The following is a 227465-nucleotide window of genomic DNA, read 5'->3' as shown; positions in this document are numbered from 1 at the left end:
GCGCCGTCGGTGAGGAGGTCGCGCCGTGGCTCGACCTGGTGCGCAAGCTGGGTCTGCTGGCCGGGGTGCTCTCGCCCGAACTGCCCGTGTCGCTGGCGGTCAATGTCTGCGGTGAGCTGGCCGCGGGCGGACCCGGTGAGGTCGAGGTGCTGCGGCTGTCTGCGCTGCGCGGGCTGTTCTCGGCGGTGATCGAGGACCCGGTCACGTTCGTCAACGCGCCGGCGTTGGCCGCCGAGCGGGGCGTCGAGGCCTCGATCTCCACCCAGTCGGAAAGCCCCAACCACCGCAGCGTGGTCGACGTGCGGGCGGTGGGCGCCGACGGCGTGACGGTCAACGTCGCCGGCGCGCTGTCGGGTCCCCAGATGGTGGAGAAGGTCGTCCAGATCAACGGACGCAACTTGGACCTGCGCGCCGAGGGCGTCAATCTGATCATCAACTACGACGACCAGCCGGGTGCGCTGGGCAAGATCGGCACGCTGCTCGGCGGCGCCGGCGCCAACATCCTCGCCGCACAGTTGAGTCAGGACGCCGACGGGGAGGGCGCCACGGTCATGCTGCGCCTGGATCGCCCGGTGCCCGCCGACGTGCTCGCCGCGATCGGTCGCGACGTGGCCGCGGTGACGCTGGAAGTGGTGGATCTGTCATGACCGCAGCGATGAGGCTGGGTGTGATCGCCGGCGACGGTATCGGCCCGGAAGTGGTCGGCGAGGCGCTCAAGGTCCTCGATGCGGTGTTCCCCGGAGTGGAGAAGACCGAGTACGAGCTGGGCGCGCGGCTGTATCACCGTACCGGCGAGGTGCTGCCGGACTCGGTGCTCGAGGAGATCAAAGGCCAGGACGCGATCCTGCTGGGCGCCATCGGTGACCCGTCGGTGCCCAGCGGGCTGCTGGAGCGGGGGCTGCTGCTGCGGATCCGCTTCGAGCTCGACCACCACATCAACCTGCGGCCCGGGCGGCTCTACCCGGGAGTGGCCAGTCCGCTGGCCGGTGACCCCGAGATCGATTTCGTGGTCGTGCGGGAGGGCACCGAAGGTCCCTACACCGGCAACGGCGGGGCCATCCGGGTCGACACCCCGCACGAGATCGCGACCGAGGTCAGCGTCAACACCGCTTACGGGGTGCGGCGCGTGGTGCAGGACGCCTTCGGCCGCGCCCAGCAGCGCCGCAAGCATCTGACCCTGGTCCACAAGAACAACGTGCTGACATACGCGGGTTCGCTGTGGTGGCGCACCGTGCAGGCGGTGGCCGCGGAATACCCCGACGTCGAGGTGGCTTACCAGCACGTCGATGCCGCCACGATCCACATGGTCACCGACCCGGGCCGGTTCGACGTCATCGTCACCGACAACCTGTTCGGCGACATCATCACCGACCTCGCCGCCGCGGTGTGCGGCGGCATCGGTCTTGCGGCCAGCGGCAACATCGATGCCACCCGTATCAATCCGTCGATGTTCGAGCCGGTGCACGGCAGCGCGCCGGACATCGCCGGCCAGGGCGTCGCCGACCCGACCGCGGCGATCATGTCGGTCGCGTTGCTGTTGGCGCACGTCGGCGAACTGGAGGCGGCCGCCAAGGTGGACCGGGCCGTGGAGGACCACCTGGCCACCCGCGGAGACGCCCGGTCGACCACTTCCGAGGTCGGCCAGCGCATCCTGGACCGGCTCTGAGGCGCGGGCGATAGCGACGATCGCGACGCTGAGTCGGCAGTGCCGGCTGTTCGTCGTCGGCTCGTCGCTGTTCGCCGTGGCCACGCTGCCCGGCTTCGGCGAATGGGCCGGGGCCGCCGCGGCCAACGCACTGTGTTTCGTCGGCTCGTGGTTCTTCACCGCCGCGGCATGGGTGCAGCTGCAGTTGTCGGACCAGGCTGTCCGTGGCGAATGGTCCTCGGCTGCTGTGCAATTCATCGGAACAGTGTTGTTCAACGTCAGCACCGCCGCGGCGGTCTGGACGCACGCAGTGTCGGCGGAGCGCAGGTACGTCTGGGCGCCCGACGCCGCGGGATCGCTGGCTTTCCTGGTCAGTGCGGTGATCGGGTTGTCCGCCGTAGCCGCCGCCATCGGCTCGCTGGATCTGCGTCGGCGGGAGTGGGCGGCTGCGGTGGTGAATCTCGTCGGTTGCCTCGCGTTCGCGGTGTCGGCGGTGGCCGCGCACGTGAGCCGCACCGGGGTCACCGCCGACCAAAGGCTGGCGACCGCGGGCACATTCGTCGGCGCGCTCTGCTTCCTGGTCGCCGCTCTGATCGTGATGCCCCGACGCTCGGCAGGGCCCTCCGGCCACGGCCACGCGGCGTCCTGACGAGGAGAGCCGGCGTGACCGAGGGTGTTCCGGCGTCTGTGTACCCGGGGGACGGCCGCGGCGCTCAACCGCTGCGCGCAGAGCCCCGACGTTCGCCGACGCTCCCAGCGGGCACCGGTACCGCGGGGATGGCGAGAAGCGGAAAAATCGCGCACACCGCGAAAGCCACCGGGAATCCGGCGATTCCGATGAGGCCACCGAACAACGGCGGCGCGACGCCGGCGGTCAGCAACTGGCTGGTGTTCTGAGTGCCCAGCGCCCGTCCGCTCCAGAACGGGCCTGCGTTCTCGGCGATGGCGGTGAATGCCAACCCGTTGTCCGACACCGTGATCACCGAGGCCGCCATCATCAGCGCGATGCTGACGGGGGAGTCGAGCGCGTCGGTCACGGCGAGCAGCACCATCGACATGGCCGCGGCGAGGGCGATGGCCCGGATCGGGCGAAGGCGGGCGGACACCACGTCACCGCTGCGGCGCAGCACCGAATCCGACCAGCGACCGGCGCCGACGCGGCCGGCTGCGCCCAGCAGCTGGGCCAGCATCACCAGCGTGCCGGCGGAACCGGGCGACCAGCCGCGCGCGTCGATCAGCCACACCAGGGTGAAGGTCCACACCAGCACCTGGGGCACGACGAGCAGCACCGACGCGAGGTGGATGCGCCACAGCATCGACGATCCCCGGTAGGGGTTGGCCAGCTCGGTCGGATCGGCCTGTGACCGCGGCGGCCGAGGCGGATCGACGACGGCCACCGCGCACACCACTGCTGACGCCGCGCACACGATTGCGGGGAACAGCAGCGCCGCCGAGATTCCGTGGGACTCCGCCAGGCGGGGGATGACCAGCGCGCCGACCCCCACTCCCAGCGGTTGGGCGGTCTGGCGGATTCCCATGACCAGGCCGCGCTGGCGCGCGTCGAACCACCCGACGACGAGCCGCCCGCTGGCCGAATTGCTGCTCGCCGCGGCCATGCCGCCCAGGAACAGGAAGGCTCCCACGGCGACGAGGGACTGCACTGAGGCTGCAGCGAAGGCCGCGGCTGCGGTCAAGACGGATCCGAGCGTGAGAACCAGGCGCTCACCGAACCGGTCTACGGCATAACCCCATGCGATCAGCGTGACGACCATGCCGAGGCTGGGCAGAGACGACAGCAATGCGGCGGTCGCCAGGTCCAGCCCGCGCTCCGTCTGCAGCGTGGGAATCAGGAAAGCCACCCCGTTGATGAACACATTGGCGCACAGCGTGGTCACCAGGGCGATGACCAGCATCGACCAGCGTCGCAAGGAGCTGATCGTGTCGACGGCCACGCCGCCATCGTCTCACAGCTGTCTCATCTGATTGAACACATGTCTCAAAATGTGGGAGACGCGTGGCTGACCGGCCGCCGGGCCCGGGCATCGCGGCAGGGCACTAGGCTGAAGACATGCGTCTCGGCCGAATCGCCAGCCCCGACGGGGTCGCCTTCGTCAGCATCGAAGGCCCCCCCGACCAGCCGGGCGAGGCGATCGCGCGCGAGATCGCCGAGCACCCGTTCGGTGCGCCCACCTTCACCGGACGCCAGTGGCCGCTCGCCGACACCCGGCTGCTCGCCCCGATTCTGGCCAGCAAGGTCGTCTGCATGGGCAAGAACTACGCCGCTCACATCGAGGAGATGGGCGGCGGCACCTTCGAGGACCCGATCATCTTCCTCAAACCCAACACGTCGATCATCGGACCCAACACCGCGATCCAACTTCCGGCTGACGCGCATCCGGTGCACTTCGAAGGCGAACTGGCTGCGGTCATCGGCCGCCCGTGCAAGGACGTGCCGGCCGCCCGCGCCGCCGAGAACATCCTGGGCTACACGATCGCCAACGACGTCTCGGCGCGCGACCAGCAGAAAAAGGACGGTCAGTGGATGCGCGCGAAAGGCCACGACACGTTCTGCCCGGTCGGGCCGTGGATCGTCACCGATGTCGACCCGGCCGACCTCGAGCTGCGCACGGAGGTCAACGGCGAGGTCAAGCAGCGTTCCCGGACCTCGTTGATGATCCATGACATCGGCGCCATCGTCGAATGGATCTCGCGGGTGATGACGCTGCTACCCGGTGACCTGATCTTGACCGGAACTCCTGAGGGTGTGGCCCCCATCGAGGACGGCGACACCGTCAGCATCACCGTCGAGGGCATCGGCACCCTTTCCAATCCTGTTGTGCGCAAAGGACACAAGTGACCACCAGAGTCAGATTCTGCCCCTCACCGACCGGTACGCCGCATGTCGGGCTCATTCGCACCGCCTTGTTCAACTGGGCATACGCGCGACACACGGGCGGGACGTTCGTGTTCCGCATCGAGGACACCGATTCTCAGCGGGACAGCGAGGACAGCTATCTGGCTCTGCTGGATGCGCTGCGCTGGCTCGGTCTGGACTGGGATGAGGGGCCCGAGGTCGGCGGACCCTACGGCCCCTATCGACAGTCGCAGCGCCGCGACATCTACACCGATGTGATCCAGCGGCTGCTCGACACCGGTGAGGCGTACGAGGCGTTCTCCACCGCCGAGGAGGTCGAGGCGCGGCACCTGGCGGCGGGGCGCAGCCCCAAACTGGGCTACGACAACTACGACCGCACGCTGACCGACGAGCAGCGTGCGGTCTTCCGGGCCGAGGGACGCCGGCCGGTGGTGCGGCTGCGCATGCCCGACGAAGACATGACGTGGCAGGATCTGGTCCGCGGGGAGACCACATTCCCAGCGGGCTCGATTCCCGACTTCGCGTTGACCCGGGGTAACGGAGAACCGTTGTACACGTTGGTCAATCCGGTGGACGACGCGTTGATGAGGATCACCCACGTCCTGCGTGGTGAAGACCTGCTTCCGTCGACGCCCCGCCAGCTGGCGCTGTATGCGGCTCTGACCCGCCTGGGCGTGGCCGAGGCGACCCCCCGATTCGCTCACCTGCCCTCGGTGCTGGGTGACGGAAACAAGAAGCTGTCCAAGCGCGACCCGCAGTCCAACCTGTTCCTGCACCGCGAGCGCGGATTCATCCCCGAAGGCCTGCTCAATTACCTTGCTCTGCTGGGCTGGTCGATCGCCGACGACCGGGACGTGTTCAGCCTCGAGGAGATGGTCGCCGCCTTCGATGTCGCCGACGTCAACTCCAACCCGGCCCGTTTCGACCAGAAGAAGGCCGACGCGCTCAACGCCGAACACATCAGGCTGCTGGCCCCGGCCGAGTTCGAACGCCGGCTGGCCGAGTACTTCGCAGCTCACGGCCACGACACCGGTCTCGACGAGGCCCAGTTCGCGGAGGCCGCGCAGTTGGTGCAGACCCGCATCGTCGTGCTCTCGGATGCCTGGGATCTGCTGAAATTCCTCAGCGACGCGCAGTTCAGCCTCGACGAGAAGTCAGCGGGCAAGGAGCTCAAAGAGGCGGCGGTGCCGGTGCTGACGGCTGCGCTGGGGGCACTGGAGGACGTGCCGCGGTGGGAGACCACCGAGATCGAGGCGGCGCTCAAGACGGCGTTGATCGACGGCTTGGAGCTCAAACCACGCAAGGCGTTCGGACCGGTCAGGGTCGCCGCGACCGGCTCCTCGGTCAGCCCGCCGCTGTTCGAATCGCTGGCGCTGCTGGGCCGCGATCGCAGCCTGGCGCGCCTGCGCGCCGGCCGGGACCACGCCGCTGCGTCGGCACCGGCGGAGGCGTGAAAAACCACCGCAGAATCTTTGGTAGTCTGCTCGTCGGCCCGCAATGCGGCGCTCCACGGATCCACCGGGGTGCGTCGAGGCCGAAAATAGCTTGTGACCAGCGGTGACAAGCAGCCAATGGGGTATGGTGTAATTGGCAACACAGCTGATTCTGGTTCAGCCATTCTAGGTTCGAGTCCTGGTACCCCAGCGAGACAACGAGATTAGGTCAGCGTTCTCGGCTGAGTTATGCTGACCGTCCGAAACGAGTTCTAGCCCCCGTCGTCTAGCGGCCTAGGACGCCGCCCTCTCACGGCGGTAGCGTGGGTTCGAATCCCATCGGGGGTACCAGTCACCGACTCCGGACCGAATGCGGTCCGGAGTTTCGTGCTTTCCGGGGGCCTTTCTCGTGAGGCGAGGCCCTTCGTGAGCGGCTCGTATCCAATCGGTTTCTCGCCGTCTTCTCGGGGCCTCCTTTGCGAGGCCGCCTTTTGGCGAGGTCGTCGTGCCCGTGGTGTCACAGACGGCGGGTGAGCGCCTCTGCGGCGGCCACCAGGTCCGCGGCCCACCGTGCCCCCGGCCGGCGGCCGATCCGGTCGATCGGACCCGACACCGACACCGCCGCGATGACGACACCGCGGGCGTCGCGGACCGGCGCTGAGACGCTGGCCACACCCGGCTCGCGTTCGGCCACACTCTGGGCCCAACCGCGCTTGCGGACCTCGGCCAGTGTGCGATCGCTGAAGGTTGCCCCCGGTAGCACCGCATGCTGGGTCGCAGTGTCGGCGTAGGCGAGCAGCACCTTGGCACCCGACCCGGCGGTCATCGGCAGGCGGGTCCCGACGGGCACGGTGTCGCGCAGCCCTGCCGGGGGTTCGAGCGCCGCCACACAGATCCGGGAGGTGCCCTCGCGCCGGTACAACTGCACGCTCTCTCCGGTCAGCTCCCGCAGGCGCGGCAGCACCGAAGCGCCCGCGGCGAGCAGCGGATCTTTGACGTGGCGGGCCAGTTCGGTGACCGCGGGCCCGATGTGCCACTGGCCGTCGCCGCCGCGGGCCAGCAGTCGATGGGTTTCCAAGCCGACGGCCAAGCGGTGCGCAGTGGCCCGCGGGAGGTCGGTCCGCTCGCACAGATCGGCAAGACCGCACGGTGAGTCCGCGACGGCATGAAGAACGCTCATCGCTTTGTCCAGCACGCCGATGCCGCTATCCTGTCTCACAAGGAGATACTGTCGTCCCAGATTGTGAGATAGTCAAGATGGCCCTCGCGCACCAGCCCCGCACCATGGCCGAAAAGGTGTGGAACGACCATGTCGTCGTTCCCGGAACCGGAGAGGGCGGGGCACGTCAACCCGACCTCATCTACATCGACCTGCATCTGGTTCACGAGGTGACCAGCCCGCAGGCCTTCGACGGGCTGCGGCTCGCCGGTCGTCCCGTGCGCCGCCCGGACCTGACGATCGCGACCGAAGACCACAATGTGCCGACCGTCGACATCGACAAGCCGATCGTGGATCCGGTTTCTCGCACTCAGGTCGAGACGCTGCGCCGCAACTGCGACGAGTTCGGCATCCGGCTGCACCCGATGGGCGACGCCGAGCAGGGCATCGTGCACATCATCGGTCCGCAGCTCGGGTTGACCCAGCCCGGGATGACGGTGGTCTGTGGCGACAGCCACACCTCCACCCACGGCGCCTTCGGTGCGCTTGCCATGGGTATCGGCACATCCGAGGTCGAGCACGTGCTCGCGACCCAGACGCTGCCGCTGCGGCCGTTCAAGACCATGGCGGTCAACGTCGACGGCCAGCTTCCCCCGGGCGTCAGCGCCAAAGACATCATCCTGGCCGTCATCGCCAAGATCGGCACCGGCGGTGGGCAGGGCCACGTGATCGAATACCGCGGCACCGCCATCGAATCGCTGTCGATGGAAGGCCGGATGACGATCTGCAACATGAGCATCGAAGCCGGCGCCCGGGCGGGCATGGTCGCCCCCGACGAGACCACCTTCGAGTTCCTGCGGGGTCGCCCCCACGCGCCTGAGGGCGCCGCCTGGGACACCGCGGTCGAAGCGTGGAGTCGGCTGCGCACCGACGACGGCGCCGAATTCGACACCGAGGTCTACCTCGACGCGTCGACGCTGAGTCCGTTCGTGACGTGGGGGACGAATCCCGGGCAGGGCGTACCGCTGGCGGGTTCGGTACCGGACCCGGAACTGATGCTCGACGAGGGAGAGCGGCAGTCTGCCGAGAAGGCGTTGGCCTACATGGACCTTCGTCCGGGAATGGCGATGCGCGACATCGCCGTCGACACGGTGTTCGTCGGGTCCTGCACCAACGGACGGATCGAGGATCTGCGTGTCGTCGCCGACGTACTGCGGGGCCGCCGTGTCGCCGACGGGGTTCGGATGCTGGTGGTGCCCGGATCGATGCGCGTGCGCGCCCAAGCCGAAGCCGAAGGGCTGGGCGAGGTGTTCACCGCGGCCGGGGCCGAGTGGCGGCAGGCGGGGTGCTCGATGTGCTTGGGAATGAACCCCGATCAGCTCTCGCCGGGCCAGCGCTGCGCGTCCACGTCCAACCGGAACTTCGAAGGCCGGCAGGGCAAGGGCGGCCGCACCCATCTGGTTTCGCCCGCGGTCGCGGCCGCGACCGCGGTCCGTGGCACCCTGTCCTCGCCTGCCGATCTGCCCGCGGCCCCGGCCCGCTGAACCCCAGAGCCACCCGAGCCCCGAGCCCCGAGAATCCTCAGGAGACCCCGATGGAAGCTTTCCGCACCCACACCGGCATCGGCGTTCCGCTGCGGCGGTCCAACGTCGACACCGACCAGATCATCCCCGCGGTGTACTTGAAGCGCGTCACCCGAACGGGATTCGAGGACGGCTTGTTCGCCGCATGGCGTACCGACCCGTCCTTCATCTTGAATCAGGCCCCCTTCGACAACGGCTCGGTGTTGGTCGCGGGCCCGGACTTCGGAACCGGATCCTCCCGCGAACACGCGGTGTGGGCGCTCATGGACTTCGGATTCCGGGTCGTCATCTCGTCGCGATTCGCCGACATCTTCCGCGGCAATGCCGGCAAGGCAGGTCTGTTGGCGGCCGAAGTCGCCCAGGATGATGTGGAATTGTTGTGGAAGCTGATCGAGCAACAGCCCGGGTTGGAAATTGGTGTAAATCTTCAAGATCGAACGGTGACCGCAGGAACGGTCGTGGTGCCGTTCAACATTGACGACTACACCGCCTGGCGGCTGCTCGAAGGACTCGACGATATAGGCCTTACGCTGCGGAAACTCGACCAAATCGAGGAATATGAAAGCAGCCGTCCGGACTGGAAACCGCGCACCCTGCCGGCCTGACGGCGGCCTTCGCAGAGGCGAATTCCGGACGCCGCAAGGCCCTTTTGAGGCCTTCGGTAGGAGGTCAAGCGCAGCAATCGGATTGAAAAAAGTTCGCTGGCTTGGCCTGAAATTGCGCGTGGCTCTTGGAAATCAGCAGGCAATGGGTTTACCGTGTCCACTAGTCGGCCCAAGTAGGGCCACTGGTTTCGGAGGTTTTGCATGAATAAAGCAGAGCTCATCGACGTACTCACGGAGAAAATGGGCTCGGATCGTCGGCAGGCCACCGCTGCGGTGGAGAATGTCGTCGACACCATCGTCCGTGCGGTACACAAGGGTGACAGCGTGACGATCACCGGCTTCGGTGTTTTCGAGCAGCGCCGTCGCGCCGCACGCGTGGCGCGCAACCCGCGCACCGGTGAGACGGTGAAGGTCAAGCCCACATCCGTTCCGGCGTTCCGGCCCGGTGCTCAGTTCAAGGCCGTTGTGTCTGGCGCGCAGAAGCTTCCGGCGGACGGTCCGGCCGTCAAGCGCGGCGTGACCGCGACGACCGCGCGGAAGGCCGCGAAGAAGGCTCCGGCGAAGAAGGCCGCTGCGAAGAAGGCTCCGGCTGCCAAGAAGGCTCCGGCCAAGAAGGCCACGGCCGCGAAGAAGGCTCCGGCTGCCAAGAAGGCTCCGGCCAAGAAGGCCACGGCTGCCAAGAAGGCTCCGGCTGCCAAGAAGGCTCCGGCCAAGAAGGCCACGGCCGCCAAGAAGGCTCCGGCCAAGAAGGCTCCGGCCAAGAAGGCCGCGGCCAAGGCTCCCGCCAAGAAGGCTCCGGCCAAGAAGGCCACGGCCGCCAAGAAGGCGCCCGCCAAGCGCGGTCGCCGGTAGTCAGTTCTCGAATTTCGCCGCGGGTCGACACGACCCGCGGCGAATTCGTGTGCCGGGAGCTCCGCCGGCACGAGTTGAATTCAATTGCGCGGTTACTTCTTCGGTGGGAGGGCCGTGTCGATGTGGTCGGCGGCGATCAGTCGCCCGTCGACAAGCGACATCACCCAGGTGCTGCCCTTGCGGTTGCCGGCCTGACCGGGGCGGACCCCGTCGCGCTTGCACCACCAGTCCACGAGGCCCGGAATGACCTTTCCCTGACTGCAGATCACCGGGGTGGCTGACGAGGCCGCGATGTCGAGGATGCGTTCGTGCGCGGCGTCGCGATCGCTCTTGTAGGCCTCCTCGGTCAACGAGGTCTCGGCGCGGATCGTCGCACCCAGTTCTTCGGCCAGCGGGTCGAGGGTCTGCTGACAGCGCACCCGGTCCGCGGCGAACAGTTCCTCGGCGCCGAAGGCCAACAGCTGACCGATCAACGATTCCGCCTGCGCACGGCCGTGCTTGTCCAACGGGCGCAGGCGATCGTCGCCGACGAAGCGGGACTTGCTGCCGGCGGTGGCGTGCCTGACGATCAGTACCGACCGGGTGTCGGCGGGTGCGGCCAGGAACCGGCTGACGACGTCACGGTCGTGCGGATACTGCAATTCGGACATCGCCTGGTGTGCCGGAAGCCACTTCAGCTCGTCCACCTCGTCGTTGGCCCTGAACTCGCCGTGCAGGTGCCGAGCCGCCCAGTACCGGACCTGCTTGGCGCCCTGGGGAACCGAATAGTGCACGGTGGCCAGTTGCCGCCCCAGCCTGGCGCGGAAGCCCGTCTCCTCTTCGATCTCGCGCGCGGCCGCGATCGGTTCGTTCTCACCCGGGTCGACCTTGCCCTTGGGCAGCGACCAGTCGTCGTATCGGGGACGATGGATGATCGCGATCTCCGGCGTCTCGTCACGCGGGCCGGGACGCCACACCACTGCGCCCGCAGCCCGGATCGTCTTCGTGTCCGAAATCGGATCCGGCGATGTCGCCTTCGGCAACTCAGCTCCTGCGGGTCGTCACGGTCCTGGCGGTTCTCACGAGTAGCGGTGTCGTTCCATCATCGACACCTGGTGGTCCCGGACGGTCTGTCCCTCCTGCGGAGAGGCCGTCCAGCGTCCGTCAGGACCCAATTCCCAGCAGCGGGTCTGCGGATCGGTAGCCGATTCGAAGATGTCGTCGAGTTGGGCGCTCAGCCGCGGATCCTTCACCTGGGCCATCACTTCCACTCGCCGGTCGAGATTACGATGCATCATGTCCGCGCTGCCGATCCAGTATTCGTCGATGGCGCGGAAATGAATGATCCGTGAATGCTCGAGGAATCGACCCAGAATCGAGCGCACCACGATGTTCTCCGAGAACTCGGGCACGCCGGGGCGCAGCGCACAGATTCCCCGCACCACCACCTCGACCCGGACCCCGGCCTGCGAAGCCCGGTAGAGCGCGTCGATCACCTGCTCGTCGACCAACGCATTGGCCTTCAAGCGGATCCGGCCCTCGGCGCCGTCGCGGGTCGCGGCGATCTCGCGCTCGATGCGTTCGATGATGCCCCTGCGCACCCCGTAGGGGGCCACCAACAGGTTGCGGTAGGAGTCCTTGCGCGAGTATCCGGTCAGCGAGTTGAACAGGTCGGTCAGGTCGGCGCCGATGTCGGGTGCGGCGGTCAGCAGGCCGATGTCCTCGTACAGTCGGGCCGTCTTCGGGTTGTAGTTGCCGGTTCCGACATGGCAGTAGCGCCGGATCATCGAGCCCTCGCGGCGCACCACCAGGCAGGTCTTGCAGTGCGTCTTGAGGCCGATCAACCCGTACACCACGTGCACACCGGCTTGTTCGAGAGCGCGTGCCCACCTGATGTTGGCCTGCTCGTCGAACCGCGCCTTGATCTCGACCAGCGCCACCACCTGCTTGCCGGCCTCGGCCGCGTCGATCAACGCGTTGACGATCGGGGAGTCACCGGACGTGCGGTACAGGGTCTGCTTGATCGCCAACACGTTGGGGTCGGCGGCGGCCTGTTCGATGAAGCGCTGCACCGTGGTCGAGAACGAGTCGTACGGATGGTGAACCAGCACATCACCGTCGCGCAACGCCGAGAAGATGCTCTTGGGGGTCTCGCGTTCGCCGAATGCCGGGGGAGTGGCCGGCACGAACGGGCGGTCTTTGAGAGCCGGCCGGTCCACGCTGTACACCTGCCACAGCGAGGAGAGGTCGAGCAGGCCGGCGACCTCGACCACATCACCGGGGTCGACGTCGAGTTCGCGAAGAAGCAACTCGAGCATGCCCTCGGTCATGTCGTCGGAAACCTCCAGGCGCACCGGGGAACCGAAGCGTCTACGGGCCAGCTCGCGCTCCAGGGCCTGCAGCAGGTCTTCGTCGCGGTCCTCCTCGACCTCGAAATCCGCGTTGCGGGTGATCCGGAATGCGTGATGCTCGACGATCTCCAGGCCGGGGAACAGCACCGGCAGGAATGCCGCGATGAGCTCCTCCATCGGCAGGAAGCGGACGATGCCGGGATCAGCCGAACGGTCGGACAATTCGACGAACCGATCGACGTTGTCGGGCACCTTGATGCGTGCGAAATGCTGGCCGCCGTCGTCGGGATGCTTCACCGTGATCGCCAGATTGAGACTCAGACCGCTGACGAACGGGAAGGGGTGAGCCGGATCCACCGCCAGCGGGGTGAGCACCGGGAACACCTGCTCGTGGAAATAGGTCGACAGTTCGGCGCGTTCGGCGTCGTCGAGTTCGGCCCACGTCACGATGACGATGCCCTCGTCGGCCAACGCCGGGCGCACGCTCTCGAGGAACACCCTCGAGTGGCGGCCGGCGATCTGCCGGGTGCGTTCACTGATGCGGCGCAGCTGTTCGCGCGGCGACAGGCCGTCCGCCGAGCGCACCGACAACCCCATCTCGTCGCGGCGCTTCAACCCGGCGACGCGCACCATGTAGAACTCGTCGAGGTTGGAGGCGAAGATCGCCAGGAACTTCAGCCGTTCCAGCAGCGGCAGGCTCGGGTCGGCGGCCAGCGCGAGGACCCGGGCATTGAAGTCGAGCCAACTCAACTCGCGGTTGAGGTAACGGTCTTCCGGCAGGGGGTTCTCCACCTGCGGCGGGGTCGCCGCCGGTGGTGCCTCCGGCGCGGGCCCGACCCCCGCCGTGATCATCGGCAGGCCGTTCGTCGCTTCGGGACTATCCGGTCGCGTCTGCGCTTCGGTCATGGCACTGATGATCCCCTATCTGTCGGCCCTCCTGCTACCGAGATCGGTCATCGTGTGCACCTGAAGAGGCACCGTGCTCGATTGCCCGACTGGTCGCTGTTCCCACACCGAGGCGCCGGGCCTGGGCGAGGTCTTCAGGGGTGTCGATGTCGTGCCGCAGGCCGGGCCAGGCGCCAGTCAGCTCGACCGCCCCCGAGTCGCGATGACGCTGCGCCGAATCGGTCCCGAACCGGGGTGCCAGCGCGACGCCGAACGAGAACAGCGCCGAGGTCCCCGTTCCGTGGCGATCGGCCACGAAGCTGCGCGGGTTGCTGCGCGCCGCGGCGATTGCCTCGCCAAGCTCCGTCGTGCGCAGCGCCGGCAGATCACCCTGCAACGCAACGACGTTGGAGGCGACTCGGCGCGCGTGTGCGTCCGCCGCCCGCAGTGCGTTGTTCAGCGGATCCCGGTGACCGTCGGGGGTCGGGTCCGCGAGTACCAGGCCACCGAGCCCTCGAGCGGCCTCGGCGGCCGTCTGGTCTGGGGTGACGACGATGACGGTCGACACGGCCGGTACCGCGGCTGCTGCGGTGATGGTGTCGACGAGCATCGCCAAGACGACGTCTTCGCGGGCGGCTCCCGAAAACACCGGAGCCAGCCGTGTCTTGGCAGCACTGAGCCGTTTGACGGCGATCACCAGACCGACGTCGGCCTCGGTGTTGCCGCTGCCGCTCACGAGGCCATCCTGCCAGCCCTGCGGTGCCCGCTACGCTGAAGCCGTGGTCGAGGCGGCGGTGATGGGTGCGGGTGCGTGGGGATCAGCGCTGGCCAAAGTGCTGGCCGATGCAGGCAACCGCGTGACGCTGTGGGCCCGTCGCCCGGAGCTGGCCGACGAGATCAATCGCACTCACCGCAACCCCGACTACCTCGATGTGGCGTTGCCCTCCGCGATCCGCGCCACCAGCGATCACACCGAAGCGCTCGCCGGTGCCTGCACGGTGCTGCTCGCGGTCCCGTCGCAGTCGCTGCGGGCCAACCTGACGAGTTGGTCCGACTGCATCGGGCCCGATGCGACACTGGTCAGCCTCGCCAAGGGCATCGAACTGGACACCCTGATGCGGATGAGCCAGGTCATCACCCAGGTGACCGGTGCCGATCCGGCCCGGGTCGCTGCGCTCACCGGTCCGAATCTGGCCAGCGAGATCGCGCGCGAGCAGCCGGCCGCCACCGTGGTGGCATGCAGTGACTCCGGCCGGGCAGTGGCCGTGCAGCGGGCACTGGCCACCGGGTATTTCCGCCCCTACACCAATTCCGACGTCATCGGCGCCGAGGTCGGGGGTGCCTGCAAGAACGTCATCGCGCTGGCCTGCGGCATGGCTGCCGGTTCGGGTCTGGGAGAGAACACGGCGGCGGCCATCATCACCCGCGGCCTTGCCGAGATCATGCGGCTGGGAATCGCCTTGGGTGCCAAGCCCGCCACGCTGGCCGGGCTCGCCGGTATCGGGGATCTCGTGGCGACCTGCATGTCGGAGCATTCGCGCAACAGGTCGTTCGGTGAGCGGCTGGGCCGGGGCGGCACCATGCAGGCGGCGATGGCCGCCACCGGAGGTCATGTCGCCGAAGGCGTCACCTCCTGTCAGTCGGTGCTCGCCCTGGCCGCCAGCTACGACGTCGAGATGCCGCTGACCGAGGCCGTGCACCGCGTGTGCCACAGGGGACTGTCCGTCGACGAGGCGGTGGCGCTGCTCCTCGGCCGTTCCACCAAGCCGGAGTAGCGCCATGGCCCGGGCGCACGGAGACTCCACTCGCAGTGTGAAAGCCGTTGGCACCGAACCGATTCCTGGTTCTCCCATTGGCCCGGTGCCGACTTCGGCGGCGGCCTATCACCTGTCGCGCGACGAGGACGCCGGTGTGGACACCTACGGTCGGGCGTCCAATCCGTCGTGGCGGCATCTGGAGTCGGCGCTGGCCCAACTCGAGGGCGCCGCCGCTGCGGTGACATTCGGTTCGGGCATGGCCGCCCTGTCGGCGGTGTTGCGGATCCTGGCCGAGCCGGGGCGCACCGTCGTCGTCCCCGCCGACGGGTACTACCAGGTGCGCGCGTACGCCGAGGAATTCCTGGCCGCCCGCGGAGCGAAGGTGGTCCAGGCGAGCTGCGCAGAGATGTGCGACGCGGCCGTCGGCGCCGACGTGGTGCTCGCCGAGACGCCGTCGAATCCCGGTCTCGATGTCGTCGACCTGCATCGCCTCGCGCTGACCTGCCGCTCGCAGGGCACAGTGCTCGTCGTCGACAACACCACCGCGACGCCACTGGGCCAGCAACCGTTGTCCCTGGGCGCCGACCTGGTGGTCGGCAGCGCCACCAAAGCGCTCTCCGGTCACCACGACGTCCTGGCCGGTTACGTCGCCGGCAGCCACCCCGACCTCATCGAGCGGGTGCTGCGCGAGCGGCTGCTGGCCGGTTCGATTCTCGGCGCCTTCGAAGCGTGGCTGGTGCTGCGCAGCCTGGGTTCGGCCGGTCTGAGGTTCGAGCGTCAATGCCACAACGCTGCTGCGGTGGCGCTGATGCTCAGTGCCCACCCCTCGGTGCGTTCCGTGCGTTATCCCGGCCTGCCCGATGATCCGTCGCATCCGGTCGCCGCAGCGCAGATGCGCCGGTTCGGAGGGTTGGTGTCGGTGGAGCTGGCCGACGCCGAGGCGGTGCACGCGTTGGTCGAACGCAGTCAACTGCTGGTCGCGGCGACGTCCTTCGGCGGAATCCACTCCTCGGTGGACCGCCGCGCGCGGTGGGGTGATCCGGTCAGCGCCGGTTTCGCCCGGATCTCTCTGGGAATCGAGGACACCGACGACCTGCTCAGCGACCTCGACGAGGCGCTCAGCGCCCTGTGACGTCTCAGGCGAGGCCCGCGGCCGCGGGGCCGGACGGTAGCCTCTCTAGGTTGTGACTGCCCGCACCCGTGTCGCCGTCGTCTACGGCGGCCGCAGCTCCGAGCACGCGATCTCCTGTGTCTCGGCTGGCAGCATCCTGCGCAACCTCGACCCCGAGCGCTTCGAGGTGGTCGCCGTCGGCATCACCCCCGAGGGGTCCTGGGTGCTCACCGACGCCAAGCCCGAGACGCTGGCCATCACCGACGGCACGCTGCCCGGGGTGAGTGGCGCGTCGGGAACCGAGTTGGCGCTGGCCGCCGACCCCGGCCGGCGGGGTCAGCTGGTGTCGCTGGGACAGGGCGCCGGCGAGATGCTGGCCGCCGTCGACGTGGTATTCCCTGTGCTGCACGGACCCTATGGCGAGGACGGCACCATCCAGGGCCTGCTCGAACTGGCGGGCGTGCCGTATGTGGGGGCCGGGGTGCTGGCGTCGGCGGCCGGGATGGACAAAGAATTCACCAAGAAGTTGTGGGCGGCCGAGGGGCTGCCGATCGGCGATCATGTGGTGCTGCGTCCGAAACGGGCCACGCTGTCGTTGGAGGAGCAGGAGCGCCTCGGCCTACCGGTCTTCGTCAAACCCGCCCGCGGCGGCTCGTCGATCGGCGTCAGCCGGGTCGACAGCTGGGATCAGCTGCCCGCAGCCATCGACGCGGCCCGCCGGCACGATCCGAAGGTCATCGTCGAAGCCGCAGTGGCCGGTCGCGAGCTCGAGTGCGGCGTGCTCGAGTTCCCGGATGGACGCATCGAGGCGAGCACCGTCGGTGAGATCCGGGTCGCCGGTGTGCGGGGCCGGGAAAACGGTTTCTACGACTTCGAGACGAAATACCTGGAGGACGGCGCCGAACTCGACGTGCCGGCCAAGGTCGACGACGGCGTCGCCGAGCAGATCCGCGCGTTGGCGGTTCGTGCGTTCACGGCGATGGACTGCCAGGGTCTGGCCCGCGTCGACTTCTTCCTCACCGACAACGGCCCGGTGATCAACGAGATCAACACCATGCCGGGATTCACCACCATCTCGATGTACCCGCGGATGTGGGCGGCCAGTGGGGTGGATTACCCGACCCTGCTCGCCACGATGGTCGACACCGCCATCGCCCGGGGCACCGGTCTGCGCTGAGTACTCGCCGGGTGTCCGGGGAGTGCGCTGAGAACTCGCCGGTTGTGCGGGGATTGCGCCGAGAACTCGCCGAGCGTGCATGTGGTGCGAAATCCAGGCCCGGGGTTCGCGCTGAGTTCACGCTCGGCGCGACTACCGCGCCGGTGCCGGATCGATCGGTTGTGCCGGCAACGTCTCGGCGATCGCCGCGGAGAGCCGCTGGATGGACGTGGGTCCGGAGCCGGCGGGCAGCGTGAGTGCCACGTACACCGGCCGATCCACTGCGAACCAGGTGCTGCGACCCGCCCCGGCGTCACCCGCCCCTGCTCCGCCCGCTCCGGCTTCGTCCGCTCCGGCGTCACCCGCCCCTGCTTCGCCCACCCGGAACCACTGCACCGCGTCCACCATCTGCAGCGGCGCACCGACGACGAACTCGGCGGGGCGGTCCAAACCGCAGCGCAGAATCAGGGCCTCACCCCCGGCGTCGGATTGCCAGGCCGCGGTGCCCGCCGGCGCCGGCTCGACCACCGGGGCGCGCTGATAGTCGCCCAGCTGGTCGGGCAGCGCATCCATGAGAGCGCCGCATTCGGGGCTCTCGGCGCGGGGGGCGGGCACGGTGGAGATCGCGACCGGTTCCTGCGCGGGCTGACGCTGCTGCACCGCGGCGACCGCCAGAACCGCGACCACCGCGCCGACCGCGACGACGAGCGCGACGATCAACACCGGTTTGGGCGGGCCGTCACCGCTCTGGCTGCTCACCCGCCAAACTCTAGGGTGCCGCCCCGTCGGCGATCGGGCAGGTCAACGTCCGGGTGATGCCGGGCACCTGCTGGACACCGGGCACCACCGAGGACGTCAGCTCGGCCAGTGTCGGCGCACCGACGCGGACCACCACGTCGTAGGGGCCGGTGACGTATTCCGACGACAGCACACCGGTCAGGCCCGCGAGCTGCTTGGCGACGACTTCGGCGCGACCGACCTCGGTCTGGATCAGAACGAAAGCCTCGACCACGCCGCAACACCTCCATCTGGCTGCATAGACTCCACGCCGCAGGAGCCAAACGTACCGCAGGTGCGTCCGGTGTTCAGGGCACGCGGCAGTGCGCGGGCGACGAGAGGAATCCACAGATGACCGGCGATGGTCCCGGCGCGACGCTGGCGGAGTCGGGTGAGTTCGCCGTCATCGACCGGTTGGTGGCGGGTCGTCGCCAGCCGCCATGGGTTCCGCTCGGACCCGGTGACGACGCTGCAGTCATCGCCTGCCCGGACGGACGCACCGTGGTGAGCACCGACATGCTCGTCGAGGACCGCCATTTCCGCCTGGATTGGTCGTCGCCCCACGACGTCGGTCGCAAGGCCATCGCCCAGAACGCGGCCGACATCGAGGCGATGGGCGGGCGCGCAACCGCATTCGTCGTCGGCTTCGCCGCGCCGGGACACACGCTCACCGCGCATGCGGTCGACGTGGCCGACGGCATGTGGCACGAAGCGGATCTGTTGGGTGCCGGCATTGTCGGCGGTGACCTGGTGTCCGGCCCGCAGTGGGTGGTGTCGGTGACGGCGCTGGGCGATCTCGGCGGACGGGCTCCGGTGCGGCGCAATGGCGCCCGTCCCGGGGACGTCATCGCGCTTATCGGGGAGCCGGGCCGCTCGCACGCCGGATACGAATTGTGGCGCAACGGAATCGAACAGTTCGACGAACTGCGCCGACGGCACCTCGTGCCGCAACCGCCGTACGGGCAAGGCGAGGTCGCCGCGCGCGCGGGTGCGACGTCGATGACCGACGTCTCCGACGGTTTACTGGCCGACCTCGGGCACATCGCCTCCGCATCCGAGGTTTCCGTCGACATCTCGCTGGACCTGCTCGCTGCCGACCTCGACGCTGTCGCCGCGGCGGGCGCGGTGGTCGACGCCGATGTCCGGCAGTGGGTGCTGGGCGGCGGCGAAGACCACGCGCTGGTCGCGACCTTCCCCGCGGATCCGCCCCCCGGCTGGCGGCGCATCGGTCGCGTGCGGGATCACACGGGTTCGCAGCCACGGGTCACCGTCGACGGTGTCGCGTGGCACGGCACCGCGGGCTGGGAGTCGTTCCGGGTCGACTAGGTTGGCCTGTCGTGACGGCACGCCCACTTACCGAGTTGATCGATCAGTCCTGGGCCGACGCCCTGCAACCGGTCCAAGCCCAGGTGGCGGCGATGGGCGAATTCCTGCGCGCCGAACTGGCCGCAGGACATCGCTATCTGCCGACCGGCCCGAACATCTTGCGGGCCCTCACCTTTCCGTTGGACCAGGTGCGGGTGCTGATCGTCGGCCAGGACCCCTATCCGACGCCGGGTCACGCCGTCGGGTTGAGTTTCTCGGTGGCGCCCGACGTTCGGCCGTTGCCACGCAGCTTGGCCAACATCTTCACCGAATATTGCGCTGACCTCGGACACCCCGCGCCCACCTCCGGTGACCTGACACCCTGGTCGCACCAAGGTGTGATGTTGCTCAACAGGGTGCTGACAGTGCGTCCGGGCGAACCGGCGTCGCACCGGGGTAAAGGCTGGGAGGCCGTCACCGAATGCGCCATCAGGGCCTTGGTGGCACGGCGTCAGCCGTTGGTGGCAGTGCTGTGGGGGCGTGACGCGGCCACGCTGAAGCCGATGCTGGGGGACACCGCGTCCATCGAGTCGGCGCATCCGTCACCGTTGTCCGCTTCGCGCGGCTTCTTCGGATCCAAGCCGTTCAGCCGTGCGAACGAATTACTGGAGAAGATGGGCGCCGACCCGGTGGACTGGCGGTTGCCCTGACGAGATCAGGGCACCGGCGACGGAGTCACCTCAGGCATCTCCGGTGACGGCACGTCGACCGACGGCATGTCCGGTGACGGCACATCCACTGACGGCATGTCCGGGGACGGCACGTCGACCGACGGCATGGTCGGTGACGGCACGTCGACGTCCGGCGAGGGAACCTCGATGGTGTTCTCACCCTCGGTCGTCTCGGACGTGGTTTCCGTCGTCTCGGTGGTCGTCGTGCTGTCGTTGGCTGAGTCATCACCGCATGCCGCCAACAACCATCCCGCGGCGAGAGCCCCGGAGACAGCGATCAGAGCGTGGCGAGAGATTCCGGCGTGCAACATCTGCGTGCTCATTCCCATCCGGCAGGGCCGAGTGCCCCGCCTCAAGGAAATGCGTTACCCGCAGGAACCGCCGGTAAACGAGCGGACGTCACACCGGCGGGAACGCGCTCAGCCCCGGCTGACCTTGCCGGCCTTGAGGCAGGAGGTGCAGACGTTGACACGCTGCTTGTTGCCGCCGGGGCGCGTCACGGCGCGCACGGACTGGATGTTCGGATCCCACCGGCGGCTGGTCCGGCGATGGGAGTGTGACACCGACTTGCCGAAGCCGGGGCCCTTCCCGCAGATCTCGCACACGGCAGCCATAAGTAGAACTCCTCGATATCAGTACGTGGGGTCTGGGTCCTGGGGCCGCAGCTGACCGCGGCTCGACCCGACAACCCGACCAGAATACCGACCGGTGCAGTGATCACCAAAAAAGCGGCCGCACCGTCGCCATCCACAGCGGCGCCCCCTCCATTCACAGCTCCTCAACGGCAGCACGCGGCGCTGTCCGCGGCACTGGCTAGGCTGGCGCCCACGGCGTCAGCGCGGGGCTGGGTCGCGGGAGCCGCAGGTGTCTGGAGGTGGCGATGTCGGCGGGACTGCTCGACGCATCCGCCCTGCGGGCGTGGGCGCACAACGCGGTCGCCGACCTGATCAGCCACACCGATGAGATCAACCGGCTCAATGTCTTCCCCGTGGCCGACGCCGACACCGGCACCAACATGCTGTTCACGATGCGCGCCGCATGGGCGCAGGCCGACGCCCACTCCGAGGCCGACGACGCCTCCACGGTGGCGGCCCGGCTCGCCGACGGGGCGTTGCGCGGAGCCCGGGGCAACTCAGGGGTGATCCTGTCGCAGATCCTGCGCGGTCTGGCCGACGTGAGCGCCGAAGCGGCCGCGGACCGGGGCGGAGGACTGTCCGACATCGACGGGGCCTTGTTGGCAGCGGCGTTCCGGCACGCCGTCGGCCTTGCGGTGACCTCGATGGGCCAGCTCGTCGCGGGCACCATCGTGTCGGTGCTGCAGGAGGCCGCCTCGGCGGCCGAGGTCGCGGCGGGAACGGGCGCGGTGCTGGCCGAAGTGGTCGCCGAAGCGGGGCGGGCGGCGGCGTCCGCCCTGGAGCGAACCCCGACCCAACTCGAGGTGCTGGCCGCCGCGGGCGTGGTGGACGCCGGCGGCCGCGGGTTGCTCGTCCTGCTCGACGCGCTGAGCAGGACGTTGACCGGTCATGCGCCCCCACGCCCTGCCTACCTGCCCTCCCCGGCCGCGGCCGCTGTGGCACCGGCCGCCCCGGCGTCACCGCAGTTCGAGGTCATGTACCTGCTCGCCGACTGTGACGCCGACGGCATCGAGAAGCTGCGGGTGCGTCTGGACGAGCTCGGTGACTCCGTCGCGATCGCGGCTTCCGGATTGCGAGCCGGAACGCCGGGCCGCTATTCGGTGCATGTGCACGCCGACGATGCCGGCGCGGCCGTCGAGGCGGCCATCGAGGTCGGCACTCCCAGCCGTATCCAGATCACCGCGTTGAGCGGGGGTGGTGACCGGCATCCGTCAGGCAGCTGGACGCGCGAGCGCGCGGTGCTGGCGGTCGTCGACGGCGACGGGGCCGAGAGCCTGTTCCGTACCGAGGGCGCGCAGACGCTGAGAGTGGAGCCCGACGTCCCCATCAGCGCCCATCAGCTGCTCCACGCACTGGTCAACACCGGCGCGGCGCAGGTGATGGTGTTGCCCAACGGCTACGTCGCCGCCGAGGAGCTGCTGGCGGGCTGGGCCGTCGCGGCCGACTGGGGCATCGACATGGCCCCGATTCCCGCGGCGTCGATGGTGCAGGGCCTGGCCGCGCTGGCCGTGCACGATCCCGAACGCCGGTTGGTCGACGACGGGTTCACGATGGCCCGGGCCGCTGGGGGCGCCCGGCACGGATCGGTGCGGCTGGCCGCCGAGGAGGCGTTGACGTGGGCGGGCACCTGCCGGCCCGGTGACGGGCTGGGGATCGCCGGTGACGAGGTGGTCATCGTCGGCGACGGCCTCGTCGCCGCCGGCGCGGGGCTGATCGACGTGCTGCTGGCCGCGGGTGGTGAGCTGGTCACCGTGCTCACCGGTCACGATGTCGACGAGGACGTCGGCGCAGCACTGACCGCGCATGTCCGTGAACACCATCCGGGCACGGAGATGGTCACGTTCCACACCGGCCATCTCGGCGACGCGCTGCTGATCGGGGTGGAGTGAGATGGCCACACTGGACGACCGCCTCGATTTCGTGCTCGGCAAGAAGGCCGCCGATCAACTCGACGAGTACTTCGGGATCCGGACGGTCGGCGAGCTGATCCGGTACTTCCCACGCAAGTACAGCGACGCGATGACGACCCGCGGTGAGGGGGAGGCCCTCGACCTCGCCGAGGGCGAACACGTCACGTTCGTCGACACCATCACCAGCGCCGAAACCAAATGGACCAATCGGACTCCCAAGCGGGATTTTCTGGTCGTCACGCTGGGGCAGCGGCGCCCGAAGGTCACCGCGACGTTCTTCAACCCGCGGTATCTGAAGAAGACGCTCGTCGCCGGCGCCCGCGTCATGCTCTCGGGTGAGGTCGGCTACTACCGCGGGACGATGCAACTGACACACCCCGCGTTCATGGTGCTCGGCACCGCAGGCCGAAGGAACATAGGTACCAAGGCGCTGACGTCCGTGGCCACGGCGACGGGGGCTTCCGGAGACGACCTCCTCGCCGAGTTCGAGAAGGAGTTCTTCCCGATCTACCCGGCGAGTGCCAAGATGCAGACCTGGGAGATCTACGCCTGCGTGCGTCAAGCGCTCGACGTGTTGGACCCCATCCCGGAGTCATTGCCGAAAACCTATGTGCGCGAACACGCTTTGATGTCGGAGGACGAGGCGCTGCGAGCCATCCACGTCGCCGAGACCGAGGCTTGCCGCGACCGCGCCATCGAGCGGCTCACCCACGACGAGGCGGTCGGGCTGCAGTGGGGCCTGGTGGTTCGGCGCAACAGTGAGCTCGGTGCGTCCGCGCCGCAGGCGCCTGTGCGTACGGACGGATTGGTGGCGGCCATGACGGGCCAGTTGCCGTTCGAGCTGACCGCGGGCCAGCGGGAAGTTCTCGAGGTGATCTCCACCGAGCTCGCAGCGGCACGGCCGATGAACCGGATGCTGCAGGGTGAGGTCGGTTCGGGAAAGACGATCGTCTCGGTGTTGGCGATGCTTCAGCTCGTCGACGCGGGCTATCAGTGTGCGCTGCTGGCGCCGACGGAAGTTCTTGCCGCCCAGCATGCCCTGTCGATCCGCACCATGCTCGGTGCGCTGGGGATGGCCGGTCAGCTCGGGGGAGCCGAGTGCGCCACCCGGGTGGCGTTGTTGACGGGATCGATGACGGCGCAGCAGAAGCGTGAGGTGCGCGACGAGGTGGCCTCCGGGCAGGCGGGCATCGTCATCGGTACGCACGCCCTGCTGCAGGACACCGTCGAATTCCACCGCCTCGGCATGGTGGTGGTCGACGAGCAGCACCGTTTCGGTGTCGAGCAGCGGGACCGATTGCGCGCCAAGGCTCCCGAGGGCATCACCCCGCACCTGCTGGTGATGACCGCGACACCGATTCCCCGCACCGTGGCGCTCACCGTCTACGGCGACCTGGAGACCTCCACGCTGCGGGAGCTGCCGCGGGGCCGCCAGCCGATCACCACCAACACGATCTTCGCCCAGCAGAAGCCCGCCTGGCTGAGTCGGGCGTGGGCGCGGATCGCCGAGGAAGTCCGCGCCGGACGGCAGGCGTACGTGGTTGCCTCGCGCATCGACGAGAACGACACCGCCGCCGACGACAAGCCCGCCAATGCCGACAAGGGCACCAAGAGCGCCAAGAAGGCCAAGAACGACAAGAAAGACGACGAGAAGGAACAGGGTCCACCACCGATCGCCGTGGTGGACCTCTTCGCCGTGCTGCATCAGGGGCCGCTGGCCGGTCTCCGGTTGGGCCTGATGCATGGGCGATTGCCCAGCGACGAAAAGGACGCCGTGATGGCCGCGTTCCGGGCCGGCGAGATCGACGTGCTGGTGTGCACCACGGTCATCGAAGTCGGCGTCGACGTGCCGAACGCCACCGTGATGGTCGTGATGGACGCCGATCGGTTCGGGATCAGCCAGCTGCATCAGCTGCGGGGCCGGATCGGGCGCGGCCAGCACCCCAGCTTGTGTCTGCTGGTGAGCAACCTGCCCGAGGGTTCGAAAGCGGGCAGGCGTCTGACGGCGGTGGCCGGCACTCAGGACGGGTTCAAACTCGCCGAACTCGACCTGCAGGAGCGCAGTGAGGGTGATGTGCTGGGCTTGAGTCAACACGGCCGTCCGATCACGTTGCGATTCCTGTCGCTGTCCGACCACCGCGAGATCATCGAGGATGCCCGGGACTTGTGTGAAGCGGTCTACGACTTCAACCCCGGTGACGCCGGGATGGCGTTCCTGTCGGCGTCGTTCACCGATACCGACCGCCTCGATTATCTGGACAAATCTTGAGTCGCAGGCAGATCCTGTGGCTGGCGGTTGCGGTGGCCCTGGCCGTGTTCGTCGCCGTCCAGGTCGTCGACGATTCCCGGCAGCCCTCGGAGTTGATCGCTCAGGCCGACGTCCCCACCGTCGCCCCCGGCGTCGATGTCCTCGCCGGTGTCGCCGAGATCCCCGAGCGGGTACGGGGATACGACTACCGGCGCGACGCGTTCGGAGAGGCGTGGACCGATGAAACCACCGCCCCCGGAGGCTTCAACGGGTGCGACACCCGCAACGACATCCTCGACCGTGACCTGATCGACAAGACATATGTGGCGATCTCACGTTGCCCGACGGCGGTGGCCACCGGGGTGCTGCGCGATCCCTACACCAACTCCACAGTCGCCTTCACCCGTGGTGAACAGACCGGGGCCGAGGTGCAGATCGATCATCTGGTGCCGCTGGCGCTGGCGTGGGATCTCGGGGCGCGGAACTGGACGGACGAGATGCGGGTGCGTTTCGCCAACGATCCCGCGAACCTCATCGCCGTCGCCGGTGATGCCAACCAGGACAAGGGCGACAAGCAGCCCGCGCTGTGGATGCCGCCCAACGAGGCATTCCACTGCCAGTACGCGATGCAATTCATCGCGGTGTTACGGGGGTACGACCTACCGGTGGACGCCGCGTCGGCGCCGGTGCTGCAGGAGGCTGCGCAGACCTGCCCCGCAGCGTGAGGCCGTGAATATCGCCGGCATCTCAGCAACCCGGCACCGCCGCGACAATGCGGGCGACCCAACCGTCATCGTCCACCGATGAACTGCCAGGTGCCCGCGGCCACCGCGACCGCGATGGCCGTGGCCGCAATGACAGTGCCATAGGCGATCAGGGCCGCTTCGCGCCAGCCGAACAACGACGGCCGTGCCCAGGTTCTGGTCGGGTGGGCGCCGAATCCGCGGGCCTCCATGGCGGTTGCCAGTTTGGAACCGCGGCGCAGCGCGAAAACCAGCAGGGCGAACGCCTGTCCGAAGACGCGCCGAATTCGGTTGGTGTCGGCGACCCCGCGAGCCCGGCGGGCGTAACCGAGATACTGCCAGTCCTGGCGCAGCAGGCCGACCATGCGCAGCCCCGCCAGCGCTCCGATGACGAAGCGGGCGGGGAGTTTCAGCACCTGCCCCAACCCGTCGGCGAGTTGGGTCGGGCTGACATCGACGAACAACAACACCGACGGCAGGGCGATGGCAAGCACCCGCAGGAACATCGCGCCCGCAAGCTCGATGGAGCCGTCGCTGACGTTGATCAACAGCAAGTGCCAGTGCACGGTGCCGCTCGGCTCCCCGTAGAGCAGGTTTGTCAGCGCGGTCAACGCGGCCGCGACGGTGACCACGGCGCCGCGGACCACGACGGTGCGCAGGCGGATTCTGAGCGCGAGAAACAGTGGGATCTCCAGCATCAGAGCGGTCAGTGCCGACACCCAGTCGACGCTGAGCACCAACGCCACGGCGATCACCGCTGCCGTCAGCAACGTCGCGACAGGATTGAGGACCGGACGGGTTCCGGCATCCAGCGATGTCACTGCAGCTCCACCCGGTCGTCGGCGAGCAGTTCGACGAACTCGTCATCGTGGGTGGCGGCGACGACCGCGGTTCCGCCGTCGGCGATTTCGGACAGCAACGCGACGAGCTCGACCCAGGTGCGTCGATCCTGGCCGAAGGTGGGCTCGTCGAGGACGATCAACGCCGGCCGGGTGACCAGGACGGTGGCCACGGACAGGCGGCGCTTCTCGCCGCCCGAGAGGGTGTAGGGATTGCGATGCGCGAGGTGGCTCAGGCGCAGCCGGTCGAGCAGCTCGTCGGCCCGGGCGGCGGCCTCGGTGCTGTTGTGGCGCAGCGCTTTCGGTCCGAGCAGTATCTCGTCGCGCACGCTGCCGGTGAGGAACTGGTGTTCGGGGTCCTGAAAGACGGTGGCGATGCGGGTGAGCAACTCCTTGGAGCGCCAGCCGATGGGTTCCACACGTCTGGGTGAGGGGGCGAACTGCGCCTGCGCGCGGAGCCGGCCGCCCTGCGGCGGCAACAAGCCGCCCAGGGTCAGCGCCAGCGTCGATTTCCCGCTGCCGTTACGCCCGGTCACGGCCACCACCCGGCCCCTGCGGATCTGGAAGTCCAGGCCCGCGCGAACCGGGGCGGTGGGGTAGCCGACTGAGAGGTCGGTGGCGCTCAGCAGGGGGTCGTCGGCCGCCGGACGGTGCCGGAAGATCCGCGGCGGGGGAGCTCCGGGCACCCAGATCCCGGACTGCAGCAGGTGTTCGCGCTGGCGCGCGATGGTCGGCTCCGGCGGGCCGTCGGCAACCACCTGACCGTTCGGGCCCAGGACGACGACGCGGTCGACGACGGGCAGCCAGGTCTGGGTGCGGTGTTCCACCACGACCACGGTGGCGCCGCTGGCGTCGGCGGCCGCGGTCACCGCATCACGGACCTCGAGGACCCCTTCGGAGTCCAGATTCGCGGTGGGCTCGTCGAGCAGGATCAGGCCCGGATTCATCGCCAGCACCCCGGCGAGTGCCAGGCGCTGCTTCTGACCGCCCGACAGAGTGGAGGTGTCTTGCGATACAGGAAGATTCAGACCCACGGAGCGAAGGGCGGTGTCGACGCGCGGCCAGATCGCTGCGCGTGGCACCCCGAAGTTCTCCATACCGAAGGCCACGTCGTCGCCTACCCGCGACAGGATCACCTGCGAATCCGGGTCCTGCAGCACCATTCCGATGAGCCCGCGTCGATCGGCGGGACGAGATCCGTCGACGAGGAGACGACCCGTCTCGTGTCCCTCGTCGGCGCCACCCAGCAGCCCGGCAAGGCCCAGCAGCAGAGTGGACTTTCCGGAGCCGGACGGCCCCAACACCAGGACCCGTTGGCCGGCCTCGATGTCGAGGTCGAGTTCGCTGACCGCCCAAGTGTTCTGCCCGGCGTGCTGCCAACCCCAGTGCTGCGCCGTCACGCGGGCGCCGACGCGGGTGGACGCCGCGGAGGGCATCAGGTGGCGGAACGCGCGAACGCCCGCCCGGACTCGAAGCGGCTCAGGGCGCCGGTCCTGGCCAGGCCTCTGACGACGAACCAGGACAGGACCCCGGCGATGACGGCGCCGGAGACCACCGCTGATGCCGTGTAGATGACCGCGAACGCGGTGGCGGCCCCCGGGTACCAGAGGATCAGGTCGTTGACGGCCAACGCGACCCCGGCCAGCGCGCCGGCGAGGATCGCGACGGGCAGGTTCCACCGCCGGTACAGAAACACGGCGAACACGAGTTCGGCGCCGAGGCCCTGCACGAGCCCCGATTCGATGGTCAGCACGCCCCACTGGTTGCCGACCAACGCCGACACGGTGGCCGCGACGACTTCGCCGTACAGTGCTGCGCCTGGCTTGCGGATGACCAGTGCCGTGAGCACACCGGCGAACAGCCACCCGCCACCGGCGAGCGCTTGCAGGCCGGGCAGCAGTGCGTTCAGCGGCGCGGTGATCGGGCTGTGCGCGACGTTCCAGATGACGAACACCAATCCGGCCGCGACGGCGAGCACGCTGGCCACCACGATGTCGACCACGCGCCAGCGCAACGACCCGGTGCCGTGAAACGACCCGGTGCCATGAAAAGACCCGGTGCCATGAAAGGACCCGGTGCCGTGAAAAGACCCGGTGCCGTCAGGGTGGGGCTGATCCATCACATCTCCCTACGCCGGCATTACCCGGTCAGGTTCGTACGGTCGACGGCCGTCAGCCGTCCTCTCAGCGCACTCGGTGTGCACTCCCGTGTGGAACCTCCCAAGCTACTGCAGAGCGCGAAGATGGCGCCACGCCGGGCATCGGTCACCGCCGGTGAAAGCTCCAGGACCACCCGGCGACGGTCTCGACCGCGGTGACGTCGGCGGCCGCCTGGGGCGCGAACTCGCTGATGAACTGCTCCTCCTGAGCCGCCCAGCGGTCCCAGTGCGGGCGGTAGGTGTCGCCGTCGCGGTGCAGGGCGCGACGGCGGCGCACCTCGTCGGGGGCGGTCACCCAGATGCCGAGATCGGCCAGCTCGCGATGCGCGGCGGACAGCGCGCCGACCCCCTCCACGATGAGTCGGGTGCCGGGCTCGACCGTGTGCCAGGGTCCGGGGGCGCCGGTGGCCCAGTCCCACTGGCGCCATCGTCCCGGGTGACCGTGTGCGCGGGGTGCGAGTAGTCGGGTGCCGACGTGCTCGACCGCCCACGCCAGCCCGTCCCAGCCCGGGTAGATGTCGTCGAGGCGGACGACCGAACTGGCCGACCACCGCCGCTGCAGGTGGTCGGCCAGCGTCGACTTTCCCGCGCCCGACCGTCCGTCGATCAGCACGGTCGTCGCGTCGGCGGCGACGAGGCTGACGACCAGATCGTCGGGGGTCACGTCCGCGAACCCTAGGACACCAGGGCGGACTCGGGGGCCTTGTCGAAGGCGTCGTCGATGAGCACGACCGCGCGATCCGCGCGTTCGATGAGCGAGCAGGCGATGGAGGCCCGGTAGCCGGAACCGCAGTGCACCCAGACTTCACCGGCCGGCACCTCGTCGCGGCGGGCGAGCAGCTCGTGCAGCGGGATGTTGAGCGCGCCGCGGATGTGGCCGCCGTCGAATTCAGTCGTCTGGCGCACGTCGAGAACGGTCACCTCGTCGCGGTCCAGCGCGCCCGCGAGGTCGTCGAACGCGGCCACTCGATAGCTCTGCAGTGCTTCACCGCCGGCCAGCGCGGAGATGTCACCGGCGGCGGAACCGGTGACGTTGTCGACTCCGATGCGGGCCAGTTCCCTTCTCGCCGAGAGAATCTGGTCGCGATCCTCACCGACCAGGGTCATCGGGGCACCCCAGCGGTACAGCCAGCCGAGATACGTCGCGAACTGTGTGGACAACTCGAAGCCGAAGGTTCCGGCGAGATGGCCGGCCGCGAAGGCGGTGCGGCTGCGCAGGTCGACCACCCATTCGCCGGAATCGATGCGGCGGCGCAGCTCTGCCGGGTCCACCGGTTCGGGCAGGGACAGGTCGACGGGAGCAGGACCTTCGGTGTTGATGACGCCCATGTGCGCGTAGTAGGCCGGATACGCGCCCAGACCGGCCAGCAGTTGGTCGACATAGGTCTGCTCGTCGTTGGTCAGGGCCGGATTGTTCTGCCGCTCGTCGCCGATGGTCGAGCTGTCGCCGCTGGCCGGCGTCGCCGAACAGAAGCTGCCGAAACCGTGGGTCGGATAGACCTCGACGTCGTCGCCGAGTTCGTGGGCCAGCCGGCGCACCGAGTGGTACTGCGCGTGAGTGAGCTCGACGGTGTCGTCGTCGTCGACCAGATCGGTTCGCCCGGTCGTGCCGTGCAGCATCGAGCCGCCGGTGAACACCCCGACGGCCGAACCCGACACGTCGCGGAGGACATAGCTCACGTGCGTGTGCGTGTGGCCCGGGGTGTGCAGCACCGCAAAGCTCATCGGGCCGACGTCGACGACGTCTCCGTCGCTCACCGCCCGGCGGGTGAACCCCACGTCATCGCCGTCCGCGACGACGTATTCGGCGCCGAGGGTGCGGGCGAGTTCCAGGCCGCCGGTCACGTAGTCGTTGTGGATGTGGGTCTCCAGAACGTGGGTGATCGAGACGCCCTTCTCGTCGGCGAGGTCGAGGACGCGGTCGATGTCGCGTTGCGGATCGATCACCGCGGCGCGCCCTTCGGCGCTGACCAGATAGCTGCGGTCGCCCAGGCCGGATGTCTCGATGATGGTCACGTCCATGGTGTTCCTCCCGTGTGATGGTTGGTGTCGGATCGGTGCAATTGGGGTCAGTGCGGTCGGGGGTCAGTGCAGCCAGATCGTGTCGACGACGACGAAGGTCGCGACGGCGAAGACCAGGTAGGCGAACCAGCGTTGCAACCGTTCGGTCTGCAGGCGGGTGGCCAGCGACCCGGCGATCAGCGAGCAGACCGTGGCGGCGCCGGCGAACGACGCGGTGACGGCCCAGTCGATCTGCAGGCCCTGCAGGTGGGACAGGAACCCGGCTGCGGAGTTGACGACGATGATCAGCAGTGAGGTGCCCACGGCGATCGTCATGTCCACCCCGAGCGCGATGACCAGTGCGGGGATGATCAGGAACCCCCCGCCGACCCCGAACAGTCCGGTGAGCACACCGACCAGTGCGCCGGCCGGGATGGATCGCGGAGCGCATCGGCGCCAGTCGATGCCGTCCTGGCCGACGTCACAGGCGGTGCCGGTGCTCGCGGTGTCCTTGAGCATCCGCGCCCCGGCCAGCACCATGACCGCGGCGAAGCCGATCAGCAGCGCACTCTGGGGCAGGCGTGTGCTGATCGCGGTCCCGGCGAACGTCGCCGGAATGCCTGCGGCGGCGAACACCGCAGCCAGGCGCCACTGCACCTGTCCGGCGCGGATGCGCGGCACGGCCCCCACCGCCGAGGCCACCCCCACGACCAGCAGCGAGATCGGGATCGCCTGGCGCATGTCCAGGCCGACCGCGTAGACCAGGGCGGGGACCGCCAGGATCGACCCACCGCCGCCGAGTAGGCCCAGCAGCACCCCGATCAGCGCCCCGAAGCCGAGGGCGACGGCGAGCGTCATACCGGTGTGCCTCCTTGTTTGTCGACGGCCGCGGTGCGGATGCCTGCCCGCCTCAAATACACCCCATGGGGTATTTCTAAACATACGGGGGACCGTTGGCGGCATCACCACCGCCGTCGGGCAGGAGTCATCGGCCACGCCCGAACACACCTGAACGCGGGCATGACGGCGCGCGGGACTGCTCGGAGGAGGGGGCGCTGCACGACGTCAGCGCTGGAGGGAAGCCGGAGGAGGCGGGTGAATCAGGCGCCGGTATAGGTTTCCGGATCCGGACGGAACCGGGTGCCGTTGTCGAGGCCGTTCAACGACCCCATCTGGTCGTCGGTCAGTTCGAACCCGAAGACGTCCAGGTTGGAAGCGATCCGCTCCGGCGAGGAAGACCGGGGGATGACGACGTTGCCGAGTTGCAGGCTCCACCGGATGAGCACCTGCGCCGGGGTCTTGTCCTGGGCCTCGGCGATCGCTGTGACGGCAGGGTTGGACAGCAGATTGCCCACACCCAGCGGGCCGTAGGCCTCGGTGGTGATGCCGTTCTCGGCGTTGACGGCCCGCAGTTCGGCCTGGTTCAGCAGCGGGTGGAGCTCGATCTGGTTGACCGCCGGGGTGAAGAACGACAGCGCGATGAGATCCTCGAGGTGCTGGGCGTGGGAGTTGCACACGCCGATCGAACGGGAATGACCGTCCTCCTTGGCGCGCATCAGTCCGCCCCAGCTGTCGATGTATTTGCCGTGCTCACCGCCCGGCCAGTGGATCAGGTACAGGTCGACGTAGTCGAGGCCGAGACGTTCCAGGCTGCGCCGGAGCGCGTCCTGCGAGGACTGGAAACCCTGATCCTCGGTGGCCAGCTTGGTGGTGATGAACAACTCGTCGCGGGCGATGCCCGATGCCGCGACCGCGCGACCCACGGCCGCCTCGTTGCCGTAGGCGGCGGCGGTGTCGATCATCCGGTAGCCGGCCTCCAGCGCGGCCGACACCGCCTGCTCGGTCTCCGCCTCGGACAGTTCACCCACTCCGAGGCCGATGACCGGCATCGTGTTGTCGTCGTTGAGTGTGACGGTGGGGATTGCTGCCGCCGAGGTCATGTCACCTGCCCTGCTGAAGTGGATGCTCGTAGGTGGCCCCGGCGTTCACCCGCAGTGGGTCCGGAGTCACGATTTCGCCGTTGACTATATTGCCGCCACCGATGGTCACCTAATCTGCTTCGGGATCGGACCCAACTGCTGTCGGCGCCACCAGGGCGCGACCTGCCCGGGTCCGGGTGAGACAGATGGAGCACACATGACGCAGACGAGTATCGCGCCGACGCAGCGCCCGAAGATCCGCACCGTCGACGTCGTCGCCAACAAGGTTGCGGGCGTGACCCTGCGCGCGCTGCCGCACATACCCGACCGGATCAAGCGGTTGCTGATGGGTGGGCGGTCGATCACCCTCGACGGCAACACCCTCGACGTCACCCTGCAGCTGATGCTCGCCGGCCAGCGGGCGCTGGGACTCGACGGGCTGGTCGGCGACGACGATCACGTCACCGCGCGGGCCCAGCTCGAGCTGCTGGCCGCCAGTTTCGCCGAGCGCATCCCGGTCACATCGGTGACCGACATCGAGGTGGACGGTGCCGCCGGACCGGTCCGGGCCCGGCACTATCGCCCCGCCGAATCCGGCGCCCCGCTGCTGGTGTTCTTCCACGGCGGCGGACACGTGATGGGCAGTCTCGACACCCACGACGACCTGTGCCGTGAGATCTGTCGCGCCGGTGGTCTGCACGTGGTCTCCGTCGACTACCGCCTGGCGCCCGAGCATCCGGCCCCGGCCGGAGCCGAGGACGCCTACGCCGCGTACCTGTGGGCGCGCGAGCACGCCGCCGAGCTGGGCGCCGATCCGCACCGGGTCGCCGTCGGAGGCGACAGTGCCGGGGCGAACCTGGCGGCGTTGGCGTCGCTGCGGGCGCGCGACGAGGGGGTGTCGCCCCCGAGTCTGCAGGTGCTGTTGTATCCGGTGACCGACTACGAAAGCCAGACCAGGTCCAAGACCCTGTTCGCCCGCGGGTTCTTCCTCACCCGCCGCGACATCGCCTGGTTCAAGGAGCGGTTCCTCGGCGGCTCCCGGTTCGACGCCACCGCCCCGGAGGTGTCCCCGCTGCTCGTCGACGATCTCTCGGGCCTGGCCCCGGCGCTGGTGGTCACCGCCGGCTTCGACCCGCTGCGTGACGAGGGCAGGCAGTACGCCGACGCGATGCGCGCGGCGGGCACCGCGGTGGACTACCGCGAGTACGGGCCGGTCGTGCACGGCTTCGCCAACTTCTTCACCCTCGGTGGGGCGAGTGCGACCGCCACCTCGGAGGTCATCTCGGCCATCCGCGCGCATTTGACCCGCGCCGGCTAAACCCGCGTTTGCGCGCCGGTACGCTGTGTCCGTGGCCTCCAAACCCAAGAAGAACGCGCGGTACGACCTGAAGGCAGCGGACCGGAAGCGCAACCTGTTCGTGCAGATCGGGCTGACCTCGGTCGTGGTGCTGTTCGCCGCCGCGCTCATCCTCTACATCCTGATGTCGGCGGACGACAAGCCCACCGCGGGCGAGACCAAGTCGGTGCGCGTGGCGTCCAACAGCGTGATCACCAAGGAGGGCACCGACGAGCCCAAGGCCGTCATCTCGCTGTACGAGGACGCGTTGTGCCCGCACTGCGCGGCGCTGGAGCAGCAGTTCGGTCCGACCCTGGCCAACATCGCCGACTCGGGCGCGGCGGCCGTCGACTACTACATGGTCGGCATCCTGGACCGCCCGCAGAACAATAACTATCCGTCGCGGGCCGGTGGGGCCGCCTACTGCGTGGCCGACGAATCGGTCGACGCCTTCAAGCGCTTCCACTCCGCGCTGTTCGCGCAGCAACCCAGCGAGATGGGAACTTCCTACCCGGACAACGCGCAATTGGTCGAACTGGCCCGCCAGGCCGGCGCCTCGGGCAACGTCCCCGAATGCATCAACAAGGGCACCTACGTCGACATGGTCGCCGGCATGGCGGGCGCCACCGGCATCAAGGCCACCCCGACGCTGCGCATCAACGGCGAGGAATACCAGTACAGCACCCCCGAGGCGCTGGTCGCCAAGATCGAAGAGATCGTCGGTGACGTGCCCGGCCTCCAGGCGGCGCCGCCCGCGCAGGCGCCCACCCCGGCGTCATGACCGTCACCGCGGACCCGGTGGGCCAGGACGCCCCGTCCAGCGGCCAGGCGGGCGGGGTCGCGGTTCCGCGCAGTAGCGCGCTGTGGGTGCTGATCGCCGGATTCGTCGGGCTGGCAGCGGCGCTGACGCTGACGATCGAGAAGATCGAACTGCTCATCAACCCCGACTATGTGCCGACCTGCAGCATCAACCCGGTGCTGTCCTGCGGATCGGTGATGACCACCCCGCAGGCATCGCTGTTCGGCTTCCCCAATCCGCTCATCGGGATCGTGTCCTTCGCCGTGGTCCTCGTCACCGGCGTCCTGGCCGTCGCGCGGGTGCGGTTGCCCCGCTGGTACTGGGCGGGCCTGACCGTCGGCACCCTGGCGGGCACCGTCTTCGTGCACTGGCTGATCTTCCAGAGCCTCTACCGCATCGGCGCGCTGTGCCCGTACTGCATGGTGGTGTGGGCGGTGACCATCCCGCTACTCGTGGTGACCGCCGGCATCGCCTTGGCCCCCCAGCGCAGCGGTTCACGCCTGGTCAGAACGCTGTACAGCTGGCGGTGGTCGGTCGTGACGCTGTGGTTCGCCGCGGTCGTGCTGCTGATCCTCGTCCGGTTCTGGAATTACTGGTCGACCCTTCTCTGACCTGCACGTGGCCGATGCGGTTAGGGTGAACCGTGGCCGGTCAGAACTCTTCGATCTCCAAAGTCCTGGTAGCCAACCGCGGTGAGATCGCGATCCGTGCTTTTCGCGCGGCCTACGAGATGGGCATCGACACCGTCGCGGTGTACCCGTACGAGGACCGCAACTCGCTGCACCGGTTGAAAGCCGACGAGTCATATCAGATCGGCGAGACGGGTCACCCCGTCCGGGCCTATCTGTCGGTCTCGGAGATCATGCGGGTGGCTCTGGAAGCCGGGTGCGACGCGGTCTACCCCGGTTACGGATTCCTCTCGGAGAACCCGGAACTCGCCGCGGCCTGCGCGCAGGCCGGTATCACGTTCGTCGGCCCCAGCGCCGCGGTGCTCGAGCTGACCGGCAACAAGGCCCGCGCCATCGCGGCCGCCCGGGATGCCGGGTTGCCCGTGCTGGCCTCGTCGGAGCCGTCGGCCTCGGTGGACGACCTGGTGGCAGCCGCCGAAGGGATGGAGTTCCCGCTGTTCGTCAAGGCGGTGTCGGGCGGCGGCGGGCGCGGCATGCGCCGGGTGGCCGATCGCGCCGCGCTGCCCGAAGCGGTGGAGGCCGCCAGCCGGGAAGCCGAATCGGCGTTCGGCGACCCGATGGTCTATCTCGAGCAGGCGGTGCTGAACCCCCGTCACATCGAGGTGCAGATCCTGGCCGACGCCGACGGCAACGTGATGCATCTGTTCGAGCGGGACTGCAGCGTGCAACGCCGCCATCAGAAGGTGATCGAGCTGGCCCCGGCGCCGAACCTGTCCGAGGAACTGCGCACCAGGATCTGCCAGGACGCGGTGGCGTTCGCCCGCCAGATCGACTACACCTGCGCGGGCACGGTCGAGTTCCTGCTCGACGAGCGCGGGCATCACGTGTTCATCGAGTGCAATCCGCGGATCCAGGTGGAGCACACCGTCACCGAGGAGATCACCGACGTCGACCTGGTCTCCAGCCAGCTGCGTCTGGCATCGGGGGAGACGCTGGCGGATCTGGGCCTGTCCCAGGAGGGGATGCGGATCCGCGGGGCGGCCATGCAGTGCCGCATCACCACCGAGGACCCGACGAACGGGTTCCGTCCCGACACCGGCCGGATCACCGCCTACCGGTCGCCGGGAGGCGCCGGTATCCGCCTGGACGGCGGGGCGGTGCTGGGCGGGGAGATCGGCGCCCACTTCGACTCGATGCTGGTCAAACTCACCTGCCGGGGCCGCGACTTCGGCACTGCGGTCGCGCGTGCGCACCGCGCGCTGGCCGAGTTCCGCATCCGCGGGGTCTCGACGAACATCCCGTTCCTGCAGGCCGTCATCGACGACCCCGACTTCCGGGCCGGACGGGTGACCACGTCGTTCATCGACGAACGGCCCTACCTGCTGACGGCGCGCTCCCCGGCAGACCGCGGCACCAAGATCCTGAACTACCTGGCCGATGTGACCGTCAACCAGCCGCACGGGCCGCGGCCGTCGACGGTCTATCCGCACGACAAGCTGCCCCAGATCGATCTGGACGCGATGCCGCCGCGGGGCAGCAAGCATCTGCTGACCGAGGTGGGTCCTGAGGCGTTCGCGCGCTGGATGCGGGAATCCAAGGCGATCGGGGTGACCGACACGACGTTCCGAGATGCGCACCAGTCGCTGCTGGCCACCCGGGTGCGTACGTCGGGACTGCTGATGGTCGCGCCCTACATCGCGCGGATGACGCCGCAGCTGCTGTCGATCGAGTGCTGGGGCGGGGCGACCTACGACGTCGCGCTGCGGTTCCTCAAGGAAGACCCGTGGGAGCGCTTGGCGGCGCTGCGCGAGGCCGTGCCCAACATCTGTCTGCAGATGCTGCTGCGGGGACGCAACACCGTCGGTTACACGCCGTATCCGGAGTCGGTGACCCACGCCTTCGTGCAGGAGGCCACGGCGACGGGCATCGACATCTACCGGATCTTCGATGCGCTCAACAACGTCGACTCGATGCGGCCGGCGATCGATGCGGTGCGCGAGACCGGCACCGCGGTGGCCGAAGTCGCGATGTCGTACACCGGTGACCTGTCGGACCCGGGGGAGAATCTCTACACGCTGGACTATTACCTCAAGCTCGCCGAGCAGATCGTCGACGCCGGCGCGCATGTGCTGGCGATCAAGGACATGGCGGGTCTGCTGCGCCCGCAGGCCGCCGCCACGCTGGTCGGGGCGCTGCGCAGCAGGTTCGACCTGCCGGTGCACGTGCACACCCACGACACCCCGGGCGGGCAGTTGGCCACCTATCTGGCGGCCTGGCAGGCCGGGGCGAACGCCGTCGACGGGGCGTCGGCGTCGCTGGCGGGGACGACGAGCCAGCCGGCGTTGAGTTCCATCGTCGCCGCGTCTGCTCACACCGAATACGACTCGGGGCTGTCGTTGTCGGCGGTCTGTGACCTGGAGCCGTACTGGGAGGCGCTGCGAAAGGTGTACGCGCCGTTCGAGTCCGGGCTGCCCGCCCCGACGGGCCGGGTGTATCACCACGAGATCCCCGGCGGGCAGCTGTCGAATCTGCGTCAGCAAGCCATCGCGCTGGGTCTCGGTGACCGCTTCGAGGAGGTCGAGGCGGCCTACGCCGGGGCGGACCGGATCCTGGGCCGGCTGGTCAAGGTGACGCCGTCGTCCAAGGTGGTCGGTGATCTGGCGCTGGCGCTCGTCGGCGCGGGCATCAGCGCCGACGAGTTCGCCGCCGACCCTGCGCGTTTCGACATCCCGGACTCGGTGATCGGCTTCCTGCGCGGGGAGCTGGGTGATCCGCCCGGTGGCTGGCCCGAGCCGTTGCGCAGCAAGGCGCTGGCGGGCCGGGCGCCGGCCAAACCGCAGGAGGAGCTGTCCGCCGAGGACACCGAGGCGCTCAGCCAGTCCGGTCCGGTCCGTCAGGCCACGCTGAACCGGCTGCTGTTCCCCGGTCCGACAAAGGAATTCGAGGCCCACCGGGAGCTCTACGGAGACACCTCGAGCCTGTCGGCCAACCAGTTCTTCTACGGCCTGCGCCACGGCGACGAACATCGTGTCACCCTCGAACGCGGTGTCCAGCTGCTCATCGGTCTGGAGGCGATCTCCGACCCCGACGAGCGGGGTATGCGCACGGTGATGTGCATCATCAACGGCCAGCTGCGCCCCGTCGTGGTGCGCGACCGCAGCATCGCCAGCGACGTTCCCGCCGCCGAGAAGGCCGACCGGACCAACCCCGACCACGTCGCCGCCCCGTTCGCCGGGGTGGTCACGGTCAGCGTCAGCGAGGGCGAGTCGGTCCAGGCGGGCCAGACCATCGCCACGATCGAGGCGATGAAGATGGAGGCTGCGATCACCGCTCCCAAGGCCGGTTCGGTCGCTCGGGTGGCCGTGTCGGCCACCGCCCAGGTCGAGGGCGGGGACCTGCTGGTGGTGGTCGACAGCGAAGGGTCCACGCGCGACGCGCAGGCGACGACAGGGGGATCAGCCTGACCCGCATCGTGGCCGGCAGCCTGGGCGGGCGTCGCATCGCGGTGCCGCAACAGCGGTCCGGGCTGGGGACCCGGCCCACCACCGACCGGGTGCGGGAGTCGCTGTTCAACATGCTGGCCGCGCGCATCGACTTCGCCGGCATTGTGGTGCTCGACCTGTATGCCGGGTCCGGCGCGCTCGGCCTGGAGGCGTTGTCGCGCGGCGCCGCCTCGGCGCTGTTCGTGGAATCCGACGCCAGGGCGGCTGCGGTGATCGAACGCAACATCGCCGCGCTGGGGGTCGACGGTGCGACGGTGCGCCGGTCGGCCGTGGCCGCGGCGTTGAGCACCGGGGCGCCCGCGCCCGTGGACCTGGTGCTGGCCGACCCGCCCTACGAGGTCGAGGACGAACAGGTGCTCGACATGCTGGCCGCGCTGGCGACCGGGCGGTGGGTCACCCCGGGCAGCGTGGTCGTCGTGGAGCGATCGGCGTCAGGACCCGAGATCGCCTGGCCCGACGGCTGGACCCCGTGGCGGACCCGCCGCTACGGCGACACCCGTATCGAGCCCGCCCAACGGGACTGACGCGGCCTGTCGGGCACCCGGCCGGGCCGGGTGCCGCCCTGCTAGCGTCGCAATCCATGAGCGGTGCGGTATGCCCGGGGTCCTTCGATCCGGTGACGCTGGGTCACATCGACATCTTCGAACGCGCCGCGGCGCAATTCGACGAGGTCGTCGTCGCGATCCTGGTCAACCCCAACAAGAAAGGGATGTTCACCGTCGATGAGCGCATCGCGCTGATCGAGGAGTCGACGACCCATCTGCCGAACCTGCGCGTCGAGTCGGGGCAGGGGCTCGTCGTCGACTTCGTCAAGGACCGCGGGTTGACCGCCATCGTCAAAGGCCTGCGCACCGGCACCGATTTCGAGTACGAGCTGCAGATGGCGCAGATGAACAAGCACATCGCCGGGGTGGACACGTTCTTCGTCGCGACCACGCCGCGCTACTCGTTCGTGTCGTCGTCGTTGGCCAAGGAGGTTGCCTCGCTCGGCGGTGACGTCACCGAGTTGCTGCCGGCCGCGGTCAACGCCCGCCTGCGCGACAAGTTGGCCGAACGCTCCTGAGCCAGTGCATCCGCTGGTCGCGTTGTCCGTCCATGAGTTGACATAATGGGCGTCACCAGCAATTCACCACGACACACCGGTGCCGGTAGCTGAGTCACAGGCGTAACACCAGGCACACTGGTCACTGTCAAACTACGCCTGGAGGGTGTCGCCGTGTACCGAGTTTTTGAAGCGCTCGATGAATTGGGCGCAATCGTCGAAGAAGCGCGCGGCGTGCCGATGACGGCCGGTTGCGTGGTGCCCCGCGGTGACGTCCTCGAGCTGATCGACGACATCAAGGACGCCATCCCGGGTGAGCTCGACGACGCCCAGGACGTGCTCGACGCGCGCGACGGGTTGCTGCGCGAGGCCAAGGATCACGCCGAGTCGACCGTGTCGACGGCCAACGCCGAAGCCGACTCGATGGTCAACCACGCCCGCGCGGAAGCCGACCGGTTGCTCTCCGACGCCAAAGCGCAGGCGGACCGGATGGTCGCCGAGGCGCGCCAGCACAGCGAACGCATGGTCGGGGAGGCCCGCGAGGAGGCGGCGCGCATCGCGGCCACCGCCAAGCGGGAGTACGAGGCCAGCGTCGGGCGGGCCAAGTCCGAGGCCGACCGGCTGATCGAAAGCGGCAATCTCGCCTACGAGAAGGCTGTTCAGGAAGGCATCAAGGAACAGCAGCGGCTCGTGGCGCAGACCGAGATCGTCGCCACCGCCAACGCCGAGGCCACCCGGATGATCGACTCGGCGCACGCCGAGGCCGACCGGCTGCGCGGCGAATGCGACATCTACGTCGACAGCAAGCTCGCCGAGTTCGAGGACTTCCTCAACGGCACCCTGCGGTCGGTGGGCCGGGGCCGGCACCAGCTGCGCACCGCTGCGGGCACCCACGATTACGCGGCCCGCTGACCGGTTCGCAGCCACGACCGCGAGCACGCGATCGTTAGCCGGATTCCGGCCCGTACGATACGTGCATGGCGACGCATGCAAAGGCAGCGGCGCACCGCGGGTCACGGTCGCCCCTCGTGATCGACATTTCCCGGCTCGGTAGGCGCCCCGGTTCGATGATGACCGTCGAGACCACGGTGCCCAGTCCGTTGCGGATCGGCGTGGAGTTGATCGCCGTCGACGAGGGCGCACCCCTGGATCTGAACCTGCGGCTGGAGTCGGTGTCGGAGGGGGTTCTGGTCACCGGCACGGTGTCCGCGCCGACGTCGGGGGAGTGCGCGCGATGCCTGAACCCGCTCAGCGGTGACGTGGAGATCGACCTCACCGAACTGTTCGCCTACCCCGACAGCACGACCGACGAGACCACCGACGACGACGAGGTCTCCCGTGTCAGCAGCGTCCGCGGCGCCGAGTCGGTGGACCTGGAGCAGCCGATCATCGACGCGATCGGACTGGTATTGCCGTTCTCCCCGGTGTGCGGCGACGACTGCGCCGGGTTGTGTCCCGACTGCGGTGTGCCGCTGGCCGACGCCGAACCTGGCCACCAGCACGAGAAGATCGATCCGCGCTGGGCCAAACTGGCGGAGCTCCGCGACCAGACGGCAGGTGGATCGCGGGAGCCCAGCGGAGACGAGCAGTGACGGCGGACCGTGCGCCTCTGCTGGCGGCGCTCGGCGTCGACCTGCCCGAAGAGTTGCTGACGATCGCGCTGACGCATCGCAGCTATTCCTATGAGAACGGTGGCCTGCCCACCAACGAACGCCTCGAGTTCCTCGGCGACTCGGTGCTCGGCCTGACGATCACCGAGGAGCTCTACCACCGTCACCCGGACCGCTCCGAGGGCGATCTCGCCAAGCTGCGAGCCAGCATCGTCAACACCCACGCACTCGCGGATGTCGGCCGCGCGCTGCCGCCCGAGGGGCTCGGCTCGTACCTGCTACTGGGCAAGGGCGAGGAGAACTCCGGCGGTGCGGACAAGTCCAGCATCCTGGCCGACGGCGTCGAATCCCTGTTGGGTGCGGTGTATCTGGAGCACGGCGCGAGCATCGCGCGCAAGGTCATCCTGAAGTTGTTCGGAGACCTGCTGGACACCGCGCCGACGCTGGGCGCCGGTCTGGACTGGAAGAGCAGCCTGCAGGAGCTGACCGCGTCGCGAGGGCTGGGCGCGCCGACCTACCTGGTGAGCTCCACCGGACCGGACCACGACAAGGAGTTCACCGCTGTGGTGGTCATCGCCGGGGTGGAGTACGGCAGGGGTGTGGGACGGACCAAGAAGGAGGCCGAGCTGCGCGCTGCCGCCGCGGCGTGGAACGCGCTGAACCCGGATGCCTGAGCTCCCCGAGGTCGAGGTCGTCCGGCGCGGGCTCGCGGCGCATGTCACCGGCAAGACCATCACCGCGGTGCGGGTGCATCACCCTCGGGCGGTGCGCCGTCACGAGGCGGGGCCGGCCGACCTGACAGCCCGGTTGCTCGGTAGCCGGATCAGCGGCACGGGCCGGCGGGGCAAGTATCTGTGGCTGACCCTCGACGAGGGGCCCGATGAGCCGCTTGCGCGAAGAGAATCTGATTCCGATGAGCCGCTTGCGCGAAGAGCATCTGCTTCCGATGAGCCGCTTGCGCGAAGAGCATCTGCTTCCGATGAGCCGCTTGCGCGAAGAGCATCTGATTCCGCATTGGTGGTGCACCTGGGTATGAGCGGGCAGATGCTGCTGGGATCGACGCCCGGAGCGGGTGGCCCACAGCGTCAGCCCAACGAGAACCACCTGCGCATCGCGGCCCTGCTCGACGACGGGACGACAGTGAGTTTCGTCGATCAACGGACTTTCGGCGGATGGATGGTCACCGAGCTGGTCGATGTCGACGGCGCGCCGGTGCCCGAGCCGGTCGCCCACATCGCCCGGGATCCTCTGGACCCTGGGTTCGACCGCGACGCCGTGGTGGATGTGTTGCGGCACAAGAACTCCGAGATCAAGCGTCAGCTGCTGGACCAGACTGTCGTCTCCGGCATCGGCAACATCTACGCCGATGAGGCCTTGTGGCGTTCCAAGGTCAACCCGACCAGGCTGGCGTCGGGTCTGTCGCGACGGAAGCTGGCCGAGTTGCTCGACGCCGCGGCCGCGGTGATGTCCGATGCGCTGGGCCAGGGCGGGACGTCGTTCGACTCGCTCTATGTGAACGTCAACGGTGAGTCGGGCTATTTCGACCGGTCGCTGGACGCGTACGGGCGTGACGGGCAGCCGTGCCGGCGATGCGGCGCGGTGATGCGCCGGGAGAAGTTCATGAACCGCTCGTCGTGCTACTGCCCTCGGTGTCAGCCCCGTCCCCGAGTCCGTTGAGTCTGGCCCACCGCCCGCCGGACCGCTGTCGGGTCGTCGTCTGCGCCCGAAGCGCGACCGGGAATCTCCGTTCGGAGAACGTTGTAGAAAGAGAGCATGACCGAACTATGGGTTGAGCGCACCGGGGTGCGGCGTTACACGGGCCGCAGCTCCAGGGGCGCGGAGGTGTTCATCGGGTCCGAGGATGTCGAGGGTGTCTTCACCCCGGGCGAGTTGCTCAAGATCGCGCTCGCCGGATGCAGCGGGCTGTCCAGCGACCAACCTCTGCGCCGCCGACTCGGGGACGACTACCCGGCCACCATCCGGGTATCCGGCCAGGCGGACCGCGAGCAGGAGCGCTACCCGCTGCTCGAGGAGTCGTTGGAGCTCGACTTGTCGGGGCTCTCGGCCGACGACCTGACCCGGCTGCTGACTGTCGTCGAACGAGCCGTCGACCAGGTGTGCACGGTGGGGCGCACGTTAAAGACTGGTACCAAAGTGAACTTTGAGGTGAAAGATGTTGGGGGAAAGTGACGTCCGGCTCACCGCCTGGGTGCACGGATACGTGCAGGGCGTGGGTTTCCGCTGGTGGACGCGCTCCAAAGCCCTGGAGCTGGGCCTGACGGGGTTCGCGGCGAACAAACCCGACGGTCGCGTCCAGGTGGTTGCGCAGGGCTCCCAAAAAGCCTGTGAGCAGCTGCTCGGCGCGCTGCAGGGTGGAGACACGCCGGGAAAGGTGGACAAGGTGATCGCCAACTGGTCGGAACCGGCCGACGCGTTCACCGGCTTCACCGAGCGCTGAGCTCCGCGACGGTAGGGTGGCACGTCATGCATCTGAAGAGTCTGACGCTGAAGGGCTTCAAGTCCTTCGCCTCGCCGACGACTCTGCGCTTCGAACCCGGCATCACCTGCGTCGTCGGTCCGAACGGGTCGGGCAAGTCCAATGTCGTGGACGCGCTGACCTGGGTGATGGGTGAACAGGGCGCCAAGACCTTGCGCGGCGGCAAGATGGAGGACGTCATCTTCGCCGGGACGTCTTCGCGAGCCCCGCTCGGGCGGGCCGAGGTCACGCTGACGATCGACAACTCCGACAACGCGCTGCCGATCGACTACTCCGAGGTCTCGATCACCCGCCGGATGTTCCGTGACGGTGCCGGTGAATACGAGATCAACGGCAGCAGTTGCCGTTTGATGGATGTGCAGGAGTTGCTGTCCGACTCGGGGATCGGGCGCGAGATGCACGTCATCGTCGGTCAGGGCAAGCTCTCGGAGATTCTCGAGTCGCGTCCCGAGGACCGGCGCGCCTTCATCGAGGAGGCCGCCGGAGTGCTCAAACACCGCAAACGCAAGGAAAAAGCGGTGCGCAAGCTCGACTCGATGCAGGCCAACCTGGCCCGCCTCACCGATCTGACCACCGAGCTGCGACGCCAGCTCAAACCGCTGGGTCGGCAGGCCGAGATGGCGCGGCGCGCCCAGACCATCCAGGCCGACCTGCGCGACGCCAGGCTGCGGTTGGCCGCCGACGACCTGGTCACCCGCAGGGCGGAGTTCGACAACACCAATCAGACCGAGACGACGCTGCGCCGCGAGCATGACGAGCTGAGCACACGGCTGGAGACCGCCACCGCCGAGCTGGATGCGCACGAGAGCGCCGTCGGCGACCTCAGCGAGCGCGCCGACGCCGCCCAGCAGCGCTGGTTTCGGCTCTCGGCGCTGGCCGAGCGGGTCGGCGCGACCGTCCGGATCGCCAGTGAACGCGCCCAGCACCTGGATGCCGAACCCGAGACCTCCGGCGGTCCTGACCCCGACGAGTTGGAGGCCCAGGCCGACGAAGTCGCCGAACGCGAACGCCGGCTACTCGAGGAACTGGCCGAATCCCGCGAACGTCTCGACGCGGCCCGTTCCGAGCTCGCCGAACGCGAGCAGGTCGCGGCTGAAGCGGAACGGGCGCACCTGGCCGCGGCCCGCGCCGAAGCCGACCGTCGCGAGGGTCTGGCCCGACTGTCGGGGCAGGTCGACACGATGCGCACCCGCGTCGAGTCCATCGACGAGACGGTCGCCCGGCTGAGCACCGGGATCGACGATGCCGCCGCGCGCGCCCAGCAGACCCAGGCCGAGTTCGAGACCGTGCAGAGCCGTGTCGGCGAACTCGACGCCGGGGAGGTCGGCCTCGACGAACACCACGACCGCACGGTGACGGCATTGCGGTTGGCCGACGAACGGGTGGCCGAACTACAGGCCGCCGAACGCGCCGCGGAGCGTCAGGTCGCCTCGTTGCAGGCCCGCATCGATGCGTTGTCCGTGGGCCTCGAACGCAAGGACGGCGCCGCCTGGCTACAGGAAAACCACAGGGGTGCAGGACTTCTCGGTTCGATCGCAGGTCTGGTCAAGGTGCGGGCCGGACATGAAGCCGCCGTGGCCGCTGTGTTGGGCGCCGCCGCGGACGCGCTGGCCGCGCAGGACTCGCGGGCGGCCGGCGACGCGCTGGCCGCCCTCAAGGAAGCCGACGGCGGACGGGCGGCCATCGTGCTGGGCGACTGGCCCGTTCCGGCCGCCCCCACGCCCGGCTCGCTGCCCGGCGGTGCGGTCTGGGCCGCCGATGTGGTCGACGTCGATCCCAGCGTGCGCAGTGCGGTGACGTCGATGATCTCCGGGGTGGCGGTCGTCGCTGATCTCTCGGCCGCCCTCGATCTCGTTGCCGCCCAACCTGAATTGCGCGCGGTGACCGCCGATGGTGATCTGGTCGGCGGAGGTTGGGTCAACGGCGGCTCCGACCGGCGGCCCAGCACGCTGGAGATCGCCTCCGAGGTCGACAAGGCGCGCGCGGAGTTGGCCGACGCCGAACGCCAGACCGATGAGTTGTCGGCCGCTCTGGCCGGGGCGCTGGCCGAACAGACCGCGCGCCAGGACGCCGCGGAACAGGCGCTGGCCGCCCTCAACGAATCGGACGCGGCGATCTCCGCAATCTACGAACAATTGGGTCGACTGGGCCAGGACGCCCGAGCCGCCGACGACGAGTGGCAGCGGCTGATCAAGCAGCGCGACGAACTCGAGGCCGGACGCACCCAGACCGTCGACGAACTCACTGCGCTCGAGGCGCGTCTGCACAATGCGCAGCAGGAGCCGATGTTCGAGGTCGCTCCCGTCGACCGCGAGGAGTCCACCGCGGCCGCCGACGCTGCGCGCTCGGCCGAAGTGGAGGCCCGGCTGACGGTGCGCACCGCTGAGGAGCGCGCCAACGCTGTTCGCGGAAGGGCGGATTCACTGCGTCGCGCTGCGGCCGCCGAGCGAGAGGCCCGGGTACGGGCCGCGCGGGCGCGGGAAGCGCGGGTGCATGCCGCGGCGATGGCGGCCGCCGTCGCCGAATCCGGTCGAGCGGTTGCCGAGCGGTTGAGCCAAGCGGTGGCGGTGGCGTCACGGATTCGCGACGAGGTCGCCGCCGAGCGGCAGACCCGGGCGGCGGCACTGGGCCGGGCGCGCGACGAAGTCGGTGAGCTGTCCACCCGGATCGCCGCGCTGACCGATTCGCTGCACCGTGACGAGGTGGCCAAAGCTCAAGCGGCGCTGCGCATCGAGCAGCTCGAGGAGCAGGTGCTCGAACAGTTCGGCATGGCCGCCGCCGATCTTGTGGCCGAGTACGGGCCGACGGTGCCGTTGCCGCCGTCGGACTTGGAGATGGCCGAGTACGAGCAGGCCAAAGAGCGCGGCGAGCCTGTCACCGCGCCGGCCCCGATGCCTTATGACCGGCCTACCCAGGAGCGGCGCGCCAAGCGCGCCGAGCGTGAGTTGAACCAGCTGGGCCGGGTCAACCCGCTGGCGTTGGAGGAGTTCGCCGCGCTGGAGGAGCGCTACAACTTCCTGTCCACCCAGCTCGAGGACGTCAAGGCCGCCCGCAAAGACCTGCTCGACGTGATCTCCGATGTCGACGGCCGGATCCTGCAGGTGTTCACCGAGGCCTACGCCGATGTCGAGCGCGAGTTCGCCCAGGTCTTCTCGACGCTGTTCCCCGGTGGGGAGGGCCGGCTGCTGCTCACCGACCCGAGCGACATGCTCACCACCGGGATCGAGGTCGAAGCGCGGCCACCGGGCAAGAAGATCAAGCGGCTGTCGCTGCTGTCGGGCGGTGAGAAGTCCCTGACCGCCGTCGCGATGCTGGTCGCGATCTTCCGGGCCCGCCCTTCCCCGTTCTACGTCATGGACGAGGTCGAGGCGGCGCTCGACGACGTCAACCTGCGCCGGCTGATCAGCCTGTTCGAGCAGCTCCGGGAGCGCTCGCAGCTGATCGTGATCACCCATCAGAAGCCCACGATGGAGGTGGCCGACGCGCTGTACGGCGTGTCGATGCGCGGTGACGGCATCACGACGGTGATCTCGCAGCGCATGCGCGGCCAGGAACTGGTCAGCAGCCGGACCTGAGTTCAGCCCGCAGCGCAGACGCCCCTGCGCCGCAGTGCGGTCAGGTCGGCCGCGCCGCATCCGTGCAGGCAGATCAGCAACTCGTGAAGGAAGCACTGCAACCAGTCGACGACCGCCTCGACGGACTCGATGGCCGGCGCCAGCAGCGGTCGCGCCACGGCGACCATCTGGGCGCCCATCGCCAGCGCCTTGGCCGCATCCATCCCCGTCCGGATACCGCCCGAGGCGATCAGCGGCATGTCAGGGAGCAGCTGGTGCACCTCGGCCAGCGCCTGCGCGGTGGGGATGCCCCACTCGGCCAGCGCCGGATAGCGCACCTCGCCGTAGCGGACGAACTGTTCGATGCGGGCCCATGACGTGCCCCCGGCGCCGGCGACGTCGACCGCGGCGAGCGGGCAGTCGACGAGTTCGGCCGCCGCTGCTGCGCCGATCCCGTGGCCGACCTCCTTGAGCACGACGGGATAGCCGATTGCCTCGACCACCTCGCGCAACCGCCCGATCGAGCCGGAGAAGTCGGTGTCGCCCTCGTGCTGCATGGCTTCCTGCAGCGGATTGGTGTGCACCGCCACCGCGTCGGCGCCGACCTCGGCCAGCGCGTCTCGGAGGCCGGGCACCAGGTCCGGGCCGAGCTGGGCCAGCCCGATGTTGCCGATGACGGGGATGTCGGGCGCCACGCCCCGCACGTCGAAGCTCACCGCGGTGGCCGGGTCGTCGATCATCACGCGCTGGGATCCCAGCATCATCCCGATACCCAGCTGCTGAGCTGCGGCGGCCAGGTTGCGGTTGATGATGCCGGACAGCTCTGCCCCGCCCGTCATCGCGCCGATCAGGACCGGAGCGCGCAGCCGGGCGCCGAGGAACTCCGTGCTCAGATCCACACTGTGCAGGTCGGTCTGGGTCAGCGCGTTGTAGGGCAGCCGGTAGCGCTCCAGGCCGGTGCGAACGGACTGGTAATCGACCTCTTCGGTCAGGCAGACGTCGATGTGTCTGCGCTTGCGGTGTGCCGCGGTGAACGTGGGGTCGGGCGTCATCGTTCAGGCCCCCTGCGACAATGGCGTGGTGTCTGAGGGTCTCTGGATCGCGATAGCGGTCATCGCCGTTCTGCTTGTTGCTGCACTCGTGGTCGGATTGCTGCGGTACCGCAAGCGGCGGATCAGCCTCTCCCGTCCAGACACTGCTACTCCTGTAGATCGCTCGGGCGGCTACACCGCCTCGTCGGGCATCACGTTCAGTCAGTCCACCCCGACCGTGACCCCGCCGGAGGTGAAGCCGCCCAGCCGGCCGGAGCCACCGCCGGCGAGCCGGCCAGAACCAACGCCGGCGAGCCGGCCAGAACCAACGCCGGCGAGCCGGCCAGAACCAACCGCCCCGCCGCAGCCCGAGCGCATCGACACCACCGGGCTACCCGCCGTCGGCGATGATGCCACCATCCCGAGGGACGCGCCGAAGCGTCCGATCGCCGATGTCACCCTTCCTGAGCCACCGACCGCGCCGCCGGTCGAGAGGCCCGCGCCGCCGGCCGAGACACCCGCGCCGGTCGCACCGGCTGGACCGCCTGTGCCGGAGGCCCCCGCCCCTGCGGAGATCCCGACCGGCGCCGAGGCGCCGGACATCGAGGCCATCGCGCCGCCGGAGGGCCGGCTGGATCGACTGCGTGGGCGGCTGGCCAAATCTCAGAACACCCTCGGTCGCAGCATGCTCGGCCTGCTCGGTGGCGGCGATCTCGACGAGGACTCCTGGGAGGAGATCGAGGACACTCTGCTGATCGCCGACCTGGGCCCGGTCGTGACCGAATCGGTGGTGGCGGCGTTGCGCGCCAAGATGGCCAGCAGCCAGGTGCGCACCGAGGCCGACGCCCGCGCCGTGCTGCGCGACGTGCTGATCACCGAACTGCAACCCGACCTCGATCGCTCCATCCGAGCGCTGCCGCATGACGACAAGCCCTCGGTTCTGCTGGTCGTCGGCGTCAACGGGACCGGCAAGACCACCACCGTCGGCAAGCTGGCCCGCGTGCTGGTCGCCGACGGCAGGCGGGTTGTCCTCGGAGCCGCTGACACGTTCCGCGCCGCCGCCGCCGACCAGCTGCAGGCCTGGGCGTCGCGGGTCGGCGCGCAGGTGGTCCGCGGCGCCGAGGGGGCCGACCCGGCCTCGGTGGCGTTCGACGCCGTCGACACCGGCATCAACTCCGGTGCCGACGTCGTCGTGGTCGACACCGCCGGGCGGCTGCACACCAAGAGCGGGTTGATGGACGAGCTCGGCAAGGTGAAGAGGGTGGTGGGCCGCCGGGCGGCGGTCGACGAAGTGCTGCTGGTGCTCGACGCCACGATCGGCCAGAACAGTCTGCCGCAGGCCCGGGTGTTCGCTGAAGTCGTCGACATCACCGGTGTCGTGCTGACCAAGCTGGACGGTACGGCCAAAGGCGGCATCGTTTTCCGCGTCCAGCAGGAGTTGGGTGTGCCGGTCAAGCTCGTCGGACTCGGAGAAGGGCCCGACGACCTCGCGCCGTTCGAACCCTCGGCCTTCGTCGACGCGCTGCTCGGCTGACTGTCCTTCGTGGCGCTACGCCGCAACACCGGTTCGTGGCGCTACGCCGCAACACCGGGGACGAAAATTGTTCCACGGCGCGACCGTTTTTGCTGAACGTGCCTGGTGAAACCTGAGCGTAACCGGATGTGTGAACCCGTTCACGTAGCTGAAACACGAACGAATCACAGGTGAAACGCGCGCACAAGAGTCTCTTCGGGAGGCCGATCATGTCGGCTCACGTCCCAAGGAGGTTCAAACAAAGTGGTTTTTGGCTTGCATGACGTGGCCCTAGCCATACCAGATGATCAGTTCCTGCCGTTCGGTGAAGGCGGCCTGAGCGCGGGCGATACGGCGTGGATCATCACCGCCGCTGCGCTGGTGTTGTTCATGACCCCCGGCCTCGCCTTCTTCTACGGCGGGCTGTCGCGGCAGAAGTCCGTCCTGAACATGATGATGATGTCGTTCGGCTCCCTGGGTGTCGTCAGCGTCATCTACGTGTTGTGGGGCTATTCGATGTCCTTCTCCTCCGCGCACGTCGGCGGTGGAAACTATTTGGGCCTGTTCGACAACCCCTTTGCGTTGTTCGGGGTGAACCAGCTCACCGAAACCCGCGAGATCGACGGGGTCGACACCTTCGTGCTCGGTGGATTCGGCACCGTGCCCGCCATCGTGTGGGTGGCCTTCCAGCTGACCTTCGCCGTCATCACCGTCGCCCTGATCAGCGGCGCGGTGGCTGAGCGGATGAAGTTCGGCACCTGGCTGCTGTTCGGCGGCATCTGGGTCACCCTCGTCTACTTCCCACTGTCGCACATGGTTTGGGGCGGCGGCCTGCTCTCGGGTGCCGAGGGTGGCATCGCGGCGATGATGTTCGGCACCGATGAGGAAGGTGGCGCCAACGTGGCGCCCATCGACTTCGCCGGTGGCACCGTGGTCCACATCAACGCCGGTATGGCCGCACTGGTACTGGCGCTGCTTCTCGGAAAGCGCAGTGGCTTCGGCAAGTCCGCCTTCCGTCCGCACAACGTCCCGTTCGTGCTGTTGGGCGCGGCCATCCTGTGGTTCGGCTGGTTCGGCTTCAACGTCGGCTCCGAAGGCGCCGCGGACGTGCTCGCCGGTCTGGTGTGGGTCAACACCACCGCGGCGACCGCGGCGGCCATGCTGGCCTGGTTGCTGGTGGAGAAGATCCGGGACGGCCACGCCACCAGCGTCGGCGCCGCGTCGGGTATCGTCGCCGGTCTGGTCGCGATCACCCCGGCGTGCGGTAACTTGACCCCGATCTGGTCGATCGTGGTCGGCGCGATCGCGGGTGTGCTCTCGGCGCTGGCGATCGGTCTGAAGTACAAGTTCGGTTATGACGACTCCCTCGACGTGGTCGGTGTGCACCTGGTCGCGGGTCTGTGGGGAACCATCTCGCTCGGCTTCTTCGCGACCGACGCCGGCCTGTTCGTCGGCGGCGGCTTCGAGCAGCTCGTCGTGCAGTTCGTCATCGCGCTGGTGGCCGTGATCTTCACCGCGGTCATGACCCTCATCATCGCCTTCATCGTCAAGCCACTGGGCTGGCGGGTGTCCAAGGAAGACGAGGACACTGGTATCGATGAAACCGAACATGCCGAAACGGCTTACGAGCTCGCCTGATCGGCGACAATTTCATCGGAAGGGATCAACTACATGAAGCTGATTACTGCGATCGTCAAGCCGTTCACTCTCGAGGACGTCAAGACTGGTCTCGAGCAGACGGGTATCCTCGGAATGACCGTGAGCGAGGTTCAGGGTTACGGTCGCCAGAAGGGCCACACCGAGGTGTACCGCGGTGCCGAGTACTCCGTCGATTTCGTACCGAAGGTGCGGGTCGAGGTCGTCGTGGACGATGCCGCCGTCGACAAGGTCGTGGACGTCATCGTCCAGGCCGCCCGTACCGGGAAGATCGGCGATGGCAAGGTGTGGGTAAGCCCGGTCGAGACCGTGGTCCGAGTCCGCACCGGTGAGCGGGGGGCCGACGCCCTGTAATCGCCCATCCATCTGAGGACGTCGTCTCCCGGCTCTGCGCCGTGTGAGCGCTGGATCGTTAAGTGCCGGGAGGACAACAGTCATGACAGAGCGGAAAGCAGACCCCGCCGCCGGAGCGCCCCGATGGGTGCGCCCGGCGGCGGGTTCGTCTCGGCCGGCGACCGATCTGGCAGCGGCCGCCGAGCAGCTGCTGGTCGGAGGCTCTCGCCAACTCGAGTCGGCCGCCCTTCGCGATGCCCTGCTCGATCTGTACGACTTCTGGTTGACCACAAAGGCCACCGAGATCGGCATCACCGCGAGCAGCGGGTTCGCGATCGTCGCCACCGGTGGGCTCGGCCGGGGCGAGTTGTTGCCGTATTCGGATCTCGACCTGATGCTGGTGCACGACGACATGCCGACCGACGTCGTCGCCGAGGTCGCCGAGTTGTTGTGGTATCCGCTGTGGGACGCCAACATCCGCATCGACCACAGCGTGCGGACGGTCGAGCAGGCGCTGACTGTGGCCGGGGAGGACATGTCGGCCGGGTTGGCGATGCTCGAGGCGCGCCACATCGCCGGTGACCCCGACTTGTCGGCGATGTTGATCGGGGGTGCGCGCAGGCAGTGGCGCACCGGGATCGCTTCGCGGTTCGACGAACTGGTCGAGCACACCAAAGCGCGTTGGGAACGCAGCGGTCAGATCGCCCACCGGGCGGAACCCGACCTCAAGTGCGGCAGGGGAGGACTGCGCGACGTTCAGCTGCTCAACGCGCTGGCCATCGCCCAGCTCGCCGACGTCTATCCGTCCCGCTCACTGGTCTCACCGACCGAAACCCTTGGTGACGCGCATCTCTCGCTCCTCAACGTGCGCACCGAACTGCATCGGGTGGCGGGCAAAGGCCGCGAACTGCTGCTGGCCCAGTATGCCGACGAGATCGGCGCCGCACTGCGCATCGGCGATCGATTCGACTTGGCGCGCATGCTCTCCGACGCCGCACGCACCGTCAGCTACTACGTCGATGCCGGAATCCGGACGGCCGCCAACGCCTTGCCTCGCCGCGGGCTGGCCGCGCTGCGTAGGCCGGTGCGCCGTCCGCTCGACGAGGGGGTGATCGAGTTCAACGGCGAGGTGATCCTCGCCCGTGACGCGCGTCCCGAGCGTGATCCCGGACTGATTCTGCGCGTCGCCGCCGCGTCGGCGACGACCGGTCTGCCGATGGCTTCCTCCACGCTGAGTCGCCTTGTCGAGAATGCGCCGGAGCTGCGCACTCCATGGCCCCGACAAGCGCTCAAGGACTTACTCGTGATGCTTGCTGCCGGCCCGCCCGCGGTGGCGACCATCGAGGCGCTCGACCGGACCGGGCTGTGGGGCAGATTGTTCCCCGAGTGGGGGGCGGTGCGGGATCTGCCGCCCCGCGACGTGGTGCACATCTGGACGGTCGACCGTCACCTCGTCGAAACCGTCTCTCGGGCAAGTGCTTTCACTACCCGGGTGGCACGCCCGGATCTCTTGGTCCTGGGCGCGTTGGTGCACGACATCGGCAAGGGTCGTGGCGGCGACCACAGCGTCATCGGCGCGGAGCTGGCCACCCAGATCGGAAATCGGCTGGGGTTGTGGCCCTCGGACATCGACATCCTCGCCAAAGTGGTGCGCCACCACCTGCTCCTGGCCCAAACCGCGACCCGTCGAGACCTGCAGGACCCCAACACGATCGCCACCGTGGTGGACGCCCTCGGCGGCGATCTGGTGGTGCTCGAGCTGCTCCACGCTCTGGCCGAAGCCGACTCACTGGCCACCGGCCCCGGGGTGTGGGGCGACTGGAAGGCCTCACTGATCGGCGACCTGGTGCGTCGGTGTCGGCTGGCGATGGCCGGTGAACCGCTGCCGCAACCCGATCCCGTGGACCCGCGGTTCGTGTCGCTGGCCGCGCAGCACAAAGTCCATGTCGAACTCACCCCGGCCGACACCGCACACATCTTCAACGTCACGATGATTGCCCCTGATCGTCGAGGACTGCTGTCGAAGGCGGCGGGGGTGCTGGCGTTGAACTCGTTGCGGGTGCACTCGGCGTCGGTCAACGGTCACCAGGGCGCGGCGATCAACACCTTCGTCGTCTCACCGCGCTTCGGTGCCCCGCCGGCGGCGGAGCTGCTGCGTCAACAACTGATCCTGGCCCTCGACGGCGACCTGGACGTGGTCCGAGCGCTCGAGCAGAAGGACGCCGAGAGCGCCGGACCGGGCCGGGCGGGCGAAGTGCGTGCCGCGGTACCGATCAACGCGCCGGCGGCGCCACCGCGTGTGCTCTGGCACCACAGCGACGGCACCGACCAGGTGGTCGCCGAGATCCGGGCCACCGACCGGGCCGGTCTGCTGGCTCTGCTGACCGCGGTGTTCGAGCGCGCCGACGTCGACATCTCGTGGGCGAAGGTAACCACGTTGGGATCCTCGGTGGTCGACGCCTTCGGCATCGTCCTGGCCGCCGGGGCCGACGAGACGGCAGTGCGCCAGAACCTGGAGGCCGAGTTGTTCGCGGTGCTGCCGACTCCGCCGCCCGCCAAGCCGGCCGAACAGGCCAGCTGACGCCGCGTTCGAGCGGGCAGACCCACTACAAGTAGTCTTGGGTGCGTGTTTGAATCGCTGTCCGACCGGTTGACCGGAGCTCTCTCGGGACTGCGTGGCAAAGGCCGGCTCACCGACGCCGACATCGACGCCACCGCCCGCGAGATCCGATTGGCCCTGCTGGAAGCCGACGTGTCGCTGCCGGTGGTGCGGCAGTTCGTCACGCGCATCAAGGACCGGGCCAAGGGCGCGGAGGTGTCGGCGGCGCTCAACCCGGCCCAGCAGGTCGTCAAGATCGTCAACGAGGAGCTCATCGGCATCCTCGGCGGAGAGACCCGCCAACTGGCGTTCGCGCGCAACCCACCCACCGTGATCATGCTGGCCGGCCTGCAGGGCTCGGGTAAGACCACGCTGGCGGGCAAGCTGGCCCGCTGGCTGAAGGGCCAGGGGCACACACCGCTGCTGGTGGCGTGCGACCTGCAGCGCCCCGGGGCGGTCAACCAGCTGCAGATCACCGGTGAGCGCGCGGGCGTGCACGTCTTCGCCCCGCATCCCGGCGTCGCGCCCGGCGGTGCCGAACTCGAACAGATGACCGCCGGCGACCCGGTGGCCGTCGCGGCGGCGGGCCTGAACGAGGCCAAGTCCAAGCACTACGACGTGGTGATCGTCGACACCGCGGGTCGACTGGGCATCGACGAGGAACTGATGCGTCAGGCCGCCGCCATCCGCGATGCGGTCAATCCCGACGAGGTGCTGTTCGTCCTCGACGCGATGATCGGTCAGGACGCGGTGACGACGGCCGACGCGTTCCGGGAAGGCGTCGGGTTCACCGGCGTCGTGCTCACCAAGCTCGACGGTGACGCGCGAGGCGGCGCCGCACTGTCGGTCCGCGAGGTGACCGGCGCACCCATCCTGTTCGCCTCGGCGGGGGAGAAGCTCGAGGACTTCGACGTCTTCCACCCGGACCGCATGGCCAGCCGAATTCTCGGCATGGGCGATGTGCTGACGCTGATCGAGCAGGCCGAGCAACACTTCGATCAGGCCCAGGCCGAGGCGACCGCGGCCAAGATCGGCAGCGGTGAGCTGACGCTGGAGGACTTCCTCGAGCAGATGCTGGCGATCCGCAAGATGGGTCCGATCGGCAATCTGCTGGGCATGCTGCCCGGCGCAGGCCAGATGAAGGACGCGCTGGCCGCCGTCGACGACAGCCAACTCGACCGGGTCCAGGCGATCATCCGGGGCATGACGCCGCAGGAGCGCGCCGACCCCAAGATCATCAACGCGTCGCGTCGCCTGCGCATCGCCAACGGCTCCGGGGTGTCGGTCTCCGAGGTCAACCAGCTCGTCGACCGCTTCTTCGAAGCGCGCAAGATGATGTCGTCGATGGCGGGCCAGATGGGAATGCCGTTCGGCCGCAAGAACACCCGCAAGGCGGCCAAGGGTAAGGGCAAGAAGGGCAAGAAGGGTGGCAAGGGTCCCACCCCGCCCAAGACGCGCAATCCGCTCGGGGCCGGCATGGGCGGTATGCCTGCCGGTTTCCCCGATCTGTCCAACATGCCCAAGGGTCTCGACGAGTTGCCTCCGGGTCTCGCCGACATCGATCTGTCGAAGTTGAAGTTCCCGAAGGGGAATTGATGCGGCTGCACGTTCGCGGCAGAAGCCTGCCCGACGGTGAGCCGGTGCAGTGGTGGACAATCGACGGCGTATTGAGCGCCGAACCGGTCGCCGGCGCGGAAACCGTGTTCGACGGTGGCTGGATCCTGCCGGGTCTGGTCGACGCGCACTGCCACGTCGGACTCGGTCCCGGCGGTCCGATCGAGATGGACGAGGCAGTCGAACAGGCCGAAACCGAGCGTGGGGTCGGGGCGCTGCTGCTGCGCGACGCCGGCTCACCCACCGACACACGCAGTTTCGACGACCGTGCCGATCTGCCCCGGATCATTCGGGCCGGCCGCCACCTGGCGCGGCCCAAGCGTTACCAACGCGGCTTTGCGATTGAACTCGAAGACGAGTGGCAACTGCCTGATGCGGTCGCCCAACAGGCCCGGTGGGGCGACGGCTGGGTGAAGCTGGTCGGTGACTGGATCGACCGCGACCTCGGCGAGCTGGCTCCGCTCTGGTCGGATGAGGTGCTCAAAGCGGCGATCGATGCCGCGCACGCCAACGGCGCGCGGGTCACCGCGCACGTGTTCAGTGAAGACGCGCTCCCGGGGTTGATCCGGGCGGGCATCGACTGCATCGAGCACGGCACCGGCCTGACGGAGGACACCGTCGACCTGATGGTGGAGCACGGCACGGCCCTGGTGCCGACGCTGATCAACATCGACAATTTCCCCGACATCGCCGCCGGCGCGGGGAAATACCCCAAGTACCAGCAGCACATGCTGGCGCTGCACCGATCGTGTGCCCAACGCATCGGCGCCGCCCGGGAAGCCGGGGTTCCCATCTACGCCGGCTCCGATGCGGGCAGCGCCGTCGCGCATGGCCGCATCGCCGACGAGGTCGAGGCGCTCAAAGGCATCGGCATGACTCCGACCGACGCGCTCGGCGCGGCCTGCTGGGATGCCCGCCGGTGGCTCGGCCGTCCCACTCTCGAACACGGTGCATCAGCGGATCTGGTGTGTTTCGACGACGATCCCCGCGGCGGGCCCGAGGTGCTGGGCAATCCTGCGCTGGTGATGTTGCGCGGCAAGGTTTTCTGACGCCGCGAGCGTGCACCTACCGTAGCGTCGCGTGTCCACCGGCTACCGGTAACGCACGTTCGCGGCACCCGATCAGTGGCTGAAGCCCCAATCGAGGAGTTCGATGGCCTGACCGTAGAGGTCCCCGCTGCCGTACATCTGCACCACGACAAGACGGCGGTTGCCGCGCTGCGCGGCGCCGACATAGGTCTTGCGGGCCAAGTTGGTGTACCCCGTCTTACCGCCGAGATCACCGGGGTATCGGGTCAGCAGTTCGTTCTGGTTGTGAATCGTCTTGCCGGGGAACTGCGCTGACGGAGAGCGCATGATGTGGGCGATCAACGGATACTGCAGCGCCGCGCGCATGATCACCGCGAGGTCGTGCGGTGTGGTCACCGACTCCCACCCGGGACCGTCGAGGCCCGACGGTGACGAGGCCTTCGTGGCCCGCGCGCCGACCAGAGCCGCCTTGCGGTTCATCGCCGCCACAGCGACCTGCTGACCCCCCAGCATGTCGGCGAGCATGTTGGCGGCGTCGTTGCCCGACACCATGAGGATGGCTTCGAGCAGTTGGCGAGTGGTGTAGGCCTGCCCCGGTTCCAGGCCTACGCAGGAGCACTCGACGGTGGTGTGTGACGCGTTGGCCCTGGCGAAGCTGTCCGGACTCAACCGGTCCAGCACCGTCATCGCCAGCAGCACCTTGATGGTGCTGGCCGGGGCGTAGCGCCCGTAGGGATCACGGCTGGCCAGCACCCGTCCGGTGTCGAGGTCGGCCACCAACCAGGCCTGGGCCGGGCCCCCGGCCGGGACAGACTGGGCGGCAGCGGGTTCGGGCTGGGCGTGGGCCCAGGGTGCCGACGACAGCTGCGCGCCCGGCAGGACCGCGCAGAGGGCGAGCGCCAGCCCCGCGAATCGTCGTCGCACGTGTCGCGACGCTAGTGACGTCAGGACTCGCTAAGCGCGCGATCCGGTCACCATCGGGTATCGGGAGTTTGAGCTCACAGACGGCCGACGCCGGAACCGGCCGGGACGGCGAAGCCCCAGTCGAACAGGGCGGCCGCCTGGTCCCAGTACGTGGGCTCGCCCTCCTTGTTGAGTCCGTGCATCATCGCCACTACCAGATTTCGGCCGCCCCGGTGGGCGCCGCCGACGAACGTCTTGCGGGCCAGGTCGGTATAGCCGGTCTTGCCCCCGAAGGTGCCCGGGTAGCGGACCAGCAGTTCGTCCTGGTTGACCAGCACGCGGTCGCCGTCGCGGGTCGGGAAGACCGCGCTGGGTTGGGCGGTGATCTGCGCGAACACCGGGTTGGCCACGGCGGCGCGGAAGATGACGGCCAGGTCTCGCGGCGTCGACCAGATGTCGATGCCGGGGCCGTCGATGCCCGACGGCGAACCGGCGTTGGTGCCGTACGCGCCGAGCAGAGCGGCCTTGCCGTTCATCTTCATCAGCGCCGCCTCCCGGCCGCCGAGCATCGTGGCCAGCGTGTTGGCCGCATCGTTGCCCGAGACGAGCAACATGGCTTCCAGCAGCTGCCGGGCGGTGTACGTCATGCCGGGGGTGACGCCGGCACAATTGCACTCCACGCGGGTGTCGGCCTCGTTGGCCACGACCGTCGCGTCGAGCGGCAGCTCGTCGAGGACCGTCAGCGCGGTGAGCACCTTGATGGTGCTGGCCGGGGCATAGGCCGCATGTTCGTTGCGTCCGGCCAGGATCTCGCCGGTGTCCATGTCGGCGAGTACCCAGGCCTCGGCGGGGCCACCCGGGACCGGCACCGATCCGGCGGGCTGGCTGACCCCGGCAGCGGGTATGGCAGTCGCCGTCGGTGCGGTGGGGCCCAGGGTCACGCCGGCGAGCAGACACAGCGTCGTCCCCAGACACGCGAGAAGCCTTGTCATGTCCGGTGAGCCTAAACCCGGGCGTGGATCGTGTTCAATCGATGCGTGCTGAGCCTCGAGGAGATTTCCGACCGGATGGAGATCCAGCAGCTGCTGGTCGACTATTCGACCGCGATCGACCGCCGTCGGTTCGACGACCTCGACGCGGTGTTCACCCCCGATGCGTACATCGACTACCGCGCGATGGGGGGCATCGACGGCCGCTATCCCGAGGTCAAGGCGTGGCTGGCCGAGGTGTTGCCGAACTTCCCGGTGTATTCGCACATGCTGGGCAACCTGTCTGTGGTGTTCGACGGGGACACCGCGAGCTCCCGGGTGATCTGCTTCAACCCGATGGTGATCGACGCCGAGGCGAAGCAGATCCTGTTCTGCGGGCTGTGGTACGACGACGAGTTCATCCGGACCCCCCAGGGCTGGCGGATCACCTCTCGGGTCGAGACGAAGTGCTTCGACAAACTACTCTGACCTGATGTGACCGACGTCGATGACCTCGTCCCCGACTCCACCGTCAGGAACATCGAACAGGCAATAGCGCGAAGCGCTTTCGCGGAACTCACCGCGTTCATCAGCCCGTTACCCACCAGCCAGATCGTGGCCATCCTGGAGCGACTCGACAGCAACGAGCGCGCGGTCGCCTACCGGATGCTGCCCAAGGGACGCGCGCTGGAGGTGTTCGAGGTTCTCGACCCCAGCCTGCAAAGCGACCTGGTCCTCGCCCTGCAGGACGAGCAGACCGCCGAGCTGTTCGCCGATCTGGATCCCGACGACCGGGTCGAGCTGCTCGACGAACTGCCGGCGAACCTGGCCCGCCGACTGCTTCAGGGCCTGCCGGCCGACGAGCGGGACATGACCGCCGAGATCCTCGGCTACCCGCAGGGTTCGATCGGGCGGCGGATGAGCCCGGAGTTCGTGCGGGTGCGCCCCGAGTGGACCACCGCCACCGCGTTGACCAAGCTCAGCGACCACCTCGACGACGCCGAGACGGTCTACACGCTGCCGGTGACCGCCGACGATCGCACCCTGATCGGGGTCGTCAGCCTGCGCGAACTGCTCAAAGCGGCTCCGGGGACGACGGTGGGGCAGGTGATGCAACCCGCCCAGTGGGTTCACGCGACCGACGACGCCGAGACCGCCGCCCGGCGCTGCGCCGACCTGAAGATGCTGGCGCTGCCGATCGTCGACCACGAGACGCGGATCGTCGGAATCCTGACCGTCGACGACGCCCTGTCGATCCTGGAGGACGCCGACTCCGAGGACCAGGCCCGCATCAGCGGCGTCGAGCCGCTGCGCCGCCCTTACCTGACGGCCCCGGTGCTGGGGCTGATGCGATCGCGGGTGGTCTGGCTGTTGGTGCTGGCGGTCGGCGCGACGCTGACCGTCCAGGTCCTCGAGGTGTTCGAGGAGACGCTCGCCGAGGTCGTGACGTTGGCGCTGTTCATCCCGCTGCTGATCGGCACCGGTGGCAACACGGGAAACCAGGCGGCCACGACCGTGACCAGGGCGCTGGCACTCGGCGACGTCAGACCGCAGGACCTGGGCAAGGTGCTGTTCCGCGAGTTCCGGGTCGGCCTGTCACTGGGTGTGGTGCTCGGGGGGCTGGCGTTCACGATCGTCTCGCTGATCTACGGCGTCGACATCGGGACCGTGATCGGGCTGACCTTCCTGGCGTTGTGCACGATGGCAGCCACGGTGGGCGGGGTGATGCCGTTGATCGCCCGGGCGATCCGCGCCGATCCGGCGGTGTTCGCCAACCCGTTCATCTCGACATTCGTCGATGCCAGCGGTCTGCTGGTCTACTTCTTCATCGCCAAGGCGGTTCTCGGGATCTGAGTCGCGATTTTCTGCCGAGCGCCGTGGTCTGGCACAATGGGCGGCTGTCCGGGCGCGGTGTCCTTCGTGGACGTGCCGTGCTCTGGTCACACACGTCAAGCAAAACCGGGTCCCGGCATCCCGCCGGCGATCGCTGAATTGCAGCGTGGCAACCACAGGAGAAGTAGTTCGACATGGCTGTCAAGATCAAGCTCACCCGTCTCGGGAAGATCCGCAACCCCCAGTACCGCATCGCCGTCGCCGACGCCCGCACCCGTCGTGAGGGACGCGCCATCGAGGTCATCGGCCGTTACCACCCCAAGGAAGATCCGAGCCTGATCGAGATCGACTCCGAGCGTGCCCAGTACTGGCTCGGCGTCGGTGCCCAGCCCACCGAGCCGGTTCTGCAGCTGCTCAAGATCACCGGTGACTGGCAGAAGTTCAAGGGCCTGCCCGGCGCCGAGGGCACGCTGAAGGTCAAGGAGCCCAAGACCAGCAAGCTGGATCTGTTCAACGCTGCGCTGGCCGAGGCCGAGAGTGGTGCGACGACCGAGGCCACGACGCCGAAGAAGAAGAAGGCGCCGGCCAAGAGCGCCGAGGCAGCCGCCGAGCCCGCCGCCGCCGAGCCCGCCGCTGCTGAGCCGGCCGAGGCCACCGAGCAGACCGACTCCGCCACCGCCGAAAACTGAGCCCCCGATGAGCTCTGTTGTCGTCGACGCTGTCGAACACCTGGTCCGCGGGATCGTCGACAATCCCGACGATGTCCGCGTCGACATGGTGACCAGCCGCCGCGGCCGCACGGTCGAGGTCCACGTGCACCCCGATGACCTGGGTAAGGTCATCGGGCGCGGTGGACGCACCGCGACCGCACTGCGCACGCTGGTCGCCGGTATCGGCGGGCGCGGTATCCGCGTCGACGTGGTGGACACCGACCAGTAGCCGCACATGGACCTCGTGGTCGGGCGGGTCGTCAAGGCGCATGGCGTCACCGGCGAACTCGCTGTCGAGATCCGCACCGATGATCCGGACGACCGGTTCGCCCCGGGGGTCACGCTGCGCGGCCGCACCCCCCGCGGGGGAGCCGAGACCGAGTACGTGGTCGCGTCCGTCCGTGAGCACGGCGGCCGCCTGCTGGTGCGGCTGGACGGTGTCGGCGACCGTGACAGCGCTGACCGGTTGCGCGGCACGGTGTTCCTGGTCGATTCGGCGGACCTGCCTCCCATCGAGGAACCCGACGAGTTCTACGACCACCAGCTCGAGGGCATGACGGTGTCGACCTCCGGGGGACGTGTCGTCGGAACCGTCACCGAGGTCCTGCACACCGGGGCGGGGGAGTTGCTGGCCGTTCGCGCGGGTGACGGAGCCGAGGTGCTGGTGCCCTTCGTCTCGGCCATCGTGGTGTCGGTGTCGCTGGCGGACAACGCGATCGAGATCGACCCGCCCGACGGTCTGCTGGATCTCTAGGGAGTCGCTGCGGTGCGCATCGACGTGGTGACGATCTTTCCCGAGTACCTCGAGCCGTTGCGGCAGTCGTTGCCGGGCAAGGCGATCGAGGCGGGCATCGTCGAGTTGGGCGTGCACGATCTGCGCACCTGGACCCATGACGTGCACCGCTCGGTGGACGACTCGCCGTACGGCGGCGGGCCCGGGATGGTGATGCGGGCTCCGGTGTGGGGTGAGGCGCTCGACGAGGTCTGTTCACCCGAAACGCTTCTCGTCGTTCCCACGCCCGCAGGCCGGCTGTTCACCCAGTCCATGGCCCACCAGTGGGCCGGGGAAGCCCATCTGGTGTTCGCCTGCGGCCGCTACGAGGGCATCGACCAGCGGGTCGTGGACGACGCCGCGCGCCGGATACGCGTCGCCGAGGTGTCGCTGGGGGACTACGTGCTGCCCGGCGGCGAGTCGGCGGCACTGGTCATGATCGAGGCGGTGGTGCGCCTGCTTCCCGATGTGCTCGGCAATCCGGTTTCGCATCAGGACGATTCGCACTCCGCGTTGGTCGGCGGCCTGCTGGAGGGCCCCAGTTACACCAGGCCGGCGAGCTGGCGCGGGCTGGAGGTTCCGCCGGTCCTGCTCTCCGGCGACCACGCCCGCGTCGCCGAATGGCGACGCGAACAGCGACTGCAACGCACCCGGGAGCGGCGTCCGGACCTGCTCGACTGAATCAGGCCAGCCCCTGCGGGAACATCGTGCGCACCGCTTGGGTGATGGTCTCACGGGCAGTGCCGGCATCGGTGGCCTGCATCGAGCCGATCGCCATCACGAACCGGCGGTCGCGGCCGATCACCCCGGTGGACAGATGCAGCCAGTCGGATCCGATGCAGCACATCCAGCCCTGCTTGACCGCGACCGGCTCGCCGGGCAGACCCTCGGGAATGCCGAACCGCTGGGGATACACGCCGCCGGGAACCATGCCGTCGGGTGCCGTCGGCGTCGAGGCGGCCAGATTGGTCAGGATGACGTCGGCCTGCTCGGCGGGCAGTCCGCCGGTCCCGGCGAGCAGCATGTCGTAGTAGCGCACCAGGTCGGTGACCGTGCTGATGGTGTTGTACCAGCGTCCGTTGCTCGGCGCGCGGGTCTGTGCCAGGCCGTAGCGGGACACCACGCGGTCGATGATCGCGGTCCCGCCGCTGCGATTCCAGAACACCTCCGCGGCGCTGTCGTCGGACGACCGCAGCATCACGTCGAGGGACTGCCAGTCCTCGGGGCTCAGCGTCGTCGAACCCTGCGCGACCTGCAGCAGCAGATCGTCGGCGATGAACAACTTGACGACCGAGGCGACGGCGATGGTCCTGCCGTTGCCGTTGGTCACCAGTTGGCCGGTGTTGCGGTCGAGCACCGCCGCGGTGATGTCGGCACCTGCGGCGGCGGCCTCGGCGGTGGCCTGTTCCTCGCGCTCGGCCAGGCCGGTGAACGCGGAGGTCGGGGCGTCGGGTGGGGCCTCCGGCAGCGGGGCCATGCCGCCCAGCGGCGCCACAACCGTCATCTGTGGTCCCGACGGCGCCGGCGCACTGCCGTGCACGGCGGCTTCGCACGCGGTCATGACCATCACGGCGCCCACGAGGGCCGCGGTCGTCCGCGCCAGCCGCCACGGCCGTTGCATCACTGGATCCTCCAAAGGCGTCCGTACCATCGCTCGTAAGAACATCGCTGCCGTCCGCCGTTCTGGCGCCCGGGCACCAGGGTATCGCCCGGATACCCACTTTGCGCTGGGGCGACGACTGTGGTCATGGACACGCAATGGCCCGGTGCCCGGTCACCGCGACGCCGGATTTCGGGGATCGGGGCTGCGTCTGGCACAATTGGGCAGTTGTCTGTGCACGGCCGGAGACGACGCAGCGCGATCTACGCGGTGATGTCGCTTCGCCGCAGGACTCGCCCCAGACGCCCGAACACACCATCGGCTCGGCATGCGCCCCTCGAGGCGTCTGCCACGAGCCGCCAACAACGAGGAAGTGCCACCGATGAACACCCTGGATTTCGTCGACCAGACGTCGTTGCGTGACGATGTCCCGGAGTTCGGCCCCGGCGACACCGTCAACGTCCACGTGAAGGTCATCGAGGGCTCCAAGGAGCGCATCCAGGTCTTCAAAGGTGTCGTGATCCGGCGCCAGGGTGGCGGGATCCGTGAGACGTTCACGGTCCGCAAGGAGAGCTACGGCGTCGGCGTCGAGCGCACGTTCCCGGTGCACTCGCCCAACATCGACCACATCGACGTCGTCACCCGCGGTGACGTCCGGCGTGCCAAGCTCTACTACCTGCGCGAGCTGCGCGGCAAGAAGGCCAAGATCAAGGAAAAGCGCTGACTCTGACCGGGCGTGCCGACATGCTCGGCACCCTGGCTACGCTGATTCCGTGACCGGACCTTCCGTACCCGACGACTCGCCCGAGCGCACGATCGAGAACCCCGATTCCGAGCACCCCGCCGATACGGCGGACCCGGACGCTGAGGCCGAGCAGGAATCCGGCAAGAAGAAGCGTGGCGCGCTGCGCGAGTTCGCGATCCTGGTCAGCATCGCGCTGGTGCTGTACTACGTGATGTTGACGTTCATCGCGCGGCCCTACCTGATCCCGTCGGAATCCATGGAGCCCACGCTGCACGGCTGTAACGGCTGCGTCGGCGATCGCATCATGGTCGACAAGCTCAGCTACCGGTTCGGCTCCCCGCAACCGGGCGACGTCGTCGTCTTCAAGGGCCCGCCGAACTGGAGCATCGGCTATCAGTCGATCCGGTCGGACAACACCGCGATCCGGTATCTGCAGAACGCGCTGTCGTTCGTCGGGTTCGTGCCGCCGGACGAAAACGACCTGGTCAAGCGAGTCATCGCGGTCGGCGGGCAAACCGTGCAGTGCCGCGCCGACACCGGGCTGACCGTCGATGGTAAACGACTCGACGAGCCCTACCTGGACCCGACCACGATGATGGCCGACCCGGCGGTGTACCCGTGCCTGGGGCCGGAGTTCGGACCGGTCACGGTGCCGGAGAACCGACTGTGGGTGATGGGCGACAATCGCACCCACTCGGCGGATTCGCGCACGCACTGTGCCAACGTGCCCGCCGACGCCCAACGCGGTCTGATGTGCACCGGCGACCCCACGCCCGGGACCATCCCGGTGGACAATGTGATCGGAAAAGCACAGTTCATCGCGTGGCCGCCCGGTCGCTGGGGTGGCGTGAACTCGGTGAACCCGCAGACCTGACAGGAGGCCCTGACACGTGCCGGCGTGGCCCCCGAGAATGGTGATCCGCAGATCATCGGGCCTGCGCACTCTGGAGTCCGCCCTGTACCGAGCGGGCCTGGGCCCGGTGGCCGGGGTCGACGAGGTGGGCCGCGGGGCGTGCGCGGGGCCGCTTGTCGTGGCGGCATGCGTGCTCGGTCCGAACCGGCTCGAAAGCCTCGCCGCGCTCGACGATTCCAAGAAGCTCAACGAGGCCGAGCGGGAGCGGCTGTTTCCCGTGATCAGGCGCTACGCGCTGGCGTATCACGTGGTGTTCATCCCCTCGGCGGAAGTGGATCGCCGCGGGGTGCACGTGGCCAACATCGAGGGAATGCGCCGGGCGGTGGCGGGGTTGTCGGTGCGGCCGGGCTACGTCCTGTCCGACGGGTTTCGGGTACCGGGTCTGCCGGTGCCGTCGCTCCCCGTGATCAGTGGTGATGCCGCGGCGGCATGCATCGCCGCGGCCAGCGTGCTGGCCAAGGTCAGCCGGGACCGGTTGATGGTCGCGATGGATGACGAACATCCCGGCTACGGATTCGCCGAGCACAAGGGATACAGCACGCGAGCGCACAGCGCCGCGCTGAACAGGCTGGGGCCGTCGCGCCAGCACCGCTATTCGTTCATCAATGTGCGGCGGTTGGTCGGAAACGGGGAACCCAGGGCGCATGCAGAACTGGACTGCGAGAGGATGCCTGAGGACATGCCGCGCAACGGCGAACTACACGAAGGACAGCTGAGTCGATGAGTGCCGAAGATCTCGAAAAGTACGAAACCGAGATGGAGCTCTCGCTGTACCGCGAGTACAAGGACATCGTCGGGCAGTTCAGCTATGTCGTCGAAACGGAGCGGCGGTTCTACCTGGCCAACAGTGTGGAGATGGTGCCGCGCAACTCCGACGGTGAGGTCTACTTCGAGCTGCGACTCGGCGACGCGTGGGTGTGGGACATGTATCGACCTGCCCGTTTCGTCAAGCAGGTCCGGGTGATCACGTTCAAGGACGTCAACATCGAAGAGGTGGACAAGCCCGAGTTGCGGTTGCCGGAGTAGCCGCCTGACACACTGGTCGGGTGCGCACCACACCCCAGTGCTGGCTGACCGACATGGACGGCGTGCTCGTCCGCGAGGAACACGCGCTGCCCGGAGCGGCGGAGTTCCTGCAGACGCTCACCGAGCGTGAGCGGCCCTTCCTCGTCCTGACCAACAACTCGATCTTCACGCCGCGCGATCTGGCCGCCCGGCTGCTGCGCTCCGGGCTCGCGGTGCCCGAGGAGGCGATCTGGACCTCGGCGCTGGCGACCGCGACGTTTCTCGCCGACCAGCAGCCCGCCGGTTCGGCGTATGTGATCGGTGAGGCCGGCTTGACCACCGCGCTGCACGAGGCCGGCTACACGCTCACCGACACGTCACCCGACTTCGTCGTGCTCGGCGAAACCCGTACCTACTCGTTCGAGGCGATCACCAAGGCCGTGCGCCTCATCCTCGGCGGGGCGCGGTTCATCGCCACCAACCCCGATGTCAGCGGCCCTTCGGCCGAGGGACCGCTGCCGGCCACCGGGTCGGTGGCCGCGATGATCACCAAGGCCACCGGACGCGACCCGTACTTCGTCGGCAAGCCGAACCCGATGATGTTCCGCAGCGCCCTCAACCGGATCGAGGCGCATTCGGAGAGCACGGTCATGGTCGGCGACCGGATGGACACCGACGTGGTCGCCGGCATCGAGGCCGGCCTGGAGACGATCCTGGTGCTGACCGGGTCGACGACGATTGAGGACGTCGAGCGCTATCCGTTCCGGCCCAGCCGGGTACTGCCGTCCATCGCCGAGGCGATCGAGCTCATCTGATCTGTGCCGGTATCCACCGCAGCAGGGCGGGTACACCCCGACGATGAGCAGTACGACAATCCCCACCCTGGCCCTGAACAACGGCGTGCACATCCCCGCGATCGGGTTCGGCGTCTATCAGACCCCGCCCGAGCAGACGGTCGATGCCGTGGTGACCGCGCTGCAGACCGGATACCGCCACATCGACACCGCCGCGGTCTACGGCAACGAGCGTGAGGTCGGCGAGGCCATCCGACGGTCCGGTGTGAGCCGCGACGAGGTCTTCATCGAGACGAAGACCTGGATCACCGACTACGGCTACGACGCCGCGCTGCACGCCTTCGACAAGAGCGCAGGCAAGCTCGGTGTCGATCAGATCGACCTGCTCATCCTGCACCAGGCCTTGCCGGGGGAGTTCCACCTCACCGTGGCGGCCTACAACGCCCTGGAAAAGCTCTACGCCGACGGCAAGGTGCGTGCCATCGGGGTGTCGAACTTCATGCCGGCACATCTGCGCCGGCTGCTGGCCGAAACCGCCACCCCTCCCGCGGTCAACCAGATCGAGGTGCATCCGTACTTCCGCCAGTCCGAGCTGCTGGTCTTCGACAACTCGCACGGCATCCTCAATCAGGCCTGGTCGCCGATCGGCGGCATCACGTTCTATCGCGACGGCGCGCACACCTCGACGCTGGACAATCCGGTGATCGCCGACATCGCCGCCGCGCACACCAAGACTCCGGCGCAGGTGATGCTGCGCTGGCACCTGCAGCAGGGTCGACAGGTCATCCCCAAGTCAGTCACCCCGGCCCGCATCGCCGAGAACTTCGACGTCTTCGATTTCGAGCTGACCGCCGATCAGCTCACCGCGATCGACGGGTTGGACACCGGGGTCCGCGGCGGCCCCGACCCCGAGGACGTCACCCGTGAGAAATTCGGGGTGTCGATTCCCGAAGCCTGAACCACTGCCGTCGGACGCCGGCGCCGCTCCCTAGACTCGGTCCCCGTGACCGAATCAGTATCTGCTGAGGCTGACCCCACCCGCCCGCTGGCGGGGGTGCGCGTCGTCGAGATCTCCAGCTTCGTCGCCGTCCCCCTGGCGGGTATGACATTGGCGCAGCTCGGGGCGGACGTGCTGCGGGTCGACCCGATCGGCGGCGCCGCCGACTATCACCGGTGGCCGCTGACCGAATCCGGCGACAGCATCTACTGGGCCGGGCTGAACAAGGGCAAGCGGTCGCTGGCGGTGGACATGCGCGCCGAACAGGGGCGCCAACTCGTCGCGCAACTGATCGGTGACTGCGGAGTGTTCATCACCAACGTCGCTGGCCGGCAATGGCATTCCTACGAGACGCTACGGGCTGTGCGGCCGGATCTGATCCAGGTCGAGGTGTCCGGCCGCGCCGACGGCGGCACGGCCGTCGACTACACCGTCAACGCCGCCATCGGTTTCCCGCTGGTCACCGGGCCCGCCGAGCTTGCCGACCCGGTGAACCACGTGCTGCCGGCATGGGACGTCACCTGCGGTGTCTACTCGGCGCTGTCGGTGGTGACGGCGCTGCGGCACCGTGATGCCACCGGCCGCGGCCAGCACATCACCATCCCGCTGGAGAACGTCGCGCTGGCCACCGCCGGCAATCTGAGCCTGCTCACCGAGGCCATGGTCAACGGCACCTCGCGGCAGCGCATCGGCAACGCGGTCTACGGCACCTACGGCCAGAACTTCACCAGTCGCGACGGAGTCGCGTTCATGGTCGTCGCGCTGACCAGCCGGCACTTCCGTGACCTGACAGCGTTGACGGGAACCGCCGAATCTGTTGCGGCACTGGCAGATTCGCTCGGCGCTGACTTCTCCGACGAAGGGGACAGGTACCGCCACCGCGAGGCGTTGTCGGGACTGTTCGGCGAATGGTTCGGCGCCCACACCGGAGCCGAGATCGGCGCGGCGCTGTCGGCGTCCTCGGTGCTGTGGGAGCGGTACCAGACGTTCGCGGACACCGCCGCCGACGCCAAGGTGACCGCGAACCCGATGTTCACCGAACTGGACCAGCCCCGCGTGGGCCGGTACCTGGCCGCCGGTCTGCCGGTATCGATCGACGGGACCTATCCCGCCGCGGAGCCCGCTCCGGCGCTGGGTGAGGACAGTGCGAGGGTGCTGGGCGAGTGGCTGTCTCTCGACGGCGGTCAGATCGACGCGCTCTTCGCTGCCGGGGTGGTGGCGTGAGTGCACTGCTCGACCTGATCGAGGTGACCGACGCCGGGTCCGACACCTGGCGGGGACGGGCCAGCGGCCCGGCCGGCAAGCGCGCCTACGGCGGTCAGCTGATGGCCCAGAGCCTGGCCGCGGCCAGTCGAACGGTGGACCCGGTCAAGGCATTGACATCGGTGCATCTGCAGTTCCTGCGCGGCGGTGATGCCGGTGAGCCGGTCGACTACCGCGTCGAGGCCGTGTTCGACGGGCGTACCGCGGCGTCGCGCAGGGTCGAAGGACGCCAGGGGGATCGGTTGCTCACCACGGCATCTGTGTCGTTCGCCGCCGCGCTGCCAGGCCCGGAGCACGGCCACCGGGCACTACCCGGTGACCCGGCCGAGCTGGCGCCGACCGGACCGCCGGGACCGGCCCCGTCGTTGCCGCTCGACGAGCTCGACATCCGCTTCGCCGACGTGGCCGATGACGACGGGTTCGTCAGGCGGCTGTGGTGGCGGGCCACCGTCGAGGTGCCCGCCGATCCGCTCGTGCATCTGCTGGTGGCGGCCTACGTCACCGACATCTACCTCATCGACCCGGCTCTGCAGGTACACGGTCACTCGATGCGCTCACGCAGCCACCGCAGCGGTACCACCGATTCGTCGATCTGGTTCCACCGCCCCGTGTGCGCAGACCGGTGGAACCTGCTGGAATGCCGCTCGCCTGCGGGGGCACGGGGCCGCGCGGTGGTCACCGCGGATCTGCTCGGCGCGGACGGCGACCAGGTGGCCACCCTGGTGCAGGAGGGCCTGATCGCCGAGCGTGAACCGGCCGGGTGATCACATGCGGTTGTAGCGGCTGCGCACGAAGCTGTATCCGCCGTAGGCAGCCAGCCCGAGTGCGGCCAGGATCAGCAGGAACTTGCCGAACGGAGCCTGGCCGAGCGTCTTGACGGCCGCATCGATCCCGCTGGCCTTCGACGGGTCGGCCTGCAGTGTGGCGACGATGACGAGGATGCCGGCGCCACCCAGCACCACGCCTTTGGCCGTGTATCCGGCGACGCCGGTCGCCACGATCGCCGATCCGCCGGAAACCCGCAGCTCGTCGAGGAACTTCTGGGAGACACCCTTGTAGACGTGGTATCCGCCGATGGCCAACACGCCGATGCCTACGGCGATGAGCAGCGCCTTGCCCCAACCGGATTGCATCAGCTGCGCCGACATCCCGCTGTTCTGCCGGCTGTCGGATTGCCCGCTGCCCATGGCGAAGCGCGCGGCCGAGAAGGCGAGAGCGAAGCTGACGATGGCCAGGCCTGCGGCCTTGCCCCGCTTCCACCAGCCGCTGTCATCGCCGCTGCCGCCCTGTTCGCCGGGCCGTGATCCGATCACCGCTTCGGCGACACGCCACAGTCCCAACGCGGCCAACCCGATCGCGACGACCCAGAGCATGATCTTGCCCCCGGTCTGGCCCGCGAGCGTCGCCAGAGCCCCGGACTGGTCGGCGTTTCCGCCGCCGCCGAGCGCGATCCGCAACACGATGTAGGCAAGTAGCAGGTGCAGCACGCCGCTGGCGGCGAACCCCACCCGAGCGGTGTTCTCGAAGGCGCTGCTGTCGGTGGCACGGTCGGCGATGCCGTGCGCTGATCGGGGTGCGCTCTTGGTGCCCATCACGTCCTCCTGGTCGGCGATGGGTGGCTGGTACCCCCTTTTTGACGATGCCGAAACCGGTGCGTCACACCCACTGCACGAGTTGGACGATGACGCCGTTGGGGTCCTCGAACTGACAGAAACGCTCCCCCCACGGTTCCGTCTCGGGTTCGGTGACCACTTTGGCGCCGGCGGCGTGCAGGGCCCGGTATGCGGTGTCGACATCGTCGACGACGAACGCCAGCAACAGGCCGTCGCCGGCGGCTCCGGCGCGGTGCGCGGGCTTGAAGCTGGGGAGGCCGGTACGGAGGTAGACGATGTTCGGCCCACCGTCCGGGTGGGTCAGCGAGACGAACCCGTCGGCCTCCATGGCGACGGTGTGACCGACGTGGCGGCACAGGAAGTCCGCCGATGCCTGCGGGTCGGCGACGTTGAGCGAGATGGCTGTGGCCGAGACTTTCATGGACGCTCCTCTTTTCCGTATTGCGTACGGAAAATAGTATCCGTACTTTGTACGAAAATGCAATGACCGGGAGTGATCCGTGAACACCGTCGACCTGTTGTGGCGCCACGAACTGCCGGCCGCGCCCCGCCGCGGCCGACCGCCCAAACTGACCCACGACCAGGTGGTCTCCGCCGCCGTCGCGGTGGCCGACCGCATCGGCATCGCGTTCACGCTGCGTCACGTGGCGGAAGCCCTTGGCGTGCCGGTGATGTCGCTCTATTCGTATGTGGATGGCCGTGAGCAACTGCTGGAGCTCATGGTCGACGATTGTCGGGCGACGATGGCTGTCGGTGCTGTCCCCGGCGATGTCCTCGGTGATGGCGATGGTGATTGGCGCGCCCGGCTCACCGTGGTTGCGGCCGACAACCTCGCGCTGTTCGCTGACCATCCCTGGCTGGCCGACATCGAGTCGGAGCGCGCCGTTCTGGGTCCGGGGACACTCGCCAAGTACGAGCGGGAGCTCACCGCCGTCGAGTCGCTGGCCGTCGGTGATGTGGAAAAGGATGCGGCGCTGTCTCTGGTGCTGGACTTCACCCGGTCGGCGGCGCGCGCGTTGAGTCACGCCGCCCGGGAACGCGACGGCGAGACACCCGGAGACTGGTGGGACCGCGAGGGCGCGGAACTGGCCCGGCTCGGGGTGGCCGACCGATTTCCGCTGGCGTCTCGGATCGGCACGGCCGCCGGCCGGGCTCACGGTGCCGCGCACGACGCGCGCCACGCGTACCACTTCGGCCTGCAGGTCATCCTCGACGGTCTCGGCTGCACCGAATCGCGGTGAAGCCCCTCGCGCCTGGGGATGAACTCGCGATTTGGGATGAGCGCTGACGAACGCATCGTTTCTGTCGGGACCTGGATGCAGCGTGAGCGCATGACCACAACAGGAGACCGCGCCGAGATCGGGGCGCTCGGGGAACAACTCGCTGCCGACCATCTGGAGAGGCTCGGGCTGCGGATCGTGGCCCGCAATTGGCGGTGCCGGTACGGCGAACTTGATGTCATCGCCGCGGACGACGCGACCGCCACCGTGGTGTTCGTCGAAGTCAAGACACGCACCAGCGATCGTTTCGGTGGGGTGGAGCAGTCGGTGACCCCGGCCAAGGTTCGTCGGCTGCGGCGGCTGGCCGGGCTGTGGTTGTCCCAGCAGCGGACCGGCTGGGCGGCCGTGCGTATCGACGTCGTCACCGTCCGGATCGGGCGGCGGCGCACCCCCGAACTGATCCACCTGCAGGGGGTGGCGTGATGGCACTGGGCAGAGCATTCTCGGTAGCGGTGTGCGGGGTGGACGGTCAGATCGTCGAGATCGAGGCCGACATCGCGTCCGGTCTGCCGGGTGTCCACATGGTCGGCCTTCCCGACGCGGCCCTGCACGAGTCGCGGGACCGGGTTCGCGCCGCGATCACCAACTGCAAGTTCGAATGGCCGATGTCGCGGCTGACGTTGGCGTTGTCGCCGGCGACGTTGCCGAAGGCGGGCTCGATGTACGACCTCGCCCTGGCCACGGTCGTGTTGTCGGCACATGCGAAGAAATCGCCGCCGCGCCTGGAGAAGACGGTCCTGCTCGGCGAGCTCGCGCTCGACGGCCGGGTCCGGCCGGTCAACGGGGTGCTGCCCGCCGTCCTGGCTGCCCAACGGCAGGGCTGGCCCACGGTGGTGGTGCCCGTCGACAATCTCGCCGAGGCCAGCCTGATCGGGGGAGTCGAGGTGTTCGGCGTGCGGACGTTGCGTCAGTTATGGGGCTGGCTGGCCGGCAAGCGTGAACTCGATCCCCGCATCGACACGCCCGCGCCACCGTCCGATCCCGCCGCCGATCTGGCCGATGTGGTCGGTCAGCATCAAGCGCGCTACGCCATCGAGGTGGCTGCCGCGGGCGCGCACAACGTGATGATGACCGGGCCGCCCGGAATCGGCAAAACAATGCTGGCACAACGCCTTCCCGGACTCCTGCCGGATCTCTCTCAAGAGGAGTCTCTGGAGGTGACCGCCATCCACTCGGTGGCCGGTCTGCTCGCCGGTGATCGGCCGCTGATCACCCGACCGCCGTTCGTCGCGCCCCATCACACCTCGAGCGTGGTTGCGCTCGTCGGTGGCGGCGTCGGGATGGCGCGACCTGGTGCGGTCAGCCGTGCTCACCGCGGCGTGTTGTTTCTCGACGAATTCGCCGAGATCAACTCCGGAGCACTCGAGGCGCTGCGGACACCGCTCGAGGACGGTGAGATCTTCCTGGCTCGTCGCGACGGGGTGGCGCGCTACCCGTGCCGGTTCCAGTTGGTGCTGGCAGCCAACCTGTGTCCCTGCGCCCCGCCCGACCCTCGCGACTGCGTGTGCGGTGCGGCCGACAGGCGGCGATACCGCAGCCGTCTGTCGGGTCCGCTGCTCGACCGGGTGGACCTGCGCGTCGAGATGCACGCTTCACGGGCGGGCTCCTTCATCACCGAGGACGGAGAGTCGACCTCCGCCGTCCGAGAACGGGTCTGGGCGGCGCGACGGGCTGCCGAAGAACGTTGGCGTCCTTATGGATTCGCGACCAACGCAGAGGTGAGCGGCGCTCTGCTGCGACGCAGGTTCCGGCCCGGGGGTGAGGCGATGAAACCCATCCAGACAGCCGTAGACCGCGGGGCGTTGAGCATTCGGGGGATGGACCGGACGGTGCGCGTCGCGTGGACGCTGTGCGATCTCGGGGGCCGCACCGCACCCAACGTCGACGACGTCGCGCGCGCCCTGTCCTTCCGGCAGTCAGGAGCACACTGATGGACGCCGTCACCCGCAGGGCGTGGGCCTACCTGTCCCGGGTCGCCGAACCGCCCAACCCTCTTCTGGCGCAGCTGGTGTCCGCGGTCGGCGCGGTGGAGGCCGCCGACCGCATCCGTCGCCGCCACCCACATCTCGGTGAGCATTTGGCGCGCAGCACCCGCGCGCGGCACGAACTCGACTGCGCCGAGGCCGATCTCGACATCCTGGACGGGATGGGGGGACGACTGGTCACCGTGGACGACGACGAGTACCCCGGACTCGCCTTCACCGCATTCCCCCATGTCAAGGTCGACGACAAGCGGGCGCAGGCGCATGCCCCGCTGGTGCTGTGGACAGTCGGTCCGGCGTCGATGGTCGACGTCGCGGAACGATCAGCGGCTCTGGTCGGCACGCGGGCGGCGTCAGCCTACGGCGAGTACGTGGCCGGGGACCTGGCAGTCGGACTGGTGGAGCGCGACGTCGCGGTGGTCTCCGGCGGTGCCTACGGCATCGACGGTGCCGCGCATCGGGCCACACTCGCCGCCGACGGCGTGACGGTTGCGGTACTGGCCTGTGGCGTCGACGTCCCGTACCCGTCGGGACACTCTGCACTGTTCCACCGCATCAGCCGCAGCGGCCTGCTGGTCAGCGAGTATCCGCCCGGAATGCGGCCCACCCGGCGACAGTTCCTGTCCCGCAACCGCCTCGTCGCCGCGCTGGGCAGGGCCACGGTGGTCGTCGAGGCCGGGGTACGCAGCGGTGCGGCCAACACCGCGGCCTGGGCGGATGCGTTGGGTCGGATAGTGGGTGCGGTGCCCGGGCCGATCACCTCGGCGTCGTCAGTCGGTTGCCACGCGCTGATCGCCGGAGGCGACAAGGTGATCACCCGGGCGGCCGACATCGTGGAGCTGATCGGGCGGATGGGGGAGTTCGCCCCCGAACTGGAACGCCCGGTATCCGAGCTCGACGCCCTCACCGGCACCGAGCTCGCGGTGTACGAAGCGCTTCCACGCCGCGGTGGTCGCACGGTCGACGAGATCGCTGTCACAGCCGGCCTGCCGGTCACCGATGTGCTGGGGCCGTTGACCATGCTGGACGTACGTGGGCTGGTCACGCAGGTCGACGGCTGCTGGAAGCTGGCCAAACGCTAGGACCCTGCGACGCTGACCGCGCTCGTATAGTCGGGTGCAGACAACCCGACGCGCAGCAAAGGACATCAAGTGGCAGGACGTCCCGTGCACACCTTCGAAGTCGTGCGCACCGAGCAGCTCACCCCGCACGTCGTCCGCGTGGTGCTCGGCGGTGCGGGTGAAGGCACCGGCTTCGACACGTTCACCCCGAACGACTACACCGATGCCTACGTCAAGCTGGTCTTCGTCGACGACGATGTCGACGTGTCCGAACTGCCGCAGCCGTTGACGCTGGACAGCTTCACCGAGTTGCCCGCCAATCGGCGGCCCACCGTGCGCACCTACACCGTGCGCGACGCCGACCCGGAACGGCGCGAGCTCACCATCGACTTCGTCGTGCACGGCGAGCACGGTGTCGCCGGTCCGTGGGCCGCGTCCGCCGCCCCCGGGACAAGGATGTTCGTGATGGGCCCCAGCGGCGCCTACTCACCGGACCCCGCAGCCGACTGGCACCTGCTCGCCGGTGACGAAGCTGCCCTGCCGGCCATCAGCGTGGCGCTCGAGGCGCTGCCCGAGGATGCGGTGGGGAAGGTCTTCATCGAGGTGGCCGGCCCGGAGGACCAGGTCGAACTCGCGGCCCCGGCCGGAGTGGACGTGTTCTGGATCTACCGAGGCGGCCGCGCCGACCTGGTACCCGAGGACAACGCCGGCGACCACGCCCCGCTGATCGCCGCGGTCAAGGAGACTTCGTGGCTGCCCGGTCAGGTGCAGGTCTTCATCCACGGTGAGGCGCAGGCCGTCATGCACAACCTGCGTCCCTACATCCGCAAGGAACGCGGCGTCGACGCCAAGTGGGCGTCCTCGATCTCGGGGTACTGGCGCCGTGGCCGCACCGAGGAGACGTTCCGGCAGTGGAAGAAGGAACTCGCCGAAGCGGAGTCGAAATAGCCCTGTCGCAGCGAGAGCCGATGGCACGCTGGGCCCATGACATTCGGTAACTACCAGCTCGAAATCTACCTGCAGGGCCTGTCCGGGATACTGCCGACGCTTCCGATGGACTACGCGGGCTGGGAAGCCAAGGCCGAGGTCGCCATGCCCCCGTCCATCTGGTCCTACGTGGCGGGCGGCGCCGGCGACGAGAACACCCAGCGCGCCAACCGAACCGCATTCGACCGGTGGGGGCTGATGCCGCGCATGCTGGTCGGCGCCACCGAGCGAGACCTGAGCGTCGAACTGTTCGGCATGACGCTGCCCTCACCGTTGTTCATGGCGCCCGTCGGCGTCATCGGGTTGTGCGCGCAGAACGGTCACGGCGATCTGGTCGCCGCCCGGGCCGCCGCCAGGACCGGCATCCCGATGGCCGTCTCCACCCTCACCGAGGATCCACTCGAGGACGTCGCCGCCGAATTCGGTGACACGCCAGGCTTTTTCCAGCTCTACACGCCGACCGACCGCGAACTGGCCGCCAGCCTCGTCTCGCGCGCGGAAGCCGCCGGGTACAAAGCCATCATCGTCACCCTCGACACCTGGATCCCCGGTTGGCGTCCCCGCGACCTGACGATGTCGAACTTCCCGCAGCTGCGCGGACGGTGCCTGGCGAACTACCTCAGCGACCCGGTGTTCCGCGCCTCGCTCGCCCAGCCGCCCGAAGAAAACATGCAGGCCGCTGTCCTGCAGTGGGTGCAGCTCTTCGGCAATCCTCTGACGTGGGACGATCTGCCCTGGCTGCGGTCGCTGACCGATCTGCCGCTGATCCTCAAAGGGCTCTGCCACCCCGACGACGTCCGGCGTGCCCGCGACGGCGGCGTCGACGGCATCTACTGCTCCACCCACGGCGGTCGGCAGGCCAACGGGGGGCTGCCCGCGCTCGACTGCCTGCCCGGCGTGGTCGAGGCCGCCGACGGGATGCCCGTGCTGTTCGACTCGGGTATTCGCAGCGGCACCGACATCGTCAAAGCACTCGCCCTCGGCGCCACCGCGGTGGGTGTCGGTCGTCCCTATACCTACGGGTTGGCGATCGGGGGCGAGGACGGACTCGTGCACGTCCTGCGCTCGCTGCTGGCCGAGGCCGACCTGACGATGGCCGTCGACGGCTACCCGACACTGGCCGACTTGACCCCCGACGTGCTGCGGCGCGTCACATGACCGCGACCCGCGCGGTCTGCCACCGTAGGGGAGTGCAGGACGTTCTCGAGCAGTTCGACGAGTACCTCGCCCTGCAGCGGGGGCGCTCCGAGCACACCCGGCGCGCCTACCTCGGTGACCTGCGCTCCCTGTTCGCGTTTCTCGCCGACCGTAAACCCGGTGCCGGGCTCGACGAGCTCAGCCTGCCGGTGCTGCGGTCCTGGCTCGCCGCCCAGGCGGCATCCGGGACCGCCCGCGCGACGCTGGCCCGCCGCACCTCGGCGGTCAAGACGTTCACCGCGTGGGCACAACGCCGGGGTCTGCTGACAGACGACCCCGCGACCCGGCTGCAGGTGCCCAAAGCGGGCCGCACGCTGCCGTCGGTGTTACGCGCCGACCAGGCGACCGACGCCATGAACGCCGCGGAATCCGGTGCCCAGCAGGGTGATCCGCTGGCGCTGCGGGACCGCCTGATCGTCGAGATGCTCTACGCCACCGGCATCCGGGTCAGTGAACTGTGCGGCCTGGACATCGACGACGTCGACCGCTCCCGGCGCGTGCTGCGGGTGCTCGGCAAGGGCAACAAGCAGCGGACCGTGCCCTATGGGCAGCCGGCGCACGACGCGTTGTCGGCGTGGCTGACCACCGGGCGACCGGCCCTGGCCACCGCCGAGTCGGGTCCGGCACTGCTGCTCGGGGCCCGCGGCCGGCGACTGGACCCGAGGCAGGCGCGCACCGTGGTGCATCAGACGATGTCTGCCGTACCCGGCGCGCCCGACATCGGGCCGCACGGATTGCGGCACAGCGCCGCGACGCACCTGCTGGAGGGCGGCGCCGACCTGCGCGTCGTTCAAGAGCTGCTGGGCCACTCCACTCTGGCCACGACGCAGCTCTACACCCATGTCACCGTCGCCCGTTTGCGGGCCGTCCACGACCAGGCCCACCCACGCGCGTGACCCTCGGCGAGAGCGCATACCCGGTAGCCGCCAGGTGCTCGGCGCGACCGGGTGCGCACCCTCGGCGACGGGTGGCCGCGTTCGCCACCGGCGTCCTCGTCGCCCTCTTGCTCGTCACGTCGTGCGCCAACGGCACACCGCCGGAGGGGGAGCAGCGCCGTCCTTCGACAGGGACGGCCTCGACGTCGCTGACTCTCGACGACGAGCCGTGGTGGCCGGTCGGCCTCAACGCCTACCAGCTGGGCACCGATTGGCGGGTCAACACGGGGTGCGGGGCGCAGGTGGATCTCGACGACTACTTCGCCCGGCTGCCGCCCAACACCCTGACCCGGTTCAACGCCTACTCCAGCATGGCGGTCGACGAGGACACCGGCGAACTCGACTTCGGTCCGCTCGACGCGGTCTTCGACGCCGCCGAGCGGCACGGGCAACTGCTCAACGCCGTCCTGGCCAACAGCGAAGGTTCCTGTGAGGGAGGCGAATTCAAGGGGCACGGCTGGTTCGCGGGTCAGTGGCGCACGCGGGTGCTGCCGGGCGAGCCGATGTCGTACGGCGCCTGGGTCGACACGGCGGTCCGGCGTTGGCGGGACTCGGCTGCGGCGGCGGCCTGGACTCCGGTGGGGGAACCGGAGCCGTCGATCTGTGCGGCGCAGGGGTGCGACTGGCAGGCCAGGGTCTGTCCCGCGGATGCGGCAGCCGTGGTGCGCGCCTTCGTCGACGAAGTCGGCGAACGCATCCGTGCGCTGGATCCGGACGCGCTGATCTGGGAGGGCAGAGCAGGCGGCGGCCAGTGTGGATCGGCGGGCGACGACTACGCCTATGTCGGCGCCTCACCTGGCGTCGACGTCTTGGAGTACCACGATTACGAAGTCGGCCGTGAACTGCCCGGCGACCCGGTCAGCGGGCTCGGCCGCCGGCTCGCGCAGGCCCGCGCGTTGGACAAGCCGCTCGTCATCGCCGAACTCGGGGTGCATGCCGGAACCTGCCTGCCGGCCACCGAACGCCGGGAGCTGGTCTCGCGATCCGTTGCGCAACTGCGCGCTGCCGGCGCCGCCGGTGTGCTGTTCTGGGCATTCGTCCCTGATCCGCGCGCCGACCAGTGCACCTACGACATCGGGCCCGAGGGTCCGCTGATGACACTCGTCGGGCGGTGAGGCGGTCTCATCGAACCGGCTTGAGCCGGATCGGGGTCTCGGCGACCAGGCCGAGCGGATCGACATAGTCGGCCCGCGCCGCCGGACCCCACATCGCGCCCCAGTGCAGACAGGCTTGTGTGGCGCAGCCCACGTGGCCGGCGACGACCGCGCCGATCGTCGTGGCGGCGTCGACGGCCTGCCCGCGCCGCACCGCCGGTCGGACCGGCTCGTAGGTGGTGCGCAGCCCGCCGGGGTGGGCAATCGATATCAACGGCCGCCCCGCCAGGTACCCGGCGAACACGACCGTGCCCGCGGCAGCGGCGTAGACCGGCTGACCCGCCTGTGCCGCCAGATCCACACCGCGATGCCCCGGCTGCCAGTTCGGCGCCGGCGCGTCGAACGCGCGCACCACGGCCGGCCGGGGCCGTAGCGGCCACCCGAGCCGCCCGCCGTCACCCCACGCGGGGGCCACACCCAGCGCCGTCAGGGCGACGAACACGGCGATCAGTCGCATCCGAGCAGTTCAGCGCGTTCACCGTCGCCGGCGCCAGGCCCCACGGCCCGGCCTGTGGACAACCTGCAGGCCCTGTTCAGCGGTGGTCAAAGCACCCTGTTACACGGTGTAAACTGCTAACCGCAGCTCGCATCTGCGAGCTGACTTCGCGCGTCTGCGACACGGCCCCACTGGTCCGTTACCTCGCATGCCGGGCGGTCCCGTCCCCAGGTCGGGTCCGGCATCGAAGCAGTCGCCAGGGTCCGGCTCACCCCGATGCCGGACGACAACCGACAACTGAAGGTAAAGCACAACCATGGCTGTTGTAACCATGAAGCAGCTGCTCGACAGCGGCACCCACTTCGGGCACCAGACCCGTCGCTGGAATCCCAAGATGAAGCGGTTCATCTTCACCGACCGCAACGGCATCTACATCATCGACCTGCAGCAGACGCTGACCTACATCGACAAGGCCTACGAGTTCGTCAAGGAGACGGTCGCGCACGGCGGGTCGATCATGTTCGTCGGCACCAAGAAGCAGGCCCAGGAGTCCATCGCCGAAGAAGCCACCCGCGTCGGCATGCCGTACGTCAACCAGCGCTGGCTCGGCGGCATGCTCACCAACTTCTCCACCGTGCACAAGCGGCTGCAGCGGCTCAAGGAGCTCGAGGCGATGGAGCAGACCGGTGGCTTCGAGGGTCGCACCAAGAAGGAAATCCTGATGCTGACCCGCGAGAAGAACAAGCTCGAGCGCAGCCTCGGCGGTATCCGGGACATGCAGAAGGTCCCGTCGGCGATCTGGGTCGTCGACACCAACAAAGAGCACCTCGCGGTCGCGGAAGCGCGCAAGCTCAACATCCCGATCATCGCGATCCTCGACACCAACTGCGACCCGGACCTCGTCGACTACCCGATCCCGGGCAACGACGACGCCATCCGGTCGGCCGCGCTGCTGACCAAGGTGGTGGCCTCCGCGGTGGCCGAGGGTCTGCAGGCTCGGGCCGGCGGTGGCGCCGACAAGGCCGAAGCCGGTCAGGATGGGGCGGCCGCCGAACCGCTGGCCGAGTGGGAGCAGGAGCTGCTCGCGGGCGCGACCACGTCTGCCCCCGAGACCGCGGCGGACGGGGCCCCGACCACCTCTTAATTCGAACCTCGTCGACGAAAGGCTGAAATGGCTAACTACACCGCTGCCGACGTCAAGCGCCTCCGGGAGCTGACCGGTGCCGGAATGATGGACTCGAAGAACGCGCTCGTCGAGGCCGACGGCGACTTCGACAAGGCCGTCGAACTCCTGCGCATCAAGGGCGCCAAGGATGTCGGCAAGCGCGCTGAGCGCGCCACTGCCGAAGGTCTGGTGGCGGCCAAGGACGGCGCCCTGATCGAGCTGAACTCGGAGACCGACTTCGTCGCCAAGAACGCGGAGTTCCAGGGGGTCGCCGACCAGATCGTCGCGGCCGCCGCCGCGGCCAAGGCCACCGACCTGGACGCGCTCAAGGCGGCCAAAGTGGGGGACACCACCGTCGAGCAGACCATCGCCGACCTGTCGGCGAAGATCGGCGAGAAGCTCGAACTGCGTCGCGTGGCCTATTTCGACGGCACGGTCGAGACGTACCTGCACAAGCGGGCTGCCGATCTGCCGCCGGCCGTGGGTGTGCTCGTGGAGTACCAGGGCTCGGACAAGGAGGCGGCGCATGCCGTCGCTCTGCAGATCGCGGCGCTGAAGGCCCGCTACCTCACCCGTGAGGACGTGCCGGAAGACATCGTCGCCAACGAGCGCCGCATCGCCGAGGAGACGGCCCGCAACGAAGGCAAGCCGGAGCAGGCGCTGCCGAAGATCGTCGAAGGCCGGGTGAACGGCTTCTACAAGGACGTCGTGCTGCTCGACCAGCCGTCGGTATCCGACAACAAGAAGACCGTCAAGGCGCTGCTCGACGAGGCCGGCGTGACCGTGACGCGGTTCGTGCGCTTCGAGGTCGGTCAGGCCTGACGCGCTCGCCGAGGCGTCCGGCCCATCGGGCTCACACCCGATGACGGGCGCCGCCTGATAGCTCAGACACGCGGCCCCGGGACTTCGGTTCCGGGGCCGCGTTCTTGTTTGCGGCAACCTGGAGATCCCGGGCCTGGGCTCCTGCGCTTTGCCATCTGTACTGACATCGGGCGGCAAATCGTTCTCGCACGGCGACAGCGAGGTCCGATGCCCGGTGCGCGGCCGAGCGGCGGATGCGGCGAGGATTTGCCACGTATCCGCTATCCTACATCTGGCAAACCAGCTTTCATTATTGTCGATCGACATTTGGCTGTTCAGGGCGCAAACGTCTGCTTCCTCCGCAAACGCGGGTTACCCTTTTCACGTGAATGGGGCGCAGCGGCCGTCGTGGCGCACGTGACGGGCCTGCTGGACCGGCCTACCGTGCCGATGGCACGCGCTCGCCGTGTGGCGGTCCCTGCAGTGCCCGCTCCTTCCGGCACGCGCCGCCGCATGAGGTGGGAGCCGATCGTCGGCGCACTGGTCGACCTGACGTCGGCGTCCGCGGCCGTCGCGGTCGGCATGACGTGGGCCAACCACATGGGCTACGAGCTGCCCCCGGCGTGGATGGTGTGCTTCTTCGCGCCCACCGTCGTGGCGCTGTCGGCGATGGGCTCGCTGTACCGCCGTTCCTTGAAACGCAGTTTCCTCGACGAGCTGCCCATGCTCGAAGCGATCGCCGCACTGGCCGCGATGCTGATGCTCAGTGGACTGGTGTTCAGGTCGGGTGTGGAGGGTTCACTCGGCAGCGTCGGCAGCGCTGTGGCGCGGGTCTGGATGTGCGCGGCCGTGTTCGTGCCCGCAGGCCGGTTGCTGTGGATCGTGGCTCGGCGCCGAGGATTCCGCCGCGAGGCCCTCAAAGCGCCGATGTTGATCGTCGGCAACGGCCGGATCGCGGCGAAGGTGGTCGAGCGGATCAACGCCAACCCGGAGTACGGGTTGGTACCCATCGGGCTGGTCGACGACGACGTGCCGATGATGGGCGCACAGCGCAACGAACCTGCGTGTATCCCTTACCTCGGCACGTTGGCCGACCTCGACGACATCATCACGCGGACCGAGGCGCAGTGCATGATGGTCGCGTTCTCGCGGACCCGTGACGAGGTGATGAGCGACGCGGTCAGGGTCGCGCACCGCCATGGTCTGGCCGTGTGGGTGGTCCCTCGGATCTTCGACACCATCGGCGTGCGGGCACGCATCGACCACGTGGGCGGACTGCCACTGATCGCGGTGCCGCACACCGACCCCCGCGGGTGGCAGTTCGTCGCCAAACATGTCTCCGATCGGATCTTCGCCGCCGCTGGGCTGCTGGTGATCTCACCGGTGTTCCTGCTGTTGATGCTGTTGGTTCGCCTGAGCTCGCCGGGGCCGATTTTCTTCGGTCAGCCCAGGGTCGGCCGCGACGGCCGGGTCTTCGGCTGCCTGAAGTTCCGGTCGATGCGTCCGCCCCGCGACTCCGATGCGGTGTTCACACGCGACGGTGCATCGGCGCCGGGAGGCGTGGAGGGCGAGGACCGCCGCACGCCGATCGGCAAGATTCTGCGGGCCACCTCACTCGACGAGCTGCCGCAGTTGGTGAATGTCGTGCGAGGCGAGATGAGCCTGGTGGGCCCGCGACCCGAGCGGCCCGAATACGTCGACCTGTTCAACGTCCAGATCGCCCGGTACGGCGAACGGCACCGGGTGAAGGCCGGGATCACCGGCTGGGCGCAGGTGCACGGCCTGCGTGGGCAGACGTCGATCGCCGATCGCGCCGAGTGGGATAACTTCTACATCGAGAACTGGTCGCTGTGGCTCGACTGGAAGATTCTCGCGATGACCGTCGTCGCGGTACTGCGTCGCGCCGAGTGACCCCGACCGGCCGGTACGCTTTGGTACCGTCGAGCCATGGATCGCATCAGCGCTGTTGCCGACGACGCCCTGGGTGAGCTCGACGCCGTCGGGTTGGTGGAGGCGCTGCGCACCGGCGCGGTGTCGTCGACCGAGGTGATCGAGGCCGCCGTCGCGCGCACCGAAGCGGTGAACCCGGCGCTGAACGGACTGGCGTACGAGGCCTATGACCGGGCCCGGGCCCGTACCCGGCTGTCGCACCCATACGGCGGCTTCTTCGACGGGGTACCGACCTTCATCAAGGACAACGTCGCGGTCGCGGGGATGCCGACGATGGAGGGAACCGATGCGTGGGAGCCGCGAATCGCTTCGGAGGACGGTGATTTCGCGCGCGCGTACCTGGCGACCGGTCTGGTTCCACTGGGCAAGACGCTGCTCTCGGAGTTCGGTTTCAGCGCCTCGGCCGAGCATCCGCGGCTGGGCCCGGTGCGTAACCCCTGGCACACCGAGCACACCGCTGGTGCATCGTCGTCGGGCTCTGCGGCCTTCGTCGCGGCCGGGGTGGTGCCCATCGCCCACGCCAACGACGGCGGCGGATCGATCAGGATCCCCGCTGCCTGCAACGGGCTGGTCGGGCTGAAGCCGACCCGCGGCCGGCTGCCGCTGGACGCCAACATGCGTCAGATGCCGTTGCACATCGTGCACAACGGTGTGGTGACCCGCAGCGTGCGCGACACCGCGGCCTTCTACCGAGAGATGGAACGCGTCCAGCGCAACCCCAAACTTCCTGCCATCGGCGACGTGACCGGGCCGAGCGCCGACCGCCTGCGAATTGCGGTGTGCACGCGCTCCATTGCCCGCGAAGCCAGCCCCGAGGTCACCGAACTGACCCACAAGACCGCCGCTGTGCTCGAGCGACTCGGCCATCACGTGACGACCATCGAGAATCCGTTACCCGAGCGGTTCATGGATGACTTCCTGCTGTATTGGTCGTTCCTCGCGTTCGCGTTGGTGCGTGGCGGCCGCCGGACCTTCGGGCAGAGTTTCCAGCGCAGTCAACTGGACAATCTGACACTGGGCCTCGAACGCCACGCGGCGCGGCGGTTGCATCGGCTACCTGCGGCGCTTGCCCGCCTCGCCCGCATCCGACGTGTCACGTCACGTCTCACAGCAAGCTACGACATCGTCCTGACACCGACCTTGGCCGATGTCACGCCCCGCATCGGTCATCTCGATCCAACGGCGGACTTCCAGCAGATCATCGACAGACTCATCGACTGGGTCGCCTTCACCCCGCTGCAGAACGCGACGGGTGAACCGGCCATCTCGCTGCCAGTTGCGGAATCCGCGTCGGGTCTGCCCGTCGGCATGATGTTCTCTGCCGCGCATGGCGAAGATGCGCGCCTGCTTGAATTGGCCTTCGAGCTCGAACAAGCGCAGCCGTGGCCGGCGCTCTGGACCTGAGGTCCGCGAGCGGTCGACGAAATTCGTTGCTGCCCTGATACATCGCGTTAACGGGACCGCGGTCCTGTTAACCCCCTCGACACGTCGCACGGCCGTCGGTGAAACGTTGCCGTCTCACCATCGCTTCTTGTGGAGACCAGTCCGGTCGCAAACACGGCCCCGCACACACGATCGCCGCAGATCCCCACCGGCTCGCAGAACACGTTCGTCTGCCTGGTTCGGTTCGCTCTGGCCAACATTCGGCGCCGGCCGGAGCGCTTCGTGCTGTCAGTGGTGGGCATCGCGCTCGCGATCGCCTGTGTGACGGTCGTGCGGACGATCTCGGCAGGCTTCGCGATCACCGGTGCCGAATCGATCACCGATGTACTCGGCGGAGGTCAGCTGTGGGTGGTTCCGGCCGCCGGCACACACTTCGACCCGCAGGCGCAGGCCCTGATCGCCGCCGGCCCCGCCCCCGCGCTCACGGTGCCGGCAGGCTGGTCGGCCACCCGCACGCTGTCGGGCGTCGTCGAGGTCGACGGAGAGCCGGTGGCTGTTCAGGGCAGGGACGGGATCGCCGGTGGCGAAGCAATTCTGGGATCCGACCTGGCTGAACGGCTGGGGGTCGGGCGGGGTGACGACGTCACCGTGGGCACGCAGCCGTTGCGCGTCGTGGTGGCCGGGGACGGGCACTCGCTGACGGTGTCGACCGCGCTGGCCCGCTCACTGGTGGGAGACAACGGATGGTGGGTGGTGTCCGCTCCGCCGGGCCAGGAGAACCGACGCGACCTCGCCGCGACGTTCGGCGCTGCGGTGGGCCTGCCCTACAACGCGGATCCGGCCGTGCGACCCGATCCCGCAGGCGCCGGCATGATCTACGACACCGTGGGTGGGTCGGGGCCCTTGACCTTCGAGCAGAAGTTCTCGGCACTGTTCTCCGGCAAGGTCACCGGATCCACCCTCGGGTTGATCTCCATGATCGGACTGGTACTGGGGTTCGTGATCGCGGTCTCGTCGTTCCTGGCGGCGGTCACCGAGCGCAAGCGGGAGTTCGGCATCATGTCCAGCATCGGATTGGCCGACGAAGTGCTCTACTTCTTCCTCGTCGAATCGGCGATCGTGTTCCTGACGTCGTATGTCGTCGGCGTGATCGTGGCGGGTATCGCTGTCGCGCTGGTCATCCCCGGCATCGCCACGGTGACGGCGTGGCTGCAGGGAGCGGCGTTGACCGCCATGTTCCTGCCCGCGATGGCGATCGTCGGAGCGTTGGTGCCGGTACATCGTCTGCTGCAGCACCGGCCCGTCGCACTGTTGGGGGACCGCTAGTGATTCGCAAAGGCCTGTCCTACGGCTGGTTGTCCGCTCAGCGGCGGGCCAGGGAGATGATGCTGCCGGCGGTGACCACCGCGACCGGCGCGTTCCTGGTCGTGATCGTGTTCGGGATGGCCGACGGAATTCGCCACCAGTCAGCGGCGTTGGGGCATGCCGACGAGATCGGGCGTGCCGTGGTATTGATCGCGGTGACCGTGTTGCTCGTCGGTGTCGCCGAGGTGGCCGTTGCGACCACCCGGACGGTCGCCCACCGGACCCGGGAACTCGGCGTCCTGGCTGCCAACGGCGTACCGCGGGCTCCGGTGGTGGCTGCGCTGCTCGTCGAACCGGTGATCGCCGCCGCTGTCGGTGCCTTCGCCGGCGCGATCCTTGCGGTTCTGACCGGCGTGGGGCTCGGCGTTGCCGGCGTCGTGGCGACCGGCGTGTCCTACGGCGGCCTGGCGGTCGGTACCGCGATCGCGCTGGCGGTCAGCGTCGTGGCTGCGCTGGGCACCAGCGCCGTCCCGACGTGGAAGGCCGCCTCGCGCCCACCCATCCGTTCGCTGGCAGGAGGCTGACCTGTGACCACGCTCGACGAATCATCCGACACCACTGCCGAGGTCCCGGCTCGAGGGCAGACGCCGGTCATCGAGATCGCCGACGTCTGGAAGCTGCACAAGCTCGGCGACGAGGTGGTCAAGGCGCTCATGGCCGCCGAACTGACTGTCATGCCCGGAGAGTTCGTCTGCCTGATGGGTCCCAGCGGCAGCGGAAAGTCCACCCTGCTCAACATCATCGGGGGCCTCGACCGGCCGACCAAGGGCAGCGTCATGATCGCCGGCAAGGACACCGCCACGCTCACCGAGAGCCAGTACGCCGCGCTCCGCCACGACACCATCGGGTTCATCTTCCAGAGCTACAACCTGATCCCGTTCCTCTCGGCGGTGGAGAACGTCGAACTGCCGCTGATGTTCGAACCCTTCGACCGTCAAGCATTGCGGCAGCGAGCGATCGAGTTGCTAGAACTCGTAGGGCTCGGACACCGGATCAACCACCAGCCCACCAAGATGTCGGGCGGCGAACAGCAGCGCACCGCGATCGCGCGCTCGCTGATCAGCAACCCCACCTTGGTGCTGGCCGACGAACCGACAGCCAACCTCGACCACCGCACGGGGGAAACGGTGGTGCGCATGCTGCGCGACCTGTGCTCGACCATGGGCGTCACCGTGGTCGCGAGCACCCACGACCCCACGGTGGCCGACGAAGCGAGCCGTGTCGTCCGGATGAAAGACGGACAGATCGTCAACTGATCCACTCTGTTGGAAGGCGAACCGATGACACAAGAACTGAGCGCTTCACCGCCTGCGGGCTCGAGTCCCACTGGCGGCTCCGCCGAGCGTGACAAACTGATGACCACCGAGCTCGTCCCCGAACAGATCCTGCCGAAGGTGATGACCACGTTCGGGCTCACGGCGGCCTACGTCTTCATCATCTGCTGGATCACCGGCTCGTCGGTGCTGGCCGGCGGTGGCTGGACGGCAATCCCGATGTGGGTGCTGGGCATCCTGACATTCCTGGTTCCGGCGGGCATGGCGGTGGTCGAACTCGGCAACCTGTGGCCGGGCCAAGGTGGTGTGTACATCTGGGCCACCCGGACCATGGGGGAGACGTGGGGTTTCATCGGCGGATATCTGTCGTGGGTACCGGTGATCCTCAACGCCGCTTCGTCGCCCGCGATCGTGCTGCAATTGCTGCTGTTGGCTTTTCACACCGAACTCGGGCTGACGACGAGCATCATCCTGCAGCTGGTGATCCTGTGGACGGTGATCGGTCTGGCGCTGGCCAAGCTGTCGGCGAGCCAGAAGATCATGAACGTGGTCTTTGTCGTCTACGGTGCGTTGACCCTGACGATCTTCATCGCCGGCCTGCTCTTCGCGGTGAACAACGGTTCGGCTACGCCGTTCAGCTGGGCTGAGGCGACCATCCCGAATTTCGCCGTGGCGGGCTTCCTCTACGGCACGGTGCTGCTCTATCTGCTGGGCGTGGAAACCCCGTACAACATGGGCGCGGAGTTCCTGTCGGTACGGAAGAGCGGACCGAAGATGATTCTCTGGGGGTCCGCCGCCCTGGTCGCGATCTACCTGTTGACCACACTGGGCACCATCATGGCGCTGCCCGTCGGTGAGATCGATCCGGTCACCGGCATCATCGGCATGCTCGACGTCGCGGGGTTCCCGGGCCTGATGGAAATCTGCGCGGTCGTGCTGGCGTTCATCGTGATCGTCGCGTTGATGACCTATCAGGTGGCCTACTCGCGGCTGATCTTCGTCTCCGGTCTGGAACGCCATCTGCCGCGGATCTTCACCCACCTCAACCCGCGCACCCGGAATCCGGTGTCCGCCATCCTGATCCAGGGTGTGATCTCCTCACTGATCCTGGTCGGACTGTACTCGCAGAGCAGCATGGCCAACGTGACGGTCTACCTGCAGGGCGGGTTGTCCACGGTGTGGTTGATCTCGGGCTTCTTCTTCCTGTTCCCGGTGATCATCGCCCGCAGAAAGTACGCGGATCGCTATGCCAACGAGCAGTTCTGGCGGATTCCGGGCGGAATGGCCGGCGTCTGGACCGCCGTGGTGGTCGGGACGCTGGGCACCATCGGCGGCATCTACTACTCGTTCGTGACGCCCTGGATCGACGTCCCCTCGAGCACCTGGATGACGTGGGTCGGTCTGATCAGCCTCGGCATGTTCGCGCTCGGCCTCATCGTCTACATCTTCGGCCGGCGCTCTGCGCACAAGACCTCCCAGGAGGACGCCCTGGCTCACCTCGCGGTGTTCGACCTCGGTACCGATGATGCAAAGGATTCCGCTCGATGACGATGGACAGCACCGCACTGCGCTCCGACGCGGCCGCCGGCCACACCGGCTACCCCCTGGACCCGCTGAACGGGGCGGAGATCGAGTCGGCCGCCGCGATCGTCGCGGCCAGTGAGTACGCCACCGAGACGTTGCGGTTCGTCATGATCCAGCTCGCAGAGCCGGAGAAGAACGCCGCGCTGACGTTCGAGGGAATGGCCGACATTCCCCGACGGGCGTTTCTGACGATGTACGACTCAGCGGCGAAGATGGTCTACGAGGCAACCGTCGACCTCGCCGCCCGTGTCGTCGACTCGTGGACCCCTGTCCCCGGCCGGTTCCCGTCTTATCTTGTCGAGCACATGACCGGTGTCGAGGAGAAGGTGCGGGCCGATCCGCGCTGGCAGGAGGCGATGCGCAAACGGGGGGTCACCGACTTCGACCTCGCGATGATCGATCCCTGGCCGGCGGGTTACTACGGCGCCCAGGACCACTACGACAACTCTGCGCTGATCTGCCGGCCGCTGACCTTCATGCGGGCTGCGCCGTCCGAGCACGGCTACGCCCGGCCGGTCGAGGGCTTGATCGTGACGTTCGATCTGGACGCCATGAAGGTCATCGACATCGAGGACCACGGGGTGGTGCCGTTGCCGCCTACCGCGGGCAACTACACCGAGCAGTTCATGTTCGACCCCAACAACCGGCCGGCGTTCACCGCCTTCCGCGACGACGTCAAGCCGATCGAGATCACCCAGCCGGAGGGCCCCAGCTTCACGGTCAACGGGTGGCAGGTGCAGTGGCAGAAGTGGTCCATGCGGCTGGGTTTCAATCCGCGCGAGGGCATCACGCTCCACGAGGTCACCTACACCGACCGCGGCCAGACGCGACCCATCATGTATCGGGCGTCGCTGGCCGAGATGGTGGTGCCCTACGGGGACACCTCACCGACGCACTGGAACAAGAACGTCTTCGACATGGGCGAGGTCGGGATGGGATTCTCAGCCAACCCGCTGACCCTCGGATGCGACTGCCTCGGCGAGATCCACTACTTCGACGGTACGGTCAACGACTCCGCGGGCAACGCGGTCACGATCCCGAACGCGATCTGCATGCACGAAGAGGACTACGGAATCTCGTGGAAGCACACCGACTTCCGGACCGAGGAGGTCGAGGTACGTCGGTCGCGCCGCCTGGTCATCTCGATGATCTGCACTGTGGGCAACTACGAGTACGGCTTCTTCTGGTACTTCTACAACGACGCGTCGGTCGAGGTCGAAGTCAAGCTGTCCGGTGTGCTGACCACCGGCGCGGTGCCCGACGGTGAAACTCCGCGATGGGGAAAGATGGTCGCGCCCAACATCTACGGACCCAACCATCAGCACTTCTTCAACTTCCGCCTCGACATGAGCGTCGACGGCCCGGGCAACAGCGTCTACGAAGTGGACTCGATTCCCGAACCCGATCCGGCTCTCAATCCGCACCGCAACGCGTGGATCACCCAGGACACGCTGGTGGCCTCCGAAGCGCAGGGCGCGCGGGACTGGAACTGGCAGACCGGCCGGTACTGGAAGGTGGTCAACCCGGCGAAGCGCAACGAGCTCGGCCAACCCGTCGGGTACAAGCTGTTGCCCCGGGAGGTGGTGCCGGTGATGGTGCAGGAGGGCTCTTTCATCTACGACCGCGCCCGTTTCGTGCAGCACAATCTCTGGGTCACCAAGTACGACCAGAGCGAGCGATTCCCTGCGGGGGACTACATGTACCAGAGCGGCGAGGCCCAGGGGTTGCCGCAGTACATCGCCGACGACTCCGCGCTGGAGGACACCGACGTGGTGCTGTGGTACACCGTCGGCGCCCACCACGTGGTGCGGCCGGAGGACTGGCCGGTGATGCCGTGCGCCTACACCGGCTTCCACCTCAAGCCGGTCGGCTTCTTCGACGGCAATCCGGCATTGGACCTGCCGCCGTCGCCACCCAAGGCGTGCCACATGAACGCGGGCGGCTTGCCGGTGGCCGAGCGGGCCCGGGAGTCCTGACCGCCGCGCAGACCCGACCGCGGCGTGCCGCGCAGACTTGACCGCGGCGTGCCGCGCAGACTTGACCGCGGCGTGCCGCGCAGACTTGACCGCGGCGTGCCGCGCAGACCCGACCGCGGCGTGCCGCGCAGACCCGACCGCGGATTCTCGGCGGGGATGAGGCAGGATGTGGGTAGCCGTCCGCGGCACTGAAAAGGGGGCGGTGATCGCACGCGAGAACCGCAAAGGAGTCCGATGGCGGATCCCACCAGCCTCAACGGAGCCGGTGCGTCGGCGCTGATCCGACCCGCCTACCGTCGCGTGCTGCTCAAGCTGGGCGGTGAGATGTTCGGCGGCGGCGAAGTCGGCCTCGACCCCGACGTCGTCGCCCAGGTTGCTCGTCAGATCGCCGAGGTCGTCCGAAGCGGTGTCCAGGTCGCGGTGGTCATCGGCGGCGGGAACTTCTTCCGCGGCGCGCAGCTGCAGCAACGCGGCATGGAACGGACCCGCTCGGATTACATGGGCATGCTCGGCACCGTCATGAACAGCCTTGCGCTGCAGGATTTCCTCGAGAAGGAAGGCATCCAGACCCGGGTGCAGACCGCCATCACCATGGGGCAGGTCGCCGAACCGTACATCCCGCTGCGCGCGCAACGGCATCTCGAGAAAGGCCGGGTGGTCATCTTCGGGGCCGGGATGGGGCTGCCGTACTTCTCCACCGACACCACCGCGGCCCAGCGGGCCTTGGAGATCGGTGCCGACGTGGTCCTGATGGCCAAGGCGGTCGACGGAGTGTTCACCGCCGATCCGAAGGTGCATCCCGACGCCGAGTTGCTCACCGCCGTCAGTCACCGCGAGGTCATCGACCGCGGCCTCAAGGTCGCCGACGCCACGGCATTCAGCTTGTGTATGGACAACGGTATGCCGATCCTGGTGTTCAACCTGCTCACCGATGGCAATATCGCCCGTGCCGTCGCAGGTGAGAAGATCGGGACACTGGTCACCACTTGACAGGCGTGGCGGCGCGGTGAGCGACAGAGGAGGGCGAGGGCGCCCAGGTGAGTGACAGCGACGGGAGACGAGCACAGTGATCGACGAAACACTCTTCGACGCCGAGGAGAAGATGGAGAAGGCCGTGTCGGTGGCACGGGACGACCTGGCGTCGATCCGCACCGGCCGCGCCAACCCGGCGATGTTCAACCGCATCACGGTGGACTACTACGGCTCACCCACCCCGATCACGCAGCTCTCGAGTATCAACGTTCCCGAGGCCCGGCTGGTCGTCATCAAGCCCTACGAGGCCGGCCAGCTGCGCAATATCGAGGATTCGATCCGCAATTCCGACCTGGGCGTCAACCCGAGCAATGACGGCAACGTGATCAGAGTGGCGATTCCGCAGTTGACCGAGGAGCGTCGCCGCGACCTGGTCAAGCAGGCCAAAGCCAAGGGCGAGGACGCCAAGGTCTCGATCCGCAACATCCGGCGGAAGGCGATGGAGGAACTGGCGCGGATCAAGAAGGACGGTGACGCCGGCGAGGACGAGGTCACCCGGGCCGAGAAGGATCTGGACAAGACCACCCACCAGTACACCGCCCAGATCGACGACCTGGTCAAGCACAAAGAAGGCGAGTTGCTGGAGGTCTGAGAGTGACCGATCAGCAATCGACTCCAGTGGCAGAGCAGCCGAAGAACGAGCAGCAGACGAAGAAGTCGCGCGCTGGGCGCGACCTGCCCGCGGCGATCGCCGTCGGCGTCGTGCTGGGGGCGATGGCGATCGGCATCCTGCTGTTCGCGCCGATCTGGTGGCTGGCCCTGGTGGCCGTGGCCATCGCCATCGCGACCCATGAGGTCATCCGGCGGATGCGCGAACACGGGTACGCGCTTCCGGTCGTGCCTCTGCTGGTCGGCGGTCAGGCGATGATCTGGTTGACCTGGCCGTACGGCGCGGCGGGGCTCCTGGGCGCCTACGGCGGCACCGTGATCGTGTGCATGGTGTGGCGCCTGCTGGGCCAGGGGCTCGGCCAACCGCCGGTCAACTATCTCCGTGACATCGCTGCCGCGGTGCTGCTCGCCACGTGGGTGCCGATGTTCGCCGCGTTCTCGGCGCTGTTGATCTTCGCCGACGACGGCGGGGTCCGGGTCTTCACCGTCATCGTCACCGTGGTGTTCGCCGACATCGGTGGCTACGTCGCCGGGGTGCTGTTCGGCCGACATCTGATGGTCCCGGCGATCAGCCCGAAGAAGTCGTGGGAGGGGTTGGGCGGCTCGCTGCTGTTCGGTATCGGCGCTGCGGTGGTGACCGTCACGTTCCTGCTCGACAAGCCCGCCTGGGTCGGTGTTCCGCTCGGATTGATGCTGGTGATCACCGGAGTTCTCGGCGATCTGGTCGAGTCGCAGGTCAAGCGTGACCTGGGGATCAAGGACATGGGGACGCTGCTGCCGGGCCACGGCGGGCTCATGGACCGCATCGATGCGATGCTGCCCTCGGCCGTCGCCGGCTGGGCCGTGCTGACCCTGCTGGCCTGACCCGGCGCAGCGGACCGCCCGCCACCGCGGGAGTGCGATACTGGACCACGTCATGTCGAAATCCCTGCCGCTCGTCTTCGACGCTCCCCGCCGCGCGATGCCGCCGCGGCACTTCGCCGACCTCGACGACGATGCCCGGGCCGCGGCGGTCGCCGACCTGGGTCTGCCGGCGTTTCGTGGAAAACAGCTGGCCAACCAGTACTTCAACCGGCTCATCGCCGATCCCGCAGAGATGACGGATCTGCCTGCCGGAGTTCGCGACCAGCTGGGCGCGGCACTGTTCCCGCCGCTGCTCGAGCCACTGCGGGAGATCGAATGCGACGCTGGGGAGACCCGCAAGGTTCTGTGGCGCGCCGTCGACGCCACGACGTTCGAGTCGGTGCTGATGCGATACCCGGACCGCAACACGGTGTGTATCTCGTCGCAGGCGGGCTGCGGAATGGCCTGTCCGTTCTGCGCGACCGGGCAGGGTGGACTCAAGCGCAATCTGTCGACGGCCGAGATCCTCGAGCAGGTCCGCGCCGCCGGCGCCGAGCTGCGCCACCGCGACGCGCGCCTGTCGAACATCGTGTTCATGGGCATGGGGGAGCCGCTGGCCAACTACAGCCGGGTGCTGGCCGCGGTGCGGCGCATCATCGCGGCGCCGCCCGGCGGTTTCGGGATCTCCGCGCGGTCGGTGACGGTGTCCACGGTCGGGCTGGCACCGGCGATCCGCAAGCTCGCCGATGAGCGGCTCAACGTCACGCTGGCGTTGTCGCTGCATGCGCCTGACGACGAACTCCGCGACACGTTGGTGCCGGTCAACAACCGGTGGAAGGTCAGCGAGGTTCTCGACGCCGCGCGCTACTACGCCGACGTCACAGGTCGCCGGGTGTCCATCGAGTACGCGTTGATCCGCGACGTCAACGACCAGCCGTGGCGGGCCGACCTGCTGGGCAAGCGTCTGCACGGCGCGCTGGGGGCGCTCGCTCACGTCAATCTGATCCCGCTCAACCCCACCCCGGGCAGCGAATGGGACGCCAGTCCCAAACCCGTCGAACGCGAATTCGTCCGGCGGGTCCGCGAGCGGGGGGTGTCATGCACCGTGCGCGACACCCGCGGTCGCGAGATCGCGGCCGCGTGCGGGCAGCTCGCCGCTCAGGGCTAGCGTCGCACCGTCAGGCGTTCCGGCGTCGTGATGGACGCGTCAGCTCAACGGATAGTCCACCACGGTGGCCACCGGCCCCTGTGCCGCGAGGCCGGATGCCGCTTCGATCCACTGGCCGGTGACGATCATCGTCAGGTTGGGCAGATTCACCACGTAGTCGCCGTAGGTGCGTAGGTAGGGATCGCCGACGTAGATGGCGCCACCGTAGTCGGGAAGCAGATTCTGCACGACCGTGCTCGATTCCGAGTCTTTGACCTGGACCGAACTGTTGTACAGCACGGAGGCCTCGATCTCGAGCTGCAGTCCGACGAACACGCCCGCCTTCTCCTTGAGCTTGATTCCCCCGCCGGCTGCCCAGCTCGCCGATTCCGTCTTGGTGGTGGTGATGGTGTAGTAGTACGAGTTCGTCTGCGAGCCCCGATTGACTTGCTGCTGAACGGGTCCGGATGTCGGCGCGTTGTAGTACGTGTCGCCGGTGACGTTGACCCCGCATCCGCCGGGCATCGCATCGCCGTACGCCGGAGTGCACGCCACGTCGACCGCCGCGGACGCAAGATTCGGGTTGTTGGTGACGTCCATCCGCCCGGGCGTCGAGTACGGGTAGATCAGGTACATGATCCCGGTGTCCCGGTCTGCGTCGTCACCGATGCATCCCGCGGTCTGGCAGGTGACCAGAGGTGCGCTGCCTCCGTTGAAGACCTTGAGCTCCGCCTTGATGTCGATTCCCGTCGAGTTCGTCCACGTCACGTACGCTTCTTGGTCGACGAAGACGTTGTAGTCGACCTCGATGTCGATCCGCTCGAAGGGTTGCAGAACGAAGCCCCTGGTCGGGGAGTCGTCCTGTTCGTATTCGCCCGTGATGCTGCTCAGTGTCTGCGCGTACGGCGAGAGGTTGATGATCTGGATCGTCTGGGAGCTGATGGCTCGGCCGGCGAAGACGATATTCGGCAGAACTCGGAAGGCCTGCAGCTGATCCCGAACGTAGCCTCCGATGATGCCGAACAGCGACCTCGGTGTGGCAGCGGGCGCCGGGAGGGGCGCCGCGATGTCGGGCGTTGTCACAAAGCCCGCTCCGGCCGTCTCCGGAGGCGTCGGTGTCGAATTCGAGTCGGGATACGGGTGCGGACCCGTCCCGATCTCCCAGTCCACGGTGGTGTAGGTGACCGCGACCGGGTTTCCGTTCTCGTCGACGACGCCCGACGGGGCCAGACTGACGTACTCGACGTCGGGAATCGTGATCGTGACACCCGAATTGGTCAGCGTCATGTCGACATAGTCGTGGTACTCCGGGTACTGCACGTAGATCTGTCCGTAGCTTCCCGGCGGCACATCCAGGTCCACCTGGGATTCGGTGGTGAAGCCGTCACTCCAGCTGTGGCCGTACTTCTGTTGCACCAACGCGCCGATTTCCGTCTGGAAATCCAACGGGCCGAGCGAGAAGTTCAATGAGGTGCCGGCGACGATCTTGAGGTTCTCCTCGACACCGCTGGTCTTGGTGACCTCGTGGACGACCTTGTACCTGTTGGTGGAGATCACCGTTCCGTCGTTGAACAGGCTGTTGCCGACCTGCTTGGGTGCGCTGAGCCGCACCTGCTCGTCGACGACGTCCTGAGTGCAGGTGCCTGACACCTTGCACAGCGCCGCGGCGACGAGTGCTTGGCCGACAGGGTCGGTGCTGTCGATGGTGACCACTGTGCCGGCCTCCGGCAGGAGCACCAACGTTTCGCGCAATGAGATGAGCGAGGGACCAGTGATGGATTCCGGGGTCTCGAAGATGACGGTCTGGATGAAGCCGTTCGTCGTCGTCGCGACAGCGCCGCCCGCCTCGACGTCGACGCTGACGGTCGTGGCACCGTCCGACCACGTCATCGTGCCCGCGTAGGTCCAGTCGTCGTCGTGGTAGCTGTTGCCCTGATAAAACGCCAGCTCGACCTGGCGGGCGTGGTCGAGGACGAACCCTTGCTGTGGGCCATAGGTCAGCGGAAGCTTGGTGTCGAGGTCGGACAGCGTCACTGCCCTGCCGGTCAGGTTGAGCACGGTGACTTCGTTGCGGACCCAGGGGAGATAGATCTCACCGGTCGGGTTGCAGACATCGTCCCGGCACGCGCCAGGGGGGACGGGGTCGGCGCGGGTCCCGAGGATGAGGCCGCCGAGCTCGGTCAGAAGGGTCCCGATGGGTTTCAGAAGGGTGCTGACGGCCAGCGCGAAGCGATCGACCCGCTGGTTCGCCGACGTAACTGGCAGGGGGGCGCCGGTGACGGAGACCGGTGTGCTGATCTGCGCAGGTGCAGTGGTCATTTCGTTGCCCGGCACGGTCGGCGAAATCCCTTGCGCCGACATGCCCGCCGCGACCGCGGGCGTCGCCGCCGCAGCCAGGGTCTCGCTGTCCCGGAGTGTGCCCCGCGCGGTGCTCGGTGAAGGGTCTGGTGTGTCGTCCGCACCGTCGGAATTCGTAGGAGGCGGGGCGTCACGGCTCTGTACGGGGCCGGCGGCGCTCTCGTCGGTGGCTTGCTCGTTGCCGCTGCGATGCGGCGAATCAGCGACGTTCTCTTCACCTTCGGAGTGATCGGCGGAAGCGTTGGCGGGGTTGGTGTCACGCGGTGTGGCCGCCTCATCCGCACTCTCTGAGTCCGTATCGTTGTCCTCGTTGTCCTCGTTGTCCTCGTTGTCCTCGTTGTCCTCGTTGTCCTCGTTGTCCTCGTTGTCCTCGTTGTCCGGATCCGACGCCGACTCGTTGCCGTGCTGTGGAGCCGGGTCTCTCTCCGATTGGGATGACGTGTCGTCGTCGGTCGGTGAGATCGAACGGTCGGTATCGCCGCCGCCCGACGCGTCGCCCTGCCTGCTCGTCGACGTGTCCTTCGAGCTCGAGTCGGACGTCGACCGCGAACCGGCGCCGTCCTCGGCGTGAGCGGCGCCGGCTCCGGCCACCAGCGCCGCGCTCATCCCCAATGTGATCGCACCTGCGCCCAGCCAGGTGTACGGGGCGATGCGGGACCGTGCCCCCTTCTTGGCCGCAGTGCGCTTCTGGCTTCGAGCCGACATCGGGGACCTCTCCTCGTGAGGCACATCAGCAAAGCTGTGTGACGCCGCTGGGGCAGCTTTTTCTACCACAGCACGCCGTCGGGCGATAGTCGGGCACCAATCCGCGCGACAGTGCGATGGTGCCTCTTTCTCCCTTGTGCGGCAGTGATTTAAGACGACACCAAAGTCGGCCTGCGGTGAGGTGGCGCCCATTGGTGATGGTGCGACTTCGCCGTCCTCAGGCCGACGCCTTGCGGTAACCTGAGCAAATATTGACGTTCATCTGGAGTTTGGGTTTCGTGACGTCGTGAGTAGCGGTGCGAAAGCAGAGCGCTGACTCGGGGCTCAGCTGATCACCTGACGCGTGGACGCTGGCCGACCACGTTCTTCACTCGGGCATGCCGATGGTCTTGGTTTCGAGGTATTCCTTGTAGCCTTCGTCGCCGTTGCGGTAGCCCAGCCCGCTTTGTTTGGTGCCGCCGAACGGGCTGCCGATGCCGAAGTGGCTCTTGCCGTTGATGGTGACGTTGCCGGTGCGCATGCGGCACGCGATCGCGAATGCGCGGTCGACGTTGGCGCTGCTGACCTCGCCGGACAGCCCGTAGATGGTGTTGTTGGCGATCGCCACGGCGTCGTCGTCGGTGTCATAACCGGTGACGGTGAGTACCGGGCCGAAGATCTCTTCCTGGGCGATCTGGGAGTCGGGGTCGACATCGGCGAGCAGGGTGGGCTGGGTGTAGTAGCCCACGGGCAGGTCGGGCGGGATGCCGCCGCCGGTGATCAGGCGCGCACCGGCGTCGAGGCCGCTGCGGATCAGCCCGAGCACTTTCTGGCGCTGGGTTTCGCTGATCTGGGGGCCTTGCATGGTGCCCGGCGTCCACGGGTCGCCGACCGGGAAGTTCTCCATCGTGGTCTTGAGGATCTCGATGCCTTCGTCGTAGCGGCTGCGCGGCAGCAGGATTCGGCTGGGCAGGATGCAGCTCTGGCCTGACATGACGCACGCCATCATCGCCGCCATCGGCAGCGCGGCGTTGAAGTCGGCGTCGTCGAGCACGATGTGGGCGCTCTTGCCGCCGAGTTCGAGCAGCGTCTTCTTCACCGTCGCAGCCCCGGCTGCCAGGATCGCGCGCCCGGTGGCGGTCGAGCCGGTGAAGGTGATCATGTCCACGCGCGGGTCGGCCGACAGCGCCGCGCCGACGTCGTTGGCGTTGGAGGTGACGACGTTGAACACTCCGGCGGGGATGTCGGTCTCGTCGGCGACGATGCGCCCGTATTCGCTGCCCGACCACGGGGTCAGCTGGGCGGGTTTGAGGACCACGGTGTTGCCGGCCATCAGCGCGGGCACGGTCTCGGCGATGTTGAGGTAGAGCGGCACGTTCCACGGGGTGATCGCACCGACCACTCCGACGGGTTCGTAGTGGATCTTGCGCCGGGCCGGTCCGAGCGGGGTGTCGTGGACGCCGTTGTCGATGAGATAGTCGAAGTTCTTGCCGTGCTCGGCCCAGTGGGTGACTTCGGCGATCGGGCTCTCGATCTGGCTGCCGGTGACCGCGACCGGGCAGCCGACCTCGGTGATCAGGATGCGGCGCAGCCGCTCTTTGTTGCGTTCCAGTGCCTGCGCCAGCTGCGTCAGGCAGTGGTAGCGAAAGTCCAGGTCACGCGACCAGTCGGTGGTGTCGAACGCGCGTCGGGCCGCGCCGATCGCGCGTGCCATGTCCTCGATGGTGCCGTCGCTGGCCTGCCCGGCGACCTGCTCACTGGCCGGATGGAGGACATCGAAAGTGGCTCCGCCGGAGGTCAATTGCAGTTCACCGTCGATGAGCATGCGCTGTTCGCCGGCCAGCACACCGGTCTCGGTCTCAGCTGTCGTCATGACAGCTAGCTTTACAAGAAATCGCTCGAGTGTCACGCGTTCGTGACGATCGGGCGGGCGCGTGGTCAGCCGGTCTTGATGCCCACCGCGTGCCGCAACTGCGCCAGGAACTGGTCGTCATCGTCGCTGCGCACGATGTAGTGCGACACCGCCACGCGGATGGCTGTGGCCGCCTTGACGGCGCCGTTGGGGCCCGGAAGCAGTTTCTCCAGCTGGGCACGCATGTCCGGGATGATGTGTCCCAGCCGGGCGATCACGACCTCGGGCTCGATGTCGACGACCCGAACGCCGGAGTAGGAGCGCTGGTAGGCGACGATGAACTGCATCGCGGCATCGACGCGCTCGTTGCCCCGCAGCCCCGCGGTGGCCTTGGCGATGCCCGTTTCGAACATTTCCCGCTCGTAGATACCGAACGCCTCGAGCAAGGCCGCTTTGTCGGCGAACCACCGGTAGAGCGTGGGGCGCGACACCCCGGCCTGCAGGGCGACCTCGGACAGGCTGAGTTTGGTCTGGCCCTGGCGGCCCAGCACTTCGGCGGTCGCGGCCAGGATGCGGTTTCTCGTCGAGGTGTCCTCGGCGAGCTCGGGGCGTTCGGATGCTGGGTGGTTCACGTACCTGGCCTGTCTTACGGGTTCGAGAACGATCGTAAAGCCCCGCGTGGACACAGAGCGACGGCACGCCCGGCAATGTCGGTCACAATGACCTCCTGAGCAGTGCCACCGTCTCGAGCTCTGCCAACGCCGCCAGGCTGCGCTCGACGCCTTCGAGGGCGATGTCCTCGGCCTGCATTCCGCCCATCCCCGCCGTGATCAACGCGGCCACATACGGATACAGCGCACCCTGACGGTAGCGATCCCACAGATCGTCTCGGTCGAGCTCCGGTCCGCCGCCGGCAGACAGCGCGCCCCGATAGACATCCAGCAGTTCGCGCTGGGTGGATTGGCGGTCCTCGGCCGTCATCGACGTCACCAACGTGTAAGCCAGTTCGCGGCTGGGGTGACCGCGACGCACGGCCTGCCAGTCCAGCAACCCGGCCCGCCCGGCGCGGAAGTACACGTTGCCCGGGTGGGCGTCACCGTGCATGACGGTGTGCGGCCCGCGGTCGACGACTGCGGCCAAAGCGCGGTAGTGCTCGTTGATGAAGCGGCCACGCTCCAGCGGCAGTTCGGTGCGCTGCGCCATCCGTTGAGCGGAGGTCCTCAACAGCGGCGCGGTGAGCAGCGAGGCGCTGTCCGCCGACGCGGAGTACACCCAGCCCAGTGGACCGGTGCCGGCGGCCTGCGGCAGCCGACCCCAGAATGTCCGGTGCAGCCGGGCCAGCAGCTCGACCACCAGGGCAGCCCGGTCGGGATCGATCGGGTGCAGCGTGTCGGGAAACTCGCACGGCGGTGCGGAGGGGTCCGCCAGGTCTTCGAGCACGAGGACGAAGCGGCCCGTCCACGCGTCGAAGGCGGAACCGTACGAGGCCGGCACCCCGGTCAGCTCGGGAGCCAGCTGGCGGTAGAAACGGGTCTCGGTGTCGGCGAGGTTGCCGAGTTCGCCCATCAGCCGGGTGGCGACCGTCTCCGCCGCCATCTTGACGAACACGGACGCGGGGACATCGTCGCCGGTCAGCGCGAGCCTCGCCCGCGAGGAAGTCCCGGCATCTCCGCCGATCACCTCGACCGAAACCACGGGCCGTCCGATCAGTCGCGACAACGCCGCCGCATCGAGATCGGCAACGGTGCGCGGCATCCGGCGCAGGCGCCCGATCGCCGCGTCGGCCCCGATCCGCCGGATACCGCGGCCCAGATGTGCTGCCAACCCGATGGCCGGAGACACCCGATCGTCGATGATGGACACCGCGGGCCTCCTAAGCTCGAGCTGCAGCTCACACAGAGTTACAAAGAGTCGTCTGTTTGTAAAGCGTTGAGAAGGGAAGTCGTGCATGGCGGGTCCGTTGGAGGGGCTGCGTGTCGTCGAGCTGGGAGTCTGGGTCGCCGGTCCGGCCGCCGGGGGGATCCTGGCGGACTGGGGAGCCGACGTCGTCAAGATCGAGCCGCCCGCCGGGGATCCGGCCCGGACGTTCGGCCGCATGCTGGGGATCCCGCCGCACGATCGCCAGCACGAGAGCCCGCCCTTCGAGATGGATAACCGCGGAAAGCGCAGCGTCGTAGTGGACCTCACCACCGAGGGCGGCAGAACCAGCGCCCTGGACCTACTCGCTGATGCGGACGTGTTCATCACCAACATCCGCACCGGTGCGTTGCGGCGCATCGGGTTGGATTTCGAGTCCCTGGCGACGGCCAATCCCCGGCTGATATACGGGTTGATCACCGGATACGGCAACGACGGGCCCGATGTCGACCGTCCTGCACACGATGTGGCCGCGTTCTGGGCGCGGGCGGGCCTGGCGCATCTGTTGACCCGCCCCGGGGACACCCCGCCCTTTCAGCGCGGCGGCATGGGAGACCATTCGGTCGGGATGACCCTCGCCGGGGCGGTCTGCGCCGCCCTCGTCGCCCGCACCCGGACGGGAGCCGGCCAGCTGGTCTCGACGTCGCTGTACCGCCAAGGCGCCTACACCGTGAGCTTCGACCTGACGACGTTTCTGATCAGCGGCCAGCCGATCGCGATCGGACAGCGCGAATCGATGGGCAACCCGTGCATGAACAACTACACCGCCGCGGACGGCCGCCGCTTCTGGCTGGTGGGGTTACAGGGTGACCGGCACTGGCCGGCGTTGTGCGCCGCCGTGGGCCGGCAGGAGTGGATGGTCGACGAACGCTATGCGACGGCCCGTGCCCGGGCCGCCAACGCGGCCGGGTTGATCGCCGAACTCGATGCCGTCTTCGCCGCCAAACCGCTCGATGAGTGGGCCGAGGCCTTCGGCGCGCAACCGGAGCTGTTCTGGTCGCCGATCAACTCGATGGAAGACGTGGTGGCTGACGAGCAGTTTCACGCCGGCGGCGGAATCGTGTACGTGCCCACCCCGGACGGCTCGAGCGTCCCGATGGTCGCCACGCCTGCCGACTTCTCCGCGACCCCATGCGAGGTACGCGGGTGCGCACCCGCGCTGGGCGAGCACACCGACGACGTACTGGCCGACAAGCGCGCGAACCGCGCCCGCTAGCTGCACCGACCGTCGGCGCGGGGAACAGTGCGGCGTGGTGGCGGCGCGAATTCCGTGACGCATGCGGCATGCCGGAGCTGGGCAAGGAAGTCGGCGCTGTCATCGCTGTGAACCAGGTACTGCGAAATCGCCACTCGCACCGCTGTCGCGGCCGACAGTCCGGAGTCTGGCCCGGCGCACAGTCGCTGCAGTCGCTCACGCATCAGCGGAATGATCCTGGCGACCCGCCTGATCACCTGGTCGGGTTCGACGTCGACCATCCGCAGACCCGGATAGGACAACTGGTACCTCACGATCACCTGCAGCGCGGCATCGAGTTTCTGCGCGGCGGGCACTGCGGCGGTGGCCTCGGCGATGGCCCGCTCGTACAGATGGCGTTCCCACACCGCGAAATCGTCGAGCAGGACTTGCTTGTCGGCGAAATAGCGGTACAGCGTGGGGCGGGACACCTTCGCCTCGGTCGCGACATCCGACAGCGACAGCTTGGTGGTGCCGTTGCGCCCCAGCACCTCTGCGGTCGCGGCCAGGATCCGCTGGCGAGTCGAGCTGTGCTCGTCGGTGACGTCCGACATTCACACACTTTACAAAATGATGCCGCAGTGTCACGCTGTTTCGGTGCAGGTCCACCGGGAGCGGTCGTGAGGATCGACGTCGATCTGTCCCGGTGTACGGGCCACGGTATCTGCGAGACGATCGCCGAGGACGTCTTCGAGGTCCAGGATGACGGGACGGTGGTCATCACCGGTGCCGAGCGGCCCGAATCCGACCGTGACCGGATGATCCGCGCGGTCACCCAGTGCCCGGCCGCCGCCCTTCGGCTGATCGACTGAACCGTTGCCGTGTGAGTGCACCGGCAGTCGCAATGAGGCGAAAAGCCGCTACGAGGGAGGCGCTTTCGCGGACGCCCGCCTCGGTGGACGGGGGCGGACGAGCACTGACTGCTGGATCGCGCCCACCGCTCCGCTTTCGTCGAACAGCGTGCCTGACGTCATCCCGACGCCGTCGGGGCCGTACCTGGTCTCGGCGCGGATGCCGATCCACTCGCCGTCGGGCACGCGGTGGATGTGCACCACCAGATCGGTGTTGAGGAAGGTCCACCGGCGGATGTCGAGTTTGGCACCGATGCCGTTGGCGTCGTCGGCGACCGCGAACAGCCGCTCGAGCGAAGTCATCGTCTCACCCTTGACCAGATCGACCTCGGGGCGCAGCCACGACTCGCCCGGTCCCTGGTTCAGGGGTGTGGTGAGCCAGCGCCAATCCAGGCTGTGAACGTAGTTGCGTTCCCAGTCTTTTCTCATGTCCCGGGTGCGGGCTTGCGACACGGGGCGCAGCGGCTCGACCGGGGCCTGGGCGACCGCGGCCGTGTCCAGAGTCTGCAGCCGCCAGCCGCTGGCCCGGGCAACCGGCCGTGGCGATCCGTCGGGCCCCGCAGCGAGCAGTTCGGCGCCGATCAGCTCGATCTGCGTTCCGGAGCGCTCGCGGGTGGCCCGCACCCACAGATCTCCGTCCGCCGGTACCGGGCCGAGCAGGTCGACCAGTACCCGGCTGAGCCGGGTGTCTTCGCGTGGGTCGCACCGCTGCAATGCGCGGACCAGCAGCGCGGACACCGGGGCGGCGTGCTGGATCGCGGCTGACCAGGTGGATCGAACCAGGTCGGTCGCCACGAAGTGCTCGCCGTAGCTGTCGGTGTCGTCGATCTTCACGTAATAGGAGTCGGACATGCCGGAATCGGACATCGTGTCCTCAGCTGCACCCGGCGGCGGGCACGTCGACGGTCACCGCGTCCAACCTGGCCAGCTTCGTGCCGCGCAGCCGCTCGGGGTAGGCGTCGGTGGCGGACAGCAGAAACAGGGTGCGGCCGTCGGATCCGCCCAGCGTGCACGCGATGGCGGTGCGGTCGCCGATGTCGATCCGATCGCTGACCGAATATCCGGCCCCGGTGGGTACGATCCGCTCGAATCGGTGGGCGAGTGTCATCGCCGTCCACACGCCGCCCTTGTCGTCGACGCAGATGCCGTCCGGGGGGCCTGCCAACCCTTCGGCGAAAACCGTTCTTTGCGAGAGGCTTCCGTCGTCATCGATGGTGAACGCAGAGAGTCTGCGCGCCGTGGATTCAGCGACGATCAGCCTCGAATGGTCGCTGGTGATGGCCATGCCGTTGGGGAAGTCGAGATCGCGGGCCACGACGGTGGCGCGCCGGCCCCGCTCCCGGTCGGGGTCGATCCGCACGATCACCCCGCCCGATCGGGCCTGGGAGCCGACATAGGCACAGCCGTAGCGGTCGATGACCATGTCGCCGAGCGGGGCGGGCGCCAGATCCGTCACGTCGGCGACCGGCGCGACCGTGTCGCCGTCATAGCTCAGCACCTGCCGGTCGTCGGTGGACACGATCAGCAGGGTGCCGTCGGGCCGGAAGCCGAGCCCGGAGGGCGCGTGGCCCGGCAACTCCAGAGTGCTCATCTCGCCGTGCAGGGTCACCGTGTGCACGGCCTCGCCGAGCATGTCCGAGAACCACACGAGTCCCTCGAACCATCGCGGACCCTCACCGAAGCAGAAGCCTGAGGCAAGCGGGGCGGGCTTCATCGCGGCGGCTCCAGCGTCGAGCCAAACCCTACTTTACAAAACACCTCACAAGTGTCACGCTCGCTGGGTGCAGCTGTCAACCCGCCATGGGACAGCCACGGGCGAAGGGACGTCTCCGATGGGGATTGCGCCGTGGCCATGAAGACCTACCACCGCCACACCCTGCTCTACCTGCACGAGACCATCGATCTCGGGTCCGGCGGCAGCGAGCACTTCGTCGCGGAGTTCGACGACGTCTATCACCCGATGATGGGCGAACTCGGGGCCCGGCTGTTCGCCCTGTGGGAAACCACCCCCTACAACGGGCACTGGCCGCAGGTCACGGTCATCTGGGAGATCGACTCGTTCGCCGACTACGCCCGCATCGGTCGTGCCCAGACCCGCGGTGGCAGCCATGCCGCGGCATCGGCGCGGTGGTCGATGTTCCTGCGCGACAGCGGCGCTCGCGGGGAAGGGCGGATCATGTACGCGGGGCGCAGCAACCGGACGTTGGCGCAGCTCCAGGCCGACAACGTCACAGCGGGCCTGGTGATCCAGGAGATCATGCAGACCAAGCCGGGTCGGCAGGACGACTACATCCGCGAACTGGAACGGCTCTACGTTCCGTGGTCGGAATCGACCGGCAAAACGTGGTTGGGCTCGTTCATCACGACCTTTCGGTTCAACGAGGTGATCCACTACTGGGCGCTGGAAGGGGACTGGAACTGTTTCGAGAATCACTACCCGTCGTGGAAAGAGCACCCGCCCGCCGAGATCGTCACCTGGATGAGCGTCGCGCCCGCGCTGCGTGACGGGTGGGAGGACTCCATTCTGGCCGCGCTGCCTCCGTCCCCGCTGCGATGACTCCGATGCAGACCGTCGGGGAATACGACCCGTTCGACCCAGCGGTGATGGCCGATCCGATGCCCTACTACCGGTGGCTTCGTGACCACGATCCCGTTCACTACCTGCAGAGGTGGGATACCTACGCGCTGTCGCGGTTCGCCGACATCTGGAACGTGCTGGAGATCAACGACGGAACGTTCGTCGCGTCCGAGGGAACCCTGCCTGCCGCGACGGTGCTGGCTAGCCACAACGCCGGGCCGGTGCCCGATCCGCCGTTGCACCCCATGCCGTTTCACGCCAACTTCGACGCACCCCTCTACGACGAGGTGCGCCGCTGTACCGCCGCACCGTTTCGGCCCAAGTCCGTCGGCAAGCTCGCCGAGCGGATCCGGGAACTGGCCAACGCCCGCCTCGATGAGTTGCTGCCGCTCGGACGATTCGACCTCACTCAGGATTACGGCGGAATCGTCTCGGCCTCGGTGGTCTGTGAGCTGCTCGGGCTGCCCACCGAACTGGCCGCCGGCGTGCTCGCCACCGTCAATGCGGGAAGCCTGGCCCAGCCCGGCCAGGGAGTCGAGGTGGCGCAGGCGCGACCCGGCTACCTGGATTATCTGACGCCGGTGGTGGCGCACCGGCGTGCGGCCACCGACACAGGCGCGTTGCCGATCGTGGACAACCTGCTGGCCTATCGGCTGCCCGACGGATCTGCGCTGACGGACGACGAGGCCGCCGTGCAGTTACTCGGAGTGTTCATCGGGGGTACCGAAACCGTACCCAAGATCGTCGCGCACGGACTGTGGGAGCTGTCGCGGCACCCGGCCCAGTTGGCCACGGTGCGTTCGGACCTCGACGCCAACGTGCCGGTCGCACGCGAGGAGATGATCCGGTTCTGCGCCCCGGCGCAGTGGTTCGCCCGAACTCTGCGCCGGCCGTTCACCTTGCACGACACCACGATGAGGCCGGGTCAGCGGATCATTTCGCTGCTGGGCTCGGCCGGCCGGGACGAACGCGAATATCCCGAACCGGACAGCTTCATCTGGGACCGCCCGATCCCGCGGCTGCTGGCCTTCGGGCGCGGTCAGCACTTCTGTCTGGGTGCGCACCTCGCGCGCCTGGAGATCACCACCTTGGTGACCGAATGGCTCAGGCGGGTACCCGATTTCGCGATCGACGAGGCGGCGGCGGCGCGGCCACCGTCGAGCTTCCAGTGGGGTTGGAACAGTCTCCCCGTCGAGGTTTGCTGACATGTGGTCGTATCGGTTGGTGGCGCCGTACACCTTCGAACGCTCCGAGGTGCCGGCCCGCTCGCCGGAATCCCTGGGAGACGGGCAGGTGCTCCTGCGTTTTCTGGCCGCCGGCATCTGCGGCAGTGACCTGCCCGGATTCCGGGGCACGCAAGGAAGGGTCCCGGGCGACACCGGCCGATGTGCCGCCGAGAAAGAGGGCTTCCCGATCCACGAGGTGGTCGGTGAGGTGCTGGCCAGTCGCCACCCCGAACATCACGCCGGGGACCGGGTGGTCGGCTGGGCCTCGGGGTTCGACGGGCTGATGGAACAGGTCGTCGCCGACGGAGACGGACTGGCGTCCTACCACCGGTCCCTGCGCCCGGAACATGCCGTAGCCCTGCAGCCCTTGGCCTGTGTGCTCTATGCCGTCGAACAGTTGCCCGACCTGACCGGGCGGCACGTGGCGGTCCTCGGTCAGGGGTCGATCGGGCTGCTGTTCTCCTACGTCGCCAAGGCGGCCGGGGCTGCACAGGTCACCGGTGTCGATCCGGTCGACCGCACCGACATCGGCCCGGTCTTCGGCGTGGACACCGTGGTGCGCGCACCCAGCGACCGCTGGGTGTGTCACCTGCCCGCGCACGCCAAACCCGACATCGTCATCGAAGCGGTGGGCCATCAGGTCGCGACTCTGTCGCATGCGATCGAGGCCGCCGCGCCCGGTGGCACCGTCTTCTACTTCGGTGTCCCCGACGACGACTGCTATCCGGTGAGCATGCGCACCATGTTGCGCAACAACCTCACGCTGAAGTCCGGGGTGACGTTGCAACGCCGACGAGTGCTGGGCAAGGCCGACGAGTTCGTGCGGGCACATACCGGGCTGCTCGACAGCTATGTCACCCACACGTTCGGCGTCGACCAGGTTCAGGCTGCTTTTGACCTGGCCTGCCGCCCGGTCCCCGGCCGGGCCAAGATCGCGATCGTGGCCTGACATGACCGAGATGACCCCACTCGCCGCCGCACTCGCCGCCCAACGCCAGGTGTGGGGTGGCTGGGTGGTGGGTCCCACGACCGCCGGTCCGCAGGCCTTCGCCCAGACCGGTTACGACTACGTCGGATTCGACATCCAGCACGGTTACCTCAGCGACGCCGACGTGGCCGTCCTGCTGCGCGGCCTCGAACACGTGGGCATCGGCACCGTGGTGCGGATGGCGTCACCTGCGGCGGCGCCCATCGGGCGGGTGCTCGACGCGGGCGCCGATGGGGTGATCGTCCCGATGGTCGAAACTGCCCAGCAGGCCGCCGAAGCGGTGGCCGCCACCCGGTACGCCCCGCGGGGTGTGCGTAGTTTCGGTCCGCTGCGCACCGATCTCGGTGTCGACCCGGGCGTGCTGCAGGCGAGGGTCTCGGTGTTCGCGATGGTCGAGACCGCTGCCGGTGCCGCCGCCATCGACGAGATCTGTGCGGTCGAGGGTCTGACCGGCATCTACCTCGGGCCTGCGGACCTGGCGATCTCACAGGGTTACGCCCCAGATCAGGCCCGTACCCAACCACAGGTCCGGGAGGCCATGGCGGCGATCCATCACGCCGCCACCGCAGCGGGTCTGGTCAGTGGCGTACACGCCGGCAGTGGTTCGTTCGGAAAACAGCTGGCGGAAGAGGGGTTCCGAATGATCACGCTGGCGTCGGAATCGCAGGCGCTGCGCCGCGGAGCCGCCGCGCATCTGGCCGAGGCCACCGACCGGGCACCGGAGCGCAACTCCGGCAACGCCTATCAGTAGAGGTGGCGAGGGAACATGGTAGATCGTCGTGTCGCGCTGGTCACCGGGGCGGCCCGGGGTCAAGGCGCCGCGATCGCGGCCAGGTTGGTGGCCGACGGCTTCTGCGTGGCCGCCTGCGATCGACTCGTCGGCGAGGTGCAGGCCACCGCCGACGCTTTGGACCCGCGACGGGCGTTGGCCGTTCCACTGGACGTCACCTCCGCCGAACAGTGGCAGACGGCGGTGGCCACCACCGTGGCACGGTTCGGTGCGTTGACCACATTGGTGAACAACGCCGGGGTGTTGCATCGCGCCGCGCTCAGCGAGGAGTCCCCGGCCGCATTCGAGGGGAGCTGGCGGGTCAACTGTCTGGGTCCGTTCCTCGGCATCCAGGCTGCGCTGCCGCATCTGCGCGAGGCCGACGGCGCCTCCGTCGTCAACACCTGCAGCACCGGTGCGATCCGGCCGTTCCCCAATCACAGCGCCTACGGATCCTCGAAATGGGCCCTGCGCGGTCTCACACAGGTCGCTGCCGTCGAACTCGCTGCGGAGGGTATCCGCGTCAACGCAGTCTTCCCGGGCCCGGTGGACACTCCGATGCTGGACGACGCCACCCAGGCCCGACTGGCCGCACACGCGCTGATGGGCCGCATCGGCCGACCGGTGGACATCGCCGATGCGGTGGCCTTTCTGGTCTCCGAGCACGCCTCGTTCATCACCGGATCAGAACTCACCGTCGACGGTGGGCAGAGCCTGCAGATTGGATGACGACCGTATGGCGAAGAATCTGTCCATAGGCATCATCGGCGCCGGTCCCGGCGGCATGGCGCTGGGAATTTTCCTGCGCAAGGCCGGCTTCGACGACTTCACCATCTTCGACCGCGAGGACGGCGTCGGCGGAACGTGGCGCATCAACACCTATCCGGGCCTGGCCTGCGACGTGAAATCACACCTCTACTCGTACTCGTTCGACCTCAACGCACAATGGTCGCGGATGTGGTCTGGGCAAGCCGAGATCCTGCAGTACTTCGAGCGGTGCGCGCACCGTCACGGGTTGGCCGACCATCTGGTGCTGAACACCGAGATCGTCTCTGCACGCTGGGAGTCCGATGACCACACCTGGCGGCTGCAGACGTCGACCGGTGAGCAGCACACCTTCGACGTCGTCGTTTCGGCGGTCGGGATGTTCACCCGGCCGGTGATGCCCGATCTGGTCGAGGAGGAGCCGTTCACCGGCACCATCATGCACACCGCCCGCTGGGATCACTCGGTCGATCTGCACGGAGCCAGGGTCGCGGTTCTGGGTACGGGATCGACCGCGGCGCAACTGGTGCCCGAGGTTGCCAGACAGGCGGCCAAGGTCTACTCGGTCCAGCGGTCGCCGACGTGGGTGCTCCCCAAACCCGACCGGGCCTACACCGCGCGCGAGAAATGGCTGTTCGCCCACGTTCCGCTGGCGAAGAAGATCTACCGCGCCCGCTTGTGGCTGCGCAGCGAATCCAACATTGCCGTCATCGAGAACGGCAGCGACAAGACCCAGGAGTTCCGGGACGTCGCCCTGCGCACACTGGAAACCGCTGTCGCCGATGAGGACCTGCGGCGCCGGCTGACCCCGGAGCATCCGTTCGGCTGCAAGCGCCTCGTGTTCGCCACCGACTACCTGCAGACGCTCGCCCAACCCCATGTCAGCGTCGTCTCCAGTCCCGCCCGCGCCTTGCGGGCGAGATCGCTGGTGACCGAGGACGGTGCCGAATTGGGCGTCGACGTCGTGCTGTGCGCGACGGGATACGCCGCCGCGGACTACCTGGGACAACTCGAGGTCCGCGGAGCCGACGGAGCGGCGCTGAGTCACCTCTGGCGTAACGGGGCGTTCGCCTACCTGGGCATGGCGGTTCCCGGTTTCCCCAATTTCTTCATGCTCTACGGACCCAACACCAACGTCGGGTCCAACAGCGTCATCTTCATGCTCGAAGCCCAGGCGCGGTACCTGGTGCGTGCGCTGAAACACCTGCGCCGCACGAACTCCAGCTACATCGAAGTGCGCGCCGACGTGGTGACGAGGTTCCTGGCGAGGATCGACACATGGATGCAGGGCACCGTGTGGCTGACTCGGTGCAGCAACTACTTTCGGGCCGCCAACGGCCGCGTCGTCACCCAATGGCCGCGCAGCGCGCGCGATTTCTGGCTCCGGACGAGGTGGTTTCGTCCCGCCGACTACACCTTCGAGGCACCCGCAGCCCGTCCCGTCATCGAGGTGGGCGCCCAGAGCACGGGACAGAGGTAGCTCCGGTGGTGGCCCCGACCGCGCCAGGCGATGACATCGGCAGGCGACTCGACCCTGCGCTCGAGCACCTGGCCGGCACCCGCATCGACCTGTCTCCGGCCGTCCTGGGGGCGGTGCGGGACTCGCTGAACCAGCGACGGGCCGAGGCCGCGCCGACCGTCGACGATGTCGGCGTCGAGATCGAACAGCGCGAAATCCGGCTTTCGGTAGACCAGTCGGTGCATGTCCGGATCTATCGCGGCGCACCGGCGCCGTCGCCGGCGCTGCTGTACTTCCATTCGGGGGCCTTCGTTCTCGGCAACCTCGACACCGATCACCGCCAGTGCGTGGAGTTCGCCAGACGGGGCCGGTGCACCGTGGTCTCGGCCGACTACCGACTCGCTCCTGAGCATCCGTTCCCTGCCGCAGCCGACGACGCCCTGGCGATATTGCGGTGGGCGGTCGGCGCGGCCGCGGAGGTCGGTCTCGATGTGGCTGCTCTGGCTGTCGGCGGCAGCAGCGCCGGCGCGTCTTTGGCCGCGCGGCTGGCGCAGTGCGCCGCGGCCGGCGAGGCCCCGCCGGTGGTGTTCCAGCTGCTGCACCAACCCGTGCTCGACGACCGGCCCTCGCCGTCGAAGGACGAGTTCACCACCACACCGGGTTTCGACGGCGACGCGGTGGGGTGGATGTGGCGGCACTACCTCGCCGATACGCCACCGTCGGCGGACGCCGCCCCTGCACGGGCCGAGGAGCTGGGCGGTCTGGCGCCGGCGTTGATCACCTGTTCAGAGCTCGACCCATTGCGCGACGAAGCCGTCGACTACGCGCTCCGCCTCATGTGGGCCGGTGTGCGCACCGAGCTACACGTGTTCGCCGGCACGTGCCACGGCTTCGATTCGCTGGTGCCCGAGTGGGAGGTCAGCACGCAACTGTTCGAGATCCAGGGGTCGGCACTGCGGCGCGCCCTCTGGTGAACCGGGTGGCTTCCCGGCGGTGACCGGCTGCGTCATGCCAACTCGCGGGCGACCGCGGCATGGTAGGCGTCGATGTTGGCGGGATTGACGGTCCGAAAGAAGCCGTCGGGCAACGGATGATCCCGGTACGCCTCGATCGTCATGGTGCGACGGAACAGGGTGATGTTCTCTCCGGGTCGGCTGAACTCGTACTGCACCGTGATCCGTCCCGGCATGCCGCCGTCGCCGTCACTGTCGTGGCCGAGGTTGCCGACCGAGGTGAACATCCACAGCTTCGGACGGGTGGCCATCGCCAGATGCCAGGTGAAGATGCGGTTTCCGTCCGGACCCGTCTCGGTCCACGTGTCGCCCACCTCCAGCGGAAGCTTCTCGGGCACCCGGCCGACATGCGCGCTGCCGGGGTAGGTCTTCGGCCAATTGGCCGGATTGGTCACGAAGTCGTAGATCTGTTCGGGAGGCTGGGTGAACGCCGTTTCCGACGTCGTCGTCACGATCCCCACTGTGCTCCGTCCTGCGCCGTGGCCCGCGGGGGTGCGAACCGCCCCAAGCTTTACAAAATATCCAGGCGATGTCACGCTTCGGTTGAGGCGGTGAAGGGTGAGGCCCGCCTGTGCCCCCGCGGCGGCCGGACGCCCCTAGGCGTGCGGGAGTTGCGGAATCACCTCGGTGGACAGCAGCTCCAGGGTCTGTTCCGAGCATCGGTCGTGGGTGAACAACACCAGCTGGCCGAAACCGAGCTCGACCAGTTCGCCCAGCCGGTCCACCACGGCGGACGCCGTGCCGACCAGTCCCGCCTCCCGGAGGCCGAAACCCGGATCGCCGAAACGTTTCTCGGCAGTCTCGCGGACGCGGGGCAGCGCGGCTTCATCGGGCGCGAGTGCCATCACGGCCTCCACGGAGAGCACGATGCTGTCGGGGTCTCGGCCGATGTCCTGGCAGATCGCTCGCAGTGCGGCGAGCTTGGCCCCGATGTCGCCCAGCGCGTAGGTCGGCACATTCCACACGTCGGCGTAGCGCGCCACCAACGGCAGGGTGTACTTCTCGCCGACCCCACCGACGACGATCGGGGGATGCGGCTGCTGTGTCGGTCCGGGCTTGATGGGCAGGTCGGTGACGGCGAAGTGTTCGCCACTGAAGTGGATGCGCTCTTCGCTGAACGCCTGGTGCAGGATCTGCAGCGTCTCTCCCAGCTGTGCCGACCGGGCCGCGAACGTGCCCCAGGGCAGGCCGGCCCGGCGGTGTTCGTCTTCGATCGATCCGCTGCCGATGCCCAGCGACAGGCGCCCGCCCGAGATGTGGTCGAGGGTCGTCACCATCTTGGCCAGCATGACCGGGTGGCGAAACTGATTGCACAGCACCATGTGTCCGATTCGGATGCGGTCGGTGCGGGCGAGCAGCGCGGTGGCCAGGGTCCACGCTTCCAGCGAGGGGTAATCGGGCATGCCGGGAGCGAAGAGGTGGTCGTAGAGCCACAGCGAGTCGATGCCGGAGTTCTCGCACCGGCGGACACGGCGTTCCACGTCCTCGTAGGGCAGGCCCATGTGGGGCAGATAGATCCCGATCTCGGGCCTGGCCATCGGTGTCGCCCACCCCCTTCTTCGGTCGTGCCGCTGTACATCGCACTGCGTGCATGGTAACGACATTCTCACGCTTGGAGAAGGAAGTTACCCAGCGAGTACGGAGTGCCCACACATGACCGGCGAGGAGGCCTGGTTGTGAAATTCGCCATCACCCACCCGATGCACAGCCACCCGTACAACCCGGAGTTGGTGACCGGGGCGGGAATCGCCGAGGTCGCCGCGGCCGCCGAGACGGCCGGGTTCGACGGGTTCGGCTTCACCGATCACCCCGCTCCCAGCCAGCGGTGGCTCGAGTCCGGCGGGCACGACGCGCTCGACCCCTTCGTCGCGATGGGTTTCGCGGCCGCACACACCACCACGCTGCGCCTGATCCCCAACATCGTCGTGCTGCCGTACCGCAACCCGTTCCTCGTGGCCAAGGCCGGTGCGACGCTGGACCTGGTGTCCGGCGGTCGATTCACCCTCGCCGTCGGCGTCGGCTACCTCAAGCGGGAGTTCGCGGCCCTGGGGGTCGATTTCGACGACCGGGCCGCGCTGTTCGAGGAATCCCTTCAGGTGATCCGTGACATCTGGACCTCCGACGACGTCACCATCGGCGGCGAGCATTTCACCGCGAAGGGGATCACCGCCCACCCCCGGCCGGTGAGTGTCCCGCACCCGCCGATCTGGATCGGCGGCAACACCGCGGCCGCGCGGACCAGGGTGGTCGCGCACGGACAGGGTTGGTGCCCGTTCCGGGCGCCCGCGATGCTGGCGCAGACCGCGCGCACCGCTGCGCTGGAGTCACTGGCCGACCTCTCCGCCGGCATCGGCGACCTACGACGCCGGCTGGACGAGGCGGGCCGCGACCCGTCGACGGTCGACGTCGCGTTCACCAACCATGCCGGCGGCACCCCCGGTGCCGACGATTTCGACGCCGACGCGTACGTCGAAGGGCTCACCCAGCTCACCGACCTGGGCGTGACGTGGGTCCAGGTCGGTGTGCCCGGAGACAGCCTGGCGCACGCCCTGGAGGCCATCGACCAGTTCGGCGCCGACGTCATCGCGCGCCGGTGAGCGCTGCCCTCCCGCTCACGAACCGGAGAGCCGGACCAGTGTCTTGCCGATGTTCACACCGGTGAACAAGCCGTTGAGCGCGTCGACGCAGGATCCGATGCCCTCGAAGATGTGCTCGCGGTGCACCAGTAGCCCCTGTTCCTCCCACCCGCGCAGCGCAGCGAAGGCCTCATCGAAACGGCCCCACTCGTCGAGTGCGTTGAACCCCTGCATCAAGGCCGTCTTGGCGAGCAGGTTGACGTAGTTGGCTGGTCCCGGGTGCTCACCGGTCAGATAACTGGAGATCACCCCACACAACACGACTCGGGCCTTGGGGGCCAGGCGCCCGAGCACGGCGTCGAGAATGGGGCCGCCCACGTTGTCGAAGTAGACGTCGACCCCCTTGGGGCAGTGCGTCTTCAGTGCCGAGGGCAGGTCGTCCTCGCGGTAGTCGATGCACGCGTCGAACCCGAAATCCTGCACCACCGCGCGGCACTTGTGCGCACCGCCGGCGATCCCCACCACCCGCGCTCCGGCGATCTTGGCGATCTGACCGGCCACCGAGCCGGTGGCGCCGGCCGCCGCGGAGACCACGACCGTCTCCCCGGCCACGGGGCGTCCGATGCCTGTCATACCGAAGTACGCGGTGGCGCCGGTCGGTCCGTAGATCGACATCACCGCACGCTGGTCGACCTGATCGCCCGGTCCGGGCACGGGCGTCGTGAACAGGTCGTCACGCACGATCGCGTACTCCTGGAAGCCGGTCAGTGTCGTCACGATGTCGCCGACAGCGTATGCGTCACAACGTGTTTCGATGACTTCGCCGATACCGGCAGCGCGGATGACCTCGCCGAGCCCGACCGGCGGCAGGTAGCCGGGCTGGTCATCCAGCCACGTCCGGGCGGCGGCGTCGATCCCGACGTAGGTGGTGCGCACCAATGCCTCACCGTGGGCCGGACGAGGTGCCGCCGTGGTCACCAGCTCGGTGTCCCCGGGCTCGACCAGCCCCCGGGGACGGCGGCGCAACAGGATCTGGCGATTCGTCAGCGTCGACACCAGCCGAACCTACGGCATGGCAGCCGACCGATGAAGTGCTTCTGCCCGCGAGTTCACCCCACGATCAGAATGCGGCCTCGGGCAGGTCCATCAGCTCGGTGTCGACCGTGTCGATGATGGTGCGCAGCGCGGTCAGTGGCGGCAGCATGTTCGCGGTGAAGAACGCCGCAGTGGCGATCTTGCCCTCGTAGAACGCTGCGTCGGCGCGGCCGGGGTCGGCCTCGAGCGCGCTGTGTGCGACGCGCGCCTGCTCGAGCAGCCGCCAGCCGATCACCAGGTCGCCGACGGCCAGAAGCAGCCGCACGGAGACCAATCCGACCTTGTAGATCTCACCCGGCTGCTCCGAGGCGCCCAGCAGGTAACCGGTGACGGTGCCGATCATCGCCTGAACATCCTGCAGCGCGGTCGCCAGCAGGGCAGCCTGCGGCTTGAGGCGCCCGTCGCATGCCTGGACCGTGTGGGCGATCTGGGCGGCGACGTGGGCCAGCGCCTCGCCGCGGTCGCGGGCCACCTTGCGGAAGAAGAAGTCCATCGCCTGGATCGCGGTGGTGCCCTCGTAGAGCGAATCGATCTTGGCATCGCGGATGTACTGCTCGATCGGGTAGTCCTGCAGGAAACCCGACCCGCCCAGCGTCTGCAGCGATTCGGTCAGCATCTCGTAGGCCCGTTCGGAGCCCACCCCTTTGACGATGGGCAGCAGCAAGTCGTCGACCCGGTGGGCCATGTCCGCATCGGCGCCTGAAACATGCTGCGCCACATCGATGTTCTGGTGGGCGGCAGCGTACATGTACAACGCTCGCAGTCCCTCGGCATACGACTTCTGGGTCATCAGCGAGCGGCGGACGTCGGGATGTCGGATGATCGGCACCCTGGGCGCGGTCTTGTCGGTCATCTGGGTCAGGTCGGCGCCTTGCACCCGCTCCTTGGCGTACGCCAGCGCGTTGAGGTATCCGGTGGACAGCGTGCCGGCGGCCTTGACCCCGATCGTCATGCGGGCATGCTCGATGACGGTGAACATCTGCGCTATCCCGCGGTGCACGTCGCCGACCAGGTAACCGACCGCGGGCCTGTCGTGTACGCCGAAGCTGAGCTCACACGTCGGCGAAGCCTTGAGGCCCATCTTGTGCTCCAGGCCCGTCGCGTACACCCCGTTGCGCTCACCGATCTCGAGGGTCTGCGGATCGAAGAGGAACTTGGGTACGTAGAACAGGCTCAACCCCTTCGTGCCCGGCCCGGCGACCTCGGGTCGTGCCAGCACCAGATGGAAGATGTTCTCGGCGGTGTCCCCGACGTCGCCACCCGAGATGAAACGCTTGACGCCCTCGACGTGCCACGTTCCGTCGGGTTGTGCGATGGCCTTGGCGCGTCCCGCCCCGACATCGGAGCCGGCGTCCGGCTCGGTCAGCACCATGGTGGCCGCCCAGCCCCGCTCCAGGCCTTCGGCCGCCCAACGGCGCTGCTGCTCGTTGCCCTCGGCGGCAAGGGCGTGCGCCATCGCGGGGCCGAGGGCGTAGAAGAAGCCGACGGACGGATTGGCGCACAGCAGCATCTCGTTGATGGCCCAGGCCAAAGCTGCGGGCGCCGGAAGCCCGCCGATCTCCTCGGCGATGCCGACCCGCCACCAGTCGGACTCCTTGACCGCGGCCACCGTGCGCGCGATCTCGTCGGACACCGAGATCGCGTGGGTGCCGGGGTCGAAGACCGGCGGATGGCGGTCGGCGTCGGCGAACGACGCGGCGATCGGGCCCTGTGCGAGGCGGGCCACCTCGTCGAGCATGGTGCGCGCGGTGTCGGTGTCCAGGTCCCCGTAACCGCCACCGGCCAGGACGTCGCCCAGCGACAACACCTCGAAGAGGTTGAACTCGATGTCACGCACATTGGCGATGTAGTGGCTCGACGCATGTGTCATAGCCCGGAGTGTGGCGGTCCAGCAAAGACGTACGCAACCGTAACCTGCGCAGACCTACGGTGACGCAACCGTAGGGTGCGAGGTCACCGAGGCATGTGATACCAGTCACGCCCGTGCGGCAGTTCGGCCTGCACGGCGGCGCGATCGGGGTCGAAGCTCACCATCGATGCGATCGGCGAGCTCTCGGGCAGGGGATCCTCGTAGCTCCACGCCACGTCGGGGACGACCACGTCACCGACCACCGCGCTCCAATAGGTCGCCCACCCCTTGTAGTTGCAGTATGTCGCGGTGTCCGAGCGCCGGAGGACCTCGGCGCGCACCGCCTCGACGCTGACGTACAGCCGGGGTGCCAGCGATGTCTCGAACACGATCGTGGTGTCTGCGGTGTCGACCACGGTGACCCCCAGGATCTTCACGCGCAGCCGTCGGCGGGTCGGTCGGCAATCGATGCGGTGGTAGGGGTTGGGTGGGTAGTGCACCAACCGGCGGCCCTCGTCGAACCAGGCGTCCACCGCGGTCCACGGCACCGACACGAAGCCGGGTGCCTCGAGGACCGGGGTGGTGGGCAGCTCGCTGACGTCCTCGGCGGCGAACGCATAACTCAGCGGCTGGCCGCGCCGGTGCACCATCAATGCACCCTCGGTGTCGATCAGGGTGCGGTCTCCGAGCACGGCCTGGATCCGGCGGGGGTGTGGCTCGACGTAGACGAGGTTGCCCTCGACGGTGGGGCTGAAGGCGCCCGCCCGGTCCTGGCCCAGGGGCCCGGTTCCCGCGGTGAGACTCACCGGATACGTCCCGGGCCACGGCGTTTCGTCCCATGGGTCATTGCCGGCGCCTCAATGACCGATCCGCGGCGAACATGTCGCCAGTTTACAAAATCGGTAGCGGATGTCACGGCGCCCGCCGGGGCTCGGGGTGCGGAACGCTGTCCAATGCGCCGACACGCGGTGACAGATCGGCGGGAACGACACATCCGGGAAGCGAAACACGGTGCAATGGGTACCCGGAGGCGGCATCGGCACGACGAACGGGGGATGGGTGAAGCGGCTCAACGGTGTGGACGCGATGATGCTCTACGGCGAGACGCCGGAAGTTCACATGCACACCCTCAAGATCGGTGTGCTCGATGTGTCGGCGCTGCCCGGCTACGACTTCGACATGTTCCGCAGGCTGGCGGCACCCCGCCTCCACGCGCTCGCGCCACTGCGCTGCCAACTGGTCGACATCCCCCTGAAGTTCCACCACCCGATGTGGGTGCAGAACGCCGAGATCGATCTGGACTATCACGTCCGCCGCGCTCACGTCCGTGCTCCGGGTGGACGCCGCGAACTCGATGAGCTGATCGGTGACATCGCCGGCACCCCGCTGGACCGTGACCATCCGCTGTGGGTCATGTATGTCGCGGAGGGGCTCGCGGACAACCGCATCGCCGTCATCCACAAGGTGCATCACGTCCTGGCCGACGGGATGGCCTCGGCCAACCAGATGGCGATGGCCATCCAGTCGGAACAGCCCGAGGTCGGCGGGGAGCTCGGCGACGCGCCGCCCGACTCCCGATCGGCGGCCAACCTGCTCCGCGCGGCCGGCCGTGATCACCTGCACCAGTTGGCCCGGTTACCGGGGCTGGTCGGCGAGACGGTCACCGGCATAGCGCGCGTGCGTAGGCGGGCCCGAGAGCGCGGTGTGCAACCTGACCTGGCACGCAATTTCGCGCCCCCGCAGACCTTCCTCAACCACGTCGTTTCCCCGGGGCGGCGGTTCGCGACCGCGCCGCTCGCGCTCGACGACGTCAAGCAGACGGCCAAACACCTCGGCGTCACCCTCAACGACATCGTGCTGGCCACGGCCGCCGGGGCGCTGCGGGAGCTGCAGCTGCGCTATGACGGGGCAGCGGACTCGCCGCTGATCGCCGGGGTGCCGGTGAGCTATAACCCCTCTCCGGATCGTTTGATGGGCAACGAATTCACCTACATGACACCGTCGTTGCCGGTGCACATCGCCGACCCCCTCGAGCGGGTGCGGCTGACCGCGACCGCGACTGCCATCGCCAAGGAGAACCACCGGCTGCTCGGACCGACGCTGCTGCCGTCATGGTTGACCTACCTGCCGCCCGCCACGACCCCGAGCGTCTTCCGCACCCAGGCGCGTCGGCTGGAATCGGCGATGGTGATGAACCTGACGATCTCCAACGTGCCCGGGCCGCGTGAGCGTGGCTTCATCGAGGGCGCCGTCGTCGACGAGATCTACTCGGTCGGCCCGATCGTGGCCGGGAGCGGGATGAACATCACGGTGTGGAGCTACGTCGATCAGCTCTCGCTGTCGGTCCTGACCGACGACCGCACCCTCGGGGACCCCCATGAAGCGACCGACGCACTGATCAACGCCTTCGCCGAAATCCGCGTGGCGGCCGGACTGTCCGCCGACCTCACGCCGGTGGCGGCCGCAATGCCGGTTGCGCCCGCTCGCTGACGATCTCGCGACCTGACGATCTCGCGCGCGGACGATCTCGCGGAAACGGCTGGCGGGAGTGCCGTTTCGGTTCCGGAGCGTCGGCACGCCCACGGTCGATGCCCGTAAGTACTTTACAGATCTTGCTCAAAGTGTCACCCTGTCCTGGGTGCCGAACGATGCGCGCCCGACGGTGGCGCGAGGACGACCTCGGCTCTGGCTCTCTGGGAGGCAACCGGTGACCGCACGCACTTTCGACGTCGACGACCTGCGGACAGGCGGGCACAAGGGGCCGGGCGTGCGGAGGACAGGGGAGAAGCTGCTCACCTACGACCTCGCCGTTCTCGCCGGCGACGTCGCGACCGTCGTGACGGCGGCCGGCGGTTGGCTCTGCGATCGGGTGCGAGCCGGCTGGCGTGTCACGGTCCTCACTCCGGGCGGCGCCGTCGACACCACCGCACTGACCATCCTCGGGGTGGACTGGGCGCCCGGAACCAGCCTCAGCGAACTGCCGGGCGGGCACCACCCCACCGCGGTGGCGGTCGACGCCCGATTGCTCGCCGGGTGCGCGTACACCCGCAGTGCCCTGCTCGAGATTCTCGACGGTGCGCGCACCGAGGTCACCGTATGGGGCGAATCGCCGTCACTCGAGGCGGGCCGGCGGTTCCACCGGGTACATCACCGCCTCAGCGCCGCCGCTCGAGCGTTCAAATCTCACGCGGTCCAGGCCTGCGGAGGACCGGCGGACCTGTCGGTCGAAGAGTTCCACAGCATTGCGCTCTGGTATGCCCCCGACGGCACCGACCTCGCTCCTGCCGGCCGGCCGGCCGGCACCTGAAACGGGCCGGAACTACCGCGTCTCGCGGTTGCGGCCCACGTACCAGCTGCGCGCCACGACACCGAGCACCAGCGCGGCGAAGCCGACGAGGAACCAGTCCTCGACGCGACCCACGTGGTTGCCGTGCATCATGAGCAGCAGGAAAGCCGCGCCGAGCAGTCCGCCGATCTGGATGACGCGGGGGTTCTCTTTCGACCATCCCCACTCTGCCGACGGCACTTCCTCGACGTCGACGCCGGTGTGACGCTCCACCTCGGTGCTTGCCACGGCTGCTCCTCACGGTCGGCGGCATGTCTGTGAAGGTCATTCTGACACAGCTCTACTACGCGCCGCCGTAGTAGTCCGCCGGCAGACCGCGCGCGCAGTAGGCTCGCCGGTCATGGGTATCCAGCAGGCTCGTGGCCTGCTCGAGGACAAGGTCGTCTTCATCACCGGAGCCGCCCGCGGGCAGGGCCGGGCGCATGCAGTCCGGTTCGCCGAGGAAGGCGCCGACGTCATCGCCGTCGACCTGTGCGCACAGCTCGACAGCGTCGCCTACCCCATGGCCACCCCGGAAGACCTCGAGGAGACGGTGCGGTTGGTCGAGAAGACCGGGCGCCGCGTCGTCGCCGAGCAGGGCGACGTCCGCGACCGCGATCGGCTGGCAGCGGTGGTGCAGCGCGGCCTCGCCGAGTTCGGCCGACTCGACTTCGTGCTGGCCAACGCCGGAATCCTGCCCGCGGCCGGCGTGGCCGGCACATCGCTCACCGCATTCACCGACGCGATCGCGGTCATGCTCAACGGCGTCTACTACACCATCGATGCCGCTTTGCCGGCGCTGTTGAGCAACCCCGACGGCGGTGCGGTGGTGATCACCAGCTCAGCGGCGGGCTTCACATCGGTGAGCACGGAGTTCGGCACGATGAGCCACGGCGCGGCGGGTTACACCGCCGCCAAGCATGGCGTCATCGGGGTGATGCGTCACTTCGCCCGCTCGCTGGCGGAGAAGAACATCCGGGTCAACTCCGTGCACCCCGGTGGCGTGGCTACCCCGATGGTCCTCAATGAGGCGATGGCCGAGTGGGTCGGGCGCCATCCGTCTTTCAGCGACGCCCAGCAGCCGCTGCTGCGGTTACCGATGATGGAACCCGGCGACATCAGCGACGCCATGGTCTATCTGTGCGGGCCGGCCGGTCGCTACCTGACCGGGGTGGCCCTACCGGTGGACGCCGGCCAGACGCTGAAGTAGCAGGCTACTTCTTTACTGCGTCGTACCTCCGCAGGGCCTCCTCGCGTTCCCGCTTGTGGTCCACCATCGGCTCCGGGTAGCCGGCGGGGCGCTCTCCGTCGAGGTCGTGCACGTCACCGTCGAACTCGGCCAGTTCGGACACCCAGCGGCGGATGTAATCCCCGGAGGGGTCGAACTTCTTACCCTGCGTCGTCGGGTTGAACACCCGGAAATAGGGCGCCGCATCGGTGCCGCATCCCGCCGCCCACTGCCAGCCGTGCTGGTTGTTGGCCATGTCGCCGTCCACCAGCTGTTCGAGAAACCACCGCGCCCCCCATTGCCACGGCAGGTGCAGGTCCTTGACCAGAAACGACGCCACGATCATCCGCACGCGGTTGTGCATGAAACCGCTCTGGGCCAACTGCCGCATCCCGGCGTCGACGATCGGAAAACCCGTCCGCCCTTCTTTCCACGTCTCGTAGGCCTTCGTGGCCTCGCGGCCGTCATCGACCTCGATCGCGTCGAAGGCCTCGTTCCAGTTCCACCAGACACTGCGCGGCCACTCGTAGAGCACCGACGCGTAGAAGTCGCGGAACGCGAGCTCTCTGAGATAGGCCTGCGCGCCTTTACCGCTGCCCAGGTCGGCAGCCAGAGTCCTGGGGTGCACCGTGCCGAATTTCAGATGTGCCGACATGCGGCTGCTCGCATCGAGATCCGGGCGGTTGCGGTCGTCGGCGTAACCGTCGAGTCCGTCGTGCAGAAACGTCCGCCATTGCTTGCTGGCCGCGGTCTCGCCCGCCGGCAGCTCCAATTCGACACCCTCGTCAGGGATGTCGGACAGCCCCGGCTTGCCGGTCACCTCGGCCGGGTCGATCCACCGCGCCGACGACGTCGTCGACTGCGCCGGCTTGCGCCAGCCGTGTTTACGCCACGCCTCATAGAACGGTGTGAAGACCTTGTAGGGCGTGCCGTCGTCCTTGGTCACCCGCCCGGGAGACACCAGATACGGCGAGCCGGTGGCGACCAGTTCGACGTCACCCAACGCCTCCTGAACCCGCTCGTCGCGCCGTCGGCCGTAGGGGGAGAAATCCTCGGACACATGCACCGACTCGGCGCCGACCTTCTTGGCCAGCGCCGGGATGCGAGTCTTCGGGTCACCCCGCGTCACCAGCAGCCGTCCGTCGAGCCGGTCGTGCAGATCGCGCAGCGCGTCGTAGAGGTACTGCATACGGCGCGGCCCGGCAGAAGCCTTCAGCGCGGGATCCAGGACGTAGCACGCGAGCACGTCGTCGGCGCTGTCGGCCGCAGCCAGCAACGCCGGATGATCGGACAGCCGCAGATCGCGGCGAAACCACAACACAGCGGGCATGACACTGATGCTGCCCGCGATGTCCGCCGGAGAAACCAACTACGACGACTCCGTAAGAACTCGAGGAACGCCACCTGCGGTCACGCTGCGATTCAGCGACCGTGACACCGCTGCGGTCGGCGCCGACCCATGGTCGGATTCCTGGGTGCTCGCCGTCCGACAGACCCGCCCGCGGCCTGCCACAATGCCTGCATGACCGCCGGGCCCGTCGACCGCTATCCCCGCGACATGATCGGGTACGGGCCGCACCCGCCGGATCCGCAATGGCCCGGCGGCGCCAGGATCGCGGTGCAGTTCGTGCTCAACTACGAAGAGGGCGCCGAGAACAGCGTCTTGCACGGTGACCCGGCCTCGGAGACGTTTCTTTCCGAAATCATTGCCGCGCAGCCTTTCCCGAACCGCCACATGAGCATGGAGTCACTTTATGAGTACGGCTCGCGGGCCGGGTTGTGGCGGGTGCTGCGCGCATTCGACCGACGCGGGCTTCCGCTGACCGTCTTCGGGGTGGCCATGGCGCTCGCCCGTAACCCCGAGGCCTTGGCAGCGTTCCGTGCGCGCGGTGACGAGATCGCCTGCCACGGCCTGCGCTGGATCAGCTACCAACTGGTCGATCCGGATGTGGAGCGGGAGCACCTGAGCGAGGCCGTGCGCCTGATGACCGACCTCACCGGCGCTGCCCCGCTGGGCTGGTACACCGGCCGAGACTCGCCGCAGACCCGGCGGCTGGTCGTCGAGCACGGTGGTTTCGTCTACGACTCGGACTCCTATGCCGACGACCTGCCGTACTGGACACACGTCGCGGGTACCGACCACCTGGTGGTCCCGTATGCGCTCGACACCAACGACATGCGCTTCGCGATCGCGGGCGGGTTCCCCAGCGGTGACCAGTTCTTCGCTCACCTGCGCGACGCGTTCGACGTGCTCTACGCCGAGGGGCAGGCAGGTTCGCCGAAGATGCTGTCGGTCGGGCTGCATTGCCGGTTGGCCGGCCGACCCGCCCGCACCGCGGCCCTGGAACGGTTCCTCGACCACGTGCAGTCGCACGACGACGTGTGGGTAGCGCGCCGCATCGAAATCGCCCGGCACTGGATCGAGCACTTCCCGCCCAGGAAGTGAGCACCGCTGGGGTTCCGCTCGGTCCCAGATCACATGGGCGGCATCAGGACCGTGTCGATCAGGTAGACGGTCGCGTTCGCGGTCTGCACTCCGCCGCAGATCACCGACGCGTCGTTGACCATGAGCTCATTCGGGTGCCCGGTGACAGTGACGTCGCTGCCCTGCACGGTGGTGTGGGTGCCGACGACCTGATCCGGAGCGGCGCGGCCCGGCACCACGTGATAGGTCAGGACATTGGTCAGCAGGGGAGCGTCGGTGGCGAGCTTGTCGATGGTCGCCTGGTCGATCTTGGCGAACGCCGCGTCCGTCGGCGCGAACACGGTGAACTCACCGCCGTCGAGCGTCTCGACCAGATTCACCTCCGGGTTGAGCTGGCCGGAAACAGCTTTGGTCAGTGTGGTGAGTAGCGGATTGTTCGATGCGGCGACAGTGAGCGGCGCCGGCGCCATGCCCTGCACCGAGCCCGGTCCCTCGGGAACCTGCTCGACATAGGCGGCGCACCCCGGCCCTGTCGGTTGTGCACCGGCGGTCGTCGCCGTCGTCAGGGACATGCCGATCGCGGCAGCAGCGGCCAATCCCGTTGCGGCCAGGTTCTTCCCGTTGATCCTCATGATGTCGATCTCCTTGTTTCCGGGGATGGTCGTACACCTGGTCTTCGGAGCCGGTGGGAATATGGATGGGGTTGACAGACAACAGATTTGACGCATTTTCCGGCCAGAAGCACGAATCCCCCCGCCCGGTGACACGGGCGGAGGGATCCGAGGGGTTCGTCGGCCGATCAGCTGGCCGGCGGCATCAGCACAGTGTCGATCATGTAGACGACGGCGTTGGAGGTCTTGACGCCACCGCACACCAGGCCGGCGTCGTTGACCATGAGGTCGTCGCCTTCACCGGTCACGTTCAGCGTCGCGCCCTGGACGGTCTCATGCTCGCCGGGCACCTGATCCGGGGCGGCCTGGCCCGGCACCACGTGGTAGGTCAGGATGCTGGTGAGCAGATCGGAATCGGTCTTGAGCGTCTCGATGGTCGCCGGATCGAGCTTGGCGAAGGCGTCGTCGGTCGGCGCGAACACGGTGAACTCGCCACCGTCGAGCGTCTCGACGAGGTTGACATCAGGGTTGAGCTGGCCCGACAGCGCCTGGGTCAGCGTGGTGAGCATCGGGTTGTTGGACGCCGCCACGGTCACCGGGGCGGAGGCCATCCCGGTCACCGAACCCGGGCCGGTGGGCACCTGCTCCGCATAGGCGGCGCAGCCGCTGCCGACCAAGTTGGCTGCCGGGTCGGCCATCGCGCTGGTGGTCGGGACCATCGATGTGGTCGTCTCCGCCGCAGCCGACGTCGTCGTGGTGGTCGCGTCGGTCGCTTCGGTCGAGCTGTCGCTCGAACAGGCGGCCACCCCGAGCATCGCGGCGGCGGCCACGCCTACGGCGGCAACCGACTTACGGTTCACGGTGATCATCACTTTCTTCCCTTCACGTCGTCATTGACGGACTCTCTGCCCGCACTGTGCTGACACGGGTGATTCATCGCCGGTCGCCGATTGGATGGGTCGTGATCCGAGACGTCAGATTCACGTCACAGATGCGCATCGGCCGTCATGGGTGATCGGGGGAGTGGCCACCGCCGCCGACACGGCACAATGAAGCCGTGACGGTCACCGGTGATTCCCCGAGGGACAGGATCCGGGTGCTGCTGCTGGGCAGCACCGGGTCGATCGGCACCCAGGCGCTCGACGTGATCGCCGCCAACCCGGACCGGTTCGAGGTCGTCGGGCTGGCCGCGGGCGGTGGAAACACCGATCTGCTCGCCAGGCAGCGGGCCGAGACCGGGGTGACGAACATCGCGGTGGCCGATCCGGCCGCCGCGCAGCGCCTCGGAGGTGTGCCGTACAGCGGTCCGCGCGCGGTGACCCGGCTGATCGAGGAGACCGCCGCCGGGCCCGGCGTCGACGTGGTGCTCAACGCGCTCGTGGGGGCGCTCGGTCTGGAACCGACACTCGCGGCGCTGGCCACCGGAGCGCGCCTGGCGCTGGCCAACAAGGAGTCGCTGGTGGCCGGCGGGCCGCTGGTGCTCAAGGCGGCCCGTCCGGGTCAGATCGTCCCCGTCGATTCCGAGCATTCCGCGTTGGCGCAGTGCCTGCGCGGAGGTGCCGCCGACGAGGTCGCCAAGCTGGTCCTGACCGCTTCCGGCGGTCCGTTCCGCGGCTGGAGCGCGGCCCAGCTCCACGATGTGACCCCCGAGCAGGCCGGCAGCCATCCCACCTGGTCGATGGGGCCGATGAACACTCTCAACTCCGCGTCCCTGGTGAACAAGGGCCTCGAGCTGATCGAGACGCACCTTCTGTTCGGGGTTGATTACGACCGCATCGAGGTCGTTGTGCATCCGCAGTCCATCGTGCATTCGATGGTGACGTTCACCGACGGTTCGACGCTGGCGCAGGCCAGCCCGCCCGACATGAAGTTGCCGATCGCGTTGGCGCTGGGCTGGCCGTCACGGGTGGCCGCGGCCGCGCCGGCCTGCGACTTCAGCACCGCAGCGCGCTGGGACTTCGAGCCGCTCGACGACGCCGTTTTTCCCGCCGTGGAGCTGGCCCGGGCGGCCGGCCGAGTTGGCGGCTGCCTGCCTGCGGTCTACAACGCGGCCAACGAAGAGGCTGCGCAGGCCTTTCTCGACGGGCGCATTCCTTTCCCGGCGATCGTGGGCACGGTGGCGCAGGTCGTGCGCGGTGCCGACCAGTGGGCGGCCGAACCAGCTACCGTGGATGAGGTGCTCGACGCGCAGGACTGGGCCCGCGACCGGGCGCGGCGCGTCGTCGAGCACGACCACGCAGGTACTGCAAGGAGATAGGGAACTGGCCGCCTCATGATGTTCGCGATCGGCGTCGTGCTCTTCGCACTCGCCATCCTGCTGTCGGTGGCGCTGCACGAATGCGGCCACATGTGGGTGGCCCGCGCCACCGGGATGAAGGTGCGCCGCTACTTCGTCGGTTTCGGCCCCACCCTGTGGTCCACTCGCCGGGCCAACAAGCTCGGTGAAACCGAGTACGGCGTCAAGGCGGTTCCGCTCGGCGGTTTCTGCGACATCGCCGGCATGACGTCGGTCGAGGAACTGGCACCTGACGAGCGCCCCTACGCGATGTACCGGCAGAAGACCTGGAAGCGCGTCGCCGTGCTCGCCGCCGGCCCCGGGATGAACTTCGTCATCGGGTTCGTGTTGATCTATGCCATCGCGATCATCTGGGGGCTGCCGAACCTGAATCAGCCGACCACCGCCATGGTGGGCGAGACCTCCTGCGTGAAGTCCGAGGTCAGCCAGGGTGAGCTGGGGGACTGCCTGGTGTCCAGCCCGGCCGCTGCGGCCGGCATCCGCGCGGGTGACGTCGTGGTCGCGGTCGGTGACACCCCGGTGGCGAACTTCGACGAGTTGGTCGAGGCGGTCCGGCCGCTGAACGGACCCACCGAATTCACCGTGCAGCGCGACCAGGACGGCCGCACCGAGGAGTTCACCACCACCGTCGACGTCACCCCGAGCCAGCGTTACGTGGCTGCAGACGCGGCCGATGCCGCACCGGTACCCACCGACGTCGGCACCATCGGGGTGACGGCAGCGATCTTCGGGCCCACCCAGTACAACCCGCTGGCCGCGGTGCCCGCCACCTTCGCCTTCACCGGCGATCTCGCCGTCGAACTGGGCAAGGCGCTGGCCAAGATCCCCACCAAGGTCGGCGCGCTCGTCGATTCCATCGGCGGTGGCGAGCGCGATCCCGAAACCCCGATCAGCGTCGTCGGTGCCAGCATCATCGGCGGCGACACCGTCGACCAGGGGCTGTGGGTGGCGTTCTGGTTCTTCCTGGCGCAGCTGAATTTCGTGCTGGGCGCGGTGAACCTGATCCCGCTGCTGCCGTTCGACGGCGGCCACATCGCGATCGCGGTGTTCGAGAAGCTGCGCAACCTGTTCCGGTCCGCGCGTGGCATGGTGGCCGCCGCCCCGGTGAACTACCTGAAGTTGATGCCGGCCACCTACGTCGTCCTGGTCGTGGTGGCCGGATACATGTTGTTGACGGTCACCGCCGACTTCGTCAACCCGATCAGACCCTTCCAGTAGGAGAACGATGACCTCCATAGGTCTGGGCATGCCGGCACCGCCGGCCCCTGTTTTGGCCCCCCGCCGCACCACCCGGCAGCTGATGGTCCGCGATGTCGGGGTCGGCAGCGAGCACCCCATCTCGGTGCAGTCGATGTGCACCACCAAGACCCACGACATCAACTCCACGCTGCAGCAGATCGCCGAGCTGACCGCGTCGGGTTGCGACATCGTCCGCGTGGCGTGCCCGCGCCAGGAGGACGCCGACGCGCTTCCGACGATTGCCAAGAAGTCGCAGATCCCCGTGATCGCCGACATCCACTTCCAGCCGAAATACATCTTCGCCGCCATCGACGCCGGTTGCGCCGCGGTGCGGGTCAACCCGGGCAACATCAAGGAATTCGACGGCCGGGTCAAGGAAGTCGCGAAGGCTGCGGCGTCCGCCGGTATCCCGATCCGCATCGGCGTCAACGCCGGATCGTTGGACAAGCGCTTCATGGAGAAGTACGGCAAGGCCACCCCCGAGGCGCTCGTCGAGTCGGCGCTCTGGGAGGCGTCACTGTTCGAGGAGCACGGTTTCGGCGACATCAAGATCAGCGTCAAGCACAACGACCCCGTCGTCATGGTCGCGGCCTACGAGCAGCTCGCCGAGCAGTGCGACTATCCGCTGCACCTCGGCGTGACCGAGGCGGGCCCGGCCTTCCAGGGCACGATCAAGTCGGCGGTCGCGTTCGGCGCTCTGCTGTCGCGGGGCATCGGTGACACCATAAGGGTCTCGTTGTCGGCGCCGCCGGCCGAAGAGGTCAAGGTGGGCATCCAGATCCTGGAATCGCTCAACCTGCGGCCCCGGTCCCTGGAGATCGTCTCCTGCCCGTCGTGCGGGCGGGCCCAGGTCGACGTCTACACCTTGGCCAACGAGGTGACCGCCGGCCTGGAGGGCATGGAGGTGCCGTTGCGGGTGGCGGTGATGGGGTGCGTCGTCAACGGTCCGGGCGAGGCTCGGGAAGCTGACCTCGGTGTGGCCTCGGGCAACGGCAAGGGTCAGATCTTCGTCAAGGGTGAGGTCATCAAGACCGTTCCGGAGGCGCAGATCGTGGAGACGTTGATCGAAGAGGCGCTGCGACTTGCGGAAGAACGCGGTTTGGAGGATGCCAGCGGTTCACCGGTTGTGACCGTAAGCTAGACCACAGGCCCCCCGGGCGTGCGGGTCGGCTGCTCAGGATTTGTCGCAGAAAGAGTCCAGATGTCGGCTCCTCCGCTTTTCCGTCTCGTCGACGAGCGAAGGGTGTCGGTGGCGCGCGACATCACCGCCGTGCGCGACGTTCTCGACTCCGACCCCGTAGCCGCGTGCATGGTCGCCTCCCGCGTAGCCGAGCACGGCATCGAGCCGTCGGCCATCGGCGGGGAGCTCTGGACGCGGCGCCGGGTCAACGAGTCGCTGTGTTACGCCGGCGCCAATCTGATTCCGCTGCGGGGCGCGCTGGGTGATCTCAACGCGTTCGCCGACAAGGCCATGAGCAGTCCGCGCCGGTGCTCGTCGCTGGTCGGGCGCGCGGAGTTGGTGCTGCCGATGTGGCAGCGACTCGAACAGGTGTGGGGCCCCGCGCGCGATGTGCGCTCCCATCAACCCTTGATGGCGCTGAACACCGCGCCCGTCTGCGCGATCGACCCCGCTGTGCGCCCGGTGCGCATGGAGGAACTCGACGCCTACCTCGTCGCCGCGGTCGACATGTTCATCGGTGAGGTCGGTATCGATCCCCGCCTGGGCGACGGTGGCCGCGGTTACCGCCGCCGCGTCGCGTCGCTGATCGCCTCAGGGCGGGCCTGGGCACGCTTCGAGCGTGGGCAGGTGGTGTTCAAGGCCGAGGTCGGTTCACAGTCACCGGCGGTGGGCCAGATCCAGGGTGTCTGGGTGCACCCGGACCGGCGGGGCCGCGGCCTGGGTACCGCGGGGACCGCCGCGCTGGCTGCGGCCGTAGTCGCCGGTGGCCGCATCGCCAGCCTGTACGTCAACAGCTTCAACACCGTGGCGCGGGCGACTTACGCACGCATCGGATTCGTCGAGGTCGGCTCGTTCGCGACAGTGCTGCTGGACTGACGCCGACTGGGTTGACGTTGCTGGAACGACGTCGCCGGACTGACCAGCTGGTCGAAGATCGGCCAGAACGTCGCGCCCGCCGACTGTGTCGATGGATTGATCGTGCCGGATCGACCTTGGCGCACTGCGTGACACGTACGCTTGCTGTCCATGACCGAGGACATGGACGGGCATGAGGCCGGCGCTGAACGCAGAGCCATCGCCGATGCCCTCGTACGCGCGCTGGACCGTCGCCACGAGGTCCTCGACGCCGTGGTCGCCTCGGAGGACTACGACGCCGCGATCGACGCCATCGCCGATCTGCTCGACACCTCTGCTCCAGCGGCCGAAGCTGTGCTGAGGTTGTCCTTCGATCGGCTCACCAAGGTCGCGCGCAACCGAATCGCCGCTGAATTGCAGGACCTGAGCAGTCAGTCGGCGATTTTCACCCCGCCGGAGCCTCCCGGAGGGCGGGCCCGGCGGCTGATGTTGCGGCCGTTCACCGCGGAGGAGGACCGCGACATCTTCGCGGCCCGCACCGAGGACATCCGCCTGGCCGGCGATGGTACCCAAGTCCCGGCCGGCGACCTCGGCGACGAAATCCGGGGCGCAATGGCGCGTTTCGCCGCCGAGGAGGCCGCCTGGCTGGTTGCCGAGGTTGGTTCGACCAAAGTCGGCATGGTGTTCGGTGAACTCGCCGACGGAGAGGTCGACGTCCGGATCTGGATTCACCCGGCGCATCGCAAGCAGGGCTACGGCACCGCCGCGCTGCGCGCGTCCCGGTCGGAGATGGCGGCGTACTTTCCGGCTGCGCCGCTGGTGGTGCGGGCAGCGGCCGCCGGCGCATAGCCCCGTCGCACGGGCGGGATCGCGGGCAGTCGCCGCCGGTTCGTAGCCGCGGGCGGGATCGCGGGCAGTGGCCGCCGGTTCGTAGCCGCGGGCCGGGCGCGGGCAGTGGCCGCCGGTTCGTAGCCGCGGGCGGGGCGCGAGCGTACGGTTTCTGACAGAAATCGCCCGATATTCATCAGAAACCGTACTTTCGCGGCCAGGGGCCACAGCCGCGGGCGAGGGGATAGCCCGCTCGCGCGGCGCGGCCATGGGCCACAGCCGCGGGCGAGGGGACAGCCCGCTCGCGCGGCGGGGGTTAGCCCGCTCGCGCGGGCGAGTGAGAGCCGTCGCGGGCTCGCATGTCGGGCCACAGTCGCGGACGCATAACTCCGTCGCGGCTGCGCGATCTCAGACCCGAGGTGCCTCTCGGCGTGCCTGCGCCGAAACCGGATCGTTATTTCTTAACATTCGTCTCAATGGCCACACTGATCTCATCCGTAACACGCGCTGTCGCCGTGTTGTCCGCTGTCGCGACCGTGGCCGCGCTCAGTGCATGCACCCCGCGTCCCGACGGGCCCGAGCCGGTCGCCGAACGGTTCTTCGTCGCCCTGGCCGAGGGGGACACCTCCGCGGCCAGCGCGTTCGCCGATCGCCCCGAACTCGCGCGCGCCGCGCTCAACGAGGCGTGGGCGGGTCTGCAGGCGACCGGCTTGGACGCCCAGATCCTGAGCTCCAAGTACGCCGAGGACACCGGGAGCATCGCCTACCGCTACACCTGGCACCTGCCCAAGGACCGGACCTGGAGTTACGACGGCCGGCTGAACATGATCCGGGACGACGGACGGTGGCAGGTGCGATGGAGCGCCACCGACATCCACCCGCGGCTGGGCGAGAACCAGACATTCGCTCTGCGCGCCGACGATCCGCCGCGCGCCTCGGTGCACGAACGCAGCGGCACGAACGTGTTGGTGCCCGGATACCGCTACCACTTCGCGCTGGACGCCCAGCAGGCCGGCAGCGCTCTGATGCCCACCGCCCGCGTCGTCGCCGATGTGCTCCGCCGGTTCGACAACACCCTCGATGCCCAGCGCCTGGCCGAGCAGTCCAGTTCGATCAAGGGGCCGCTGAGCCTGATCACGCTGCGCAAGGCCGACCACGACGAGGTCGTGGGCGCCCTGGCCGCGCTGCCCGGGGTGGTGATCACGCCGCAGCCCGAAATGGTGCCCACCGACGAGGACTTCGCGCCCACCTTGATCAACGAGATCAAGAAGACGGTGACCGATGATCTGGACGGGACGCCGGGCTGGCGGGTCGTCACGGTCAACCAGAACGGCGCCGACGTCGACGTCCTGCACGAGGTGCGCGGTGACCCGGCGCCGTCGGTCAGCATCAGCCTGGACCGGTCGGTGCAGGAGGCGGCGCAGAACGCCGTCGACACCACCGGTAAGCAGGCGATGATCGTCGTGATCCGACCGTCTACCGGCGAAATCCTGGCCGTGGCGCAGAACGAGGCCGCCGACCGGGAGGGTCCGATCGCCACGATGGGCCTCTACCCACCGGGGTCGACGTTCAAGATCGTCACCGCGGGTGCGGCCATCGAACGCGACATGGCGACTCCCAACACGCTGCTGGGATGTCCCGGGCAGATGGACATCGGCCACCGCAGCGTGCCCAACTACGGCGGCTTCGACCTCGGCACCGTGCCGATGTCCCGGGCCTTCGCCAGCTCCTGCAACACCACGTTCGCCGAGCTGGCCAGCCGGATGCCGCCGCGCGGGCTCACCCAGGCCGCCGCGCAGTACGGCATCGGACCCGACTACCGCATCGCCGGACTTCCCACGGTCAGCGGGTCGGTGCCCCCCACGGTGAATCTCACCGAGCGCACCGAGGACGGTTTCGGTCAGGGCAAGGTGGTGGCCAGCCCGTTCGGCATGGCGCTGGCGGCGGCGACGGTAGCGGCCGGGCACACCCCGGTGCCGAAGCTCATCGACGGCCGGGAGACCGAAATCACCGGGGACCGGGCCCAGATTCCGGCCGAGGTCGTGGAAAGTCTGCGACCGATGATGCGGCTGGTGGTGACCAACGGGACCGCCGAAGATCTCCAGGGTGCCGGTGACGTGCGCGGCAAGACCGGCGAAGCGGAGTTCGCGGGCGGCTCGCATTCCTGGTTCACCGGATACCGCGGGGACATGGCGTTCTCGGCGCTGATCGTCGGCGGCGGCAGCTCGGAGTACGCGGTGCGCATGCTCAAGGGCATGCTCGACGCCCTCCCGCCCGATTTCCTGGCCTGACGGCGGTACCGTGGGAGGGTCATGACCGACATCAACCACGGCAGAACCCACCGCGTCGCCGACGCGTCGTTGGTGCGCGCGTCGGCGGATGCCGTCGAGATGAGGATCTCCGACGCCGACCGCAACGGCACGCTGCGCCGACTGCACAACGCGGTGGCCCTCGGACTCATCGACATCGACGAGTTCGAGGAACGCTCGGCGATGGTGGCGCGGGCCAGGCTGCGGTCGGAGTTGGACGCCCTGGTCGGCGACCTGCCCGGACCGGGGGCGATCGTCACCTCGGCGGCCGACCGCGTCGAGTTGCGCGGTGTGCTGGGCTCGCTGACTCGCCAGGGTGAGTGGATCGTGCCGACTCGGCTGGCGCTGCACCGCCGGATGGGTTCGGTCGACCTCGACCTGACCCGGGCCCGGTTCGCCGGCCCCATCGTGGTGATCGAGTTGGATCTGGTGTTCGGTGGGCTCGAACTGCGACTTCCCGACGGGGCGAGTGCCTCCATCGACGATGTCGAGGTCAACGTCGGCCGCGCCCACGATCACCGTAAAGACGCCCCCGCGGAGGGGAAGCCGCACGTCATCCTCACCGGCAAGGTGGTCTGCGGTTCGGTCGACGTGCGAGGCCCCCGAAAGGGATGGCGGCGCAACCGGTTCGCCCGCACTACCTGAGGGGTTCCTCGGCCACGCCGTAGCGCTCCTGGTATCGGCGCACCCGCTGTCGCACCTCGCCGGCGTCGAGACCGGTGTCTGCCCAGCGGTAGCGCGTACCGCCGTGGTCGCCGGGATGCGCAGCCAGGTGTTCACGCATCCGGGTCTCGGTGGCGCAGTTCAGTTCTCGGCCCATCGCCGTGTACAGCGTCCGGACAGTGGCCAGCGGGTCACGCATGAACTCGGTGAAGTGCACGTCGATGACCTGGCTGTCGGGCACCACGCCGGAATCACGCATCTCGATGGCCCGGTCCAGCCCGACGACGATCTCTTCGCAGGACTGGGCGGCGCAGTCGGCGATCGAGGATTCGTCGGAGGCCAGCCGCCGTAGATGGTGGGTCAGCGCGCTGATCGAGGAGATGACGTTGAGGGGGTCGCGGTGGGTCTGCACGATCAGAGCGTCCGGATACTCGGCGACGAGCGCCTCGAGTTGCCACAGATGTGCCGGCGATTTCAGCAGCCACCGACCGCCGACGGCGGATTGCAGGTGCTGCAGGAACATCCGGTGGTACCGGTAGGCCGGCCCATGGTCGGCTTCGTTGAGTAGCCACCGGTAGTAGTCGGGCAGGCGGTACTGCACCGAGAAGATCATGCTGGTGAACTGACCGGCGGTCATGCGCACGCATTCCTGGCCGACTCGCGCCCCCATCGGGTGATGCACCAGCAGGCCGGGCACGATCTGCTCGGACATCTCGATGCCGGCCTGGGTCGCGGCGATGCGCGGGTCGGTGTCGTACTCCCTCGGGTCGGGGAGAGGGTGTGGGTTGTCCACCTCCCAGGTCAGCGGCGCCCGTAGTTCGGGGTCGGTGGCCAGCAGATCGAACAGGATGGTGGTGCCGGTGCGGGGCTGGCCCACGATGACGATGGGCCGTTCGACCGGTGCGGTGGTGACCTCGGGGTGGCTCGTGCGCCACGCGATGATCTGGAGGCGGTGGGTCAGCGCGCGTACGAGGTCGGTCGAGGCGATCTCGACCCCGAGCGCGTTGAGTCGGGCCTGGCTGATCAGACCGTCGCACAGCCTGTTCAGCCCCTCGCGCCAGCTGTCCTCCCCGAAGTCGTCACAGCCGGCGGCGTGGCAGGCCTGCTCGATCAGGTCGTCAGGGCGGAAGCGTGCCGCGATCATGATGCGTCTCCACGGTGGCGGATCGACGTGCGCACCGTCGGAGGCGCTGGGTTGTCCAGCCAGCGCAGGATCACGAAACCGCGGTGCCGGCCGCCGGTGTCCAGCCAGTGCCCGTGTCCGAAGTCCCCGGCGCCGATCGCGATCCGGACCACCCCGGACGGATCCGGTGCCACGCCCTTGTTGGTGACAGAGCTGTGCCGGTGGCGCGGCTCGAGGCACTCGTGCCAGACGTTTTCCAGCGTGACGTTCCAGAACCGGGTCCGCGGGGGAGTGAACTCCAGCACCAAGGATTCATCGGGGTCCAACGCGAACGAGCCGATCATGTAGAGGTTGTCGGGCGTCGTGTCGGCGGCACCGAGCTCGGCGGCCTCAGCGGTCACCAGCCGGTTGGGTTGGGCCAGCAGCTCGGGCATCACCGTACGGTGAAGAGTGGCGAGCTTGACGATGGTCCACGCCATCGCGGTGAACGCCTCGCCCGCGGCCGCATCCGACAGCGGTTGCAGCGCCTCGGCGTCCAGGCAGTCGATCGCCATGCTGGCCTCAGACTCCGAGCAGCGGTCGGAGATGTACTCGCGCACCACGACCGCGGAGGCGTCGTCGGGAATCGGAACCCACTGCGCGGCGCCGAGTTCGTCCGGGGCCGGTTGGCCGGCGGACAGCAGCATCTCGAAGGTTCCGTCGACGCAGTGCAGGTCACGGTCACCGAGATAGGCGGCCATCCGGCGCGGCGTCAGACCGGTGCCGGCGAGCACCTGGAAGCCCAGATAGGCGGTGCTGCCGCGGGTTCCGCTGATCCGGTATGCCCGGTCACCGCGGATCGCGGCCAGCAGGTAGCGACCGTCGGGATTGGGTCCGCCGATCATCCGCGTGGGCGTGCACATGTCGAAGAACAGCGGGCGCTGCGGGTCGGCCTCCACGGACAGTTCGGTGCACAGTGCGCTCACCTTGGCCAGCACCCGCAGACCTTCGAGCAGTTCACGTTCGTCGGCTGCATCATCGACCACCGTCGCGGTCAGGTCCGCCAGCATCTGGCGGACGAAGTCCCAGCCGGCGAGCGCCGCAGCGGCCAGATCATTGCTTTCGACGTCCATGGTGAGACATAGTCTCACCATGGACGCTGTCTCGAGTCGTGATTCGCGCGAAAGTCTCACCGTGCGCAAGCAGCGCGCGACCAAGGCGCGGATCGCGGCGGCCGCGGCGCGCGCCGTCGCCGACCACGGGCTCGCCGGGGCGACGGTGGAACAGATCGCCGCAGCCGCCGAGGTCGGGCGAGCCACTTTCTTCCGCTACTTCTCGGCCAAGGAAGACGCAGTTGCCGAGGGCATGACCACCCGGTGGCTCGACGTGATCACCGCCGCCCTGGCCGCCCAGCCGCCCGACCTGGCCGCCGACGCCGCGGTACGCGGTGCGTTCGACGACCTCGGTGACGGATTCGAGGCCATCAGTGACCAGGTGCGCGAGTTGGCCGCGCTGACCCGGTCATCGCCGGTGTTCAGCGCATGGACGCTGCAGATCTACCTGCGCTATGAAGCCGCGATCGCCGAGCTGGTGTCCCCACGGTTCGCCGACCGGAGGCCCGACGACCCACGCCCGCGGTTGCTGGGGGCGTTGGCCATGGCCTCGGTGCGGGTCGCGCTCGACGACTGGCTGGTCCATGGCGGATCGCTGCCGGCGCGGGTGCGCTCGGCGCTCGCGTCGGTCACGGTGGCGTGAGCCGCCAGTTGGGCTGGGGTGGCGTGAGCCACCAGTCTCATCCCAGTGGCGTGAGCCACCGGTCTCAGCGCGGGTCGAGTACCGCGAAACTCAAGGTGGCGCGTGCCGCCAGGCGGTCCCGCGCCGCGTCGGTGACGTCGACGGCGATGATCGACAGCCGTCGCCCCGCCCGCACCACGGTGGCCTCGGCCCGGGCGGGACCTTCCAGGACTGGAGCCAGGAAGTGGATGGTCATGTCCGCGGTCGTCACGTCCTGGCCCGGCCCGACGTGACGGTCGGCGAGGCGACCAGCGGCGATGTCGATCAGGGTGGCTACCAGTCCACCCTGTAGGGCGCCGCGCCTGTTGACCAGATCGGGACGGTTGTCCAACTCGATCACCAGGCGTTCGTCGGATTCCTCGACGTCCCGGAAGTCCAGCTGTGCGAACAAGTGCCCGGGGGTGACCTGCATGCCGGAACGCTAGCATTGCTACATGTCTGTACGCAGTGCCCTCCGTCCCGGTGTGGTGTCGCCGACGTTGCCGGTTCCACGGTCGATCGAGCGACCCGAGTACGTGGGTAAGGCGACCGCGCAGGAGGGCAGCGAACCGTGGGTGCAGGCCCCCGAGGTGATCGAGAGGATGCGGGTCGCCGGGCGCATCGCCGCCGGTGCGCTCGCCGAGGCGGGCAAGGCGGTCGCGCCGGGGGTCACCACCGACCACCTGGACCGGGTCGCCCACGAGTACATGGTCGATCACGGCGCATACCCCTCGACACTGGGATACAAGGGTTACCCGAAGTCCTGCTGCACGTCGCTGAACGAGATCATCTGCCACGGCATCCCAGACTCCACGGTCATCGAGGACGGTGACATCGTCAACATCGACGTCACCGCCTACATCGACGGCGTGCACGGGGACACCAACGCGACGTTCCTGGCCGGCAACGTCAGCGAGGAGCACCGGCTGCTGGTCGAACGGACTCACGAAGCCACCCTGCGCGCCATCAAGGCGGTCAAGCCCGGCCGCGCGCTGTCGGTGGTCGGTCGCGTCATCGAGGCCTACGCGAACCGCTTCGGCTACAACGTGGTTCGCGACTTCACCGGACACGGCATCGGCACCACCTTCCACAACGGCTTGGTGGTGCTGCACTACGACGCACCGTCGGTGCAGACGGTGCTCGAACCCGGCATGACGTTCACCATCGAGCCGATGATCAACCTCGGTGAGCTCGACTACGAGATCTGGGATGACGACTGGACGGTCGCCACCAAGGACAAGAAGTGGACCGCGCAGTTCGAGCACACCCTGGTGGTCACCGACTCGGGCGCGGAGATCCTGACCCAGCTGTGAGCCATCGGTAGCCTGGGTCCATGATCCGGCACGCGGTGGGCGCGGCGATGGCGGTGGTCGTCCTGACGGGGTGCGGGCAGGCGGTGACCGGCACACCGACGTGGCCCGGCGCCCGTCTCGAGCGAGCTGTGCTGACCGCCGCAGACTTTCCGGCCGGTGTGGGCTTCGAGCGGATCAACCGCGACCCGGGACAGGGGGACGGCGCAGGGGCGCCGCCGCCGATGTTGTCCACTCCGGAGGGCTGTACCGACGGGATGACTCGCGACATCGCCGACACCGCGGAGCGGGGGCCCGGCAGTGCTGCGGAGTACGTCGTCGACTATGACGGTGCGCGCCTGGTGATCACAGTGCTCACGTGGTCGCTGGATCTGGATCGGCTGGCTGCCACCGCCGAACGGTGTGCGACGTACAAGACGTTCTTCGATCCGTCGGATCCGGGGATCCCGATGACCACCACGCGGCTGGACACCCCGCGACCGCAAGCGCTGGTGTACGAGCAGACCATGCATCTGGCGGGGGCGGAACGCAGCGTGTTCTTCTCGTTCGAGAACGTCGGCTCGATGGCGGTGTTCGGGATCGCCTTCCCGACCCCGGATCCCACGATCGACGTCAAAGCCGCGCTGCCGCAGACGTTTTTGGAGGTCATGGCCAAGCAGGCCGACAAGGCCGCGCAGGCCGCATGAGTGCGCCCATCAAGAGCGGTGAAAGCTGCCCGCTGACAGCGCTGCTGGCTGTAGCGTGACGCAATGCCCTCTCCCATGGTGACCGTCGACGGCTTCGGCGTGCCCGTGGAGGTGGCGGGCCCGGAGAAGGGTTCGGTCGTGGTCGTGCTCGGTGCCGCGCATCAGGCCCCGGCGGCCTACGATCCGGTCTGTCAGCGGTTGCACACCGCGTCCCTGCGTACCGTGGTGATCGGGCCGGATCCGCGGCTGACCGGCAAGTCGGTGGTCGGCATCCTCGACTCGCTGGACGTGCGCTGGGCGCTGCTGGTGGGTGACCGGCTGGGCGGGGAGCTGGCCTGGGAACTGGCCGCCACCCGGCTCGACCGGTTCATCGGGCTGGTGGCCGTCGATCGCGGACACCCACGGGTGGCCGACCCGGCCGGGGTCATCCGCGACGAGCACTGCCCGCCGGTGGAGCTGAACACCACGGTGCTGGTCAGTACCAAAGCCGCCCGCGCCATGGCGGTCGCCAGCCAGCGCTTCGTCTACGGCGAGTACCGGATCGTGGATCTGCTGGGCCGGCGCAACGCGGCCGATTCGACGGCCCAACTCGCGACCGAGATCGTCATGCGCACGAGCACATGGTGATGTTCTACCGCTGCTGATCTCTGGTGCGTGCCGCCTCGTCCGGGGTCCAGGCCTGCGGCAATCCCGGCTGGTTCGGAAACAGGAAGTCCACGAATGCTTTTGCGGTGGGCTGCGGCTCGTGGTTGGCCAACCCGGGACGTTCGTTCGCCTCGATGAACACGTAGTCGGGCGAGGTGACGTCCGGTACCAGCAGGTCGATGCCGGTCACGGGAATGCCGATCGCGGCGGCCGCGGTGACGGCCACTGCGCGCAGGTCCGGATGCACGATCGCGGTGACGTCGTGAATGGTCCCGCCCTGGTGCAGGTTCGCGGTGCGGCGCACACGCAAACGTTCACCCTCGGGCAGTACGTCGTCGAACGACCAGCCCGCCTCGGTGACCGTGGCCTCGGTCACGGCATCCATCGGGATGACCGACTCGCCGCCCGTCGCGGCGGCCCGGCGGCGGCTCTGCGCTTCGATCAACTCACGGATGGTGTGCCGGCCCGTGCCGGTGACCTCCGCCGGGCGACGCAGTGCCGCGGCGACCACCTTGCCGTCGATGACGACAAGCCGCAGGTCGTCACCCTCGGCGCGCTGTTCGATGAGCACCTCGGGGTACTGCTCGCGGGCCCGTGCCAGCGCTGCGTCCAGTTCCTCGGAGTCGGTGACCCCGACCGTGATGCCTTTGCCCTGCTCGCCGCGCGTGGGCTTGACGACGACGTCGCCCACTTCGGCCAGGAAGTCGTGGTCGGCCTGGTCGAAGGTCGCCAGCCGCCCACGCGGCACGGCGATGCCGGCCTCGGACACGATGCGCCGGGTGAGTCGCTTGTCGTCGCACCGGCTCATCGCGACGGCGGAGGTGTACTCGGACAGCGACTCCCGCGTGATGACGCTGCGTCCACCGTGCGACATCTTCATCTCGCCGGCCTCGGCGTCGATCACCTCCACCCAGATGCCGCGGCGGATCGCCTCGTCGGCGATGATCCGGGCGTAGGGGTTGAGGTCGTCCACCGTTTCCGGGGGATGGGTGAACAGCGGCTCATTGATGGCGTTCTTGCGTTTGACCGCCATGACGGGAACCCGGGTGAACCCCAGCTTCTCGTACAGCGCGATCGCGGCGCCGTTGTCGTGGGCCACCGAAAGGTCCATGTAGGACCGGCCACGGGTGCGGTACAACTCGGCCAGGGCGAGGGTCAGTGCCGCGCCCACCCCGGGCAGCGGTGCCGCCGGGTCGACCGCCAGTGTCCACAGGCTCGAGCCGTTCTCCGGGTCGCTGAACAGCTCCACGTGGTCCACGCCGGTCACCGTGCCGAGAACGGCGCCGTCGTCGGTGACCGCGATCAGATAGTCCACCGCATCCCGCTGCACGTGGTTGTCCCAGATGACGTCGACGGGGGCGGGCACCATCCCGCACCGGACGTAGACGCGGTTCATCTCGTCGGCTTCCGCACGGCTGCGCAGCGCGCGGATCGTGAATCCGCGCTGGGTCGGCGCGATGTGGTCGTCGTCGGTGAAGCGCAGCCGGTAGGTGTGGCTGGGATCGATGAACAGCTCGGCCGGGGCGCGGGAGACCAGCACATGCGGCTCACGGGCGTAGATGCAGATGTCACGCCGCCCTTTGGCCTCCTCGCGCAGCACGTCGGCGAGGTTTTCCGGATCGGCGAACGTCTGACCGAAAATCAGCCGGCCCCAACCGAGTTCGAGGACCACGTCCTCGGACATCGACTCGACCAGCTCCGGCGGGGAGGCCTGGTGCAGCGACAGCGTGATCGCCTCGGTCTGCTCACCGGCCGACTCGGCACGGGGGTCGAGCGTGCTCATGCGGCCGGGCCCCGGATGCCGTGCTTCTGCAGCCACAGCTCCAGCAGCGCGATCTGCCAGAGCTCGTTGCCCCTCAGCGGGGTCAGCCGACCGTTGGGGTCAGCCAGCAGCTGCTCGACGGCGTCGGGCCGGAACAGTCCGCGTTCCTTGGCCTCCGGGGCGTACAGGGCGTCGCGGACCAGATCCAGGTACGGGCCTTCGAGGTGGGTCAGCGCGGGCACCGGAAAGTAACCCTTGGGCCGGTCGATCACGTCTGCGGGGACCACGCGCCGGGCGGCCTGCTTGAGCACACCCTTGCCCTCGTGGGCGGTCTTGTACTGGGGCGGACAGGTGGCGGCCAGCTCGACGAGGTCGTGGTCGAGGAACGGCACCCTGCCTTCCAGGCCCCAGGCCATGGTCATGTTGTCGACCCGCTTGACCGGGTCGTCGACCAGCATCACGGTGGTGTCGAGGCGCAGCGCGCGATCGACCCCGGTGGCGGCGCCGAGGCGCGCGAAGTGTTCGGCGACGAACCGCTCGCTGGGATCGTCTTCGGTGGCCACGGCCCGCGACACCAGCTTGGCGTACGCCGACTGGTCGCGGTCGAAGAACGCCGCCCGGTAGCTGGCGACCGAACCTTCGACCGAGGCCGCCGACGGCTCACCCATCGGCGGATACCAGTGGTACCCGGCGAAGACCTCGTCGGCGCCCTGGCCGGACTGCACGACCTTGACGTGCTTGGCTACCTCCTGGCTGAGGAGGTAGAAGGCCACGCAGTCATGGCTGACCATCGGTTCGCTCATGGCACCGATCGCGCCGTCGAGGGCGGGCAACATCCGGTCGGTGCCGATGCGGATCTGGTGATGATCGGTGTCGAACCGTTTGGCGATGATGTCGGAGTAGCGGAACTCGTCGCCCTCGACGCCGCCGACGGATTCGAAGCCGATGGAGAACGTCTTGAGTCCGTGCTGGCCGGCTTCGGCGAGCAACCCGACGATCAGGCTGGAATCCACCCCGCCCGACAGCAGGCATCCCACCGGGACGTCGGCGACCAGGCGCCGCTCCACCGCCACCCGCAGCGAGTGCAGAACCGCATCCTCCCAGTCGCGTTCGGACCAGTCGGCGCGCTCGTCGCAGCGGGTGAAGTCGGGCTCCCAGTAGACCTTCGTGGTCCGCGTGCCGTCGGGTTCGATCACCATCAGCGAGGCCGGGGGCAGCTTGCCGACGCCGCGCAGGATCGTCCGTGGCGGCGGCACGACCGAATGGAAGGTCATGTAGTGATGCAGCGCGACCTGGTCGATCCGGGTGTCGATGTCGCCGCCCGCGAGCAGCGCGGGCAGCGACGACGCGAACCGGATCCGATCGGAGTTCTCGCTGATGTAGAGCGGCTTGATGCCCAGGCGGTCGCGGCCGAGCAGGACTCGACCGCTGTCGCGTTCGACGATGGCGAAGGCGTACATGCCCTTGAGGTGGTCGACGAACTTGTCGCCCCAATGGTGGTAGCCCTTGAGCAGCACCTCGGTGTCGCTGTGCGAGAAGAACCGGTAGCCGTGGCTCATCAACTCGTCGCGCAACTGCTCGTAGTTGTAGATGCAGCCGTTCCAGGCGATCGACAACCCCAGTTCGGAGTCCACCATGGGCTGGGCGCCGGCCTCGGTGAGGTCGATGATCTTCAGTCGGCGATGCCCGAGGGCGACCCGCCCCTGGGACCACACGCCGGCGGCATCGGGTCCGCGCGGGACCATGACCTGGGCCATCGCGGAGACGGCACCGATATCCGGGGTTCTTCCGTCGAGGCGTACCTCGCCGGTGGCTCCACACACCTGTTCGACCCTACTCTGTGTCGGCTGACATCGACGCCGTTGTCGGCGGCCCTGGTTGAGGGCCGCAGCGGCAACGGAATATTTACCCTAGGGGAACTCTGCCAAACCGGCGCACCGACATCGGGTTCGCGATCCTGGTCACTCGGCGGGGTGTGCAGCTTGCTTTGTGCCCATATGATTTGAAAAGGTCTGCTGTCCTACCTTTCGACGTCGGATGTGCGGTGAATACCGGCGATGACGGTCCCGCGGCGGGTAGCCAATGGTTGACTTGCCAGCACAGACAACCGTGTTCGACGGCGTGGCGAGGAGAAGTGATGGGTGCACAAAAGGGCATGTTGACGCAGGCCGAGCTCGAGCAGTTGGTCGCTGCGGGCGACATCGACACGGTGATCGTGGCCTTCACCGACATGCAGGGCCGGCTCACCGGCAAGCGGGTCTCGGCGCGGTTGTTCGTCGACGACGTCGCCGAGCACGGTGCCGAATGCTGCAACTACCTGCTTGCCGTCGACGTCGACATGGACACCGTCGACGGTTACGCCATCTCCAGCTGGGAGACCGGTTACGGCGACATGGTGATGACGCCCGACTTCAGCACACTGCGGTTGCTGCCGTGGATTCCGGGCAGCGCGCTGGTGATGGCGGATCTGTCGTGGACTGACGGCAAGCCGGTGAAGCAGGCGCCGCGCAGCATCCTCAACCGCCAGATGGACCGTCTCGCCGAGCGCGGGCTGGTGCCCTACATCGGCACCGAACTCGAGTTCATGGTGTTCGACGACGCGTACCGCGACGCGTGGAAAGCCGACTACCGTGGCCTGACGCCGGCCACCGACTACAACGTCGACTACCAGATGCTGGCCTCCACCCGCATGGAGCCCCTTCTGCGCGACATCCGTCTCGGCATGGACGGCGCGGGCATGTACTGCGAAGGGGTCAAGGGTGAGTGCAACCTCGGCCAGCAGGAGATCGCCTTCCGCTACGACCACGCTCTGGTCACCTGCGACAACCACACCATCTACAAGAACGGCGCCAAAGAGATCGCCGATCAACACGGCAAGAGCCTGACCTTCATGGCGAAGTTCGACGAGCGTGAAGGCAACAGCTGCCACATCCACATCTCGCTGCGTGGCAGCGACGGTTCGGCCGTCTTCGCCGACGACAGCGACCCGCTGGGAATGTCGGCGATGTTCCGCAGCTTCGTGGCCGGCCAACTGGCCACCCTGCGCGAGCTGACGTTGTTCTACGCCCCGAACATCAACTCCTACAAGCGTTTCGTCGATGGCAGCTTCGCGCCCACCGCGATCGCCTGGGGCCTGGACAACCGCACGTGCGCACTGCGGGTGGTCGGCCACGGCCAGGGCATGCGCATGGAGTGCCGCGCTCCGGGTGGGGACGTCAACCAGTACCTGGCCACCGCGGCGTTGATCGCCGGTGGCCTGCACGGCATCGAGCAGGGCCTCGAGCTGCCCGATGCCACCGACGGCAACGCCTACACCAGCGGCGCCGACCGGCTGCCCACCACGATGAGCGAGGCCGCCGAACTGTTCGACAAATCCGAGATCGCCCGCGCCGCGTTCGGAGACGACGTCGTCGACCACTACCTGAATTACGCACATGTCGAGCTGGCGGCCTTCAACGCCGCCGTGACCGATTGGGAAAGGAGGCGCTGTTTTGAACGGCTCTGACCCGGAATACCGCCGCAGGCCCGCGATCGGGCTGACCACCTATCTGCAGCAGGCCCAGACCGGGGTGTGGGACGTGCGGGCCAGTTTCCTGCCTGCCATCTACTTCGAGGGGGTCGGGCTCGCCGGCGGCATGTCGGTGCTGTTGCCGCCCCAACCGGTGGATGCGGCGGCCGCCGATGCGCTGCTCGACGGCCTCGACGGGCTGATCATCACCGGCGGCCGTGACGTCGACCCCGGCGCGTACGGCAGTCCCCGGCATCCCGCCACCGACGAACCCGCCGAAGACAGCCGCATCCGCGACGACTTCGAGTTCGCCATGCTGCACGCCGCGCTGCGCCGTGGGGTGCCGGTGCTGGGAATCTGCCGCGGCGCCCAGGTGCTCAACGTGGCCCTCGGCGGCACCCTGCACCAGCACCTACCCGATGTGGTGGGCCACAGCCGCCACCAACAGGGCAACGCAGTGTTCTCCACCTCCTCGATCAGCACTGTCGCCGGCACCCGGGTGCAGGCGCTGGTCGGCTCCACCACCGAGGCGCAGTGCTATCACCACCAGGCCATCGACCGCCTCGGCGACGGGCTGATCGTCAGCGCCTCGGACGCCGACGGCGTGATCGAGGCCGTGGAGACCGACCCGCGCCGCTACCCCGATCACTGGGTGGTGGCCGTGCAGTGGCATCCCGAGGAGCGGCTCGACGACCTGCGGCTGTTTGCCGGTCTGGTGCAGGCCTCGGCGGCGTTCGCGCAGCGAAGAACACAGAAGGTGAGTGCATGACGACCTGTGAGGTGATCAACCCGGCGACCGAGGAGCTGCTGCGCACCGTCGAGCTCACCGACACCGCCGGGGTCGACGACGCGGTCGCCCGCGCACAGTCGGCTCAGCGGAAGTGGGCCCGGCTGGCCCCGGCCGAGCGGGCGGGCGCACTGCGGGATTTCGCGACCGTCGTCGACGCCCACGTCGAGGAACTGGCCGCACTCGAGGTCGCCAACTCCGGTCATCCGATCGGTTCGGCGCGGTGGGAGGCCGGGCACGTCCGCGACGTGCTGCAGTTCTACGCGGGCGCGCCGGAACGACTGTCCGGCAAGCAGATTCCGGTGGCCGGTGGGCTGGACGTGACGTTCAACGAGCCACTCGGCGTCGTCGGGATCATCACCCCGTGGAACTTCCCGATGACCATCGCGGCGTGGGGATTCGCCCCCGCGCTGGCCGCCGGCAACGCGGTGCTGGTGAAGCCGGCCGAGTGGACTCCGCTGACCACGCTGCGGCTCGGCGAACTCGCCGTCGAAGCCGGTCTGCCGGCCGACCTGCTCTGCGTGCTGCCTGGTGCGGGCGAGGTGGTGGGGGAGCGTTTCGTCACCCATCCCGACGTCCGCAAGATCGTCTTCACCGGCTCCACCGAGGTGGGCACGCGGGTGATGGCGGGCGCCGCCGCGCACGTCAAGCGGGTGACGCTGGAGTTGGGCGGCAAGAGCGCCAATATCGTCTTCGACGATTGCGATCTGGAACGCGCCGCAGCGACGGCGCCCTACGGGGTGTTCGACAACGCCGGTCAGGATTGCTGCGCGCGTAGCCGTATCCTGGTGCAGCGCAACGTCTACGACCGCTTCATGGAGCTGCTCGAACCGGCAGTCAAGGGCGTCGCCGTGGGTGACCCGAACGCCGAGGACACCGAGATGGGCCCGCTGGTGTCCAAGGCGCACTGGAGCTCGGTCGCCTCGTACGTGCCCGACGACGCCCCTGTCGCGTTCCGCGGTTCGGCGCCGCAGGGGCCCGGCTTCTGGTTCCCCCCGACGGTGCTCACGCCGCAGCGCGGCGACCGATCCGTCACCGAGGAGATCTTCGGCCCGGTCGTCGCCGTGCTGCCCTTCGACGACGAGGCCGACGCGGTCGCACTGGCCAACGACACCGCCTACGGGTTGTCCGGCTCGATCTGGACGGACAACCTCTCACGGGCACTGCGGGTGTCGCGCGCGGTCGAGGCCGGCAATCTGTCGGTCAACTCGCACTCCTCGGTGCGGTACAACACCCCGTTCGGTGGATTCAAGGCCTCGGGGCTGGGCCGGGAACTCGGTCCCGACGCGCCGCTGTCGTTCACCGAGGTCAAGAACGTCTTCATCGCTGTTCAGACAGAGCAGGAGGCTCACTGATGGATCTGACCCAACGCCTCGCCGGCAAGGTCGCCGTCGTCACCGGCGGCGCCAGCGGTATCGGGCTGGCGAGCGTGCGCCGGCTGCACGCCGAGGGCGCCACCATCGTCATCGGCGACATCGACCCCGCGACCGGTAAGGACGTCGCCGATGAGGTCGAAGGCACCTTCGTCCCGGTCGACGTCGCCGACGAAGTCGCCGTCGACACGCTGTTCGACACCGCGGCCAAGACCTACGGGTCGGTGGACATCGCGTTCAACAACGCCGGGATCTCACCGCCCGACGACGACCTGATCGAGAACACCGGGCTCGAGGCGTGGCAGCGGGTGCAGGACGTCAACCTCAAATCGGTGTTCCTGTGCTGCAAGGCGGCGCTGCGCCACATGGTGCCCCAGCAGAAGGGTTCGATCATCAACACCGCGTCGTTCGTCGCGGTGATGGGTTCGGCCACGTCGCAGATCTCCTACACCGCCTCCAAGGGTGGGGTGCTGGCGATGTCACGTGAGCTCGGCGTGCAGTACGCCCGCCAGGGCATCCGGGTGAACGCACTGTGTCCGGGCCCGGTCAACACACCACTGCTCAAGGAGCTGTTCGCCAAGGATCCCGAGCGTGCCGCGCGCCGTCTGGTGCATGTGCCGGTGGGCCGTTTCGCCGAGCCGGAAGAACTGGCCGCGGCGGTGGCATTCCTGGCCAGCGACGACGCATCGTTCATCACCGGCTCGTCGTTCCTGGTCGACGGTGGCATCAGCTCCGCCTACGTCACGCCGCTGTAGTCCACTCTGGACCGATGGCCGCCGAACCGGGCTCGCCCGAGCGCACCGACGCCAGCGACGCGCTGCTGCGTCCGGTGCGGCCGCTCAACGCGTTCGAGGACACGGTGTCGCGGTTGCTGCAGACGATCCGGCTCGGGTTGCTGCAGCCGGGGGAGTCGTTACCACCGGAGCGGGACCTCGCTGCCCGGCTCGGCGTCAGCCGGGACACCCTGCGTGAGGCCATCAAGTCGTTGGCCGAGGCCGGGTATCTGGTGTCGCGGCGCGGGCGCTACGGCGGCACGTTCCTGGCCGATGAGCTGCCCGCCCCGAGCGGGGACGCCGTGCGGCCCACCCGCGCCGACATCGACGACACCATGCGGCTGCGCGAGATCCTCGAAGTCGGGGCGGCGCGGATGGCGGCGGGCCGGACACTGACCGCCACCGAGCGTCAGGCGTTGTCGGGCCGGCTGGCCGACGTCCGCGACGCCGACAGCACCGACTACCGCCGCCTGGACTCGCGGCTTCACCTGGCGATCGCCGAGGCGGCGGGAGTGCCGTCGCTGGTCCCGTTGGTGGCGCAGAACCGGATGCGGCTCAACGAGCTGCTCGACCACATCCCGCTGCTGGCCCGCAACATCGCCCACTCCGACGAGCAGCATGACGCGATCGTCGCGGCGATCCTGGCCGGGGACGCCGACACGGCGGCCGAGACCATGGCCGCGCACGTCCGGGCTTCGGCCACGCTGCTGCACGGCTTCCTGGACTGACCTGCCCCGCGAAGGCGCGGGTCTGTCCACCGACACGCCGCGCAGGCTGGCATTTTGCGCGCGCTCGTCGGGGACTAGATTTGCAGGGATGGAGGACGAAGGGCTGGTCGAGCGGGCGTCCTCGGCGCTGGCCGAGGTCGACACCACCGGCTGGGCGCAGCGCTTCGACCTGGTCTCGGACCCGCACCGGTTGGAAATCCTGTTGTGCCTGCACCGCTCGCCCGGGATCTGTGTCAGCGACCTGGCCGCGGCGCTGGGTCGTTCGGAGAACGCGGTGTCGCAGGCACTTCGGGTGCTACGCCAGCAGGGCTGGGTCACCAACACCCGCGCCGGGCGCTCGGTGACCTACCGGCTCGAGGACGACACCGTGCACGACCTGCTGCACTGGATCGGCGCGCGGCACGGCTAACTGCCTGCACCGAATCGTGCGGCCAGTCCGATGATCTCGTCGACCGACCACTGATCGTCGGCGTGCGCGCCGTACTTCGCGGCGAGCAGCACACCCTGCGGCGAGATCAGGAAGTCGGCCGGCCTGCTCAGATGCTCCTCGCCGGGTCCCATCCCGGGGCGCAGTGAGCGCTGCTGCGCCACGCCGCGCGCCGCGGCCAGCCAGGCACGTGGATGGAGCACCGAGGCCAGCGACGTCTCCACACCGAACTGTCTGTACAGCGTCTTTTCGGGATCGGCGACGACGGCGAAGGGCAGATCGGACTGATACTCGCGCAGTGTGTCGGCACTGGAGTGGAACACCGCCACCTCCGAGACCCCCGCCGCGACAATCTCGTCGTGACGACGGGAGAGCGACCGCAGGTGCAGATGGCAGATGGGGCACCCGGCGAAACGGCGGAACTGCAGATGCACCAGGCGCTCGGAATCCGGTACCGACACGGTGGCGCCGGTGATGGTGTCGAGCGTGCGCGCGGTGATGTCGTCACCGACCCTCAGGGGCGTTTTCGGCATGGTCGCAGTACACCACGGCACACCGACGAACTCCGGCGGTGTTTCGAAGCCGGTCGGGGTGGGGAACGTGACAACCATGACGCGCCGCAAGCCCGCCTTGGCCATGGCGTCGGTCGCCGCACTGGCGTTGACCGGGTGCGCGGTGTCCAATCAGAACACCGCCACGCCCTCGGCGGAGACCACGACGTCCCCGCCACCGGCCTCGGCGTTCGGGGCGGAAGCGCCCGTCCCACCGCCATCGACCGACCGGATACCGCCGGTCGGAGCGAGATGGTTGGAAATCGACGAGGTCGACGGACTGGGCACCATCGTCGTCGACGGGAAGGGGCGCACGGTCTACGCCTCGTCGGCCGACACCGGCGGCCAACCCACCTGCTATGACGCGTGCGCAGACACCTGGCTGCCCCTGCTGGCGTCCGGCAACCCATCCGGTGGCATCGGTATCCAGGTGTCGCAGGTAACCACCGCTACCCGCCGCGACGGCGCCGAGCAGGCCACCTATCAGGGCCATCCGTTGTACTGGTACGCCGGTGACGGCATGCCCGGGGAGATCAACGGCCACGGCGTCGAGCTGTTCGGCGCCGAGTGGTTCGTGCTGACCCCCGACGGAGACCGGGCGACGGTGGGCTGAGCCGAGCGGCGATGGCCTGCCCGACAGGACAGGGCGACGCTGGTCATCTGATCAGCTAGACAGATGTTCAGACGGCGGAATAAGGTGCTGGTGTGACCGAGCACATCCGCGCCATGCACATGAGCGACGGCATCGTCAACGCGCCTGTGTCGGTGGCCTTCCTCGCGATCGCCATCCTCGCGCTGGGTGTCTGCGCCTACCGGGCGCGCACCGAGCTGGACGAGCGGACTGTGCCGCTGGCCGGCTTGGTCGCGGCGTTCATCTTCGCGGTGCAGATGGTGAACTTCCCAATCCTGCCGGGCGTCAGCGGCCACCTGCTCGGCGGCGCGCTCGCCGCGATCCTGGTCGGTCCCTTCACCGGGGCGCTGTGCGTGGCAGTGGTGCTCATCGTGCAGGCGCTGCTGTTCGCCGACGGCGGGGTGACGGCGCTGGGAACCAACATCGTCAACATGGCCGTCATCGGCGTCGCGGCCGGGTACGGCACGGCGGTGCTGGCCTACCGGCTGCTGCGCCGCAGAGGTGACGTAGGTGTGCCCGCCGTCGGGGCGCTGTCCTTCGTCGCCGCGGTTGTCGGGACCGTCTGTGCTGCCATGGGTTTCGTGCTCGAGTACGCCCTCGGTGGTGCGTCCACGACGTCGCTGGGAACAGTGGCGACCTACATGTTCGGCACCCACGTGCTGATCGGAGTCGGGGAGGGAATCATCACCGCACTGACCGTGATGGCCGTGGTGCGGGCCCGTCCCGACCTGGTCTATCTGCTGCGCACCAACCCGGCGAAAGTGGGGGCGAACGCATGACCGAGGCGACACAGCGGCGCTGGTGGTTCTGGATCGGATTCGCGGTGGTCACCCTGCTCATCGCCGGAGGTGTGTCGTACCTGGCCAGTTCGAGCCCCGACGGTCTGGACTCGGCAACATTGCAGGGCTGCGAGGTGGTCGAGACCGCCGCCGGGGAGGAACTGCACGGCGACTGCATCGCCCAGCATGCCGAAGAGCACAGTCTGGCCGGCTCCCCGCTGGCCGACTACGCGCTGGGTGGGCAGGACGGGACCGGCGGGCTGGCGGGAATCGCCGGGGTGTTGGTGACCGTGCTGGTGGCCGGCGGGCTCTTCTGGTTCATCGCTCGCTCGCGGGGCAAGGCGCCGACCAAGTCCGGGAACTGAGGTGGGAGGCGGCCATTCGCACCCGCTCTACCGAGACGGTGACTCGCCCGTGCACCGGCTGCCGGGCGAGGTCAAGATCGTCTGCCTGGTGGTGTTCGTGCTGGCGGTCGTGGCCACCCCCCGAGAGTTGTTCTGGCCCTTCGGGTTGTTCGCCCTGATCCTGCTGGCCACCTGGTGGGTGGCCCGGATTCCGCTGGGCTGGATGCTGCCCCGGATGCTGATCGAGGTGCCTTTCGTCGTGCTGGCGGTGCTGTTGCCGTTCGCAGAGGGCGGCGAACGCGTGACGGTGGCCGGGGTGGAGTTGTCGGTAGCCGGGCTGTACGCCGCGTGGGGAATCGTGGCGAAGGGCACCCTCGGGGTGGCGGCCTCGCTGACCGTGGCCGCCACGACCACCGCACGCGAGCTGCCCATCGCGCTGAGCAGGCTGCGCGTCCCCGGGGTCATCGTGTCGGTGCTGACGCTGATGATCCGCTACATCGACGTACTCGCCGCAGAGGCCCGCCGGATGCGTATGGCGCGTGTCTCGCGCGGTGACTCGCCGCGCATGGCGCATCAGATCGGGGCGACCGCCAAGGGGGTCGGGTCGCTGTTCCTGCGGTCCTACGAACGCGGTGAACGGGTGTATCTGGCAATGCTCTCGCGCGGTTTCGACGGCCAGATACCGCCGATGGCCGTCGGCGCGGGCTGCACGGCTGCCGCATCGTCGCGGCAGTGGGTGCTGGCGCTGGTGCCGGCCACCGCGGCGGTGGTCGTGGCGATGACCGCCTGGACGGTGCGATGAGCGCTTGCGCGAAGAGCCGAGGGCAGCGATGAGCGCTTGCGCGAAGAGCCGAGGGCAGCGATGAGCGCTTGCGCGAAGAGCCGAGGGCAGCGATGAGCGCTTGCGCGAAGAGCCGAGGGCAGCGATGAGCGCCCCGGCGGTGCAGGTGCGAGGACTGCGATACAGCTATCCCGACGGTCATGTCGCTCTGGACGGCATCGACCTCGACGTCGCGGCGGGGGAGCGGGTGGCGTTGCTCGGCCCCAACGGAGCGGGCAAGACCACGCTGATGCTGCACCTCAACGGTGTGCTGACCGCGTCGGACGGCTCCATCGCCATCGGTGGGACAACCCTGTCGCGCAGCACGTTACGGGATGTCAGGCGCCGAGTCGGACTGGTGTTCCAAGACCCTGACGACCAGTTGTTCATGCCCACCCTGGCCCAGGATGTGGCCTTCGGCCCGGCCAATTTCGGGCTGCGGGGCGAACAGCTCGCCGCGCGGGTCCGGCATGCTCTCGAGGCCGTCTCGATGACGGAGCTGGCGGACCGCAGCCCGGCGCACATGTCGGGTGGCCAACGTCGACGCGCGGCACTGGCCACCGTCTTGGCCTGCGAGCCCGAAGTTCTGGTCCTCGACGAGCCGTCGGCGAATCTCGACCCGGTGGCCCGCCGGGAGTTGGCCCAGACCTTGACGGGGTTGGAGTCGACGATGTTGATCGTCACCCATGACCTGCCCTACGCCGCGCAGCTGTGTGACCGGGCGATCGTCATGGATCGCGGTGTGATCGTTGCCGACGGCGCGGTGGCCGAAGTGCTTTCGGATACGGAGCTCCTGGCTGCGCACCGGCTCGAACTGCCGTGGGGCTTCACCGTGACCCGACCCTGAAACGGGCTATCCGGTCGGGGCGCGTACGGCGGCGGTCGGCATCATCGGCAGCGTGATGGTGAACGTCGTCGCACCCGGCGCAGAACGCGCCGTGATGACGCCTGCGTGGGATTCGACGATGGATGACGTGATCGACAGCCCCAGACCGAAGCTGCCGGTCTCGCGGGACCTGGACTTGTCGGCGCGTACGAAGCGCTCGAACAGATGGGGCAGCACTGCGTCGTCGATACCCGGCCCGTCATCGGTCACTGTCAGCTCGACTTCGGGCTTCCCGTCGCCGGCTCGCCCCGTCCTCAGGGCCGCGGTCACGGTGGTCCCCGCAGGCGTGTGCACCCGGGCGTTGGTCAGCAGGTTGGCGATCGCCTGATGGAGTCGGGCCCGGTCAGCGCGCACCCAGACCGCTGTGTCGGGCACATCGACCGACCAGTGGTGTGTGGGCGCCGATACCGCGGCGTCGTTGACCGCATCGACGACGAGGTCGCTCAGCTCGACATCGGTGGCATGCAGCTCGTCACCTTCGTCGAGTCGTGCCAACAGCAACAGATCGGCGACCAGGGAGGTCATCCGTTGCGCTTCGGATTCGATGCGAGCCAACGAGTACTCGGTCGTCTCCGGCAGGACGGCACTGTCCTGCCTGGTCAGCTCCGCGTAACCGTGGATCGCGGACAGCGGCGTGCGAAGTTCGTGGCTGGCGTCGGTGATGAACTGCCGCATCCGCCGATCCGACGCGGCGACGTCGGCGAGCGCACGCTCCACATGGTCGAGCAGCCGGTTGAGGGTGTCACCGACAAGGCCGACCTCGGTGTGCGAATCGGTGTTCTCGGCCGGAACCCGGGGGGCGATCGTGTGGTTGTCCCGATCGAGCGGCAGCGCCGCTACCTCTGCAGCAGTCGCGGCGACGCGGCGCAACGGACGCAGCGCGAAGCGAACCACCGCGAGTGTGCTCAGTGCGGTGATGACCAGAGCCAACGCCGTCAGCCCGGAGACGATGACGGTTTCCCGGATCATCGCCTCCCACGCCGGCCCACGGGACACGCCGGTGACCAGGATTTCATCGTCGCCTCCGAACCGGCCGGTCATGCGGTACCAGCCCAGTTCGGGCAGCTCGACGGTGCGGGGATCGGCACGCCACGGCGAAGCGGCGATCACCTCGATCGCGGCAGCGGGAAGAGGCCGCGCCCCACCTTCGACAAAGTGCGCCGAGTCGACGACCCGGCCGCCGCGAATGATCGCCACGACATTTCCCGGTGCCTGACCTGTCAGGTTCGCCATCGGCTTCATCGCCCCGGGTGGTGGTAACTCCCCGTCAGGAAGCGGTGTGCTGCGGTATTTCGCCACCCCCGCGCTGAATCCGTCTGCCGCCCCGGCGAGTTGAGAGTCGAGGATGCCCAGCACGGAGGATCTCAGCGACATCACCGACATCGCTCCGGTCGTCGCCACGACCACCATGACCACCACCGAGACCGCGATGATCAACTGCTTCTGCAGTGACCATCTCTGCCAGCGCCGCTTCATCGCGGGGACCGGAGCATGTAGCCGACGCCTCGCACGGTGTGCAGCATCGGCTCACGGCCCGCGTCGATCTTCTTGCGTAGGTATGACACGTAGAGATCCACGATGCTGGACTTGCCGCCGAATTCGTACTCCCATACCCGGCGCAGGATCTCCTGGCGGGTGACTGCCTTGCCCTGATTGCGCATCAGGTAACGCAGCAGGTCGAATTCCGTCGACGTCAAGGCGAGCGCGTCGCCGCCCCGCGTGACCTCGTGACTGGTGGCGTCGAGGTGGAGGTCCCCCACCCGAAGTGTTTCGTCATCGGCGGGCGTGAGGTAGGCCGAGCGGCGCAGCAGTCCGCGCAGTCTGGCGACGAGTTCCTCGAGTGAGAACGGTTTGGTCATGTAGTCGTCGCCACCCGCGGTCAGGCCGGTGACCCGGTCGGCCACCGAATCGCGGGCGGTCAGGAACAGCGTCGGCGTGTAAGCGCCCGATGCGCGGATTTGCGCCAGTACACCGAGTCCGTCCATGTCGGGGAGCATGATGTCGAGAACCAACAGGTCGGGCGGGTTGGTGCGGTACATCTCGACCGCTTCGGCGGCAGTGTGCGCAGTATCGATCTCCCACCCCTCGTAGCGCAACGCCATGCGGACGAGGTTCGTGAGCGCGCGCTCGTCGTCGACGAGCAGGACCCGGATCGGTGACCCGTCGGCGCGGTACATCCTGGGCAATTGGCCCAGCACCGCGCGACGCGGCCCCTGTTCGTTCACCGGTGCGGACGCCACCCGACCATTGTCGCGACTGTCGGCCCGGCTTTCACGCCCTTCATAGACATCTCATATGTCTGCTCGTGACGACCGGTGTAGGCGCATGTGGATTCCCTATGAGAAGTTCGCTGTCGCCACCACCGGCCAGGAGACTGAGGCGCGTTGCCCCCTCTCACGAAAGGCCCCGGCGATGACCGCTACCGCTTCGCTCGACACCCGGTTGACTGCACACTCCGCCACTGCTCTCGGATTCTTCCGGATTCTCACCGGACTGATGTTCACGATGCACGGAACCATGAAGCTCTTCGGCTGGCCGACCGGTTCGCCGGCTGCAGTGGCGGCGTGGCCGATGTGGTGGGCCGGTGTGCTCGAGGCGATTCTCGGTGTCCTCATCGCGATCGGATGGTATGTCCGCGCCGCGGCCTTCGTCGCTTGCGGCATGATGGCCGTCGCGTACTTCTGGATGCACTTTCCCGCGGGATTCTGGCCCGTCGTCAACGGCGGTGAGACCGCGGTGCTCTACTGTTTCGCGTTCCTGCTGTTCGTGTTCCACGGCCCTGGCGCCCTCGGCGTCTCCAGGCGATGACCGTGCCGCCGTTGCGCAACCGGATATCCGGCCGTTCTTGTGAGTTCGCTATGCGAACCTGGCGCGAAGGCATCTCGCCTCTAGGCTGGAAATTACTGGTAAAAAACAACTTTGGAGGATAAACGGCAATCTTGACCGCCAGGGCCGACGATCACGAGAGCGTGCGGTTCGAGCGTGATGTCCTACCGTTGCTCGACCAGCTCTACCGGGCCGCGCGCCGTTACACCCTCAACGGCGCCGACGCCGAAGACTTGGTGCAAGACACGATGGTCAAGGCCTACAGGTCATTTCACACTTATCAGGACGGCACCAACGTTCTTGCGTGGTTGCTGAGGATCATGACCAACACGTGGATGAACTCGCACCGGCGAGCCCAGTGCCGTCCCAGTGAAGTGCTCTCCGAAGACATCACCGACGCGCAGTGGGTGGCGCACGCTGAGCATCAGTCCACCGGTCTGCTGTCCGCCGAACTCACTGCTCTGGAGGCGCTCGGCGACGACGACGTCAGGGACGCCTTCGCGAGGGTGCCCGAAAGCCAGCGCCTGGCGGTGTACTACGCCGACGTCGAGGGCCTGCCCTATCGCGAGATCGCACACATCCTCGACATCCCGGAGGGGACTGTCATGTCACGGGTGTTTCGCGGTCGACGAGTGCTGCGCGGTCTGCTGGTCGGCGTGGCGGCGGCTCGCGGTTATCTGCGTGCCGCATGAACCGAGGAACGGCAGATCAGTGCCTCCGCGGCGGTGGCCACGGCGGCTCGCCGCACAACGCCAGCAGCGCGTTCTCCACCACCTCCGGCAGCGCCGGGTGGATCCAGTACTGACCACGGGCCATGTCCTGGGCGGGAAGGCCGAACGCCATCGCCTGGATGATCGGCTGGATGATCGACGAGGCCTGGTGGCCCATGATGTGTGCGCCGAGCAGCAAGCCGGTGTCGTCGTCGACGATCAGCTTGGCGAATCCGGTGGAATCCTCCATCGCCCAGCCGTAGGCGACGTCGCTGTAGTCCTGGATCTTGGTCTTGAAGCGGTAACCGGCAGCGCGGGCCTGGTTCTCGGTCAACCCGACCGACGCGATCTGCGGTTCGGTGAACACCGCCGAGGGAACATTGGCGTGGTTGGCCGGCATCAGGTTGTCGGTGTCGTCCCACGCTTGCAGCAGGTTGTGCTTGACCACCCGGGCCTCGTGGTTGGCGACGTGCTTGAGTTGATAAGGCGAGCTGACGTCGCCGAGCGCGAACACGTTTCGCGCCGTGGTGCGCTGGTACTCGTCGACAGCGACCAGGCCCGCCGACACCTCCACACCGGCCAGATGCGCGTCGAGTTGATCGCCGTTGGGCACGCGTCCCGTCGCCACCAGCAGTGTGTCGGCACGCACCGTCGACCCGTCGTCCAGATGCAGGGTGACACCCGAGTCGTCCGACGACCCACCCACCAGGTTCCGCCGGCTGCGGATCTCCCATTTGCGGCTGGCGATGTCGGTGAATCGTTCGCAGATCGTGTCGTCGGTGTGGGTGAGCATCGTCGTGCCGCGCAGCACGATCGTCACGTGAGATCCCAGCGCGGAGAAGACGTGGGCGAACTCGGCTGCGACGAACCCGCCACCGACGATCACGATGTGCTCGGGCACCTCAGAGATCCGCATGATCGTGTCGCTGGTGTGGAAGGCCACGCCGCATTCGGCGATCGCAGCAGGCACCGTGGCCCGCGCACCGGCGGCGATGACCACCTGCTCTGCGCTGAACTCGTCGCCGTCGTCGGTGTGCAGCCGATAGCTGCCGTCGTCGTTGCGCGCGCCGAAGCGGGTGTGGCTGGCGAAAACCTCGACGTTCGGTGAGGAACGCCGGTACTGTTCACCGCCGGCGGCCAGCGGGTCGATGCGGCCGAACACCCGGGACACGATGTCGGGCCAGCGCACCCCGTCGACGTGGGCGTCGACCCCGAATCGCGCCGAGTCACGGATCTGCTGGGCCACCCCGGCCGCGTAGACGAACATCTTGGTGGGGATGCATCCGACGTTGAGGCAGGTTCCGCCGAACACCCCCTTCTCACAGATCGCGACGCGCTTGTCGACGTAGCGTTCGTCGAGCAGCGAGTTGCCCGAACCGGTCCCGATGATTGCGATGTCGAAGTCAGCCATGCCCGTCGCTCCCGTCGTTGTCGGCCGGTGCCGCGCACTCGCCTCGATGCTCTGCTCGATACCACTGCAGCCAGCGGTCCAATTCGGTGTACGCCTGCCGCCGCGCCTCGGGCACCGACAGGAACACGTCGTGCTTGGCGTCGGTGATCGGCACGATCGTCGTCCGGTTGCCGATGCATCCCGCCCAGCGGGCGATCTGGGTGACGTCGAGCACCGCGTCACCGCATTGGATGGCGGCGGGGTCGGCCACCTCGCGCACGCTGCGGTCCGAGCGCAGGATCAGGTTGGGCACCCCGACATCGAGGCCCCGGTGCAGCCTGGCCTGCCCGCGTCGGATGGCATGGATCCAGCCCACCTTCACCGGAAATCCGCCGATCGGCTTCCAGTTCAGGTTGTAGTCGAAGTCGCCGTCGTAGTCGCGGTGCAGGGTGGTGCCGTACCCGCCCGTGCCCGGACGGCGCACCACCGTGTGCTTGCGCAGCCGCCCCAGTGCCGACAGCGCCGCCGACGTCGGCGCCGAACGCAGCAACGCATGGCCCTGCAGATCCAGCCACGGGCTGTTGAGCACCAGCCCCGCCACCCCGGCGCGGACGGTGGCGCCTCTGCGTCGCAACCGGTCCAACCACAGTGACGTGATCAACCCACCCGCCGAATGCCCGTAGATCAGCACCCGTGCCGGGGACACGGCCCCCACCGTCGCCAGCGCCCGTTCGAGTTCGACGTCGTAGCGGGCCAGGTCGGTGGTGAAGTGCGGGGTCTGACCGTCGCGGTGCGAGCGCCCACATTTGTGCAGGTCCAGTGCATAGACCCGGAACCCCTGCGAAGCGAGATGATCCGCGAGCTCGGTGTGGAAGAAATAGTCGGTGAAACCGTGCACCACCAGTACCGCGTCACGCGCGCGGTGGGCAGCGTCCTCATCGGGGTGACCCCGGCTCACCAGCGTCGCCACGAGCTCGCCTTCACCGTCGGGGTCGGGGCCGAGTTCGAAGGTCCGCTGCCAATATCCGGGCAGCACGTCGGGCTCCCATCCACGCACGGATGCCACCCTAATGCCGAAAGCGGGTAGACCGGTGCGGTGCGGGGCAGTGGTCGCCACGTGGTGACCACGGCCCGCGGGATAACCTGAACATCGGTAAGCCGTGATCCACGGGCCGCGACGCGAAGGATCGACGAGGTGTCTGAACCAGAGAAGACCGACGTCCTGCTGGTAGGGGCGGGGATCATGAGCGCGACGCTCAGTACGCTGCTGCGACTGGTAGAGCCGGACTGGTCGATGACGCTGGTCGAACGGCTCGACGGCGCCGCCGCCGAGAGCAGTGATGCCTGGAACAATGCCGGCACCGGGCACTCGGCGTTGTGTGAGTTGAACTACACCCCGGCTCGCCCCGACGGCACCATCGACATCTCCAAGGCTGTCAACGTCAACGAGCAGTTTCAGGTGTCGCGACAATTCTGGGCCTACGCGGTCGAGAACGGGGTGCTGCCCGACGTCCGCAGCTTCCTGAACCCCATCCCGCACGTGAGCTTCGTGCAGGGCGCCGACAACGTGGACTATCTGCGCCGACGCTACGAGGCGTTGGTCTCCAATCCGCTGTTCGCCTCGATGGAGTTCATCGACGACCGCGACGAGTTCACCCGCCGGCTGCCGCTGATGGCCGCGGGCCGCGACTTCTCCGAGCCCGTCGGGCTGAACTGGACCCAGGACGGCACCGACGTCGACTTCGGCGCGCTGTCGCGTCAGCTGATCGGTTTCGGTGCCAAACAAGGCATGTCGACGTTGTTCGGCCACGAGGTCTCCGACCTGAAGCAGAACTCCGACGGAACGTGGCGCGTGCAGGTCGTCAACCGCCGCACCGACCGCAAGCGCACCTTCCACGCCAAGTTCGTCTTCGTCGGCGCCGGCGGTGGCGCGCTGCCGCTGTTGCAGAAGGCCGGCATCAAAGAAGCCAAGGGATTCGGTGGGTTCCCGGTGGGCGGCCAGTGGCTGCGCAGCGGCAATTCCGCGCTGACTGCCGGGCATCAGGCCAAGGTGTACGGGCTGCCGCCGCTGGGTGCGCCGCCGATGTCGGTGCCCCACCTGGACACTCGCGTCATCAACCGGCGTTCGTGGCTGTTGTTCGGACCGTTCGCGGGCTGGTCGCCGAAATTCCTGAAGCAGGGCAAGGTCACCGATCTCCCGTTCTCGGTGCGGCCGGACAACCTGGTGTCGATGCTCGGTGTCGGCATGACCGAGATGGGTCTGCTGAAGTACCTGATCGGCCAGCTGCTGCTCAGCGAGTCGGCGCGGGTGGACACGCTGCGCGAATTCGTGCCCAGTGCGCGAGATTCCGACTGGGAGCTCGACATCGCCGGACAGCGGGTGCAGGTCATTCGCAAGGCAAAGGGCAAGGGCGGTGTGTTGGAGTTCGGCACCACCGTGCTCTCGGCGTCCGACGGCAGCATCGCAGGGCTGCTCGGCGCCTCGCCCGGCGCCTCCACCGCGGTGCCGGCCATGCTCGACGTCATGCAACGGTGTTTCGGCGACCGCTACGAGAGCTGGCAGTCCAAGCTCACCGAGATGGTGCCGTCGCTGGGTACTCCGCTGTCGGGTGAGCCCGCGCTGTTCGAGGAAGTCTGGTCGTGGGGAACCAAGGTGCTCAAGCTGGACAAGCCGGCCAGCGGGGTACCCGACGTGCCCGGTGACGTGTCGGTCGCGGGAACCGGTCATTCGGCCACCTCGGCGACCGCATGACGGTGACTGCTTGATGACAGTCGCGCTGCGCCGCAGCTGGGCCAAGGATCTCGACGCCGCCACGCTCTACGAGTTGCTCAAATTGCGTGTCGAGGTGTTCGTGGTCGAGCAGGCCACCCCGTATCCCGAGTTGGACGGGCGGGACCTGCTGGCTGAGACGCGGCACTTTTGGCTGGAAAACTCTGAGGGACAGGTGGTTTCGACGTTGCGACTGATGGAGGAGCACCCCGGCGGGCAGAAGGCGTTCCGGATCGGGCGGGTGTGCACCAAGCGCAGCGATCGCGGACTCGGACACACCGCCCGACTGTTGACGGCGGCGCTGGCCGAAGTCGGCGACTACCCCTGCCACATCAACGCCCAGACCTATCTGGTGGAGATGTATGGCAGGCACGGATTCGTCCGCGCCGGTGACGAATTCCTCGACGACGGCATTCCGCACGTGTCCATGGTGAAGCCATGACCGTCGCCGACCGTGTCGACGTCAACTACCCGTTCAGTGCGCTGGTCGGGCACGACCGCCTTCGGCTGGCGCTGGTGTTGTGCGCCGTGCGGCCCGACATCGGCGGAGTGCTGATCCGCGGTGAGAAGGGCACCGCGAAGTCGACCGCGGTCCGCGGGCTGGCGCAGGTGCTGACCACGGCGTTTCAGGACTCCGGCGGCGGACACCTGGTGGAGTTGCCGATCGGGGCGACCGAGGACAGGGTGATCGGCTCCCTCGACTTGCAGAAGGTGCTGCGCGACGGCGAGCACGCCTTCTCGCCGGGCCTGCTGGCCCGTGCCCACCGCGGTGTCCTCTATGTCGACGAGGTCAACCTGCTGCACGACCACCTCGTCGACATCCTGCTCGACGCCGCCGCCATGGGCCGGGTGCACATCGAACGTGACGGGGTCTCGCACAGTCACGAGGCCCGGTTCGTGTTGATCGGCACCATGAATCCCGAAGAGGGGGAGTTGCGTCCGCAGTTGCTGGACCGTTTCGGGCTCACCGTCGACGTCGCGGCCTCCCGCGATGTCGACGTGCGCACCGACGTGATCCGGCAGCGACTCGCGTTCGAAGCCGACCCGGCCGCATTCGCCGCGAGGTATGCCGGCGAGGATGCCGCGCTGGCCGCCCGCATCGCCGAAGCGCGCGCCCTGCTGGCAGAGGTGACGTTGCCGGACAACGAGTTACGGCGCATCGCGGCGTTGTGTGCGGCATTCGACGTCGACGGCATGCGCGCTGATCTCGTAGTCGCGCGCACCGCGGTGGCCCACGCCGCCTGGCGGGGGGCCACCACCGTCGACGAGCACGACATCCGGGTGGCCGCCGAACTGGCTTTGCCGCACCGCCGGCGCCGCGATCCGTTCGACGACCCTGGCCTGGACCCCGAACGTCTCGATGACGCCATGGAGCAGGCCGCCGATGCCGCCGACGAGCAGCCCGAGCCTCCGCCGGACCCGCCGGGAGGTGGCCAGGACACCGCTGACGAGCAGGGTGCCCAAGCACCGCAACAGGATTCGTCGTCCTCGTCGCCCTCGTCGTCCTCGTCGCCATCGTCAGAGTCGCAGCCCCGACCGGACGGTGGGGGTGCGCCGCCGCGCACGAGCGCTCCTCCGTCGGCGCAGTTCCGCACCCGCCCGCTGGTCGTGCCCGGTATCGGCGAGGGTGCGCCCGGTCGTCGTTCGCGCGCCAGAAACCGCACCGGCACGGTCGTTTCGGCGGCCACCGACCCCGGCGCCGGACACGGCGTGCATCTGTTCGCGACCGTGCAGGCCGCGGCGGGAAGGCAGACCGGGGTCGGTCGACTGCGGGTGGTCCCCGACGATGTGCGCCGAGCGGTTCGCGAGGGGCGCGAGGGCAACCTGGTCATCTTCGTCGTGGACGCCTCGGGCTCGATGGCTGCCCGCGACCGGATGTCGGCGGTGGGAGGCGCGACGCTGTCGCTGCTGCGGGATGCCTACCAGCGACGGGACAAGGTCGCGGTCATCACGTTCCGCCAGCAGGATGCGCAGGTGGTGCTGCCCCCGACGTCGTCGGTGCACATCGCCAGCCGGCGGCTGGCGCAGTTCCAGACCGGGGGCCGCACACCGCTGGCGCAGGGCCTGCTCGCCGCCCGGGACATGGTGGTGCGGGAACGAGCCCGCGACCGGGCGCGGCGCAGCCTGGTGGTCGTGCTCACCGACGGGCGTGCCACCGGTGGGGTGGACCCGCTCGACCGTGCCCGCGCCGCGGCGACCCGGCTGGTGGCCGAGGGGGCGGCGGCCGTGGTCGTGGACTGCGAGACATCCTTTGTCAGGTTGGGTTTGGCCGAAGACCTGGCCCGACACCTCAACGCACCGGCGGTGCGTCTGGACCAGCTGCGGGCCGACGATCTGTCCGCCCTGGTGAAATCCCAGGCCGGCCGGGGCGCCGCGTAGAAAGGTCTGCCCGATGCCACAGGGTCAACCACTGGCTGTTCCCCGTGACGGATTGACGACGCGTCAGCGGCGCAACGCTCCGCTGTTGGCCGTGCACACCGGCCCGGGTAAGGGCAAGTCGACGGCCGCGTTCGGAATGGCGCTGCGTGCCTGGAATCAGGGCTTCGACATCGCGGTCTTCCAGTTCGTCAAGAGCGCGAAGTGGAAGGTCGGCGAAGAGACCGCGCTGACCGAACTCGGCCGGGCACATGAGGAACGCGGCGTCGGTGGTCCCGTCGAGTGGCACAAGATGGGCTCGGGATGGTCGTGGTCGCGCAAGGCGGGCACTGAGGATGACCATGCCGCCGCCGCGGCGGAGGGTTGGGCCGAGATCGCCCGCCGACTGGCCGAGCAACGACACGACTTCTATGTGCTCGACGAGTTCACCTATCCACTGAAATGGGGATGGGTCGACGTCGACGAGGTGGTCGCCACGTTGGCGGAGCGTCCGGGCAGCCAGCACGTGGTGATCACCGGCCGCGACGCACCGGCGGCGCTGCTCGATGCGGCGGACCTCGTGACCGAGATGACGAAGGTGAAGCATCCGATGGATGCGGGCCGCAAGGGCCAGAAAGGGATCGAGTGGTGAGCGCAGCGAACCACGACAGACAGGTGGGCGAGTGGTGAGCGCAGCGAACCACGACAGACAGGTGGGCGAGTGGTGAGCGCAGCGAACCACGACAGACAGGCGGGCGAGTGGTGAGCACCCCGGCGGTCGTGATCGCCGCTCCCGCCTCGGGCAGCGGCAAGACCACGGTGGCGACCGGCCTGATGGGCGCGTTGCGTGCGGCCGGCCGCCGGGTGGCGCCGTTCAAGGTGGGGCCGGACTTCATCGACCCCGGCTATCACGGGCTGGCGTCGGGACGCCCGGGCCGCAACCTGGATCCGGTTCTCGTTGGTGACTCGTTGATCGGTCCGCTGTTCCGGCACGGCAGCGACGACGCCGACATCGCGGTCGTCGAGGGCGTCATGGGTCTGTTCGACGGCCGCATCAGTCCGACCGCCCCCGGTCCCGCCCACGGCTCCACGGCCCAGGTGGCCGCGATGCTCGGGGCCCCGGTGATCCTCGTCGTGGATGCCCGCGGACAGAGCCACAGCGTCGCCGCCCTGCTGCACGGCTTTGCGACTTTCGACCACAGTGTGAGGTTGGCGGGGGTGATCCTCAACCGGGTCGGCTCCGCTCGCCACGACGAGGTGCTGCGGCAGGCGTGTGAACATGCCGGCGTACCGGTCCTGGGGTCCATCCCGCGGGCCGACGAGCTGACGGTGCCGTCCCGGCATCTGGGTCTGGTGACCGCGGTCGAGCACGGCAACCTGGCCAGCGCGGCAGTGGATGCGATGGCTGGCCTGGTCGCTCGCCACGTCGACCTGGACGCCGTCGCCGCGGTGGCGGCCAGCGGTGTCACCGCACCGCCGTGGGATGCGGCCGTGTGCGAACCGATTGCCGGCGGGGTGACCGTGGCCATGGCTGCGGGCAAGGCGTTCACGTTCAACTACGCCGAGCACGTGGAGGTGTTGCGGGCGGCAGGCGCGACGGTCGTCGGCTTCGACCCACTGACCGATCCGCTGCCCGACGCGACGGCGGCCCTCGTGCTGCCTGGCGGTTTCCCCGAACAGTTCGGCCCGCAATTGTCGGCCAACGACATCGTCCGTTCCCAGATTCGCGCCCTGGCTGTACGGGGGGCGCCGGTGCACGCCGAGTGCGCCGGCCTGACCTACCTGGTCGACGACCTGGACGGGCAACCGATGTGCGGGGTGCTGGCGGGCTCTGCGACGTTCACCGACACGTTGACGCTGGGATACCGCGACGCCGTCGCGGTTGGTGACTCGCCGCTGCACCGCGTCGGCGACCGGGTGGTCGGTCATGAGTTCCATCGCACCGCGGTCCAGTTCACCGGAGACCGTCAGCCGGCGTGGCGGTTCGCCGGGCGGGGCGGCCACATCGTCGACGACGGCGCTGTCCGTGCCGGCGTGCACGCGGGCTATCTGCACACCCATCCAGCGGCCCATCCGGACGCCGTCGCCCGGTTCGTCTCCGCGGCGGCGGCAGCCTCTAGGCTCGCCGGGTGACCTCCGCCCACGCGAGGAGCGAAGCGAGCTCCGAGAACGCCTACCTGGTGGGTTTACGGCTCAGCGGCAAGAAGGTCGTCATGGTCGGCGGCGGAACGGTCGCGCAGCGCCGGCTGCCGCTTCTGGTCGCCAGCGGCGCGGACGTGCACGTGATCGCCATCTCCGCGACGCCCGCGGTCGAGGCGATCGACGGGATCACACTGAACTTGCGGGAGTTCCGCACCGGCGACCTCGACGGAGCCTGGTACGCCATCGCCGCGACCGACGACCCCGACGTCAACGCCGCCATCGTCGCGGAGGCCGAAGCCCGGCACATCTTCTGCGTCCGCGCCGACATCGCGCGCGAGGGCACGGCCGTCACCCCAGCCTCCTTCGAGTACGAGGGGTTGGCGGTAGGCGTGCTCGCCGGTGGCGAGCATCGGCGGTCGGCAGCGATCCGTTCGGCCATCCACGAAGCGCTCCAGCAGGGTGTCATCGCCAGGGACGACTCCGTGACCCCCGGTGTGGTCCGTGGCGGTGTCGCACTCGTCGGTGGTGGCCCGGGAGACCCGGAGTTGGTGACGGTGCGCGGTCGCCGGTTGTTGGCTCACGCCGACGTCGTGGTGGCCGACCGCCTCGCGCCGCAGGAACTGCTGGCCGAACTGTCCCCGGACGTCGAGGTGATAGACGCCGCGAAGATCCCCTACGGCCGCTCGATGGCCCAGGACGCCATCAACAGCGTTCTCGTCGACCGCGCCAAGGAAGGCAAGTTCGTGGTGCGACTCAAGGGCGGCGACCCGTTCGTCTTCGCGCGCGGCCAAGAGGAGATCATCGCGTGCGCCGAGGCCGGGATTCCGGTGACCGTGGTACCCGGTGTGACCAGCGCCATAGGGGTTCCTGCGCTGGCGGGGGTACCCGTCACCCACCGGGCGATGACGCACGAGTTCGTGGTGGTCAGCGGACATGTTGCGCCGGAGCACCCCGAATCGTTAGTGAATTGGGATGCACTGGCCGCGATGCGGGGCACAATCGTCTTGTTGATGGCGGTCGAGCGGATCGAACTGTTTGCCAGAGTTCTTCGGGAGGGGGGACGCCCTGCTGATACCCCTGTTCTAGTGGTGCAACAGGGCACGACGTCGGCTGAACGCACTTTGCGGGCGACGCTTGCCGATGCGCCGGAGAGAATCCGTGCCGAGGGCATCAGGCCGCCGGCGATCATCGTCATCGGGGCGGTGGCAGCCTTCGGCGCCTAAAGGATTCTTAAGAGTACTGTAAGGTAACCTGTTATGACGGCTCTCAACGATGCGGAGCGTGCCGCCATCCACCGTGATTCTGAAGGCGAAAGCCAGCGAGGCTCGAGACGAGCCGGTGACCGTGCGTTGCCGGAACGCGCGCCCACGCTGGGCGGGCAGGGTGCCGACACTCAACGACCTGGCAGGTCGCCGGCGGCGTGGCTGCCATCGCGGCGCTTCATCGCTGCGGTCATCGCGATCGGCGGCATGCAGCTGCTGGCCACGATGGACAGCACCATCGCCATCGTCGCGCTCCCCAAGATCCAGGACGAGCTGAACCTCTCCGACGCCGGTCGAAGCTGGGTCATCACCGCCTACGTGTTGACGTTCGGCGGGTTGATGCTGCTCGGCGGACGGCTCGGCGACACCATCGGCCGCAAGCGCACCTTCATCGTCGGCGTCACGCTGTTCACGATCGCGTCGGTGTTGTGCGGCATCGCCTGGGACGAGGCGACGCTGGTCATCGCTCGGCTGTTGCAGGGTGTGGGCGCCGCGATCGCCTCACCGACCGCGCTGGCGCTGATCGCGACCACCTTCCCCAAGGGACCCGCCCGCAATGCGGCCACCGCGGTGTTCGCCGCGATGACCGGAGTCGGTTCGGTGATGGGCCTCGTTGTCGGCGGTGCGTTGACCGAGGTCTCGTGGCGGCTGGCGTTCCTGGTCAACGTGCCCATCGGCCTGCTGATGATCTATCTGGCCCGCAAGACGCTGCGGGAGACCAACCGCGAGCGTCTCAAGCTCGACGCCGCCGGCGCGCTGCTGGCCACGCTGGGATGTACCGCTGCGGTGTTCGGCTTCTCGATGGGGCCCGAGCAGGGCTGGTTGTCGCCGTTGACGCTGGGTTCCGGCGTGATCGCGGTGGCCGCGTTCGTGGGCTTCCTGATCGTCGAACGCACCGCGGAGAACCCGGTGGTGCCGTTCAGCTTGTTCCATGACCGCAACCGGGTGGCGACCTTCGCGGCCATCTTCCTGGCCGGCGGTGTCATGTTCACGCTGACCGTGCTGATCGGCCTCTATGTGCAGGACATCATGGGCTACAGCGCCCTGCGGGCGGGCATCGGCTTCATCCCGTTCGTGATCGCACTCGGTATCGGCCTGGGGCTGTCCTCGGCGCTGGTGTCGAAGTTCCCCCCGCGGGTGCTGGTCATCTCCGGCGGCGTGCTCGTGCTCGGCGCGATGATCTACGGATCCACGCTCGACGCCGACATTCCGTACTTCCCGAACCTGGTCTTCCCGATCACCGTCGGTGGCCTCGGCATCGGCATGATCGTGGTCCCGCTGATGATCTCCGCCATCGCCGGAGTCGGCTTCGACCAGATCGGTCCCGTGTCGGCGATCGCGTTGATGCTGCAGAACCTCGGTGGACCTGTCGTGCTCGCCGTCATCCAGGCGGTCATCACCTCGCGCACCCTCTATCTCGGGGGCACCACCGGGCCGGTCAGCGACATGAACGCCGCGCAGCTGCACGCGCTCGATCAGGGCTACACCTACGGCCTGCTGTGGGTGGCCGCGGTCGCCGTCGTCGTCGGCGCTGCCGCGCTGTTCATCGGCTACACGGCTCAGCAGGTGGCGCATGCGCAGGAAGTCAAGGACGCGATCGACGCCGGAGAGCTTTAGCTCGACATCGGGCTGGGGAGAGCGTCACTGCGATCAGTAAGGTGGTCGCTCGTGATCACCCGCATGTCCGAGCTGTTCCTGCGCACCTTGCGCGACGACCCGGCCGACGCCGAGGTCCCCAGCCACAAGCTGCTCATCAGGGCGGGCTACGTCCGCCCCATCGGGCCGGGGCTGTACAGCTGGCTGCCGCTGGGTCTGCGGGTGCTGCGCAAGATCGAGAAGATCGTGCGCGACGAGATGACCACGATCGGCGGCCAGGAGATCCTGTTCCCCGCCCTGCTGCCGCGTGCGCCGTATGAGACCACGAACCGCTGGACCGAATACGGCGACAATCTGTTCCGGCTGGCTGACCGCCGCGGCAACGACTACCTGCTGGGTCCGACCCACGAGGAACTCTTCACGATGACCGTGAAGGGGGAGTACAGCTCCTACAAGGACTTCCCGCTGGTGCTGTTCCAGATCCAGACCAAGTACCGCGACGAGGCCAGGCCGCGCGCCGGCATCCTGCGCGGACGCGAGTTCATCATGAAGGACTCCTACTCGTTCGACGTCGACGAGGACGGCCTCAAGAGCGCCTACCATGCTCACCGCGAGGCCTATCAGCGCATCTTCGGCCGCCTCGGCGTGAACTATGTGATCGTCTCGGCGGTGTCGGGGGCGATGGGGGGCAGCGCGTCGGAGGAGTTCCTGGCCGAGAGCGCCGTGGGCGAGGACACCTTCGTGCGGTGCATGCAGTCGGGTTACGCCGCCAACGTCGAAGCGGTGCTCACCGCGGTTCCCCCGACGATCCCCATCGAAGGCCAGCCTGCGGCCACGGTCTACGACACGCCGGACGCGCCGACGATCGCCACGCTGGTCGACTGGGCCAACTCGGCCGGCCTGCCACAGTTCGCCGACCGTGAGGTCGCGGGCGCGGACACGTTGAAGAACGTGCTGCTCAAGGTCCGCCAGCCCGGCGGCGACTGGGAGTTGCTGGCCATCGGCGTGCCCGGTGACCGTGAAGTCGACGACAAGCGCCTGGGCGCTGCACTAGAGCCGGCAGAGTACGCACTGCTCGACGACGCGGACTTCGCCAAGCATCCGTTCCTGGTGAAGGGCTACGTCGGACCCAAGGCGCTGCTGGCCAACGGTGTGCGCTACCTCGTCGATCCCAGGGTGGTCGACGGGACGTCCTGGATCACCGGCGCCGACGAGCCGAACAAGCACGTTGTCGGCCTCGTGGCCGGGCGTGACTTCACCCCGGACGGCACGATCGAGGCCGCCGAGGTGCGCGACGGCGACCCGTCCCCGGACGGCGCGGGGCCGCTGGTGTCGGCGCGGGGCATCGAGATCGGCCACATCTTCCAGTTGGGCCGCAAGTACACCGACGCGTTCTCGGCCGACGTCTTGGGCGAGGACGGCAAGCCGGTCCGGCTGACCATGGGCTCCTACGGGATCGGCGTGTCGCGGCTCGTGGCCGTCATCGCCGAGCAGCACCATGACGACCTCGGGTTGCGTTGGCCCTCGACGGTGTCGCCGTTCGACGTGCACCTGGTGATCGCCAACAAGGACGCCGAAGCCCGTGCGGGCGCCCTGGAATTGGCCGCCGATCTCGATGTGCTGGGCACCGAGGTACTGCTCGACGACCGGACGGCATCTCCCGGGGTGAAGTTCAAGGACGCCGAGTTGCTCGGGGTGCCATGGGTGGTCGTGGTGGGCCGCGGCTGGGCCGACGGCGTGGTGGAGCTGCGTAACCGGTTCAGCGGCGACAAGCGCGACGTTGCGGTCGACTCGGCGGCGGCGGAGATCGCCCGGGCCATCGCCTGACGAGCGCGGCCTACTCCGAGCCGCCCGGAAAAGCCACGGTGACCGGTGTCTCGCCCATCAGGCGTCGCCAACGCGCCGCGGTGACCGCGCATTCGGTCAGTGCGGTGACCCCGAAGGCCCGCACCGTCTGGTCGTCGGCCTGCTCGATGACTGCGCGCCACGCCACGGCGGCGTCTTGTTCCATGGTGACGGCCAGTTCGGCGGCTTGGCGGGGATCGTCGACCTCGCCCGGCAGCCGGTAGCCGGCGGCGGGCAGCGGGGCGGCCACGCCGCGCTCCTCCATCAGCGCGATCGCGGCTTCGCGGCGGGCCCGGTGTTCGTTCATCGCATCGGCGACCAGATAGTTCCGGTCGAATGTCGAGTGCGCCGACACGATCCCGTAGCCGTAGATGGCAGCGTGCTCGACCTCCAGTGCGTCGTAGAGCGCACCGTCGGCCGCTCCGTCCGGGCGGGGTGGTTCCGGTTGTGTGGACGAGGAGGTGGTTGGAGTGGTCATGACGTCTCTCCGAGCGGGGTGAGCGCGACGGTGTAGGCGGCGGTGCACGCCGCGGCGATCGAGCCGAGCAGCCCGGCCCGGTAGCCGGACAGGCCAGTGGCCGAGGTGGTTGCGCTCTCCGCCGAGGTGCGCAGGGCGCCGACGACGTCGTCGACGGTGGGCGGTGGGTCTGCGACCGAGGACGTCGACGAGGTGGTCGTCGAGGTGGTGCTGACCGTGACGCTGGTGGACGGTGCCGCCTGTCCGGTGAGCCGCACGATCTCGTCGGCGAGCGCGTCGGCGTGCGCGGAGCGTTCGGCCGCGACCGCGTCGAGCGCCTGGGCGACGGGTCCGCGTATCCGCTCGGCGACCTCGGTGGCCAGCTGGCTGTCGGCGCGGGCCCGGTCCAGCGCGGTGGTCAGGTCGTCGAGGTCGGGTGGCGGCGGGGCGGTGCCGCAGGCCGCCACTGTCAGCCCCGCGGCGGCCAGCGCCGTGGCGCCGAGCAGCAGGTGTCGACGGCTGACGGTCGGGGTGGGGCTCGGCACGAGCAACATCCTGCCATCGGGCCGGTGACGCTCCGGGCAGCACCGGTGGTCGTTTCCTTTTGGCGTTTGGGCCCTCGCGGCTGGCGTATCGTGGTGACTCGGGTTCGCGGGAGCACGATCGATCCTGCGCACCGGGTCCGGACAACTCAAGACGAGGAGCTCGCCGTGGTAGAGCGGTCCAGTCGACTGCCGTCGCAACGACAGGTGATCGAACTGCTCGAGGGCGAATTCGCGCGCGCAGGCTACGACATCGAAGATGTCGTGATCGACACGTCCGCCCGTCCACCGCGGATCGCGGTGGTGGCCGACGGTGACGACGGGCTGGACCTGGATACGATCGCCGCGCTGTCACGGACAGCGTCGGAGTTGCTCGACGACATGGACACCTCGCCCTACGTGCTCGAGGTGACCTCCCCGGGAGTGGACCGACCCTTGACGACTCCGACGCACTTCCGTCGGGCGCGGGGACGTCGGGTGGAGATCACGTTGACCGACGGCGCGACGGTATCCGGTCGGCTCGGTGACTGCGGCGACGACACGGTGGCGCTGGTGGTGCGCCAAGGCGCCCGGGCAGATCTGGCCGTGCACGAGATCGCGCTGAACACGATCGTCAACGCGGTCGTCCAGGTGGAGTTCTCGCCGCCGAATCCGCGGGAGCTGGAATTGGCCGGCCTGGCCGGAGAGGAAACCTGAGCGTGAACATCGACATGGCTGCCTTGCATGCGATCGAGGCGGACAAGGGGATCTCGGTCGACGTCGTGGTCGAGACCATCAAGTCAGCGCTGCTGACCGCGTACCGGCACACCGAGGGGCACGAGCCCGACGCCCGCATCGACATCGACCGCAAGACCGGTGTGGTGAAGGTGATGGCGCGCCAGACCGACGAGGACGGCAACGTCCTGCACGAGTGGGACGACACCCCGGAGGGTTTCGGCCGCATCGCGGCGACCACCGCGCGCCAGGTCATCCTGCAGCGGCTGCGCGACGCCGAGAACGAGAAGAACTACGGCGAGTTCTCCGCCCGTGAGGGCGACATCGTCGCCGGTGTCATCCAGCGGGACGCTCGAGCCAACGCCCGCGGCCTGGTGGTGGTGCGGATGGGTAGCGAGACCAAGGGCTCCGAAGGTGTCATCCCGGCGGCCGAGCAGGTGCCGGGGGAGAGCTACGAGCACGGTGACCGGTTGCGCTGTTATGTGGTGGGCGTGACCCGGGGCGCCCGGGAACCGCTGATCACGCTGTCGCGGACGCACCCGAACCTGGTGCGCAAACTCTTTGCGCTGGAGGTACCCGAGATCGCCGACGGGTCCGTCGAGATCATCGCGGTGGCCAGGGAGGCCGGGCACCGCTCCAAGATCGCCGTGACGTCGCGGATGCCGGGCCTCAACGCCAAGGGCGCCTGCATCGGCCCGATGGGGCAGCGGGTGCGCAACGTGATGAGTGAACTCTCCGGCGAGAAGATCGACATCATCGACTACGACGAGGACCCCGCACGGTTCGTCGCCAACGCACTGTCGCCGGCCAAGGTGGTCTCGGTCACGGTGATCGACGAAGCCAACCGTGCCGCGCGCGTCATCGTGCCGGATTTCCAGTTGTCGCTGGCCATCGGCAAAGAGGGGCAGAACGCGCGCCTGGCCGCCCGGCTCACCGGATGGCGCATCGACATCCGCAGCGACGATGCGGACAGCCAGCGTCCGGAGCACCGTCGCGAACCCCGTTCCGACGCCGCGCACGGCGCTGTCGGCGAGCGCTGATCCACGCCGCGTCCGACCGGTTTTCAATTTGGCGACGCGGTGACGGTAGACTCAGCCGTGGTCCAGCGCGAGGAATCGGCACGGATGCAGCGAAGCAAGCCCCCACCAGGGCCGGTGCGAACCTGCATCGGATGCCGAAAACGAGAGCTGGCCGTCGAATTGCTTCGAGTAGTAGCTGTCGACAGTGGGGACGGCCCAGGGAATGGCCAGGTCGTCGTGATTGTTGACACAGCGAAAGCACTTCCGGGGCGGGGTGCCTGGTTGCATCCCCGATCGGAATGTCTGCACGCGGCGGTCCGGCGGCGAGCGTTCGGCCGGGCGCTGCGGATCACCGGTTCACCGGACATCACCGCGGTGATCGAGCGTTTCGATTCGTCGGAGCGTCCGGACACGGCGGCACCTAGAGAACAGGTAGCGAAGAACATGAGCACACCGTGAAGTCCCGATGACCATGCGTCATAGCTAAACCGAGGCGCGGCGCCTACCACCGCTGTCGCCTCTAGACAGGAGATGTAGTGGCAGGTAAGGCCCGTGTGCACGAGTTGGCCAAGGAACTCGGTCTCACCAGCAAGCAAGTGCTCGCCCGTCTGAGCGAACAGGGCGAATTCGTCAAATCCGCGTCCTCCACCGTGGAGGCCCCCGTAGCGCGCCGTCTGCGCGAGTCGTTCGGCGGCAACAAGCCCGCCGGCGACAAGGGCCGCAGCGGCGGCGCCGCTGCCGCGAACGGCGCGCCGGCCCAGCCGGCTGCCCCCGAGCGGCCTGCCGCGCCCAAACCTGGCCCGCCGCAGGCGACCAAGCCCGGCCCCACCCCGGCGCCGCCCCCCGCGGCCGCGCCGCCCCCGGCCGCCGCGGCACCGCCCGCCGCACCTCAGCCGCCTGCTGCGCCTCCGGCCGCTGCCACTCCCGGCGCGCCCCCGCGGCCCGGGCCCGCCCCGGGTCCCCGGCCCACTCCCGGACCCAAGCCGGGCCCCCGGCCCGCCGCGCGCACTCCGCGCGTCGGCAACAATCCCTTCTCCTCGCAACAGCCTGTCGAGCGCCCGGCGCCCCGCCCCCAGGGCCCGCGACCGGGTCCCGGCGCGGGCGGACCCCGCCCCGGCGGTGGCCCGCGCCCGGGCGCCACGCCCGGCAACATGCCTCCGCGGCCCGGCGGTGGCCCGCGTCCCGGTGGCGGTCCCCGTCCCGGTAGCGGTCCGCGTCCAGCCCCCGGTGGTCGGCCCCAGCCCGGCGGCGGCGGTCGTCCCGGCGGCGGTGGTGGCAACTACCGCGGCGGCGGACCCGGTGGAGGTCCCGGCGGCGGTGGCGGTGGTTTCCGCGGTCGCCCCGGCGGCGGCGGTCGTCCCGGTCAGCGCGGCGGTGCCGCGGGTGCGTTCGGACGCCCCGGTGGCGCACCCAAGCGGGGTCGCAAGTCGAAGCGGGCGAAGCGCGCCGAATACGAGAACATGCAGGCTCCGGTCGTCGGTGGCGTCCGGCTGCCCAAGGGCAATGGCGAGACCATTCGCCTGGCGCGCGGTGCATCGCTGAGCGACTTCGCCGAGAAGATCGACGCCAACCCGGCCTCGCTGGTGCAGGCGCTGTTCAACCTCGGCGAGATGGTCACCGCGACGCAGTCTGTCGGCGACGACATCCTGGAACTGCTGGGCGGCGAGATGAACTACAAGGTTCAGGTCGTCTCCCCGGAGGACGAGGACCGCGAGCTGCTGGAGTCGTTCGACCTCACCTACGGCGAGGACGAGGGCGGCGAGGAGGACCTCGAGTTCCGCCCGCCGGTGGTCACCGTCATGGGTCACGTCGACCACGGCAAGACCCGGTTGCTGGACACCATCCGCAACGCCACCGTCCGCGAGGGCGAGGCCGGCGGCATCACCCAGCACATCGGCGCCTACCAGGTGTCGGTCGAGCATGACGGTGCCGAGCGGCCCATCACCTTCATCGACACCCCGGGTCACGAGGCGTTCACCGCCATGCGTGCGCGCGGCGCCAAGGCCACCGACATCGCGATCCTGGTGGTCGCCGCCGATGACGGTGTGATGCCGCAGACGATCGAGGCGGTCAACCACGCCCAGGCGGCAGAGGTGCCGATCGTGGTCGCGGTCAACAAGATCGACAAAGAAGGTGCCGACCCGTCGAAGATCCGCGGGCAGCTCACCGAGTACGGGTTGATTCCCGAGGAGTACGGCGGCGACACGATGTTCGTCGACATCTCGGCGAAGAACAATGTCAACATCGAGCAGTTGCTCGAGTCGGTGCTGCTGACGGCCGACGCTTCGCTGGACCTGCGGGCCAACCCGGACATGGAGGCCCAGGGCGTGGCGATCGAGGCGCACCTGGACCGCGGTCGCGGCCCGGTGGCCACCGTGTTGGTGCAGCGCGGCACGCTGCGCGTCGGCGACTCCATCGTCGCCGGCGACGCCTACGGCCGCGTGCGCCGCATGGTCGACGAGCACGGCGAGGACGTCGAGGAAGCGCTGCCGTCGCGGCCGGTACAGGTCATCGGTTTCACGTCGGTACCGGGCGCAGGCGACAACCTCCTGGTCGTCGACGAGGACCGGATCGCCCGGCAGATCGCCGACCGGCGCAACGCGCGTAAGCGCAACGCGCTGGCGGCCCGTGCGCGCAAGCGGATCAGCCTGGAGGACCTGGATTCGGCGCTGAAGGAGACCAGTCAGCTCAACCTCATCCTCAAGGGCGACAACGCCGGTACGGTCGAGGCGCTCGAAGAGGCGTTGCTGGGTATCCAGGTCGACGACGAGGTCGAACTGCGCGTCATCGACCGCGGTGTCGGTGGCGTGACCGAGACCAACGTCAACCTGGCGTCGGCCTCGGATGCGATCATCATCGGCTTCAACGTTCGTGCCGAGGGCAAGGCGACGGAGCTGGCCAACCGCGAGGGCGTGGAGATCCGGTACTACTCGGTGATCTACCAGGCCATCGACGAGATCGAGAGTGCGCTCAAGGGCATGCTCAAGCCGATCTACGAGGAGCGCGAGCTCGGCCGTGCCGAGATCCGGGCGATCTTCCGGTCGTCCAAGGTCGGCAACATCGCCGGCTGCCTGGTGCAGTCGGGCATCATGCGGCGCAACGCCAAGGCTCGGCTGCTGCGGGACAACGTGGTGGTCGCGGAGAACCTCACAGTGTCGTCGTTGAAGCGCGAGAAAGACGACGCCACCGAGGTCCGCGAGGGTTACGAATGCGGTCTGACGTTGACGTACTCCGACATCAAGGAGGGCGACGTCATCGAGACCTACGAGCTGGTCGAGAAAGAGCGGGTCTGAGTGGGACCCGAGACCGAAAGGTGAGCACGCGCCATGGCTGACCCCGCACGGGCGAAGCGGCTGGCCAAACGCATCTCCACGGTTGTCGCCTCGGCGATCGAGTACGAGATCAAAGATCCTCGACTCGCCGGGGTGACGATCACGGATGCCAAGGTCACCAACGATCTGCACGACGCCACGCTGTTCTACACGGTGTTGGGTCGCTCGCTGGACGAGGAGCCGGACTATCCGGGCGCGGCCGCCGCGCTGGAGAAGGCCAAGGGCGTGCTGCGGACCAAGGTGGGCGCCGCGACCGGGGTGCGGTTCACCCCGACGCTGGCGTTCGTCCGGGACACCGTGCCCGACGCCGCGCACCGCATGGAGGAGCTGCTGGCCCGTGCCCGGGCGGCAGATGAGGATTTGGCGAGAGTTCGTCAGGGTGCCAAGCACGCCGGCGAGGCGGACCCGTACCGTGTAAGCGGGGCGGAGGCAGCCGGGGGGCTCGAGGAGCCCGCCGGGGAACCGTGGGACGGGCCTGACGCTGAGGACATGGGTGACTTCGACACACTCGACGGCAGACGCGGCGACTGACGCGGTCGGCGCGCGGGTCGACGCTCGTGGCGCCGCTGAACTGCTGTCGTCGGCGGCGACGGTCAGCGTGGTCTGTCACGTCTTCCCCGACGCCGACACCATCGGGGCCGGTTTGGCGCTCGGTTTGGTGCTCGACCGGCTGGGCAAGGATGTCCAGGTCGGCTTCGCCGCGCCGGACGTACTCCCCGAGTCGCTGTGCTCGCTGCCCGGATGCCACCTGCTGGTGGCGCCGGAGGCGATGCGGCGCGACGCCGACCTTGTCGTCACCGTCGACATTCCCAGCGTGGACCGCTTGGGCGAGTTGCGTGAGCTCGCGGCCCCGGGTCGCAGCGTGCTCGTCATCGACCACCATGCGTCGAACCTGATGTTCGGCTCCGCGAACTACGTCGACCAGTCGGCGGACTCGACGACGATGCTGGTCGCCGAGCTGCTCGACGCCTGGGACATTCCGATCGACGCCGCGGTCGCGCACTGCGTGTACGCCGGGCTGACCACCGACACGGGATCGTTTCGGTGGGCCAGTGCGCGCGCGCACCGGCTGGCTGCGCGGCTGGTCGAGCTCGGCGTGGACAACGCGACTGTCAGCCGCACACTGATGGACACCCATCCGTTCGCCTGGTTGCCGATGCTGTCGCGGGTGCTCGGTTCGGCCCGCCTGATCGCCGACGCCGCCGGCGGGCGCGGATTCGTCTACGCGGTCGTCGACCACGACGAATGGTCTGCGGCGCGCTCCGAAGAGGTCGAGAGCATCGTCGACATCGTGCGCACCACCCGCCAGGCCGAGGTGGCGGCGGTGTTCAAGGAGATCAAGCCGCAGTTGTGGTCGGTGTCGATGCGGGCCAAGACGATCGACCTGGCCGCGGTCGCCACCACCTTCGGTGGCGGCGGCCATCGGCTGGCGGCGGGTTACACCACGGCCGGATCTGCCGCCGACGTGGTCGCGGCACTACAGAGCGCGCTTGACTGACGCCCTCGAGCCGGCCACCAGCCGGCGTATCGCTGCGCTGGCGTTCCCGGCACTGGGCGTGCTGGCCGCCGAACCCCTGTACCTGTTGTTCGACCTGGCGATCGTGGGCCGGCTCGGCGCGGTCAGCTTGGCGGCTCTGGCCATCGGGGCGCTGATCATGGGCGTGCTGAGTTCGCAGCTGACGTTCCTGGCGTACGGCACCACCGCCCGCGCGGCTCGTTTCTACGGGATCGGTGACCGCCGGGCCGCGATCGGCGAAGGCGTGCAGGCGACCTGGCTGGCGCTGGGGATCGGCACCGCGATCGTGCTGACGGTTCAACTCTTCGCCCGACCGCTCGTTTCGGCGCTGGCCGGTGCCTCGGCCGGCGGTGAGGTCGCCGACGCGGCGGCGCCCTGGGTGCGCATCGCCAGCCTGGCGGTACCGGCGATCCTCGTGGCGGCGGCGGGCAACGGCTGGATGCGCGGTGTCCAGGACACGGTGCGTCCGCTGCGCTATGTCGTGGTCGGATTCGCGCTGTCGGCGGTGTTGTGCCCGACGCTGGTCTACGGCCTGATGGGTGCCCCGGAGCTGGGTCTGGCAGGTTCTGCGGTGGCCAATGTCGTCGGGCAGTGGCTGGCCGCGGGACTGTTCATCCGGGCGTTGATCGTCGAGCGTGTCCCGCTCGGACTGCGGACGTCGGTGCTCAGGGCGCAAGTGGTGATGGGACGTGACCTGGTGCTGCGGACGATGGCGTTTCAGGCGTGCTTCGTCTCCGCCGGTGCGGTCGCGGCCCGCTTCGGCGCGGCGGCCGTGGCCGCCCATCAGGTGGTCCTGCAGCTGTGGAATTTCCTGGCATTGGTGCTGGATTCGCTGGCCATCGCGGCGCAGTCGCTGGTCGGTGCCGCCCTGGGGGCGGGTCAACTGACGCACGCGAAGTCGGTGGCCTGGCGGGTGACGGTGTTCTCGGCGGTCGCCGCGGCGGTACTGGCCGCGGTGTTCGCGCTGGGGTCGTCGGTGCTGCCGTCGGTGTTCACCGACGATCGCTCGGTGCTCGGCGAGATCAGTGTGCCGTGGTGGTTCCTCGTGGCCCAGCTACCGATAGCCGGGGTGGTGTTCGCGATCGACGGCGTGCTGCTCGGAGCCGGCGACGCGAGGTTCATGCGCACGGCGACGTTGGTCAGCGCCCTCGTCGGGTTCCTGCCGCTGATCTGGTTGTCGCTGGCGTTCGGCTGGGGGCTGCTGGGCATCTGGTCGGGGCTGACCACGTTCATGGTGCTGCGGCTGGCGTTCGTCGGTTGGCGGGTGTTGTCCGGCCGCTGGCTGGTCGCGGGCGCCGGCTGACCCCATTTCGCCGAGCGCGCGCGTCTGCACGGCGACACGCCGACTTTGCCGTACCGCAGCGCGCGCCCGGATCAGGGCCGGCGGGCGCAGACCGCCCATACGGCCCGCTTGCCGGCCTGTCTCGTCGTCACGTCGACGTCGACCAAGCCGGCCGATGAACACAGCGCCGCGAAAGACTCGGCCTGCTGTGCCGTCCAGCCGTGGCTGGCATAACCCGTCGCCCCGGGTTCTGTCCGGCGCTCGATGGCCAGCAACCGGCCACCGGGGGCGAGCACGCGACGGATCTCGGTCAGTGCGGTGGGGACGTCCCGCCAATGGTGCACCGTCGCCAACGCCCAGACGTGGGTGGCGCAGGCGTCGGCGACCGGCAGCGTTTCGGCGCTGCCCTCGGCCCAGGTGGCGGCTTTGTCCCGGGTGACGGTGCGTGCCACGCGCAACATCGCGGCAGAGGGGTCGACGCCGGTGGCCCGGGCGCCCCGCCGGACCGCCGCGCGTACCGCGTTGCCCGGCCCGCAGCCGATGTCGACGACGTGGTCGCCGGCCGCCGGGCTGGTCAGCTCGCCGGCCAGAGCAGCACCGGCGCGGCCCGCAAGCAGGAACACCGCCGCGAACAGCGTGCCGGTGAGTCCGGCGAACCCAGGATGATCGCCGTGATGGTTGACCGGCATCGGTGTGGTGTCGTTCATGACGACGACCTTGCCGGTTCAAGTCGGGGTGAAGTCAAATGACGTCATGGACGCGATCACGATCGGCGAGGCCGCGACACGCTTGCAGATGAGGCCGTCGGCCTTGCGGTACTACGACGAGCGTGGCCTGGTGCGGCCCAAGGCCCGGCGAGCCGGGACCCGGATGTACGGAACCGAGGAGCTGCGACGACTGGCATTTCTGAAGATCGTTCACCGCCTGGGGGTTCCGCTCGACATCGCCGCAGCGGTGTTGGATGCGCCCAGCGAGCAGTGGCGCGACTCGGTCCGCGATCAGCTGGCCGATCTCGACCGCGTCATCGCCCAGGCTCGCGCCGCGCAGCAGTTCCTCACCCACGCCCTGAACTGTCCGGCCGATCACCCCACACGGGAGTGCGCGACGATGACCGGTGCGCTCGACCGGCTGGTCGATGGCATGAGCGTGGAAGATTTGGCGGCCGAACAGATGCGATGACGCGCGGCGAGGGCGCGCGTCTGCACGCGACACACAGGTGTCGAGGTGAGCAGGCACGCGCCCACCCGCTGCCGGGGCGGGGGTGGGTCAGTCGGCGGCCGAGGAGCTGCCGAGCAGTTCACGCACCCGGTTGGCCACCCGGATGAACTCGGGACGTTCCATCGTCTCGCCGTAGTCCCGCTCGGCGGGCAGGTCGACGTCGAGGGTCTCGATGATGCGGCCCGGTCGTGGGCTCATCACGACGACCCTGTTGGCGAGGTAGACCGCCTCGGCGACCGAGTGGGTCACCAGTACGACGGTGGTGCCGGTCTCGCGCCAGATGCGATGCAGCTCGACGTTCATCTTCTCCCGGGTCAACGCGTCGAGCGCCCCGAACGGTTCGTCCATCAGCAGCACCCGGGGCTGGTGCAGCAGCGCGCGGCACAGCGAGACACGTTGCTGCATACCGCCGGAGAGCTCGTGGGGGAGGGCCTGCTCGAATCCGGTCAGACCGGTCATCTCGATCAGCTGGTCGCAACGCTGCTGGGCAGCCTTGCGGGGCATGCCGCGCATCTCGGCCTGCAGCAGGATGTTCTTGCGTACCGACCGCCACTCCAGCAGCGCTGCCCGCTGAAACACATAGCCGATCTCGCGTTGCGGCCCCTGCACCGGGGTCCCGCGCAGGCGCACGTCTCCGGAGGATGCGTCGGTCAGCCCGGCGACCACCTTCAGAAGCGTGGACTTGCCACATCCCGAAGGTCCGGCGATCGCGACGAACTCGCCGTCAGCGACCCGCAAATCGATGTCCTCCAGCGCGGTCACCGTGGCCCGCTTCGAGGAGAACGTCACGGTCAGACCGTCGATCGCGATCACGTCGGAGGACTCGGTGGTGTCGCTTTTCACTGGGTTACCCGCCGGGGTGATGGTTGCGGTGGTCATGTCCAGGATCTCCTACTGCTGTCCGTCGGGCGCGAAGGACGAATCCCAGTACTCGGCAGGGTCTTTGGCACTCTCCAGCAGCCCGGCCTCGTTGAGGGTGGCGATGGTGGTCTCCCAGTCCTCCTTGGCGTTGTTGCCCGGTGCCTGATCGGCGGTGGCCGGTGTGGACAGCAACGGGATGGTCTGCTGCCACTGCTGCAGCAGCACCTCGCGCGGCGGCATCTGAGGGTCTTTGCCAGCCATCGCGTCGACGGCAGCCTCCGGGTTCTCGGTGGCCGCCGCGAATGCCTCGCTGGTGGCGTCGACCATCGCCTGCACCAGTTCTGGGTTGTCGGCGATCATGGCGTTGTTGACGATCAGACCGTTGCTGTAGAAGTTCAGGCCGGCATCGGAATAGCGCAGGTAGCGCACCTCGCGGCCACTCTTGTCGGCGATCGTCGGACCCTGGTCGTGGGCGAAGCCGATCAACCCGTCGACGCGGCCCGACAGCATCGCCGCCATCTTGCCGGCGGCGTCGAGACTCTGCTGGGTCACCTGATCCTCGGGCACCCCGACCTTGTCCAGATAGATCGGGAAGGTCGTGGTGGGCGCATCACCGGCGGACACCGCGATGGTGCGGCCCGCGAGGTCCTGGGGGTCGTCGATACCCGAGTCGGCGAACACCTGCACCGCCGAGGGCGTGGTCTGCAGGAAGACTCCCGCGCTCTTGACGTCGACGCCCTTGTCGATGTTGCTCAGTACGGCAGGGGTGTCGGCCCACCCGAAGTCCGCCTGGCCGGTGCCGATCGCCTGCACGGTCTTGGTGGATCCCTGTCCGGCGTCGATGGTCAGGTCGATGCCGTGGTCGGCGAAGATGCCTTCCTGTACGCCGTAGTAGAAGGGTGCGTGTTCGCCGTAGGGGTACCAGTTGAGCATCAGCGTCGCCGGGGTGGCGGAACCGTCGGCGGCGGGAGCGTTGTCGGGGCTGCTGCCGCCACAGGCCGACAGGGTGAGCAGGGCCGTGGTGGCGGCGATGGCGGCCGTGGTGCGGCGGCGGGGGAAGGACATGAGGAACTCCTGGAGAGGTCGTGGATGGGTCGGTTTCGGTTACCGGTCAGGCGCCGGTGGTCGCGGAACTGGCGGTGCGGCGCGAGGAATGCCAGGGGATGAGCAGTTTCTCGGCGATTTCGATGATCGCGAAGAGGACGATGCCCAGAACCGACATGATGATCAGGGCGGCGAACAGCATTGCGGTGTCGACGTTTCCGTTGGCCTGCAGGATGACGTAGCCCAGACCTTCGTTGGCGCCGACGAATTCGCCGACGACCGCGCCGGTGACCGCGAGGGTGGCAGCCACCTTCAACCCCGACATCAGCTGCGGCAACGAAGCCGGGAACCTGATCTTCATGAAGGTCTTGAGTCGGCTGGCGCCCATGGTCGAGCTCAGTTCGAGGATCTCGGGGTCGACCGAACGGAGGCCGGCGAGACCGGAGATGACGATCGGGAAGAAGGCCATCAGCACGGCGACGAGGATTTTGGGCGACGGACCGAAACCCAGCCAGACGACGAACAGCGGTGCGATCGCGATCTTGGGGATCACCTGGGCGAAGAGGATCAGCGGATAGACGGTCTTCTCCAGGCTCGCCGAGTACACCATGATCACCGCGACCAGTTCGCCGACGACCGCCGCGATGACGAACCCGACCACGGTCTCCCACGTGGTGACCCAGGTGTTCTGGGCGAGGTAGGCCGCGTTCTGTTGCGCGGTGTGCCAGGTGTCGATCGGAGACGGGAGGATGTAGGGGGCGACGAGCTCGGCCGCGGTGACGGCCCACCAGCCGGCGAGCAGGACGATCACCAGCGCGGCCGGACGCCACAGGCTGGCTGCGGCGCGCCGGGCGGAGAACGACGGCCGCCACGAGCGTGTCGAGCGGGAAGGGGCCGGAGGGGGTCCCGATGAGGAGGGGCGCACGCCGGCCGATGCGGTTACCGCCATGGAAATGTCCTAAGTTCGCAGGAGCTCGAGCCGAGCGACTCGACTGGGAATGCGCTTTCCGAAGCGATTCCGACCCTAACGTGACTCAGCGCACACTGTCAACGTCGGCGGCGCCGCCGATGCGCGGGCTTCCCGTCACGGTATGCGGGTGCTGTCCCGCAGGACCACCTGGCCTGGGACACGTTCGCGCAGGTCATCGCTGCCCGAGTGCAGGGCGAGCTGCACGGCTTGGGCGCCGATGGCTTCCAGTGGCAGCACCACCGTGGTCAGGCTGGGAGTGTGGTCGCGCAGCGTCGGGATGTCGTCGAAGCCGGCGACGCAGACGTCCCGCGGCACGACCAGGCCCATCTCCCGCCACGCCGCGATGGCGCCGATCGCCATCACGTCGGTGACCGCGAAGACGCAGACCGGCGTGGCGCCACTGTCGGGCCGCAGCTGCAGCGCCGCGGCCAGGCGTCGGGCTGCGGCGTAACCACCGTCGCGGGTGAACGGCCCGGACACCTCGACCATTGTCGTCAGGCCACGCCGGCTCAGTGCCTCGACGAAGCCGTTGCGTCGGTCGACCGCGGTGCGGATGTTGCCCGGGCCCCCGATCACCGCGAACTGCGTGTGCCCGGCCTCGGCCAGCGCGTCGGCCAACTGACCGGAGGCGCAGTGGTTCTCGGGCTCGACCGCCGAACCGAAGGCCAGAGGTTGGCCGATCACCACCACGCGTCCACCGTTGGCCCGGTAGTAGTCGAACTCGGCCTCCAGGGCGCGGTCGAGGTCTCCGCTCTGGCGCGATCCGGCCAGCACGATCGCATCCGCGCGGTGGGAGATGAACGTGCTCACCGATTCGCGTTCGATGTCGAAGTCGCGGTCGGTGCTGGCCAGCAGCACCTGCTTGCGGGCGGTCCGGGCCGCGGTCTGCACACCGCGCACGATGGAGGAGAAGTACGGGTCGGCGATGTCGTGCACGATCAGGCCCAGGAGGCCGGTGGAGGCCCGCGCCAGGGCCTGGGCCTGCGCATTCGGCTTGTAGCCCAGTTCTCGCGCAGCGGCACGGACGCGATCGGCGACTCCCTCGCCGGGGATCCTCGTCGACCCGTTGAGCACCCGCGACGCGGTGGCCTGGGACACGCCGGCGCGCGCCGCTACATCCTGCAGTCTGACCGCCGCCATCGCTGCCGCTCCTGAACTCGCCGAATGCTCGTCGTTTGTCGTGGAGCCCATCCTGGGTTGACCGCGACGTGCGCACAGCTTACCGTGGAAAGCGCATTCCGAAGTGCTGACACCACGCACCCTCGTCGCCGAGGCGCGCACCGGTGCAGGTCACCCGACAGCACATGCCGCGACGGCCTCGTCCGTCGCCGCCTTTCCAGACAAGGAACTCCCAGATGACTTCAGCGACTTCGCCGCGCAGAACGCTGCGCATCGCGATGAACGGCGTGACCGGACGGATGGGCTACCGCCAGCATCTGCTGCGCTCCATACTCCCGCTCCGCGATGCCGGCCTGGTCCTCGAGGACGGCACGCGGGTGGCCGTCGAGCCCATCCTGGTCGGCCGCAACGCCGACAAGGTCGCCGACCTGGCCGCCGAGCACGGGGTGCAGGAATGGACCACCGACGTGACCGCGGTGATCGCCGATCCCACGGTCGACGTCTACTTCGACGCTCAGGTGACGTCCCGGCGTGTGCAGGCGCTGTCGGCGGCCATCAAGGCCGGCAAGCACGTCTACACCGAGAAGCCGACCGCCGAAACGCTGACCGAGGCCATCGAACTGGCTCGGATGGCGCACAATGCCGGTGTCGTCGCGGGTGTCGTGCACGACAAGCTCTACCTACCCGGGCTGGTCAAGCTGCGTCGCCTGGTCGACGAGGGATTCTTCGGGCGAATACTGTCGATGCGCGGGGAGTTCGGTTACTGGGTGTTCGAGGGCGACGGGCAGCCCGCTCAGCGGCCGAGTTGGAACTACCGCTCCGAGGACGGCGGCGGCATCACCGTCGACATGTTCTGCCATTGGAATTATGTGATGGAGGGACTGCTGGGCGCGGTGCGAGCCGTCACCGCCCGCGCGGTCACCCACATTCCCACGCGGTGGGACGAAGCGGGCCACGCGTATTCGGCTACCGCCGACGACGCTGCGTACGGCATCTTCGAGATCGACGGTGACATCGTCGCTCAGATCAACTCGTCCTGGGCGGTGCGGGTGTACCGCGACGAACTCGTCGAATTCCAGATCGACGGAACCCACGGTTCGGCCGTGGCCGGATTGCGGCGCTGTGTGGCCCAGCAGCGTGCACACACCCCGAAACCCGTGTGGAATCCAGATCTCCCGGTCACCGAGCGATTTCGCGACCAGTGGCTCGAGGTTCCCGCGAACGCCGATCTGGACAACGGTTTCAAGTTGCAGTGGGAGGAGTTCCTGCGCGACGTGCTCGCCGAGCGGCCACACCGCTTCGGGTTGCTCTCGGCCGCCCGCGGTGTGCAGTTGGCCGAGCTCGGTCTGAGGAGCTCAGCCGAGGGCCGCCGGCTCGAAGTTCCGGAGATCGTGCTGTGACCGCGAGCGTCACCTCCGCCTCGGTCGTGTTGCCGATCGACGGGGAACTCGACCGTTACCAGCTGGGCGAGCCAGGCGACTGGCGCCGGCCCCAGGCGCCCATCACGTCCCGGATCGCCTACGCGGCAGCGCATGTGGTGCCGAATGTGCTCGGCGACAACACGCCCGGTACGCCCGCCGACGTCGACTGGGACGCCACCCTGTCCTACCGCCACGAGCTGTGGTCCTACGGACTCGGGGTCGCCGACGCGATGGACACCGCGCAGCGCGGTATGGGCCTGGACTGGCCGGCGACCAGGGAACTGATCACCCGCTCGGGGCGCGAGGCCGCCGCGGTGGGTGGCCGGTTGGCCTGTGGTGCCGGCACCGACCAACTCGCGGCGCAGAACGTGCCCGCCGGGGCGCGCGGTCTGTCGGTCATCACCGATGCCTACCGGGAACAGATCGACGTGGTCACCGAAGCGGGCGCGAACGTGATCCTGATGGCGTCGCGTGCGCTGGCGCGGGTCGCCTCCTCGCCCGAGGACTATCTGTCGGTCTACGGCACCCTGCTCGCTGAAGCCGACCGTCCCATGATTCTGCACTGGCTCGGGGAGATGTTCGATCCGGACCTGCGCGGCTACTGGGGAAGTGCCGACCTCTACAGCGCCACCGCGACATTCGAGGCGCTGGTGCGGCAGCACGCCGACAAGATCGACGGGGTGAAGGTGTCGCTGCTGGACGCCGCGCATGAGGTGGCGTTGCGCCGCGCTCTCCCCGAAGGGGTTCGGCTCTACACCGGTGACGACTTCAACTATCCCGAGTTGATCATGGGCGACGGACAGCATCATTCCGATGCGCTGCTGGGTGTCTTCGCGGCGATCTTCCCGGCCGCCTCGACTGCGCTGCAACACCTGGACGCCGGCGACAGCACCGCGGCCCGGCGGATTCTCGAGTCGACCAGCGCGCTCGGTCGGCATCTGTTCGCCGCGCCCACCTATTACTACAAGACGGGTATTGCATTCCTGTCGTGGCTCAACGGCCGCCAGCGAGGCTTCAGTCTGATCGGCGGGCTGGCCAGCGGGCGGTCGGTCACCCACCTCAGCGAAGCCTTCGTGCTCGCAGACCGCGCCGGTCTGCTGGCCGACCCGGAGCTCGCCGCCGATCGGATGCGAACGTTCCTCGCGCTCAACGGAGTCGGCTGATGTCCGCCTGGTGCGACCGGCTGTCGTTGAACACCATGACCACCAAGGGCTGGACACTGCGGGAAGCGGTCGAGGCCACCGCCTCGGCCGGTCTGCCTGCGATCGGGGTGTGGCGTGACCGGGTCGCCGAGGCCGGCGTCGACGAGGCTGCGAAGATCGTGCGTGACAACGGTCTTCGGGTGTCCACGCTGTGCCGCGGCGGTTTCCTGACCGGAGTCGAGAATTCGGGCGCCATCCTCGACGACAACCGGCGCGCCATCGACGAGGCCGCCGCGCTCGGCACCCGCGAGCTGGTGATGGTCGTCGGCGGGCTGGCCGGGCGTGATCTCGTCGGTGCCCGCGCCCGGGTCGCCGAGCGCCTCGCCGACCTCGTTCCCTACGCGGTCGACCGTGACGTGCGGTTGGCGCTCGAACCCCTGCACCCCGTCTTCTGCGCCGAACGGGCAGTCATCAGTACTCTCGGCCAGGCATTGGAGCTGGCCGCCCCGTTCCCGGCGCATGCCGTCGGCGTCGTCGTCGACACGTTCCACGTGTGGTGGGATCCCGGGCTGGCCGAGTCGGTGGCCCGGGCCGGGGCCGCCGACCGGATCAGCAGCTACCAGATCTGCGACTGGCTGGTGCCGATGGCGGCCGATCCGCTGGTGTCGCGCGGGATGATGGGCGACGGCGTCATCGACTTCGCCGCGATCAGCGCCCTGGTCGATCAGGCCGGCTATCGGGGAGACATCGAGGTCGAGATCTTCAACGAAACCGTCTGGGCCACCGAGGGCCTCGCGGTCTTGGACACCATGAAGGAGCGCTACCGGGATCTGGTCTGGCCGTCGCTGCGGAACTGAGCGACATGGCGGGCGCGTCGACGGTCGACCGGCGCGCCACGACACGCCCGCGCCTACTGTGCAGACGTGCGCCTTCGCGGTGCGAGACGGGGCTAACGCACCTGTGAGCGGCCCCGCTCGATGACCGAGCCGCGACTGGCAGCGATGTCATCGCCGCTGGTGGACTTCATCCACTCCCGGGCCGACGCGGCCTCCATCCACAGCCCGGTGCTGTTCTGGGCCTCGTCGATCTGGTGATACGACGCCATCAGCGCCCGCACCGCCTTCTGGTTGTTGCCGACGATCGACGCCGCGATCCGGCGCGCGGTGTCGAGCAGCTCGGCATGCGGCACGACCTGGGTCACCAGCCCGGTGCGCAGCGCCTCGTCCGCCGACAGGTAGTCACCGGTCATGCTCATCCGGCGGGCCATACCGACCCCGACCTTCTGCGGCAGCCGCACCGACAGACCCCAGGTCGGGAGCAGGCCGACCCGGGCATGGGTGTCGGCGAAGCGCGCCTGGTCAGAGGCGATGAGGATGTCGCAGTACAGCGCGATCTCCAGGCCCCCGGTGACGGCCGCGCCGTTGATCGCGCCGATCACCGGCTTGGTCATCGGCGGCCACTTCGGGGAGATATCGGGCAGCTCGGTGGTGTCGCCGAGTTCCTTGAGGTCCAGTCCGGCGCAGAACACCGGGTCGGCCCCGGTGAGGATGACGACGTCGACGTCATCGTCGCTCTGAGCTTCGCGCAGTGCCGCGAACAGCCCGGTGCGCAGCGCCGCCGACAGCGCGTTGCGGGCCCCGGGCCGATTCAGGGTCAGCGTGCGGATTCGGTCGGTCGTCTCGACCAGCAGGACATCGGACGTTTCGGTCATCCGCTCACCGTATCGACACCCGTCAAGCGCCTATCGTGGAGGTCATGTGCCGAAACATCACCGAGCTGCGCGGGCTGCAACCGGCGGCCACCGCCGTGGAGATCGAGGCCGCGGCGCGCCAGTACGTCCGCAAGGTCAGCGGCATCACCAAGCCGTCGGCGGCCAACGTCGACGCGTTCGAGACCGCGGTCGCCGAGGTCACTGCGACCACGGAACGCTTGCTGGCCGGTCTGGCTCCGCGCAGGCAGCCGCCGAAAACGGTTCCACCGCTGCGCCGCCCGGAGGTCCGGGCGCGCCTCGGCCTGGCATGACCGGCGAGGCCAGGCCGATCCCCGGGCCGATGTCGGCGCCGACTCCAGCGCTGACCCCGGCGCTCAAGGAATGGAGCGCGGCCATTCACGCGCTCCTCGACGGCAGACAGACGGTTCTGCTGCGCAAGGGCGGCATCCACGAGAAGCGGTTCGAGGTCGCCGCGTCGCGATTCCTGCTGTTCCCGACGATCGCACACAGCCACGCCGAGCGGGTGCGGCCCGAGCATCGCGACCTGCTGCAGGAGTCGGCGCGCGACAGCACCGACGACGAGGTGCTGGTGCGTGCCGGCGCCAGCGTGGTCGCCGCCGTCGAGGTCCGCCGACCGGAGAACCTCGAACAGCTCGCATCGCTGCACATCTGGACCGACGAGTCGGTCCGCGCCGACCGGCTGGACTTTCGCCCCCGGCACCGGCTCACCGCGGTGGTCGTCTCCGCGGCGGAGTTACGCGAGCCGGTGCGGGTGCAGCGCACCCCGGATTACCGCGGCTGCGCGAGTTGGGTCCAGCTGCCGGTGCGACCGGACTGGGCGGACCCGGTGCACGACGAGACCGTCCTGGAGGGGATCGCCGACCGGGTGCGTGGCTCAGTCGGTTGACGGTGGCCGGCTGTCAGCCGGCAGGACCAGGCGTGATTCGCCGCCGAGACGCACGGTGTGACGTGCCGTCGCCAGCGCGGTGCCGGTGGCGACGGACTCGCCGGTGCCCAGATTGCGCACGAAACGCGGGTGCGACCCGCCCGCGATGAGCACCCGGATCCGGGCGCCTGCCGGAAAGGTGTGCGCGACGGCGTCGAGTTCGAGGCGCACCGTGCCGGTGTCGGGTGCTGAAGCCAGGTAGCCGTCGCTGATGTTCCGCGACCGGCCCTGCGCGTCCACCTGGCTGAGCCGGACGAAGACATCGTTGTTCGGGTTGGAACAGGAGTGCGACAGTTGCACGACCGGGGCGCCGACAACACACAGGTCGGTGGGTAGCGGCGCACTGGTGAAGGTCAGCACGTCGGCGCGGCGTGCCAGTTCGGTGTCGTCGCGGTAACCGCCGACGGGGGACAGCAGCCGTCCTCCGACGGTCGGGGTCGGGTCGGCGGGGTTGTAGACGAAGACCTCGTCACCGCCCCGGGCCGGCGCGGCGCTGGCCAGACCACCGCCGGGCTGCAGGTAGAGCACCTGCTCGGGCATCGGCGGCGGCCAGTCCGCGAGCTCCAGCCAGCCCTGCCCACCGACATGCACACGCACCGGGCTGGGGCGTTGGGAGGGCTGATCACCCAGATGGGTATCGAGCCAGTCCAGCGTCTCGCGGATGACCGTCGGAGCGGCCTTGGTCATCATGTGTCCGTGGGTCCACGGCCCGACGGTCAAGCCGACGGGTACGTCGCGGTCGCGCAACCTGGCGAACTGGGTCAGGGTCTGTTCGAGGAACAGATCCTGCCAACCGGACAGCAGCAGCACCGGAATGTCCGTGCGCTCCAGAGCCTCTCGTAGATGCAGCCGCGTCCAGAACTCGTCGTCGGCGTCGGGGTGCTCGAGCCAGGACTCGAACCACAGCGCACCGTCACCGAGCAACGCGCGGCTCGCTTCGCCCAGCGGCAGTCCATAGGACGCGCGCGTCACACGGCGTTGCGCCCGCGCCTGCCGAAGCAGGGTCAGCAGCCGGTTGGGATCCTCCTGATGGGCGACCAGGTCGCTCCAGCCGAGGAAGTCGTTGAGGCCGAACGACCCTGTGCCCCAACGTGGCCCGCTGACGTCGTGCGGACCGACCGTGATCACCGCCGCCTTCATCTCCGGTGGCGGATCACTGAGCAGCGCCCACTGGGTGAAGCCCAGATACGACAGTCCGACGGTGCCGAAGGTGCCGGTGAACCAGGTTTGTTCACGCAGCCACGCGACGGTGTCGGCGCCGTCGGGGATCTCGTGCACCATCGGCGAGAACTCGCCGCCCGAACCGAACGTGCCCCGCACGCTCTGCACCAGCACGTGATAGCCGCGGGCGGCGTAGACCGAGCCGAACAGCGCCGCGAACGGGAAGCTGCGCCCGTAGGGGCCACGCACCAGCAGCGTGCCGGCCGGGGTGGCGAGCTGCGGCTCGTAGTGGTCGGCGATCAGGTCGACGCCGTCGCGCATCGGAACACGCAGGCCGCGGTGGACGGCGACGCCCGACGTCGGTTCGGGCAACCCGAGCACCTTGCCCAGCGTGCGCCCGATCCGGGCCGCCACCCCGCGAGGCGGTGTCGGCTCGGTCATAGCCGGCGTTGTCGCGTTCACCCCGACAGGCTACGCAAGAGGTGATTGCCCGCCGTCGATTGCCCGAACCATCTTGGCGATCAGCCAGCGCATCGCCTGGGACGCAGTGGAACCCTCCAGGCCCCACACCCCGACCATGCGCTCGTAGGCCTCGACGTTCCAGAGCAGGTCCAGAAGCGCCGCGGCGGCCCGTTGCTCGGTGTCACTCCACTGCGCCGCGGCGGTGGCCACCGCCGACTGCAGCGCCGCGCGACGGCGCTCGTCGACGGTGTTGAACGTGGGATCGTCGGTCGCCTGCGCCGATCGCCGAACCGAGAACCGCTGCAGGGATGCGAAGATCCGGGCCGTCACCTCGTCCAAGGTGGTCAGGTCGATGTCCTCATAGGAGATTCCCGCCTCGTCTTCGAGCCGTTGCATCACCGCGTCGTGCAGCAGTTGCTCGGAGGGGAAATGGCGATAGACGGTCCGTTCGCCGACCGCGGCGCGTTCGGCCACCGCCTTGAACGTGAGCCCCTGCCAGTCCCAGCTCTCGAATTCGTGGACCAGCTCGCTACCGGCGGCCACGATCTTGTCGCGGGTCTGATGAGCTTTTTGCCGACGGCTGGTGTTGTCGTAGTTCCGCCGCGGAGGGATTGACGAACCGCTCATAATCGTGACAGCTTACTGTCACGAAAGTGGGAGGCAAACGATGGCCGCATCGCAGGTGTCGTCGGACGAGTTGCTCGGTGCTGCGATGCGACAGACCGGTCTCGCCGATTTCGGCGACGACTGCTTTCGTGAGGGTCTGGAGATCCTCTTGCGTGCCCTGGCCACCGAGGCGAAGCTAAACAGCCGGGGCGAGACCTACATCTACGACCGCATCCGGCTGTTGCTGTGCCAGCGGCTGCAGGTGGAGGACTGGTTCGCCCGACACCCAGAGATTGCCGACCAGCCCGTGACCGCGCCGGTGTTCGGCCTGGGATTGCCCCGTACCGGATCGACAGCCCTGTCCTTCCTCCTGGCCCAGGACCCCGGCGTCCGCTATCTACGCCTCTGGGAGTCGACTCGGCCGTGCCCGCCGCCGTCCACCGTGCTCGGCGACGATCCCCGCATCCCGGCCGGGCAGCGGCCCGTTGTGGTCGGCAGCAGACACCACGTGCCCAGCGACACACACGGCCCGACGGAGTGCCTGGATCTGATGGCACTGAATTTCACCTCGCAGATCTTCCAGGCCTTCGCGCAGATTCCCTCCTACTCTCGGTGGCTGCTCCACAGTGCCGATCTCACGCCTACGTACCGCTACGAGCGCAGGGTCCTGCAGTTGCTGCAGTGGGGCGAACCCACCAGACCGTGGCGACTGAAGACGCCCGCCCACATGACTTCTGTATCCCAATTGGACCGCGTCTTCCCCGACGCGCGCTTCGTCATGACACACCGCGACCCCACCGACGTGATGCTCTCGGTGGCCGATGTCTACGCCGACATAGTCAGCGGGTTCAGCGACCACGTCGATCGTCCTTACCTCGGTGAGCTCAATGTGGAGGTGTGGTCGACCGCGGTGGCCCGCACCATGGAGTTCCGGGCGAACGGCGGAGATGCCCGCTTCTACGACATCGACTTTCGCGACATGCAGGTCGATCCCGTCGGCGAGGTGCGCCGCCTCTACGACTGGCTCGAAGTGCCGGTCTCCGAAGAGTTCGAGCATCGGATGGCTGTGTGGTGGCACGCCAACGCCGAGAGCCAGGACCCTCACCCGAAGCGCGACCCCGGGGATTTCGGCCTTGATGTCGACGTGATTCGGCCGCGATTCGCCACCTATGTCGACACCTATCTCAGGAGTAGCGATGACCACTGACCTCGCCGGCGGAATCGACGCCGGTCGCGAGTACGTGTTCGCCGAGCGGCCGGATGACACCGACATGCGGGACTCGGCCAGCTTCTGGGTGTTCGACGACAGCGGTGCCGTCGGCCTGCCGCGCATCGGCATCGAGGCGGTCGCGGCGCACTGGGGGAGCCACCAGATCCAGGTCAACCTCGCCTTCCCCGATGGTCGGGTGTACCGGTTGCGCGACAACGCCCCGGCCCGTTCGCCGTTCGCGCCCGACGGCACGCCCGCGGTGCTGGGCGCGGGCCCGATCGCGTTCAGGTGCGTCGAGCCGTTCGACGTCTGGACCGTGGCCTTCGACGGTCACGCGATTCAGACCACGTCGGCCGACCTGATCGCTGGACGCAAGACCGGCCCACTGGTGAACCTGCGGTTTGCGATCGAGGCCAGGATGGCTGCACCGCCGTGGGCGCAGGGTGCGTTGCGGACTGACGCGGATACGCAACTCAAGACGTCGATCGCCGGTGACCTGATGGGCGGGCCCCGCTACGAACAGTTGTTCCGCGCTGCCGGGTCGGTCGAGGTGGCCGGCGAGTGTCACGACCTCACCGGGAGCGGACTGCGGATCCGCCGCCAAGGGGTGCGCCGGCTGGAGGGATTCTGGGGGCACTGCTGGCAGTCGGCGCTGTTCGGCAGCGGTCGGGGCTTCGGTTATATCGCCTATCCGCCCCGGCCCGACGGAGAGCCCGCGTTCAACGAGGGCTATCTGTTCGACGGCGACGGACCACTGATTCCGGCGCGGGTGGTGTCGGCGCCGTGGCTGTCTCGGCTGCAATCCGTGGGCGAAGACGTATCGCTGGTCCTCGAGACCGAGCGCGGGACCGTCCGGATCGCGGGGGAGACGGTGCTGTCGAACCATGAGATCACCGACCCGAAGGATGTGCCGCCCGATGTCCTCGCCACGATGGCCAACTGGACTTTCCCGGCGTTGCAGCAGGCCGGCGTGCGGTATCGCTGGGACGACGAGGAGACGATCGGGATGCTGGAGCGGTCCATACCCCGCGAGCAGCTTGGGAATCAGTAGATGTAGAACGGGCTCAGTTCATGCGCGCGCTGCAGGTTCGTCTGCATGCAGTCCGGGTCGGGCTCGGAGTAGATCGGCGAGTAGAACAGCGATTGCTGGATGACGCCGTAGCTGGTCTTGAATGCCACCATGCAGGTGATCCACCAGCGGTTGTTCCAGTCGGTGGGCTTCATCACCCAGTACTGCGCCGCGCGATGGCCGTTGATGTCGAGTTCGACCGCGTCAGCCGGCAAGGTCTGTTCGAAGGTCCGCCAGACGAACGCCTCGACGGCCATCTGGTAGTTCCCGGCGTCGTACTTGCAGCGCAGACTGTCCTCGGGCGTGGGCGGGGTGAAAGCCAGGCCGATGCGCTGGACCACGTCCAACGGGATGTCCCGGCAGGGATCGAAGGGATCCGGGTCGACGAGGTCGATCACCGGATACTTGATGGTCGTCGACACCGCCGGCAACGGCGCGCCGGTCGCACGCAGTTCGACCCGGTCGCCGGCCACCGGGCCGGCCGGAGTCGTCTGCCAGACCACCACCACCGCGGCGACCAGCGCACACAGCGCCGAGAAGAGCCGCAGTTTGGCGACCATCGCACCCCCTCGAGGTTCCGGGCCGGTGAGATGTCCGGTCCCGCTCGCATTCGTCCGTCCTGCGGGGCAGTGTAACGGCCGCCACGCGCCGGGGGACCGGAAGCCTAGAACACGTTCTAGTTGCCCGGCGAACGGGTGGCGAGCGCGTGATGGGTGCACCAGTACTCTGGTCTGTTGTGACCAGTGACGACCGACGTCCGACGCTGTGGGCGGTCAGCGACCTCCACACCGGGCACACCGGCAACAAGCCTGTGGCTGAGTCGCTGCATCCTGCCTCACCTGAGGACTGGTTGATCGTTGCCGGCGACGTCGCCGAACGCACCGACGAGATCCGGTGGGCACTGGACCTGCTGCGCAAGCGGTTCGCCAAGGTGATCTGGGTGCCGGGCAACCACGAGCTGTGGACCACCAATCGCGACCCGATGCAGATCTTCGGCAAGGCGCGTTACGACTACCTCGTCAACATGTGCGACGAGATGGGCGTCCTCACTCCCGAGCACCCCTATCCGGTGTGGACCGAGGAGGGTGGCCCGGCGACGCTGGTGCCGATGTTCCTGCTCTATGACTACTCGTTTCTGCCGCAGGGTGCGGGCACCAAGGCCGAGGGGCTGGCGATCGCCAAGGAGCGCAACATCGTCGGCACCGACGAATACCTGCTCTCGGCCGAGCCGTACTCCACTCGCGACGCCTGGTGCCGTGAACGGGTGGCCTACACCCGCAAGCGGCTGGAAGATCTGGACTGGATGACCCCGACCATCCAGATCAACCACTTCCCGATGGTCCGTGAACCCTGTGACGCGATGTTCTACCCGGAGTTCGCGCTGTGGTGCGGCACGACGGCGACGGCCGACTGGCACACCCGCTACAACGCGCTCTGCTCGGTGTACGGACACCTGCACATCCCACGCACCACCTGGTACGACGGGGTCCGCTTCGAGGAGGTCTCGGTCGGCTACCCCCGCGAGTGGCGCCGCCGCAGGCCGTACCGGTGGTTGCGGCAGATCCTCCCGGATCCCAAGTACGCGCCCGGCTATCTCAACGAGTTCGGCGGGCATTTCCAGATCACCCAGGAAATGCGTGATCACGCAGCCAAGGTGCAACAGCGGATCGTGAGCAGGCGGGCATGATCGCCGCCACCCTGCTGGCCGGGGTGCTGCCCGGTTCGATCAACGCCCTGGCGGCCGCCGAGCTGTACACCGACCCCAAGGAACTGGCTCCGCTGCCTGAAGAGGAGCCGCTGATCGCCAAGTCGGTTCCCAAGCGGCGCAACGAGTTCATCACCGTGCGCTACTGCGCACGTCAGGCCCTGGTGGATCTCGGTGCCGACCCGGTCCCGATCCTCAAAGGGGAGAAGGGCGAACCCTGTTGGCCCGACGGCATTGTCGGCAGCCTGACACACTGTGAAGGATTCCGCGGGGCCGCGGTGGGCCGCCGCGAAGAGGTGCGGTCCGTCGGGATCGACGCCGAGCCGCACGACGTGTTGCCCAACGGGGTGCTCGACGCGATCAGCCTGCCCGTCGAACGGCATGCACTCGCCGCGCTGCCCGACGACGTGCACTGGGATCGGGTGTTGTTCTGCGCCAAGGAAGCGACCTACAAAGCGTGGTACCCCTTGACGCGACGGTGGTTGGGCTTCGAGGACGCACACATCCGCTTCGACGTCGACGGGTCCGGACACGCGGGGACGTTCACCTCCCAGATCCTGATCGACCCGGAAGCGCTCTCGGGCCCGCCGCTGACGGCGCTGACAGGTCGGTGGTCGGTGCGCAACGGGATCGCGTTGACGGCGATCGTGCTGTGACAGCGGTGCCTCCGGGCCTGGTGGTGGTCGACAAGCCCGGTGGGATGACCAGTCACGACGTGGTTGGCCGGTGCCGGCGGATGTTCGGTACCCGCAAGGTCGGGCACGCGGGCACACTGGATCCGATGGCCACCGGGGTGCTGGTCATCGGTGTGGAACGCGCCACCAAGATCCTCGGTCTGCTGACGGCCACGGCGAAGTCGTATTCGGCGACGATCCGGCTCGGCGAGACCACGACCACCGAGGATGCTGAAGGCGATGTCGTGCAACGCGTTTCGGCCGTCGCCGTGACCAACGACCACATCGCGGCCGCCGTCGCTGCACTACGCGGCGACATCGAGCAGGTTCCCTCCGCCGTGAGCGCCATCAAGGTGGACGGCAAGCGGGCCTACCGGATGGTGCGCGAGGGACAGAGCCCCGAGCTGGCACCCCGGCCGGTGCGGATCGACCGTTTCGAGGTGCTCGCGGTGCACCGGGACCGCCCAGGCGGGGTCGTCGACGTCGACGTCGAGGTCGACTGCTCCAGCGGCACCTACATCCGCGCCCTGGCCCGCGACGTCGGCGCCGCGCTCGGTGTCGGAGGCCATCTCACAGCGCTGCGTCGTACGCGCGTCGGCGATTTTGGCCTCGAGCAGGCCCGGACACTGGAGCAACTCGCCGAGGCGCCGGAATTGTCCTACTCCCTCGACGAGGCGTGCCTGCGGGCTTTTCCGCGGCGCGACCTCACCGCGGCCGAGGCCATCGACGCCGGCCACGGACGTCCGCTCACGCCGGCAGGCATCTCCGGCGTCTACGCCGCGGCGGCACCCGACGGCAGCGTGATGGCGCTGTTGCAGGACGCCGGAGCGAAGACCAAGTCGGTGGTGGTGATCCGGCCCGCGACGCTGTAACCGTCGCACCCCAGTGGCGCGTGCCGGGTCGCGTAATTTACATACACTCCAGTTGGGAAGCTGCAGTCTCACTGAGTGGCCTGGCGCGGCAATGACGTGCCCAATCCTGTCCCAAACTCGCTATTTGCGCAGCTGAGGACGTAATTCATCTAGCAATTTTATCGACACTATCGACAATTACTGTGCGTAGTGCTTGCTCTGATACAGCGCGATCGGTATGTTAAATGCGATCTACAACACAGCGGCACAGCGAAGTGGCCGGTACCACTGCCTGCGGTCCAACGCTCGTCGCATTCCAGGATCGGATTGAGCACCATGACCCATCATCACGAGGCCGTTACCCCGAGTCCGACGTCAACCCTGCACCCGGGTGGCGACATGCGGTCGACGCTGCGCCCGTTGTCCGGGGAATCCGGTGTCGAGGGTGAACTGACCGGGGTGGATCTAGGCCACATTTGCAAGCGCACCGTTCAGGTCGGCGGTCTGGCATTAGCGGCATACGTCATGACTGCTCTGGCAGCTGGTCACGGAGTTGCCGCTGCCGACACGGGGGAGACGGGTCGAGTTGCTCCGGCGAGTAGTTCATCGGCGCACAGCGAAACGTCGAGCGCGGACAACGCCGGTAGGGGCTCGGTTGAGTCGACCTCCACCAGCGACGTCGAAGACAGCACCTCCGAATCGCCGCCGTACGGCTCGACGGACAGCGAAAACGACGCGCTCGAAACGTTGGCAGAGGCTGACCTGGCCGCCGAGCTTGACGCCGACACCGACCTCGACGCCGCGACCGAGAGTGATGTCGGCCCCGAGGTCGACCCCGATGTCGACCCCGAGGTCGACATCACCACCGACATCGATGTGGGCACCGATACGGACGTCGACGTCGAGCCCGACGATCGTTCCGGCGCTGCACCAGAACCGGATTCAGATCGTGATTCCTCTGGCGACGACTACGCCGGCGTCACCGCCGAGGACCACGAGGTCCAGACCGACCCTTCAACCGAGCCTGTCGCCGATGCGGAATCGACACTCGTCGGGGACCCCGAGGCGGTAGGCAGGCGCGCGGAAGACGACGCGGAGGTCGGCGCGGTCGATGCCACGGCCGACGCCGTCACTGCACCGACAGCGGCGCAGCCGCTCGACGCCCCGCCGGCCGAGGTCGCCCTCGGCCCAAATGCAACCCCGCAGCCGACGCCCCCGGCCCCGGCACAGGCCACGATGGACTTCTCCCTGTTCGGTTGGGTTCGGCGGACCTTCTTCAACCGTCCGCCGACCGTTCGCTACGACGCCACTCTCAACTCTCAGGACATGACCGACGGCGTGATCACCGGCAACCTCGGCGCCGTCGATCCCGACAGCGACCCACTGACCTACTCGCTCATCAGAGATCCCCGGTTCGGCACGGTCAACATCGACCCACTCACCGGCAATTTCGTCTTCACGCCCACTGCAGCTTTCGCCGAATTCGGCGGAACCGACTCGTTCACCGTCAGGGTCAGCGACAACCGTTTCCATCTGATGTCGTACCTGTTCAAGCGTGACAAAGGGAGGCCCACATCCAGGATCGTCCTCAGCGTTGCCGCAGTGGGCGATCCTGCGTCGTCACCAGAGTTGGAGCCCTTCGTGGTCGACAAGGTCGTCGAATTCGATCTCCCCGACGGGGTCACTGTCACGGGTGCGGAACTGAGTCCGGACAGCGAACACCTCATCCTCGAGGTGGAGGTCGACGGCAACACGCACATCGCCGTCACGGACCTCGATGGCGGAGGTTACCAATGCATCTCCTGCGGGGTGGCCGAGAACACCGCCAAGGCCCGGGCGTTCTACGACAACCAGAGAATCTGGTTCGCCAACACGTCGGGACAGCAATCAGCCGGTGAGCCGCTGGGTGGCGCCGGCGCGATCACCTACTCGGTGCTCGAATGCGAAGGCTCCATCTACGCCTGCCAGAACCCGACGGTCAAGAAGGTCAAGTTCCCGTCGGACAAACGCCTTCTCCCCGTGCAGAATCGTGAGGCCAAGCCAGACCCGTTCGGCGAGTACGTGACGTGGACGGAGAACACATTCTTCCGCGGCCCGCGGATGAGCATTGCCAGGCTCGTTCTCACCGCCGACGGATACAAGCTCGTCGATCAGCGAATCTTCAGTCCGCAGTGGCTCGAGAATGCCGAGTACGCAGAAGACTTCGCCGACGCCACCCGCTTCTACGAGGGAGCGAGTTGGCACGCCGGTGGCCGCTATCTGAAGTATCAGACCACCTCCACCGGCTTGAACTACGACATCTACCTGTTGGACACGGCTACCGGCGAGCGTCGGCAACTCACCACCGACCTCGACTACAACGAATCCGGCGACATCGCCCCGGACGGGAACTCCATCTATTTCAGCTCCGCTCGCGGTCTGGACCGCATGGACGTGTTCACCGCTCTGGAACGCCCGTCGCTGATCGACAGTGCTGCCTTCCCGCAGATCGGACGGGTGAGTCTGTGGAACAACCGCCGCTCGATGAACGAGCCCTGGCTGATGAATCTCGCCGCGGGTCAGCAGCAGGGCGGCTACTCGGGTCAGCCGATCATCGTCGACCCCGATTGGACGATCCGCGGATGGAGCTGGTTTCCCGACTCCACGCGCGCGGTGATCAACGAGCAACAGCGTCCCGACACCGTGACCCCCGGGGCGCCCGACACCCCCTGGCGAGTCAGCATCATCAGTTTTCCCACCCGCACACCGACGACCCCGCTGCCGCCGGTACACCAAGATCCTGAAGCCATCGCGCGCTGGTCGATACCGGTCGAGGACTACAACCCGATGATGGGCCGGCAGGACACCAGAGTGCTCAGAGGCGCGCATTCCGGAACCGCCACCCTCCGATACAGCGGAATCTTCGCGTGGGGAACATACTCCGTCACCTACAAGAACTACTCCGACGATGGGAAGACGTTCATCAACGGCACCGAGAAGGTCACCATTCTCAATCCGGTGGGCAACTCGGTGTGGAGCGCTGATCTGACCAGCGAGGGCGAGCGTGCCGGATTCTTGAAGGGCAGCATCAAGGTCGGGAAGAAGAATTCGTTCTCCGGAGAGGTCTCCTCCGAGATCAATGGTGTCACCTACAGCGGGGTGCCGACCCAGACCGACTTCCCGGGCGTCAACCAACCCCAGCTGGCCATCTCGCCCTCCGGCGACAGGATTCGCGTGACTGCCACGGTGGCGGAGGACAGTCAGGCCCGTCCTGTGCGCGGCGCCACGGTGACCGTGGGCTCCGTCACCATGATCACCGACGACCACGGCTATGTTCAGATTCCCTTCGGTGCAGGAGATCTCGTCATCGCCACTGCCGGCGGCTTCCAGGGCGCCAGTCATCAGGTTCCTGGTCCGTGATGGCCGCCACGACCTGACGCCCCAGATCAGACGCGCAGGGTCGGTCCAAGAAACCCTCGGACCATCGGGGTGACTTCGAGATCGTGAGAGCAATGCCCCTGCACAGTCGTCGCCGCCATCCACCGAACGTGAGAACGCTGTTTCACGAGAATCAGTGAAACATCCACTTCAAGTGGACAAGCCACATCGATACCGGATAACAGAATCGACCTCAGTGTCACCGACCATGTGATGGAGACAACATGTCAACCACCCCCAACGACGACGCTCCGCTCGACGGTTCATCGAAGGGTGAGCAGGAGTCAAAGCTGTTCGACACACTGGCTTTTGCGGTCCGCTGCGGTGGAGTTGCGGCAGCCATGGCGATCGCAGCCTTGGTGACCACCGGCTATGGGTACGCGGGCGCCGATACATCCGTGACCGGGAGCTCCGACGCCGCGCAGACTTCCGAGCGTGCGAGCGATCCCGGGAACGCACCCGGCTCGGGCCTCGACAACGCGGAAACCCCCGGCTCGGCCGAACAAGACTCGTCTGATCGCGACTCCGATGGCCAGGACGCCGAGGACGACGCACCCGAGATCGACGGGATCGAGGACGCCGATGAGCCTGGGGACAGTCACGAGATCGATCAGTCCGACGAGGTCGGCGACAGTCACGAGGTCGAAGGCGGTCACGAGGTCGGCGACAGTCACGAGGTCGAAGTCAGTGACGAGAGCGACGACGGTGCCCCTGAGGGCGACGACACGACGACCCTCGACGATGAACCGGGGACCTCTGAGCACTCTGAAATCGTCGATGCTGTGCCGGAATACGCCACGGTCGTTGACGGGTCGGAAGTTCCTCTCGTCGACATCCCGGTGGTGTTGGCAGAGGAGGAAGCAACTGAGACCGGCGGCGGACCCACGACATTCCCCAGCCGAGCCGCACAGGGAGTATCGCCGTCCGCCGACGAAGTGCTTGCCGATGACCCCCGATCCGCGGAAGGGGGCAGTCAGTCTGACGTCGTCTCCGTCACGTACCTGACGAACCCCGGTGTCGGCGGGCCCCTTGCGAGCCAGATGGTTGACGAACCCGTGCAGACGCTGTTCGCCTGGTCGTTGCTCGGCTGGGTCCGGCGCAACTTTTTCAATCAGGCCCCGGTGCTCGACTACGACCCGTCGTCGAACGTGCAAGGGCCATTGGGTGTGATCACCGGTGATCTCGGTGCCACGGATCCAGAGGGAGACACCCTGACCTACACCGTGATTGCCCGGCCCAAACACGGCACGGTGGTGATCGACGATGTCACGGGAACGTTTGTGTATACGCCGGACCTGGAGTATGCGATGGGCGGCGGTGTCGACTCCTTCCGCGTGCGTGTGACGGACGGCAAGCTCAACCTGCTGCATTTTTTACGTCCCGACTTCGGTATGCCCCGCTTGACCGTCGGCCTCGACGTGCAGAGCATTCAGCCGAGCGCCGACCGATTCGTCGTTCCGCTCCCCGACGACGTGGTACAGCCGCAGAATCCCACCTACACCCACGACGGCACGGCGCTCATCTTCCGCGCGACGCCGGCGGGGGCCACTCGAACGGAGATCTATCGGGTCGGCACCGACGGGTCCGGATTGCAGTGCCTGACCTGCGGTCTGGCACCCGAGCTCACCGACAACCTGTCGAAACCCTTCGCCTTCGACGACGGCGAGCGCATACTGCTGAGCGCAGGGACCCAGTCTGACTCCGGTGGTGAGACAGCCGACCACTACATCCTCGAGTGTGCCGGGGGAGTGAATGCCTGCGGCGCGGGCTCCCAGCTGCTCGAGATCACGGTGCCGACCAGCGTTCCCGCGAACGTCGTCGTGATCCAGAAGCAACGGGAGCTGCGGATCGCCCCGGACGGTGTGCACGTCGGCTTCACCCAACTGCTCGGATCGGGCACCGCGACCCAGCTGGTCTCCAGTGTGGGCCGATTGGAGCGGACCGATACCGGTTACGTCATCGTCGATCCCCACGTGGTGTATGTGGGCGGAGAGCTGAAGAACTTCACCTCCGACGGCAAGGGCGTGATGGTCACCGATTTCTCCGGGAAGTACGAAGCGGGAAACGCCGACAACGTCCTGATAGATCTGGCCGACGGCACAGTCACGCGCTTGACGACCAACTTGGACTACGACGAATCGGTCGATATGTCCCCGAACGGCCGATGGCTCGCACTCGGCAGTTCACGCACCTTGGACTATCTCACTCCGATGTCGCAGATCACACGGCCGACCTTCGTTCCGGCATACGTCGTGTTTCCGACCTTCCAGGCCAAGAAGGGCTCGTTGAACCAAGCGTGGGTGATCTCGGTCGAGGACGAGCTGGCCGGTGAGAACGGCATCTTCGTGGGGGACCCGAGCGGCGCGTACAACTCGGTACCGGTAGCGAACTGGAGTGCCGATGGCACAGCCGTCACCTTCTGGGAACGCAGCAAGACCGAGCCTTCCGACACCAGGTTGGTGGTCGCGACGTTGAACAACATCGACGGCGGAACCCGCCCCTCCGATGTTTCCACTCCGGACTCTTCGGGGTGGGCGCAACCTCTGTCATCGGTGGTCGTGAAGGCGACCCCCACCGAGGCGTCCCGGGCCGGCAGAGTCGGCGGTAGCGCGGTGGTGACGACATCGAAGGCCGGGAACCTCACGACAACGACGGTGACGTACACGGACTTCGAAGACGAGCAGGGCCTCATCCTCAACGGAACCGAGACGACGGTGACCAACGCGACGTTGACGAACATCACCTACAGTGCAGACATCTCGGTCACTGGTGGTGACGGCAGTGCGCGTGGCTACCTCCGCGCGGACGGGGTCAAGATCGTCAATCAGCTCTCGCTGACCGGCACCATCGAGTCGTCGCTCGACGGGAATGTGTTGGTGATGGGTTCGGCGCCACAGTGACCGCCTCGCACCGACGCGCCCGTCCCGCCGGATCGTTGGCCCCGCACCCCCCGGCATGTAGTCTGAACCAACCTTCCGGGCAGGTGGTAAGCCCGGCGGATGGGAAGGCTTGCGGGATGCCGACGGGAGTGGGGCGCACGAGGCGGACCCAGGCAGAACGCACCGCGGCGATGCGCACGCGTCTGCTCGATGCCACGGTCGAGTGCCTGGTCACCTACGGCTACGCCGGAACCACGACCCCCCGGATCGCCGAGATCGCCGGGGTGACGCGTGGGGCGCAGGTCCACCACTTCCGCTCCAAGGAAGATCTCGTCGTCGCCGCCATCGAGCATCTTGCCGAGCAACGCATCCAGACCGCGATCAGGCAGAACGGCCGGCTGCTTTCCAGTGCTGACCCGGTCGCCAGTGTGCTGGAGTTCCTGTGGGAGTCGCACCAGGGTGACATGCTGGTGGCGACTATCGAGCTGTGGGTGGCCGCGCGTACTGACGAGGTCCTCGCGCGCGAGGTCGCACGTGTGGAACCCATGGTGAACAGCACACTGGTGACGGCTATCGATCAATTGGTTCCAGATGCTATGTCGCGCAAGAAATTACGCAATGCCATCTTCACCGCGATGGACGCGCTGCGGGGGATACTGATCGTCAGTTTCGTCGATCGTGACCTCGTGGAGGCGCGGCGGCGCTGGGACCGTGCGTGTGTCGACCTGCGCGTGGTGTTCGACGCGGCGCTCGCCGCTTCCTGACTCCAAGCAGCGCTTCCCCTCATCTCCTCTCTGGCTACAGGCGATCCCGGCAACTGCTTGCCTAAATACATGCAGGCAAGTATGTTTGTTTCTTGACGCGCCCCAGCGGCGCCCAGGCGAGTGATCGAAAGGATGAAGATGCCGAATCGAGTGTTCGTGGTCGGTGTGGGCATGACGAAGTTCGAGAAGCCCGGTGCGCGGGAGGGCTGGGACTACCCCGACATGGCGCGGGAAGCCGGCACCAAGGCACTCGACGACGCCGGCATCACGTACCGCGACGTGCAGGAAGCCTACGTAGGTTACGTGTACGGCGAGTCGACGTCGGGCCAGCGCGCCGTCTACGAGCTGGGCATGACCGGTGTACCCGTGGTGAACGTCAACAACAACTGCTCAACCGGATCCACCGCTTTGTATCTGGCCGCCAAAGCGATTCGAGGCGGACTGGTCGACTGCACGCTCGCGCTGGGGTTCGAGAAGATGCAGCCGGGATCCCTGGGTTCCACCTACGACGACCGCGCGCAGCCGATGGACAAACACTTCCTGGCCCTGGCCGAGATCTCGGAAGTGTTGTTCCCACCTGCGCCGTGGATGTTCGGGGCGGCCGGCCGCGAACACATGCAGAAATACGGCTCCACCGCAGAGCATTTCGCCGCGATCGGCTACAAGAACCACAAACACTCGGTCAACAACCCCTACGCGCAGTTCCAAGAGGAGTACACCCTCGATGACATCCTCGCGGCGAGGATGATCTACGACCCCCTGACCAAGTTGCAGTGCTCACCGACCTCGGACGGATCCGGCGCAGCGATTCTTGCCTCGGAAGACTTCGTGACCCGGCACGGCCTTGCGGACCGGGCCGTCGAGATCGTCGGCCAGGCGATGACCACCGATTTCGCCGACAGCTTCGACGGCACCTGCAAGGCCCTGATCGGGTACCACATGAATGTCGCTGCCGCGCAGAGCGTCTACCAGCAGAGCGGGCTCGGCCCGGACGATTTCCAGGTCATCGAACTGCACGACTGCTTCTCGGCCAACGAACTGCTGCTCTACGAGGCGCTGGGACTGTGCGGAGAGGGCGAGGCTCCCCGGCTCATCGACGACAAGGACACCACCTACGGAGGCCGCTGGGTCGTCAATCCCTCGGGCGGACTCATCTCCAAGGGCCATCCGCTGGGAGCGACAGGTCTTGCCCAGTGCGCGGAGCTGACCTGGCAGCTGCGTGGCGACGCCGACCGACGCCAGGTCGACAGCGTCACCGCGGCACTGCAGCACAACATCGGCTTGGGCGGCGCGGCCGTCGTCACGGCCTACCAACGCGCCGAACGCTGACGCCGCAAGCCTCATCGACCGTCACATCTCGACAAGAAAAGGAACACATCATGGGACACATCGAAGCCACTCGTGACCTGGGCGCAGCCCCCGACGAGCTCTGGGCCATCATCTCGGACCCGCAGACGTGGGACCGCTGGTTCACCGTTCACGACAAGTGGCTCGAAGAGCCGCCTGCCACCCTGACCCCGGGTGCGCGCCTGACCGCGAAGATCGTCATGCTCAACATGGCGAACAAGATCGAATGGTCGGTCAGGTCCGTCGATGCGCCGACCAGCCTTGCTCTCGGAGGAACCGGAATGGCCGGTGTAAAGGCCGATTTCACCTTCACCATCGAGCCGCTGGGCGCCGGATCGCGATTCACGGTCTCCGGAGACTTCGAGGGTGCGCTTGTCAAGGGCGCGCTGGCGAAGGCGGTGGAGAAGGACGGCATGCGGCAATTGGACAAGACGCTCACCCAACTCGACGAACTCGCCTCGGCGGCGGTGTGACTGTGACCAGCATGCAGCAGGACCTGGCGTTCGACGACAGCGGTCTCGACAGCTGGACCGAGGACGACCGATTCGAGGTGACCCGCGAGCGGATCGCGGAGTATGCCGCAGCCACGAACGATCCCATCCCGGCTCATCGCGACGGCGACATCGCCCCGCCGGTGTTCGCGATCGTGCCGGTGTTCGAGTCGATGATGATGCCGACGGTGGATGTGCTGCCGGTCGAACTCGTTCCCCGCGTCGTACACGGTGAGCAGGACTTCATCTTCCACCGGCCGATCAGACCGGGAGACAAACTGGTCTCCCGCGGCAAGATGGTCGGGTACGAGGGGCTGGACAACGGTACACGCGCCGCGATCCTTGTCGAATGCCGCACTGAAGACGGCGAATTGGTCAACGAACAGTACGTCACGTGTTTCGTGCGCGGATTCAATGCCGGTAAGTCCGTCGGTGTCCTCGCGCCGCCACACAAGTTCGACGAGGCGCTGCGCGAACAGTCGCCCGTGGCGGAGGTGATCCAGCACGTCGACGAAGATCAAACCTTCCGGTATTCGCCGGCCTCCGGGGATCCGATGCCGATCCATCTCGACGAGGAGGTGGCACGCGACGCCGGCCTGCCCGGCATCATCGCCCACGGACTCTGCACCATGGCGTTCACGTCGTGGGCGGTACTCACCGAGGTCGGCGGTTCGGACGTGACACGGCTCAGACGTTTTGCGGTGCGCTTCTCGAAGATGGTGTTGCCCGGCGACGACCTCCACACGACGATCTGGCGTAAGAGCCGAGGCGCGGGCATCACGACCTACGCATTCGAAACCACGCGAGCGGGCGGTCAGGAGAAAGCCATCACCGACGGCTGGGCCGACATCGCCGACTGAATCGAACCGACCGACAACCACTGACAACGCTGACAGGAAAGAACATCATGGGAATGCTGGATGGCCGGGTTGCTGTGATCACCGGCGCAGGACGCGGAATCGGACGCGAGCATGCGCTGCTGTTCGCCGCCCAGGGCGCCGCGGTCGTGGTGAACGACCTCGGTGGGAGCAACACCGGTGAAGGAAAAGATGCGGGCCCCGCGCACGAGGTCGTCGCCGAGATCACCGACCGCGGCGGCCGCGCCGTCGCCAACACCGACAACATCGCCGACTGGGCGGGTGCCAACCGCGTGGTCCAACAGGCGATCGACGAGTTCGGGCACCTCGACGTGCTGGTCAACAACGCCGGCATCCTGCGCGACGCATTCATCGCAGGTATGACCGAACAGCAGTGGGACGCCGTGATCAACGTCCACCTCAAGGGGCACTTCGCGATGCTGCATCACGCTGCCGAGTACTGGAAAAGCCAATCCAAGAGTGGGCAGCAACCGGTCGCATCGGTGATCAACACCGCATCGGGCTCGGGGGTGACCCTGCCCAATGCCGGCCAGGCCAATTACGGTGCGGCCAAAGCCGGTATCGCTGCGCTGACGTTGATAGCAGCGGAGGAACTCGAACGGTACGGCGTACGGGTCAATGCCATCGCCCCGATCGCGCGCACCCGGCTGACGTTGGCCACCCCCGGGATGGGCGCGCTGATGGCTGAACCGGCCGACGGTGAGTTGGACCTTTTCTCGCCGGCCAACATCTCGCCGCTGGTCGGCTATCTCGCCAGTGACAAGTGCCCGATCACCGGAAAGGTCTACGCCGTTCAGGGCGGCGCGATCTCACTGCTTCAGGGTTGGCACGACGTCGACACGATCGAGACCGACAAGATCTGGGAACTCGACGACATCGCCGCACGGCTGCCGGGGGCGTGACCGTGTACGAATGGTCTGACACCGACATCATCATGCGCGACACGGTGCGAGAATTCATCGCCAAGGAGATCCGCCCCCACCTCGACGATCTCGAAACCGGCGCGATCTCGCCCTATCCCTTCGCCCGGAAGTTGTTCAGCGAATTCGGTCTCGATGTGATGGCCGCCGAGGCAGTGAAGACGATGCTGGACAAGCAACGAACGCGCCAGGCTTCGGAGACGACGTCGGAGCGGCCGGCCAAGGCCGACGGCATCGGTGAGATCGGTGCACAGGCGTCGATGGCTGCGGTGCTGATATCCGAGATCGCCGGAGTCAGCATCGGCTTGTTGTCCACCATCGGGGTGAGCCTGGGCCTCGGTGCGGCGACCATCATGAGCCGTGGCACCTTGGCTCAGAAAGAGCGGTGGCTGCCGGAGTTGATGACGCTCGACAAGGTCGCGGCCTGGGCCATCACCGAACCTGATTCGGGCTCGGATGCGTTCGGCGGGATGAAAACCAACGTGAAGCGGGATGGTGCGGACTATCTGCTCAACGGTCAGAAGACGTTCATCACCAATGGTCCCGACGCCGATGTCATCGTCGTCTACGCCAAGCTGATCGACGACAGTGGTACCGATGCGCGCCAACGACCGGTGCTGACCTTCGTTCTCGATGCGGGAATGGCAGGGCTGACCCAGGGGCGGCCGTTCAAGAAGATGGGCATGATGTCGTCGCCGACGGGTGAACTGTTCTTCGACAACGTACGGCTCGGGCCGGATCGTCTGCTCGGTGAATCCGAACAGCACGCCGGCGGAGACGGGCGTGACAGTGCCAGGGCGAACTTCGCTGCCGAACGGCTCGGCGTCGCTGTGATGGCGCTCGGCATCATCAACGAGTGCCATCGGCTGTGCCTCGACTACGCGGCAAGTCGCACCCTCTGGGGCAAGAACATCGGGCAGTTCCAGCTGATTCAACTGAAGTTGGCCCGGATCGAGATCGCCCGGATGAATGTCCAGAACATGGTCTTTCAGACCCTTGAGCGTCTCGCCGACGGGAAGATGCCGACTCTTGCGGAGGCGTCGGCGATCAAGCTGTATTCCTCCGAGGCCGCCACCGAGGTCGCGATGGAGGCAGTCCAACTCTTCGGCGGCAACGGATACATGGCCGAATACCGTGTCGAGCAGCTGGCCCGCGATGCCAAGTCACTGATGATCTACGCGGGCAGCAACGAGATCCAGGTGACCCATATCGCGAAGGGACTGCTCGCGGGATGATCACCGAGACCCGTCGGCGGTTCGGCGGGTTCGGGACGCGCGTGCTCGAGGTGCCGGGCGAGTCCCCGCCCGTCGTGTTGCTGCACGGTTATGCCGATTCTGCCGACACCTGGGTGCATGTCCTGCGCGGGTTCGGTGAGGCGGGGCAACGCGCCGTGGCGGTCGATCTGCCCGGCTTCGGCCAGGCAGGGGCACGCGCACCCGGACCTCTCGTCGACCAGTTCGACACGTTCGCCCGCTCGCTGCTCGATGACATGGGACCTGCGGTCCTGGTGGGCAACTCGCTCGGAGCCGCCACTGCGGTGCGTGCAGCGACTCGTCAGCCGGACAGGGTGGCCGGCCTGGTGGCGCTCGACGATCCGGTCAATGCGCGTCATTGGCTGGCGCGGCTGGCTCGTTTGCGCCCGGTACCCGCCTCGGTGTGGAGCGGGGTGGCCCGGATCCCGGTGCCGGCCCCGGCGGTGCGTTGGGCGACCGGCATGGCCACCAGACGGATCCTCTACGGTCCGGGAGCCGTCGTCGACCCCGGGGTGGTGCGCCGCTGGTGTGAGTCAGCTGCCGCACCCGGGGCGTTGGAAACCCTGGGCCGGTACGCCTTCCAATATGCCGTCGAGACCGACGGCGGGCACCGAGAGGTGGATGTGAGCTGTCCGACGGTGATCGTGCACGGGGCGCGCGACCGGATCATCCCGGTGCACGCCAGTCGGATTCTGCACCGACAGATCCCGGGAAGTGACCTGGTGGTCCTTCCCCGGTCAGGACATTGTCCGCAGCTCGACGATCCCGCCGCGGTCGTGCGGTTGACGATGCGATTACTGGAGAAGATCAGACGATGACTGTGGGGGAGAAAATCTCCCGCACCACGGATATGGTGCGGGCGGCGGCGGTGCTGGTCCGACGGGGGATGGTGCAGCCGACCCGTCCTCGAGATGTCCTGAGAGCCGCCCGGGTGTTGCGCCGGTTCGGCACGTTCGGTGGGTTGGCCCACTACACCGCGGCACGATACGGGGCGCGTCACGCGCTGAGCGACGACACCATCCAGCTGTCCTTCAGCGAGGTGGATGAGCAGTCCAACGCGCGGGCACAAACGCTGGCGAACCTCAGGGGTACCGGCGCGGTCGCTGATGAGCGCTCGCGCGAGGAGCCGACCGTCGTAGGTCTGCTACGGCGAAGCAGCGTCGACTTCGTCCTGGATCTGGCTGCGGCGAACAAGGCTGGAGTGCGGACTGTGCTGCTGAACGTCGGCTTCGCCGGCCCCCAACTGGCCGACGTCTGTGCCCGTGAGCGCGTCAGCGCCGTACTGGCCGACGACGAGTTCGCACCGCTACTGAGCGAGTTGGATCCCGGGATCGTGCAACTGGTGGGTTCCGGGATCGTCGAACTCGCGGCAGGTCGGTCGGTGTCGGCGCCGGCCCCGCCGGCCCGGCCGGGGGGCCTGGTTCTCCTCACCAGCGGTACCACCGGTGCGCCGAAAGGAGCTCCGCGAGAACGCATCAGCCCGCTGCAGTCGGCGCAGCTCCTGGATCGGATTCCGTGGCCGCGCGACAGCGCCTACGTTGTGGCCGCACCACTGTTCCACGCCACCGGGCTCGCCACCTGCTCGCTGGGATTGGCACTGGGCAACCAGGTGGTGTTGCGCCGTCGCTTCGATCCCCGAGACACGTTGCACGCGATCGACGTTCATCACGCCAAGGCGTTGGTCGTCGTCCCCACGATGCTGTCACGCATCCTCGACCTTCGCCCCGAGGTTCTGCACGGCTTCGACACCTCGTCCCTCGAGGTGGTCTTCACCGCCGGATCGTCGTTGTCGCCGGAGCTGTACCGACGGGCCACCCGACTCTTCGGCGACGTCGTCTACAACCTCTACGGCTCCACAGAGGTGGCCACCGCGGCGGTCGCCACCCCAGCCGAGCTTCGGCGTGCACCCGGCACCGTGGGTCGCCCGCCGGTCGGGTGCACCATCGCCGCCTACGACGACCGCGACCGGCGCATCACCGATCCCGACACCGTCGGCACGATCTACGTCTCCAGCGGACTGAGCTTCGGCGGCTACACCGACGGCCGGCACAAGAAGAGCCTCGACGGGCTGCTCTCCAGCGGCGACACCGGACACTTCGACGACGAGGGTCTGTGGTTCATCGACGGACGCGATGACGAGATGGTGGTGTGCGGAGGAGAGAACGTCTACCCACTCGAAGTCGAGAATGTCCTCGCTGAAGTACCGGGCGTCCGTGAGGTCGCTGTCATCGGGATTCCTGACCCCGATTTCGGAATGTGTCTGCGGGCATTCATCGTCCGCAGCGACGAAGCAGGTGCCGAGGCCGCGCCTGATGCGGATCGGATCCGCAGCGCAGTGCGATCGCGGCTGGCCCGGCACAAAGTACCTCGAGATGTGGTTTTCCTGGAGGCTTTGCCGCGCAACGAGACCGGCAAGGTTCTCAAGCGGGCCCTGGTGGATATGGAGAAGTCATGAGATGGCGATCTGGTGGCAGGGTGCCGAGACCGTCGACGCTCACCGGGCAGGTCGTGGCCATCACCGGCGCGGCGCGCGGGATCGGGGCCGCCACGGCGCGCGCCTTCGTCGCGGCCGGGGCTCGGGTGGCCATCGGCGACATCGACGCTGAACTCGCGCAGCGCACGGCCGCCGAGATCGGTGCGATAGCGGCCGGCGTCGACGTCACCGACGACCACAGTGTCGGTGCCTTTCTCGACGACGTCGAGGAACGGCTCGGAACCCTTGACGTGATGGTGAACAACGCCGGGATCATGCCGGTGGTCGGCGTGCTCGACGAGACGGCGGAGTCTGTACGCCGCCAACTCGCCGTGAACGTGGCCGGCGTGATCCACGGGACGCGGCACGCCGCACGGCGGATGGTGCCGCGTGGCTCGGGCCGGGTGGTCAACGTGGCGTCCGCCGCCGGCCGCATGGCGTTCGGGGGAGTGGCTACCTACAGCGGAAGCAAGTTCGCGGTGGTGGGTTTCACCGAGGCTGCCGCGCTCGAACTTCGCCGCAGCGGTGTGGAATTCACGTGCGTGCTTCCCGGGGTGGTGAACACCGAGCTCACCAGCGGGCTCCACGACCACTGGTTGCTGCGTTCCTGCGAACCCGAGGAGGTCGCCGCGGCGACGGTGCAGGCCGTCCGGCGCGGTCGGCGCACCGTCTACGTCCCTGGTCGGCTCCGCGCGATGTCCTGGGGCTACGGGATGTTGCCCAGCGCCGCGCGCACCCAGATCATGGCGATGATGGGTGCTGATCACCAGATGCTCGACGGGGACGCCGAAGCCCGCGCCGGATACACGACCCGCATCGACACCCGATGAGTCCTGCGACGCGGGAAGTCAGCAGTACAACCGCTCGAACTCCCGGATCGACTTGTCGATGTCGCCTTTGACCGCCCGCGCCGCCGCCGAACCGATCGGTCCGAACAGCGGCGCACCACCGAGGTCCATGCGGACGGTGAACGTGCAGCCCTCGTCGGTGGAGTCGACCTTCATCGACAGCGTGTAGCGGGTTCCGCCCACACCCTCACCGCTGACCGACAGCGCCGTCGGCGGATCGAACTGGCGCACCGTCCACGTGACCCGATTGCGCATGCCCTTGGCGCCGGCCACGCCCACGACGGTCGTGCCCACCTCGATCACCTCGGGCACCTCCGAGCGCCAGCCCTGGTGCATGGTCATCCAGTCCCCGAGGCTCGACAGGTCCGACGCGTGGGCCCACGCCTCGTCGGCCGACAGCGGCAAAGAACGCGACATCTCGAGCTTGGCCATTCGAGGATGCTAGGCGATGACCCAGATGGCCTCGGCGGCTGGGCTTCCCAGATCCACCGTGGTCTCGGCCGGCTCGCCCGCACCGTCCGGGACCGGTTGCGTGACCGCGACGGAGATCATGCCGGCGAAATCGCGGCGCGCGACCACCCGCAGGTGCGCGTCCAGGCTGATCCCGACGGTGTCGAAATAGCGCAGCATCTCCGGGTCGGCATCGGAGATGCGCGCGACGGTGCCGGCGTCGCCGTCCTCGCAGACCGACAGCTGACGCGCCGGCGGGGTGGGCACCTGGCCGTCGGCCGCCGGGATCGGGTCACCATGCGGGTCCCGCGTCGGGTGACCGAGCTTGGCGTCTATCCGGTCGAGCATCCGGTCAGAGACCGCGTGCTCGAGCACTTCGGCCTCGTCGTGCACCTCATCCCAGCTGTAGCCGAGCTCGCGCACCAGGAACGTCTCCATCAGCCGGTGCCTGCGCACCATGGCCAGCGCGGCGCGGCGACCGGCGTCGGTGAGCGTCACCGCGCCGTACTTCTCGTGATCCACCAGTCCTTGATCGGCGAGTTTGCGCACCGACTCCGAGGCGGTGCTGGCCGATACGCCGAGGCGCTCGGCCAGCAACTTGGTGGACACCTTTTCGTGTGACCACTCCTGCGCGGTCCAGATGACTTTGAGGTAGTCCTGGGCCACCGTCGACAGGTCGGCGGGGTCGGCGGGACTGCCATCAGGGCTCACAACTGGAAAGTTTAGGCAATCATCACCTGATCTGGGTGGTGCTGATGGGCCGGCGTTGACGGCGGGTCGTAGGCTTTGGCTGTGCAGCGCTGGCGAGGCCAGGGGGAGATCCCGACCGACTGGGGCCGATGTGTGGTGACCATCGGCGTCTTCGACGGTGTCCACCGCGGGCATCAGGAGCTGATCGGTCGTGCGGTGAAAGCCGGCCGGTCGCGCGGCGTGCCCACGGTGTTGATGACCTTCGACCCGCATCCGATGGAGGTCGTCTTCCCGGGCAGTCACCCGGCGCAACTGACCACGCTGACCCGTCGCGCCGAGCTGGTCGAGGAGATGGGCATCGACGTGTTCCTGGTCATGCCGTTCACCTCGGATTTCATGAAACTCACCCCCGAGCGCTACGTCCACGAACTGCTCGTCGAACGCCTCCACGTCGTCGAGGTCGTGGTCGGCGAGAACTTCACGTTCGGCAAGAAGGCGGCGGGCAACGTCGAGTTGCTGCGCAAGGCCGGCGAGCGCTTCGGCTTCGCGGTGGACTCGGTGAATCTGGTGGCCGAACATCACCGCGACGAGACGGTGACGTTCTCCTCGACCTACATCCGCTCGTGCGTGGATGCCGGTGACATGGTCACCGCGGCAGAGGCCCTGGGGCGCCCGCACCGGGTGGAGGGGGTCGTGGTGCGTGGCGACGGTAGAGGCAAGGTGCTGGGCTTCCCGACGGCCAACGTCGCTCCGCCGATGTACTCGGCGATCCCCGCCGACGGTGTCTACGCAGCGTGGTTCACCGTGCTGGGCCACGGCCCGGTGGTCGGCAGCGTCACCCCGGGCGAGCGCTACCAGGCGGCCGTCTCGGTCGGCACCAACCCGACGTTCTCCGGACGTACCCGCACCGTTGAGGCGTTCGTCCTGGACACCACCGCCGACCTGTACGGCCAACATGTGGCGGTCGACTTCGTGGCCCGGTTGCGGGGCCAGGAGAGGTTCGACTCGGTGGACGACCTGGTGGCGGCGATGAGTGCGGACACCGAGCGCGCCCGGACCATCCTGTCTGCCCACTGACTCGCGGGTTCTGATGCGCGGCCCTGTCTGCGCGGCCCGCCGCGGTGTCTGTCTGCGCGGCCCGCCGCGGTCGATTCGGTGGCACCGCAATCCGCTGCTAAACTCCCTGCCGACCCGGCGCGCGCTGCAGTTCGCGGTGGCCGTGCCCCCGGAGTTCCCTCCGGATTCGTGAACGCGGACCGAATTGATGGAGTTGTTTCGTGGCGCTTTCTGCCGACCAGAAAAAAGAGATCCTCGGCCAGTACGGCCTGCATGACACCGACACCGGCTCGCCGGAGGCCCAGGTGGCGCTGCTGACCAAGCGCATCATCGACCTCACCGAGCACCTCAAGATGCACAAGCACGACCACCACTCGCGCCGCGGGCTGCTGTTGCTGGTCGGCCGTCGTCGCCGGCTGCTGAAGTACGTGGCGCAGGTCGACGTCGAGCGGTACCGCTCGCTGATCGAGCGTCTCGGCCTGCGCCGCTGACCTGGGCTGTCACCTGCGCCGGGCCCCAGCAGTGCGAGCCCTGCTCATCGCGTTCGCGACGACCGCAGCGGCAGGTCTGCTGACCGGGTGCTCGTCGTCGACGCCGGCCACGGAGCTCGTCGTGGGGGACTGTGTGCAGATGGGCGGACCCCCCGACCGTCCTGAGGCTGTCGAAGCCGCGTGTGGGTCGGCGGAGTCCAACTACAAGGTGGTGGCGGTGTTCTCCGGCTCAGCCGACACCGCCGAGGCGTGCCCGTCCGATGTCGACTCCTACTATTCGATGCGCGGGTCGTTCTCCGATTCGCGCACCACGGTGTGCCTGGACATCGACTGGGTGGTCGGGGGATGCATGAGCATCGACACCGAGAGTGGGTCGGACCCCGTGCGGGTCGACTGCGGTGACGCGCAGGCGCCCCGACGTCAGCGCGCCACCCAGATCTTGGCCGATGTCGCCAACGCCGATCAGTGCGCCAGCGGCGTCGGCTACCCCTACGAGGAGCGTGCCTTCACCGTGTGCGTGGAGGACGTGACCTGAACCGGAGGGATTAGGGGTTTGCGGTGTACCGGGATGTACCATGGGTGCGTTCGGCTGCCGCAGGCGCGAACAACCGGGTGCGGTCTTCGCAGATCCGCAGGGACCGTTCCCGCGTGACACGACAGGAACCGCCCGATCGCGCGGTCTTCGGTAGTGGCTGCCGGAGAGAACTCCGGCCGCTTCGATCGACGGCCGTCGACGCATCTGGGCTGGGGCTGCTCCGGGTTGACCCGGAGGCGGGACTTCGCGCGTGCCCACGCAAAACAGTTGAATGATGACCCCAGAGAGGCCGTACGGACGTTTATGTCTGTCGTAGAAATTGATGAAGGCGTGTTCGAATCGACCGCCGTGATCGACAACGGGAGCTTCGGCACCCGCACCATCCGCTTCGAGACCGGGCGGCTGGCCCAGCAGGCCGCCGGCGCAGTCGTCGCCTACCTCGACGACGAAACCATGCTCCTGAGCGCGACCACCGCCAGCAAGAGCCCGAAGGACCACTTCGACTTCTTCCCCCTGACCATCGACGTCGAGGAGCGGATGTACGCCGCGGGCCGCATCCCCGGTTCGTTCTTCCGGCGTGAAGGCCGGCCGTCCACCGACGCGATCCTGACCTGCCGCCTGATCGACCGTCCGCTGCGCCCCACGTTCGTCTCCGGGCTGCGCAACGAGATCCAGGTCGTCGTGACGGTGCTGAGCCTGGACCCCAAGGATCTCTACGACGTGTTGGCGATCAATGCCGCCTCGGCGTCGACGCAGATCTCCGGCCTGCCGTTCTCCGGGCCGGTCGGCGGTGTACGGGTCGCCCTCATCGACGGCCAGTGGGTCGCGTTCCCGACCGTCGAGCAGCTCGAGCGCGCCGTGTTCGACATGGTCGTCGCCGGCCGCAAGGTCGAGGAGTCCGATGACGTCGCGATCATGATGGTCGAGGCCGAGGCCACCGAGAACGTGATCGAACTGGTGGCCGGCGGTGCCGGTGCACCCACCGAGGCCGTGGTGGCCGAGGGGCTCGAGGCGGCCAAGCCGTTCATCGCGACGCTGTGTGACGCGCAGGCCGAGCTGGCCGGCAAGGCCGGCAAGGAGACCGCCGAGTATCCGCTGTTCCCCGAGTACGGCGAGGACGTGTACTACTCCGTCGCCTCGGTGGCCACCGATGCGCTGTCCGAAGCGCTGGCCATCGCGGGCAAGAACGAGCGCAACGAGCGCACCGACGAGATCAAGGTCGAGGTGCTCGACCGGCTGGCCGAGCAGTACACCGGCCGCGAGAAGGAGATCGGTGCGGCGTTCCGGTCGCTGACCAAGAAGCTCGTCCGCCAGCGCATCCTGACCGATCACTTCCGCATCGACGGTCGCGGCATCACCGACATCCGCGCCCTGTCGGCCGAGGTCGCCATCATCCCGCGGGCGCACGGCAGCGCGTTGTTCGAGCGCGGCGAGACCCAGATCATGGGTGTGACCACGCTGGACATGATCAAGATGGCCCAGCAGATCGACTCGCTGGGGCCCGAAACCAGCAAGCGCTACATGCACCACTACAACTTCCCGCCGTTCTCGACCGGTGAGACCGGCCGGGTCGGCTCGCCCAAGCGCCGCGAGATCGGCCACGGAGCGCTGGCCGAGCGGGCGCTGGTCCCCGTGCTGCCCAGCGTCGAGGAGTTCCCGTACGCGATCCGCCAGGTCTCCGAAGCGCTCGGCTCGAACGGGTCGACGTCGATGGGCTCGGTGTGCGCCTCGACACTGTCGCTGCTCAACGCCGGCGTGCCGTTGAAGGCGCCGGTCGCGGGCATCGCGATGGGCCTGGTCTCCGACGACGTGGAAGTGGAAGGCGGCGGTGTCGAACGGCGCTTCGTCACGCTGACCGACATCCTCGGCGCCGAAGATGCGTTCGGCGACATGGACTTCAAGTGTGCCGGCACCAAGGACTTCGTCACCGCGCTGCAGCTCGACACCAAGCTCGACGGCATCCCCTCCAAGGTGCTGGCCGGTGCGCTGGCGCAGGCCAAGGATGCGCGGATCACGATCCTCGAGGTCATGGCCGAGGCGATCGACGAGCCCGACGAGATGAGCCCGTACGCCCCGCGGATCACGACGATCAAGGTGCCGGTCGACAAGATCGGCGAGGTCATCGGACCCAAGGGCAAGATGATCAACTCGATCACCGAGGAGACCGGCGCCCAGATCTCCATCGAGGACGACGGCACGGTGTTCGTCGGCGCGGCCGACGGGCTTTCGGCGCAGGCCGCGATCGACAAGATCAACGCGATCGCCAATCCGCAGTTGCCCAAGACCGGTGAGCGGTTCCTGGGCACCGTGGTCAAGACCACCGATTTCGGTGCGTTCGTGTCGCTGCTGCCCGGGCGTGATGGTCTCGTGCACATCTCGAAGCTGGGCCGCGGCAAGCGGATCGCCAAGGTCGACGATGTCGTCAAGGTCGGTGACAAGCTGCGGGTCGAGATCGCCGACATCGACAATCGCGGCAAGATCTCGCTGATTCTCGTCGACGAGGACGCCGACACCGAGAAGGCGGACAGCCCGGCTGACGCTCCTGTTGATGCCGCGACCGCCAGCAACTAGAGCGACAGCGCTGCGACGCGGGCGCCGCGGCGAGGACACCACCGCCGCGGTGCGCCGCACCGAACTCCCCGGCGGTCTTCGGGTGGTCACCGAGCACATCCCGTCGGTGCACTCCGCGTCGGTCGGGGTGTGGGTCGGGGTTGGATCCAGGGACGAAGGCCGCACCGTCGCCGGTGCGGCCCACTTCCTGGAGCACCTGCTGTTCAAGGCGACGCCGAACCGCTCGGCGGTGCAGATCGCGCAGGCGGTCGATGCCGTCGGTGGTGAGTTGAACGCCTTCACCGCCCGTGAACACACCTGCTACTACGCGCATGTGCTCGACTCGGACCTTGCGCTGGCGGTCGACCTGGTCGCCGATGTGGTGTTGCGCGGGCGATGCCTGGACGACGACGTCGAGGTCGAACGCGACGTGGTGCTCGAGGAGATCGCCATGCGCGACGACGATCCCGAGGACACCCTCGGTGACGTCTTCCTGTCGGCGATGTTCGGTGAGCATCCCGTCGGCCGTCCGGTGATCGGCAGCGTCGACTCGGTCTCGGCGATGACCCGCGACCAGTTGCATTCCTTTCACGTGCGCCGCTATACACCTGATCGCATGGTGGTCGCGGTCGCGGGCAACGTGGACCACGACGAGGTGGTGAGCCTGGTGCGTGAGCACTTCGGCCCGCATCTGGTGCGGGGCCGCACCCCGGTTCCGCCACGCAAGGGCACCGGCCGGGTCAGCGGTCGTCCGTCGCTGCAGCTGATCCGGCGTGACGCCGAACAGACCCATCTGTCGCTGGGTGTGCGGACGCCGGGTCGGCACTGGGATCACCGGTGGGCGCTGTCGGTGCTCAACAGCGCGCTCGGTGGGGGACTGAGTTCCCGCCTGTTTCAGCAGATTCGGGAGGAGCGGGGGTTGGCGTACTCGGTGTACTCCACGGTGGACACCTTCGCCGACAGCGGTGCACTGTCGATCTACGCCGGGTGTCAGCCCGAACGGTTCGACGAAGTCGTGCGGGTGACCACCGATGTGCTCGCCGAGGTGGCGCGTGACGGCATCACCGCCGACGAGTGCCGCATCGCGAAGGGGTCGCTGCGCGGCGGTCTGGTGCTCGGTCTGGAGGACTCGGGTTCACGGATGCACCGGATCGGGCGCAGTGAGCTCAATTACGGCACGCACCGCAGCATCCCCGACACCTTGGCCAAGATCGAGGCGGTGACGCTCGAGGAGGTCAACGCCGTTGCCCGGCAACTGCTCACGCGCCAGTTCGGCGCCGCTGTGCTGGGCCCGGTGCGCACCAGACGTTCGCTGCCCAAACCACTGCAGACCCTGGCGGACTGAGCCGGCATGACATCGCTGTCACGCCGGCGTCTGATGCTGGGCGGCTTGTCGGTGACCGCGCTCGCCGCGTGCGGTCGCGCCGAGCCCCCCGTCCGCGACGACCCCCCTGGCCGCAACGACCCCAACAGGCCGGTTCCGCCCACCGACTCCCGGATCGAGGCGCTCGAGCGGCGCGAGGGGATCATCGTCGGACTGCACGCCGTGGACCTACCCACCGGCCGCCGGCTGGCGCACCGTGCCGAGGACCGTTTCGCGATGTGCTCGACGTTCAAGGGTTACGCCGCGGCAGCTGTGCTCACCCGCGTCGACGGTGGGTTGCTGGCACTGACCGACACCGTGACGATCGCACCCTCGGAGCTGGTGACGTATTCGCCGGTGACAGAACCCCGGGTGGGTCAACCGATGACGCTGGCCGAGTTGTGCCGGGCCGCGGTGCAGCAGAGCGACAACAGCGCAGCCAACGCCCTGCTGCGCGTGCTCGGTGGTCCGCCGGCGATCACCGAGTTCGCGCGCTCGATCGGGGACGAGGTGTCGCGGCTGGACCGCTGGGAGACTGCGTTGAACTCGGCCGTGCCGGGCGATCCCCGCGACACCAGTACGCCGGTGGCGTTGGGCACCGGCTACCGCGCACTGTTGACCGGCGACGCGTTGGGCGGGCCGAGCCGTCAGACTCTGCAGGACTGGATGCGGGCCAACGAGACATCCAGCATGCGGACAGGCCTTCCCGGGTGGTCCACCGCCGACAAGACCGGCAGCGGTGATTTCGGCACCGCCAACGACGTGGGGATCGCCTACGGACCTCAGGGTCAGCAGCTGCTGCTGTCGATCATGACCCGTTCTGCCGGCGATGATCCGGAGGCGCCGAGCCGTCGCGACCTGATCGGCGAGCTGGCGGCCCTGGTGTCGGCCGATCTGTACGACGCGCAGTGAGTCCCTAGAGGACGGGCAGTGAGTCGTCGCGCCGCAGCAGGAAGAAGTACGGCCGCCTGATGCCGCGAAGATCCATTGCGCCCAAAACGGTTTGATCGTCGAGCTTACGGAAGACGTCGTTGATCGGGAGCTGGTCGTAGATCATGGTCGCGGTGTCCACGCCGCGGTAGCGGGTGGTGCGCAGCCGGGCCTTGGGACCGCGCGCCGCCAGTATCGGACGCAGCGCGGCGATGGTGCCGGCGAAGTTGCGGTTCTTCACCCCGGGAACCTTGGTGGCGACGCCGAGGCCGCCGAACGCGAGAGCGGGATTCAGTGGCCACAGCGCGCCGCCGTCGGAGGTGGGGAACAGCAGGGGGTGCACGGTTTCGGCGTCGCGGAACTGCTTGCCCCACCAGCCGCTTGCGGCCAGCATGCCGTCCAGCGGGTGAGCCGTGGGTACCTCGGCGCCATGCCAGGTCCCGATCATGAACTCCGGCTCCACGGCAGGCAGTGCGTCGTAGCGTTGCAGCGCGTCGTCGGTGGTCGTCGGAGCGTCAGGCAGAACGTCGGCGAGCATCAGCATGGCCTCGACCTTACTTGACACCCGTCAATTGAGGCACACTGTCTGTGTGCAACCCGATGGCCCCTGTCCCTGCGGAAGCGACGAGGTGTTCGGTCGCTGCTGTCTGCCGCTGCACCTGGGCGAGCGGCAGGCGCACACCGCCGAGGAGCTGATGCGCTCGCGGTACAGCGCCTACGTCGCCGGCAACGCCGACTACCTGTGGCGTACCTGGCATCCCCGCACCCGGCCGGAGGACGTGGCAGTCGGCGCGGTCACCTGGTCGCGTCTGGAGATCGTCGACCAGGTCGGCGGAGGCGTCGATGACGACGCCGGCGAGGTGGAATTCCTGGCCCACCACCGCGCCGGCGTGCTGCACGAGCGCTCGCGCTTCAGCCGCCGCGCCGGGCGCTGGTTCTATGTGGACGGCGACATCTCCGCCTAGCGGGTCAGCTTCTCTTCGGGCAGTGTGATCGACTCGATCGTCGGCGTCGCCGGTCGGCGACCTTGGTCCCTACCACCGAGCCAGGTTCTTTGGTCGGATCACAGGGTGCCTGTCCATTTCGAGAGCGTCCAGCCGTGACTACTGACCCGGTGCTCACCCGACCGGTCGCTGGGCTGAGCGCCGAAACGGTGGCCGCTGCCACTGCACCCCAGGTGTTGACGTGGTTGAAGAGCTCGACGAATGGATTGTCCGGCCGCGAGGCAGCTGATCGGCTGGCGAGATACGGCCCGAACGTGATCCATTCCCATCGAGTCAGCGCCGTCGCCATCCTGGCGCGGCAGTTCCGCAATGCGGTGCTCATCCTCCTGGTTTTAACCGCGATCGCCTCGTTCGCGCTCGATGACAGGCCAGACGCGATCATCATCGCGGTGATCCTCACAGTGAGCGCAGCTCTGGGCTTCGTCAACGAATACCGTGCTGAGAACGCGACCGTCGCCCTGCACGCACAAGTTCGTCACACCACGCTGGTACGCCGCGACGGAACCTTCGTCGACATCGACGTGACCCAGATTGTGCCCGGTGATGTCCTTCGTCTGTCGCTGGGTGCGGCTGTGCCTGCAGATGCGCGGCTGATCGAGACCTTGGCGTTGGAATGCGACGAAAGCATTCTGTCCGGTGAGTCGGCGGGAACGGAGAAATCTGCGGCTCCGGTAGCGGTCGGTGCCGGGCTGGTAGAGATGACCGACATCGCTTTCATGGGCACGATCGTCACTGGCGGTGAGGCCTTGGCGGTCGTCTACGCCACTGGCGCAGAGGCGCAGTTCGGTCGGCTGGCAACGGGATTGGGTGACAGGGCGCCTGAGACCGAGTTCCAGGTCGGTTTGCGCCGGTTTTCCTACCTCCTTGTCCAGGTGGCACTGGCATTGGTGGTGTTCATCTTTCTGGCCAACCTGATGCAACATCGCCCGGCGATCACCTCGGCGCTGTTCGCGCTGACGATCGCAGTCGGGATCACGCCTCAGCTGCTCCCTGCGGTGGTCAACAGCAGCCTGGCCACAGGGTCTCGCCGGCTGGCCAAGGTGAAGGTGTTGATCAAGCGTCTGGTCTGTATCGAAGACCTCGGAGACATCGACATCTTGCTCACGGACAAGACTGGCACCCTGACCGAGGGGCGAATCGGCTTGATCGACGCGGTGGATGTTTCCGGCGAACACTCCGACCTGGTCCTGCAGCGTGCCCTGTTGGCGTGCGACGTCGATCTAGGAGTCGGGGGTGCGGCAACCAATGCACTGGACTCCGCGCTCTGGAAGTACCAAGAGGCCCGACAGCTGGTTGGCGGCGACGTGCGCAGGCTGGCGTTGTTGCCCTTCGACCACTCGCGTCGGGCGACCTCGGCCTTGCTCGATGACAGGGGTGAACGTCTGCTGGTCACCAAGGGTGCGCCCGAACAGATTCTGGCCAGGTGCGTCGGTGTACCGAGCGCCGCCGAGGAGACGTTGGCCAACCTGTTCGCTGCCGGTCACCGCGTCGTCGCAGTGGCCGTCAAGCCTGCGCCCGGTCGTACCGAGATCGGGACGGGCGACGAGTCCGATCTGATGCTCGTCGGCTTCTGTGTCTTCGCCGACGAACCCAAAGCCGCTGCCCGTGAATCACTCGAACGGCTTGCAGCCTTGGGGATCGAGGTGAAGGTTGCGACCGGTGACAACGCCGTCGTGGCCGAAAGAGTTTGTGCAGAACTCGGCCTGGTGTCCAGGGGAACGGTCACCGGTAGCGCGCTCAATGGGATGAGTGAGGAGGAGCTGCGCGCAGCGGTCCGGGACAACACGATATTCGCTCGGCTCGCCCCGGAGCAGAAGGCCGCGTTGATCAAGGCTGCCCGACATAGTGGGCGGTCGGTCGGGTACCTGGGTGACGGCGTCAACGATGCGCTCGCGTTGCATGCCGCCGATGTCGGCATATCTGTCGACAGTGCCACCGACGTGGCCAAGGACGCAGCCGATGTGATTCTGTTGGAGAAGGATCTCGGTGTGCTCGCTACGGGGGTGGCTGAGGGGCGGCGCATATTTGCCAACACCATCAAGTACGTCTTGATGGGCACATCCAGCAACTTCGGAAACATGTTCAGCGCTGCGGCCGCTTCAGCCGTATTGCCTTTCCTGCCGATGCTTCCCAGTCAGGTGCTGATCAACAACCTGCTCTACGACACCTCGCAGCTCGCCATCCCGACTGACCGGGTCGACGACGAACAATTGCGCTCCCCGTCGCACTGGGACATCGCCTTCGTCCGCCGTTTCATGCTCATGTTCGGACCGATCAGCTCGCTGTTCGACTTTCTCACCTTCGGGTTCATGCTGGGCATCCTTCACGCGGGTGCGACCGAGTTCCACACCGGCTGGTTTCTGGAATCCCTGGCGACGCAGACGCTGATCGTTTTCGCCATCCGCACCCGCAAAGTCCCGTTTCTGCGGAGCCGGCCCAGCGCGGTGTTGACGGTGACGGCCCTGTCAGTGATTGGTGGGGGTCTGCTTCTCACCGTCGTTCCCGTCGGCCGGCATCTGGGATTCGTGCCGCTCCCGTGGCAGTTTTTCCTTGCGCTGGCCGTATTCCTCGGGGCGTACCTCCTGCTCGTGGAGGTCACCAAGAAGATGTTCTACGGCGAATCGCTTCGTGTGCTGGGCCAACCCCGTCGAGTCCGGGGTAGTCGCCACCGTATCCAGCGACGCGCCCGCCGCTTCAGCTTGTGAGGCTGGTTTCTCAGCGCAGCGCGTCCGCCGGATCGGTGAACGGCAGGTCCAGGTCTGCGGCGACCTGCTCGGACAGCAGAGCGCCCTCGTGGGTGGACAGGCCCTTGGCCAGCGCGGCGTCGGCGCGGCACGCGTCGCGCCAACCCTTGTCGGCCAGCTTGAGCACGTACGGCATCGTCGCGTTGGTCAGCGCGTAGGTCGACGTGCTCGGCACCGCGCCAGGCATGTTGGCCACGCAGTAGAACACCGTGTCGTGCACGCGGAAGGTGGGATCGTCGTGCGTGGTGGGGCGGGAGTCCTCGAAACACCCGCCCTGGTCGATCGCGATGTCCACCAGGACGGCACCGGCCTTCATCTCGGCCACGGTCGAATTCAGCACCAGCTTGGGGGCTTTGGCGCCGGGCACCAGCACCGCGCCGATGACCAGGTCGGCCTGCTTGACGGCGTCTTCGAGATCGAGCCGCGACGAGTAGCGCGTCTCGATGGCGCCGCCGTACTCGGCGTCGATCTTGCGCAGGATGTTGATGTTCAGGTCGAACACGGTGACGTGCGCGCCCATGCCCCAGGCCACAGCGGCGGCGTTGTCGCCGGCCATGCCGCCGCCGATGACCACCACCCTGGCCGGAGCGACGCCGGGCACCCCGCCCATCAGGACGCCACGTCCGCCCTGGGTGCGCATCAGGTGGTAGGCGCCGACCTGAGCGGAGAGCCTGCCCGCGACCTCACTCATCGGAGCCAGCAGCGGGAGCGCTCCGTCTGACGTCTGAACCGTCTCGTAGGCGATCGACGTGGTGCCGGAGGCCATCAGTGCGTCGGTGCACGGTTTCGAGGCGGCCAGATGCAGATAGGTGAACAGTGTCTGCCCTTTGCGCATCCGGGAGTACTCGGGCTCGATCGGCTCCTTGACCTTGAGCAGCAGCTCGGCGTCGGCCCACACCGCGTCGGCTCCGTCGACCATCTGGGCGCCGGCGCGGGTGAAATCGTCGTCCGTGATCGCCGAGCCCTCGCCTGCGCCGGCCTGGATCAGCACGTCGTGGCCGTGGCGCACCAATTCGGAGACGCCCGCCGGGGTGATCGCGACGCGGTACTCGTTGTTCTTGATCTCGGTCGGGATTCCGACACGCATGATCGCTCCTCGCGCTAGGTCAGGAAAACAGAAAAGTCCTTCAAAGTGTGAAGAACCCTCGGCTCTGGCGCAATATCAATGAGGATCATTCGCTAGAATCCAGACATGCCAGCAGAATCGTCGGCCGAGGGGTCTGGTCGATCGCAGCCTCCGAAGGATGTTCGGACCGTTGCTCTCGACGACACCGACCGTCGCATCCTCACCGCATTGCACGCCGACGCGCGGATGTCCAACAGCGCGCTGGCCGAACTGGTCGGCATCGCCGCGTCGACGTGCCACGGACGGGTGCGCCGGTTGCAGGAGGCCGGCGTGATCCGCGGCTTCTACACCGACATCGACCCGGCCGCGATCGGCCTGACGCTGCAGGCGATGATCTCGGTCAGCCTGCAGTTCAACGCGCGCGGCAAGATCCGCGACTTCATAGCCCAGATCCGGGCCAAGCCGCAGGTGATGGACGTGTACTTCCTGGCCGGTGCCGACGACTTCATCCTGCACGTCGCCGCGCGCGACACCGACGACCTGCGGGCGTTCGTCGTCGAGAACCTCAACGCCGACGCCGACGTCGCCGGGACGCAGACGTCTCTGATTTTCGAGCACCTGCGCGGTGCCTCTCCGCTGTAGCCGCACTCAG

218 protein-coding genes, 2 tRNA genes and 1 riboswitch (1 of these 221 running past the window's edge) are annotated in these 227465 nt (G+C 68.1%); of the genes, 156 read left to right on the top strand and 64 right to left on the bottom strand.

All coding sequences use genetic code 11. The annotated features are described in order from the left end of the window. The 3 genes from serA to ACEWX3_RS18975 all read left to right on the top strand — a co-directional run. Window positions 1–647, top strand: partial view of a phosphoglycerate dehydrogenase gene (gene serA / locus ACEWX3_RS18985; RefSeq protein WP_207067452.1) — the final stretch only. The gene continues 949 nt to the left of window position 1, outside the view; the window shows 647 of its 1596 coding nt (coding positions 950–1596); the start codon falls outside the window, past its left edge; its stop codon occupies window positions 645–647. An 8-nt stretch (window positions 648–655) separates the two neighbouring features. Beyond that, window positions 656–1666 carry a 3-isopropylmalate dehydrogenase gene (locus tag ACEWX3_RS18980; protein ID WP_374159897.1) on the top strand — a complete coding sequence of 337 codons (1011 nt, stop codon included), beginning with the start codon at window positions 656–658 and terminating at the stop codon, window positions 1664–1666. A 67-nt stretch (window positions 1667–1733) separates the two neighbouring features. Next, a complete protein-coding gene (locus ACEWX3_RS18975) occupies window positions 1734–2294 on the top strand; it encodes a hypothetical protein (protein ID WP_286183245.1) in 561 nt (186 codons plus the stop codon). Window positions 2295–2358: 64 nt separating this feature from the next. Here the strand turns inward: ACEWX3_RS18975 and ACEWX3_RS18970 are convergent, their stop codons facing one another. Next, window positions 2359–3597, bottom strand: coding sequence for an MFS transporter (locus ACEWX3_RS18970; RefSeq protein ID WP_374157328.1), 1239 nt, complete (start codon window positions 3595–3597; stop codon window positions 2359–2361). A gap of 116 nt (window positions 3598–3713) precedes the next feature. On the opposite strand from ACEWX3_RS18970, the gene ACEWX3_RS18965 reads away from it, so the two are divergent. The 4 genes from ACEWX3_RS18965 (at window position 3714) to ACEWX3_RS18950 (ending at window position 6304) form a co-directional block, all read left to right on the top strand. Further along, a complete protein-coding gene (locus ACEWX3_RS18965; protein WP_152516579.1) occupies window positions 3714–4502 on the top strand; it encodes a fumarylacetoacetate hydrolase family protein in 789 nt (262 codons plus the stop codon). Next, window positions 4499–5974, top strand: a complete 1476-nt coding sequence (gene gltX / locus ACEWX3_RS18960) for a glutamate--tRNA ligase (protein WP_374157327.1) — start codon at window positions 4499–4501, stop codon at window positions 5972–5974. Before ACEWX3_RS18965 ends, gltX begins: the two co-directional genes overlap by 4 nt. 118 nt (window positions 5975–6092) lie before the next feature. After that, a tRNA-Gln gene (locus ACEWX3_RS18955) sits at window positions 6093–6164 on the top strand. Between the two features lie 64 nt (window positions 6165–6228). Continuing rightward, window positions 6229–6304, top strand: a tRNA-Glu gene (locus ACEWX3_RS18950). Window positions 6305–6470: 166 nt separating this feature from the next. On the opposite strand, the gene ACEWX3_RS18945 is transcribed toward ACEWX3_RS18950, so the two are convergent. Then, a complete protein-coding gene (locus ACEWX3_RS18945; RefSeq protein WP_207067455.1) occupies window positions 6471–7172 on the bottom strand; it encodes an IclR family transcriptional regulator in 702 nt (233 codons plus the stop codon). A 38-nt stretch (window positions 7173–7210) separates the two neighbouring features. Between ACEWX3_RS18945 and leuC the strand changes: the two genes are divergently transcribed. From leuC to ACEWX3_RS18930, 3 genes are all read left to right on the top strand, one after another. After that, window positions 7211–8656 carry a 3-isopropylmalate dehydratase large subunit gene (gene leuC / locus ACEWX3_RS18940; RefSeq protein ID WP_207067456.1) on the top strand — a complete coding sequence of 482 codons (1446 nt, stop codon included), beginning with the start codon at window positions 7211–7213 and terminating at the stop codon, window positions 8654–8656. A 50-nt stretch (window positions 8657–8706) separates the two neighbouring features. Next, the gene (leuD, locus tag ACEWX3_RS18935) at window positions 8707–9300 is read left to right on the top strand and encodes a 3-isopropylmalate dehydratase small subunit (protein WP_348733275.1); all 594 of its coding nucleotides are present in this window, start codon (window positions 8707–8709) and stop codon (window positions 9298–9300) included. 201 nt (window positions 9301–9501) lie between these two features. Then, window positions 9502–10152 (top strand): HU family DNA-binding protein, encoded by a 651-nt coding sequence (locus ACEWX3_RS18930; protein WP_221360863.1) that lies wholly within the window; start codon window positions 9502–9504, stop codon window positions 10150–10152. Window positions 10153–10244: 92 nt separating this feature from the next. Here ACEWX3_RS18930 and ACEWX3_RS18925 read toward each other — a convergent pair whose 3' ends face one another. From ACEWX3_RS18925 to cofC, 3 genes are all read right to left on the bottom strand, one after another. Then, entirely contained in the window at window positions 10245–11174 is a 930-nt protein-coding gene (locus tag ACEWX3_RS18925; RefSeq protein ID WP_207067459.1) for a bifunctional NUDIX hydrolase/histidine phosphatase family protein, read from the bottom strand. A 36-nt stretch (window positions 11175–11210) separates the two neighbouring features. Then, complete coding sequence (locus ACEWX3_RS18920; RefSeq protein WP_286183246.1) at window positions 11211–13334, bottom strand: RNA degradosome polyphosphate kinase; 2124 nt, start codon at window positions 13332–13334, stop codon at window positions 11211–11213. 88 nt (window positions 13335–13422) lie between these two features. Then, entirely contained in the window at window positions 13423–14103 is a 681-nt protein-coding gene (gene cofC, locus ACEWX3_RS18915; RefSeq protein ID WP_374157326.1) for a 2-phospho-L-lactate guanylyltransferase, read from the bottom strand. A 61-nt stretch (window positions 14104–14164) separates the two neighbouring features. On the opposite strand from cofC, the gene ACEWX3_RS18910 reads away from it, so the two are divergent. The 3 genes from ACEWX3_RS18910 to ACEWX3_RS18900 are packed head-to-tail and all read left to right on the top strand — an operon-like array spanning window position 14165 to window position 17412. Beyond that, complete coding sequence (locus ACEWX3_RS18910) at window positions 14165–15142, top strand: NAD(P)H-dependent glycerol-3-phosphate dehydrogenase (protein ID WP_374159896.1); 978 nt, start codon at window positions 14165–14167, stop codon at window positions 15140–15142. Window positions 15143–15146: 4 nt separating this feature from the next. Further along, complete coding sequence (locus tag ACEWX3_RS18905; protein ID WP_374157325.1) at window positions 15147–16256, top strand: cystathionine gamma-lyase; 1110 nt, start codon at window positions 15147–15149, stop codon at window positions 16254–16256. Between the two features lie 52 nt (window positions 16257–16308). Continuing rightward, window positions 16309–17412, top strand: a complete 1104-nt coding sequence (locus ACEWX3_RS18900) for a D-alanine--D-alanine ligase family protein (protein ID WP_374157324.1) — start codon at window positions 16309–16311, stop codon at window positions 17410–17412. 132 nt (window positions 17413–17544) lie between these two features. On the opposite strand, the gene ACEWX3_RS18895 is transcribed toward ACEWX3_RS18900, so the two are convergent. Together ACEWX3_RS18895 and ACEWX3_RS18890 are read right to left on the bottom strand one after the other, a co-directional pair. Further along, the gene (locus tag ACEWX3_RS18895; RefSeq protein WP_374157323.1) at window positions 17545–18150 is read right to left on the bottom strand and encodes a DUF3515 domain-containing protein; all 606 of its coding nucleotides are present in this window, start codon (window positions 18148–18150) and stop codon (window positions 17545–17547) included. A 10-nt stretch (window positions 18151–18160) separates the two neighbouring features. Next, the gene (locus tag ACEWX3_RS18890) at window positions 18161–18403 is read right to left on the bottom strand and encodes an Lrp/AsnC family transcriptional regulator (RefSeq protein ID WP_152516591.1); all 243 of its coding nucleotides are present in this window, start codon (window positions 18401–18403) and stop codon (window positions 18161–18163) included. Window positions 18404–18519: 116 nt separating this feature from the next. Here ACEWX3_RS18890 and ACEWX3_RS18885 point away from each other — a divergent pair, with 116 nt between their 5' ends. Both ACEWX3_RS18885 and ACEWX3_RS18880 read left to right on the top strand, forming a co-directional pair. Continuing rightward, window positions 18520–19494, top strand: coding sequence for a thiamine-phosphate kinase (locus tag ACEWX3_RS18885; protein ID WP_374157322.1), 975 nt, complete (start codon window positions 18520–18522; stop codon window positions 19492–19494). An 11-nt stretch (window positions 19495–19505) separates the two neighbouring features. Next, on the top strand, window positions 19506–20183 hold the full coding sequence (locus ACEWX3_RS18880) for a uracil-DNA glycosylase (protein WP_374157321.1): 678 nt from the start codon (window positions 19506–19508) through the stop codon (window positions 20181–20183). 5 nt (window positions 20184–20188) lie between these two features. Here the strand turns inward: ACEWX3_RS18880 and ACEWX3_RS18875 are convergent, their stop codons facing one another. Next, on the bottom strand, window positions 20189–20527 hold the full coding sequence (locus tag ACEWX3_RS18875; protein ID WP_207067467.1) for a hypothetical protein: 339 nt from the start codon (window positions 20525–20527) through the stop codon (window positions 20189–20191). A 96-nt stretch (window positions 20528–20623) separates the two neighbouring features. After that, window positions 20624–20818, bottom strand: a complete 195-nt coding sequence (rpmB, locus tag ACEWX3_RS18870) for a 50S ribosomal protein L28 (protein ID WP_152516595.1) — start codon at window positions 20816–20818, stop codon at window positions 20624–20626. 266 nt (window positions 20819–21084) lie between these two features. Between rpmB and ACEWX3_RS18865 the strand changes: the two genes are divergently transcribed. From ACEWX3_RS18865 to ACEWX3_RS18855, 3 genes are read left to right on the top strand one after another with little or no spacing between them, the layout of a single operon-like run. Beyond that, window positions 21085–22728, top strand: coding sequence for a DAK2 domain-containing protein (locus tag ACEWX3_RS18865; RefSeq protein WP_207067564.1), 1644 nt, complete (start codon window positions 21085–21087; stop codon window positions 22726–22728). A 1-nt stretch (window position 22729) separates the two neighbouring features. Next, the gene (recG, locus tag ACEWX3_RS18860) at window positions 22730–25018 is read left to right on the top strand and encodes an ATP-dependent DNA helicase RecG (protein ID WP_374157320.1); all 2289 of its coding nucleotides are present in this window, start codon (window positions 22730–22732) and stop codon (window positions 25016–25018) included. Continuing rightward, complete coding sequence (locus tag ACEWX3_RS18855) at window positions 25015–25722, top strand: HNH endonuclease family protein (RefSeq protein WP_374157319.1); 708 nt, start codon at window positions 25015–25017, stop codon at window positions 25720–25722. Before recG ends, ACEWX3_RS18855 begins: the two co-directional genes overlap by 4 nt. Before the next feature lie 65 nt (window positions 25723–25787). On the opposite strand, the gene ACEWX3_RS18850 is transcribed toward ACEWX3_RS18855, so the two are convergent. From ACEWX3_RS18850 to ACEWX3_RS18820, 7 genes are all read right to left on the bottom strand, one after another. Continuing rightward, complete coding sequence (locus tag ACEWX3_RS18850) at window positions 25788–26561, bottom strand: energy-coupling factor transporter transmembrane protein EcfT (protein ID WP_374157318.1); 774 nt, start codon at window positions 26559–26561, stop codon at window positions 25788–25790. Continuing rightward, the gene (locus ACEWX3_RS18845; RefSeq protein WP_374157317.1) at window positions 26558–28015 is read right to left on the bottom strand and encodes an ABC transporter ATP-binding protein; all 1458 of its coding nucleotides are present in this window, start codon (window positions 28013–28015) and stop codon (window positions 26558–26560) included. Before ACEWX3_RS18845 ends, ACEWX3_RS18850 begins: the two co-directional genes overlap by 4 nt. Further along, window positions 28015–28698, bottom strand: coding sequence for an ECF transporter S component (locus tag ACEWX3_RS18840; protein ID WP_374157316.1), 684 nt, complete (start codon window positions 28696–28698; stop codon window positions 28015–28017). Before ACEWX3_RS18840 ends, ACEWX3_RS18845 begins: the two co-directional genes overlap by 1 nt. Further along, window positions 28687–28798, bottom strand: a riboswitch (TPP riboswitch). (Overlaps the previous gene by 12 nt.) A gap of 45 nt (window positions 28799–28843) precedes the next feature. Beyond that, a complete protein-coding gene (locus ACEWX3_RS18835; RefSeq protein WP_374157315.1) occupies window positions 28844–29401 on the bottom strand; it encodes an AAA family ATPase in 558 nt (185 codons plus the stop codon). An 11-nt stretch (window positions 29402–29412) separates the two neighbouring features. Then, window positions 29413–30759 (bottom strand): MBL fold metallo-hydrolase, encoded by a 1347-nt coding sequence (locus ACEWX3_RS18830; protein WP_207067472.1) that lies wholly within the window; start codon window positions 30757–30759, stop codon window positions 29413–29415. A gap of 63 nt (window positions 30760–30822) precedes the next feature. Continuing rightward, the gene (locus tag ACEWX3_RS18825) at window positions 30823–31596 is read right to left on the bottom strand and encodes a sulfite exporter TauE/SafE family protein (protein ID WP_207067473.1); all 774 of its coding nucleotides are present in this window, start codon (window positions 31594–31596) and stop codon (window positions 30823–30825) included. 242 nt (window positions 31597–31838) lie between these two features. Beyond that, window positions 31839–32678: an aldo/keto reductase gene (locus ACEWX3_RS18820; protein WP_374157314.1), complete on the bottom strand. Its 840-nt coding sequence runs from the start codon at window positions 32676–32678 to the stop codon at window positions 31839–31841. Window positions 32679–32874: 196 nt separating this feature from the next. Between ACEWX3_RS18820 and ACEWX3_RS18815 the strand changes: the two genes are divergently transcribed. The 13 genes from ACEWX3_RS18815 (at window position 32875) to smc (ending at window position 47648) form a co-directional block, all read left to right on the top strand. Continuing rightward, complete coding sequence (locus ACEWX3_RS18815) at window positions 32875–33975, top strand: alpha/beta hydrolase fold domain-containing protein (RefSeq protein WP_207067475.1); 1101 nt, start codon at window positions 32875–32877, stop codon at window positions 33973–33975. A 31-nt stretch (window positions 33976–34006) separates the two neighbouring features. Beyond that, on the top strand, window positions 34007–34774 hold the full coding sequence (locus tag ACEWX3_RS18810) for a DsbA family protein (RefSeq protein WP_207067476.1): 768 nt from the start codon (window positions 34007–34009) through the stop codon (window positions 34772–34774). After that, entirely contained in the window at window positions 34771–35403 is a 633-nt protein-coding gene (locus ACEWX3_RS18805; RefSeq protein ID WP_221360824.1) for a vitamin K epoxide reductase family protein, read from the top strand. The genes ACEWX3_RS18810 and ACEWX3_RS18805 overlap by 4 nt, the downstream gene beginning before the upstream one ends. Window positions 35404–35456: 53 nt before the next feature. Further along, window positions 35457–38885, top strand: a complete 3429-nt coding sequence (locus ACEWX3_RS18800) for a pyruvate carboxylase (protein WP_374159895.1) — start codon at window positions 35457–35459, stop codon at window positions 38883–38885. Next, window positions 38882–39448, top strand: a complete 567-nt coding sequence (gene rsmD, locus ACEWX3_RS18795) for a 16S rRNA (guanine(966)-N(2))-methyltransferase RsmD (protein WP_374159894.1) — start codon at window positions 38882–38884, stop codon at window positions 39446–39448. Before ACEWX3_RS18800 ends, rsmD begins: the two co-directional genes overlap by 4 nt. Window positions 39449–39504: 56 nt before the next feature. Continuing rightward, window positions 39505–39987, top strand: coding sequence for a pantetheine-phosphate adenylyltransferase (gene coaD, locus ACEWX3_RS18790; RefSeq protein WP_207067478.1), 483 nt, complete (start codon window positions 39505–39507; stop codon window positions 39985–39987). Between the two features lie 153 nt (window positions 39988–40140). Next, window positions 40141–40878, top strand: a complete 738-nt coding sequence (sepIVA, locus tag ACEWX3_RS18785) for a cell division protein SepIVA (RefSeq protein ID WP_374157313.1) — start codon at window positions 40141–40143, stop codon at window positions 40876–40878. Window positions 40879–40943: 65 nt separating this feature from the next. Continuing rightward, window positions 40944–41558 carry a DUF177 domain-containing protein gene (locus tag ACEWX3_RS18780; protein ID WP_374157312.1) on the top strand — a complete coding sequence of 205 codons (615 nt, stop codon included), beginning with the start codon at window positions 40944–40946 and terminating at the stop codon, window positions 41556–41558. After that, window positions 41555–42250: a ribonuclease III gene (gene rnc / locus ACEWX3_RS18775; protein ID WP_152516610.1), complete on the top strand. Its 696-nt coding sequence runs from the start codon at window positions 41555–41557 to the stop codon at window positions 42248–42250. Before ACEWX3_RS18780 ends, rnc begins: the two co-directional genes overlap by 4 nt. After that, entirely contained in the window at window positions 42243–43253 is a 1011-nt protein-coding gene (gene mutM, locus ACEWX3_RS18770; protein ID WP_374157311.1) for a bifunctional DNA-formamidopyrimidine glycosylase/DNA-(apurinic or apyrimidinic site) lyase, read from the top strand. Before rnc ends, mutM begins: the two co-directional genes overlap by 8 nt. A 96-nt stretch (window positions 43254–43349) precedes the next feature. Then, window positions 43350–43766, top strand: a complete 417-nt coding sequence (locus ACEWX3_RS18765; protein ID WP_207067481.1) for an OsmC family protein — start codon at window positions 43350–43352, stop codon at window positions 43764–43766. Then, window positions 43750–44034, top strand: coding sequence for an acylphosphatase (locus tag ACEWX3_RS18760; protein ID WP_374157310.1), 285 nt, complete (start codon window positions 43750–43752; stop codon window positions 44032–44034). The genes ACEWX3_RS18765 and ACEWX3_RS18760 overlap by 17 nt, the downstream gene beginning before the upstream one ends. Window positions 44035–44060: 26 nt before the next feature. Then, on the top strand, window positions 44061–47648 hold the full coding sequence (gene smc, locus ACEWX3_RS18755; RefSeq protein ID WP_374157309.1) for a chromosome segregation protein SMC: 3588 nt from the start codon (window positions 44061–44063) through the stop codon (window positions 47646–47648). Between the two features lie 2 nt (window positions 47649–47650). On the opposite strand, the gene fni is transcribed toward smc, so the two are convergent. Further along, window positions 47651–48679 carry a type 2 isopentenyl-diphosphate Delta-isomerase gene (fni, locus tag ACEWX3_RS18750; protein WP_207067484.1) on the bottom strand — a complete coding sequence of 343 codons (1029 nt, stop codon included), beginning with the start codon at window positions 48677–48679 and terminating at the stop codon, window positions 47651–47653. Between the two features lie 28 nt (window positions 48680–48707). Here fni and ftsY point away from each other — a divergent pair, with 28 nt between their 5' ends. The 6 genes from ftsY (at window position 48708) to ACEWX3_RS18720 (ending at window position 57422) form a co-directional block, all read left to right on the top strand. Next, window positions 48708–50192, top strand: coding sequence for a signal recognition particle-docking protein FtsY (ftsY, locus tag ACEWX3_RS18745; protein WP_374157308.1), 1485 nt, complete (start codon window positions 48708–48710; stop codon window positions 50190–50192). Window positions 50193–50456: 264 nt separating this feature from the next. Then, window positions 50457–51809, top strand: coding sequence for an ammonium transporter (locus tag ACEWX3_RS18740; RefSeq protein ID WP_207067486.1), 1353 nt, complete (start codon window positions 50457–50459; stop codon window positions 51807–51809). Window positions 51810–51842: 33 nt separating this feature from the next. After that, window positions 51843–52181 carry a P-II family nitrogen regulator gene (locus tag ACEWX3_RS18735; protein WP_011779408.1) on the top strand — a complete coding sequence of 113 codons (339 nt, stop codon included), beginning with the start codon at window positions 51843–51845 and terminating at the stop codon, window positions 52179–52181. Between the two features lie 82 nt (window positions 52182–52263). Beyond that, the gene (locus ACEWX3_RS18730) at window positions 52264–54741 is read left to right on the top strand and encodes a [protein-PII] uridylyltransferase (protein WP_374157307.1); all 2478 of its coding nucleotides are present in this window, start codon (window positions 52264–52266) and stop codon (window positions 54739–54741) included. A gap of 45 nt (window positions 54742–54786) precedes the next feature. Next, the gene (gene ffh, locus ACEWX3_RS18725) at window positions 54787–56355 is read left to right on the top strand and encodes a signal recognition particle protein (RefSeq protein ID WP_374157306.1); all 1569 of its coding nucleotides are present in this window, start codon (window positions 54787–54789) and stop codon (window positions 56353–56355) included. After that, complete coding sequence (locus ACEWX3_RS18720) at window positions 56355–57422, top strand: amidohydrolase family protein (RefSeq protein ID WP_374157305.1); 1068 nt, start codon at window positions 56355–56357, stop codon at window positions 57420–57422. The genes ffh and ACEWX3_RS18720 overlap by 1 nt, the downstream gene beginning before the upstream one ends. A 72-nt stretch (window positions 57423–57494) precedes the next feature. On the opposite strand, the gene ACEWX3_RS18715 is transcribed toward ACEWX3_RS18720, so the two are convergent. Both ACEWX3_RS18715 and ACEWX3_RS18710 read right to left on the bottom strand, forming a co-directional pair. Further along, complete coding sequence (locus ACEWX3_RS18715; protein ID WP_207067490.1) at window positions 57495–58325, bottom strand: D-alanyl-D-alanine carboxypeptidase family protein; 831 nt, start codon at window positions 58323–58325, stop codon at window positions 57495–57497. A gap of 74 nt (window positions 58326–58399) precedes the next feature. After that, on the bottom strand, window positions 58400–59296 hold the full coding sequence (locus ACEWX3_RS18710; protein ID WP_374157304.1) for a D-alanyl-D-alanine carboxypeptidase family protein: 897 nt from the start codon (window positions 59294–59296) through the stop codon (window positions 58400–58402). Window positions 59297–59341: 45 nt separating this feature from the next. Here ACEWX3_RS18710 and ACEWX3_RS18705 point away from each other — a divergent pair, with 45 nt between their 5' ends. The 6 genes from ACEWX3_RS18705 to trmD all read left to right on the top strand — a co-directional run bounded on the left by ACEWX3_RS18705 (window position 59342) and on the right by trmD (window position 63268). Further along, window positions 59342–59761, top strand: a complete 420-nt coding sequence (locus ACEWX3_RS18705; protein WP_207067492.1) for a nuclear transport factor 2 family protein — start codon at window positions 59342–59344, stop codon at window positions 59759–59761. 51 nt (window positions 59762–59812) lie between these two features. Continuing rightward, complete coding sequence (gene mgtE / locus ACEWX3_RS18700) at window positions 59813–61126, top strand: magnesium transporter (protein ID WP_374159893.1); 1314 nt, start codon at window positions 59813–59815, stop codon at window positions 61124–61126. A gap of 173 nt (window positions 61127–61299) precedes the next feature. After that, window positions 61300–61794 (top strand): 30S ribosomal protein S16, encoded by a 495-nt coding sequence (gene rpsP, locus ACEWX3_RS18695; protein WP_374157303.1) that lies wholly within the window; start codon window positions 61300–61302, stop codon window positions 61792–61794. Window positions 61795–61801: 7 nt separating this feature from the next. Beyond that, window positions 61802–62044 (top strand): RNA-binding protein, encoded by a 243-nt coding sequence (locus ACEWX3_RS18690; RefSeq protein WP_003881089.1) that lies wholly within the window; start codon window positions 61802–61804, stop codon window positions 62042–62044. Between the two features lie 6 nt (window positions 62045–62050). Continuing rightward, window positions 62051–62569, top strand: a complete 519-nt coding sequence (gene rimM, locus ACEWX3_RS18685; protein WP_374157302.1) for a ribosome maturation factor RimM — start codon at window positions 62051–62053, stop codon at window positions 62567–62569. 12 nt (window positions 62570–62581) lie between these two features. After that, on the top strand, window positions 62582–63268 hold the full coding sequence (gene trmD, locus ACEWX3_RS18680) for a tRNA (guanosine(37)-N1)-methyltransferase TrmD (RefSeq protein ID WP_374157301.1): 687 nt from the start codon (window positions 62582–62584) through the stop codon (window positions 63266–63268). Window position 63269: 1 nt separating this feature from the next. On the opposite strand, the gene ACEWX3_RS18675 is transcribed toward trmD, so the two are convergent. After that, on the bottom strand, window positions 63270–64208 hold the full coding sequence (locus ACEWX3_RS18675) for a hypothetical protein (protein ID WP_207067497.1): 939 nt from the start codon (window positions 64206–64208) through the stop codon (window positions 63270–63272). Between the two features lie 361 nt (window positions 64209–64569). Between ACEWX3_RS18675 and rplS the strand changes: the two genes are divergently transcribed. The 8 genes from rplS (at window position 64570) to ACEWX3_RS18635 (ending at window position 70668) form a co-directional block, all read left to right on the top strand. Beyond that, window positions 64570–64911 (top strand): 50S ribosomal protein L19, encoded by a 342-nt coding sequence (gene rplS / locus ACEWX3_RS18670; RefSeq protein ID WP_043407602.1) that lies wholly within the window; start codon window positions 64570–64572, stop codon window positions 64909–64911. A gap of 91 nt (window positions 64912–65002) precedes the next feature. After that, window positions 65003–65806 carry a signal peptidase I gene (lepB, locus tag ACEWX3_RS18665; RefSeq protein ID WP_374159892.1) on the top strand — a complete coding sequence of 268 codons (804 nt, stop codon included), beginning with the start codon at window positions 65003–65005 and terminating at the stop codon, window positions 65804–65806. A 37-nt stretch (window positions 65807–65843) separates the two neighbouring features. Continuing rightward, window positions 65844–66569, top strand: coding sequence for a ribonuclease HII (locus ACEWX3_RS18660; RefSeq protein ID WP_374157300.1), 726 nt, complete (start codon window positions 65844–65846; stop codon window positions 66567–66569). Further along, window positions 66566–66871, top strand: coding sequence for a DUF2469 domain-containing protein (locus ACEWX3_RS18655; RefSeq protein WP_152516630.1), 306 nt, complete (start codon window positions 66566–66568; stop codon window positions 66869–66871). Before ACEWX3_RS18660 ends, ACEWX3_RS18655 begins: the two co-directional genes overlap by 4 nt. Before the next feature lie 20 nt (window positions 66872–66891). Next, on the top strand, window positions 66892–67665 hold the full coding sequence (locus ACEWX3_RS18650; RefSeq protein ID WP_374157299.1) for an HAD-IIA family hydrolase: 774 nt from the start codon (window positions 66892–66894) through the stop codon (window positions 67663–67665). 43 nt (window positions 67666–67708) lie between these two features. Further along, a complete protein-coding gene (locus ACEWX3_RS18645) occupies window positions 67709–68602 on the top strand; it encodes an aldo/keto reductase (RefSeq protein ID WP_374157298.1) in 894 nt (297 codons plus the stop codon). Between the two features lie 45 nt (window positions 68603–68647). Continuing rightward, window positions 68648–69865: a CoA transferase gene (locus tag ACEWX3_RS18640; protein WP_374157297.1), complete on the top strand. Its 1218-nt coding sequence runs from the start codon at window positions 68648–68650 to the stop codon at window positions 69863–69865. After that, complete coding sequence (locus ACEWX3_RS18635; RefSeq protein ID WP_374157296.1) at window positions 69862–70668, top strand: acyl-CoA thioesterase; 807 nt, start codon at window positions 69862–69864, stop codon at window positions 70666–70668. Before ACEWX3_RS18640 ends, ACEWX3_RS18635 begins: the two co-directional genes overlap by 4 nt. On the opposite strand, the gene ACEWX3_RS18630 is transcribed toward ACEWX3_RS18635, so the two are convergent. Together ACEWX3_RS18630 and ACEWX3_RS18625 are read right to left on the bottom strand one after the other, a co-directional pair. Then, complete coding sequence (locus ACEWX3_RS18630) at window positions 70669–71496, bottom strand: DUF1206 domain-containing protein (protein ID WP_374157295.1); 828 nt, start codon at window positions 71494–71496, stop codon at window positions 70669–70671. Window positions 71497–71560: 64 nt separating this feature from the next. Continuing rightward, window positions 71561–71938: a VOC family protein gene (locus ACEWX3_RS18625; protein WP_374157294.1), complete on the bottom strand. Its 378-nt coding sequence runs from the start codon at window positions 71936–71938 to the stop codon at window positions 71561–71563. Between the two features lie 79 nt (window positions 71939–72017). On the opposite strand from ACEWX3_RS18625, the gene ACEWX3_RS18620 reads away from it, so the two are divergent. From ACEWX3_RS18620 to ACEWX3_RS18585, 8 genes are all read left to right on the top strand, one after another. Further along, window positions 72018–72758: a TetR/AcrR family transcriptional regulator C-terminal domain-containing protein gene (locus ACEWX3_RS18620; protein WP_374157293.1), complete on the top strand. Its 741-nt coding sequence runs from the start codon at window positions 72018–72020 to the stop codon at window positions 72756–72758. Window positions 72759–72848: 90 nt separating this feature from the next. Next, entirely contained in the window at window positions 72849–73220 is a 372-nt protein-coding gene (locus ACEWX3_RS18615) for a YraN family protein (RefSeq protein WP_374157292.1), read from the top strand. After that, complete coding sequence (locus tag ACEWX3_RS18610) at window positions 73220–74728, top strand: YifB family Mg chelatase-like AAA ATPase (protein WP_207067508.1); 1509 nt, start codon at window positions 73220–73222, stop codon at window positions 74726–74728. The genes ACEWX3_RS18615 and ACEWX3_RS18610 overlap by 1 nt, the downstream gene beginning before the upstream one ends. Further along, the gene (gene dprA, locus ACEWX3_RS18605) at window positions 74728–75861 is read left to right on the top strand and encodes a DNA-processing protein DprA (RefSeq protein ID WP_374157291.1); all 1134 of its coding nucleotides are present in this window, start codon (window positions 74728–74730) and stop codon (window positions 75859–75861) included. Before ACEWX3_RS18610 ends, dprA begins: the two co-directional genes overlap by 1 nt. A 69-nt stretch (window positions 75862–75930) precedes the next feature. Beyond that, entirely contained in the window at window positions 75931–76788 is an 858-nt protein-coding gene (locus ACEWX3_RS18600; RefSeq protein WP_207067510.1) for a siderophore-interacting protein, read from the top strand. Between the two features lie 36 nt (window positions 76789–76824). Beyond that, window positions 76825–77985, top strand: a complete 1161-nt coding sequence (locus ACEWX3_RS18595; RefSeq protein WP_207067511.1) for a lactate 2-monooxygenase — start codon at window positions 76825–76827, stop codon at window positions 77983–77985. Beyond that, entirely contained in the window at window positions 77982–78920 is a 939-nt protein-coding gene (locus ACEWX3_RS18590; protein ID WP_374157290.1) for a tyrosine recombinase XerC, read from the top strand. The genes ACEWX3_RS18595 and ACEWX3_RS18590 overlap by 4 nt, the downstream gene beginning before the upstream one ends. A 71-nt stretch (window positions 78921–78991) precedes the next feature. Continuing rightward, the gene (locus tag ACEWX3_RS18585; protein ID WP_374157289.1) at window positions 78992–80074 is read left to right on the top strand and encodes a beta-mannosidase; all 1083 of its coding nucleotides are present in this window, start codon (window positions 78992–78994) and stop codon (window positions 80072–80074) included. A gap of 7 nt (window positions 80075–80081) precedes the next feature. Here ACEWX3_RS18585 and ACEWX3_RS18580 read toward each other — a convergent pair whose 3' ends face one another. Next, window positions 80082–80570, bottom strand: coding sequence for a M23 family metallopeptidase (locus tag ACEWX3_RS18580; RefSeq protein ID WP_207067514.1), 489 nt, complete (start codon window positions 80568–80570; stop codon window positions 80082–80084). Window positions 80571–80865: 295 nt separating this feature from the next. Between ACEWX3_RS18580 and rpsB the strand changes: the two genes are divergently transcribed. The 13 genes from rpsB to rlmN all read left to right on the top strand — a co-directional run bounded on the left by rpsB (window position 80866) and on the right by rlmN (window position 95699). After that, window positions 80866–81693 (top strand): 30S ribosomal protein S2, encoded by an 828-nt coding sequence (gene rpsB, locus ACEWX3_RS18575; protein WP_207067515.1) that lies wholly within the window; start codon window positions 80866–80868, stop codon window positions 81691–81693. Between the two features lie 27 nt (window positions 81694–81720). Continuing rightward, complete coding sequence (tsf, locus tag ACEWX3_RS18570; RefSeq protein WP_207067516.1) at window positions 81721–82536, top strand: translation elongation factor Ts; 816 nt, start codon at window positions 81721–81723, stop codon at window positions 82534–82536. A 492-nt stretch (window positions 82537–83028) separates the two neighbouring features. Then, window positions 83029–84426, top strand: coding sequence for a sugar transferase (locus ACEWX3_RS18565; RefSeq protein ID WP_374157288.1), 1398 nt, complete (start codon window positions 83029–83031; stop codon window positions 84424–84426). A 36-nt stretch (window positions 84427–84462) separates the two neighbouring features. Further along, window positions 84463–85869, top strand: coding sequence for an amidase (locus tag ACEWX3_RS18560; protein ID WP_374157287.1), 1407 nt, complete (start codon window positions 84463–84465; stop codon window positions 85867–85869). Between the two features lie 129 nt (window positions 85870–85998). Beyond that, entirely contained in the window at window positions 85999–87174 is a 1176-nt protein-coding gene (locus ACEWX3_RS18555; RefSeq protein ID WP_374157286.1) for an ABC transporter permease, read from the top strand. Continuing rightward, window positions 87174–87737: an ABC transporter permease gene (locus ACEWX3_RS18550; RefSeq protein ID WP_374157285.1), complete on the top strand. Its 564-nt coding sequence runs from the start codon at window positions 87174–87176 to the stop codon at window positions 87735–87737. Before ACEWX3_RS18555 ends, ACEWX3_RS18550 begins: the two co-directional genes overlap by 1 nt. A 3-nt stretch (window positions 87738–87740) precedes the next feature. Beyond that, entirely contained in the window at window positions 87741–88469 is a 729-nt protein-coding gene (locus ACEWX3_RS18545) for an ABC transporter ATP-binding protein (RefSeq protein ID WP_374157284.1), read from the top strand. A 24-nt stretch (window positions 88470–88493) separates the two neighbouring features. Next, window positions 88494–90035: an APC family permease gene (locus tag ACEWX3_RS18540; RefSeq protein ID WP_207067522.1), complete on the top strand. Its 1542-nt coding sequence runs from the start codon at window positions 88494–88496 to the stop codon at window positions 90033–90035. Further along, complete coding sequence (locus ACEWX3_RS18535; RefSeq protein WP_374157283.1) at window positions 90032–92047, top strand: primary-amine oxidase; 2016 nt, start codon at window positions 90032–90034, stop codon at window positions 92045–92047. Before ACEWX3_RS18540 ends, ACEWX3_RS18535 begins: the two co-directional genes overlap by 4 nt. 234 nt (window positions 92048–92281) lie before the next feature. Next, window positions 92282–93037, top strand: coding sequence for a UMP kinase (pyrH, locus tag ACEWX3_RS18530; protein ID WP_221360774.1), 756 nt, complete (start codon window positions 92282–92284; stop codon window positions 93035–93037). A gap of 76 nt (window positions 93038–93113) precedes the next feature. After that, a complete protein-coding gene (gene frr, locus ACEWX3_RS18525; RefSeq protein ID WP_163674123.1) occupies window positions 93114–93671 on the top strand; it encodes a ribosome recycling factor in 558 nt (185 codons plus the stop codon). A 2-nt stretch (window positions 93672–93673) separates the two neighbouring features. After that, window positions 93674–94552: a phosphatidate cytidylyltransferase gene (locus tag ACEWX3_RS18520; RefSeq protein WP_374157282.1), complete on the top strand. Its 879-nt coding sequence runs from the start codon at window positions 93674–93676 to the stop codon at window positions 94550–94552. A gap of 52 nt (window positions 94553–94604) precedes the next feature. Beyond that, the gene (gene rlmN / locus ACEWX3_RS18515; protein ID WP_221360772.1) at window positions 94605–95699 is read left to right on the top strand and encodes a 23S rRNA (adenine(2503)-C(2))-methyltransferase RlmN; all 1095 of its coding nucleotides are present in this window, start codon (window positions 94605–94607) and stop codon (window positions 95697–95699) included. A gap of 39 nt (window positions 95700–95738) precedes the next feature. Here the strand turns inward: rlmN and ACEWX3_RS18510 are convergent, their stop codons facing one another. From ACEWX3_RS18510 to ACEWX3_RS18495, 4 genes are all read right to left on the bottom strand, one after another. After that, entirely contained in the window at window positions 95739–98933 is a 3195-nt protein-coding gene (locus tag ACEWX3_RS18510; protein WP_374157281.1) for a hypothetical protein, read from the bottom strand. 175 nt (window positions 98934–99108) lie between these two features. Next, window positions 99109–100593, bottom strand: a complete 1485-nt coding sequence (locus ACEWX3_RS18505; RefSeq protein ID WP_374157280.1) for an aldehyde dehydrogenase family protein — start codon at window positions 100591–100593, stop codon at window positions 99109–99111. 65 nt (window positions 100594–100658) lie between these two features. Then, entirely contained in the window at window positions 100659–101204 is a 546-nt protein-coding gene (locus ACEWX3_RS18500) for a TetR/AcrR family transcriptional regulator (RefSeq protein WP_207067528.1), read from the bottom strand. 82 nt (window positions 101205–101286) lie between these two features. Further along, window positions 101287–102435, bottom strand: a complete 1149-nt coding sequence (locus tag ACEWX3_RS18495; protein WP_374157279.1) for a phosphotransferase — start codon at window positions 102433–102435, stop codon at window positions 101287–101289. A gap of 85 nt (window positions 102436–102520) precedes the next feature. Between ACEWX3_RS18495 and ACEWX3_RS18490 the strand changes: the two genes are divergently transcribed. Beyond that, on the top strand, window positions 102521–103705 hold the full coding sequence (locus tag ACEWX3_RS18490) for a CaiB/BaiF CoA transferase family protein (protein ID WP_374157278.1): 1185 nt from the start codon (window positions 102521–102523) through the stop codon (window positions 103703–103705). On the opposite strand, the gene ACEWX3_RS18485 is transcribed toward ACEWX3_RS18490, so the two are convergent. After that, entirely contained in the window at window positions 103702–104277 is a 576-nt protein-coding gene (locus tag ACEWX3_RS18485) for a TetR/AcrR family transcriptional regulator (protein WP_374157277.1), read from the bottom strand. The genes ACEWX3_RS18490 and ACEWX3_RS18485 overlap by 4 nt on opposite strands. A 66-nt stretch (window positions 104278–104343) precedes the next feature. On the opposite strand from ACEWX3_RS18485, the gene ACEWX3_RS18480 reads away from it, so the two are divergent. Beyond that, a complete protein-coding gene (locus tag ACEWX3_RS18480) occupies window positions 104344–104535 on the top strand; it encodes a ferredoxin (protein ID WP_207067532.1) in 192 nt (63 codons plus the stop codon). Between the two features lie 48 nt (window positions 104536–104583). Here the strand turns inward: ACEWX3_RS18480 and ACEWX3_RS18475 are convergent, their stop codons facing one another. Both ACEWX3_RS18475 and ACEWX3_RS18470 read right to left on the bottom strand, forming a co-directional pair. Continuing rightward, the gene (locus ACEWX3_RS18475) at window positions 104584–105426 is read right to left on the bottom strand and encodes a thioesterase family protein (protein ID WP_374157276.1); all 843 of its coding nucleotides are present in this window, start codon (window positions 105424–105426) and stop codon (window positions 104584–104586) included. Window positions 105427–105448: 22 nt separating this feature from the next. Beyond that, the gene (locus tag ACEWX3_RS18470; RefSeq protein ID WP_374157275.1) at window positions 105449–106288 is read right to left on the bottom strand and encodes an SMP-30/gluconolactonase/LRE family protein; all 840 of its coding nucleotides are present in this window, start codon (window positions 106286–106288) and stop codon (window positions 105449–105451) included. Between the two features lie 138 nt (window positions 106289–106426). Here ACEWX3_RS18470 and ACEWX3_RS18465 point away from each other — a divergent pair, with 138 nt between their 5' ends. The 7 genes from ACEWX3_RS18465 to ACEWX3_RS18435 are packed head-to-tail and all read left to right on the top strand — an operon-like array spanning window position 106427 to window position 113333. Then, window positions 106427–107131: an NIPSNAP family protein gene (locus tag ACEWX3_RS18465; RefSeq protein ID WP_374159891.1), complete on the top strand. Its 705-nt coding sequence runs from the start codon at window positions 106427–106429 to the stop codon at window positions 107129–107131. 5 nt (window positions 107132–107136) lie between these two features. Next, window positions 107137–108357: a cytochrome P450 gene (locus ACEWX3_RS18460; protein ID WP_374157274.1), complete on the top strand. Its 1221-nt coding sequence runs from the start codon at window positions 107137–107139 to the stop codon at window positions 108355–108357. Between the two features lies 1 nt (window position 108358). Further along, a complete protein-coding gene (locus ACEWX3_RS18455) occupies window positions 108359–109327 on the top strand; it encodes a zinc-binding dehydrogenase (RefSeq protein ID WP_207067536.1) in 969 nt (322 codons plus the stop codon). Between the two features lie 10 nt (window positions 109328–109337). Next, a complete protein-coding gene (locus tag ACEWX3_RS18450) occupies window positions 109338–110117 on the top strand; it encodes an HpcH/HpaI aldolase/citrate lyase family protein (protein ID WP_374159890.1) in 780 nt (259 codons plus the stop codon). Between the two features lie 15 nt (window positions 110118–110132). Beyond that, the gene (locus ACEWX3_RS18445) at window positions 110133–110864 is read left to right on the top strand and encodes an SDR family NAD(P)-dependent oxidoreductase (protein WP_207067538.1); all 732 of its coding nucleotides are present in this window, start codon (window positions 110133–110135) and stop codon (window positions 110862–110864) included. Between the two features lie 7 nt (window positions 110865–110871). Next, window positions 110872–112380: a flavin-containing monooxygenase gene (locus tag ACEWX3_RS18440; RefSeq protein ID WP_374157273.1), complete on the top strand. Its 1509-nt coding sequence runs from the start codon at window positions 110872–110874 to the stop codon at window positions 112378–112380. A 5-nt stretch (window positions 112381–112385) separates the two neighbouring features. Then, window positions 112386–113333, top strand: a complete 948-nt coding sequence (locus ACEWX3_RS18435) for an alpha/beta hydrolase (RefSeq protein ID WP_286183240.1) — start codon at window positions 112386–112388, stop codon at window positions 113331–113333. Window positions 113334–113365: 32 nt separating this feature from the next. Here the strand turns inward: ACEWX3_RS18435 and ACEWX3_RS18430 are convergent, their stop codons facing one another. Together ACEWX3_RS18430 and ACEWX3_RS18425 are read right to left on the bottom strand one after the other, a co-directional pair. Next, window positions 113366–113833 (bottom strand): SRPBCC family protein, encoded by a 468-nt coding sequence (locus tag ACEWX3_RS18430; RefSeq protein ID WP_207067540.1) that lies wholly within the window; start codon window positions 113831–113833, stop codon window positions 113366–113368. A gap of 135 nt (window positions 113834–113968) precedes the next feature. Further along, window positions 113969–114910: an LLM class flavin-dependent oxidoreductase gene (locus tag ACEWX3_RS18425; protein ID WP_207067541.1), complete on the bottom strand. Its 942-nt coding sequence runs from the start codon at window positions 114908–114910 to the stop codon at window positions 113969–113971. A gap of 138 nt (window positions 114911–115048) precedes the next feature. Here ACEWX3_RS18425 and ACEWX3_RS18420 point away from each other — a divergent pair, with 138 nt between their 5' ends. After that, a complete protein-coding gene (locus tag ACEWX3_RS18420; protein WP_207067542.1) occupies window positions 115049–115969 on the top strand; it encodes an LLM class F420-dependent oxidoreductase in 921 nt (306 codons plus the stop codon). A 15-nt stretch (window positions 115970–115984) separates the two neighbouring features. Here the strand turns inward: ACEWX3_RS18420 and ACEWX3_RS18415 are convergent, their stop codons facing one another. The 3 genes from ACEWX3_RS18415 to ACEWX3_RS18405 form a co-directional block, all read right to left on the bottom strand. Next, entirely contained in the window at window positions 115985–117004 is a 1020-nt protein-coding gene (locus tag ACEWX3_RS18415) for an NADP-dependent oxidoreductase (RefSeq protein WP_207067543.1), read from the bottom strand. 64 nt (window positions 117005–117068) lie between these two features. Next, window positions 117069–118913 carry an acyl-CoA dehydrogenase gene (locus tag ACEWX3_RS18410; protein WP_374157272.1) on the bottom strand — a complete coding sequence of 615 codons (1845 nt, stop codon included), beginning with the start codon at window positions 118911–118913 and terminating at the stop codon, window positions 117069–117071. An 83-nt stretch (window positions 118914–118996) separates the two neighbouring features. Beyond that, window positions 118997–119698 carry a DUF427 domain-containing protein gene (locus ACEWX3_RS18405; protein ID WP_374157271.1) on the bottom strand — a complete coding sequence of 234 codons (702 nt, stop codon included), beginning with the start codon at window positions 119696–119698 and terminating at the stop codon, window positions 118997–118999. A 253-nt stretch (window positions 119699–119951) separates the two neighbouring features. Here ACEWX3_RS18405 and ACEWX3_RS18400 point away from each other — a divergent pair, with 253 nt between their 5' ends. Both ACEWX3_RS18400 and ACEWX3_RS18395 read left to right on the top strand, forming a co-directional pair. Further along, entirely contained in the window at window positions 119952–121382 is a 1431-nt protein-coding gene (locus ACEWX3_RS18400) for a wax ester/triacylglycerol synthase family O-acyltransferase (protein WP_374159889.1), read from the top strand. Between the two features lie 217 nt (window positions 121383–121599). Then, window positions 121600–122199, top strand: a complete 600-nt coding sequence (locus tag ACEWX3_RS18395; RefSeq protein WP_374157270.1) for a hypothetical protein — start codon at window positions 121600–121602, stop codon at window positions 122197–122199. Between the two features lie 12 nt (window positions 122200–122211). Here ACEWX3_RS18395 and ACEWX3_RS18390 read toward each other — a convergent pair whose 3' ends face one another. Beyond that, window positions 122212–122466, bottom strand: a complete 255-nt coding sequence (locus ACEWX3_RS18390; protein ID WP_207067547.1) for a DUF2631 domain-containing protein — start codon at window positions 122464–122466, stop codon at window positions 122212–122214. Window positions 122467–122578: 112 nt separating this feature from the next. Here ACEWX3_RS18390 and ACEWX3_RS18385 point away from each other — a divergent pair, with 112 nt between their 5' ends. Further along, complete coding sequence (locus ACEWX3_RS18385) at window positions 122579–123427, top strand: mycofactocin-coupled SDR family oxidoreductase (protein ID WP_374157269.1); 849 nt, start codon at window positions 122579–122581, stop codon at window positions 123425–123427. 4 nt (window positions 123428–123431) lie between these two features. On the opposite strand, the gene ACEWX3_RS18380 is transcribed toward ACEWX3_RS18385, so the two are convergent. Continuing rightward, entirely contained in the window at window positions 123432–124775 is a 1344-nt protein-coding gene (locus tag ACEWX3_RS18380; RefSeq protein WP_374157268.1) for a deoxyribodipyrimidine photo-lyase, read from the bottom strand. Window positions 124776–124967: 192 nt separating this feature from the next. Here ACEWX3_RS18380 and puuE point away from each other — a divergent pair, with 192 nt between their 5' ends. Continuing rightward, window positions 124968–125891, top strand: a complete 924-nt coding sequence (gene puuE / locus ACEWX3_RS18375; RefSeq protein WP_374157267.1) for an allantoinase PuuE — start codon at window positions 124968–124970, stop codon at window positions 125889–125891. Window positions 125892–125920: 29 nt separating this feature from the next. On the opposite strand, the gene ACEWX3_RS18370 is transcribed toward puuE, so the two are convergent. Beyond that, complete coding sequence (locus ACEWX3_RS18370) at window positions 125921–126502, bottom strand: fasciclin domain-containing protein (protein ID WP_207067551.1); 582 nt, start codon at window positions 126500–126502, stop codon at window positions 125921–125923. Window positions 126503–126669: 167 nt separating this feature from the next. After that, on the bottom strand, window positions 126670–127350 hold the full coding sequence (locus ACEWX3_RS18365) for a fasciclin domain-containing protein (RefSeq protein ID WP_207067552.1): 681 nt from the start codon (window positions 127348–127350) through the stop codon (window positions 126670–126672). Window positions 127351–127538: 188 nt separating this feature from the next. On the opposite strand from ACEWX3_RS18365, the gene dxr reads away from it, so the two are divergent. The 7 genes from dxr (at window position 127539) to ACEWX3_RS18330 (ending at window position 135833) form a co-directional block, all read left to right on the top strand. Further along, the gene (dxr, locus tag ACEWX3_RS18360) at window positions 127539–128738 is read left to right on the top strand and encodes a 1-deoxy-D-xylulose-5-phosphate reductoisomerase (protein WP_374157266.1); all 1200 of its coding nucleotides are present in this window, start codon (window positions 127539–127541) and stop codon (window positions 128736–128738) included. A 15-nt stretch (window positions 128739–128753) separates the two neighbouring features. After that, window positions 128754–129995 carry an RIP metalloprotease gene (locus ACEWX3_RS18355; protein WP_207067554.1) on the top strand — a complete coding sequence of 414 codons (1242 nt, stop codon included), beginning with the start codon at window positions 128754–128756 and terminating at the stop codon, window positions 129993–129995. Window positions 129996–130002: 7 nt separating this feature from the next. Beyond that, window positions 130003–131157 carry a flavodoxin-dependent (E)-4-hydroxy-3-methylbut-2-enyl-diphosphate synthase gene (gene ispG, locus ACEWX3_RS18350; protein WP_374157265.1) on the top strand — a complete coding sequence of 385 codons (1155 nt, stop codon included), beginning with the start codon at window positions 130003–130005 and terminating at the stop codon, window positions 131155–131157. A 60-nt stretch (window positions 131158–131217) separates the two neighbouring features. Beyond that, window positions 131218–132072, top strand: coding sequence for a GNAT family N-acetyltransferase (locus ACEWX3_RS18345; RefSeq protein ID WP_207067555.1), 855 nt, complete (start codon window positions 131218–131220; stop codon window positions 132070–132072). A gap of 150 nt (window positions 132073–132222) precedes the next feature. After that, a complete protein-coding gene (locus ACEWX3_RS18340; protein WP_373889078.1) occupies window positions 132223–132900 on the top strand; it encodes a GNAT family N-acetyltransferase in 678 nt (225 codons plus the stop codon). 455 nt (window positions 132901–133355) lie between these two features. Then, window positions 133356–135170, top strand: coding sequence for a penicillin-binding transpeptidase domain-containing protein (locus ACEWX3_RS18335; protein WP_374157264.1), 1815 nt, complete (start codon window positions 133356–133358; stop codon window positions 135168–135170). Between the two features lie 21 nt (window positions 135171–135191). Continuing rightward, complete coding sequence (locus tag ACEWX3_RS18330; RefSeq protein WP_373889079.1) at window positions 135192–135833, top strand: DUF1707 domain-containing protein; 642 nt, start codon at window positions 135192–135194, stop codon at window positions 135831–135833. Here ACEWX3_RS18330 and ACEWX3_RS18325 read toward each other — a convergent pair. Both ACEWX3_RS18325 and ACEWX3_RS18320 read right to left on the bottom strand, forming a co-directional pair. Continuing rightward, window positions 135826–136995, bottom strand: coding sequence for a sulfotransferase (locus tag ACEWX3_RS18325; protein WP_374157263.1), 1170 nt, complete (start codon window positions 136993–136995; stop codon window positions 135826–135828). The two genes, ACEWX3_RS18330 and ACEWX3_RS18325, sit on opposite strands and share 8 nt — an antisense overlap. Next, a complete protein-coding gene (locus tag ACEWX3_RS18320) occupies window positions 136992–138086 on the bottom strand; it encodes a DUF1214 domain-containing protein (protein ID WP_374157262.1) in 1095 nt (364 codons plus the stop codon). The genes ACEWX3_RS18325 and ACEWX3_RS18320 overlap by 4 nt, the downstream gene beginning before the upstream one ends. A 19-nt stretch (window positions 138087–138105) precedes the next feature. Between ACEWX3_RS18320 and ACEWX3_RS18315 the strand changes: the two genes are divergently transcribed. Further along, window positions 138106–138708 carry a TetR family transcriptional regulator gene (locus ACEWX3_RS18315; RefSeq protein ID WP_221360726.1) on the top strand — a complete coding sequence of 201 codons (603 nt, stop codon included), beginning with the start codon at window positions 138106–138108 and terminating at the stop codon, window positions 138706–138708. 64 nt (window positions 138709–138772) lie between these two features. On the opposite strand, the gene ACEWX3_RS18310 is transcribed toward ACEWX3_RS18315, so the two are convergent. Further along, window positions 138773–139159, bottom strand: coding sequence for a PaaI family thioesterase (locus tag ACEWX3_RS18310; protein WP_374157261.1), 387 nt, complete (start codon window positions 139157–139159; stop codon window positions 138773–138775). Window positions 139160–139181: 22 nt separating this feature from the next. Between ACEWX3_RS18310 and map the strand changes: the two genes are divergently transcribed. The 3 genes from map (at window position 139182) to ACEWX3_RS18295 (ending at window position 141349) form a co-directional block, all read left to right on the top strand. Then, window positions 139182–140039: a type I methionyl aminopeptidase gene (map, locus tag ACEWX3_RS18305; RefSeq protein WP_374157260.1), complete on the top strand. Its 858-nt coding sequence runs from the start codon at window positions 139182–139184 to the stop codon at window positions 140037–140039. Window positions 140040–140059: 20 nt separating this feature from the next. Continuing rightward, the gene (locus ACEWX3_RS18300; protein ID WP_207069363.1) at window positions 140060–140722 is read left to right on the top strand and encodes a hypothetical protein; all 663 of its coding nucleotides are present in this window, start codon (window positions 140060–140062) and stop codon (window positions 140720–140722) included. Between the two features lie 63 nt (window positions 140723–140785). Next, complete coding sequence (locus ACEWX3_RS18295) at window positions 140786–141349, top strand: alpha/beta fold hydrolase (protein WP_152516696.1); 564 nt, start codon at window positions 140786–140788, stop codon at window positions 141347–141349. A gap of 4 nt (window positions 141350–141353) precedes the next feature. Here ACEWX3_RS18295 and ngg read toward each other — a convergent pair whose 3' ends face one another. Then, on the bottom strand, window positions 141354–143150 hold the full coding sequence (ngg, locus tag ACEWX3_RS18290) for an N-acetylglutaminylglutamine synthetase (protein WP_221360717.1): 1797 nt from the start codon (window positions 143148–143150) through the stop codon (window positions 141354–141356). Beyond that, entirely contained in the window at window positions 143147–144952 is a 1806-nt protein-coding gene (locus ACEWX3_RS18285) for an N-acetylglutaminylglutamine amidotransferase (protein ID WP_207069365.1), read from the bottom strand. The genes ngg and ACEWX3_RS18285 overlap by 4 nt, the downstream gene beginning before the upstream one ends. Window positions 144953–145266: 314 nt before the next feature. Here ACEWX3_RS18285 and ACEWX3_RS18280 point away from each other — a divergent pair, with 314 nt between their 5' ends. The 6 genes from ACEWX3_RS18280 to ACEWX3_RS18255 all read left to right on the top strand — a co-directional run bounded on the left by ACEWX3_RS18280 (window position 145267) and on the right by ACEWX3_RS18255 (window position 150707). Further along, window positions 145267–146634, top strand: a complete 1368-nt coding sequence (locus ACEWX3_RS18280) for a glutamine synthetase family protein (protein WP_207069366.1) — start codon at window positions 145267–145269, stop codon at window positions 146632–146634. Beyond that, window positions 146621–147406 (top strand): gamma-glutamyl-gamma-aminobutyrate hydrolase family protein, encoded by a 786-nt coding sequence (locus ACEWX3_RS18275; protein ID WP_374157259.1) that lies wholly within the window; start codon window positions 146621–146623, stop codon window positions 147404–147406. Before ACEWX3_RS18280 ends, ACEWX3_RS18275 begins: the two co-directional genes overlap by 14 nt. Beyond that, window positions 147403–148779: an aldehyde dehydrogenase gene (locus ACEWX3_RS18270; protein ID WP_207069368.1), complete on the top strand. Its 1377-nt coding sequence runs from the start codon at window positions 147403–147405 to the stop codon at window positions 148777–148779. Before ACEWX3_RS18275 ends, ACEWX3_RS18270 begins: the two co-directional genes overlap by 4 nt. Beyond that, complete coding sequence (locus tag ACEWX3_RS18265; protein ID WP_173012193.1) at window positions 148776–149552, top strand: 3-oxoacyl-ACP reductase; 777 nt, start codon at window positions 148776–148778, stop codon at window positions 149550–149552. Before ACEWX3_RS18270 ends, ACEWX3_RS18265 begins: the two co-directional genes overlap by 4 nt. 14 nt (window positions 149553–149566) lie before the next feature. After that, entirely contained in the window at window positions 149567–150298 is a 732-nt protein-coding gene (locus ACEWX3_RS18260; protein ID WP_374157258.1) for a FadR/GntR family transcriptional regulator, read from the top strand. Between the two features lie 88 nt (window positions 150299–150386). Continuing rightward, entirely contained in the window at window positions 150387–150707 is a 321-nt protein-coding gene (locus ACEWX3_RS18255; RefSeq protein WP_152516703.1) for a helix-turn-helix transcriptional regulator, read from the top strand. Here the strand turns inward: ACEWX3_RS18255 and ACEWX3_RS18250 are convergent. Further along, window positions 150704–151258, bottom strand: a complete 555-nt coding sequence (locus tag ACEWX3_RS18250) for a peroxiredoxin-like family protein (protein WP_374157257.1) — start codon at window positions 151256–151258, stop codon at window positions 150704–150706. The genes ACEWX3_RS18255 and ACEWX3_RS18250 overlap by 4 nt on opposite strands. Window positions 151259–151334: 76 nt before the next feature. On the opposite strand from ACEWX3_RS18250, the gene ACEWX3_RS18245 reads away from it, so the two are divergent. The 5 genes from ACEWX3_RS18245 (at window position 151335) to ACEWX3_RS18225 (ending at window position 154697) form a co-directional block, all read left to right on the top strand. Then, window positions 151335–151889, top strand: a complete 555-nt coding sequence (locus ACEWX3_RS18245; RefSeq protein ID WP_286183835.1) for a hypothetical protein — start codon at window positions 151335–151337, stop codon at window positions 151887–151889. A gap of 113 nt (window positions 151890–152002) precedes the next feature. Further along, entirely contained in the window at window positions 152003–152686 is a 684-nt protein-coding gene (locus ACEWX3_RS18240) for an energy-coupling factor ABC transporter permease (RefSeq protein WP_374159888.1), read from the top strand. Further along, entirely contained in the window at window positions 152683–153051 is a 369-nt protein-coding gene (locus ACEWX3_RS18235; RefSeq protein WP_207069371.1) for a PDGLE domain-containing protein, read from the top strand. The genes ACEWX3_RS18240 and ACEWX3_RS18235 overlap by 4 nt, the downstream gene beginning before the upstream one ends. 1 nt (window position 153052) lies before the next feature. Continuing rightward, on the top strand, window positions 153053–153832 hold the full coding sequence (gene cbiQ / locus ACEWX3_RS18230) for a cobalt ECF transporter T component CbiQ (RefSeq protein ID WP_374157256.1): 780 nt from the start codon (window positions 153053–153055) through the stop codon (window positions 153830–153832). Window positions 153833–153956: 124 nt separating this feature from the next. Beyond that, window positions 153957–154697, top strand: coding sequence for an energy-coupling factor ABC transporter ATP-binding protein (locus ACEWX3_RS18225; protein ID WP_374157255.1), 741 nt, complete (start codon window positions 153957–153959; stop codon window positions 154695–154697). A 6-nt stretch (window positions 154698–154703) separates the two neighbouring features. On the opposite strand, the gene ACEWX3_RS18220 is transcribed toward ACEWX3_RS18225, so the two are convergent. Together ACEWX3_RS18220 and ACEWX3_RS18215 are read right to left on the bottom strand one after the other, a co-directional pair. After that, entirely contained in the window at window positions 154704–156212 is a 1509-nt protein-coding gene (locus ACEWX3_RS18220) for a sensor histidine kinase (RefSeq protein WP_374157254.1), read from the bottom strand. Next, window positions 156209–156913 (bottom strand): response regulator transcription factor, encoded by a 705-nt coding sequence (locus ACEWX3_RS18215; RefSeq protein WP_374159887.1) that lies wholly within the window; start codon window positions 156911–156913, stop codon window positions 156209–156211. The genes ACEWX3_RS18220 and ACEWX3_RS18215 overlap by 4 nt, the downstream gene beginning before the upstream one ends. A 235-nt stretch (window positions 156914–157148) precedes the next feature. Here ACEWX3_RS18215 and ACEWX3_RS18210 point away from each other — a divergent pair, with 235 nt between their 5' ends. Both ACEWX3_RS18210 and ACEWX3_RS18205 read left to right on the top strand, forming a co-directional pair. Next, window positions 157149–157544 (top strand): DoxX family protein, encoded by a 396-nt coding sequence (locus tag ACEWX3_RS18210; RefSeq protein ID WP_374157253.1) that lies wholly within the window; start codon window positions 157149–157151, stop codon window positions 157542–157544. 131 nt (window positions 157545–157675) lie between these two features. Then, the gene (locus ACEWX3_RS18205) at window positions 157676–158254 is read left to right on the top strand and encodes a sigma-70 family RNA polymerase sigma factor (RefSeq protein ID WP_374157252.1); all 579 of its coding nucleotides are present in this window, start codon (window positions 157676–157678) and stop codon (window positions 158252–158254) included. Between the two features lie 16 nt (window positions 158255–158270). On the opposite strand, the gene mtr is transcribed toward ACEWX3_RS18205, so the two are convergent. Both mtr and ACEWX3_RS18195 read right to left on the bottom strand, forming a co-directional pair. Further along, window positions 158271–159683, bottom strand: a complete 1413-nt coding sequence (mtr, locus tag ACEWX3_RS18200; protein ID WP_221360703.1) for a mycothione reductase — start codon at window positions 159681–159683, stop codon at window positions 158271–158273. After that, the gene (locus tag ACEWX3_RS18195) at window positions 159676–160719 is read right to left on the bottom strand and encodes an alpha/beta hydrolase (RefSeq protein WP_374157251.1); all 1044 of its coding nucleotides are present in this window, start codon (window positions 160717–160719) and stop codon (window positions 159676–159678) included. The genes mtr and ACEWX3_RS18195 overlap by 8 nt, the downstream gene beginning before the upstream one ends. 138 nt (window positions 160720–160857) lie before the next feature. Between ACEWX3_RS18195 and mqo the strand changes: the two genes are divergently transcribed. The 8 genes from mqo (at window position 160858) to ACEWX3_RS18155 (ending at window position 171614) form a co-directional block, all read left to right on the top strand. Next, window positions 160858–162414, top strand: coding sequence for a malate dehydrogenase (quinone) (gene mqo, locus ACEWX3_RS18190; RefSeq protein WP_207068760.1), 1557 nt, complete (start codon window positions 160858–160860; stop codon window positions 162412–162414). Window positions 162415–162427: 13 nt separating this feature from the next. After that, on the top strand, window positions 162428–162874 hold the full coding sequence (locus ACEWX3_RS18185; protein ID WP_374157250.1) for a GNAT family N-acetyltransferase: 447 nt from the start codon (window positions 162428–162430) through the stop codon (window positions 162872–162874). Then, a complete protein-coding gene (locus ACEWX3_RS18180) occupies window positions 162871–164811 on the top strand; it encodes a magnesium chelatase subunit D family protein (RefSeq protein ID WP_374157249.1) in 1941 nt (646 codons plus the stop codon). Before ACEWX3_RS18185 ends, ACEWX3_RS18180 begins: the two co-directional genes overlap by 4 nt. 13 nt (window positions 164812–164824) lie before the next feature. Continuing rightward, complete coding sequence (gene cobO, locus ACEWX3_RS18175; protein WP_207068757.1) at window positions 164825–165439, top strand: cob(I)yrinic acid a,c-diamide adenosyltransferase; 615 nt, start codon at window positions 164825–164827, stop codon at window positions 165437–165439. A gap of 110 nt (window positions 165440–165549) precedes the next feature. After that, window positions 165550–166920 carry a cobyrinate a,c-diamide synthase gene (locus ACEWX3_RS18170; protein ID WP_221360699.1) on the top strand — a complete coding sequence of 457 codons (1371 nt, stop codon included), beginning with the start codon at window positions 165550–165552 and terminating at the stop codon, window positions 166918–166920. Window positions 166921–167000: 80 nt separating this feature from the next. Next, window positions 167001–168152, top strand: coding sequence for a uroporphyrinogen-III C-methyltransferase (gene cobA / locus ACEWX3_RS18165; protein WP_163680175.1), 1152 nt, complete (start codon window positions 167001–167003; stop codon window positions 168150–168152). A gap of 33 nt (window positions 168153–168185) precedes the next feature. Then, window positions 168186–169808: an MFS transporter gene (locus tag ACEWX3_RS18160; RefSeq protein WP_207068755.1), complete on the top strand. Its 1623-nt coding sequence runs from the start codon at window positions 168186–168188 to the stop codon at window positions 169806–169808. A 51-nt stretch (window positions 169809–169859) separates the two neighbouring features. Then, window positions 169860–171614 carry a proline--tRNA ligase gene (locus tag ACEWX3_RS18155; protein ID WP_374157248.1) on the top strand — a complete coding sequence of 585 codons (1755 nt, stop codon included), beginning with the start codon at window positions 169860–169862 and terminating at the stop codon, window positions 171612–171614. A 10-nt stretch (window positions 171615–171624) separates the two neighbouring features. On the opposite strand, the gene ACEWX3_RS18150 is transcribed toward ACEWX3_RS18155, so the two are convergent. Together ACEWX3_RS18150 and ACEWX3_RS18145 are read right to left on the bottom strand one after the other, a co-directional pair. Continuing rightward, the gene (locus ACEWX3_RS18150) at window positions 171625–172110 is read right to left on the bottom strand and encodes a ferritin-like domain-containing protein (RefSeq protein WP_374157247.1); all 486 of its coding nucleotides are present in this window, start codon (window positions 172108–172110) and stop codon (window positions 171625–171627) included. Next, the gene (locus tag ACEWX3_RS18145; protein WP_374157246.1) at window positions 172107–172643 is read right to left on the bottom strand and encodes a hypothetical protein; all 537 of its coding nucleotides are present in this window, start codon (window positions 172641–172643) and stop codon (window positions 172107–172109) included. The genes ACEWX3_RS18150 and ACEWX3_RS18145 overlap by 4 nt, the downstream gene beginning before the upstream one ends. A gap of 156 nt (window positions 172644–172799) precedes the next feature. On the opposite strand from ACEWX3_RS18145, the gene rimP reads away from it, so the two are divergent. From rimP to ACEWX3_RS18110, 7 genes are all read left to right on the top strand, one after another. Further along, a complete protein-coding gene (rimP, locus tag ACEWX3_RS18140) occupies window positions 172800–173327 on the top strand; it encodes a ribosome maturation factor RimP (RefSeq protein WP_374157245.1) in 528 nt (175 codons plus the stop codon). A gap of 2 nt (window positions 173328–173329) precedes the next feature. Then, window positions 173330–174385 carry a transcription termination factor NusA gene (gene nusA, locus ACEWX3_RS18135; protein WP_207068749.1) on the top strand — a complete coding sequence of 352 codons (1056 nt, stop codon included), beginning with the start codon at window positions 173330–173332 and terminating at the stop codon, window positions 174383–174385. A gap of 84 nt (window positions 174386–174469) precedes the next feature. Then, window positions 174470–174823 (top strand): YlxR family protein, encoded by a 354-nt coding sequence (locus tag ACEWX3_RS18130; RefSeq protein WP_373889111.1) that lies wholly within the window; start codon window positions 174470–174472, stop codon window positions 174821–174823. A 77-nt stretch (window positions 174824–174900) separates the two neighbouring features. Beyond that, window positions 174901–177657 carry a translation initiation factor IF-2 gene (gene infB, locus ACEWX3_RS18125; protein ID WP_374157244.1) on the top strand — a complete coding sequence of 919 codons (2757 nt, stop codon included), beginning with the start codon at window positions 174901–174903 and terminating at the stop codon, window positions 177655–177657. Between the two features lie 33 nt (window positions 177658–177690). Further along, window positions 177691–178227, top strand: coding sequence for a 30S ribosome-binding factor RbfA (rbfA, locus tag ACEWX3_RS18120; RefSeq protein WP_207068048.1), 537 nt, complete (start codon window positions 177691–177693; stop codon window positions 178225–178227). Then, entirely contained in the window at window positions 178190–179194 is a 1005-nt protein-coding gene (locus ACEWX3_RS18115) for a bifunctional oligoribonuclease/PAP phosphatase NrnA (RefSeq protein ID WP_221363392.1), read from the top strand. The genes rbfA and ACEWX3_RS18115 overlap by 38 nt, the downstream gene beginning before the upstream one ends. Beyond that, a complete protein-coding gene (locus tag ACEWX3_RS18110) occupies window positions 179187–180515 on the top strand; it encodes an MATE family efflux transporter (RefSeq protein ID WP_374157243.1) in 1329 nt (442 codons plus the stop codon). The genes ACEWX3_RS18115 and ACEWX3_RS18110 overlap by 8 nt, the downstream gene beginning before the upstream one ends. Window positions 180516–180586: 71 nt before the next feature. On the opposite strand, the gene ACEWX3_RS18105 is transcribed toward ACEWX3_RS18110, so the two are convergent. Then, window positions 180587–181201 carry a class I SAM-dependent methyltransferase gene (locus tag ACEWX3_RS18105; protein WP_374157242.1) on the bottom strand — a complete coding sequence of 205 codons (615 nt, stop codon included), beginning with the start codon at window positions 181199–181201 and terminating at the stop codon, window positions 180587–180589. Between ACEWX3_RS18105 and ACEWX3_RS18100 the strand changes: the two genes are divergently transcribed. Further along, on the top strand, window positions 181200–181673 hold the full coding sequence (locus ACEWX3_RS18100) for a MerR family transcriptional regulator (protein WP_374157241.1): 474 nt from the start codon (window positions 181200–181202) through the stop codon (window positions 181671–181673). The two genes, ACEWX3_RS18105 and ACEWX3_RS18100, sit on opposite strands and share 2 nt — an antisense overlap. Window positions 181674–181760: 87 nt before the next feature. Here the strand turns inward: ACEWX3_RS18100 and ACEWX3_RS18095 are convergent, their stop codons facing one another. From ACEWX3_RS18095 to ACEWX3_RS18080, 4 genes are all read right to left on the bottom strand, one after another. Beyond that, window positions 181761–182591 carry an ABC transporter ATP-binding protein gene (locus ACEWX3_RS18095; protein WP_374157240.1) on the bottom strand — a complete coding sequence of 277 codons (831 nt, stop codon included), beginning with the start codon at window positions 182589–182591 and terminating at the stop codon, window positions 181761–181763. 12 nt (window positions 182592–182603) lie between these two features. Beyond that, complete coding sequence (locus ACEWX3_RS18090) at window positions 182604–183638, bottom strand: ABC transporter substrate-binding protein (protein ID WP_207068043.1); 1035 nt, start codon at window positions 183636–183638, stop codon at window positions 182604–182606. A gap of 46 nt (window positions 183639–183684) precedes the next feature. After that, window positions 183685–184566 (bottom strand): ABC transporter permease, encoded by an 882-nt coding sequence (locus ACEWX3_RS18085; protein ID WP_207068042.1) that lies wholly within the window; start codon window positions 184564–184566, stop codon window positions 183685–183687. Window positions 184567–184701: 135 nt separating this feature from the next. Further along, complete coding sequence (locus ACEWX3_RS18080) at window positions 184702–185727, bottom strand: LacI family DNA-binding transcriptional regulator (protein ID WP_374157239.1); 1026 nt, start codon at window positions 185725–185727, stop codon at window positions 184702–184704. Between the two features lie 215 nt (window positions 185728–185942). On the opposite strand from ACEWX3_RS18080, the gene ACEWX3_RS18075 reads away from it, so the two are divergent. Genes ACEWX3_RS18075 through ACEWX3_RS18065 form a run of 3 tightly spaced genes read left to right on the top strand, consistent with a single transcriptional unit; the run spans window position 185943 to window position 189126 of the window. After that, a complete protein-coding gene (locus tag ACEWX3_RS18075) occupies window positions 185943–187106 on the top strand; it encodes a Gfo/Idh/MocA family protein (protein WP_374157238.1) in 1164 nt (387 codons plus the stop codon). After that, complete coding sequence (locus ACEWX3_RS18070) at window positions 187103–188290, top strand: dihydrodipicolinate synthase family protein (RefSeq protein WP_374157237.1); 1188 nt, start codon at window positions 187103–187105, stop codon at window positions 188288–188290. The genes ACEWX3_RS18075 and ACEWX3_RS18070 overlap by 4 nt, the downstream gene beginning before the upstream one ends. Continuing rightward, a complete protein-coding gene (locus tag ACEWX3_RS18065; RefSeq protein WP_207068038.1) occupies window positions 188290–189126 on the top strand; it encodes a sugar phosphate isomerase/epimerase in 837 nt (278 codons plus the stop codon). Before ACEWX3_RS18070 ends, ACEWX3_RS18065 begins: the two co-directional genes overlap by 1 nt. 92 nt (window positions 189127–189218) lie before the next feature. Here the strand turns inward: ACEWX3_RS18065 and ACEWX3_RS18060 are convergent, their stop codons facing one another. Beyond that, window positions 189219–189980, bottom strand: coding sequence for an enoyl-CoA hydratase (locus ACEWX3_RS18060; protein ID WP_374157236.1), 762 nt, complete (start codon window positions 189978–189980; stop codon window positions 189219–189221). Between the two features lie 44 nt (window positions 189981–190024). Between ACEWX3_RS18060 and ACEWX3_RS18055 the strand changes: the two genes are divergently transcribed. Both ACEWX3_RS18055 and ACEWX3_RS18050 read left to right on the top strand, forming a co-directional pair. Next, window positions 190025–190291 carry a DUF2277 domain-containing protein gene (locus tag ACEWX3_RS18055; RefSeq protein ID WP_163674290.1) on the top strand — a complete coding sequence of 89 codons (267 nt, stop codon included), beginning with the start codon at window positions 190025–190027 and terminating at the stop codon, window positions 190289–190291. A 50-nt stretch (window positions 190292–190341) separates the two neighbouring features. Continuing rightward, on the top strand, window positions 190342–190887 hold the full coding sequence (locus tag ACEWX3_RS18050; protein ID WP_374159886.1) for a DUF1802 family protein: 546 nt from the start codon (window positions 190342–190344) through the stop codon (window positions 190885–190887). On the opposite strand, the gene ACEWX3_RS18045 is transcribed toward ACEWX3_RS18050, so the two are convergent. Both ACEWX3_RS18045 and ACEWX3_RS18040 read right to left on the bottom strand, forming a co-directional pair. Further along, window positions 190876–192528 (bottom strand): CocE/NonD family hydrolase, encoded by a 1653-nt coding sequence (locus ACEWX3_RS18045; protein ID WP_374157235.1) that lies wholly within the window; start codon window positions 192526–192528, stop codon window positions 190876–190878. The two genes, ACEWX3_RS18050 and ACEWX3_RS18045, sit on opposite strands and share 12 nt — an antisense overlap. 30 nt (window positions 192529–192558) lie before the next feature. After that, window positions 192559–193176 carry a TetR/AcrR family transcriptional regulator gene (locus ACEWX3_RS18040; RefSeq protein WP_374157234.1) on the bottom strand — a complete coding sequence of 206 codons (618 nt, stop codon included), beginning with the start codon at window positions 193174–193176 and terminating at the stop codon, window positions 192559–192561. A gap of 40 nt (window positions 193177–193216) precedes the next feature. On the opposite strand from ACEWX3_RS18040, the gene ACEWX3_RS18035 reads away from it, so the two are divergent. Both ACEWX3_RS18035 and ACEWX3_RS18030 read left to right on the top strand, forming a co-directional pair. Beyond that, the gene (locus ACEWX3_RS18035) at window positions 193217–194362 is read left to right on the top strand and encodes a sulfotransferase (RefSeq protein ID WP_374157233.1); all 1146 of its coding nucleotides are present in this window, start codon (window positions 193217–193219) and stop codon (window positions 194360–194362) included. Beyond that, window positions 194352–195416 (top strand): hypothetical protein, encoded by a 1065-nt coding sequence (locus ACEWX3_RS18030; RefSeq protein ID WP_374157232.1) that lies wholly within the window; start codon window positions 194352–194354, stop codon window positions 195414–195416. Before ACEWX3_RS18035 ends, ACEWX3_RS18030 begins: the two co-directional genes overlap by 11 nt. On the opposite strand, the gene ACEWX3_RS18025 is transcribed toward ACEWX3_RS18030, so the two are convergent. After that, window positions 195410–195994: a DUF3558 domain-containing protein gene (locus ACEWX3_RS18025; protein ID WP_207068033.1), complete on the bottom strand. Its 585-nt coding sequence runs from the start codon at window positions 195992–195994 to the stop codon at window positions 195410–195412. The two genes, ACEWX3_RS18030 and ACEWX3_RS18025, sit on opposite strands and share 7 nt — an antisense overlap. Window positions 195995–196143: 149 nt before the next feature. On the opposite strand from ACEWX3_RS18025, the gene ACEWX3_RS18020 reads away from it, so the two are divergent. The 14 genes from ACEWX3_RS18020 (at window position 196144) to ACEWX3_RS17955 (ending at window position 213916) form a co-directional block, all read left to right on the top strand. Then, the gene (locus ACEWX3_RS18020) at window positions 196144–197121 is read left to right on the top strand and encodes a metallophosphoesterase (protein ID WP_374157231.1); all 978 of its coding nucleotides are present in this window, start codon (window positions 196144–196146) and stop codon (window positions 197119–197121) included. Then, on the top strand, window positions 197118–197795 hold the full coding sequence (locus tag ACEWX3_RS18015; protein WP_374157230.1) for a 4'-phosphopantetheinyl transferase: 678 nt from the start codon (window positions 197118–197120) through the stop codon (window positions 197793–197795). Before ACEWX3_RS18020 ends, ACEWX3_RS18015 begins: the two co-directional genes overlap by 4 nt. After that, window positions 197792–198685, top strand: coding sequence for a tRNA pseudouridine(55) synthase TruB (truB, locus tag ACEWX3_RS18010; protein WP_374157229.1), 894 nt, complete (start codon window positions 197792–197794; stop codon window positions 198683–198685). Before ACEWX3_RS18015 ends, truB begins: the two co-directional genes overlap by 4 nt. A gap of 189 nt (window positions 198686–198874) precedes the next feature. After that, entirely contained in the window at window positions 198875–202063 is a 3189-nt protein-coding gene (locus tag ACEWX3_RS18005) for an Ig-like domain-containing protein (protein WP_374157228.1), read from the top strand. A gap of 242 nt (window positions 202064–202305) precedes the next feature. Further along, window positions 202306–204981, top strand: coding sequence for an Ig-like domain-containing protein (locus ACEWX3_RS18000; protein ID WP_374157227.1), 2676 nt, complete (start codon window positions 202306–202308; stop codon window positions 204979–204981). Window positions 204982–205097: 116 nt separating this feature from the next. Then, entirely contained in the window at window positions 205098–205724 is a 627-nt protein-coding gene (locus ACEWX3_RS17995) for a TetR/AcrR family transcriptional regulator (RefSeq protein WP_207068057.1), read from the top strand. Between the two features lie 138 nt (window positions 205725–205862). Further along, window positions 205863–207053, top strand: coding sequence for a lipid-transfer protein (locus tag ACEWX3_RS17990; protein ID WP_374157226.1), 1191 nt, complete (start codon window positions 205863–205865; stop codon window positions 207051–207053). A 50-nt stretch (window positions 207054–207103) separates the two neighbouring features. Next, entirely contained in the window at window positions 207104–207544 is a 441-nt protein-coding gene (locus ACEWX3_RS17985; RefSeq protein WP_207068026.1) for an SRPBCC family protein, read from the top strand. A gap of 11 nt (window positions 207545–207555) precedes the next feature. Next, window positions 207556–208422 carry a MaoC/PaaZ C-terminal domain-containing protein gene (locus ACEWX3_RS17980; RefSeq protein WP_207068056.1) on the top strand — a complete coding sequence of 289 codons (867 nt, stop codon included), beginning with the start codon at window positions 207556–207558 and terminating at the stop codon, window positions 208420–208422. A 47-nt stretch (window positions 208423–208469) separates the two neighbouring features. Then, entirely contained in the window at window positions 208470–209342 is an 873-nt protein-coding gene (locus ACEWX3_RS17975) for an SDR family oxidoreductase (RefSeq protein WP_207068025.1), read from the top strand. Between the two features lie 2 nt (window positions 209343–209344). Next, window positions 209345–210595, top strand: coding sequence for an acyl-CoA dehydrogenase family protein (locus ACEWX3_RS17970; RefSeq protein WP_207068024.1), 1251 nt, complete (start codon window positions 209345–209347; stop codon window positions 210593–210595). Then, window positions 210592–211431 carry an alpha/beta fold hydrolase gene (locus ACEWX3_RS17965; protein WP_221363373.1) on the top strand — a complete coding sequence of 280 codons (840 nt, stop codon included), beginning with the start codon at window positions 210592–210594 and terminating at the stop codon, window positions 211429–211431. The genes ACEWX3_RS17970 and ACEWX3_RS17965 overlap by 4 nt, the downstream gene beginning before the upstream one ends. Then, window positions 211428–213068, top strand: a complete 1641-nt coding sequence (locus tag ACEWX3_RS17960; protein ID WP_374157225.1) for an AMP-binding protein — start codon at window positions 211428–211430, stop codon at window positions 213066–213068. The genes ACEWX3_RS17965 and ACEWX3_RS17960 overlap by 4 nt, the downstream gene beginning before the upstream one ends. Next, on the top strand, window positions 213065–213916 hold the full coding sequence (locus ACEWX3_RS17955; RefSeq protein WP_221363371.1) for an SDR family NAD(P)-dependent oxidoreductase: 852 nt from the start codon (window positions 213065–213067) through the stop codon (window positions 213914–213916). The genes ACEWX3_RS17960 and ACEWX3_RS17955 overlap by 4 nt, the downstream gene beginning before the upstream one ends. A gap of 18 nt (window positions 213917–213934) precedes the next feature. On the opposite strand, the gene ACEWX3_RS17950 is transcribed toward ACEWX3_RS17955, so the two are convergent. Further along, window positions 213935–214366 (bottom strand): SRPBCC family protein, encoded by a 432-nt coding sequence (locus tag ACEWX3_RS17950; protein WP_207068020.1) that lies wholly within the window; start codon window positions 214364–214366, stop codon window positions 213935–213937. Between the two features lie 9 nt (window positions 214367–214375). Continuing rightward, window positions 214376–215095, bottom strand: a complete 720-nt coding sequence (gene mntR / locus ACEWX3_RS17945; protein ID WP_207068019.1) for a metal-dependent transcriptional regulator — start codon at window positions 215093–215095, stop codon at window positions 214376–214378. Between the two features lie 81 nt (window positions 215096–215176). Here mntR and ACEWX3_RS17940 point away from each other — a divergent pair, with 81 nt between their 5' ends. From ACEWX3_RS17940 to bla, 6 genes are all read left to right on the top strand, one after another. Continuing rightward, window positions 215177–216151 (top strand): bifunctional riboflavin kinase/FAD synthetase, encoded by a 975-nt coding sequence (locus ACEWX3_RS17940; protein WP_221363370.1) that lies wholly within the window; start codon window positions 215177–215179, stop codon window positions 216149–216151. A gap of 200 nt (window positions 216152–216351) precedes the next feature. Then, complete coding sequence (rpsO, locus tag ACEWX3_RS17935) at window positions 216352–216621, top strand: 30S ribosomal protein S15 (protein WP_207068017.1); 270 nt, start codon at window positions 216352–216354, stop codon at window positions 216619–216621. Between the two features lie 31 nt (window positions 216622–216652). Then, window positions 216653–217156, top strand: coding sequence for a hypothetical protein (locus ACEWX3_RS17930; RefSeq protein ID WP_374157224.1), 504 nt, complete (start codon window positions 216653–216655; stop codon window positions 217154–217156). A gap of 303 nt (window positions 217157–217459) precedes the next feature. Continuing rightward, the gene (locus ACEWX3_RS17925) at window positions 217460–219727 is read left to right on the top strand and encodes a polyribonucleotide nucleotidyltransferase (protein ID WP_207068015.1); all 2268 of its coding nucleotides are present in this window, start codon (window positions 217460–217462) and stop codon (window positions 219725–219727) included. Beyond that, a complete protein-coding gene (locus ACEWX3_RS17920; protein ID WP_207068014.1) occupies window positions 219705–221051 on the top strand; it encodes a pitrilysin family protein in 1347 nt (448 codons plus the stop codon). The genes ACEWX3_RS17925 and ACEWX3_RS17920 overlap by 23 nt, the downstream gene beginning before the upstream one ends. Window positions 221052–221057: 6 nt before the next feature. Next, window positions 221058–221981, top strand: coding sequence for a class A beta-lactamase (gene bla / locus ACEWX3_RS17915; RefSeq protein WP_374157223.1), 924 nt, complete (start codon window positions 221058–221060; stop codon window positions 221979–221981). 4 nt (window positions 221982–221985) lie between these two features. On the opposite strand, the gene ACEWX3_RS17910 is transcribed toward bla, so the two are convergent. Beyond that, window positions 221986–222543, bottom strand: a complete 558-nt coding sequence (locus ACEWX3_RS17910; protein ID WP_374159885.1) for a DUF4334 domain-containing protein — start codon at window positions 222541–222543, stop codon at window positions 221986–221988. 46 nt (window positions 222544–222589) lie between these two features. Between ACEWX3_RS17910 and ACEWX3_RS17905 the strand changes: the two genes are divergently transcribed. Together ACEWX3_RS17905 and mgtA are read left to right on the top strand one after the other, a co-directional pair. Then, window positions 222590–222964, top strand: coding sequence for a YchJ family protein (locus tag ACEWX3_RS17905; RefSeq protein WP_374157222.1), 375 nt, complete (start codon window positions 222590–222592; stop codon window positions 222962–222964). A gap of 134 nt (window positions 222965–223098) precedes the next feature. Beyond that, window positions 223099–225708, top strand: coding sequence for a magnesium-translocating P-type ATPase (gene mgtA / locus ACEWX3_RS17900; RefSeq protein WP_374157221.1), 2610 nt, complete (start codon window positions 223099–223101; stop codon window positions 225706–225708). Window positions 225709–225718: 10 nt separating this feature from the next. Here mgtA and ald read toward each other — a convergent pair whose 3' ends face one another. Further along, window positions 225719–226834, bottom strand: a complete 1116-nt coding sequence (gene ald / locus ACEWX3_RS17895; RefSeq protein WP_152516753.1) for an alanine dehydrogenase — start codon at window positions 226832–226834, stop codon at window positions 225719–225721. Window positions 226835–226939: 105 nt separating this feature from the next. Between ald and ACEWX3_RS17890 the strand changes: the two genes are divergently transcribed. Then, complete coding sequence (locus ACEWX3_RS17890) at window positions 226940–227455, top strand: Lrp/AsnC family transcriptional regulator (RefSeq protein ID WP_152516754.1); 516 nt, start codon at window positions 226940–226942, stop codon at window positions 227453–227455. Window positions 227456–227465: the final 10 nt, after the last annotated feature.

This window comes from Mycobacterium sp. G7A2 (genome assembly GCF_041902445.1).
Lineage (GTDB): Bacteria > Actinomycetota > Actinomycetes > Mycobacteriales > Mycobacteriaceae > Mycobacterium.
This window is presented reverse-complemented; position numbering and strand designations above follow the sequence as displayed.

Excerpts from the sequence above, each read along its gene's own strand:
- ACEWX3_RS18210 (WP_374157253.1), top strand. The coding sequence starts at position 157,149 with ATGACCGCTACCGCTTCGCTCGACACCCGGTTGACTGCACACTCCGCC.
- ACEWX3_RS17955 (WP_221363371.1), top strand. The coding sequence starts at position 213,065 with ATGAGATGGCGATCTGGTGGCAGGGTGCCGAGACCGTCGACGCTCACC.
- ACEWX3_RS18590 (WP_374157290.1), top strand. The coding sequence starts at position 77,982 with ATGACCGCGACCCGCGCGGTCTGCCACCGTAGGGGAGTGCAGGACGTT.
- ACEWX3_RS18340 (WP_373889078.1), top strand. The coding sequence starts at position 132,223 with ATGACCGAGGACATGGACGGGCATGAGGCCGGCGCTGAACGCAGAGCC.
- ACEWX3_RS17990 (WP_374157226.1), top strand. The coding sequence starts at position 205,863 with ATGCCGAATCGAGTGTTCGTGGTCGGTGTGGGCATGACGAAGTTCGAG.
- ACEWX3_RS18910 (WP_374159896.1), top strand. The coding sequence starts at position 14,165 with ATGGGTGCGGGTGCGTGGGGATCAGCGCTGGCCAAAGTGCTGGCCGAT.
- ACEWX3_RS18325 (WP_374157263.1), bottom strand. The coding sequence starts at position 136,995 with ATGATCGCGGCACGCTTCCGCCCTGACGACCTGATCGAGCAGGCCTGC.
- ACEWX3_RS18765 (WP_207067481.1), top strand. The coding sequence starts at position 43,350 with ATGACCGAACTATGGGTTGAGCGCACCGGGGTGCGGCGTTACACGGGC.
- ACEWX3_RS18840 (WP_374157316.1), bottom strand. The coding sequence starts at position 28,698 with ATGGATCAGCCCCACCCTGACGGCACCGGGTCTTTTCACGGCACCGGG.
- ACEWX3_RS17980 (WP_207068056.1), top strand. The coding sequence starts at position 207,556 with ATGCAGCAGGACCTGGCGTTCGACGACAGCGGTCTCGACAGCTGGACC.
- ACEWX3_RS18260 (WP_374157258.1), top strand. The coding sequence starts at position 149,567 with ATGGCCGCCGAACCGGGCTCGCCCGAGCGCACCGACGCCAGCGACGCG.
- ACEWX3_RS18805 (WP_221360824.1), top strand. The coding sequence starts at position 34,771 with ATGACCGTCACCGCGGACCCGGTGGGCCAGGACGCCCCGTCCAGCGGC.
- ACEWX3_RS18225 (WP_374157255.1), top strand. The coding sequence starts at position 153,957 with ATGAGCGCCCCGGCGGTGCAGGTGCGAGGACTGCGATACAGCTATCCC.
- ACEWX3_RS18690 (WP_003881089.1), top strand. The coding sequence starts at position 61,802 with ATGAGCTCTGTTGTCGTCGACGCTGTCGAACACCTGGTCCGCGGGATC.
- map (WP_374157260.1), top strand. The coding sequence starts at position 139,182 with ATGTCTGTACGCAGTGCCCTCCGTCCCGGTGTGGTGTCGCCGACGTTG.
- ACEWX3_RS18020 (WP_374157231.1), top strand. The coding sequence starts at position 196,144 with ATGGGTGCACCAGTACTCTGGTCTGTTGTGACCAGTGACGACCGACGT.
- ACEWX3_RS18490 (WP_374157278.1), top strand. The coding sequence starts at position 102,521 with ATGGCGGGTCCGTTGGAGGGGCTGCGTGTCGTCGAGCTGGGAGTCTGG.
- ACEWX3_RS18885 (WP_374157322.1), top strand. The coding sequence starts at position 18,520 with ATGACCGGCGATGGTCCCGGCGCGACGCTGGCGGAGTCGGGTGAGTTC.
- bla (WP_374157223.1), top strand. The coding sequence starts at position 221,058 with ATGACATCGCTGTCACGCCGGCGTCTGATGCTGGGCGGCTTGTCGGTG.
- ACEWX3_RS18185 (WP_374157250.1), top strand. The coding sequence starts at position 162,428 with ATGACAGTCGCGCTGCGCCGCAGCTGGGCCAAGGATCTCGACGCCGCC.
- ACEWX3_RS18655 (WP_152516630.1), top strand. The coding sequence starts at position 66,566 with ATGAGTGCCGAAGATCTCGAAAAGTACGAAACCGAGATGGAGCTCTCG.
- ACEWX3_RS18610 (WP_207067508.1), top strand. The coding sequence starts at position 73,220 with ATGGCACTGGGCAGAGCATTCTCGGTAGCGGTGTGCGGGGTGGACGGT.
- ACEWX3_RS18625 (WP_374157294.1), bottom strand. The coding sequence starts at position 71,938 with ATGAAAGTCTCGGCCACAGCCATCTCGCTCAACGTCGCCGACCCGCAG.
- recG (WP_374157320.1), top strand. The coding sequence starts at position 22,730 with ATGGCCACACTGGACGACCGCCTCGATTTCGTGCTCGGCAAGAAGGCC.
- ACEWX3_RS18245 (WP_286183835.1), top strand. The coding sequence starts at position 151,335 with ATGACGCGCCGCAAGCCCGCCTTGGCCATGGCGTCGGTCGCCGCACTG.
- pyrH (WP_221360774.1), top strand. The coding sequence starts at position 92,282 with ATGGCGGATCCCACCAGCCTCAACGGAGCCGGTGCGTCGGCGCTGATC.
- ACEWX3_RS18820 (WP_374157314.1), bottom strand. The coding sequence starts at position 32,678 with ATGACCTCGGCGGCAGCAATCCCCACCGTCACACTCAACGACGACAAC.
- ACEWX3_RS18255 (WP_152516703.1), top strand. The coding sequence starts at position 150,387 with ATGGAGGACGAAGGGCTGGTCGAGCGGGCGTCCTCGGCGCTGGCCGAG.
- ACEWX3_RS18865 (WP_207067564.1), top strand. The coding sequence starts at position 21,085 with ATGTCGGCGGGACTGCTCGACGCATCCGCCCTGCGGGCGTGGGCGCAC.
- ACEWX3_RS18675 (WP_207067497.1), bottom strand. The coding sequence starts at position 64,208 with ATGCAACGGCCGTGGCGGCTGGCGCGGACGACCGCGGCCCTCGTGGGC.
- ald (WP_152516753.1), bottom strand. The coding sequence starts at position 226,834 with ATGCGTGTCGGAATCCCGACCGAGATCAAGAACAACGAGTACCGCGTC.
- ACEWX3_RS18055 (WP_163674290.1), top strand. The coding sequence starts at position 190,025 with ATGTGCCGAAACATCACCGAGCTGCGCGGGCTGCAACCGGCGGCCACC.
- fni (WP_207067484.1), bottom strand. The coding sequence starts at position 48,679 with ATGACGCCCGACCCCACGTTCACCGCGGCACACCGCAAGCGCAGACAC.
- ACEWX3_RS18930 (WP_221360863.1), top strand. The coding sequence starts at position 9,502 with ATGAATAAAGCAGAGCTCATCGACGTACTCACGGAGAAAATGGGCTCG.
- ACEWX3_RS18025 (WP_207068033.1), bottom strand. The coding sequence starts at position 195,994 with ATGGTCGCCAAACTGCGGCTCTTCTCGGCGCTGTGTGCGCTGGTCGCC.
- ACEWX3_RS18615 (WP_374157292.1), top strand. The coding sequence starts at position 72,849 with ATGACCACAACAGGAGACCGCGCCGAGATCGGGGCGCTCGGGGAACAA.
- ACEWX3_RS18240 (WP_374159888.1), top strand. The coding sequence starts at position 152,003 with ATGCACATGAGCGACGGCATCGTCAACGCGCCTGTGTCGGTGGCCTTC.
- ACEWX3_RS18215 (WP_374159887.1), bottom strand. The coding sequence starts at position 156,913 with ATGTACCGCGCCGACGGGTCACCGATCCGGGTCCTGCTCGTCGACGAC.
- ACEWX3_RS18160 (WP_207068755.1), top strand. The coding sequence starts at position 168,186 with ATGACGGCTCTCAACGATGCGGAGCGTGCCGCCATCCACCGTGATTCT.
- rbfA (WP_207068048.1), top strand. The coding sequence starts at position 177,691 with ATGGCTGACCCCGCACGGGCGAAGCGGCTGGCCAAACGCATCTCCACG.
- smc (WP_374157309.1), top strand. The coding sequence starts at position 44,061 with ATGCATCTGAAGAGTCTGACGCTGAAGGGCTTCAAGTCCTTCGCCTCG.
- ACEWX3_RS18560 (WP_374157287.1), top strand. The coding sequence starts at position 84,463 with ATGGATCGCATCAGCGCTGTTGCCGACGACGCCCTGGGTGAGCTCGAC.
- ACEWX3_RS18780 (WP_374157312.1), top strand. The coding sequence starts at position 40,944 with ATGGCGACGCATGCAAAGGCAGCGGCGCACCGCGGGTCACGGTCGCCC.
- tsf (WP_207067516.1), top strand. The coding sequence starts at position 81,721 with ATGGCTAACTACACCGCTGCCGACGTCAAGCGCCTCCGGGAGCTGACC.
- ACEWX3_RS18630 (WP_374157295.1), bottom strand. The coding sequence starts at position 71,496 with ATGGGCACCAAGAGCGCACCCCGATCAGCGCACGGCATCGCCGACCGT.
- rimM (WP_374157302.1), top strand. The coding sequence starts at position 62,051 with ATGGACCTCGTGGTCGGGCGGGTCGTCAAGGCGCATGGCGTCACCGGC.
- ACEWX3_RS18720 (WP_374157305.1), top strand. The coding sequence starts at position 56,355 with ATGCGGCTGCACGTTCGCGGCAGAAGCCTGCCCGACGGTGAGCCGGTG.
- ACEWX3_RS18845 (WP_374157317.1), bottom strand. The coding sequence starts at position 28,015 with ATGCCCTCCGCGGCGTCCACCCGCGTCGGCGCCCGCGTGACGGCGCAG.
- ACEWX3_RS18250 (WP_374157257.1), bottom strand. The coding sequence starts at position 151,258 with ATGCCGAAAACGCCCCTGAGGGTCGGTGACGACATCACCGCGCGCACG.
- ngg (WP_221360717.1), bottom strand. The coding sequence starts at position 143,150 with ATGAGCACGCTCGACCCCCGTGCCGAGTCGGCCGGTGAGCAGACCGAG.
- ACEWX3_RS18075 (WP_374157238.1), top strand. The coding sequence starts at position 185,943 with ATGACTTCAGCGACTTCGCCGCGCAGAACGCTGCGCATCGCGATGAAC.
- ACEWX3_RS18335 (WP_374157264.1), top strand. The coding sequence starts at position 133,356 with ATGGCCACACTGATCTCATCCGTAACACGCGCTGTCGCCGTGTTGTCC.
- ACEWX3_RS18365 (WP_207067552.1), bottom strand. The coding sequence starts at position 127,350 with ATGATCACCGTGAACCGTAAGTCGGTTGCCGCCGTAGGCGTGGCCGCC.
- ACEWX3_RS18315 (WP_221360726.1), top strand. The coding sequence starts at position 138,106 with ATGGACGCTGTCTCGAGTCGTGATTCGCGCGAAAGTCTCACCGTGCGC.
- ACEWX3_RS18875 (WP_207067467.1), bottom strand. The coding sequence starts at position 20,527 with ATGAGCACGCAGATGTTGCACGCCGGAATCTCTCGCCACGCTCTGATC.
- ACEWX3_RS18235 (WP_207069371.1), top strand. The coding sequence starts at position 152,683 with ATGACCGAGGCGACACAGCGGCGCTGGTGGTTCTGGATCGGATTCGCG.
- ACEWX3_RS18425 (WP_207067541.1), bottom strand. The coding sequence starts at position 114,910 with ATGGCCAGGCCCGAGATCGGGATCTATCTGCCCCACATGGGCCTGCCC.
- ACEWX3_RS18980 (WP_374159897.1), top strand. The coding sequence starts at position 656 with ATGAGGCTGGGTGTGATCGCCGGCGACGGTATCGGCCCGGAAGTGGTC.
- mtr (WP_221360703.1), bottom strand. The coding sequence starts at position 159,683 with ATGGCTGACTTCGACATCGCAATCATCGGGACCGGTTCGGGCAACTCG.
- ACEWX3_RS18320 (WP_374157262.1), bottom strand. The coding sequence starts at position 138,086 with ATGGACGTCGAAAGCAATGATCTGGCCGCTGCGGCGCTCGCCGGCTGG.
- ACEWX3_RS18565 (WP_374157288.1), top strand. The coding sequence starts at position 83,029 with ATGAGGTGGGAGCCGATCGTCGGCGCACTGGTCGACCTGACGTCGGCG.
- ACEWX3_RS18150 (WP_374157247.1), bottom strand. The coding sequence starts at position 172,110 with ATGACCACTCCAACCACCTCCTCGTCCACACAACCGGAACCACCCCGC.
- ACEWX3_RS18385 (WP_374157269.1), top strand. The coding sequence starts at position 122,579 with ATGGGTATCCAGCAGGCTCGTGGCCTGCTCGAGGACAAGGTCGTCTTC.
- ACEWX3_RS18710 (WP_374157304.1), bottom strand. The coding sequence starts at position 59,296 with ATGACAAGGCTTCTCGCGTGTCTGGGGACGACGCTGTGTCTGCTCGCC.
- ACEWX3_RS17890 (WP_152516754.1), top strand. The coding sequence starts at position 226,940 with ATGCCAGCAGAATCGTCGGCCGAGGGGTCTGGTCGATCGCAGCCTCCG.
- rpsB (WP_207067515.1), top strand. The coding sequence starts at position 80,866 with ATGGCTGTTGTAACCATGAAGCAGCTGCTCGACAGCGGCACCCACTTC.
- ACEWX3_RS18000 (WP_374157227.1), top strand. The coding sequence starts at position 202,306 with ATGTCAACCACCCCCAACGACGACGCTCCGCTCGACGGTTCATCGAAG.
- ACEWX3_RS18505 (WP_374157280.1), bottom strand. The coding sequence starts at position 100,593 with ATGACGACAGCTGAGACCGAGACCGGTGTGCTGGCCGGCGAACAGCGC.
- ACEWX3_RS18445 (WP_207067538.1), top strand. The coding sequence starts at position 110,133 with ATGGTAGATCGTCGTGTCGCGCTGGTCACCGGGGCGGCCCGGGGTCAA.
- cobA (WP_163680175.1), top strand. The coding sequence starts at position 167,001 with ATGGTCGGCGGCGGAACGGTCGCGCAGCGCCGGCTGCCGCTTCTGGTC.
- cobO (WP_207068757.1), top strand. The coding sequence starts at position 164,825 with ATGCCACAGGGTCAACCACTGGCTGTTCCCCGTGACGGATTGACGACG.
- ACEWX3_RS17995 (WP_207068057.1), top strand. The coding sequence starts at position 205,098 with ATGCCGACGGGAGTGGGGCGCACGAGGCGGACCCAGGCAGAACGCACC.
- ACEWX3_RS18410 (WP_374157272.1), bottom strand. The coding sequence starts at position 118,913 with ATGACACATGCGTCGAGCCACTACATCGCCAATGTGCGTGACATCGAG.
- ACEWX3_RS18450 (WP_374159890.1), top strand. The coding sequence starts at position 109,338 with ATGACCCCACTCGCCGCCGCACTCGCCGCCCAACGCCAGGTGTGGGGT.
- ACEWX3_RS18145 (WP_374157246.1), bottom strand. The coding sequence starts at position 172,643 with ATGTTGCTCGTGCCGAGCCCCACCCCGACCGTCAGCCGTCGACACCTG.
- ACEWX3_RS18510 (WP_374157281.1), bottom strand. The coding sequence starts at position 98,933 with ATGGGCGCCACCTCACCGCAGGCCGACTTTGGTGTCGTCTTAAATCAC.
- rplS (WP_043407602.1), top strand. The coding sequence starts at position 64,570 with ATGAACACCCTGGATTTCGTCGACCAGACGTCGTTGCGTGACGATGTC.
- ACEWX3_RS18130 (WP_373889111.1), top strand. The coding sequence starts at position 174,470 with ATGCAGCGAAGCAAGCCCCCACCAGGGCCGGTGCGAACCTGCATCGGA.
- ACEWX3_RS18465 (WP_374159891.1), top strand. The coding sequence starts at position 106,427 with ATGAAGACCTACCACCGCCACACCCTGCTCTACCTGCACGAGACCATC.
- ACEWX3_RS18180 (WP_374157249.1), top strand. The coding sequence starts at position 162,871 with ATGACCGTCGCCGACCGTGTCGACGTCAACTACCCGTTCAGTGCGCTG.
- ACEWX3_RS18735 (WP_011779408.1), top strand. The coding sequence starts at position 51,843 with ATGAAGCTGATTACTGCGATCGTCAAGCCGTTCACTCTCGAGGACGTC.
- leuC (WP_207067456.1), top strand. The coding sequence starts at position 7,211 with ATGGCCCTCGCGCACCAGCCCCGCACCATGGCCGAAAAGGTGTGGAAC.
- ACEWX3_RS18475 (WP_374157276.1), bottom strand. The coding sequence starts at position 105,426 with ATGTCCGACTCCTATTACGTGAAGATCGACGACACCGACAGCTACGGC.
- ACEWX3_RS17965 (WP_221363373.1), top strand. The coding sequence starts at position 210,592 with ATGATCACCGAGACCCGTCGGCGGTTCGGCGGGTTCGGGACGCGCGTG.
- ACEWX3_RS18035 (WP_374157233.1), top strand. The coding sequence starts at position 193,217 with ATGGCCGCATCGCAGGTGTCGTCGGACGAGTTGCTCGGTGCTGCGATG.
- ACEWX3_RS18220 (WP_374157254.1), bottom strand. The coding sequence starts at position 156,212 with ATGAAGCGGCGCTGGCAGAGATGGTCACTGCAGAAGCAGTTGATCATC.
- ACEWX3_RS18085 (WP_207068042.1), bottom strand. The coding sequence starts at position 184,566 with ATGGCGGTAACCGCATCGGCCGGCGTGCGCCCCTCCTCATCGGGACCC.
- ACEWX3_RS18045 (WP_374157235.1), bottom strand. The coding sequence starts at position 192,528 with ATGACCGAGCCGACACCGCCTCGCGGGGTGGCGGCCCGGATCGGGCGC.
- ispG (WP_374157265.1), top strand. The coding sequence starts at position 130,003 with ATGACCTCCATAGGTCTGGGCATGCCGGCACCGCCGGCCCCTGTTTTG.
- ACEWX3_RS18535 (WP_374157283.1), top strand. The coding sequence starts at position 90,032 with ATGACGATGGACAGCACCGCACTGCGCTCCGACGCGGCCGCCGGCCAC.
- ACEWX3_RS18270 (WP_207069368.1), top strand. The coding sequence starts at position 147,403 with ATGACGACCTGTGAGGTGATCAACCCGGCGACCGAGGAGCTGCTGCGC.
- ACEWX3_RS17925 (WP_207068015.1), top strand. The coding sequence starts at position 217,460 with ATGTCTGTCGTAGAAATTGATGAAGGCGTGTTCGAATCGACCGCCGTG.
- ACEWX3_RS18060 (WP_374157236.1), bottom strand. The coding sequence starts at position 189,980 with ATGACCGAAACGTCCGATGTCCTGCTGGTCGAGACGACCGACCGAATC.
- ACEWX3_RS18730 (WP_374157307.1), top strand. The coding sequence starts at position 52,264 with ATGACAGAGCGGAAAGCAGACCCCGCCGCCGGAGCGCCCCGATGGGTG.
- ACEWX3_RS18440 (WP_374157273.1), top strand. The coding sequence starts at position 110,872 with ATGGCGAAGAATCTGTCCATAGGCATCATCGGCGCCGGTCCCGGCGGC.
- ACEWX3_RS18370 (WP_207067551.1), bottom strand. The coding sequence starts at position 126,502 with ATGAGGATCAACGGGAAGAACCTGGCCGCAACGGGATTGGCCGCTGCT.
- coaD (WP_207067478.1), top strand. The coding sequence starts at position 39,505 with ATGAGCGGTGCGGTATGCCCGGGGTCCTTCGATCCGGTGACGCTGGGT.
- ACEWX3_RS18660 (WP_374157300.1), top strand. The coding sequence starts at position 65,844 with ATGGTGATCCGCAGATCATCGGGCCTGCGCACTCTGGAGTCCGCCCTG.
- ACEWX3_RS18470 (WP_374157275.1), bottom strand. The coding sequence starts at position 106,288 with ATGAAGCCCGCCCCGCTTGCCTCAGGCTTCTGCTTCGGTGAGGGTCCG.
- rlmN (WP_221360772.1), top strand. The coding sequence starts at position 94,605 with ATGTCGAAATCCCTGCCGCTCGTCTTCGACGCTCCCCGCCGCGCGATG.
- ACEWX3_RS18015 (WP_374157230.1), top strand. The coding sequence starts at position 197,118 with ATGATCGCCGCCACCCTGCTGGCCGGGGTGCTGCCCGGTTCGATCAAC.
- mutM (WP_374157311.1), top strand. The coding sequence starts at position 42,243 with ATGCCTGAGCTCCCCGAGGTCGAGGTCGTCCGGCGCGGGCTCGCGGCG.
- ACEWX3_RS18100 (WP_374157241.1), top strand. The coding sequence starts at position 181,200 with ATGACGACGACCTTGCCGGTTCAAGTCGGGGTGAAGTCAAATGACGTC.
- ACEWX3_RS18030 (WP_374157232.1), top strand. The coding sequence starts at position 194,352 with ATGACCACTGACCTCGCCGGCGGAATCGACGCCGGTCGCGAGTACGTG.
- ACEWX3_RS18920 (WP_286183246.1), bottom strand. The coding sequence starts at position 13,334 with ATGATCACGGCGGGGGTCGGGCCCGCGCCGGAGGCACCACCGGCGGCG.
- ACEWX3_RS18280 (WP_207069366.1), top strand. The coding sequence starts at position 145,267 with ATGGGTGCACAAAAGGGCATGTTGACGCAGGCCGAGCTCGAGCAGTTG.
- ACEWX3_RS17960 (WP_374157225.1), top strand. The coding sequence starts at position 211,428 with ATGACTGTGGGGGAGAAAATCTCCCGCACCACGGATATGGTGCGGGCG.
- ACEWX3_RS18460 (WP_374157274.1), top strand. The coding sequence starts at position 107,137 with ATGCAGACCGTCGGGGAATACGACCCGTTCGACCCAGCGGTGATGGCC.
- ACEWX3_RS18345 (WP_207067555.1), top strand. The coding sequence starts at position 131,218 with ATGTCGGCTCCTCCGCTTTTCCGTCTCGTCGACGAGCGAAGGGTGTCG.
- leuD (WP_348733275.1), top strand. The coding sequence starts at position 8,707 with ATGGAAGCTTTCCGCACCCACACCGGCATCGGCGTTCCGCTGCGGCGG.
- ACEWX3_RS18310 (WP_374157261.1), bottom strand. The coding sequence starts at position 139,159 with ATGCAGGTCACCCCCGGGCACTTGTTCGCACAGCTGGACTTCCGGGAC.
- ACEWX3_RS18595 (WP_207067511.1), top strand. The coding sequence starts at position 76,825 with ATGACATTCGGTAACTACCAGCTCGAAATCTACCTGCAGGGCCTGTCC.
- ACEWX3_RS18455 (WP_207067536.1), top strand. The coding sequence starts at position 108,359 with ATGTGGTCGTATCGGTTGGTGGCGCCGTACACCTTCGAACGCTCCGAG.
- ACEWX3_RS17985 (WP_207068026.1), top strand. The coding sequence starts at position 207,104 with ATGGGACACATCGAAGCCACTCGTGACCTGGGCGCAGCCCCCGACGAG.
- ACEWX3_RS18040 (WP_374157234.1), bottom strand. The coding sequence starts at position 193,176 with ATGAGCGGTTCGTCAATCCCTCCGCGGCGGAACTACGACAACACCAGC.
- ACEWX3_RS18830 (WP_207067472.1), bottom strand. The coding sequence starts at position 30,759 with ATGGACGTGACCATCATCGAGACATCCGGCCTGGGCGACCGCAGCTAT.
- ACEWX3_RS18300 (WP_207069363.1), top strand. The coding sequence starts at position 140,060 with ATGATCCGGCACGCGGTGGGCGCGGCGATGGCGGTGGTCGTCCTGACG.
- ACEWX3_RS18090 (WP_207068043.1), bottom strand. The coding sequence starts at position 183,638 with ATGTCCTTCCCCCGCCGCCGCACCACGGCCGCCATCGCCGCCACCACG.
- ACEWX3_RS17950 (WP_207068020.1), bottom strand. The coding sequence starts at position 214,366 with ATGGCCAAGCTCGAGATGTCGCGTTCTTTGCCGCTGTCGGCCGACGAG.
- ACEWX3_RS17975 (WP_207068025.1), top strand. The coding sequence starts at position 208,470 with ATGGGAATGCTGGATGGCCGGGTTGCTGTGATCACCGGCGCAGGACGC.
- ACEWX3_RS18815 (WP_207067475.1), top strand. The coding sequence starts at position 32,875 with ATGACGCAGACGAGTATCGCGCCGACGCAGCGCCCGAAGATCCGCACC.
- ACEWX3_RS18645 (WP_374157298.1), top strand. The coding sequence starts at position 67,709 with ATGAGCAGTACGACAATCCCCACCCTGGCCCTGAACAACGGCGTGCAC.
- ACEWX3_RS18330 (WP_373889079.1), top strand. The coding sequence starts at position 135,192 with ATGACCGACATCAACCACGGCAGAACCCACCGCGTCGCCGACGCGTCG.
- ACEWX3_RS18380 (WP_374157268.1), bottom strand. The coding sequence starts at position 124,775 with ATGCCCGCTGTGTTGTGGTTTCGCCGCGATCTGCGGCTGTCCGATCAT.
- ACEWX3_RS18080 (WP_374157239.1), bottom strand. The coding sequence starts at position 185,727 with ATGGCGGCGGTCAGACTGCAGGATGTAGCGGCGCGCGCCGGCGTGTCC.
- ACEWX3_RS18355 (WP_207067554.1), top strand. The coding sequence starts at position 128,754 with ATGATGTTCGCGATCGGCGTCGTGCTCTTCGCACTCGCCATCCTGCTG.
- ACEWX3_RS18105 (WP_374157242.1), bottom strand. The coding sequence starts at position 181,201 with ATGAACGACACCACACCGATGCCGGTCAACCATCACGGCGATCATCCT.
- ACEWX3_RS18905 (WP_374157325.1), top strand. The coding sequence starts at position 15,147 with ATGGCCCGGGCGCACGGAGACTCCACTCGCAGTGTGAAAGCCGTTGGC.
- ACEWX3_RS18295 (WP_152516696.1), top strand. The coding sequence starts at position 140,786 with ATGCCCTCTCCCATGGTGACCGTCGACGGCTTCGGCGTGCCCGTGGAG.
- ACEWX3_RS17920 (WP_207068014.1), top strand. The coding sequence starts at position 219,705 with ATGCCGCGACCGCCAGCAACTAGAGCGACAGCGCTGCGACGCGGGCGC.
- ACEWX3_RS18065 (WP_207068038.1), top strand. The coding sequence starts at position 188,290 with ATGTCCGCCTGGTGCGACCGGCTGTCGTTGAACACCATGACCACCAAG.
- puuE (WP_374157267.1), top strand. The coding sequence starts at position 124,968 with ATGACCGCCGGGCCCGTCGACCGCTATCCCCGCGACATGATCGGGTAC.
- ACEWX3_RS18580 (WP_207067514.1), bottom strand. The coding sequence starts at position 80,570 with ATGCGACTGATCGCCGTGTTCGTCGCCCTGACGGCGCTGGGTGTGGCC.
- ACEWX3_RS18760 (WP_374157310.1), top strand. The coding sequence starts at position 43,750 with ATGTTGGGGGAAAGTGACGTCCGGCTCACCGCCTGGGTGCACGGATAC.
- rpsP (WP_374157303.1), top strand. The coding sequence starts at position 61,300 with ATGGCTGTCAAGATCAAGCTCACCCGTCTCGGGAAGATCCGCAACCCC.
- dprA (WP_374157291.1), top strand. The coding sequence starts at position 74,728 with ATGGACGCCGTCACCCGCAGGGCGTGGGCCTACCTGTCCCGGGTCGCC.
- ACEWX3_RS18095 (WP_374157240.1), bottom strand. The coding sequence starts at position 182,591 with ATGACCACCGCAACCATCACCCCGGCGGGTAACCCAGTGAAAAGCGAC.
- ACEWX3_RS18965 (WP_152516579.1), top strand. The coding sequence starts at position 3,714 with ATGCGTCTCGGCCGAATCGCCAGCCCCGACGGGGTCGCCTTCGTCAGC.
- rpmB (WP_152516595.1), bottom strand. The coding sequence starts at position 20,818 with ATGGCTGCCGTGTGCGAGATCTGCGGGAAGGGCCCCGGCTTCGGCAAG.
- ACEWX3_RS18485 (WP_374157277.1), bottom strand. The coding sequence starts at position 104,277 with ATGTCGGACGTCACCGACGAGCACAGCTCGACTCGCCAGCGGATCCTG.
- ACEWX3_RS18825 (WP_207067473.1), bottom strand. The coding sequence starts at position 31,596 with ATGACGCTCGCCGTCGCCCTCGGCTTCGGGGCGCTGATCGGGGTGCTG.
- ACEWX3_RS18540 (WP_207067522.1), top strand. The coding sequence starts at position 88,494 with ATGACACAAGAACTGAGCGCTTCACCGCCTGCGGGCTCGAGTCCCACT.
- ACEWX3_RS17910 (WP_374159885.1), bottom strand. The coding sequence starts at position 222,543 with ATGCTGATGCTCGCCGACGTTCTGCCTGACGCTCCGACGACCACCGAC.